Consider the following 179,551-nt stretch of genomic DNA (forward strand, 5'->3'; position numbering starts at 1 on the left):
CAGATGCTGCTCCTTGTGGAGACTGCCGTCCAGCCTCTAAGGTGTGCTCCGCGCAACTCATTGTGCCAAATAAGAATAGGGCGGACGGCATGAGTTCTGCTTTTTGAACGCCTCATTGCCCAAGCAGAGTTCGGCCGCAAGACTCGATCCGCTTCGATCGGCGGCTGGAGTTCTACGCGGGCATTCTCACTAGCCGATTGAAAAAGAGTTCTTGGGCAACCCCGCGGGAATCGGGCTCATCGGGTGGCGACTCCACGTCCGTCAGTTCACCCACACCGCTGGTTCGTTTCTCTGCTTTCCGATTTTTCGAGGAGGCGTGAACGTCAATGAGGCACCTAACGAAGGCGTGGATCGCCGCAGCTTGCCTGCTGCTGGTCGGCTCCCCGCTTCTCGCCCAGACCACGGGGCGAATTGCGGGATCCATCGTAGACAATTCAAACGCCCCCGTGGCGGGCGCATTGGTGACCGTCACCAGCCCGAGTCTGCAGGGCGCTCTTTCCGGGACGACGGACACCAAGGGGGAGTTCCGCTTCCTGAGCCTCCCCCCCGGTAGCTACAAGATCAAGGCCGAGGTTCCGGGCTTCAAGACCGTTGAGCAGAGCAACATCGTGGTCGGCCTGGACCGCACGGTGTCTCTGGCCTTGAAGCTGGAAGTGGCGGCGGTCGTGGAGACCGTCAACGTCACCGGTGAGGCTCCGAATATCGACACCACCAGTAGCTCCACGGGCGTCAACGCGACTGCCGACCTCTTCAACCGCATCCCGGTGCAGCGCAACTTCGAAGACCTCGCCCGGGTCGCGGCCGGAACGCAAAAGGACAACGTGGGCACGGTCGTCTACGGCTCGAGCGGGGCCGAGAACCAGTTCATTATCGACGGTCTCAACACCACCGGCGTCCGCTCGGGAACGAACGAGAAAGATCTCAACTTCGACTTCATCCAGGAGATCGAGATCAAGACCGGCGGCATCCCTGCCGAATACGGCCGCATGACGGGGGGCGCCATCAACGTCCTGACCAAGTCCGGCAGCAACGAGTTCCACGGCTCCGCTTTCGGCTTCTTCGAAGGCAAGGGTCTTTCCTCCGACAACACCACGGCGCCGGATCGCCCCGCCACCACGACTACGGTCAACAAGATCGACCAGAAGTACGACTTCGGCGCCTCCCTCGGCGGCTACCTGGTGAAGGACTCCCTGTGGTTCTTCGGCGCCTACAACCGGGTCAGCCAGACGGACAACACCACAATCATCCAGCCGCTCGGGGTGCCCGGGAGCCCGGCGCTGGGCAGTGTCGTTCCCACCACCATCAACCACAACCTGTTCTCCGCGAAGCTCACCTGGAAGCTGACCGCCAACCACACCTTCACCGCCTCCGTCTTCGGAGACCCGGGCAAGACGGACGGCGCGATCTTCAGCACGGTTGAGACTCCGCATGTCATCTCCGGACCCCCCAGCACCTGGCAGGGGACGCTCGACACAGGGGCCACGGACTATGTCGGCCGCTACGATGGCGTGCTTGGCAACTCGTTCATGATTCGGGCCCAGTACGGCCGCCACAAGGAGACGTCCATCCCCGGCGGCCCGGGTACAAGCATCGCCCAGCTGCGCGACCAGACGGTCTCGCCCAACGTCCGTTCCGGCGGCTTCGGCTTCTTCTCGGACGAGACCTACACGCGCGACCAGGCCCGGGTGGACATCAGCAAGTTCTTGGGTAAGCACGAGATCAAGCTCGGCGGCGACATCCAGAGGATCAACGACGTCGTCCTGAACTACCAGGGCGGGGCCGGCCAGCTCATCTACGAGCTGGGTACGGCCGCAAATCCCTACTACCGGCACCGCTACTATGTGAACGATCTCGCCTCGGGCTACAACCGGAGCAACCCGGCGACTTGGCAGATCGCGCTGCCCCAGGACTCGGAGCCCAATACCCGCGATGGGTCTGCCTATCTCCAAGACAGCTGGAGGATCGCGAGCGGCTTCACGCTGAACCTGGGCGTGCGCTGGGAGCAGCAGCAAGTCAACAACCGGTTCGGGCAGCAGGCCTTCAAGATCAGCGACAACTGGGCGCCCCGCGTCGGTTTCGTGTGGGACCTCAAGAACAACGGAAAGACAAAGCTGTACGCCCACTATGGCCGGTACTACGAAGACATCCCGCAGGATATCAACATCCGCTCGTTCGGCGGCGAGGTCGTCTGCTTCTGCTACAACTTCAGCCCGAGCGCTTCCAACACCTTGCCCGACCCGAGCGCACCGCGTAAGTCGACGCTGCTTGGCGGGCCCGAGGCAGCCGATCCCAACCTCAAGGGCCAATACATTCACGAGTTCATCGGCGGGTTCGAGCAAGAGGTGGGACACGATTTCTCGCTTGGCGTCAAGGGCACCTACCGAAGCCTCGGCCGCGTGATCGAGGATTTCCTGGTGCCGGCTCAGGGGGTCTACTTCATCGCGAACCCCGGGGAAGGTACGCTCGGCCAGACGCTGGCCTTCTACGACGGCGTCCACACCGCGCCCTCACCCAAGGCCTCGCGCAAGGAGTTGGCCTTCGAGGCCACGGCCAAGAAGCGGTTCAGCAACAACTGGCAGCTCCTCGCGAGCTACGTCTGGGAGAAGCTGGAAGGAAACTACGACGGCACGTTCCAGAACTCGACCGGGCAGCTCGACCCCAACATCAACTCCGCCTTCGACTACGCGGACTTCCTGGTCAACGCCGATGGGCGCCTCTCCGCGGAGCGCCAGAACCAGCTCAAGTTCGACGGCAGCTACCAGTTCTCCTCAGGGGCGCTCAACGGGCTCAACATCGGGCTGTCCACCTACTGGTTCTCCGGCCTGCCCCTCACCGCGTACGGCTACTCCTTCGCCTACGCCAACTGGGAGTACTACTTGACGCCCCGGGGCTCGCTCGGACGCGGGCCATCGAACTGGGAGGCCAACCTCCACGTCGACTACCCGATCAAGGTGGGGGCGAAGCAGCGGCTGAACATCATGGTGGACGCGTTCAACGTGTTCAACCGCCAGGCGAACATCCAGCTCGATCAGCGCTACAACCTGGTACAGGACGGACCGTGCGCGGGCGTCCCCGGCAGCCTCTGCAACGGCGACGGCGGCATCGCCACGGTGGGGAACAGCTTGACGCCGGTCGGACAGCTCAGCAACCCCGTGGCCACGGCCACCAACCCCGACTTCTTGAAGAAGGGCACCAACTTCACCCTTCCACGGAGCGTCCGGGTCGGACTCCGTTTCACGTTCTAGACGTCTCGGTCGTTCGCGACAGGGGCCTCCTTCGGGGGGCCCCTGCCGCGCTCTTATGCTAGTCTGACCGCTTGAGCCGCCGCCGCCGTTTCGCCGCCGCATGCCTCCTGGTCGCGTCCGTCACGCCGGTGCTCCTTTGGGTCGTCAGCCGGGAGCGACGTCCCCGCTCCGCGACCCCTCCCCTCGTGCCCCCCCGGCCGGAAGTAGCGGCCCTGGCCCGCGCCGGGAGGCCGGTCATCTTCGTCGGCCTCGACGGGGCGGACTGGGAGTTGCTCGACGAGTACACGGCGTCGGGTGTGATGCCGAACCTCGCCGCCCTCGTTGCCGAGGGTGCCGGAGGCGTGCTCGAGACGATTCAGCCCCCACTCTCTCCCCTCGTCTGGACCACCATGATGACGGGCGTGAGCCCGCTCGCGCATGGGATCCTCGACTTCACCCGCTTCAACCCGCAGAGCGGCCAGAAAGAGCCGATCACCTCCGACGAGCGCCGCGAGCCCGCAATTTGGAACATGGCGAGCGCGGCCGGCAAGAGGGTGGGAGTGCTCGGCCTCTGGGCCACCTACCCGGCCGAGCCCGTCAACGGGCTCATGGTCTCTGACCGCTCATTCTCATTTCTCTTCCAGGAAAAGGAGCCCCCTCCCGGCATCGTCTTCCCGGCCTCCCAGGAGATGGGAGTACGCCAGGTACTGCGCCGGGTCGAGGGGGAGGTCGGGCTTGCCGAGATGCAGGCGTTCCTGCCTTGGCTTAGGGAAACGGAGTACCGCCGGCACCTGACCAGCGATGACCCCTACGGCCATCCCATCAGCGCGCTACGGCGGATAATCGTCGAGACGCGTGTGTACGATGAGCTCGCGCGCACGTTCCTTGCGAGCGACCGGCCGGATCTCGCCATTGTCTACCTTGAGGGAACCGACACCATCGGGCACGTTTTTGCTCCCTACGCAACGCCCCGCCAAGCTGACATCGCGGTCGAGGACTACGAGCGCTACCACGCCGTGCCCGACATTTACTTTCGTCAGGTGGACGGTTTGCTCGGTGAGTATCGACGACTCGCCCGCGCCGCGGGCGCCATCTTGATGATCGCGTCGGATCATGGCTTCGCCTGGCGGCAGGGACGACCCACCCTCTCGAGCTTCGCCATCTCGACCGCCGCGAAATGGCACCGCAAGACGGGCATCTATCTCCTATGGGGAACGGGTATCGTGCCTGCCCCGGCACACCCCCAACGCGGGAAGGTCACGCAAGTCTGTGCCACGCTCCTCGCGCTTCTGGGCCTGCCCTCCGCCACGTATATCGAGGGCCCGCCCCTGCCCGGTGCGCCAGCTTCGCTGACCGCGCGCTTCGACTATCGGGCGTCTTTCCAGCCCTCCTCGGTGGCGCTCGCTTCGCATCCCCGGGCGGATGCGCAGGCAATCGAAAAGCTCCGCGCCCTCGGCTACGTGGGGGCGGCGGAGGCGCTCTCCGCCCCTGAGGCCGCGCGGGCGGCAGGCTCGCGGCGCACCGCCGGTTCCTACAATAACGAGGGCCTCATCCTCAAGGACGAGGGCAAGCCCGAGCAGGCGATCACAGCCTTCGAGAGCGCTCTCCGCCTGGACAAGAACCTCGCCTCCGCTCTCTGGAACCTCAGCGACCTGCTCTTCGCACAGAATCGCGACCTCGACCGCTCCGACGATCTCTTGCTGCGGGCTTTCGCCAACGGTATGCCGGAGGCCCCGCGCTTTCTCGTGGGACGCGCGATCGGCTACCAGCGAGCGAACCTAGTCGAGCGCAGTCTCAAGCTGATGGCGCGGGCCGCCGTGGCCCGCCCCGACGAGCCTGAGGTCTGGCTCTTCCAGGGCCGCTATCGTGTTGAAAAGGGCGACTGCCGCGGCGCGCTCGGCGACTTCCAGAGGGCGGTGCGGCTTTCCCCCAAGAACCCGGCGGCCTACGCCTCCGAGGGGCTGGCACGCCTCTGCATGGGCGATCGCGTCGGCGCCCGGGAGAGCTTCGAGCGCTCTCTCCAGTTGGACCCCGTACAGCCGAAGCTCCTCGAATACCTAACCAAGCTGTAATTGAAGACGGGCCTGACGCCCGTCAGGAGACGGCGATGCTAGCCCAACCGCGGACAAGGGTCGAACCGGTGCTCCTCCTCGGCATCCTGTTGCTGGGGGTCGCATCCTCATCCCCTGCCGTCGGGGACGGGGATGCCAGACGAGAGGCGCTCCAGCACTACCGGGCGGGCGAGGCCGCACTGTCCTCAGAGCACTTTGATGAGGCGGTCGCAGAGTTCCAACAGGCCATTTCCCTCGACCCGCTGCTCGTGATGGCGCACTATGGCCTAGGCCAGGCCCACATGGCGCTTAAGGAATACCCCGAGGCTGTGCGCGCCTACCTCAGCTGTCGAAAGGCATTCGAGGATGATCTGGCGAGCCGCTTTCAGAGTGAGATGGAATGGGGGCGGAGGCTGGACGACCAGATTAGAGCCCTCGAGGACCAGATCGCGATATTGAGCAGCGGCCGGCCCAGCGCGGGATACCAACGGCCCTTGAGCGCGGCCAACGTCACGAACCTACAACTGCAGATTGACACCCTACGCGCGCGCCGCAAGGTTGGCGCCTCCGCGCCCCTCAAGACGCCGCCCTGGATCTCCGTGGCCCTGGGCAGCGCCTATTTTAGAAGCAACGACTTTCCCAACGCGGAGCGCGAATACAAGACGGCTCTCGATGCCGACCCCAAGATCGGAGAAGCCCACAACAATCTCGCTGTCGTTCAAATGCTGACCGGGCGGCTGGAGGAGGCGGAGCAAGAGCTGAAGCTCGCCGAGAAGGCGGGCTTCCGTGTTAGTCCCGCGCTCAAGAAGGATCTTCAGAACCGGAGGCAGCAGCCCGACCACTAGAGAGGGGGGCTCGCTTCTGTTACGCTTCTCCTCGGGCCTGTAGTTCAGATGGTTAGAACGGCCGGCTCATAACCGGTTAGTCGAAGGTTCGAGTCCTTCCAGGCCCAATTTCAGTGAGTCCCGCGGGATGGAGGATGGCTCCCGATCCAGGAGCAATCGCTCGGGGGCTTCCCGATGCGGCAGGCGTCCAGTCCGTCCCCCGATAGACGGCCGGACCAAGCGCCCGGGCCAGGCCTCGAGATCGTCGGGACGGGTAGGGCTTGCCCGGCAGAGTCCCTCGCCGGGCAAGTCCCCCCACGGTTCCAAATCATCACGAACATATCCGGGACTCTCGGTAGAAGCGGCCTACTCCTCCCCGCCCGCGGCCTCCTCCCCTCGTATCCGCAGCCTCTCCGTCCGGAACTGCGCCAGCAGTTTCTCGCGCTCGCGGCTCAGGTCTTGGCCGTTGCGGGCGCTGGGGTAGGGGACCTTGTCCCCCACGACTCCCTGCCAGAGGATGAGGTTGTACCGCGAGCTGTCCAGACGGTCCTCCACATCGAAGTTGAACGCGCGGGTCTTCTCCGCCCAATAGGAGGCATCATGACGGGGGGCGGTGTAGAGCGCCCACAACGGATCCTTGTCCTTCGGAGCCTTCCTCCCGGTCTGTTCCAAAGGCACCGGCAACTGCGTGGTGCGGAGAATCTCGGGGACGATGGCCTGGAAGTCCCAGCGGGCGTTCTTCTTGTCGAAGACTTCCAGCATGGGTTCGTCCGTGGCGTCGAAAGTCCCCAGGTGATCCATGCCGAGGATGTCCACGATGGTCGCGACCATGCTGACCGTGGTGTAGCGCTTGGAAACCACCGCTCCTTGGCGGACGTAGGGCCCCGCTACGAAGGCGATGCTCCGGTGAGCGTCCACGTGGTCGGGCCCATCCTGGGAGTCATCCTCCACCACGAAGACGAGAGTGTTGCCGCGGTAGCGCTTGCTCTTCGCTACTCTCGCCACGATCAAGCCGACCGCGTAGTCGTTGTCGGCGGTTTGTGATTCCGGCGTGTTGACCCCGGCAATGGCGGTTCCAAAATTGCCGGTGTGGTCGTGCATGACGCGAACGAACTCCAGATTGGGAAGCTTGCCGTTCGCCTCGAAGTTGTCGAATTCACGCTCCCATTCCTGCACTCGGTAGAAATCCGGGAACTTGTTGTCATAGCCCCGGAAGTAGGGGTCGGTGACGGCCTGGAGGGCCGCCTTGGTCGGGAACGCCACCTTCGTACCCGAGGCAAACGGGTCCGTAAGAGTGGGTGGAATGAACCCGGGGAAGGAGGCCGGAATCGAGTATCTGGCCAAGTCGATGAAGAACCCGTAGTTGCGCACCCGCAAACCCGCCCTCAAGGCCGCGTTCCAGAGGTAGCCCGCTCCCTCCTCGCCCTCGGCGCTGTCGGGGGCGGACACGTCTGCGCTGCCGGGCAAAAGGTTGGGATCCGCCGGGGTCAGCGGGTTCGCGGCTTGCCGATCCGCGATGTTGCCGTAGCCGACGTTGAGGTTGCGGTTCGTTCCCTCGTAGTCGTAATTGAGCCCGCGCCCCGCGTAGTTGATGGGCTCTGTCTTCTCGATGGTGTCGGCCGCCCTCGCCGAGGTGGACCAGTTCCACCCGTCTCCGCTGACCTCCCCGCTGTCGTAGAAGTTGTCGAGGTCGACGAACTTCTCGGCCAGGGCGTGCTGATTCGGCGTGAGGGGTTTGGGATAGACGACGATCGAGGGATCTCCGTTCCCCTTGCTCAAGTCGCCCAGGATCTGATCGTAAGTCCGATTCTCCTTGACAATGTATATGACGTGTTCGATGTGGCTGCGGAGAAAGGCCTTCATTCCTTCGTCTGACTCCCGCTCCCCGCGGGAGCGATAGCGGTTGTTCCGCGCCACTTGCTCGGTGAGGTCCTCGAGCTCGCTGCTCGGGGGCGCGGGCAGGGTCAAGAACCCCGCCTTGGTGAGCTGCCAGACGTACTGGTTGGCGCCGTTGCACGCATTCTCATTCCCGCCCGGTTGCAGGGAGGCCGCGTCGCGGCAGTTCTGGGGGTTGGGGCCGGCGTTGCTCTTGCCGTTCACCACGTAGAGCGTGGCCCCGTCCGCGCTGACGCTGACCGAATTAGGATACCAGCCGGTAGGGATCAGGCCGATGACCTCGCCCACCTCGTCGTCTCCGCCCCCTAGCCGGACTACGGCCAGGGAGTTTGCCCCCCCGTTCGTCACGTAGAGCCGCTCCTCATCGGGGGAGAGGGCCAGGCTGTTGGGGCTGCTGCCCTTGTAGCCACCGCTATTGGGGAAGACTGACTTCGGAGCCGTAGTGTTGACCTCCCCCACGACCTTGTGGCTTCCCGTCGCAATAACGGCCACGGCGTCGCGGCTGGACTCGGCCACATAGAGCCGGGTCTGGTCGTGGTTGAGGATCAGGCGCGTCGGTTGGCCCTTGAGGGGGATGCGGTCGCTGACCACGGGTGTGTTCGTGGAGATGTCTACGACCACGACCTCGCGGTCCCGGGCGCTCGAGACGAACGCCGTGCGGTTGCCCTGGATCGCGACCCAGACCGGAAATTCGCCTCCGGGTGTGCCCTGTCCCGGGCGCAGGTCGAGCTCCGCCACTTTGGCGCGGCTTGTGAGATCGATCAGGCTCAGCGAGTCGTTCTCGTAGTTGACGACGACCAGGCGCTTGCTGTCTGCGGTCACGGCGAGCCCCATGGCTCCCGGTGAGATCGATCCCAAACCCAACGCCTGCCCATGTCCCAAGGCCACGGGGGGAACGCTCTCCTCCCAGCCGCCAGCACCCATGCGGAAGGTGTGTACGTTGTCGTCGGGGCCCCCGGAGACGTGGAACTCCCGCCCGTTCGCGCTCCAGGCGAGTCCGTCAAATGCGTTCGGGACTTGCAGGACCTGCAGCTGCAAGGGCCGCAAAGCAGAGATATCGAAAACGAAAATGTATTCGTTGGACTCCGCGGGATTGGTGTTGCCCAGCTGGGGGCCGGAGGAGAAGTTCTGGCTGTTGTAGCCGCTGGTCAGGATCAACAGGGTCTTCCCATCGGGGCTGACGGCGGTGGTTGCCGCCTGTCCGGCCGTAAAGGAGGGATCAGAGGAGAGTCCGGGATTCAAAGGCTGAAAGAGAGAGCCGGGGGCGGCGGTGGGTGTAATCCGTACGCCGGTGGGAATGAAAATTCCCCCCGCGGGGTCGTCTTCTTCCCCCGCAGACGAGGGCTGGTTGGCGAATAGCGTCAGTGCGGATAGAAGCAAAAGGCACAGCTTAGGGAGCGGAGCGCTCTCCAGTCGCATGATCCACCTCAATTTCCAGTCGGTTTCAGCCCCGTCGCTCGAACCGAAGGCCGCCAGATGGGCGCCCGTGGTTGCCGAAGACGCCCCTAGGCTAGGAGTGCGGCGTGGCAGAAGTTCTATCGGCCTATGAACATTGAGTGAATTCTCAGGCGGCTGGACATTCCTTGTTGCGTGAAGAGACCGCGCGCACAAGAAGCACGCGGTTCTGGGATGCATCTTGCTCACGTCAATTGGAGCTCTCAACCTCACACGGCACTTGATCGAGAATCGATCGAGCTCCCGCCGTGCCCCGCCTGGGATTACTTGCTCGGGGAATCCCCTACGTCGATGCGGGCTCACCTTCCCTCGAAGGCCTTGAGCACGGGACGCCGGCGGGCCAATCACGGTCCCGTGGCATCCCGTTCACGGCGTCGTCACTCTGAGTCCCTAGACTTGCGCCCGGACTCTTGGGCGGCGTTGGTGAACTAGAATCGCCAACGGTCGTGATAAAAGAGGGGTGGCGACTCCGTCGCCTGGCGCTACTCTGTACGCTCCATTGGGGGGGCGGGATGCAGGGCCTCTCCGTGGATCACCAGCCGATCGTTGGCCTTCCACGGATCGCGAGTTAAGGCGGTTCGGCCGCGAGCGGCAACAGCTGAGCTCTCACAGAGCCCCAAAGACTCGGACGGTGACGAAGTGCTGCGCAGGAATTGGGCCGTGTTTGTTGTCGGACTAGTGCTCTCGATGGCACCCGCAGCCTCTTCCCAAAGCAACACCACGGGAACGCTGTCGGGACGCGTGGTTTCCACGGACGGGGTGCCGATCCCATCCGTTTCGGTGACGGTTGAGTCGGAGAGCATGCAGGGAAAGCGCCGGGCCTACACCTCGACCCGCGGAGACTACATTCTTCCGCTTCTACCTCCCGGGGACTACGGGGTCGTGTTCGAACGCACGGGTTTTCAAAGTCTTCGGGAACATGTCCGGATCGCCATTGCCCAGTCGGTTCCCTGTACGGTGACGCTGAGAGTCGCCCCCCTCACGGAGGAGGTCACAATCGACGAGAGGTCCTTGGGGGACTTCACGCGAACGCTGCCGCTTGTGTCGAGTTACCAGGCGGCCCTCATTGAAAAGCTGCCTCTCGATCGAACCCTGACCTCCGCGGCTCTGCTTGCCCCCAATGCCCGGCCCACCGGGCCGGCGGGGGCGATTACGATCTCCGGGGCCGTTTCGTACGAGAGCCTCTATCTGATCGACGGGGTGGTGGTAAACGACAATCAAACCGGGCAGCCCAACCCCCTCTTCATCGAGGACGCCATCCAGGAGACCTCGATCAGCGCCGCGGGCGTGTCCGCGGAGTACGGCCGCTTTACCGGAGGGGTAGTGAACGCGATCACGAAGTCGGGGGGGAATGACTTCAGCGGCTCTTTCCGCACCACCCTCAGCAACGATGCGTGGACGGCCTTGACCCCGTGGCCGGGGGACGGACGGGTCAACAATTTAGTTCCGACCTATGAGGCCACGCTGGGCGGGCCGGTGGTGAGGGACAAGCTGTGGTTCTTCGGGGCGAGCCGGCTCTCCGATCCCCGGAACAGCGCGAGCACGGCCTTCACCAACATCCCCTACGTCTTCGAGAATGATGAGAAGCGGTACGAAGGGAAGCTGACCTACACCCCGAATCCGAGGCACACTCTCAAGGGGTCCTTTACCCAGATCGACCTGGACCAATTCAATCGCGCCTCCGGCGCCGTCATGGACCTCGCCAGCTTGAGTGACCGGAGCAACCCCCAACAACTGCTCTCCTTCAACTATGCGGGGGCCCTGAAGGAGAACCTATTCCTGGAGGGCCAGTTTTCGCAACGGAGCTATTCCCTGGTGGGATCGGGCTCTAAATTCACGGATCTCTTGCGGGGGACGATCCTCATCGACCGGCAGCGGGGCAACGCCCGATACCATTCCCCGAGCTCCTGTGGGGTCTGTACCACCGAGCAGAGGGACAACTATGACCTGCTGGCCAAGGGCACCTATTTCCTTTCCACCGAAAGCCTGGGCTCCCACAACCTGGTCTGGGGGGGCGAGGTCTTCAATGACCGGCGCTTCGACGATCAGTACCCTTCGGGAAGCAACTACCAGGTCTTCGGCACCACGACCATCATCCGCGGCGGCGCCGTCTTCCCCCTCCTCAACAATGACGGGACCACATTCATCCGCTGGTCTCCGATATTCACGCACACCCAAGGAACGAACTTTAAGACCTACTCCACGTTCGTCACCGACGCCTGGCGGCTCAATGGCCGCGTGGGGTTCCAGGTGGGCCTTCGCTACGACAAGAATGGAGGCACGGACAGCGTGGGGAGGACGGTCGTCAAGGACAGCGCCCTGAGCCCACGCCTCTCCGTGACCGTGGACCCCTGGGGGGACGGCGAGTGGACGCTCAACGCGGGGTACGGCCGCTTTGTCGCGGGGATCCTGGTGACGGTGGCGGACGGCAGCTCCCCTGGGGGCCGGGCGGCTACGATCGACTTCGATTACCGCGGTCCCGCCATCAACAGCGACCCCACGGCCGTGAGCCTGGTGGACCAGAACGATGCGATCCAGGCCGTTTTCGACTGGTTCAACGCGAACGGGGGCACCAACCGGCCCCCCCGCGGCACGCCCATCGTCCCCGGCCTCACCAGCGTGATCCGGGACTCGCTCGGTTCTCCGAGCGCGAAGGAGTGGACGCTGGGGGTGAGCCGCAGGTTGGGGGCGCGGGGCTCCTTCCGGGTCGACGGGATCTACCGGGTTTTCGGCGATTTCTACTCCGATCGCGTGGACCTCTCTACGGGACAGGTCACGGACCGGGCGGGCCGGGTGTTCGATCTGGACGTGATCGAGAACAACAACGACGTCCACCGGAACTACAAAGCCATCGCCGCCCAAATCACGTACCGACTCAGGGACCGGGTCGGGCTCGGAGGCAACTACAGTCTCTCCGAGACCTCTGGCAACTACGACGGAGAAGCCCCCGGGCAGACCAACGCCTCACCCCGGCTCTACCCCCAGTACACCGACGGGCGCTGGAATCGGCCGTCCGGAGACCTTGCCTCCGATCAGCGTCACAAGGCGCGGATCTGGGTCACCTGTGACGTCCCCCTCCCCCCGCGGCTGGGGGGGCTGAGCCTGGGCGCGTTGGAGTTTCTTAGCTCCGGCACGCCCTACGGGGCAGTGGGCCCCGTAGATAGCCGGCCCTTCGTGACCAACCCGGGCTACGTCAACCCACCGGCGAGCGTAGCCTACTACTTCACGGCCCGGGATGCCTTTAGAACCGACACCACGACGCGCACCGATTTCGTCCTCAACTACTCCCACCGGGTGGGTCTGGGCAAGCGGGCCGAGCTCTTTGTCCGGGGGACGCTCCTGAACGCCTTCAATCAACAGGGCATCGACAATGCCAGCGCCCTCGACCAGTCCGTCCTCACCGCCAACAACGACCCTCAACTCCTGCGCTTCAACCCGCTCGTCGACGCTCCCGTTAGGGGAACCAACTGGGCGTTTGGAAAGGCGTTCGGCAAGCCCCTCAGCCGCTTGGCTTACCAGCTTCCCCGCACGTTCGGCGCATCGGTGGGGTTCCGCTTCTGAAACAAGAGCGGCCCGCGACGCTCGACAGCCCTCGTCGCGCCCGAGAAGGCTCGCCCCGGGGCCGCCTCAATACCGTCGCTGCCCCTGCCTACTTGATCTGCTCGAGCGCCTTCTTCGCCAGGTCGGCCTGCTGCCCCGTCGGCGCCAGCTCCAGGATCTTCTTGAAGTCCGCCCGGGCGTCTTCCATCTTGCCGAGGTGCACGTACCCGAGACCGCGCTGGTAGTAGGCGTCGAGGTCCTTGGGGTCAACCGTCAGCGCCTTGGTGAAGTAGCGGACCGCTTCCTCGGTGTTTCCCGCCCCGAGGAAGTCCAGCCCGATATTGAAGAAGACGTCGGGGTTCTTGATCGTGCTCTCGTCGATCCCCGCCAGGAGCTCACGCCCGCGGTCGGTCATGCCGCCGGCGAGGGCGGCCTGGGCGGCAATTACGCGGATCTGAACGTTGTCGGGCTGCGCGGCAAGCGCCTGCTCCAAGTGCGGGAGTGCTTCCTTGTAGTTCTTCTCCGCGTAATAGCAGAGCCCGATTCGCTGGTGAATCGTGGAGGCCTGTGCCGGCATTGTCGCCAGCAGCCTCTCGAATTCCGCGCGGGCCTCGGGGAAGCGGCGTTCCTGGAAGGCGACCTCGGCTTTCTCGATTGCGGCCTTTATCTCCGGCGGCGGGCCGGACGGCGCCGCCTTGGCCAGCTTCAGCTCCAATGGGGCCAGGCGGCTGCTCTCGCTCGGCAGCTTCACGCTGATCTGCTTGGTCACGTATCCGTCCAGTTGAAAATCGAAGTTCCAGGTTCCGGCGGCAATCCCGCCCAGTACCCAGTGACCCTTCTTGTCCGTCTTGAGCGTGGTCTCCCCTTGGCGCTCGGGGAGGATGGCCTTCACGGTCACGCCTCCGAGGGGGGCCCCGCTTTCGTCCAGGACCCTGCCTTCCATGCGTCCGGTACCCCTCCAGTCCTGCGCGTGGACGGGAGTGGCGAGGGCGACCACGACCAGTATCGGCATCATTCGAGCGGGGCCCATTCGGCCACCTCCTGTTGCAAGAGCGCGCTCACGGTACAATGGCGGCCCGCTCGCCGCAAGGCCCGCGGTGCCAGCCCCCGCCGGCGGGCCGCGGTCTTCCTCGGCGGGGCCCGAGCCCCCGCGGGCGGCCTCCAGCGCTATCGATCCCGCTTCAGGAGCACGAAGCCGGCCGGGGTGTCGAGGATCGGGCTGACCTCCCCCGGCCCGAGCGCCGCTGCCGCGCTCCGCAGCGGCTCGGCCAGTTCCTCCACCCTCACGTTTCCGAGGTCACCCCCTTCCGCGGCGGAGGCGTCAGCGGACTCCAACCGCGCCACGACGGCGAACGACTCGCCTGCCTTCAAGCGCGCCGCGATCTTCTCCGCCTGCGCCCGATCCGAAACCCGGAGCAGGCGCAGGCGCACGGACCCCGCGGGGGCGGGAGCCAGCCGGTCGTGTGCCAGGTCGAGGCTGGCGCGCGCGTGGGGGTAGTCGGGGGCCTGCTGCACGAGCCGAGACAAAAGGGGCACCGCGGCCTCCGCCCGCCCCGCGCGGAGCTCCACCATGCCCAGGTAGAAGAGCGCGTCGGCGTCGTCGGGCTCGAGCCGCAGCGCTTCCTTGAACGCGCGTGCCGCGTCCTCCTCCCGCCGGAGCGCGCCCAGGGCCAGCCCGCGGGCGACGTGCCCCTCGACCAAGTTCGGATGAAGGCGTAGCGCCTCCTCCGCCTCCGCGAGCGCTTGGGGGACGTCTCCGAGGTTGCGGTGGAGGTTCGCGAGCTCGACGTGTAAGCGCGGGTCCGTGGCGTCAATGCGGCGCGCCTTTTCCAGGATCAGCCGCGCGCCTGCCAGATCCCCCCGCCGGAGGAGGATGCTGCCCTTGGCCCGCAGCAACTCGGGGTTTTGGGGCGCCACCGCTAGTCCCTTGTCCAGCGTGGAGAGCGCCTTCGCGTCCTGCCCGGCCCCCGCGTAGGCTTGGCCGAGCCATGCGTACATGGGAGCGGCCGCCAGCCCCGAGACGGTCCGCCGCGTGGGCGCCATCTGGGCCGCCTTCTCGAGGTGCGGGATCGCCTCCACGAAACGGCGCTTCTCCAGCAGGCAGCGGCCGAAGTAGTACTCGACGTTGAACGAGGGAATACCCGTGTCGCCGGCCAGGCGGCGGAAGAGGCGGAGGGCGCCGTCGAGATCGCGCGCGTTGTAGAGCCGCATGGCCTCCCGCATGTCCCGCTGGTACGCCTGCACCTCGCGGAACTTGTCCTTGGGGTCGGCGCCCGAGGCGCTGCTCCCGGGGGCGGGCCCTCCACCGACGTAACCAAGCGTGGCCAGGCGGGCGGCCGCGTCCGGGTCGAGCGCGGGCTGGATGGGTGCGACACCGGCCCGCGGGTCTAGCGTCGCCAGCCGCCCGCGGATCGCGCTCGCGACCGAGGCCCGCTCCTGGGCGAGGTTTCGCGTCTCACCGGGGTCCTCTGCGAGACGGTACAGCTCGGCGCGCGGCGCCTCGATGTACTTCCATCCCTCGGCGCGTAGAGCGCGCAGGGGCGCGTAACCGAAATGGATTTGGGGGTAAAGCGTCTCCGTGTAGGACTCGTTGTCCGGGATGCGCCCGTCCTGGCGCAGGAAGGCCGCCCGGGAGGCGCCGCTTGTGGGTGGGGGCACAACCCCGGCGAGCTCCAGCACCGTCGCGAAGAGGTCCACGCTCCGGAACTGGCCGCGTACCCGTGTTCCCGAGGGCAGCCGGCCGGGCCAAGAGAAGAGCAGGGGGACCCTCAGGGTGGAGTCATAGACGAAGAACATGTGCTCGTCCTCGCCGTGCTCCCCGAGACCCTCGCCGTGGTCGGCGGTGGCGACGACCAGCGTCTGGCCCCGCAATCCCTTGGCGTCCAGCCAGGCGACGAGCCGCCCCAGCTGAGCATCGGCGTAGGCGACCTCCCCGTCGTAGGGCGCCTTCGCGAAGCGCTCCCGCCACGGCGACGGCGGCTCGTACGGGGCGTGGGGATCGAAGAGGTGGACCCACAGGAAGAACGGCCTCGCGCGTGGCCGCGCTAGCCAGGCGAGGGCGTGGTCCAGGACCTCGGCGGCTTTCCGTTCGGTGCGTGCCTCGCGCGTGGTGGCATCCCCCATCCCGAAGGGGTCGTCGAAAAGGGTGAAGCCCCGGTCAAGCCCCGACGGCCGCGCCACGGGGTAGGCGCCGATGAAGCCTGCGGTGTCCCAGCCGTGGTCCCGGAGCACCGAGGCCAGGGTGGGGATCGCGGGCGGAAGCGGAGGAGAGTAGTTGTCGCGAATGCCGTGCTCGTAGGGGTAGCGGCCGGTCATGATCGACGCGTGCGAGGGCCGCGTCTGGGGCACCTGCACGACCGCGTCCTCGATGAGCACCCCCTCCCGCGCCAGCCGGTCTAGAGTGGCCGTCTCCCCGGCCCGGTAACCATAGGCTCCGACGTGGTCGGCGCGAAGGGTGTCGATGGTGACGAGCACGACGTTGGGGGCGCTGGCGACGGCCAGCAGGAGGGGGGCGAGGACCACGCTCCATTATGAGCCGCCCGGCAACGCCTGTGTGGCCTCCTGGGGGCGGTCTCTTGAACAGTCCATCGGCCCACGCCGTGCGCACCGACGTTGGCCGTGCTGGGGAGGCGGCCGGGCTTGCTTCCTGGCCAAGCGCCCGCTCGCGCACATGGTCTCGTGCGATGGCACGCCGGAGGACTGGTACCCCAAGCCCGTCCTGCGGGCCGCAATCGGCATAGGGGCGCCGGGTTACTCCGGCGGCCCCTGCCCCACCACCCGGCGAGCGGGTCCGCACCGGGCGGTTCGTGAAGTTGAGGTCATGCGCGGAGCCTGGGTAGGCCCAACACGTCGAAATGCGACGTGGTCAGCACGTTGTGAAGGCCCATGCTCGCGTTCTTCCACCATCGGCGCGTGTTGGCCGCCCCGGGTCGGTCGCCCTTCCGCAGTTGCGGTTCGCTTCGTTTGCGATGGCCTGCTTGCGGGAGGACTCGCACCTCCAAGGTGATGCCCATGCTGGGCGCACCAAGTGAAACGGCCCCGGGGACAACCCCCGGGGCCGTGAACGGAGACGACGGGAAGGCCGACTAGAAGCTGAGACGCGCGCCGACCCGAACGATGCGCGGGCTCATGATCTCGTTGATGCGGCCGAATGTTCCGGTGTTGACCTGGCGGTTCACCTGCAGCACGGTATTCGCGTTGAAGATATTGAACGCCTCCGCGCTGAAGGTTACGGCCGCCCCTCCGAGCTTCACGTTCTTGGCCAGGCGCAGGTCGAGGTCCCACACGTTGTCGTAGCGGACGGCGTCGACCAACGGAGTGGCCAGGACATGGAGGACCCCGTCCCCGCCCGCCCTCACGGTGATGTACTCCGGCTCGATCTGGCCCTGACGGCCGAAGACCGCACCCGAGAACTCAAAGTCCCAAGGGAGCTGGACGAGAGCGTTGGCGTACACCTGCCAAGTCGGGCTCGTGTAGTAGGTCTGAGGACCCGACCCCGCCGACTGGATGGCCACCAGGTCGTTGGTCAGGGAGTTGTGGTCAGTGGGGGTGGGGTTGCCCTGGGGAGCGGTGAAAGCGCTTGAGTTGCCGATGGGGCCCCAAGCCCCGTTCACCGGGGTCACACCGGAGTCGTAGCTCTGCTTAAACAGGTTGTAGGTCACGGCCACGCGCCCCATCCACTTGTTCGACAGGCGCTTGGTCAGGGTCAGGTCAACACCGTTGAAGTTCTGGCTGTAGCCGGGCTGGTTGGTCAGGATGCGGCCGCCGTTGCCCGCCGCGACGAGGGCCGCCGGTGGTGCAAACGCCTGGACGGTCATGCCGTGCGAGGTCACCGGCGCCACCGCCACGTACTGGTTCGCCGTGATGATCGGGCACGTGCCTATGGTCGGATTCGTGGGGTCGCTGCAAGCGCCGGACAGGCGCGGCCGGTAGGCGAAGTCGCTGTTCTTGCGGTACACGTACGCCACGCCCAGCGCGAAGTTAGGCATCAGCTCGCGGTCTATGCCGGCGATGATCTCGTTGGTGTGCTCCGCCTGGTAGTTCCGGTCGACCTTTTGTGGCGTGGAAGCCGAACTCGGGTTCGCGGGGTTGACGCCACCATAGCTGTACTGGAACTGGTCGAGCAGCACCTCGTTGGGCTGCACGTAGCGGTCGCCGTTGAGGTCGTTCCAGCCGTAGACAAGGGCACCGGAGGACACGGGGTTCTCGATGGTCACGTTGCCGAACGAGAGCTGCTCGGCGTAGCGGGAGTAGGATAGCCGGCCCACCGTCTTTTGCTGGGCGTCGAAGGCGTAGCTCAAGCCCACGCGGGGCGACCAGTCCTTCCAGTTGATGGTGTACGTGCTGTCGCCGGCGTAATTAAGGGCCGGCAGCACGTTGATCAGGCCCACGTTGCCGGGGACCTGGCTGCCGTCGTTCTTGGCCTCCTGCTGGTCGAAGCGCACGCCGACGTTCAAGGAGAAGCGGCTCTTGGTGTAGACGTCACCAATATAGAAGTCGGAGTACCTGCCTTCGTAGTTGCTGAGCCCGTCGCGGTGAACCTTGGCGAGGATGTTGCCGCCGACGGGATCCCAGTTGCCGCTGAGACCATTGCCGTTGTAGTGGGTCTGGGTGGTGGACGTAACCTGGCGGTAGCCGAACCCGAACTTCAGCTCGTTGTTGCCGCCCATGCCCTTAAAGAAGTAGTTGCCGTCTGCGTTGATCGTCTTCTGCGGGCGCGTCTGGGTGATGGTGGCGTAGCTGCCGATCAAATTGCCACCCTGGTAGTCGTAGGTGAAGCTCTGGTTCGCGCCGCCGGCCGCGATAAGCCCGAAGCCGGTGTTGTAATACGCCGCCTTGGCAGACACGAAGAAGTTGGGGGAGAACGTCTCGTCGACCTGTAGCTTCCAGAATCCATGGTACGGGTTGTCCGAATACAGGTTGCCCTGGTTCCACAGGGAGCTGGGCTCCTCGTTGAGGCCGGTCGCGCTGCCGATCCCTGTAGAGCGCCCGAACTTCTCCTTCGCCCCGTTGAACCAGAAAGCGGAGACCATCGTGTTGCTCGTGGCCTGCCAATTCAGCTTCCCGTTGTAGGAGGTGAGCCGGGTCTGGTCCGGGTTGCCGTTCAGGCCGATGACGTTCACCTGCTGGCGTCCCCAGGTGCCGTAGAACCACAGCTTGTCCGGGATGATGGGGCCACCCAGATCAGCGCCGAAGTCCTTGATGCTGTCGATGTGGTCCGCGTTGTCACGGAAGGTGCCGTCGGCGTTCTTCAGGCGCGGGTCGGTCGCGAGCGAGCTCGGGAGGTTGGAGGACTGCAGGCTATTGCCCGCAAAGAGGAAGCGGCCGCCGCCGTGGAACTTGTTGGTGCCGCGCTTCGTTACGAGGTTGATGCCGATGCCCCCCGTCTGCACGTTCAGATCGGCGCCGCCCGTGGTGATGGCGATCTCCTGGAAAGCATCGAAGTCGAAGTAGGAAGGCGAGGCGCCGGCCGCGCTCATGTCGGTGATCACGACGCCGTCGAGGTTCCACATCTTGTCGGAGCCCACCGAGCCGTGGCTACCCGCATCCGCCTGCTGGCCGTTCGAGTTGCCGGCGATGTTGACGCGGTCGACCACAACCCCGGGGACGTTCTTCAGGATGCCCCACGGATCACGGGCGTTCGGCGTCTTCTCGAGCTCGTCCGAGATGAGGGTGGTGGAAGTCCCTCGCTTCTTCACGTCGACGAGCGGCGTGTCCGCGACGACCTGGACCGTCTCCTCGACCGTTGCCACCTTGAGCGTGAAGGTCAAGTTGACGTTCTCGCCCGTCGTCACTCTGACCGAGCGCGTCGATTTGGCGAAGCCGGTCAGGCCCACGGTGAGCTTGTAGGCGCCGGTGTCCAGGTTGAGGAACCGGAACTCGCCGTTGCTGCCGGTCGTGGTCGTTTTCGTGCCGAAGTCCCCGGACAGGGTGACCGTCACCCCGGTGAGGACGGCACCCTGCTCGTCCGTGATCGTGCCGAATAGGTTGCCGCTCGAAATCTGAGCCAACACAGGCGCGGCCAAAAGCAGGCCCAGCGCCATGTAAAGAAATCGCTTCATTTGCCCAACCCCCTTTTTACGTATCGGTTTAGATAGGCTGCACGAAGGTACGGTCATAAGGGGAGCAATCCCTATGCCACAGGCTCGACGCTTGTCTTGCCAATTGCTTGGGCCCGGCGGAAACTTCCCAACATGAGTCGTTCGAGTCAATTATGAGTTGGTCAAGTGTCTCGGAGATCACCGGAGCCCGTGCGTATCACTTCCTGGCCCATCGGCCGACTCCAACCAGTTGGACGACAATCCCGACGTTTGGAGCATTGAACGCGGCTCTCCACAAGAGGATCCTGGGCCGGGTTTCCGTGCCACCGGGATCACCGGCAGCATATGTAAAATGAACATCTTGGAACGCCGGCAACCGAAACCCTCGCGCCCTCGCGCCCGGCCAAGCGAAGCGCCCGCCCCAGGCACCCTCAAGCGGCGGCGGCTCTTCGTGCTCCTCCTGGGGGCGACGCTTCTGGGAGCGCTCGCCGTCGTCTTCAATCTCCTGAGTTCCCCGATACGACGTGACCCAGGCCTTTCCGTCCTGCTGGTTACGATCGACACCCTCCGGGCGGACGCGCTGGGCTGCTACGGCCGGAAGGGCGCGGCGACGCCCTGGATCGACCGTCTAGCGGGAGGTGGCGTGCGCTTCGAGGAGGCGCATGCCCATAACGTGGTGACCTTCCCGTCCCACGCGAACCTGCTCTCCGGACGCTACCCGCTGGAGCACGGCGTGCGCGACAACACCGGCTTCCGCTTCCCCGCGACCCAGCCGACGCTGGCCACCCTGTTGAAGGCCGGAGGGTGGCAGACGGGAGGATTCGTGAGCGCGTTCCCCCTAGCCTCCCGCTTCGGCCTGGACCGCGGCTTCGATGTCTACGACGACCGGCTCGGGGGCACCGAGACCACGACCGCGTTCCTGGTGCCGGAACGGGCGGGGACGAAGACAGTGGCCGCCGCCCTGCGCTGGCTCGAGAAAGTGCGCGGGCAGCGCTTCTTCGCCTTCGTCCATCTCTACGAGCCGCACTTCCCCTACGTGCCGCCGGAGCCGTTCGCGTCCCGCTTCCCGTCCGAGCCCTACCACGGTGAGGTGGCGGCCGCGGACGCCGCCCTGGGGCCGCTGCTGGAGCCGATCCTGGCCGCGGGCCCCGCGGCCCGCACCCTGGTCGTGCTGACCAGCGACCACGGGGAGTCGCTGGGCGAGCATGGCGAGGACACCCACGGCATCTTCGCCTACGAGGCCACCCTCCACGTGCCCCTGATCGTGTACGGGCCGGGGCTCTTCTCTCCCCGGGTCGTGAGCACCCCCGTGCGCCACATCGACGTCGTGCCCACCGTGCTCGATGCCCTGGGAATGGCGATCCCGAAGGACCTCCCGGGCCGCAGTCTGCTGCCCCTGATCAACGGGCGGGGGGCGACGCCCACGGATTCCTACCTCGAGGCCCTGAGCGCTTCCCTCAATCGGGGCTGGGCGCCCCTCCACGGCGCCCTCGACCGCGACCTCATGAAGTACGTGGACCTGCCGATCCCGGAGCTCTACGATCTGCGCCACGATCCCTCCGAGCAGCATAACCTCGCCGCCTCCCGTCCGGAGGACCTGGACCGCATGCGCGCCCTGCTCGGACGCTTGGACGCGGGCGACGTGGGGGTGGGGGCGCGGCTCCAGGAGGAGCAGGCCACCCTGGAACGCCTGCGCGCGCTCGGCTACCTCGCCAGCGCGGAGGCGGTACAGAAGCAGCGCTACACGGTCGACGACGACCCCAAGCGCTTGATCGAGATCGACGGCCGCATCCGCGACGTGGTCACCCTCTACCGAGCGGGCGACTACGACGGCGCAATCGCGATCTGCGAGGAGAACATCCGCCGCCGGCCCACGATGTTCCTCTCCTACCTGCAGCTGGCCTACCTACAGCGCATGCGGGGTCGGCTGGACCGGGCCCTACGGGCCGCGAAGCAGGCGGTCGACCTGCAGCCGCTCGACAACGAGGCGGTCTCGATCTACGGCGCCTACCTGACCGAGGCGGGGCGCTTCCAGGAGGCGGTGGCGTTCCTGGGCCCCTACGTGAAGAACACAAAGCCGGACATCGACGTTCTCACCGCCTTCGGCATGGCTCAGGCGCGGCTGGGCCAGGGGGAGGAGGCGCTCGCGACCTTCGCCCGGGCCCGTGAACTCGACCCGTCGAGCGCAATGGTCCTCGTGAACGCGGGGACGGTCTACCTCATGGCGAGGGACCGGGTGCGGGCGCGGCAGGCGTTCGAGGCGGCGCTCGACATCGACCCCGAGGTGGCCCGGGCCCACAACAGCCTGGGCGTGATCGCGGCCGAGGAGGGGCACCTCGACGAGGCGGTCGCGCGGTGGAAGCGCGCGGTCGGGCTCGACCCGCGGGACTACCAGACCCTTTTCAACCTCGGCACCACCCTGCGGAAGCTGCACCGTGAAGGGGAGGCCCGGCCATACCTGGAGGCCTACTTGAAAGCGGCGCCGGTGGCGCTCGAGGGGCGCGATGTGGCGCGGGTGCGGTCCTGGCTCGGCGGAGGGGCGGCGCCGTGAGGCGCGGGCGGGCGACGGCGGCCGTGGCTCTGGCTCTGCTCCTGCCGGCCTGCCGCTCCGGGCGCAGAGAGACCTGGCCCGAGGCCTCCATTGTCCTCATCTCCATCGACACCCTCCGCGCCGACCATCTGCCCCTGTACGGCTACGCACACGGCTCGACGCCGGCCATCGACGCCCTCGGGCGCGAGGGCATCGTTTTCGACGGCGTCTACAGCCACTGCCCGTTGACCCTCCCCGCCCACGCCTCGATGCTCACCGGCCTCACGCCCCCGCACCACGGCGTCCACGACAACGCCGGGTTTACGCTGAAGCCGGGGGCCCGAACGCTCGCCGCCCGTTTCCACGACTCGGGGCGTGCCACCGGGGCCGCGGTGTCCGCGTTCGTGCTGCGCAGCGCGACCGGCATCGCCCAGGGGTTCGACCGCTACGACGACGAAATCGTCCAGGACCCCTCGCTCGAGGACATGGGAAACCAGCAGCGCGACGGGGCGAAGTCCGTGGCCTCTCTGCTCGGCTGGATCGAGGCACAGGGCGACCGCCGGTTCTTCGCCTTCCTCCATCTCTACGAGCCCCACACCCCCTACACGCCACCCTCTCCCTACAAGGAGCGCTTCGCGGACAGCCCTTACGACGGCGAGATCGCTTACGCCGACGAGCTGGTCGGACGGCTGCTGGCCCCCTTGCGCGCAAAAGGCGCCCTCGACCACACCCTCGTGGCGCTGACCGCGGACCACGGGGAGGGGCTCGGCGAGCACGGCGAGCAGGAGCACGGCTTCTTCCTCTACCGGGAGACGGTGAGGGTACCCCTGGTCTTGAGGCTGCCGGGGGCGTCCCAGGCCGGTCGGCGGGTCTCCGCCACCGCGGCCCAGGTGGACCTGGCGGCGACGCTCCTCGACCTCGTGGGCCTGCCCGCCACGGGCATGGACGGCGCGTCGCTTCGTCCCGCGATCGCGGGCGGCCCCGGGCCGGGTCGGCCCGTGTACTCGGAGACATTCTTTCCCCGCTACCACTTTGGATGGAGCCAGCTGCTGTCGACCACCGAGAGCCGCTTCCGCTACATCCGCGCCCCCCGCCCCGAGCTCTTCGACGACGCCATGGACCCGGGAGAGACGAGAAACCTGAGCGCGGAGCACGCGGCCGCGGTCCAGGCCATGAACGCGTGGCTCGACACGCAGGTGCGTGTGGGCGAGGTCGCGGGGCCGGAGAAGGTCGCTCCCGAGACGCTGGAGAAGCTGCAGGCACTCGGCTACGTCGGAGGGGAGGGCCCGGCGGGGGAGGCCGCGGGACCGCTTGCGGATCCCAAGGACAAGATCGCGGTCTTCGAGGCCTACAAAAGAGCCCTCGCCCTGCGCCGGGAGGGCAATGACGCCGAGCTGGTGAAGGCCCTGCGGGCCGTGGTAAGAGACAGCCCCGGCGTGCTGGACGCCTGGCAAGCGATGGGGCTGGCCCTCGCGCGTCTCAACCGGGTGCCGGAGGCCGTGCAGGCGTTGGAGACGGCGCTCCAGCTGGACCCCTCGCGGGGGGCCGTGCACCTGGCGTTGGCCAGGGTGTACGAGGTCACGGGTCAGGCCTCCCTGCTCGAAAAGCACGCGCAGGCGGCAGCGCTCACCGTGCCGGGAGAGGGCTACGAGATCCTGGCCACCCTAAGGCTGGCGCAGGACCGGCCGGCGGAGGCGGGGGAGGCCGCGCGGAAGAGCCTGGCCGCCGATTCGAGCCGGGTCGTAGCACACTACGTACTGGCCATCGTCGCCGAGCGCGGGGGCCGCTGCGAGGAGGCGGTGCCGGAGTTCCAGAAGGCCGCGGAGGCCCAGCGGTTGCACAAGTTTTTGGTCGTGCCCGGCCTTCATTCCGGGCTCGCTGACTGCCTCGCGCGGGCGGGGCGGGAGGCAGACGCCGAGAAGGAGTTCCGGGCGGAGATCGACACCCTCCCCTACACGAGAGCCGGCCGCGTTGGCCTGGCCGCGCTCTACCGGTCGCAAGGCCGCGACGCCGAGGCTCGTGCGGTGCTCGAGGGTGTGGTGACCGCGAACCAGCGCGCGGGAGCCGATGAGTACGAGATACTCGTACGCACCTTTACTCTGCTGGGTGACACCGCGGCCGCGCGGGCTTGGGCCGCCCGCGCCCACGCCCGCTACCCTGCGGATCGACGCTTCCGGTAGCGGGTGCTTGCTTGCCGATGTCTCGGAACGCCCGCTCGCTTGGGAGGCGGCCCGGCCGTCGCCATCGGGGCCCACGCGGTTCGTGTCCCGGTTGGGTCGAAGAGCGCTAGCCCTCGACCACGTAGCGCAGGAGCTCCGCCTCGCCGTCGGCGGAAGAGTTCACGCGAGGGGCAAGGGCCGAACCGTCGACGTCCACGATCCCGGGAAGCAGGAGCATCTCGAGCACCCCTCCCGGCCGCAGGGTCTCACCGGGGTCAATGATGAGCGCGCGGCGGGCGTCGTCGTAGCGCCAGGACATGCGCGGGAGGTCGTCTCCCTCAGCGTAGCGCAGGCGTACATGGCCTTGAAAGCTGTCCTCGTCCATGTAGGCGCTGAATTGGACGACCAACCGGCTGTCCGCGGCGATCCCGCGCTCGCCGTCGAGGGGAAGGGCGAAGACGACGGTCGGCCGGCCCGCGACTCCGCGCAGGCGGCGGGGACTCGAGACCCCGGCGGCGGAGGGCGGGGCGACGGGGGCGACTTTCAGGGCGTGGAGGACCGTGACCCCGTTGTGGGTCTCGGGCCGGCCAAGGACCTCGATCCAGTTCACGGTGTCGTTCATCGAGTCCAGGTCCAGCTTGAATCCGGGCCCCGAGGGTTTCTTCCCTCTCACCTCGACCGCGTACTTGCCCGCCTTGATCACCCAGCCCGAGCCGAGCTCTTTCGTGGGAAGGTCCATGTGGAGGTTCCGGCCGCGGAACTTCCCCACGACCCTTATGACTTGCCCGTCCACCGTACCCGCATGGGTGACCAGGTCCTCGAGTGTCACCAGGGGGTTCGGCTCGAGGGAACGGGCCGGCACCGCACCGGGCCGGTCGTACTCCCAGAACGCCACTTCGAACACCGGTGGTAACGGGCTCTCCGTCGCGTGGGGCGCCCGGAGGACCCCCGTTATCTCGACCTCCTCCTTCTCGCTGCCGGCGACGGCGCCCACGACCGCGGCCACGTCCGCGAGGGGCGTGACCGGGATCACGTCGTCGCCATCCTGGAGCCGATACACCGCGGGCTTCTCCCCGATCCTCTGGATCCGGCCGCGGAGGCGCACCGTATGTCCGGCGTAGTTCGCGGGAGTCTCGAGGATCTCCTGCACCGACACGTCCAGCGGCCGCCCATAGAGCGCTTCCTGCAGGACGCCGGAGGGCGAGGGGGCCCGGCCCAGGGCGCCGCGTATGAGGGTGACCGCCATGTTTACGTCCGCCATGACCTCGGGGGGCAGGTCGACGTGTTTGATTTGGGCCCCGCCAAAAGCCGCCGCTCCGTTGAGAGGCATGGCTTGACCGTCGGGCCCCGTGAGCGGCACGAACTGCCTGACTTGGGCCAACTGGTTTTCGGCGACCTTTGTGGACTTGCCGAACCAGGGAGCGTCCGGGAGGGGCATGAAAACGAGTTTCGGCGCCTTCTCCCTCCGCAACTCCACGGCAAAGCCGCCTTCCGTCCTCGCCCGGACTCCCTTGATATCGTCGAAGGAGGCCTCGACACTCAGCTTGCAGCCCAGCTCGCCCGGAATTCCTTGCCACAGGACGAGCCGTCGCGTGGGATCAATGCGGAGAATGCCGCCGTCGGGGCCGTTGCTTTCCTGGTGCGCCAGCTTTAGCTCCAGGGTCCCGCCGTGGTCGGTTATCCAGTCCGGAGCGACCCCCTTCTCGGCGCGGGCAGGGCCGCCCGTAACGATGAGCGTGGCCAGGAGAGCGTTGAGCGCAGAACGTCTGAAAGCGCGCACGGCTTGGCAGTGTAGCTGATCTCGCTGGCCGTGCGGACTCAATTGTTGGTGGAGGCCCTTCCAAGGGGCGGTTCCCGGACAATCTGCGGACGTTTCTGGCCAGGCCAGGCTTTCTTCTACAAAAGAATGGATGGTCGGAGGCTCAAGGGTGGCTCGAGGCGCCAAGACTCTTGGCCGGGGCGGAGCCTTTTCCGTTCGCCTCCGGCGTCGCGAGCCATCCGCGGACCCGCGCGATGTCGCGCGCGTAAAGGGCGGGGGGAGCCCGACGGGTGAAAGCCTCGAAGTAACCCCTCGCTTCCGAGGCGCGCCCTTCACGGACGAGCAGGTCGCCGAGGTTGAAGAGAGTGTCGTACTCCCGCGGATTCAGCTCCACCGCCTTCTTCCAGAGCGCGATCGCCTGCTCCGCGCGGCCGGCCTGGGCCTCGATCACGCCCAGAGAGTTGAAGGCGCGCGAGAGGGTGGGCTCCAGCGCCAGGGCGCCCTCGAAGGCCGCTCGCGCCCGGGGGTAATCCCGGGCCATGAGATGGACGGTGCCGATGTTGACGAGGGCCATCGCGTTCGAGGGGTCAAGGGTGCGCGCCTGCTCGAAGGCCTTGAGCGCCTCCGCCCCGCGGCCCACCTGGGCCAGGGCCGCGCCCAGGACGAAGAGAACGTCCACGTCGGGCGGGGAGGCGGCGGCGTAGGGGGCGAGCCGCTCCACGGTTTCCCGGGCCCGGCCCGACTCATTGAGGTAGGCCCCGAGAAGGGCGGCCGCCTCCGCGCTGCGGGGGCTGAGAGCAAAGGCCCTTCCCGCGGCGTCGACCGCAGCGGGGAGGTTGCCGCTCTCCCGCTCCACGAAGGCGAGGTGGAGGAGCGCGACCGGCATGGGCCGCCGCCGCACGATGTCCTCACCAAGAGCCCGCGCCCGCGGCAGCTCCCCCGCCCGGTAGAGCCGGATCAGCTCGTCAAGGGCGGCGCTCAAGGATATGAGCCGTTTGGGGTCGTCGTCCTCGGTGTAGCGCTTCCCCTTCGCGGGCGCGCTCGTGGCCGCGTAGCCCAAGCTCTTCAGGCGTTCCCGCACCTCCGCGGTCTCCACCTCGGGTTCGAGCCCCCGATCCGCGGCCCTTAGCTGCGCGAGGTGAGCTCGCATGCGCTCCAGGGTCGGGGCCTGGCTCCCGGCCAGGTTGTGCGCCTCCTCGGGATCGGCGGCGAGGTCGTAGAGCTCTGGAATGGGAAGGTCGATGTACTTCATCCCGCCTTCCATGACGCCATAGAGAGGAGCCCAGCCCCGCGTGGCCGCGGCGGAGAGGGCCTCGAAGTAGCTGCTTTGCGCGACCGCGGGGCCTCCCACCGCGAGCTCGAGCAAGCTCCGCCCGGGAAGCTCCCCGGGCAGGGGGAGGGCAAGGGCATCCAAGATCGTGGGCAGGATGTCGACGTGCCGGACCGGATCCTTCGCCACCCGCGGAGCGAAGAGGCGAGGGGCGTAAAGGATGAGGGGCACCCGCAGGGTCGGCTCGTAGGCGAAGGTCCCGTGGGTGGTCTCCCCGTGCTGTCCGAGGGACTCGCCGTGATCCGCGGTCAGCACCACGAGGGTCCGCCCCTCCCCCACCGCCCCGAGGATCGGCGCCAGCAATGGCTCGAGGGCGGCGTCCGCGGCGGAGACCTCGCCGTGATAAGGGTCCTCCCGGAACCGCGACGCCCAGGGCTCGGGCGGCTCGTAAGGGGCGTGCGGCTCGTAGAGATGGACCCAAGCGAAGGACGGCTGCTCACCGATCGTGCCGAGCCATCGCTTGGCCGCGGCGACCGTCAAAGAACCGCGGCGTTCCTCCATATGAAAGGCCGGGCTCACCTCCGTGTCTCCCAGATGGTCGTCGTATACGTCGAAGCCGCGGTTCAGCCCGAAGCGGGAGTCGAGGGGGAAGGCGCTGACGAAGGCCCCCGTGCGGTAGCCCCTCCCCTTCAGGATGGTGGCAAGGGTCTCCAGGCCCGCGGGGAAGCGGAACCCGGAGTTGTCCCGCACGCCATGCACCACGGGGTATCGGCCGGAGAGGATGTTGGCGTGGGAGGGAAGGGTCACCACGTTCTGGGCGTGGGCCCGCTCGAAGCGGACGCCCCCCGAGGCCAAGCGGTCGATCCAGGGAGTCTCCGCGGTGGCGTGCCCATAGCAGCGGAGGGCATCCGCACGCAACGTATCGATGGTGATGAGGAGGACGCTCATGCCCGGAGCGCGCTTCACCTTCGGAGGGAGCCACCGGCGGCCCCCCCACAGAGCCAAGACGGCCAGGCCGAGGAGAGCGGCGACGAGGCTCCGTTTCGTCCAGGAAGAGTTGCTCGCGGGCGCGGGACCCGCGGGAGGCGCAAGACCGGATCTTCGTCGCTGGGAAGGCAAGCGCTCCTCGCCGGGTCCTCTTGGGTCCCGTGTGCGAAGGTTAACGCCGGGTGCGCGCGGGCCGCAAACTCCGGAGCGAGGACCTCGACCACGACGCGAGCGCGTCTGGACGGCGGCCTCTTGTCGGCGTGGATTCAATCCCGCCGCGTTCTCTTGTCGCATCGAGGTTCAACTCGCTGGACCTCGGGCGTCCAAGGAAAGAACTTGGAACACCGACGCGTGGCCGAGCGTCTCAGTTCGCGAAGCCTCGGGGGGCGGGTTCAAATCGCTGTTTTTTTGGAAGGCAAAGGAGGACGCATGAATCGCAGACGCCTGGGCGCGCTCCTGGCGGCGCTGTCGCTGTGCGCGGGGGTGGCCGCTCAGGCCGGATCACCACATTCCTTGAAACTCAAGCTGGAGTCAGCGACGACCGTCAAGGGAGAGACGCTCGCCCCCGGGGACTACACGCTGTCCTGGACGCCGCAAGGCAACGAGGCCGAGGTCACGATCGCCCAGCGCGGCAAGGTCGTGGCGAAGGCCAAGGCCACGCTCCTGGAGAAGGAGAAGGCAGCCCCCGACGACATGGTAGTGTTCCGAAAGGGAAATGATGGCGCGCAAGTGATCAGCGAGATCCGCCACCGGGGCGACAAGGCCGTGCTCGTTTTGCCGGCATCCTGAACTCCGGCCCCCCGGGGGCGGCGTTGGCGCCGCCCTCGGGACCACCCCGTCCCGCTCGCGAAGAACCCCGAGCGTTTCGTCCCCTCGGGAGCCCGGCCCCCGCGCGCCGCGCGTCTGGTCGGTGAAGCTAGCCTGTCTCCACCGAGCGAAAGACCCCGCCCGAGACCCACTGGCGGAACCAGCGGAAGAGCTCGGTCTCGTTGGGTGCATGCCGCCCACCTCCGCGGATGGCCTTCGTGATGGCCGGCCCAAGGGGCGTGCCTTGGGCCAGGTCGGCCAAGAGGTCGTGGGCGGCCCGGGTGAGATCGAGCCGGAAGACCCGGTAGTCGCGGCGGTAGACCGCGACCCAAGTGTCCTTGAGGCGGGCCCGGGGGTGCTCATGGTTGTCGTCCCGCACGGTCTGCAGGTAGGCGTTCACGGGATAGCGGAAGGCGAATAGAGCAAAGGCCTCGATCGCTTTCAGGCGCGCGCTCTCCCAGGCCTCGGGAGCCACGGCCGCGATCGCCGCCTCCGTCAGGGGCGGCGTCTCGGGAGCGTCGAAGACCTGGCTCACGGCCAGCTCCAGCCGGGCGAGGTCGTGGCAGAACTCGGGGCGCTTGACCCCGGGCGCGGTCCGGACGAACTCGGGCAGATGGTCGCCCAGCGGGTTCAGGCTGTAGCTCCGGGAGGGGAAGGCCTGCACGTAGCCCCGCACGAGCTCGCGGAAGGCGTCCTCCCCCAGGAAGTGTTCGAGGGCGGGAAAGTCCGTCTGCAACGCCTCCTGCATCCGCAGGAGGTACATCCCGTGGTAGATCCCCAGCCGCTCCACCGGCTGCAGGGTCCTGGAGGGCAGGACCACCTCGCCGACCCGGGCCACGGGGATCTCCTCCTCCGCCTCTGAGGAACGGACCGCATCCTCCACCGCACCCGGGTGAACGACCACGGACTGCATCCAGCGCTGGAGACGCGGGAGCGGGATCTCAGGCGCCATGGGTGCCCGTCCGCAGGGACGCGGGGCTCTCCTCGCGGTGCGCCCGGGCCTTCAGGGCCTCCGCGTGCACCACCTCGAACTCGGGGATGTCCTCGTCCCACTCGTAGAGGGTGGCGACGGGGCCGGTCCGCTTCCAGGCCCGGCGATAGAGGCTCCAGACCTCCGCGATGGCGTGGTCGCTATGGGTGTCGACGATATGGGTCCCCTTGTTCGTGTGGCCGGCTACGTGGTACTGGACCACGCGGTCCGCGGGAATCGAATCGATGTAGGCGTGGGGATCGAAGCCGTGGTTGAACGAGCTCACGTAGACGTTGTTCACGTCCAGAAGCAAGCCGCAGTCCGCCTCCTCCGCCAGCCGGGCCAGGAACTCCCATTCGGTCAGGGTGGAGGCCGCAAATTCCACGTAGGTCGACGGGTTCTCCAGCACCAGCGGGCGCTCCAGCATCTCCGAGACCTGCTTCACCCGGTCGACGGTGTGGCGGAGCGCCTCCTCCGTGTAGGGCATGGGCAGCAGGTCGTGGGTGTTGCGGCCGAGGACGCCCGTCCAGCAGAGGTGGTCGGAGATCCAGTGGGCGCGGGTGCGGGCGGCCAGGTCCTTCAGGTTCTGGATGTGCTCCCGGTTCAGGGGGTCCGTGCTGCCGATGGAGAGGGACACTCCGTGCAGGGCCACCGGATACCGCTCGGCCACCTGGTCGAGGACGTAGAGCGGGCGCCCTCCGGTCTTCATGAAGTTCTCGGAGAGGACCTCGAACCAGTCGACGGGCGGATGCTGGGAGAGAATGTGTCCGAAGTGGACCGTGCGGAGGCCGACTCCGATTCCCAGGTCCGGAAAGCCCCAGCGGTTGGGCATGTGGGGAGGGGGAGAGGCCACGGGTCACCCCGTGGCCTCTCTTGAACGAACAGCTACGACTTCTTCTCTTCCTTGTGAGGAGTCGCGCAGCCGCCCTTGCCCTTGCAAGAGTTCTTCCCGGCGCAGCCGCCGTCGCCGGACTTGCAGCCGCCCTTCCCCTTGCACTCGTTCTTGCCCTTGCAGTCGTGCTTGGCGGCGGCCGACGCACAGCCGCCCTTGCCCTTGCAAGAGTTCTTCCCGGCACAGCCGCCATCGCCGGACTTGCAGCCGCCCTTGCCTTTACAGTCGTTCTTGCCCTTACAGCCGTGGGTGTCCTTCTTGTCCTTGTCCTCGGCCTTCTTCTCGTCCGCTGAGAGCTTGGATCCGGCGACCATGCCGGCGACCACGGCTCCCATGATCTTCGTGAAATCTCTCCGATCCATTCTGAGTCTCCTTACCGTGCGAAACTGGTTCTCAGACAGGCCTAGAAACTGTCCGAGGTCAGGGTACGCAGAGGCTGACGTTTATCCCCCCAAAACCCACTTCCTGTCAAGGCCTGGGGGACCGTCTGGGCCTTGGCCACTGGGGTTACGCAGCTGGGCCCCGCCCCGGATTTCCCCCGGTTCTACGAACAACCAGCGAGTCCGGTCTGATCGCCTTGGGCTGCCTTTGCTTCCTCGCGGCCGGCAGGCCCTCTGATGCTAGAATGCGAGCCGAGGAGACCCGCCCTCGGGAATGGACCCTGACCTTGAAAAACTGATCCGCCTCCAGCGCGCGGAGACCGATCTGCGCCGGGTGGAAGTCGAGCTGGCAGAGATCCCTAAGGTGCGCTCCGCCCTCGAGCACCGGCTGGCGGGGGACAAGGCGCACCTGGAGGCCGCCCGGGCCGCCCTCGAGGCGTGCCAGAAGAGCCGCCGCCAGCACGAAGCCGGCCTTCAAGATCTTGAAGTCAAGCGCTCCAAGTACAAGGGCCAGCTCATGGAGGTCAAGACCAACAAGGAATACACGGCCGTGCTCCACGAGATCGAGAACGTGGAGCGGGAGATCCGGGCCTTGGAGGACCAGATCCTCCTCGAGATGGAGCGCGCGGAGTCGCTGGCCGCGGAGCTCAAGCAGGAAGAGGGACGGTTTAAGGCCGCCGAGGAAGACGGGCGAGCCGAGGCCCGGGCCCTGGAGGCCCGGGCCCGCGGTCTGGAGGGGGAGGCCAGCAAGCTAGGCGGTGAGCGGGACGCGATCGCGGCCACCATCTCCGCCGACCCGCTGGCTCTCTTCCAGCGCGTGGCCCGCTTGCGGGGGGCGGGGGTGGCGGAAGCGCGTGACAGCATGTGCCAGCTCTGCCATGTGAAGCTCAGGCTGCAGATGTACGTGGACCTCAAGAAGAACGAAGTCATCGTGCAGTGTCCGGCCTGCAGCCGCATCCTCTACTACTCGCCGCCGGTCCCCGTCGTCAGCCCTGAGCTGTGAGCCTCCCCCCTCCGGGTGAGCTCGTGATCCACATCGACGGCGCCAGCCGCGGGAACCCCGGGGAGGCCGGCTTCGGGGTGCATGTGGCCGGGGCCGACGGGGCAGAGCTGGCGGGGCTCTACGGTTACCTAGGCCGAGCCACCAACAACGTGGCGGAATACCAAGCCCTCCTGCACGCCCTCCGCTGGGCCCTGGCCCGGGGCGCGCGCCGTGTTCGCATCTTGTCCGACTCGGAGCTCGTGGTTCGGCAGGTGGAGGGCAGCTACCGGGTCAAGCACCCCGACCTCATTCCCTTGCACCGGGAGGCGCGCGCGCTTATCGGCCGTCTGCCAGAGGTCCGCCTCGCCCACGTCCCCCGCGAGCAGAACCGCGAGGCCGACCGCCTGGCAAACCGAGCGTTAGACGAGAAGGCCTCCGACCTTGGCTCGCTCTAGCCCGTCCAGCCCACGAAGCTGATCATCCGCCCCCCACCCGGACCCTGGCGGCGGTAGGAATGGTAGTGGTCGGCGTGGCAGAACGTGCAGTCGCTTAGGTGGTGGATGTTGGCGGAAGCCAAGCCGGCACCCTCCATCTGCGAGACCACGGCCGCGCGCAGGTCCAGATGAGGGCGCCCGCGGGGTCCGGCGAGGAAGAGGGGGGAGCTCTCGGGGCCGAAGGCCTCCCGGACCTCCTCGCCCACCTCGTAGCAGCAGGCGCCGATGCCGGGACCGACGGCGGCCAGCACCTGGCGGGGATCGGAGCCGTCCGCCCGGAGGACCTCGAGCACACGCCGGACCACCCCCGCCACGGTTCCGCGCCAGCCCGCGTGGGCGGCGGCCACCACCCTTCGGCGCGGGTCCACGAGCAATATCGGGAGGCAGTCCGCGGTCTCGATCCCGAGGAGGAAGCCCGGAGCTCCGGCCATGGCGGCGTCGGCCGGGGGTTGGCCGAGCCAGGGCGCGGTGAGCACGGCCGCGCCGTGGACCTGGGTCATGAGAAGGAGGCGGCCCGCGGAGGCCAGGGCCGCGCCCACCCGCTCCTGGCTGGCCGCGCGCGTCTCCCCTGGGGCGCCCCGCCCGGGCTCGAACCCGTGCACGAGGCCGGGGATGGCCAGGAGAGCGGGCACGGTGAGGGCGGAGAGAGCAGGTGCGGCGGAGGGACGCTCGGCCATGAACGCATCCTAACCGAGGGAGTACACTCACTCCATGCCCCCGGATGAGGGTGTGGTGGCCAGCGCGCTGGAGCTGATCGAGATCGACGAGGTGGCGCGCCTGCTCGCGGCGGGGGCAGAGGGCCTCTTCACAGAGGCGGAGCGGGCCTACGCGGGGTCCAAGCCCGACCCCGCGCGGCGACTGGCCGCGCGGCTGGCCGCCAAACGGGCGGCCGCCCGCCTCCTCGGAGTCTCTGTGCGCGAGGTTGAGGTGTTGCGGGACCACGGTCGCCCACCCCGACTGCGGCTTTCGGCCCTCGCGCAAGAGCGCCTTCGGGAACTGGGGGCGGTGCGCGCGCTCGTGAGCCTCACCCATGAGCGGCGGCACGCCGCGGCCGCCGTCGTGCTGCTGGGGGAGGAGGGTTGAGCTGGCTCCGGCGGGGCCTGCAGCTGGGGGTCCTCGGCCTTGTCGGGGCGGGCGCGCTCGTCGCCTACCTCGGTTACTCCCCCCCGGGAGACCGGGCGCCCCACCCCTTCAACCACGACCGCAACGCGGTGTGGTTGGAGCACCGCTGGCTGGAGAAGGTTCAGGGCGCGGACGAGATGGAGGGCCTCTTCCGGGGACTGGCCGAGCGCGGCGTCATCTATGTCTATCCGCACCTCATCCCCTTCAACCCCGCGGGGCGGTTGCCCATCCACAGCCGGGAGCAGATGCGGGCCTTCCTCGCCACCGCCCGGCGCGTGGCCCCCGACATGAAGGTCCTGCCCTGGGTGGGCGGCCTGCGCGTCGGCTACCGGCGCACCCGGCCGGGCACCCTGGACCTCGCCGACCTTGGCCAGCGCCAGCGCATGGTGGCCGAGTGCCGGGGCCTGGTCGACGAGGGCTTCGACGGCATACACCTGAACGTGGAGCCGGTGGACGACGGCAACGTGGAGTTCCTGGCCCTGCTCCTGGCTCTGCGCACGGCGGTGGGACCCGGCCACGTGCTCTCCCTTTCCGCCACCCGCCCCGCCCCCCTCTCCATCCCCCTGGCCCCGCATTTCTTCTGGAGCCCCGAGTACTACGCGCGGGTGGCAGGCCTGGCCGATCAGCTCGTGATCATGGCCTACGACACCGCGTTGCCCACCTCCGCCCTCTACCAGCGTTACGTCTCCTACGCCGCTTCCTCCGTCACCACCGCTCTGGGGGCCTCCCGCTCCCGGGCCCGTGTGCTCATGGGCATCCCTACGTACCGGGAGACGGGCTTCATGCACCGCGCCGGGGTGGAGACTCCCGAGAACGCCCTTCTGGGCGTGGTAGCCGGGCTGCGCGGCGTGGGCGGGGGCGGCACCTTCGAGGGCGTCGCTCTCTACGCGGAGTGGACGACCGACGAGAAGGACTGGGCGGTCTACGAGCGCGTCTGGCGGGGTCGGCCCGGGGGTTAGGGCTCGGCAACGGCTGGCCACCGAGCAGCGAGCGGCCCGAGGGTTAGGCGGTTCGGCTGGGCTGTGTGACACTAGGGCGTTGCCCGGAAACCAGCTGGGTCTTCGGGAGGTTCTAGATGCGCTGTAAGTCCTTTGTGATGAGCTTCTTCTGGCTCGCCGCCGCCACCCTTCTGGCCCAGTCCCCGCACCCCGCACCCCGCAACTTGAAGATTGCCATGATCGCCAAGAGCTCGGCGAACTTCGTGTTCCTGTCCGCTCAACGCGGAGCCGAGGATGCCGCGCGCGCCCTCTCGCAGAAGCACGGCGTGTCCATCGAGGTGAGCTGGCTCACGCCCGCGCGCGAGGATGCCGCGGTGCAGGCGGAGCGGATCACCCAGGCCGTGCGCGACGGCGCCAAAGCGGTGCTCATCTCCTGCTCCGACGCTGCCCAGCTGACCGGCCCCATCGACGCGGCCGTGGACGCGGGGGTGGCGGTCATGACGTTCGACAGCGATGCCCCGGGCTCGAAGCGCTTTGCCTTCTACGGCGCCGATGACGGCGATCTGGGCGACAAGGTCATGACCGACCTGGCGGAGCTGCTGGGTGGCCAGGGCCAGGTGGCCATCCTGGCCGGTAGCCCGAACGCGCCGAACCTCCGGGCCCGCGCGGAGGGCGTGCGCAAGGCCGCGTTGCGCTACAAGAAGATCGAGGTCGTCGACTCCGTGAACCACATCGAGACACCCCAGGACGCCGCCCTGGCCGTTCTTCGCGTGGACGCGGCGCGGCCGAAGCTTGCCGGCTGGGCCATGGTGGGCGGCTGGCCGTTGTTTCGCTCCAGCCAGTCGGCAAACCTGGTGGCCGAGCTGCAAGAGCGCAAGCTCAAGGTGATTGCCGTGGACGCCCTCCCGGATCAGCTCAACTACGTGGAGCGTGGCCTCGTGAGTGTTCTCTGGGCCCAGCCCACCTACGACTGGGGCAAGGTGGGCGTGGAGACCATCGTCGACAAAGTGCTTCTGGGCAAGAGCGTTCCCTCCAAGCTCCCGATGCAGCTCGTGCGTGTCTCCCGCCAAAATCTGGCCTCCTGGACGCAAATGCTGAGACGATGGGGGTTCACGGGTCTGCCCGACGAGACGCTCAAGTCCCCTTAGCCGGGAGTCCACGCGGGCTCATGCTCGGCCCCGAGCCAGATCGCGGGGGCAGGGCAGGACTCTCGAAGCCGTTGCTCCTTCCCTGGGCCCCGGGTTCTTGTGTAGACTCAAGCCCGGCGGGACGCCGCCCCCGCGAGAGTGACCAACGGCATGTCTCCAGCCGTCCACGACCATCGCGCTCGAAGCAGGGTCCCGACCCTTCTCGTTTTCACCCTGGGAGCGGAGTCCGAGGCTCGGCGTCACCCACTCCTGCCCGAGAGCCTTCGTGATTCCGAGATCCAGCTGCGCCGCGCCTGCCTGGCAAGCGTTCTCGGGGCGGGACGCACGGTTGGGTGCCGGCTGGAGGTGTCCTCCCCCCGCCCCCTGTCGGTGGACGGAGCCTCCTGGTGGGAGCAGCGCGGCGCCAGTTTCGGTGAGCGTTTCCACAACGCACTGGTCGGGGCCTGGTCCCGGACCCCGGGACCCGTCATCGCCGTGGGCACCGACGCCCCCGGCTTGGGCCCGCGTCATCTCCAGCGAGCCCTGGAGCTGCTGGCCCAAGACGAGAACCGGGTGGTCCTCGGGCCCGCTGGGGATGGGGGCGTCTATCTGGTCGCCGCGGCCCGGCCCATCGAGGACCTACAATCCGTCAGCTGGTGCGGCCGGGGAACGCGGCAGAGCCTCCGGCGCGCTCTGCGCCGCGCGAAAAGGCCGGTAGCACTATTAGCCCCCCTCGAGGACCTCGACCGCCCCTGCGATCTCGACCGCTGGATCGCCACTTCTCCCCGGGGCCCCCTGCTCGCTTGGGCGCGGCGGCTCGGACGTCTTCTTGCGGCGCGACGGCTCTGCGGCTTGAACCCGCCCCGCCCCTACGTCCCAACGCTTTGGGCCGCTGCCTCCCTCGGCCGGGCCCCGCCCTCCCCGCTCCCCCCGCCTTTCTCCTGACCTTCAGCCGGGGCTCCGCCCCGGGGCGGCGGTCGGGTGTCTCCTTGGCCGAAAGGACAGACTGTCATGGTTCCCCCTCGCGCGCTTCTGGTGTCGCTCTTTGTGCTCCTCGGGCCGGGGCGCCTCTGCGCCCAAGCCGGCCTGGAGGTCACGGTGTACCAGCGGGGGACGCAGGCGCCCATTCCGGGAGTGGAGGTCCTCGTCCTCAATCCGCAGACGAACTTTCGATCCCTCGAGGTGACCAACGACCAAGGCAAGGCGCATTTCGCGGCCCTCTCCACGGCGGGGACCTACGACGTAGGGGTGGCGGAGGGCCAAGCTTTCTACGCCGTGACCGCGCGGGGGCTGACTCTGCGTTCGAACTTCGACCGGAGCGTGACCTTGACCCTGATCCCCCGCGCCCAGGCCAAGGAGGCGGTCACCGTCACTGCGGAGACCAGCATCGCCCAGGTGAATGCGACGAGCGCCGAGGTCTCGTCCACTCTTGCCGCGGACGAGCTCGCCCTCCTGCCCGTAGAAGGGCGTGACATCACCCGCTCCCTCTACCGGCTACCCAACGTCACCCCCGCCACCGGCTTCTACCCGGAAGCGCCGAACGTCAGCATAAACGGGGCCAACTCGCTCTACTCGAACTACATGATCGATGGCCTGGACAACAACGAGAACTTCCTGGGCGGTCAGAAATTCGCCCTGCCCTTGGGATTCACCCAGGAGATCACGGTCCTCACCAGCAACTACGGGGCGGAGTTCGGCCGCACCGGCAACGGCATCTTCAACATCACCAGCCGCTCGGGGGGGAACGCGCTCACGGGCGAGGTCTTCTACCTGATGCGCCCCGGCCCCGCCCTGGACGCCCACAGCCCCTTCCCCCAGCACGACCTCTCCGGGAACCCGGTCAAGGATGGCTTCCAGCGCAATCAGGGAGGCTTCGGTCTGGGCGGCCCCCTGGTGCGGGACCGGACATTCTTCTACCTGGATGCCGAGTACACCCGCGACGTGAAGGACAACCTGCTGCGCTCGCCGGAACTGGGGGTGGACCAGACCGTGACCGGCCACAATGGCTTCCTCTACCTCTCCGGCAAGCTCGACCACCGCCTGAGCCAGGACTGGACGGCGTCGCTGCGCGTGAACGAGGGCCGGGTGACGATCGAGAGCCCCGGGGGGGGCTTGGACGGGGGCGTGACCTTCCCCTCCGCCGGCAGCTCGCAGGACCGCGACTCGACGCTGGTGGCCGCCCGGGCCTTCCACGTCGGCCGCGAGCTCGTCTTTGAGAGCGCTTTGCAATACAGCCGCTTCCGCTGGAACTACGGCCGCGCCCCCGACCGCCCGCAGACCGTGGTCCTGGGTGCGCAGGGCCAGACCATCGCCGTCCTCGGCAACCCCGGGTTCGTGTTCGACGACGTCGAGAACACCCTCCAGATCCAGGAGAAGGTCACCCGGCACGCGGGCCGCCACACGCTCCGGCTGGGCACGGACCTTCTGGGCGCCCAATTCGCCTTGACCGGTGGCGGCAATGTGCACGGCAACTACCTGGTCCAGCTCACGCAGGCCCAGCAGGACGCGCTCCGCGCTCGGGGGTTGGGAGCGGGCTTGCGACCGGAGGACATTCCTGCCGATGCGCAGGTCCTCGACTACAGCGTCGAGCTCCGGCCGACCGACTTCGGGCGCCGGCAGAACCTGGTGGCCCTCTACGCCGAAGACCTCTTCGCGGTCACGAGCCGGCTCAACCTGACCCTCGGCCTCCGCTACGACTACGACAGCCTCTCCAAGGGAGGGGGGAAGGCGGGCGATACGGACAACCTGGCTCCCCGGCTCGGCGTCAACTACCAGCTGAGCGACGGGAGCACGCTGCGCGGCGGCTACGGAGTCTTCTACGACAAGATCGTCTACTCGATCGTGAGCGACGCCCTGCAACAGAACTCCACCGCCCCCGGATTCCGGGGCCAGCTTCAAGGCCTCATCGCGCTCGGCCTGCTCCCCCCGGACACGGACCTCGACCGGATCACCTTCGACGGGAACCTCAGCGCGGACTACGAGAACGTCCCCTATCTGGGCGGCCCCACCCCCGCCCAAGCTCAAGCCCAGCGGGGGCTCGTGGTCAGCAACGAGCGCCGCATCCTGAACCCGCTCGGCTATCCAAATCCCCGCGCGCAGCAGTTCGCCCTCGGCTACCAGCGCCAGATGGGGGAGCGCCATCTCTTCTATGTGGACCTTATTCACGCCCGCGGGGAGGGGCTGCCCCGCCTGCGCGACTTGAACGCCCCCGCCCCCTATCCGATCGATCCCGCTAACGTAGTGGTGCGCACGGAAGCCCAGGCCAACGCCACGCGGCCGGTGGGGGTAGCCCCCGGGGGCGCCCGCAGCATCATCGTGACCGAGACCGCAGGCAAGTCGCGCTACTACGCCGCCAGCGTCAATCTTGTGAAAGCTCGCGGGCGCGACCCATTCGCCTACCGCCTCTCCTACACCCTCTCCTCCCTCAAGAACGACACCGAGGACATCAACTTCCGCGCCCAGGACGCCAATGACTTCGCGCTCGAGTACGGCCCCTCCATCAACGACCGGCGGCATGTCGTGAGCGCGATCCTGTGGGCCTACCCGGTGGGGGGGGTGGGGCTGAGCCTGGCCGGGCTCCTCCAGAGCGGGCAGCCCATCAACCGCATACCCGACGCCCGGCTCTACGGCACCACGGACCTGAACGGAGACGGCCGCTCCTTCGCCGACGCCTACGACGGCAACAGCGACCGCTGGCCGGGCGCGCCCCGCAACGGCGACCGCCTGCCCTGGGCCTACACCTTCGACCTCGGCGTCCAGGGCACGATCAAGGTGGGGCAGAGACGCCTCGAGCTCAGGGCCGACGTGTTCAACCTCTTCAACCACATCAACCTGTCCGGCTTCAGCAACAACGCCACCCAGAGCAACCAGATCCAGGTGGGCCCGCCGGGGGCAATGATCGTGGAGAAGAACTCAGCCCCCCCCCGTCAGTTCCAGTTTGGCCTGCGCTATGCCTTCTGAGGTCCTCCCCCTCCAGAGCCCGTTCGAGACCTACCAGTCTATCTATTGGGTCTTCACCCAACTCTGCAACGACAACTGCGCGCACTGCTACAACGACTCCTCGCCGCGGGGGCAAACGATCCCCCTCGAGGACGGTCTGGCCATCGTCGACAACCTGCCCGGCCGCTTGGGCCGGCTGATCCTCTCCGGGGGCGAGCCCTTGACGGAGGAGAAGAAACTCCACGCGCTCCTGGAGGCGGTGGCTAGAAAGTACGGCGGACAGACCCAGGTCATGCTCCAGACCAACGGCGACCTCCTGACGGGAGAGAAACTGGACGCCCTCCTGGCCCGGGGGGTGACCCGCATCGACGTGGCCAGCATCGACCGCTTCCACAAGCACGCGGGGGCACGCAGGGCGGAGCTGGAGGCGCTCTTCCAGAGCCGGGGTATGAGCGGCGACGACCCCCGGCCTTTGATCAGCAAGCGGACTTACCTCAAGCACGAAGGCTCGAGCTATGGTTTCTGGGGAGCCACGGAAGACCTGTGGCTCGGCGGGAACTGGGCCCGCGGCGAAGCCCTTCGCCAGGATGTCTGGCTCCAGGACGGAACTCATAACTTCTGCGCCATCCTCTCTGGGGCCCGGGGCTTTCTGGGGGGCACCGAATTGCCCCAGGAGCTCTCCATCCAGCTCTTCAAGATAAGCCCCTGCTGCCCGGGCACTCTCTATCCCTTGGGGGACGCCCGCCAGGAGCGGGTGTCCGCGGTGCTGGACCGCATCGCGGCCTCCCCGATCTGGAAGAAGCTGAACGAGGGCGACGCTTACGGCGTGGGGGAGTCGCTGGGGGTGAGCGGGGAGTATGGTCGCAAACGGGCCCTCGCCCTAAAGAACGTCTGCCTCTGGTGCGACGAGTTCATGGCCCGCTTCCTGGAGCCGGGGACCCTTCGGCCCCGGAACCCGCCCGGCCCGGAGCCCCGACCCCGAGTCGTTCTGCCCGTCCGCCCAGCCTGACCGCCCTGCCGTCATTTGCCGGCCACGCCTGCTCGAGCGCCGCAACTCACGAGTTTGGTTGGAGAGGGACCCGCACCTCTCGCTCAGACCACCTCAGGCCGCGGCCGGCCGGTCCTCCACGATCTGGCCGTCGCGGATCTGGATGATCCGTGAGGCCACCCGGGCCACCGCCTGGTCGTGGGTGATCATGAGGATGGTCTGGCCGCCCGCGTGCAGCTCGCTGAAAAGGCCCACGATCCCCTGGCCTGAGCCGGAGTCCAGGTTCCCGGTCGGCTCGTCGGCCAGGACCATGGCGGGCCGGTTGACGAGGGCGCGGGCGATGGCCACCCGCTGCATCTGGCCGCCGCTGAGCTCGGTGGGCTTGTGGTCCATGCGGTCCTGAAGCTCCACCCGCCGCAGCATCTCCTCCGCCCTCTCCCGACGCTCCTTGGCCGACACCCCCGCGAAGAGTAGCGGCAGCTCCACGTTCTCGAGTGCGCTCGCATAGGGAAGGAGGTTGAAGTTCTGGAAGACGAAGCCCACGTGCCGGTTCCGGATCTCGGCCAGGCGATTGCGGTCCAGCCCCGCCACCGCTTCCCCGGAGAGCACGTACTCGCCGGAGCTGGGGGTGTCCAGACAGCCCAGGATGTTCATGAGGGTCGACTTGCCGGAGCCCGAGGGGCCCACCACCGCCACGTACTCGTTGCCCCCGATGTCAAGGTCGATGCCGCGCAGCGCCTCCACCTCCACCCGGCCCATGCTGTAGACCTTGCGGATCCCTTTCATCTGGATCATGTCACTCGTACCTCAGGGAGACAGCGGGGTTGACGGCGGCGGCGCGGCGGGCCGGGAAGTAGCCGGCCAGCATTCCGATCGTGCCCAGGATGGTGGAGGTGGCGACAGCGATGGCGGGCGAGAAAGTGGGCCGCCCAAGGAACTCGAAGGCCTCGCCCTTCAAGGGGATGGCGGCGATGCCGGCCATGAGGCCGAGGCTGACCAGGGTGCCCATGAACCCTCCGAGCACGGTCATGAGCAGGGCCTCCAGGACGAAGGGGGCCATGACCTGGCGGGACTTGGCCCCGAGCGCCATCTTCACCCCGATCTCGCGCGTCCGCTCCTTGACCACCGCGTACATGATGTTGGCCACCCCCATCCCCCCCACGCCGAGGGTCAGGGCCCCGATCACGCCCAGGAACATCTGGATCCCGACCGCGATGTTGGTCGTCAGCCGCTGGTCCTCGCGGGTGTCCCAGATCCCGAGGGAGCGGGTGTCGTCGGGGTCGAATTGGTGCTTCCCGCCCAGGATCCGGTAGATCTCCGCCTTGGCCTGGTCCCCCAGATCGGGGCGGAGCGGCTTGTAGACCAAGTTTCCGACGGTCGCATCCGAGTAGGTGGCCTTGAAGGTGCTGGCGGGCATGGTGGCCTGGCCCTTGTCGGGCCCGCTGTACATGCCCATCATGATCTTCTTTTGCATGACGCCCACGACCAGGAAGCTGGACTGATTGATGAGGACGGTCTTGCCCACCACGTCCTGGGTGCCGAAGAGGTCCTGGGCCAGCTCGTCCCCCAGGAACACGACCCGGCGCTTCTCGGCCAGATCGGGCTCGTCGATGAACCGCCCCCCCGCCTGGGGGACCTGATTCCTCATCTCCCCGAAGGAGGGGTCGACGCCCCGGATGCGGGCGTTCACGGTCTTGGTCCCCACGGTCAGGCCCCGCCGCCGGGAGTACTCGCGGCTCAGGGACTGGAGCTCGGGGATCCGGGCTTTGAGCAGTTCCGCGTCCTCGTCCGTGAAGCTGACCGTCCGCCCGGAAGGAAGGCCGCGGTAGGCCCGGGTGGTGGCCCCCGGCCACACCACCCCGATGCCCTCGCCCATCCCGAGCTTTCCGCGATGGAAGGCGCGCTTCAGCCCTTCCCCGAAGGAGAGGAGGAGCACGATGGAGAGCGTGCCCCAGGCGATGGCGAGCACGGTCAAGGTGATGCGCTTCCGGTTGTGGGCGGCGTCGGCCCGGAACAGCTTCCAAACCATCAGCACTTCGGCCCGGGAGACCATGGATCAGGCCAGCTTCAAGGCGACCACGGGGTCCAGCATTGAGGCCCGTCGGGCCGGGAAGTACCCGGCCACGAATCCGATGAGGCCGAGCAGGGTGGCGGTGGTGAGGATGACGACGGGCGAAGCCTCGGGGGTGCCGATGTACTCGTCGAGGCTCTTGGGGAAGGCGGCCATGACGAGGAGGGTGACCAGGAAGCCCAGGGCCCCCCCCACCGCGGTCAGGGTCAGGGTCTCGGTCAGGAACTGCCCCTGGATGAAGCGCGGCTTGGCCCCCACCGCCAGCTTGATCCCGATCTCCCGCGTTCGCTCCTCCACCACCACGTACATGATGTTGGAGACCCCGATCCCCCCCACGATGAGGGTGAAGGAGCCGATGATCCCGAGGAAGGCGCGGAAGGTGCCGAAGAACACGCGGAAGAACTTCTCCGCCTCCGTGGTGTCCCACATTCCGATGGCTTCCTTGTCCAGGGGATCGAACTGGTGGCGCCGGGCCAGGACCTCGTAGACCTTGCGGGTCACCTCCTTCACCTGCCCCTCCTCCCGCGGCTGGAAGATGAAGTCGTCAACGTAGCTCTCGGTGAAGAAGCCGTTGAAGGTGGTCTCGGGCATGAAGGCCTTGTCCTGGTCGCGGCCGCTGTAGCTCGAGTCCTGGGCCTTCTTCTCCATGACCCCGATCACCACGAAGGGGGCGTTGTCGATCATCACCGTCTGCCCCACCGCCTCCCCGTCGCCGAACAGGTCGTGCTTGAGCTTGTCGCCCAGGAAGAGCACCCGCCGGCGGCGGTCCACGTCCACGTCGTTCACATAGCGCCCACCGGAGGCGGGGATGATGTTGCGCATGGCCGCGAAGATGGGGCTGTTGGCGGAGATCTGAGGGGTGATCCGGACCCGATCGTGACGGAACGCACTCTTGCTCCGCTCGTGCTCCCCGGAGAAAGTTGCCTCCGGTATCTCCCGCTTCAAGACTTCGATGTCTTCGTCGTTGACCCGGATCCGGCGGCCCTTGCCCAGCCCTTGGTAGGGGATCGACGTTCGCGCCGGCCAGGCGATCACGATGTTCTCGCCCATGCCGTGCTGGTTCTTCCGGATGCGTTTCTCCAGGCCTTCTCCGAAAGCGACGAGCAGGGAGACGGAGACCGTCCCCCAGGTGATCCCGAAGAGGGTTAGCACCGTGCGCACCTTCTGGTGCCGCACGTCCTGCAGCATTTGCCGGAGGAAAGACAGCGACGTCATGGTCGGGGTCCTCGATCAGCGCGCCCGCACGCTACTCGATCTTCTTGGGCGGCCGCTCGACCACCAAGTCCTTCTCGCCCAGGCCGTCCGCCACCTCCACGATCATGCCGTCGGAAAGGCCGATCTTGATCGGCTTCTTGACCGGCTCGGAGTCGCCCGGGCCCGGGATCTCCACTGACGCCTTGCCCTCCGTGAAGGTCACCAGCCGCTCGGGGATCTGCAGCACGTCGGCCTTCTCGCGGACCGCGATGTCGGCGTTGGCGGAGTAGCCCGCGCGCAGGACGACGTCCTTGCCGGGCAGGAGCTCGATCTCCACGTCGAAGAGGGTGGCCCCCTCCGCGGTTTTGGACTTGGGGGCTATCTTGTAGACCTTGCCCTCCACCTTGGCGTCGGGCAGGGCCCCCACCTTGATGTGGGCGGGCATTCCTTCTTTGAGCTTGCCCACGTCGATCTCGTCCACGGTGCCCTTGAACACCAGGGTGGACATGTCGGCGAGGCTGGTGAGGGCAGTGCCCGCCTGATAGGAAGTGAGGGGTACGACGGGGTCGCCCTCGTTCACGAGCAGCTCGAGCACGGTCCCCGAGATGGGGGCGCGGATGATCGACTCCACGTTGAGCTCGTGGGAGTGCACGCGCCCCTTCTCGACGAGGGCCAGCCGCTCCGACGACAGGTTCAAGTGAATCTGCGCCTCCTGCAGGTCCTTGTCCGTCTGCTCCCAGTCCTGGCTGGAGACGATGCCCTGCTGGCGAAGAGCGTCGTTCCGGTCCCACTTCTTCTTGGCCTGATCGAAGACGTTGCGGGAGCTCTCGACTTCCCGCCGCGCCTCCGTGAGCTCGAGGGGCGTGGGGTCGGGAATGATGTCGAAGAGGGGGTCCCCCGCGGCCACCTTGTCCCCCACCTGGCGGTAGGAGATCTTCACGATCCCCGAGATCTTGCTCTTGACCGCAATCTCGCGCTTCGGCTTGATGGCCCCGATGGCCAGGGCCTTCTCGACCACTGGCCCCCGGGTGACGGCCACCGTCTTCCAGCCTTTGTCCTTCTGGGAGTTGGACTTACTGTAGAGGGCGACGGAGAGGCCGCCCGCAAGGACCACGACACCGATACCGATCAGTCCCTTACGCATGAGTGGGGACATCCTTTCTCCTGATCTCGTCACCCACTAAGACGCTTGGGCCCCCACCGAGGGTTCAAGAAAATTCCGGATGGGCCTACTTCCAGTGGATCTGGTTCCTATAAGTGTCGCCCCGCCCCGAGCCCACTTGCACCTCCAGGGTCCAGGACGTGACGCCATCCCGCCAGACCCCCGTCTCCTCATAGAGGAGGGCCCGCTCCCGGGGGGCCAGCTCCGCCTTGGGCGGCGGGACGGCGGCGTCGGAGCGGGCCCCGTTCAACGCGCTGGATACCCTCAGGGTCGCGACCTTGATGCCCTTGCTCCCCTCGTTCTGCAGGAACACCTTGACCGTGTAGGGGTCGCCCGCCGCCAGCCGAGGGGGGATCACCTCGAATTCGATCCGACCCGGCACGTCCGCGGGCTTCTTCACGGAGACCTCGCGCGCGTCGAAGGCCTTGAAATCGCCGCGCGCCCCGCGACCCTCCCCCGCCGTCTTTCCCGAGGTGAAGGTCTTCTGGAGGGACGCGACCGCGGACTGGGCGGTGGTGCGCCCGTTGCGGGCCCTCGCGTTCTCAGGCTCTTTTTTCAGGATCTCGTCATAGAGCTGGACCGCGGACTCGAACTTGCGACCCTTAGCGACACTGTCCGCCTCGTCGATCATCGCGGCCAGATCGGGGCCGGGGGGGCTGGGAGTGGGGAGCGCCTTGACCCTCGTCACCTCGGGGGCAGCAGGAGACGCGGGCGGGGCCTCGGGGGACGGCATCGCCGACGGCGTAGGCGCGGTGGCCACGACGGCGGGGGCCGGCGAGGGTGGGGCAGAGGCAGGCTGTCCGAGCGGGGCCGCCACCGTGACCGCGCGCCCGGTCGAGGAGCGGTCGCCCACCAAGACCCGGAGGGGCACGCTCACCTGCCCGGCGCCGGAGAGCCCGAAGTCGGGCACCTCCACATCGAGGGCGGTGGGCGAAGCCCGGAGCACCCGCCCGACCTTGTCCCCGAAGAGGACGATGTTGCCGCCCGGCTCGGAAGAGAAGTGAGTGCCGCGCAGCGTGACCGTCTCCCGGGCCGGAATCGGAAAGACCCCCGCTACCTGGGGGGTAGCCCAAAACTCGGAGGCCACGTACACGGCCAGGGCGAAGAGCAGGAGGCTGACCAGGAGGAGGGCGGCCTCGGCGGCCGCAAACCCAGAATTGCTCGGCGTGCGTTGGGCAGGCATGCGCAGCCGGTTAGGACACCGGGGCGACTTTCAAGTACCGGGGCGATGTCCCCAGGGCCTTCCATTTCTCGGGAAGGCGGTAGAGGGGATTGGGCGTTTCCAGGCAGACCCCGCAGCGGATGCAGCCCTGGACCTCGGGGCAGTGGGGGGAGAGGGCTTCCTTCCGGCTCTTGTCCAGCTCGCGGAGGTGGTAGGCCTTGCTCACGCCGTTGTCGACCACGTCCCAGGGCAGCGTCTCCTGGGGGCTCCGCCCGCGGAAAAGGTAGAAGGCGGGGTCGAGGCCGGCGGCCCGGACCGCGCGCGGAAGATCGATCCCCTCCCGCACCGCGAGTTCCAGGGCATCTCCCAGCCGCCGGTCGCCCAGAGCCAGGATCGACTGCGCGGTCCCCGTACGCACGCTCTTGCAGATCGCGTCCACGTTGGGCATGCGGCCGAAGGCCCGGCGCAGGAACTGGAGCTTGCGATCGGTCTCCTTGGGGCTCGGGACGGGGAGCCATTGGTAGGGCGTGCCCGGCTTGGGCACGAAGGGGTTGACGGAGGGGTGGATACGGCCGATCCGCCCCCGGCCCCGCGCCACCTTCAGCATCCGCTGCCTGATCCCTTCGGTCAGAGTCACGATGGCTTCCACATCGGCGTGCTCTTCCCAGGGCAGGCCCACCATGTAGTAGAGCTTCAGGTTCTGGATCCCGTTCTCGAAGATCCAGGTGGCCTTGTCGAGGATCTCCTCGTTCGTGAACTGCTTGTTGAGGATCCGCCGCATGCGGTCGGATCCGCACTCGGGGGCCAGGGTCAGGCCCTGCACGCCGGTGTCGGCCAGCCGGAACACGAAGTCGGGGGTGAGATCGTCCAGGCGCAAGGACGCCACCGAGACCTCGTAGCCCTGGCCCGCCAGGTCCTCCACGATTCCGTCGATCTCCGGGTGGTCGCAGACGGCGGTGGAGACGAGGCCGATCTTGCCCGTGGCCGCGCGGACCTCGCGGGCACGGTCCACGATCGCGCGGCGCGAGAAGCCGCGCACGGGCAGGTAGTTGTAGCCCGCCCAGCAGAAGCGGCACATGCAGGGGCAGCCCCGGGAGATCTCCACCATGAACTTCATGGACATCTCGGTGTGGGGGGTGAGCACCACCGACTGCGGCAGCGCCATCTTTCCCGGCCAGCCGCGCTGGCGGATGGCGGGGCCGGGGCCGTCGTAGGCGGCCACCGTGCCGTCCTTGTGGTAGCGCACGGAATGACGGGAGGGGACGTAGAACCCGTCCTTCTCTCCCAGGGCCTCGAGGCCCCGTCGGGGATCGGAGGCCCCGACGAGCGCCTCCATCATCTTTGGTACCAGCGCCTCCCCCTCCCCCACCGCCACCAGGTCCGCGAAGGGAGCCAGGGGCTCCGGGTTCAGGAAGAGGGCGGAGCCGCCCAGGATCACGAGGGGGTCGTCTTTCCCCCGATCCGCGGCCCGGAGGGGAATCCCCGCCAGCCGCAGCATCTGCAGCACATGCAGATAGTCGTTCTCGAACGACACCGAGAAGGCGAGGGCGTGGAAGCGCCGGAGGTCGGTGCCCGACTCCAGGCTCACCAGGCTCTGGCCGCTCCGCTGCAGCTCTTCCCGGTCCCGGTCGTCGGGCAGGAAGGCCCGCTCGCAGAGGACATCGGGCAGGGCGTTGAGCATCTGGTAGATGCTCTGGAAGCCCAGATTGGACATCGCCACAAAATAGAGGTTGGGGTAGCAGAGGGCCACCCGGAACGAGCCCTGGTGGGGCACGGCCTGCAGGAAAACCTCCGCCTCGCGGAGGAAGGAGTGGCGCTCGTGCAGCCGTCGGCTCATAGGGCATTCCTCCCGACGCTGGGAGGACCCCCTATTCTACTGGAGATTCACCACTCTACGGAGAGGCCGACCCCCGCCCCCGTCCCCTTGGCGTCGCTTGTGGGGACGAGGCTGACCCGAGTCCGTCGAGCGAGCGGCTCGCCGTTCTCGCGCACCACCGTACGGCCGACGATGTAGCCCAAGGTCGCTCCCGCGAGCACATCGCTCAGGTAGTGCTTGTCCTTGACCAGACGCGAGGCGCCGATGGCGCTGGCCACGAGGTAGGAGGGGATCCCCACCTTCGGCCCGTAGTGGGCGTTGGCCACGGTGGCCCAGGCGAAGGCCGCCGAGGTGTGGCCGGAGGGAAAGGAGTAGTTGTCCGAGCCGTCGGGCCGCGTTCGGTGGACGGCCCTCTTCATGACCTCGGTGTAGACCTCGCTCAGGATCAAGGCCTCCGTGATGTCGTAGCTCGCGGCCCGGAAGCGTCCATCCCCGACTAGCCGGCCGCTGGCGAAGAGCCCGAGCGCGATGGGCGCCATCACGGGGAAGCTCCCCCCCGTGTCCCCTGCGTTGCCGAAGATGCTCGCGGGGGAGGAGACCGCGCTCCTGGTCCGGGTGTCGAGGAAGGAAGAGCCTCCGCTGACCGCGGCTCCGATCAGGAGGGGGGCCAGACTGTCCTTGCTGAAGACGCCCACCAGGCCGCGGCCAAGGTTCCGGGGGAAAGCGCCGAGGGTCCGCTGCCCGTCTTCCGGCGAGCCGTCGCTCGGGAAAAACCGGCCCAGGTCCGGAGGAGCGGGAGGGTCGAGCGTTTGAGAGGAGAGAGGGGCGGCGAGGACCGCTCCCAGGACCAAGAGACCGCTGACCCGCTTGGTTTGTAGCAACAGTGGCTCCCTCCGTCACGACGGGCACGGACTAAACCTCGGATTCTAGCATGGCTCCTGCACGCCGGGGAAACGACCGGGCCAGCGGTCGTGGGTCAGTTTGGCCAATGGCGCCGGAAGCGCTCCGCTAGGGATCGCTGAGCGTCGCCACTCCTGGCTGCGTACCGGGTACGCCCTTTGGGTCAGTGCGCAGGGGGCGGACAGCGTATCCCGGCCGCCGCCATCGTCGCCGCGCACATGGTGCAGTTAAGGAAGTTCACTTGGTAGGAAAAGCTCCCCGCGGCAACCTCGCCCACCGTGGTGAGCGCGGTGAAGCTTTCCTGGATCCCGCAGGTGTTGCTGCCGTCGCACGCGCTCGCGGTCGAGCAGCAGCCGGAGCCGCCGCTGTAGAGAGCCCGGTTCATCACCACTACCGTCTCGCCCGGGCCGACCCCGATGGGGGCGGTTCCGTAGGTGAATGAGCTCGACCCCACCGAGCAGCCCCCCGAAAGGCCCTGGGTTGTCTTGCGGACGCCGGTCACGCTCACGGCGCCGGTGGCCGAGTGATTCACCAGCGTCACCTGGGCGATCACGTCCATCTTGCAACTGATTTGCTGCCCGGCCTGGGGCGACGCCGCGGAGGCGGAGAGATCGGCCAGCGTCGCCGGCACGAGAGTCGTGGGAGGGGGAGTGGGCGTGGGCGCACTCGGGGGGCCGGTGTGGCAGGCGGCCAGGCCGCCCAGACAAGCGCCCGCGACCAGAATCCACGAGCCCCGGGAACAAACGCGCACGCTCAAGTATGCGACGCCCGGAGGGTGCTTGGCGAGTCGATTGTTCGGTAGTGTGTCCTGAGTCACGGTTCTCGGTCGGGTCCAGCCTTGGCGAGGCGTACCCCGAGACCCAGCATGAGGAGCATTCCCGGAACCGAGCCCGGAGACGTTCCCGCGCGTTTCACGGCCGACAACCGATCTTTCTTCATGTCCACCGGGGAGAGCTGCCGGCCCGTGTCTTCAAGGTGGACATCCTGACCGGGCAGCGGTGGCTCTGGAAGGGGATCACACCCAGCGACCCCGCCGGGTTGGCTCAGCGGATCCGGGACGTCCTACCGACGCCCGACGGCCGCTTCTACGTCTACCGCCTCCGGCGTATCCTCTCAGAGTTGTACGCCCAGGGGCTGAGCTAGAGCGCCGAAACTGAATGCCAACCGCCGGTGGCCCTACTCCTTGGCGAAGACGGACTTGGGCACCATGCAGTGGACTCCCTTACGGATGTCCACGACCTGGGTGACGCGGCAGTCGGCGACCATGGAGGTCAGCGCGTAGGCCTCGTCGCGGCTCATGGGCACGAGCTTCTGGGAAGCCAGGAAGTCCACCGTGTTCCGCACCGCGATCTTCATGGCTTCGTTCAGGTCCTCGTCGAAGGCCATCAAGATCCAGTGGGTCTTCGTCTCCGCCCGCGGCCACTCGATCTTGAGGTCCTTCCGGACCACGGGTTGGATCTCGATCTCCTTGTAAGCGCACTCCAGGGCGGTGAGATTGACCTCACCATTGCCCTGCCGGCAGTGCGCGTCGCCGATCCAAATCAGCCCGCCCTTCTGGAAAACGGGCACAAAGAAGGACGAGCCGGCCTGCAGTTCGTTCAGATCCAGGTTGGAGCCGTTTTTCCAGGGCCGCAGCGTGCTCGTGCGCCCTTTGGCGTCGTGGATGGGCGGCCCTGCCCTCTCCTTCGGCTCGTTCGGGTCCACGCCCACGGCCACGATCCCCGGGAAAGGCTTGAGGTCGAGCATCACGCCGGGCTTGAATTCGGTCTGCATCTTGGCAAGGTCGAGCTTGTAGTAGCGAACGAAGCCGTCCGGAAACTCAGGGGCGAGCATGCCAATGGTGGGGAATTGCGCTCCCGGCAAGTGGAAATTGAACCCCGAGGGCTTGGGCGTGATCTTCCGGATCCGGATCTCGAGGGTATCGCCGGGCTCGGCGCCGTTGACGAAGATCGGCCCCGTCACCGAATGCGGGCCCCCGCCGGGATTGGCCAGGCGCAGGCGGACGATCTCCGCCATCGGCGTGTCGGGCTGTAGCTGGTCCAGCGAGTGGTAGAGCGTCTCCACCGAGACCGTGTCCCCGGAGTCGACCGTGAGCTTGGGCTTCTCGGTCGGATCCAGCCAGCCCCACTGCACGTTCTCCTTGGTCGCGGCCAGGACATGATGCTTGCCGCCCGGAGCCGCGGGCTGAGCCCCGCCGGGTCTGCCCACGGCCAGCACACCAACGAGGAGAGCTGACACCAGGACGAAGCGCCGCATCGCCGCCTCCTTGTTCAGAAGAATGGCGGATTCTAGCACGGGACCCCGGGCGGTCCCGGCGCGCGGGGCGGAGAGCGGGGCGTGGGCTAGGGCTCGACGGCGGGCAGGATGTACTCGGTCAGGATCTTGTCCGTTTGTTCGTGCATGCCCTTGGTGTTGTAGTTGGTGCTGGTGATCACGGCCGTGAGGTCCAGCGCCGGGATGGCGACCACTTTGTTGCCGCCGTTGCCGGCCATCATGTAGGCGGGGTATGCCTTGTCCCCCGACTTCAGCGACCGCAGCCACCACAGGTAGCCGTAGTTGGTCTCCTCGTCGATCCGGGCGTGGGGCTTCGTGGAGGCCCCGACCCAGGCCTCGGGCACGATGCGGGCGCCGTTCCAGACTCCGCGGTCAAGATAGAGCTGCACCAGCTTCAAGAGGTCGCGGCTCCGCAGGCGGAGGCCGCCTCCGGTCTGGGCGAGGCCCAGGGGGGAGAACGGCCACTCCGCGCGCTCTATGCCGAGCGGAGAGAAGAGGACCTTGTCCGCGAAGGCATTCACGGGCTGGCCGCTGGCGCGCGCGACCACCTGTCCGAGCGTGAAGACGCCGGCCGTGCAATAGCTGAAGCTGCGCCCAAAGGGGGAGTCCTTCGGCCCCTGTCCCGACATGAATCCCCGGATCGGGAGGTCGAGGGTGAACTGGAGCCAGTCCTCGATGAGGTACATTCGCTCCTCGTTCCCGCGGGAGAAATCGTTCCAGTCGTTGCACTCCAAAAGCGAACTCATGGTGAGCAGGTCCTCGACCGTGATCTGCTCCTTGCGGGGATCGGGGTTCTGGAGGGGGCGCTTGTCGGGGAAGAAGGGGAGGACGGGCTCCCCCACCCCCTTCAGGAGGCCCTTGTCGATGGCGATCCCCGCCAGCATTCCCGTCACCGTCTTGGTGGCGGACCTTGTGTTCTGGAGGGCGGTCGCGTTCGAGTCGACATACGCCTCGAAAGCCAGCTTTCCGTGGCGCGCGACCAGGACGCTCGTGATCTTCTTGAATCCCTCGGAGCGGATGGCGGCGTCCAGGGCCTGGAGACGGGAAGCGTTCAGCTTCAGGAGCCCCGGGTCCGCAGTGGCCCATCCGTCGTCCGCCCTCTCCGCCGGCCGGGCTTCCGCCTCGGGCGCCCAGAGATGAGACCCGAGCACGGCCACCGCCATCACACCGGGCAAAACGCGACTGACCCAGGCATTCATGAATCAGACCCCCTCGCCGGTCACGGCCCTCCGGGACGCGCCCGGTGGCGGATTGGACGCACCCGACGCTCAGAAGGTTACGGTTAAGACGAGGCCGGCGCCCGACCCCTGCGGGTCGAGCCCGGGGGCCAAACGGACGCGGGGCTTGCCCGGGAGGGGCTCGCCGTCCCGGCGAACGGCGGTGCGGCCCACGATGTAGCCAATCCCGGCCCCGGCCAGGACGTCGGAGAGGTGGTGCGCCCTGATCTCCATGCGCGACACGCCGATGAGCCCGGCCAAAAGGTAGCCCGGCACGCCCAGCTTCCAGCCGTAGTAGTGAGCGCCCACCGTGGCCCAGGCGAACGCGTTCGAGGTGTGTCCGGAGGGAAAGGAGAGCTTGTCGGAGCCGTCCGGCCGGGGGCGCTGCGTCGCATACTTGAGGGCGGTGGTGTAGGTGACGGCGACGAGGGTGACCTCGGCTATGTCGTAGGTCGCATCGCGGAAGCGCTGATCTCTGGCCAGACGGCCCGCGCCGAACAGCGCGGCCGCGAGCGGTCCGATGACGTAGGCCTGACCCAGCCGGTCGCCAGCGTTACCGAGCCATTGGGCTCGCCTTTGGGCCGCGAAGTAGTTCTGCACGTTGTTGTCGAAGAGGGCCCCCCCGCCGCTCACGCCCGCGCTCACCAGGAAGGGGACCAGGTTGTCGGAGGAGAAGACGCCCACCGTGTCGCGCCCGAAGTTCGCGAGGAAGCGCGCGCCGGTGCGGCGCCCGTCGTCGGGATGGGGCCGGTCGACGGCGGGGGAGGCCGCGGCCTCGGCGGGGCGGGCCGGGGCCTCGGGGGGCGCGGCCGGCGCCTCTTGGGCCCGGGCCCGGAAGGGGAGGGCCAGGGTGACCAGGGCGAAGGCGACTAGGGTCCGCTGCGGTCGGCCTGATCCCAACGGCACCTCCACGCCCGGGGCAAGGTGCCGATTATAGACGCCGACACTAGTCGCTTCCACCCCCTTGCTTGCGCAGGAAGGCGGGCACGTCCAGGTCCACCCTCCCTCCCGCCACCGCCGCCTTGGGGTTGTTGGGCGTCTTGCGGTAGAAGCTGCCCCCCGCCTCCGCCGAGGAGTGCGGCATCGCGGTCTGGGAGCCCATGTAGTTGGTGAGGTCCACGGGGGTGGGGACCGCTTTGCGCGGGCCGCGCGTGAAGCCGGTCGCGATCACCGTGACCTTGACCGCGTTGCCCATGGACTCGTCGGTCACGATCCCGTAAATGACGTTGGCCTCCGGGTCCGCGACCTTGGTGATGAGGGAGGTGGCTTCCGCCGCCTCCGCCAAGGAGAGATCGGAACCCCCCGTGATGTTGACGATGATGCCCTTGGCGCCCTCGATCGAGCTGTCCTCCAGGAGGGGGTTCGAGATCGCGCGCTGGGCGGCCTCCACCGCCCGGTTCTCGCCCTGGCCGATCCCGGTGCCCATCACGGCCTGGCCCATGCCCTTCATGACCGCGCGCACATCCGCGAAGTCCAGGTTGATCTGGCCAGGCACGGTGATGATGTCGCTGATCCCCTGCACCGCCTGCCGGAGGACGTCGTCGGCCACGCGGAAGGCCTCGGAGACGGGGGTGTTGCGGGCCACCGTCTGGAGGAGGCGGTCGTTGGGGATGGCGATCACGGAGTCGACGCATTCGCGCAGCTGGACCAGGCCATCCATGGCCTGGCTCATGCGCCGCTTCCCCTCCAGGCCGAAGGGAAGGGTCACCACCGCCACCGTGAGGACGCTGCCGGTCTCCCCCCCCAGCTGGCCGGCGATGGAGGCGACCACGGGGGCCGCACCCGTGCCCGTTCCCCCCCCGAGCCCGGTGGTGATGAAGACCATGTCCGCGCCCTCCAGGGCGTCGCAGATCTTCTCCGTGTCCTCCACCGCGGCCTGGCGGCCGATGTCAGGGTTGGCTCCCGCCCCCAGCCCCTTGGTGACCTTGGCCCCGATCTGGATCTTCACCGGAGCGCGGTTCGCGCGCAGGGCCTGGAGGTCGGTGTTCACGGCGATGAACTCGATCCCCTGGAGCCCGGAGGCGATCATGCGGGCGATCGCGTTGCCGCCTCCCCCCCCCACCCCCACCACCTTTATCCGGGCCCCGCTCATCTCCTCGTCCGCGAAGGTGATGCGGCCCGGCGCATCGTTATGCTTGGTCATAGCTCAAATCCCTTCCGAGCAACCGGTCATGAACCCGCAGCGCAGGCAGATCCGCTTGCAGTGATAGGCGACGACGAAGGCGCCACACATCTCGCAGGGCAGGTCTCCGGGGTCGCGCAGGGCGAAGCCCCCGCCCCGGCGGACGACCTCTCGGGAACGGCTCTCGGTGATGGGCACAGGCGGAAAGGCCGCGCCTTCGCTCTTGACGTCCATGGCCACCTCCTTGGTTCTGCCCGGCCGGCCCTCCTGGCCGGCCCGTCGCCTTCCCCCGGTCGTCCCGCGCTCGCGGGGCCGGGAAGATCCCCTCAGAAAAAGTCCGACAACCAGCCCATGAGGCGCCCGGTCACCTTGCCGAAGGTCCCCGTCGCCGCCTGTTGCCGCGTGGTCCCCAGGGCTCGGCCGGCCCGGTTGCGATATCCGCAAAGCACCAGCCCCACCGCGGTGGAGTAGACGGGGCTGGCCACCACGTCGACCAGGCCCCCGATCCCGGCCGGGGTGCCCCTCCGCACGGGCATGTCGAAGATCTGCTCCGCGATTTCCGGCATCCCTTCCAGGATGCTGCCCCCCCCCGTGAGCACGACCCCGCTGTTCAGGCTGCGGTCGAAGCCGGCCCTCCTGATCTCGGTGAGGACGAGCTGGCAGATCTCCTCCGCCCGGGCCTGGACCACGTCCCCTAGCACCTGGCGGGCCATGATCCGGGGCTTGCGGCCCCCCACGCTCGGCACCTCGATCGAGTCCTCCTCCGGGACCATGGAGGTGAGAGCGCAGCCGTGCTTCTTCTTGATCTTCTCCGCCTCGTTGACGGGGGTGCGCAGGGCCACCGCCACGTCGTTGGTGAAGTGCTCGCCCCCCACCTGCAGGACCGCGGTGTGCCAGAGCGAGCCCTTCTCGAAGATGGCGAGGTCGGTGGTGCCGCCCCCGATGTCCACCAGGGCCACCCCCAGCTCCTTCTCGTCGGGGGTGAGGCAGGCCTCCGCGGCCGAGATCTGGGTGAGGACGGTGTCGATCACCTCCAGCCCGGCCCGGTTCACGCAGGTCACGGTGTTCTGGGCGGCGGTGGAGGAGCAGGTGATGATGTGGACGTTGACCTCCAGCCGGGTCCCGGTCATGCCCGTGGGGTCCCCGATGCCGTCCTGGTCGTCCACCACGAACTCCTGGGGCAGCACGTGGAGGATCTCGCGGTCCAGGGGAATGGAGACGGCCTTGGCCGCCTCGATGGCCCGGTGCACGTCCTCCCGCTCGATGACCCGGTTCTTGCTGGAGACCGCGATCACCCCCCGGGAATTGAAGCCGCGGATGTGGGTCCCCGCGATCCCCACGTAGGCGGAGCCGATCTCCACCCCCGCCATGAGCTCCGCCTCCTCGAGGACGCGCTTGATGGAGTCCACGGTGGCCTCGAGGTTGATGACCACCCCTTTGCGAAGGCCCTTGGACTCCGTCTGGCCGATTCCGATCACGTCCAGGCGGCCCTCTTCCGTGATCTCGGCCACGATGGCGCAGATCTTGTGGGTCCCGATGTCCAGGCCCACGATGTAACGGTCCTTTTTCTTGGCCAAAGCTAGTTCCCTCTCTCCCTTGGGCGTGCCTTCGCCGCCCGGGGGGGCGGTCCCCCGGCGGCCGGAACGGGGGGGACGGTTTCCAGGGGCCGCGCATAAATGCGGCCGCGGAAGCGCAGGTCGAATGCGGCGGTCCCGGGGGCCCTCTCCGCGAGGTCCCGCCGGAGACCGAGAAAAGTGAGGAAGCGCCGGCGGTAGGGCGGGGACCCCATGAGCAGCACCTCGCCCGCCCCCTTGAGCACGACCCTCATGTCCCCCGCGCCGTCCACGAACACCTCCGACACCTCCGCGGAGAGCTCTCCGAGGTCGCGCAGCAGGGTCCCCGCCCGCTGCGCGCGTTCCCGACGGTCCTCGCCCTCCACCCCGCCCAGGCCGCGCACGATGGGGAGGTCGAAAGCGGCGGTGCGGGGACCGTAGACGTCGATGAGGGCGCCGTCGCCGTCCATGAGGTAGAGCCGCTCCACCTCCGCCAGGGCCAGGGGGACCCGCTCGCGGATCTCCACCTTGAGGGTGTCGGGCAGGGTGCGGCCGACGGTGGCGTCGGCCACCCAGGGCGAGGCGCGCAGCCGGGTCTTCAGGGCCTCGATGTTGAGGCCGAGGATGTTCTCCCCCACCGCGGGGCCGAGCAGCTCGCGCACCTCCCCCTCGGAGAGGAAGTGGCTCCCCCGGACTTCCACCCGGCCCACGCGCAGCCGCTCGCTGGCCATCACCTTGGCGTAGCCCGTCCAGAGGGCGGCTAGGGTGACGAGAAGGGCGGCCAGAAGCTGCAGGATCAGGATGGCGCGGGCCGTGAAGCCCCGCCGGGTGCGCCGCACCCGCGTCCTGGTCCGGGGACGGAGGAAGGGCGGGTCATCCGCGGGGCCCAAGGGGACGGGGTTCAAGGGAAGATCGGCCATGGCCTCCAGGGGAAGCTCGAAGGGCAGGCCGCGCCTAGCCATGGCGGGGCCTCCAGACCTTGACCTCGAGCTCGAGGTTGACGCCCGCCTCCCGCTCCACCCTCTCGTGGACGACCTCGAGAAGAGCGAGCACGTCCGCCGCGCGCGCGTTCTGGTCGTTGACCACGAAGTTCGCGTGCCGCGGGCTCAGGACCGCCCCCCCCTTGCGGGTGCCCTTGAGGCCCAGGGCATCGATGATCTTGCCCGCGTGGCCCCCGGGCGGGTTCTTGAATACGCAGCCCGCGTTGCGCCCGCCGGGCTGGCTCTCCGTACGCTGCCGCGTGAGCTCCCGGGTCTCCTTCTCCAGAAGCGCGGGGTCCTCCGGGGAGAGCCGCACGGTCAGGGAGGCCACCGCGGAGCCCTCGGGGATGGAGGACCCGCGGTAGTGGAAGCGCCAGCCCTCGGGGGGCCGGGCGGGGGAGCCGTCCTCGTCGTAGACCAGGATCTCCTTGAGGACGTCGCTGATCGAGAAGCCGTAAGCCCCCGCGTTCATGACCGCGGCCCCCCCGATCGAGCCCGGGATGCCGACCGCGCTCTCCAGGCCCCGCCATCCGGCGCGGCAGCACTGGACCACGGTGAAGATCACGCCCGCCCCCGCCGCCGCCGTCACCTCTCCGTTCTCTCCGATCTCCACCCGACGCATCTCCTCGGTGTTCACGATCAGCTCGTCCAGGCCCTCGTCCACCACCACCAGGTTCGATCCCCCGCCCAGGATGCGGTGGGGCACGGCGAGCTCGCCGCGGAGGGCCAGGGTTTTCCGGAGCTCCTCGGGCGAGCGGGGAAAAGCCATCACCGCCGCCGGACCGCCCACCCCCATGGAGGTGTGGCGGGAGAAGGGCTCCTGCTCGCGGAAGGGCACCCCCGCCTCCGCGAGCGCCGGCGTCACGCGGGGATCCATGCGCTCACGCCCCCTGCCTCCGCAGCAGCTCTTCCCCCGCCGACCACACGCTTCCCGCCCCCAGGGTCAGGACCACGTCCCCCGCCCGCGCTTCCGCGGCCAGCCGCTCGGTGGCCGCCTTCAGGTCCCCCGCGTAAACGGCATGGCGGTGGCCCCGCTCCGCGATGGCCTGGGCCAGGGCCTCGGCCGTGATCCCTGGGATCTCCTCCTCCCCCGCCCCATAGACATCGGTCAAGAGGAGGGCGTCCGCCAGGTGGAAGGCGCGGCAGAAGTCGTCCCAGAGGGCCTGGGTGCGGGTGAAGCGGTGGGGCTGGAAGAGCACGAGCGTCCGCCGCGACCCCGCCCGGAGGCGCAGGGTCTCGAGGGTGGCGCGGATCTCCGTGGGGTGGTGGCCGTAGTCGTCCACGACCGTGATGCCGCCCGCCTCGCCCCGCACCTGGAAGCGCCGGTCGACACCCGTGAAGCCCTCCAGAGCCGCGCGTACTTTTTCGAAGGGGACGCCGAGGTCGGAGCCGACCGCCACCGCGGCCAGCGAGTTCTGGGCGTTGTGGGCCCCTGGCACCGCGAGCCGGATCGGCCCCAGGGCCTGGCCCCCGAGGGTGGCGGTGTAGGCGGAGCCCTCGGGGCCCACCTTGAGATCGCGGGCGGAAACGTGGGCCTGGGGGGAGAGTCCGTAGGTGAGGACCCGGCGCTCCACCCGGGGCAGGATGTCCTGCACGGGCCCGTCGTCCAGGCAGAGCACGGCTACCCCGTAGAAGGGGACCTTGTTCACGAAGCCGATGAAGGCCTCCTGGAGATCGCTGAGGTCCCGATAGACGTCGAGGTGCTCGCGGTCGATGTTGGTCACGACCGCCACCGTTGGCGAGAGCTTGAGGAAGGAGCGGTCGGACTCGTCGGCCTCCGCCACCACGAAGTCGCCCTTGCCCAGCCGGGCCCCCGAGCCGAGCACGCCCAGCCGTCCCCCCAGGACCACGGTGGGGTCGAGGCCGCCCCGGTCGAGGACGAGGGCCACCATCGAGGTGGTGGTGGTCTTGCCGTGGCTCCCCGCCACCACCACTCCGTACTTGAGCCGCATCAGTTCGGCCAGCATCTCCGCCCGCGGGATGACAGGAACGCCCACCCGCCGCGCCTCCAGCACCTCCGGGTTGTCGCTGCGGACGGCGGTGGAGGTGACCACCACGTGGGCCCCCTTCAGGTGGGCGGCGTCGTGGCCGACGGCGACCCGCGCTCCCAGCGCGGCCAGCCGGTCGGTGATCGCGGAGCGCCGGAGGTCGGACCCGGTCACGGTGTAGCCGAGGTTGAGCAGCACCTCCGCAATCCCGCTCATGCCCGAGCCCCCGATCCCCACGAAGTGGATGTGCTGGATCCTCCTAAGCACTCTCGGCTCCCGCCGGGAAAGAGGGAGACACCCGCCCGCGCGCGCCGGCCGGGCCCAGGAGCCCGGAGCTCCCTCTCCCGCGTCCTCGTCCCTCGCTCATGCCAAGCCATCTAGCAGGTCCGCCACCCGGGCGGCCGCGTCCGGCCGACCGCGGCGGCGCGCCGCCTCCTCCATGGCCTCGATCGTCCCCGGGCTCTCGAGCAGTCCCCTTAGGGCGCGGGCCAGGGCCTCCCCCGAGAGCTCCCCCTCCTCCATCACCGCCGCCGCCCCCGCCGCCTGGAGGGCGCGGGCGTTCTCCCGCTGGTGGTCGCCGGCGGCACGCGCGAAGGGGACGAGGAGGGCGGCCTTCCCCGCGGCCAGGAGCTCGGCGCAGGTCGTAGCCCCGCTCCGCGCGAGCACGAGGTCCGCCTCCTGGAGCCGGCGCTCCATGTCGTCCACGAAGGCCAGCACCTCGTCCGGTCGCCCCGCGGCGCGGTAGCCGGCCAGGACCTCCCCCCGCATGGCCTCCCCCGTCTGGTGGACGAGACGGAGCCGCTCCGACCCCGGCAGGTGGGGCAGGGCGGCCAGGAGCGCGCGGTTCAGGACGGCCGACCCCTGGCTCCCCCCGAAGGCGAGGACCGTGAAGGGGGGCGCGTGGCGCCGGGGCGGGCGCGGCGCGAAGCCCGCCCGCACCGGGTTGCCGGTGATCACGCCCTTCCCCCCGAACTCGCGACGGGCCTCCTCCCACGCGCAGGCCACCCGCGTCACCAGCGGGCGCAGGACGCGGTTGGTGAAGCCCGGCTTCGCGTTGGGCTCGAGGATCACCGTGCGCACTCCCAGGAGAGCCGCGGCCAGCACGACCGGCCCCCCCGCGTACCCGCCCACCCCGAGGACGGCCGCGGGGCGGAGGCGCCGGACGAGGGCCGCGGAGCGCAGCAGGCCGTAGGGCAGGGCGAGCAGGCCCCGCAGGAAGGGAAAGAGACCCACGCGGTTGAGGGGCAGGATGGGCAGGAGCACGAGCTCGTGGCCGGCCGCGGGCACGAGGCGGGTCTCGAGCCCACGGGGCGTTCCCGCAAAGACGATCCGGGTCTGGGGCGAGCGGCGGGAAAGCTCCGCCGCCACCGCGATCCCGGGGAAGAGGTGGCCCCCGGTGCCGCCCGCCGCGATGAGTATCGTCCGCGCCATTCAGTCCGCATGTTGAGACACGTTCAGAACCAGCCCCACCGCGAGGAGGGTGAACACGAGCGACGAGCCCCCCGCGCTGATGAAGGGCAGGGGGATCCCCTTGGTGGGGAGGAGGCCCAGCACCACGCTGATGTTGATGAAGCCCTGGAGCACGATCCCCACCGTGAGGCCCGCGGCCAGGAAGGTCCCGAAGGCGTCGGGGGCCTTCCAGGCCGCGCGCAGCCCCCGCCACAGCACGAGCACGAAGGCCATCACCACCGCCGCCGCCCCCAGCAGGCCGAGCTCTTCCCCGATCACCGCGTAGATGAAATCGCTGTACGGATAGGGAAGGTAGAACAGCTTCTGGCGCCCCTCCATGAGGCCCACTCCGGTCACACCCCCCGTGCCCACCGCGATCAGGCTCTGGATGATCTGGTAGCCGGTGCCGCGGGCGTCGGACCAGGGGTTCAGGAAGGCCTCGATGCGGTCGCGGCGGTAGGCGGCGCCCATGACCAGGTGGTAGAGGAGCCCCAGCCCGGGCACGGCTAGGGCCGCGAAGTAGCGGAGCCGGACCCCAGCCAGGAAGAGCATCACTCCACCGGTCAGGACAAGGGTGGCCGCGCTCCCCAGGTCGGGCTGGATGTAGACGAGGAAGGCGAACCAGCCCAGGAGGAGAAGAGCGGGGAAGAGCGCGGGCAGGAACTCGTTCACCCGCTCTCCCCGCCGTTCGATGTGGTAGGCCAGGAAGAGGATGACGGCCAGCTTGGCCATCTCCGCGGGCTGGAAGGACAGGCTCCCCAGGCGGATCCAGCGGTGGGTCTCGTTCACGGGGCGCAGGAAGAGGACCAGGATCAGGAGGAGCGTAGTGCCTGCCACCACCGTGTAGACGACGGTCGGCCGGCGAAGCTTGCGGTAGTCGATGCGCAGGGCCGCCACCATGACCGCGAGGCCGAGGGTGGCCCACACCACCTGCTTGAACAGGAAGTAGTAGGCGCTGCCATGCCGCTCCTGGGCGAGGGCGGAGGACGCGCTCCACACCATGACCAGGCCGAGCCCGAGGAGGGCGGCGGTCACGGCAAAGAGGGTGAGGTCGGAGGAGAGCTTCTTAGCCATCTTCCGAGGGCCCCCTTCCGCCCGCCCCCTCCCGCGCGGCCAGCCGACCCACCTCCTCCTTGAACTGTCGCCCGCGGTCGGCGTAGTCCGTGAACATGTCGAAGGAAGAGCACGCCGGGGCCAGGAGAACGGTGTCTCCGGGGCGGGCGGCCCTAAAGGCCAGCTCCACCGCCTCGACCAGGCTGGCGCAGGGAACGACGGGCACGCTCCCCCCCAGGGCGGACACGATGCGTTCCCGCGCCTCGCCGATGGCCAGGACGCGCTTGCCCCGCTCGCGCAGCCCGGGCCCGAGCTCGGCGAAGTCCCCCCCCTTGTAGCGGCCGCCCAGGATCATCAGCACCGGTCCGGAGAAGGCCTCCAGGCTCCGGCGCGCCGCGTCCACGTTGGTGGCCTTCGAGTCGTTGAAGAAGTCCACGCCCCGGACGGTGGCCACGGGCTCGAGCACGTGCTCGAGGCCGAGGAAGCCGGTTACGGCCCGGGTGATGGCCTCGGGGCTCGCCCCCATGAGGCGGGCGGCGGCCGCGGCGGCCAGGAGGTCGGCCATGAGGTGCGCCCCGCGCAGACGGACCGCGGACCGGGGGAAGAGAGTCTCCGCGACCCCTCCACGGGCGAGGCGCGCCTCGCCCCCGGCGAAAAACGCGGCGTCCGGTCGACCCACGGCGGAGGCAGGCTCGTTCCGGGGATGGAAGGGCAGCACCCTCGCTCGGCCCTTCTTGGCCAGGCCGAGGACCGCCGCATCGTCCGCGTTCACCACCGCCCAGTCCTCCGCCGTCTGCTTGGCGAAGATCCTCGCCTTGGCCTCCGCGTAGGCCTCGAACGACGGGTGCCGATCCAGGTGATCGGGGGAGATGTTCAGGAAGACGGCCACCCGGGGGCGGAAGCTTTCGACCCCTTCCAGCTGGAAGCTCGAGACCTCGACCGCAAACACGGTGTCCGCGGTCGAGCCCTCCACGAGGCCGATCAAGGCCTCCCCGATGTTGCCGCCCACCCTCACGTCGCCCCCCGCTTCCTTCAGCATCGCCCCCAGGGCAGCGGTGGTCGTGGATTTCCCCTTGGTCCCGGTCACCGCCGCTACCCGCCCCTGGAGGTGGCGGAAGGCGAGCTCCACCTCTCCGATCACGGGCACCCCTGCGGCCCGGGCGGTTCGGAGCGCGGACGCCTCCCAGGGCACCCCCGGAGACACCACCACTTGGGCGGCCCCCGCGAATGTTTCCGGGTGGTGGCCACCCAGCTCCAGGCGCACGCCCCGGGCCGCGAGCCTCACGGCCTCCGCCGGAAGCTGCCCCGCCTCACGGAGGTCCGTAGCCACCACCGCCTCCCCCCGCCGCGCGAGGAACTCCGCGGCCGCGATACCCGACCGCGCCAGCCCGACCACCACGATGGGTTTCCCCTCCACAGCCATGGCGTCCTCATGCCGTCGTGCTTCTCATTCAATTCACCTCAGCTTGAGCGTGGTGAGACTGAAGAGGGCGAAGACGAAAGCGGCGATCCAGAACCGGATGACGATCTGGGGCTCCTTCCAGCCCACGAGCTCGAAGTGGTGGTGCAGGGGCGACATGCGGAAGATGCGCTTTCCCACCAGCTTGAAGGAGGCCACCTGCAGGATCACGGAGAGACCCTCGATGACGAAGAGCCCGCCCACCGAGAAGAGCAGGAGCTCCTGCTTGATCAGGATGGCCACCGTGCCCAGGGCCCCGCCCAGGGAGAGGCTGCCCACGTCGCCCATGAAGACCTGGGCGGGATAGCAGTTCCACCAGAGGAAGCCCATGGAGGCCCCCACCATGGCCCCGCAGAAGACGGTCACCTCCCCCGCTCCCGGCTGGTAGAGGAGGTCGAGATAGCTCGAGAACACGCGGTGGCCGGTCACATAGGCGAGGACGGTGAAGGCGGCGGCCGCGATCAGGGTGGAGCCGATGGCTAGGCCGTCCAGCCCGTCCGTGAGGTTCACGCAGTTGCTGGCCGCCACCACCACGAGCACCGCAAAGAGGATGTAGAAGGCGGAGAGGTCGGGCATCACGGTCTTGAAGAAGGGGAAGACCACTCGCGTCGAGTACGAGGTGGGATCCACGCGCGCGAGCACGAAGAGCACGACCCCCAAGACCAGGCCGACCGCGATCTGCCCATGGAGCTTGCGGCGAGGGGAGAGGCCCAGGCTCTGCTTCTTCACGACTTTGACGTAGTCGTCCCAAAAGCCGATGGCCCCGAAGGCGAGCGTGGACAGGACCAGGATCCAGATGTTGCGGTTGGTGAGGTCGCCCCAGAGGAGGCTGGGCACGAGGATGCCGGACAGGATGAGGACGCCGCCCATGGTGGGGGTGCCGGCCTTGGCCTTGTGGGCCTGCGGCCCCTCCTCCCGGATGGGCTGTCCGACCTGCAGCCGCCGCAGGCGCTCGATCGCCCACGGCCCGAGGGCGAGGACCAGGAAGAGCGCGGTCAGGCTGGCCACCGCGGTGCGGAAGGTGATGTAGCGGATCACGTTCAGGGCCGTGACCTGGTGGCGGAAGGCGTAGAGGAGGTGGAAGAGCATTACTCACGGACCTCTCCGTAGCGGGCCAGGAGAGCCTCCACCACCGACTCCAGGGAGACGCCGCGCGAGCCCTTCACGAGCACCGCGTCCCCGGGCCGCACGAGCTCAGGGACGGCGGCCGCGGCAGCGGCCGCGTCCGGGAAGGCGTGGAGGGCACTCGGTGCCATCCCCCCCCGTTTCGCACCCTCCAGGAAGTGGAGGGCGAGGGGCCCCACCGCGGCCAGGACCTCCGTCCTCTCCGCCAGCCGCTCGCCCGCCTCGCGGTGGAACTCGGGGCCCCGCGGACCGAGCTCCCGCATGTCGCCCAGGATGAAGACCCGCCGGCCGCCCCCCGCCGAGGCCATGGCCTGAGCGGCGGCCGCGAGCGCCTCCGGGTTCGAGTTGTAGGAGTCATCCAGCAGGGTGATCCCGCCCGCGAGGCGGCGGATCTCCCCGCGGTGCGGGGCGGCGACAAGATGCGTGGCCGCCGCGGCCAGGGCCTGGGGCTCGATCCCGCGGGCGTGGGCCACCGCGGCCGCGGCCAGGAAGTTCATGACGGAGTGGAAGCCGGCCAAGGGGAGGGCCACGTCCACCGTCTGGCCCCCCACCTTGAGGTCGAAGCGCATCCCGAACGCGCTGGCGCGCGCGTTTTCGGCGAACACGTGGTGGCGGGGGTCGCGGCCAAACCAGACCACGCGCCCGCCCCACTCCTCGCCCGCCCGGCGCACCCGCGGATCGTCGCCGTTCAGGACCGCGAGCCCTCCCGGGACCAGGCCCGCGAAGACCTCGGCCTTGGCCCGGGCGATCTCGTCGACGGAGGCGAAGAACTCGAGGTGGACGGGGGCCACGTTGGTGAGGACCGCGATGTCGGGACGCGCGACGAGGGAGAGCGCCTTGAGCTCGCCCTTGGCCGACATCCCGAGCTCGAGCACGGCCGCGGTGTGCTCGGGGCGAAGGCGGAAGAGGGTCAGGGGCAGGCCGAACTGGTTGTTCAGGTTGCCCTCCGTCTTGAGGACGGGGCCGGCGGTGGCGAGGAGGGCGGCCGTCATGTCCTTGGTGGTGGTCTTTCCCATGGAGCCGGTGATGGCCACGACCGGCAGGTCGGCGAGCCGGCGCACGTGAGAGGCCAGATCGGAGAGGGCGCGGGTGGTGTCCGCCACGCGCAGCAGGGTGAGCCCGCCCGGAGCCTCCACCGTCCGCTCCACCACCGCCGCCGCCGCCCCCCGCCCCGCCGCCTCGGCCAGGAACGCGTGGCCGTCGAAGCGGGGGCCGGCTATGGCGAAGAAGAGCTCTCCCCGGGCGAGGGTGCGGGAGTCGATGGAGACGCCGCTGAAAGAGACCCCCGCCCGGCCCCGGACCTCGCCGCGGACCGCCTCCGCCGCCTCCTCGATCGCGAACGTGGCCGGGACGCTCAGGACATGCCTCATTTCTTGCCGCCGCGGACGGCCAGCCGGTTCAGCATGTCGCGGGCCACCTGCCGGTCGTCGAAAGGCACGGTGCGGTCACGCAGGACCTGGTAGCCCTCGTGGCCTTTGCCCGCGATCACCACCGCCGACCCCTCGCGGCCCATCTCCAGGGCCTTGGCGATGGCCTCCCGCCGGTCCACGATGGTGTGGGTGGCGGCCCCCCGCCCCGCCGGCATCCCGCGCTTGATCTCTTCGACGATGGCCTCCGGGGGCTCGCTGCGCGGGTTGTCGGAGGTCACGATCACGACGTCGGAGAGACGCGCCGCCACCGCCCCCATGAGGGGGCGCTTGGTGCGGTCCCGGTCCCCGCCGCAGCCGAAGACAGTGATGAGGCGCCGGGGGGAAAGCTCGCGCACCGTCTCCAGCAGGTTCTTGAGGGCGTCGTCGGTGTGGGCGTAGTCGACGATCACGGTGAAATCCTGGCCGGCGTCGACGCGCTCCAGCCGGCCGGGGACTCCGGGGAGGGAGGCGAAGCCGCGGAGGGCGGCCTCCGCGGGCAGGCCCAGGGCAAGGGCAGCCCCTAGGGCGGCCAGCAGGTTCTGCACGTTGAAGCGTCCGAGCAGGGGCGAGCCCACCTCCAGGACGCCCACCGGGGTCTTGGCCCGGAACCGGGTCCCGGCTAGGGAGAGGGTTATCCCCTCCGCGCGGAGGTCGGCGGGGCGGGATAGGGAATAGGTCCAGACCCGCCCCCTGGCCACCCGGGCCAGGTCCGCGCCGCGGTCGTCGTCGGCGTTCAGGATGGCGTGTCCGTCCTCCCGCAGCAGCGTGTCGAAGAGGAGGCGCTTGGCCGCGAAGTAGCGTTCCATGTCGCCGTGGAAGTCCAGGTGGTCGCGGGTGAGGTTGGTGAACACGGCCACCTTGAAGGGGCAGCCGTCCACGCGGTGCAAGGCCAGGGAATGGGAGGACACCTCGAGCACGGCGCGGCGGCAGCCCGCCTCCACGATCTCCCGGAACAGGGCTTGCAGGTCCGAGGACTCGGGGGTGGTCCGCGAGGCCTCGACCTGGCGGGACCCGAGCCGGTACTCGATCGTGCCCAGAAGCCCCACCGTCTCCCCCGCCGCCCGCAGGGCGGCGTCGATCAGGTAGGTGGTGGTGGTCTTTCCGTTGGTGCCCGTAACTCCCACCAGGTCCAGTTGCTGGGCGGGATCCCCGAAGACCGCCGCCGCCAGCGCGGCCAGGGCCACCCGGGCGTCTGCCACCCGGATCCAGGGCCCCCCGGGGATGGGCGGGGCTTCGGAAACGACGGCCAGGGCTCCCTTCTTGCGCGCGGCCTCCACAAACGCGTTGCCGTCCGTGACCATCCCGTGGATGGCCACGAACAGGGACCCCGGCCCGACCCGGCGCGAATCGTGGGTGACCCCCGTCACGACCAGGCGAGGGTCCCCGTGGTACTCGGCCCCCGGCAGCCGAAGGAGGAGGTCACCGAGGGTCACGGCCGCACCTTGGCCGGCCCCTCGCTCGGGTCGCCATCCCGTCGGAGCGTAAGCACACACGTATAGCCAGCTTCAATCTCCGTGCCCGGCTCCGGGCTCTGGCCCACCACCCGTCCCGAGCCCTTGAGCTCCACGATCAGGCCCCGCCGGGCGGCGGCGATGGCGGCCTCGCGCGCCGACCGGCCACGCAGGTCCGGCATGAGCCCGGGCTCGCCCTCGGCGCGCGGGCCGGGAGCAGGCTCCGTCCGGTAAGCGACGGGGACCACGTCCTCCCGGGGATAGGCCAGGGCGTGCAGGACCCGGTTGGCGTCGTCCGGGGGGACGGCCAGGTGGCGCAGGGCCTGCTCGGCCACGCGCGCGAACACGGGAGCGGCCACGTCGCCCCCCTGGTTCTTGGTCCCCCGCGGGGAGTCGAGCGAGACCAGGATCACGAGGGCGGGCCGGGCGGCGGGAACGAAGCCTACGAACGAGGCCACGTGGTCCTGCATCGAGTAGTGGCCGGAGGCCTCCACCTTCTGGGCCGTGCCCGTCTTCCCCGCCACCTGGTAGCCGGGCACGGCCGCGTTCCGGCCCGTCCCCTCCCGGACCACCGCCTTCAGGATCTCGGTCAGGGTGAAGACGCTGTCGGGCTCCAAGACCCGGCGCACCGCCACCGGCTTGAACACCTTGAGCGGGCGTCCCGCGCTGTCCTCCACCTGGCGCACCACCAGCGGCCTCATGAGGTAACCCCCGTTGGCCACCGCCCCCGCCGCCATGGCCATTTGCAGGGCGGTCACCCCCACCTCCTGGCCGAAGGAGAGGGAGGCGAGTGAGATCGCGCTCCACTTCGAAGGGGGGCGGAGGAGCCCGCTCGACTCCCCGGGCAGATCCACCCCCGTCGTGGTCCCGAAGCCGAAGTCCCTGAGGTAGCGGTTGAAGTTCTCCCGCCCCACCCGCTGCGCCACACGGATCATGCCGATGTCGCTGGACTTGGCCACCGCGTCCTTGAAGCTCAGCTTGTCGAAGACCGCATGGTCGTTGATGCGCGTCCCCGCGATCTCGATCGAGCCGTTGCCGCAGTCCAGGATCTCGTCCGGCTCCACCACCTTCTCCTGGATGCCGGCGGCGGCGGTGACGATCTTGAACATGCTGCCGGGCTCGTAGGCATCGGCCACCGCCCGGTTCCGCCAGTGCGAGCTGGGATAGGCGGCGAAGCGGTTGGGGTTGAAGGTGGGACGGTTGGCGAGGGCCAGGATCTCCCCCGCGAAGGGCTCGAGCACGATCACCACCCCCGAGAGGGCCTGGGTCTCGGCCATGGCCCGGTCCAGCTCCCGCTCCGCCGCATACTGGATGGACTCGTCGAGGGTGAGGGTCACGGTGGCCCCGTCCGTGGACGGCTTCTCCGTCTCCCCCACCGGCCGGCGGCGGGCGTCGGTGTGGACCACCACCTTGGCCGCGCGGCCCCGGATCACGTCCTCGAAGGCGTACTCGATGCCGCTCATCCCCGTGTTGTCGAGGCCCACGTAGCCGAGGACCTGGCTGGCCAGCTCGCGCTTGGGGTAGTAGCGGCGGTTCTCGGTCAGGAAGCCGATGCCGTCCAGCTGCAGCTCGCGCACGGAGCGCGCGGTCGTGGGGTCCACCTTGCGCTTGACCCAGATGAAGGCCCGGTTGCGCTGGAGCTGGAGGGTCAGGTCCTTGCGGCCGGCCGCGTCCATGCCGAACGCGCGGGCGAGGGCGGAGGCGGTCTGGCCAAGATCGGCGATGTCCTGGGGGACGGCGTAGAGCGACTCCGCGTCGACGGACACGGCCAGGGTCTTGCCGTTGCGGTCCAGGATGGGGCCCCGGCGGGGGTCGAGGTTGATGGTGCGCTCGCTCTGGCGGGCGCTCTGTTTCTCGAAGACCCGCCGTTGCAGGACCTGGAGGTGGAAGAGGCGCACGCCGATCACGACCGCCCACAAGGAGACGGAGAGGGCCAGGAGCATGAGGCGCAGCCGGGTCAGTCGCTCCCGCGAGGGGGCGGGCCCGGGTTCAGGCGGCGCCAGGGGGCGATCCATGGGCTCCTAGTTCGGCTCCGCCCGCTCCGGACCACGCCCCGGAGAGGGCACGGGCGGGCGCGGGCCGCGCTCGCGGGTTGCGGCTTCGGGGGGGAGGGCGGTCTCGCTCGGCCCCGTCCCCTTGCCCCCCGCGACCCGCGCCGCCCCCGCCACCGGCCGCGCGGTCTCGACCACGATGGACCGCTCGGGAGGGGGAGGGGCGAGGCCGAGATCGCGGACCGCGATCGTCTCCACGCGCCGGAGGTTCTCGAGGGCCGCCTTTTCCAGGCGCAGTTTGCGGTTCTCCTCGAGGAGGCGCTCGCGCTCCCGCGAGGACTGCTCGGCGGCGACCCCCGCTTGCTTGAGCTTCAGCGCGGGCCAGGCGTAGAGCACGAGGCCGCCCACCAGGACGCCCACGAGCAGGAGCAGCCAGCCGATGTCCCGGCTGGCGCGGGGGTCCACCTGTCGCACCACCTGCGAGTTGTCGATGGCCTTGCCGATGAGGACCACGCCGCTGTCCAGGCCCTCGTCCCTCACGCCGCCGCCCGCTCGATGGCGCGCAGCCGGGCGCTGCGGGCCCGTGGGTTGTCGCGGACCTCCTCCGCGCTCGGGCGGAGGGGTCGCCGGGTCAGGGCGTTAAAGCCCTGGGTGAGGAGGGCCCGAAAGGTCACCTTGACCTCACGATCCTCCAGGCTGTGGAAGGCGATCACGACCATCCGCCCCCCGGGGGCGAGACAAGAAGCCAGCGCCTCGAGGGTCGAGCCGAGGGCCTCGAGCTCGCGGTTCACACGGATGCGGAGGGCCTGGAAGGTGCGGGTGGCGGGGTGGAGGCCGGGCCGGCGGCTCCGGCCCGCGGAGCGGCGCACGATCTCGGCCAGGGCGGTGGTGGTCGCGATGCGGGAAACGCGGCGCGCCTCCACGATGGCGCGGGCGATCCGCCGCGATGCGGGCTCCTCCCCGTAGCGGTAGATGAGGTCCGCCAGCTCGCGCTCGGGCATCCGGTTCACCACCTCCGCCGCCGTCTCCCCCCGGCTCCGATCCATGCGCATGTCGAGGGGCCCCGCAGCTTGGAAGCTGAACCCCCGCTCCGGCGCGTCGAGCTGCGCGGAGCTGATCCCGAGGTCGAGGAGGATGCCGGCCGCCCTCTCGCCGCCGAGGAGGGTGGGGATCTCGCGGTAGTCCGTGTGCACGAGGCGCGCGCGCGAGGCGAACGGCAGGAGGGCGGCGCGCGCCCTCTCCAGGGTCTCCCCATCGTGGTCGACGCCGAGGAGGCGCCCGTCGGGCGCGCTCCGCCGCAGAAGCTCGACCGCGTGTCCGCCCAGGCCCACCGTCCCGTCCACGTAGAGGCCTCCCCGCCTCACGGCCAGCAGCTCCAGGCTCTCGGCCAGGAGGACCGGCCGATGGTCCACCACATCAGATCCCGAACTCCGAAAGGGCCTTCCCGTCGTCGTCGGTGAAGGGCTCCTTCTTGAAGCGCTCCAGGAGGCGCTTCTGGTTCCATACTTCCATGTAAGTGTGCGCCCCGAGCACGCTCACCTCGCCCACCATGGCCGCGGACTCGCGCAGGAGCTGGGGCAGGAGCACGCGACCCTGCTTGTCCAGGGCCACGACCTGACCGAAGTAGTTGACGCGGTCCAGGAAGCGAAGCTTCGAGGGATTGGTGGAGGGAACCGCGGCCAGCTTCCGCTCGATCTCCAGCCAGACCGCCATCGGATACAGCCGCACGTACTCCCCGGTCACGCTGGTCACGAACAGCTCGGGCCCGTACTGCGACTCCACGAGCGTGCGGAAGCCGTTCGGCACCTTGAGGCGGCCCTTGTCGTCGATGCGTGCCGGATGATTACCCCGGAGCATCTCCCCCCACGCGCGTTTGAAGTGTCACGCCGCCCCGCGAACCGCACGGGGGACGACACCTATCTCGAAAGGTCGCCGGCCTGCCCAAACGGGGGCAGTTCGACCACTTCCTTCCACAAAAATCCACCAGGAGTCTAGATCCCGGACAGGGGCCTGTCAAGGCGAAAATGAACTAGCGGTTGGGTTTCCCCTGTGGATGCGTCGGCCGGGAGGGCCCCTCCCCAGGGGTAGGGGGCGCGGGAGGCAGCGGCCACTGCAGGTCGAGGGACACGTCGTCGAGCAGCCGCTCCGAGTCCTTCAGGAACGAGGCCCAAGCGTCGGGCCTCCACACCTCGAATCGGTTCAGGACACCCACCACGACCACTTCGCGCAGGAGGCCCGTGGCCACGCGCAGCGTGGGGGGCAGCAGGATCCGTCCCTGCCCGTCGAGCTCGCAGTCCGCGGCCCGACTGGTCAGGAGGCGGGTCAGGGCCTTGACGGGACGGCTGAAGGCGGGCAGGGCCCCGAGCTGCACCTCGAGGCGTGCCCACTCGGCCGGGGGGTAGGCGGCCAGGCATTCGTCGAGGAGCGTGACCACCACGACGGCGGCCCCTTGAGCGGCGAGCACCCGGCGGAAGGGAGCGGGGACGGGCAGTCTCCCCTTCGGATCCATCTTGTGGCGATAAGTCCCTTTGAACACAGGAGTCTGAGAGTATTCCACACTTTCTTCCACTTTTCCACATTCTCTCCCGCCCGCCCCCGGGAACCGCTTCGCAGGTTCTTGCTATCATTCGCGGCCCGTCTCCGACCCATGCCACGACGCTCCTCTCAAACGCCCCCCGGAGCTGCCGCTTACCTCGCGGCGCGGACCCGCTTCGGCATCAAGTTCGGCTTGGACACCATCCGCGCCCTCGTCAGGGCCATGGGCCACCCCGAGCGGCGCTACCCCACGCTGCTCATCGCGGGGACCAACGGAAAGGGTTCGGTGGCGGCTTATTCCGACTTCGCCCTCCGGGCCTCCGGGCTTCAGGTGGGACGCTACACCTCACCGCACCTCGTGCGCGTGAACGAGCGGATCGTCGTGGGAGGGCGGGAGATCTCGGACCGGGACCTGGAGATGGCCGTGGGGCGCGTCCGGGAGACGGCCGAGGCCCTGGTGCGGGACCGCGTGATCGCCGCCCACCCCACCCATTTTGAAGTCCTCACCGCCGCCGCCTTCGAGCATTTCCGCCGCTCGCGCGTGGAAGTCGCGGTGCTGGAGGTCGGGATGGGAGGACGCCTCGACGCCACCAACGTCGCGGCGCCTCTCGCCTCCGCCATCGTGAACGTCGACCTCGACCACCAGGCTTACCTAGGGACGACGCTCGCCGCCATCGCGGGAGAGAAGGCGGGCGTCTTGCGGCGCGGCCGCGTCACCGTCCTGGGCCCCCTCCCTCCCCAAGCCCGAGGGGCGGTGCTTCGCCGGGCCCGCGCGCTTCGTGCTCGTCTCGTGGATGCGCGGGCGGGTTGCGTGATGGCGACGCGGGGCGAGCGCCTCGACCTGCGCACTCCCCGGGGCCAATATCGCGGCCTGCGGCCGTTGCCCGGAGCCCATCAGCGCGACAACCTGCTGGTGGCGATCCGTCTCCTGGAGGAGGCCCAGGCGGCGGGTCTTCCCCTGGACCTGTCCCGCCTGGGCGCGGGGATCTCACGCACGCGCTGGCGGGGACGCCTGGAGTGGATACCCGGTCGCCCCCCCCTGCTGCTCGACGGCGCCCACAACCCGGCCGGGGGGCGGGCCCTGGCCGAGTATCTCCGGACCCGGCGCCCCTTCGTCCTCCTCTTCGGCGTGATGGCGGACAAGGACGTAGCCGAGCTGGCGCGCATCCTGTTTCCCCTCGCGCGGGCGGTGGTCCTGACCCAGCCCCGGGGGGGGAGGGCGGCGAGCCCGGAGGAGATCGCGCGGCGGGCGGGGGCGTGGGGGGCGCGCGCGCACCGGGAGGCCGTGCCCGGCCGCGCCCTCGACCTCGCCCGGGGCCTGGCCACGCGGGGGGCACCCGTGGTGGTGGCGGGCAGCCTGTTTCTCCTGGGCGAGGTGATCGCGATCCTGAAGAAGGAACGCCGTGCGCGGCCAGGCTAGGCTCGGGTGGTCGAACGGGTCGCGGGCGCCCTCAAGCCTTCTTGGAGAGACGCCCCTTCTGTCCGCCCGGGCCCTCGAGCGACGCCAGCGCCTGCACGGCCTTCGGGTGCCCGGGGTGTAGCTCGAGCGCCTTCCGGTAGGTCGCGGCCGCGCGGCCCACAAGGCCACTCGCACGATAGATGCTCCCCAGCACCACGTACGCGTCCACGTAGGCGGGATTCTCGCGGAGCGCGCCCTGAAGAACCTCCTCCGCCCGCTTCAGCCACTTCGGGTTCTTCATGTAGGCCTGAGCGAGAGCCACCTTGGCCCGCACCCGGGGCGCCCCCTCCACGCGTCGAATCGCCGACTCCAGCAGTTGGATGGCGTCCCAGAACTTCTCTTCCTTCAGCAGCCGCTCCGCTTGACGGATGGAATCCATTGACGCTTCGAGTTCCATGACCGGGTCGATGGTCGGCGGTGGATCCGGGGCCGGGGGAGGCGGCGGGGGGGAGGGAGCGGCCGGGGCCGGAGCCGCCGCGGCCGGAGCCACCGGGGCCGGAGGGGCCGGCGCGAGACGGGGCCTTCTGGCGTCGAAAGCGGCTTCGTATTTCGAGCGCGTGAGGGGATCGCGCAGCGTCTCATACGCCTCGGAAAGGCGGAAGAAGACGGCCTCGCGTTTCTCCCGGATGTCCGCGAGCGAAGGATCCCGGCAAGCGTCCGGGTGGAGGAGTCGGGCGAACTGGCCGTAGGCCTCCCTGATCTGCGTCTCGTTCGCGGTGCGCGAGACCCCCAGCACCTCGAAGTAGTCCTTCTGACGGAGGCCCTCGTAAACCTCGAGGACGATCTTCCGAATCTCTTCCGGCTGGCGCCCCTCAACCCGTCGCACCTCTTCCGACGGCGTCTTGGCCGTCGGGGGGGGCGGTGTGGGCGGGGCCATGGGCGCCGCCGGGCGTGCGGCCGCGGGGGGGGGCGTCGGGGGCCCGGTCGCCCCCTCCCGGCGAGCCGGCGTGCGCGTGGGGGCGGCCGGTGAGGTAGGAGGAGCGGTGGGGAGGTAGTCCACGGTCCCCGTGCAGACCAGGCCAAAGAGGCTCCGCTCGGTGTCCTCCGGAGGAAGGGGGATCAGGCTCACCACCTCGCGGGCACTCAGGGTTCCGTCGATCCGGGACAGTATGAACCCGTCTGTGGGGGTGAGCGTGATCCGCTGGGAGCGGAGGAGGGGGTCGCGGGAGAGGATCAGGATCCGGTTCATGTCGCCCAGGCCCTGGCGCACGAGGGCGGGATCCTGGACCCTGCGCGTGGCTTCCAGGATTACCTCGCCCGTAGAGAGCTGCGACACGAGCTCCGCCTCCACCGCGCTGTCGGAGAGCTCCTCGAAGGCCTGGGTGCCATCCGCACGGCTGAGAACGTTGAAGAGGATCTCGCGCACATGCATTCCGACCGCCTCTTCGAGCCGCCCGCGTTCCAGCAGCCCAAGGTCGGAAAGCACGGCCCCCAGCCGCTTCCGCTCGCGGAGCACGATGGCAATAGCCCGGTCCAGGTTGGCCTGGCTCAAGAGGCCGTAGCGGACGAGCACGTCCCCCAAGTGTTCGCCCTCCACGTCGCTCGTCCCGTGGACGATCTGCCCCTTCACGATCCGAAGGCTGCGCCGCTCGCGGCCCCGGTCGTGGGCGAAATGAAGGTGGCCCGATTTGGAGCCCACATAGATCTCGCGCATGAGGCGGAAGAGGCCGCTCACGTCGGGGGGACGCGACGCCTCCTTGGTCAGGGAGATCGTAGGGGGGGTCTGGAGGAGTGGCCCGCCCAGGTTGCTGGTGGCCGCGGGCATGTCGGGAGCATCGAACAAGGGAGGCAGGGAAACCGTTTCCGCCGGGGCGGCCGCGGACGTGAGCCCGTGGCTCCCCTGAAAAAGCCGGAGGGCCACCGCGAACTCGGCTGCGGTGTATCGCTCCTCCGCGTTACGGGACAGGGCCTTCGCGAGGATGGGCCGCAGCCCCTCGTGCTCGGAGCCGGCCGGGATCGCGAGCTCCGGTTTGTCGTGGGCGATCCGATAGAGGGTGGACATGATGTTCTCGGCGTCGAACGGTCGGCGTCCGGTCACGAGCTCGCAGAGCATGCAGCCGACGCTGAAAATGTCGCTCCTCCCGTCCAGACGACCCCCGAGCACTTGCTCCGGGGACATATAGTTCGCGGTGCCCACGACCACGCCGGTGCTGGTCATGCTCGTGGAGGTGACGCGGGCCACGCCGAAGTCCATGATCTTCGCCGTGCCATCCTCTTTGAGGAAGATGTTGGCGGGCTTGATGTCCCGGTGCACGATCCCGACCTTGTGGGCGTGGCCCAGGCCCTCCAGCACCTGAAGGATGATGGAGATCTTCGCGGACAGGGAGGGCTGCGGCCTCTGGCGCATGACGTTCAGCAGGTCATGACCCTTCAGCAGCTCCATGACGATGTAGGGGGAGCCGTCGGTGTGGTAGCCGAGATCGAACACCGTGACCACGTTGGGGTGCATCATCCGCGCCACCGCCCGGGCCTCGCGCTCGAAGCGGAGCTTGTGCTCAGGGTCGTCGGCGATCTGGGGAAGCATGACCTTCAGGGCCACGTCGCGCTCGAGGAAGGAGTCATGGGCGTGGTAGACCGCGCCCATCGCTCCCTTGCCTAGGAACTTGACGATGTCGTATTTCCCGACCCGGCCCTGAAGCTCGGCGGTCGGCTCGCGGACAGCCCTGTCCTCGTTTCGGTCACCCACGGCGCAAACCCCCCCGTCTGCTATGAGCGTACACGATTCGTGCCATAACGGCGCGGGTCGCGCGGCCAGAGCCGCTGACCTGGACGGAGGGCCGGGAGACCCCGGTCCTCACGGGGGGAGGGCTCGCTCTTCAGCGAGGCTTCTTTTGGGACTGGCTCTCCTGACGGGAGACGACCCGTTGGGTCTCCTGTTGATGCTTCTGGTTCTGGGCCTGGTGTTCGCTCTCGTGACGGGCCTTGACCTGGTCCATAGAGACGCCCTTCGGAGGATTTTGGATCTCTTTCGTGTGTCGAGCCTCGAGGGCGGCCTTCTCCTGAGCGTGCTTTTGCTCGATCGTCGCCCGCTCCGCCTCGGCACCGGAGCCGGACACCCGGGCGAGGGCCGAGACCGGCTTCCTATCCGCGGGGGCGGGCTGGACCGCGGGGCGGAAGACCCTGACCTCGTTCCCTTGGACCTGGGCCCGGTGCGGGGCGGAAAGGGACGTAACTCCCACGCTTCGGGCTCGAGGAATGGCGTGCCCGACGGCGCGCTCCACGTTCTCTACCGCGACGCTGCGGTTCACGATCCGGGTCTGGACGATGTTGTAGTTCGTGGTGTTCCGAGTCGAATTCACGATGGTCACGTTCTGCTGGATGGGGACCACACGGCTCACGATGCGCTCCTCGGTGAAGTGCCTCTCCTCCACGAAGCAGTAGGCGCGGGGCTCGAGTAGGGTGTCGAGGGCCGCGGCCGCGATCGCGAGACCGACCTCCGCCCGGAAGGAGGCCTGGGGAGGCAGCGGTGCCCAGCCGATGTACCCGCCCCCCGTCCTCCAGGCGACCCAGGCCGGGGCCCAATCGCGGCCCGGCACCCAGGACCAGCGACCGGAGTCGTTGTACCACCGACCATAGTGATAAGCGGCCCAACCCCACTCTTCGTCCGAGACCCAGAGCCACCCGTCATCGTCGGTGTAGACCCAGTGGCCGAGCGTGTAGGGGCGCCACTCCGCCGCCATCCCGCGCGGGCTCCAGACCCAGCCGTAGGAGGAGGTCTCCACCCAATCGCCGTAGGGAGAGAGCTGATCGTAGAAGTATGAGACATCGACGGACCCACCCCACTGTTCGGGAGGGCCTGGCGGAGGCGGAGGGTAGTCCAGGGTGGCGCACGCAAACGACGAGGCCACGGCCAGGATCATGAGGGGAACCTTGATTCGTTTCACCAGACGCCTCCTAATCCTCATATTAGAATATTAGACGAGACCACACCGAGTCGGGACTCCGACCCCGGGCGGGGCCTCGAGCCAGTTGTCAGACATCGGCAGTCTTTCGCGGTCTGGCTCACCGGGCCTGAATCTTCTTCAGGGCTTGGTTCGCGGAGGTGCGGACGGACGGGTCCTTGTCCCGGAGCGCGTCCGTTAAGGCGGGGATCCCGGCCTTGGCCGCGGGGCCCATGGCCCCAAGCGACCGTGCCGCCGCCTTGCGGACGATGGCGATCCTATCCGTGAGCGCCTCGGCTAGGGCCGGAATCGCCTCCTGGGCCGCGGGGCCCAGGCTCCCCAGAGCGAGCGCGCTGGTCTCGCGGACGGCCGTGTGCCGATCCTTTAGCGTCTCGACCAGGCCGGGCACGGCGCTCGCCGCGGCGGGGCCGACTTGACCGAGGGCGCGCGCGGCCGAGATCTGCACAAACTGGCTCTCGTCCGAGAGCGCCTGGGTCAGGGCGGGGACGGCCGACCTCGCCGCCGGCCCCAGGCTCCCGAGGTCGTCCGCGGCCGCGACCCGGACCCGGGCCGCGGGGTCCTTGAGCCTCTGGATCAGTTGATCGACGGAGGGCCGAGCTGCGCCCAGGGCATGGCCCGCGCACAGGAGCACAGCCGTGGGAAGGAGAACCGCGAGCCGAGCCCTTCTCATCGCCGTCGAGGTCGAGGTTCCAACCGGCGCCATGGATCAGCGCTCCCGATCCAGAACCCGCTCCCCGGGGTGACCACCCGGGGCAAGACGTCCGTGGGCCCTCCCCCCAGCCGGTCGGCCCGGGAGGCCGGCCGCCGCGGCCGCCCGATCCCGGGGCGGTGCGGTGAACCCGCCGCCCCTAGAGAAATGCGACTTCGCGCGTGGCCACGGACACCACGAAACAGCGCTCGTTGTTCGATTTGGCATCCGCCGGAACCACGAAGAAGCCAGGCCTTCCCGGCTGATACCCTTGGGTCGTGCCCACCATGGTCTCGCCGTCTTTAAAAACCACCCGGATCTTGCGCCCCCCCGCCGCCTTTCCGGGGTCGAAGTCCGCGCTCTCCTTGTGTTGGGGATTCCCGGCGAAATCCCTCACGAAGAACACGGCCTTGAGGTCGGCGATGAGAACCTCGAGGGGCTTGCTGCCAGGAGGGCTCTCCAGGGGCACGACGTGGAAGCGGTCCTTGGCGGGAAGGAAGTCGTTGGTAACTCCCTTGAGAACGCGACCGTCCTGGTAGCGAGCGACCACTCGGTTCAGGGGTCAGTCTCCCGGCTAGGGTGCACCATCCAAGATAGTACACCCGCGTTGGCCCTTTTTCCCGGTCTCGGGCCCTTTTAGGACCGCGACCGCTAGCTCGCGGCCGCCGGCCTCAGCAGGCCGCGGAAGTGATCGATGGCCTCGGGAGTGGACCACTCCGCGGGGCCCACGTAGTGCGCGCGCACGAACCCCTCCCGGTCGATCACGAACGTCTCGGGGTAGCCGGTTGCGTGGTAGAAACCCTTGGCCACCGTCCCCCCGGGGTCACGCAGGACGGGGAAGGTGAGGCCGTGCTCGGACACGAAGCGCCGCAACGCCGTCTCGTCCTCGTCGACGGAGATCCCGAGCACCACCAGCCCCTCTCCTGCGAGCGCGCGGTGGAGGCGCTCCAGGGAGGGCATCTCTTGCACGCAGGGTGGGCACCAGGTGGCCCAGAAGTTCACGACCAGGAGCCGCCCCTTGAGGGAGCCAAGGTCCACCTCCCCTCCCGAGAGCGCGGCCAGCTTGAAGGGAGGAGCGAGCGTGCCGGGCTTGAGCGCGTAGCCCTTGTTTTCCAGAAGGTGGACGTAGCCAAAAGCCACGGCCACCACCGCCGCCCCCACCAGGACGAGCCGAGCGCCTTCTTTCATCTCCGCCGACGATTGTAGGCCTGGAACCCGGTATGCCCCGCGCCTCCCCCGAGGTGCTCGCCCCGCGCCCTTCGCGACACGGTCCGGAAGAGGTGCCTGCCCGCACGGACAGCGGTCAAGCTTGCCTCCGGGCCAGCCATCGTTCCAGGACAACCAGAGCCCAGATCTGAGGCCCCCAGTCTTGACCGGCCAGATGACGCCGCCATAGCTTGTGCACCACTCCGCGTTCGAGGTACCGGTAGAGCGTCGAAGACTCGACCAGGGATTCTTCCGCCAGCCTCCGCCACCCGGTCCGGAACCAGTGGCCTAGGGGAACGCTGAAGCCCTGCTTGGGCCAACGCCCGACGGCCGCCGGCAGCAGATCTGCGGCAAGGTCGCGCAGGATCCGCTTCTGGTCCGCCGCCTGGACCTTCAGGTCGTCGGGCAGGGTCCACACGTATTCAACCAGGGCCCGGTCCAGAAAGGGGCACCGCGCCTCAACGGCATGAGCCATGGTCATGAAGTCCGTCTTCGGGAGAAGGTCATCGGCGAGATAGGTCTCCAGATTGACGGCGAGCAAGGAACGCAGCACACCGGAGCCGGCGTGGCGGAGGAGGCGGGCCTCGTAGGCCGCGACGATCGACCGGCGGTGGAAGCGGAGGTCGCGCCGGACCAGGACCGGCACGAAGTCCACATCGAAGACGGCGCTGGAGGCGAGCAGCGCCTCGGCCGGTGAGCGGGCGAAGCGAAACAACGCTCGCTGCAGCCGGCCGGCCCACAAGCGGGGCGCGAAGGCCCGCGCCACGCGTCCGAGGAAGCCTGGGCGGCGAGTGGCAAGTGCCCGGGAAAACCGCGCGTAACCTCCGAAGATCTCGTCTCCTCCCTCGCCGGTAAGAGCGACCGGGCAATCCTCACGAACGAGGCGGGCCAAGAGATAAAGGGGAAGGGCGGTGGCGTCCGCAAAGGGCTCGCCGTAGTGGGCGAGGGCGGCGTCTACGGTGGCCGGGGGCGGAGGGCCGAGGAGGAGCTCCTTGTGGTCCGTCCCCAGTGCGTCCGCGACGAGGCGGGCGTTTTCGAGCTCCGACGAGCCGGGCGGTCCTTCGAACCCCACGGTAAAGGTCCGCACGCGCGCGCCGCTGAGACGAGCCATGAGGGCGACCACCACGGAGGAGTCCAGCCCCCCGCTGAGCATCGCTCCCACCGGAACGTCGGCGACCAGGCGTTTCCGGACCGCTTCTTCCAGCCGCCTGCGCACTTGGAGCTTTGCCTCCGCGGGGGAGATGGAGACCACGTCCGCGACGGGCAGGGACCAGTATGACTTTTGCGCGGAGCTGCCTTTGGAGTCGATCGTCATCACGGCCCCGGGGAGAAGCCGGTATACGCCGCGGAGGAGCGTGTTAGGGGCGGCGGCAAACCCGAAGGTCAGATATTCCCCGATCCGCTCAACGTCGACCTCCGAGGGTGGCCGCAGGCCTTCCATGAGCGCGCTGACCTCGGAGGCGAATGCGAAACGCCCTTGATGCTCGGCGTAGTACAGCGGTTTTTTTCCTAGCCGGTCCCGGGCGAGCAGAAGGCGTCCTCCACGGGAATCCCAGAGCGCGAAGGCAAACATCCCGTCCAGTGCGCGCACGCAGTCGTCGCCCTGCTCTTCGTAGAGATGGAGGATGACCTCCACGTCAGACCGGGACCGGAAGGCGTGGCGGCGTTCCAGATCCGCTCGGAGCTCCTTGAAGTTATAGATCTCCCCGTTCGCCACGACCTGCAGGGAGTCATCCTCGCTGCCCATGGGTTGGCGGCCGGCCGAGGAGAGATCGATGATCGACAGACGCCGATGGGCGAGGCCTACGCTAACGCCCGGGCCGGACCCGAAGTAGAACGCCCCGTCGTCGGGACCGCGGTGCCGCAGCGCCCGGGCCATGGCCTCAAGCCGATCGGCAGCAATCGGGCGCTCCTCGAAGTCGATGATCCCTGCGATGCCGCACACGCTCAAGCCGCCTGCGGGCGGGGGTGCCGCCCGCGGCAACGGGAGCCGCATTCCTCGAGTCGGGTCGCTCGATCCGCGGAGTTGAACAGCACGAGAATGCCGTCGTCGTGCCGCGTCCCCCCGATCCCGTGGCCGACCGCTCGCCCCACACCGAGCGAGGCGGCGGCCGGATAGCGCCCAGGGTCGGACAGGGACGCCGGCGCGAGGTAGCTTGCCGCCTTAGCCCAGTCCCAATCATCCCGGAGCCGCCGCAGGCACGACCCGCAAATCACCTGGGTCGTGGGCTTCACGGCTGCCGCCGCTCCGGCGATGATCAGCGGCGTGCCTTCCTTCATTTCCGCCGACGATTGTAAGCTTAGAATTCGGTATGCTCGATCTCTCCCCCGAGGTGCTCGCCCTACGCGCGGAAATGATCGCCCTCCGCCGCGACCTTCACCAGCATCCTGAGTTGGCCTACGCGGAGACCCGGACCGGGGACCGGGTGGCGGCGTTCCTGGAGGGAAGCGGGCTCGTGGTGCGCCGGGGGGTCGGGGGCACCGGTCTTCTGGCCACCCCGGAGGGGGGACGGGGGCGGACCGTCCTCCTGCGCGTGGACCTCGACGCTCTGCCCATCCAGGAACAGAGCGGCGCCCCCTACGCGTCGCTGACGCCCGGCGTCATGCACGCCTGCGGCCACGACGGCCACACCGCGATGGGGGCGGCGGCGGCGCGCATCTTGGGCCGGCGCCAAGCCCAAGGGTCGGTGCGCGTGCTCTTCCAGCCCGCGGAGGAGGGGGAGGGGGGGGCGCAGGCCGTGGTCGCGGATGGCGTGCTCGCGGGCGTCGACCTTGTGCTTGGGGTCCACCTCTGGAACGAGCTGCCCGTGGGCACCCTGGGCGTAAAGCCGGGGGCCCTTATGGCCGCCGTGGACCGCCTCAAGATCGTGATCCATGGCCGAGGCGGGCACGGCGGCCAGCCTCAACGGTCGGCGGATCCGGTGGTGGCCGCGGCCCACGTGGTCACCGCCTTGCAAACGATCGTGTCCCGCGAGGTCTCGCCCCTGCGGTCGGTGGTGGTCACGCTGGGCTCCATCCATGGCGGCCAGGCGTTCAACGTGATCCCCGACGAGGTCACGCTTCTGGGCACGATTCGGACCTTCGATGCCGACCTGAGACGCTCTCTGCCGGACCGGATCCGGCGCATCGCGGGCGGGATTGCCGAGGGCCTGAACTGTCGGGCCGAGGTGGAGGTCAAGGCCGGCAACCCCGCGGTGGTGAACGACCCCCGGGCAGCGGAGATCGCCCGGCGGGCGGCACTGCGGGTGGTGGGGGAGGCGGGCGTGGTCGAGCCCGAGCCCACCATGGGGGGGGAGGACATGGCCGTCTACTTCGCGCACGCCCCTGGCTGCTTCGTCTTCGTCGGCTCCGCCAACCCCGAGAAGGGGCTGGACCAACCCCACCACAGCCCCCGCTTCGACTTCGACGAGGATGCCCTTGCCATCGGCTGCGAGTTCCTGCTGCGGGCGGCGGAGGAGGCCCTCAGGGCCTGACCGGCCTCCGGGCCCAGATCAAGGACAGGGGCGAAAGGCGGGATGCGGGGCGGCCTGCGATGGTCACGGCCTCCACTCCTCCTTGAAAGTCGTCGCTTTCTCGACCCGGGCCCAGAGGACGGCGTGTCCAATGCCGGGGCCCTCAGGAACGGCGATGGTGCCGTCGGGGGCGACCGTGACCGGGGGATCGATGAGATCCTCTTCGAAATAGCGGGCGCTCGCGGAGGTGTCGCCGGGGAGCGTGAAGCCGGGGAGGGTCTGGAGGTGGACGTTGGCGAGGCGCCCAATCCCGGACTCCAGCATTCCTCCGCACCAGACCGGCATCCCCCGCGCCGAGCAGAGATCGTGGATGGCGAGGGCGGCCGCGAAGCCCCCCACCCGCCCCACCTTGATATTAATGATGCGGCAGGCCCCGAAATCGAGCGCGTGGCGGGCGTCGTCCGCGGAGCGGATCGACTCGTCCAGGCAGACGGGGGTCCAGATCTGCCGCTGGAGGGCGGCATGATCCAGGATGTCGTTCCAGGCCAAGGGCTGCTCCACCATCAGGAGGCGGTGCTCGTCCAGCTCGCGGAAGAGGGCCACGTCGTCCAATGTGTAGGCGCTGTTGGCGTCCACCATGAGGGGGATTTCCGGGAAACGCGCGCGTAGGGCGCCGACGAGCTCGCGGTCGCGGCCGGGCTTGATCTTGATCTTGATCCGGCGGTAGCCGGCCGCGACCTCCGCCTCCACGCGGTCGAGGAGGGTGGGAATGTCCTTCTGCAGGCCCACGGAGACGCCGGCGGCGATGGTGCCGCCGCGGCCGCCCAAGAGCCGGTGAAGGGGCGCGCCCTCGCGTCGGGCCCACAGCTCCCAGACCGCCATCTCCAGGGCGGCCTTGGCCATCTCGTGCCCGCGCACGCGGGCGAAGGCCGCGGGCAGCTCGCGGGGGTGCCCGATCTCGAGGGTGAAGGCAAGGGGGGCCAGGAAGTCGCGCAGGATGTGGAGGACGGTGGTGTTGGTCTCGGGCAAGTAGAAGGGGTCGACATCCGCCACGCACTCCCCGTAACCGGTCACGCCCTGGGCGGAGACGGAGACGAGGAGGAAGTTCTTGGCCGTGGTGCGGGTGAAGGAGGTTTCGAAGGGGTGGCGAAGGGGCAGGCTCAGCCCCCGGACCTCGACCCGCTCCAGCCTCACGCGCTAGGCCCTTCGCGAGGGTAAGGGCGCGGCTTCGCTTCCCCGCGCCTCCCGCGGCGCGCGGGAGGCGCAGCGTCGGCACAGGCCGAAGATCTGGTGACGGTGCCCCTCGATCACGAACCCGAAGTCCGCCGCGATCTCGTCCTGGATGCGCTCGATCTCCGGATTCGCGAATTCAAAGATCTCGCCGCAGGACTTGCAGATGAAATGGTCGTGGTGGGCCCGCTTGTAGTCCACCTCGAAGCGGGTGTCGCCCTGCAGGGACAGCTCACTGGCCAGGCCCGCCGCCTGCAGGAGCTTGAGCGTGCGGTAGACGGTGGTGCGGCCGATGTCGGGCCGACGCTTCTGGACGATCTGGAGCAGGTCGTCCACGGAGAGGTGCCGCTCCGAGCGGAGGAAGGCGTCCAGGATCACCTCGCGCTGCCCGCTCCGCTTGAGCCGGTTCTTCGCCAGGTAGGTGGCGAAGACTTCCTTCTCCTCGCGCCCGGCCTTCCCCTTCACAATGCGGCCAGACTAGCCCGGGGGGTCGAGGGCTGTCAACGACACGAGCGGCGACAGCGCCTAGGGCTCGTCCTCCAGGCGCAGCGCGGGATCCCCGAGGAGGCCGAAGCCCTCCACCACCGGGGCCATGGCCGGGTTCGCCTTCAGGGCCTCCGTCTTGGCACGCTGCATCGCCTTGCCCAGCGTCTCCCCAGCCAGGAAGTGGGCGTAGAGCCGCCGCGAGAGCTGCTGCTGCAGGAGGGGGTCGCTGATTCCCACCGGTCCCACGCTGGCCAGGGTGCCTCCCTGGGGGACGAAGAGGAGCGCCTCGTTGACGGTGGGGCCGCCGTCGTTCTGGTAGTACTGGACCTCGCACGTCCAGGTGAAGAGGACGGTCTCCCGGCCCGAACCGGAGAGGGAGGCGGCATCCCCCACCCGCAGCAAGCCGCCGTTGGACCAGCGGTCAAAGCCCCCGTGCCCGAAGTAGTGCGTGGTCTGCACTCCCGCCGCCAGGCTCCCCAGGAGGACGCCCTGCGCTTCGGCCAGGCCGCTCGCCGTGTCCGCCCAGGTCACCTGGCCGGGGAGCTGCCCGGCCACCGCTTCACCCTCCCCGCGGAACGAGATGTCTCCCGGGCCCGCCTTCTCCACCGCGATCAGGTGACGCCCGCGCAGCTGCTTCACCACATCCCCTTGACGTGCGATCTTGTCCACCATCACCTCGGCCTCCGCGACCGTCTGCACGGGCAGCCGACCGATGGCGAGATCCGGGCTCCCGTCCCCGTCCACGTCCGCGTAGGCGTTCTCCGAAGGCACGCGCCCGTAGACCCCGTCCCAGCCGTTCAAGGACGGCACGTAGGACACGAGGCCCTCCCCCAGGTGGTTCCGGGGGTCGAAGGTGTCGCCCCCCACCAGGAGCACGTACTTGACCCGGCTCTGCTGCCAGGCCTCCCGGATCAGGGCCTGCACGGCCTTGGCTTCGAACACTCCCCCGCTGAACCGGTCGTAGGCCCGCTCCACGTCCACCACCACCGCGTGGAGCCCCTCCCGCCTCTTGAGCTCGGCTATGCGCTCCGCCGGCTCGAGGAAGGCCCCGTGGGTCACGATCAGGTAGTCGGCGCCGCGGAGCGAGGGCAGCCGCGGGTCGTAGGCCACCACCTCGTCCACCGGGGCCGGCCCGGTGGGGGCTTCGAGGACGACGCCCAGGTCGACGACGTCCAGGAAGGCCAGGCCGGGAGCATCCGCCGTCGCCCCCGTCGCCTGGTAGGTGAACGTCAGCTCGTTCCCGGCCGCGCGCAAGGCCGATCCCGGCACGGACCCCACGAGGAGCGCGGGGACCTTGCCCTGGAACGCCACCTGCCCCACGCGGACGCCGTTGATCTGCGCCTCCACGATGTGATGGTGGTCCGTCGCCCCCAGGAGCCCGATCTGGACGCGCACCGCGCCCCCGGGAGCCACGAGCCCGGGAAGGTCGAAGCTGTCGGGGCCGGTCGGAAAGGCCGTGGACAGGAAGTCCCAGACCCAGGGGTCCATTCCCTGGGCCACGAAGGGCGCGAAGAAGAAGTCCTGCTCGACGCGCACCATTCCGGGCACGCGCGGGAACCCCGAGCGGCTGAGCTCTACCACCGGCGGAGGCGGCGTACCTGCCGTGACGAGATAGGCGTTCTCGCCCGTGAAATCCGTGGACAGCTCCTCGGCCCGGAACTGGATCCCTCCCGCCGCCGCGCGGAAGGGGACGAGCCGGCCCAGATTCGTGACCAGGAGGCGCTCCGGATGCTCCACCGGCAGTCCGAGGGCGGCGAGCTGCGCGAGCGGGACCGTCACCATCCCCGCATGGCTCACCTCCACCTTCACGCCCAGAGAGCCCCAGACCGGCCGCCGCTCGGGCCGGGGGGCCGCCCGCCGCAGGGCGGGATCCCTCCGGCCGGTCAGCATGCGGGCCCCGTCCGTCTGGTGCACCTCCTCGTCCCCGTGCCGGACTTCGATCTCTTCGAGCGACGCCCGTAGGCCGGCATCGGAGGCGGCAAACGGCCCCATCACGCGGTGGCGGCCGCCCACCTCGATCTCCTCGATCTCGACCTCGTCCACCCTCACCGGCCCTGTCTCCACCCGGTAGAGGGTGGGCCGCGAGGTGTCCGGCGCGGGGGCCGCGAGCAGGCTCCGGTTCAGGGGGACCCGAGTGCCGTCCCCCTCCAGGGCGTAGACGTTGAAGCCCGAGGTCCCCCGCTGGACCCCGGTCGCGAATTCCAGGCTTCCCCCCTCCACGCGCAGGCCGATCACGCTCGTGCGGGTCAAGGCCGGGCAGATCTGCACTCCGGGGATCGTGTTCAGGGTGAGGGTGGTCTGGAGGATGCCGACCGCCCCGTTCGTAGCCCCATACGTCAGGGTGGGCGTGGTGTGGCTGCTGTCGCACTGGTTCGTGAGGCCGGAGACGCCGCCCGCCACGCTGGTGGAGGCCGCATTGGCAGAGAGAAGAATGACGCCGCCCCCACCCCCGCCCCCCGGACCGTGGTGGCTGCCCCCGGGTGTGGGGGGAGGATCCGGGGCCGGAGGCGAGGAAAGGTTGGCGTAGCCGCCCCCGCCGCCGTTGGCGGTCGCAGTGAGCCCGCCGAGGCCTCCCGACGCCACCGCCACGACGATGCTTCCGCCGGCGCCGCCGCCCCCGCCGCCATCGTTGGCGGTCGACGGAGGCCGCACGCCGTTGGCGGTGATGGTCCCCGTGCCCGCCACCGCGTTCGCACGGATGAGGACGATCCCGCCCCCGTTGCCGCCCCCGCTCGGCCCGGCGTTGTTGCGGCTCCCCGCCCCGCCCCCGCCGCCGAGGAAGAGACGAGTGGCGGACGCCCCCGGGGCTTGGCCACCGAGGCCCCCCGTCTTCGAGCCATCCGTGATGGGCGGGCAGGGCGTGGGGTTATCGAGCCAGCCCCAACCCCCCTGACCGCCCGCACCCCCGTTGCCGCCCGCCCCGCCGCCCGTGTTGTCGTCGTTGCCACCCGGGTCGCCGTCGGTGCCGCCGCCCCCCGCGTTGGCGGGAGCCCCCCGCGCCCGGTCGCCGTTAGGGTAGGCATCGTTCCCGGTGCCGGCCCCCAGGATGTCGGGCGTGCCCGCAATTCCTTCGCCCTTGCCCCCGTTGAGGTTGAAGGTGATGCTGGTCACGTAGTCGGTGGTGTTCCCGGTGTCCCCCCCCAGCGGCTCCCCGGGCGCGCCCCGGAACCCCTGGCCGGTCACGGTCACGCTGTTGAGGGAGAGCGTGAGGGTGCCGCTCGCGTCGATGGCCACCACACCGCCCGCCGCGCCGTTCCAGGCCGTGGCGGTCACGCCGGAGATCGTGACGTTCGCGAAGCGGGCGACTTTCACGACCTGGAATGTCCGCTGGCCGGCGGTGGCAGTGGCGGCCGCCGACCGATAGGCGTTCAGGGTGCCGAAGGGCCCCACACCCGCGTTGGCGCTCGTGATGTTGAGGTTGACGTTGGCCCCCGAGCCGACGGCCACCGCGTTCTGCGCGACCACGTACTCGAAGAGGCCGCTGCTGTTGAGTCCGGTCCCGGCGAACGCGCCGTAGGCGGCGGTGTTCGTAGTGTTGATGTCCGCATCCTGCATCTGGATGAGGAGGAGCATGTCGCCCACGGCGATGTTCTGCGCCAGGCCAAGGACGGCGTTGGTATTGACGTGGATGTGCGTCGAGCCCGCGGCCCAGGTCCCAACCCCCGGATAGTACGTGTTGAGCACGTTTGACTGGGTGGCGACCGGGCTCGGAAAGCCGCAGGTCTGGGCAAAGACAGCCGAAGGGGACGCCCCCGCCAACGACAAGGTAAGAAGACCAGGAATCAGACGAAAAAGAGCTTGGGTGAGTCGCATTTTGTCCGCTTTCATGCCTCCGCCGGTGGCCCCATTGGGGTTACCGGTCTCGGCCCCTCAAGAAGCAAGGGCCATGCCTGGGCCCGCAAGGGCCTCGTCCACGGCCCGCACAGCCGAGCCATCGGCCCGGGACCCGAGCTCGTACGCGGGCACCGCGCCCAGGAGGCGCGCGCAGGTCTGAAGCACGGTGCCCACGCCCTCGGCCTCCCAGATTGGCGGGAAGCACCGAGCGAAGAGCTCGGCTCCCGCCCGGGGTGCGGTCAGGATTTTGACCCGAGTTCGGGAAGATTGCCGCAGGAAGAAGATTGCGCGGAGGGGCGCGCCCCGGGGCGAGGCATATCGGCCAGAGCCGTGCCAGGGCGTTCCGTAGATCCAGGGTCGGCCGTCGCGCCAGCGCACGACGGTCCGATCGTCGCTGAGCACGAGCGCGCCCTTTCGATGCCTGCGCCACAGCCGGGCCATGGTCGTCTTCCCCGCACCCGATCGACCGCAGAAGAGAAACGCCCCTCCTCCCCGCACCTTGACGCCGCACGCATGGACAACGAGGGCGCCCGCGCACGCCAGGTGGTGCTGGAAGAGGAGCTCGTCCAGGGGATAAGACAGGGCACAGCCGCGTCGAGCGTCCTCCGCGGAGGGAGGCAGGTAGAGCCGTCCGCGCCGACGGCCGCGGTCGATGGCCACGGCTCGAGCCACGCCGCCCAAAGCGGCAGGGAAGCTGTAGAGGACGAGACGGCCTTGACCATGGACCCGCCAGGGCCCGCCGGAATCGAAGAGCAGGGGGCCGGGAGGGGGAGGTTCTTCCCTCACGACCTCGAGGCGAATGTCTTCTCCCTGGCGGGCGGAGAAGGGCCGGAGCGCCCGCGGGAGGAGCAGGCTGGGCAGGGAACAGGGCGCGTGGACGGCGAGGGTGACGCCAGCGATGCGCAGGCGAGTCACCATGCACGTCAGCGCGGGAGAGAAGCCCCTTTCGCTCTCGAGCCCTCCGGCCGACGCTGGATCTGGATGAGCGGGGCCTGCGCGGGCTGGGCCGAGCAGGACCCGCAGCCGCCCGCAGTTGTCGCCACCGTCCGGCTCGCTCCCGACACCCCGCCCAGGCAACAACTGGCGTCCCGCCGGTGGCCCGAGGCCTCGCCCAGGAGGGCATAGGTTCTGAGGTGCGTGATCTCGCAGAACTGGGGGACGAGGCCCTCGATGTCGCCCGTCTCCATTTCCGCCGCCCCCGGGCAGCTCCCGCACACGGGCCTCAGATCGCAACGCCGGCAGACAGCGTTCGACTGCCACTTCCGCGCCCGGAGCGCGGGGAAGAACTCGTGCCAGCCGCGGGCGAAGCGATCCTCCCGCAGGTCGAACGAGCGGCGGCGGGAAAGCTGGCAAAGTTGGAGGTGGCCGTAGGGATCCACCGTGAAGCCGATCTGCCCCGCCCCGCACGCGTAGACGTTCTCCTCCTGATGGGGGTCGCGTTCCGCATCGGCGAGCCGGCGGTAGGACTCTTGATAGGCAGTCCGCCGGGCGGGGTCCTCGAGATCCACCGCCACCGCGCGCTCGGGTGAAACCTGGAGGCCCGGGTCCCTATGGGCGCCGCAGTCCACGCGCGGGTTGAGCAGGCTGTCGTGCCGGAAGGCGACGCCCAGGGAGCGGGCGAACTCCCGCATCGCCGCAACCTCGTGCTCGTTCCAGGTCAGGACCATGGTCTTGAGCTTCAGGGGCAGGCCGCGTTCGTGCAGCCGACGGATCCCCGCCAGGCAGCGGTCGAACGAGCCCTCGACCCGGGTCACACGCTCGTAGGTCTCCCGGGTCATCCCGTAGAGGGTGATCTCCACGACCGCAGGGGGGTGAGCGGCGAAGAGGTCCGCGATCCTGTCCGTGACCAGGGTTCCGTTGGTGTAGATGCTGACCCGTAGACCCCGGCTCACGGCGTGGAGGTAGAGCTCGGGGAAGTCGGGACGCAGGAGCACCTCCCCTCCCGTGAGCAGGAGGTCGAGGCAGCCCTCGTCCACGATCTCGTCGATCAGCTCCTTCAAGCGGGGGAGGCCGAGTTCCTGCTCCCGGACCCCGCGCGCGCTGGCCGGCTCGTTGACGTAGCAGTGGACGCAGTTGAGGTTGCAGCGGAAGGTGGTCTCGATCGTTCCTTCGAGGGGGATCCGCCGCGCGTAGGCCCCCGCCTCCTCCAGGAATTCCCCGAGCGATACCTCTTCGATGGGCGGCGCGTCCACGGCCTAGCTGCCCTTGCTGAAGTTCACGAACCGGCCGCCGATCCGGCAAACGTTGACCCCGACCATGACCGCCTTGCAGCCGGTCACCGCCAGCTCGTCCGGCACGAGCTTCACCTTGCGGATCCTTGGCGGCTCGTAGGTTTGCCTAGGCTTGGCTCGCTTGACCATGGCTAGCGCCTTCCTCTCAGTTTCTTCAGCGTACGGCCCCGACGCCGTGCTGTCCAGGGGCTCTTGCTATATTCCTGCCACATCGCGGGGCCGGGAGGGGGGTTGTGACGCCGATCACGGCCGGCACGGATGAACCGCCTCGATCGACAAGAGTTGGACCATGAAGGCACGGTAGTCGGCCACCGCGCGCAAGGAGTCCACGTCAAAATCCTCCACCAGGGCCCGCACGATCTCCTCCCCGCTCGAACGCCCGTCCAGCCGCTCCCAGATGAAGGCCCCCACGCGGTTCAGGTTGAAGATGGCGTCGAGGTCGGCCCCCCGGCCCACGATGGGCACGAGCACGTACTCCTCGGCGATGCGGCGACCGACCATCCGCTCGGAGCGGGCGAAGACGTCGGCCAGGGATAGGCTCTCCGCGGACGTCACGGCCGGCGGGGTACGGCCGCGACCAGCCGAAGCCGCGACCAGAGCCCCCCGAGAAGGGAGAGGAGCGCCCGCCAGACACCTCCCCCCTGCCCCTCGTCGATCACGGTGGCCAGGACGTGGTGCGGGTCCAGCAGCGGATCCCAGAGCCAGGATCGATCGCCCTTCGTCCGCCAGCGCGTTCCCCGGGGCGCCAGGGGCGGCCCCCACACCAAGCGGTGCAGCCGGAGTCCCGCGGGAAGGCGCACGAGCACGACGTCGCCCAGGCGGGGCGGCCTCCGGGCGGGCGAGGCGAGGCGAACCGCATCCCCCGCGACGAGGCCCGGCCTCATGCACTCTCCGCTCACCCGCAGCCGGACCGAGGGGAAGCGCTCGAGGCAGTCACGGACGATGAGATCGCTAAGGGCCGGTCCGACCTCGAGCGTTTGCATGTCGGGTTCCAAGCCCGATCCTCTAGGGTGTGGCCCGCCAGGCGCGAAGGCTGGGAACGGCCCAGCGTCCAACCAAGAGAGCGGCGCGCCGGAGTGACCCCAGAAGAGACCCCGAGCCCGGCACGCCGCCTCGGAAGGTGAGGCGCAGGAGCTCGAGCCGGCGGCCGGCCAGGAGCTGCCACCGCACGGGGGCCAGCGCCGGCTCCGCGGGGGAGATGAGGGCGAGCGGCGTGCGCAGCCGCTGGCCGAGTCCCCTCGGAATCGCCCGGAAGGTCGCGAGCTTATCGCGGACTTCCCGCGGCACCCTGGCCCCGAGCACCGTCTCGGCCGCGGCCAGTGCCGCAAAGACGGGGGCCCCGGCGGACGACCGGGCGGCCAGCTCGAGGAGTCGGTCCGAATCAATGGGCGCGCGCTCCAGAAGGCGGCGAAAGTCCAGCCATTGGACGAGGGACAGGACTAAGCCATGTTGGAACGCGGCGTGCAAGCAGAGGTGTAGGAGGACATCTTCCGTGGCTGGAATCCGGGCGATTTGCCCACTTGCGGGCCGACTTCTTGACCAGATGCCATCGGCATCGAAGGGAAAAAGGCCCGGGCAGGAAGTCAGGGAATGGTGGAGCTCCAGAACGCCGCCCCAAACGGGGTCCAGAAGGGCGACCGCATGATCCGAGCGTCCGATCTCTTTGAACCCCTCAGCCGCGAGCAGGCGCTGGGCACCCGGCCCGTCGTCCAGGGCCAAGAGGTCCACGTCGGCCATGGGGCGTTCGGCCACGGATTCGTAGAGCCACTCGGCAACGGCCGCGCCCTTCAGAGGCAGCGAGCGCAGGCCGTGGCCGGCCAGGAGGCGCTCCACGCGCGCCGCCATCTCCAGCTGCCGGACCCCGCGCACGAAGGCCTCGCGGTGGGAGCTCGCCAGGATGTCGAGGGCGGCGGCCGGCCAGGGAGCCGAAGATGATCGGGCCGTCTGGTGAAGAAGCCCGGAAAGGCCTTGACGTCGGGCCTCCTCGGCGAGGGCTTGGGCGGCTGCCGCATCGGGGAAGGAGGGCGGAATGCCCGCGCGCAACCACTCGCGCAGCTGGGCCCGCGCCCTTTTTGACTTGGGCATCAAATCGAGGTTAGGGTGGTGATGCGGGGTTGTCAAACTTCGCGAGGGGAATGAGAATGGTGCGCACGCTTCGGACTGTGTCTCTCCTCACCGTCGTGGCCGTGGGCGCGCTCCTGCCCCTCTTTGGTGATCCCCGGCCCTCCCCGGTGACTCATCCCGAATGGGCGCGGATGCTCCTGAGGGCCTTGGATCTTCTGCAGGCCAGCGGGGGCTTTGCCGACCAGGCCTCGCAGGTCTTCACCACCCTCTCCGGTCGGGACAGCCTCTCCTACCGCGCGGACCGCTACGTGAAGGCGGACGGGATCGAAGTCCTGGACGCGCCGCGCCGGGTGCGGGCCAGCGGGGCGGTGGGGGAGATCACCTATCCCCTGGCCGTGGCGCGGGGGGGTGACTACCGGGTGCGATTGCACCTGGCCGGGAGCCCGGAGACGCCCGCCGAGACCGAGATCGCCCGTTTCGGCGAGGCCAAGCCCGAGAAGTCCTTCACCGTGGTCCCGGCGTCGGTCCCGGGGTGGGTGCAGGCGGGTACGGCCCATCTCGATCCCGGCGCCTACACCGCGTCCGTGCTCCTCCCCCGGGGGGCCGTGCTCGACTACGTCGAGGTGAGCCCACCCTGCGTGAACGCGATCGAGCCCCTTTCCGGCTGGCAGCCGACCGCGGTCACCTCCACCGAGGACGTCGCGGTGACGGTCGTGAAGGCTCTGGACCTGGAGCCCGAGCTTCCACCGGCCTCGCCGCCCATCGAGCTCGCCGGCTCCGACTTTCGGGTAGAGGAGCCGGCGCGGGTGGCCATCCCGGCCTCTTTGAGCCCGCTCGATGAGCGAGAGCTCAAAGCGGGTACGGGGTGGCTGCAGGCCGTGGTCGTGGCCACCCTCCCAGAGCCGGGGACCTACACCCTGTCCGTCTTCGGGACTCTGGGGGCGGGACAGAGCTGGACCGCCGACGCCTGCCGACGCTCCGTTCTTTGCCCCTCGGAGGCGGGGGGCCCGAGTTGGCGGCCGATCCTGACCGGCGTCTTCGGGGCGGGGCGCCACTCCTTCAGCGTGACCCTGAGCCCGGGTGCGAGCGTCGGGAGCCTGCGTCTCGAGCGGAAGAAGGCTTCGGCCGCCGACTACCTCGCCACCCTCCGGCGCCTGGGCTTCGAGCCCGGCCCGGACGGTCCCATCGCCCGCGACAAGGCGATGGACGCGCGGGGCTTCATCGAGCACCGCCGTGGTCTGCGCGGGAACGAGAGCTGCGGCGACATCGTCCGCCCTGGCGTGTTGGCCGCGGGTGTCACCCTCGCCCAGCCCGTGGTCCCCGTGGGTCCGCTCAGTCCCCCGGGAGGCACGGGCCCCAACCAGCTCCCCCTCGTCCCGCCCGCGCTGCCACCCCAGCAGGTGGCGAGCCCCGTGCTGCCCTAGCTACTTCTCCACCACGCAGATGTAGCCGGGGGCCGAGGGCCGGCTCTCGATCCCCCGCGCGTCCCGCGCCGACACGCGCCAGCGGTAGGTGCCGAGCCACGCGAACGTGAGGGCCTGGGGCGGTCCGCTCACGTCCTTCTCGATCAGCACCTCGTCCGAGTTGAGGGGGAGAAGCTGGATGTGATGGGTCTCGGCGGCGGGGCTCCAGGACAGGCGCACGGGTTCTCCCCGCGTCACGTACACCGGGTCCTGGCCAGGCTGAAGGGCAGTGGGCGGCTCCGGCAGCCTCGCGGGAGGCTCGGGTTGCCGGCCGTCCATGATCACCGTGCCCTCCCCCGCCTGCAGGATCACCGCCACCCCCGAGGCCTCCACCCGGAAGGTCCCGTCCAGGGCCATGGCCATCACCATCGTTCGCTCCTGCTCGCGGCGGACGATGAGCCGGCCCTCGCCCCGGATCTCGGCCTCCGCGGTGCGGACCTTGATGATCTCGCGCCCCTGGGCCAGGAGCTCGGCCCGCCCCTCATCGAGGACGGTGGAAAGAATGAAGCCGGCGGGGATGTGCACAACGGTGGAGGGACCGGCGGTCAAGGACATCCAGGGATACTTGAGTCGAGCCAGCCCGTCGGGCGCCGTCCTTATGCGGTCCCCGGTGCGGACGCTCTCACCCTCCGCGAGGCGTTGCCAGCCGCGCCCGGAGGCGGTCTCGCGCTCGACCCCTTTGTCGACGTAGGCGAGGGTGGCCACGGGCACCCCCGTGTTGGGGGGCTTTATCGCCCGCACCTCCCGGGCGGTCGCGGGCGCAAGCGCGCTCGCAAGCGCGCCGGCCAGGAGCCCGGCGCCGGGGACCCGCATGGTCTCAGCTCTTAGCCGCCACCGCCGGGCGCGGCCCCCGTTTCTGGCCGCCCGCCCCTGAGCCCTCGTGATCGTAGTAGTAGTAGTGGTACCCCTGGGTCTGGATGTCCACCGCGTTCAGCACGAACCCGAGCAGGTTGTCGGTGGCCTTGCGCAGGGTGGCCAGGCTCCGCTTGACCAGCTTCTTGTCGACTTTGTTGTGCTGCACCACCATCACCACCATGTCGGCGTGGCGGGCGAGAAGAAGGGCGTCCGTCACGGAGGCAAGCGGGGGCGAGTCGAGGAGGACCCACTCGAAGTGGCGGCGCAGGTGGGCGAGGAGATCGGCCACATTCTTGCGGGCAAGGATCGCGGGCGGGTTCGGGGGCAGGGGGCCGGCGGTGAGGGCGAAGAGGTTGGGCATGCGGGTGGCCTGGATGAGCGAATCCACGTCGTCGTGCTTCACGAAGAAATCGGTGAGCCCGGGCTCGCGCGGGAGGTCCAGCCGGTCGTGGATCTGGGCGCGGCGGAGGTCGCAGTCGAGTACCACCGTCCTCTCCCCCGACCCCGCCAGCAGCTTGGCGATGTTCACGAGGGTGGTGGTCTTGCCCTCCTGGGGTGCGGTGCCGGTGATAAGCACCACCTGCCCCCCCTCGTCCTTGCGCCCGAAGATGAGGGCCGTCCTCAGGTTCTGGTAGGCTTCGGTCACGAGGTGGACGTTGTCCGCATCGTAGCGGGGCACCGCGGCCAGGAGCTCGAGGTGGAGGTAGCGCTCGGTCTCTTCCGGGTCCCGCAGCGTGTTGGCCAGGAAGTCCCGGGCCAGCACCAGGCCCAGCCCGAGGACGAGTCCGAGCAGGAGGCCCATGGCCCCGATCTTCCGTTTCTCGGGCCGCACGGGGTAGACGGGGACGGAGGCCCGCTCCACCACGCTCACGTTGTTGGTGCGGATGGAGGCCGCGATATCGGTCTCGTGCAGCTTCTGGAGCAGGACTTCGTAGAGGCTCTTCGCGGAGTCCGCCTCCTTCTTCAAAGCCTCGAGCTCCGAGGCCTTTCGGCTCTGGGTCGCGGCTTGAGCCTTCTGGTTGTCGATCGCTGACCGGAGTTCCGTTTCCCGCTTCTGAAGCTGGCCGTACTCGGCCTGCAGGCCGCCCACAATCTGTGCTGTCCGGGCGTCCTTGGCTTTTCGAATCTGGGCGATCTGGGCCTGGACCTTCTGCACCTCCGGGTGGCCTTCCTTGTACTTCTCGCTCAGCCGCGAGAGGTCGACGGTCAGGCCCGCGATCTGGCTGTTGAAGTTCAGAACCACCGGGTCCGCGGCCACCTGGGGAACGGTGTCCAGGCTCTGGCCCCCCTGCCGCATGTCCGTCACTTGCTTGAGAGCGGCCTCGATCGTGATCCGCCGCGCCTGGGCCTGGATGTAGTCGTCGTTCAGCTTGGTGATGGAGCTGGTCACGGCGGAGACGCTCCCCTCGGGTACGAAGAGGTCCTGGCTCTGGTAGCTCTTGAAGAGCTTGTCCTGGGCGTCCCGCATCCCGCGCTGGGTGTCGGCCAACCGCTCTTGGAGCCATTCGTAGGCCTTCCGCGCCGACTCGACGCGGCTGGCAAGCGTCTGCTCGATATAGACGTCGGCCAGCGTGTTGGCCCAGAGCGCCGCTTCCTTGGGGACCGTGTGGATGACCGAGACCACGACCAGACGGCTCTCCGGAACGGGCTCCACCCCCACGTGGGACATGAAGAGGCTGCCCGCCTCGGGGCTGTCCTTGAAGGGCGGACGATCCCTGAGCTTGAGCTGGTCGACGACCTTCTCCCCCAGCCCCTTGGAGCGGAGCACGCGGAACTGCGTGTTGTAGAAGTCGGAGTTCTGCCAGAAGTTGCCCGCGCCCACCAGGGCATCGGTCACGGTCATGAAGGTAGGGGTGGGGGGCTCGATCTGGATCATGGCCCCCGCCCGGTACTCGGGGGTCTGCAGGAAGGCCACCAGGAGGGCGAGGCCGAGGCCCACGACCGCGGCCGCGCCGATGAAGACGCGGCTCCGCCAGAGAACGTCCGCGTAGTAGCGGATGTCCAGCTGCCGCTCGGTGGGGAGGCCCAGGCCGGGATCGTGGGGAATCGTCGACAAGAGAGGCCTTGCTAGAAGAGCCGGCGAGGCACGGAGACCACGTCGTTCGAGAGAAGGGCCAGGTCCGGTTCCTTGCCCTTCCGGACCGCCTTCAGATCCACGTCCAGGATCCGGGTCTGGCCCGTCTCCGGGTCCACCCGTCTGACCTTAAGGTTACTGCTGCCGAAGCGGGTCAGCCCCCCCGCGGTGGAGATGGCCCCCGTGATCGTGAGCTCGCCCTCGATCGGGTAGCGACCCGGCCGCACGATCTCGCCCTCCACGGTTACATAATACTTCGGCAAGGCGGTAATGAGGTCGCCGTTTCTCAGCGGGACCTCCAGGTTGACCTGGTCCTGGGGCGAGGGTGCGGAGCCGGAGAGCCGCATGCGCAGGATCCGCGCACCTCCCTCGAATGACCCTTCCCGCCGGGCGATCTGGACGTCCCCCGAGGCGCGGGGGGTGAAGCCCCCCGCTTCCACGAGTACGTCGATGAGCCGTGTCCGCCCGCGCAGGGACTTCCGCCCGGGGCTGTTGACCTCGCCCACCACGGAGACGAACTGGCTTTGGTATTCCTTGACCTTCACCTCCACCTGCGGGTTCACGAGGTAGTCGCGGGCGAGGAGGGTGGTGAGCTTCCTCTGCACTTCGGGCAGCGTCAGCCCTGCCACCTCGACCTCGCCCAGCAAGGGGAGGGCGATGACACCGCTCGTCTGGACGGTGGAGGTGCGGGAGAGGTCGTCGTTGCCGAAGACGGTCACCTCCAGCACGTCCCCCGGTCCCACCCGGTAATCGGGAGCGGCCACCGGTGAGGGGGCGGTCGGGGGGGGTGCAGAGGCCGGGGCCTGGCCTCGGGCGGGAGCGGCCAGGGCCAGACCGACTACGGCTAGGAGGGTGATGCCTTTCATCGGCCCCCGGGGGCCCCGGAAAGGCCGATGCCGACTTGGACGATGAGCGAGTGGGTGGTGATCGTGAATTCCCGCAAGTTCGAGTCCCGGCGCTCCCGGCGGTAGTCCCCGCGCAGGAAGGCACGGCTGCCGAGCGGCCGCCCCAGGCCGACCGACCACGCGAAGATCGTGTCCTCACGGGGCACGCCGATGGCGCTGGCCACGGTCTGGTAGGTGTTCCACTGGTAGCCGGCGCCCCCCCGAAAGGCGCAGGAGAATGGAACCGGCAACGTGATCCCCGCCTGGACCGCTGTCGTCACGTAGAAGGCGTTCTGCTCGAAGGCGGAGAGGTCGGTCCCCCGGTTCACAAACAGTTCCAGCCAGGTGTCGGGACGAAATTCCTTCTTCAGTGAGACGCCGGTCGTGAGCCCCTGGAAGCGCTGACCGCCCGCCGCCGCCAGCGGGCTCGTCTGGTCGCGGAAGGCGAGCTCGATCTGACCCGTGACCAAGGGGGTGATTTCGCCCTTCAGGCTGAGGCCGACCGAGTTTGCGGTGGATTCCGCCAGGGGCCGCTGATCCGGCCGGGGCACGCGGTCGTACGTGTAGCCGAAGACGGCGCGCAGGCTCGGGGTCACCTCGTAGCCGAGGCCGGCGCGGAGGGAATAGTTGCTGAAGGGGAAGAAGCTGGAGGCGGTGTCGAAACTCACCTGGTTCCAGCCCGCGCCCAGATCCAGCCCGAGCCGCCCCCCCAGTTCCCAACGGGCTCCGAGATCGGTGCTCCAGCGTGTGAAGCGGCCGAGAGCGAAGAAGTATTCCCGCCCGGGGTCCACCTCGGTGGTTTCGAGAATGCCGTGGGCAAAATGCTCGCTCGCCCGCACAGTGAGGGACGTGCCCACGGGCAGGTCGAGGGAGGCGTTGGCAAGGTGGGTGGTGGTGCCCACCTCCGGGTAGGAGGAGAAGCTCCGCAGCCGCGGCTCATAGCTCGCCTGCAACTTGCCGTCGAAGAGGGGCATTTCCCCCGTCAGGCCTGGCTGGATTTGGAGATAGCGGTCCCGCACCGGCGTGGGTCCGTTCACACCGGCAACGTCCGCGTCCACATAGCTGAGAACGATGCTGGGTCGTAGCGATAGGGGGCCCAAGCTCAAGCCCCCCCGCGTCTCCCCGCCAAAGCCGGCGGGGCGCTCCTCGGTACGCTCGCCCGCCTCCCCCGCGGAGCTCGGGAAGAGCCTCGAGTACAGCTCCTCCACCGGGGCCGTCGGCGGCACCGCCGGCCGCGCGGTCTCCTCTCCTCCGAAGAACACCGTGACGAGGGTCTCCTGCCGGTGCACCTCGAACCCCACCTCGGAAGAGACGCGTACCCAGAGCGACACCCCACCGGGGCGGCGGACGATCCGGATGGCCTCCAAAGGCGGAGTCGCGGGCGGCTCCGTCAGGTTGTCGGGTGCCTCCGCGTCCAAGGAGATCACAACCTCGCTCCCCTGCCGCTCGACCTTCGCCCCCACCACCGGGCGCGAGCAGAGGACGTGCAGGGCCTGCCGCGAGCCGGCTGCGGTCACGCGCACGGCCAGGACCCGCGGCGTCTCGGCCTCCGGGACGGCGGGGAGCGCGGCTCCCGCCCCGCCATCCACGGCCGAGGTCACGGCCAGGACCAGGGCCACCAAGGGGCTCACGCCGCCCCCCGCGGGGCCGGCTTGCGCTTCTCGCTCCGCCGCTCGAAGAAGAGCAGGATCAGGATCAACGCCACGAAGCTGGCCGACTGGACCAGGATGAGCAGGGTCTCCATGGGGGTGGCGTCGGCGAGGGAGGCCGCGCCCAGGCCCAGGCAGAAGGTGATCAAGTAGATGATGAGCACGGCCGTGCGTTGGGAGAGGCCCAGGGACACGAGCCGGTGCGAGAGGTGGCGGCTGTCCCCGACGTAGATCGGTCGGCGTTCGCGCAGGCGGATCACGATCACGGTGGCGGTGTCGAGCAGCGGCACGGCCAAGACCAGGACCGGCATGAGCACGGGGAAATAAGTGCTGGAGGCGTGGGAGACATAGCGCTCGAGCAGCGTGAGCGAGGCCAGGACGGAGCCGATGAAAAGGCTGCCGCAGTCTCCCAGGAAGACGGAGGCGGGGTTGAAGTTGAAGAGCAGGAACCCCAGCAGGCTCCCCATGAAGGCGACCAAGATCAAGCTGATGAAGAACTCCCCCAGCATCCAGGCATTGATGAGGAGCACGGCGGAGGCCACGAAGGCGACCCCGGTGCACAGGCCGTCCATGTTGTCGAGGAGGTTGAAGGCGTTCGTGACCCCCACCACCCAGAGAAGCGTGATCGCGGTGTTCAGCCAGTCGTAGGGCATGAACGACGTGCGGACGTCCGCCGCGATGACCACGAGGGCAGCCACGACCTGGCCCGCGGCTTTCCAGCCCACTGGGAACCGCGTCCCCAGGATGTCGTCCGCGAGGCCCACGCCAAAGACCAGGGCCGAGCTCACGAGCAGGGCCAGGAGCTTCTTCTCCACTCGGTAGGCTTCTTGAAGGAGGGCGAGGGGCGTGCCGAAATGGGTCTGCACGAACGGGAGCGCGTTCAGGAAGGGGACGAGGGCGTAGCCGGCCAGGACGACGCCCGAAAAGGAAAGGAAGACCGCCAAGCCACCCAGACGGGGCATGGGCGCGGCGTGGACCTTGCGGGGCCCCGGCTGGTCCATGACCCCCAGTTTTCGGGCCAGGGCCCGGCTCAGGGGAACCACAGCCGCGCTCAAGGCCAGCGCGGCAACCATGACCAGGATGGCGGGAAGGGCGGAGCTCATGACGGTCAGGCCGCCAATCGCTTAGACGCCAGCAACTCGCGGTAGAGGGCGTCGACGTCTTCGATCAGACGCGAGAGGGAATGGCGCTTGAGAACGTGGTCGCGACCGGCGAGGGCCCGCCGACGCGCGGCCTCGGGACTGCGGAGCGTCTCCAGGATGGCCGCGGCGAGGGCCTCCGCCTCGCCCGGGGGGACCAGAAGCCCGCGGGTTCCTTCCCCCAACAGGTCGGGTGTTCCCCCCACGCGGGTCGCCACCACCGGGCGGGACGCGGCCAAGGCCTCGATGAGGGCCACCGGCGTCCCTTCGTTTCTCGACGAATTGACCACGACGTCCAGGTCTCCGTACACCGCTCCGATATCGCGCCGCCAGCCGCAGAACGACACGGCTTCGGCCAAGCCAAGCCGGCTCACCTCCTGTTCTAGCAAGGTCCGTTCCTCGCCGTCTCCGATCAGGGCGAAGCGGCACGCCGGCAAAGCCTTAAGGACGAGAGCGGCGGCCTTGAGGAACGTCGGCACGTCCTTGATGGGTACGAGGCGGCCCACCATCCCGACCAAGGGTGCCCCCGCAGGCACGCCGGCTTCGGTGCGGATCCCTCCCCGCGGCAGGGGCCGGGTGAGGGGCTCGAGCTCGAGGCCGAGAGGAACGACTCGTATCCGTTCTGGCCTCGCAACCCCTAGATCCACAAGGTCTTGCTTCACGGCCTCCGACACGGCGACCAGACCGTCGGAGAGCCGGCCGAGGAAGGCTTCGAGAGCCCGGAAGAGACGGGTCTTGACCGCGCCGAAGTAGCCCCGCAGCACATGGCCGTGATAGGTGTGGACGATGACGGGCACGCCGGCCAGGCGGGCGGCGAGACGGCCAAGCATCCCCGCCTTGGCGGTGTGGGTGTGGACGATGGACGGCCTGAACGCCCGAAGCAGGCGGTAGAGGCCCCAGAGCGCCCGAAAATCGGACAGGAGCCGGATTTCCCGGCCGAGCCCCCCCATCGGCTCGCAGGCCACCCCCTTTTCCGCGGCCAGAGCAAGCATGTTGCCCTCGTGTGGGGATTCTTGTCCGACAACGAGGCGTGTGTGGTAACCCCGCTGCTCAAGCCCGGCCGTCAGGAGGATGACGTGAATGGAAGGTCCTCCGATATTCAGCCGGGAGAAAAGGCGAACGATCCTTATTCCCCCCGACGCCGCTGGAACTGGGGTGTCATTCATGCCCTGGGGACAGGTCGCCGTCCGAGGTTAGCACCCCCCCTTGATCGGGTCAAGGAAGTTGTGGCATTCAAATGACTTTCGGGCCCCAGCCCTAAGGTAACACTTTACGATTGGGGACAGCCTTCTAGAGCCAACCTCGGAGCGCAGCGTAGAGGATTTTGGCGTACTCGGTCACGACGATCCGGCGGGAACGAGAGTCTCGCCACCACGCGCGGGGCGACCAGGAGGAGGGCCGGGCGGGACAGTTGAACAGATGGACGCCACGCAGGACCCCCCGCGCCAGGAGGAAAGTCCGGCGCTGATGGTACGGGGACGTGACAAGGGCCACGGTGCGGACGCCTTCCTGACGCAGGATGGGCGCCACCGCCAGAAGGGACTCGCGCGTGCTGTGGGAAACCCTCTCCAGGCGGATCCGTTCTTCCGGAACGCCCCACGCGAGAGCCTTCTCGCGGAGGCTCTCCGCGCTGTCCCCGGGCCCCGCCTCGCCCCCGGTGAGGACGAGCAGGCGCGCGGCCCCAGCGCGCACGAGCTCCGCCCCCGCCCTCGTCCGCTCGTAGGAAGGGTCGCCCGCGAGCACGACCGCGGCGTCGACCCTTGTCGGCGGATCTTCGAGAACCAGCCAGCGGGCCGGGAGATCGGTGAGCCCGAGACCGACAAGGCCGAGGAAAACGATCAGAACAACCGAGGCGGCGTGGGAGCGCCCAACCTTCAACGCGGCGAAGCCGAAAGAGACCCGCCGTGGAAAACCGCGGCTCCGGCATGGGCGGCGATCAGCATCCAGCCGTCACCCGGGCTGGTCAAGCCGTCGCCGCCTGCTGGGCCGGGCGCACTCTCTCCTGTCGCAGCCAGCTCTCGAGGGTCATGAGGGCCCAGATCTGCGGGCTCAGGTCGGCGGCGGCGGCCATGTGACTCCTCACCAGCCGAGTCACCGGATCCGGCCGCAGGTAGTCGTAGAGCGGGCTTCCGGGATCGAGCAGCCGCTCCTCGACCAAACCGTTCAGGTCATTGCGAAACCACGCCCCGAGCGGCGCCCCGAACCCCATCTTGCCCCGGGCCAGGATCGACGGGGGCAGGATGTCCTTCATGGCTCGCCTCAGCAGCAGCTTGCCGCGACCCCAGCGCATGCGGAGGCGGTCGGGCAGCGCCGCGCCAAACTCCACGAGCGCGGTGTCGAGGAACGGAGAGCGGGCCTCCAGGCCGTGGGCCATGGACATTCGGTCGATCTTCACGAGCAGGTCGTCGAGGAGGTAAGTCTTGAAGTTGAGGTGGAGCAGTCGAGCTAGCGTGCTGCCCTCCCCATCCAAACCCGCGCGGAAGCTCGCGCGGACCAGCTCCGGGTCGCAAAACCGCTGGTACTCGGGCCGCAACAGTTCCGTGAGGTCGTTGGGGAAGTACGCGTTCCAGCGCAGGTAACGCTCCAGGAGCGGGAACCTCCCGGCCTCGACGAAGCGCTTGGCAAACCGGAGCGGGTGCCTTCGGTCTCGGGGCTCGGGGAGAAGACCGAGGACCGCGGCCAAGCCCCGGAAGATCGGCCGCGGGATCCGCTCCGAGAGTGCGCCCCCGTAAAGCCGCAGGTAGCCCGCGAACACCTCGTCGCCCCCGTCCCCGTTGAGTGCGACCGTGACCCGCGTGCGGGTCAACTCCGAGAGCAGGTACGTCGGCACGGCCGAGGAGTCGCCGAAGGGACCGTCGTGATGCCACACCAGGCGGTCGATGAGCTCGAGGGCCTTGGGCTCGACCACGAACTCCGTGTGATCGGTACCGAAGGCCTCCGCCACCGTGCGCGCGTGGGGCGTCTCGTCATATTCCTTCCCGCCCTTGAAGCCGATGGTGAATGTACGCACCCGGCCCCCAGCCGCCCGCGCCATGAAAGCGACGATGCTCGATGAGTCGAGGCCGCCCGATAGGAAGGCGCCGAGCGGAACGTCCGCCACCAGCCGGCGCGTTACGGCTTCTTGCAGCAGGCTTCGGAAGCGCTCCTCTGCTTCGCGATCGTCCCCAACCACCCCGTCCCGAAAGCGCACAGTCCAGTAAGGCGTCGGTCCCTCACAGCCCTTCTCCGTTGCGACCAGGAAGTGAGCGGGGGGCAGCGCGCGGATCCCCTGGTAGAACGTGCCCGGTGTCGGCACATACCCGTAGGTGAGGTAGAGAGGTAGGGCGGAAGGGTCTTGCGCACGGGGAATGCCCGGGTGGGCCAGGAGCGCCTTCACCTCGGAGGCGAAGGCGAACAAATTCGGGCCATCGTGATAAAAGAGCGGCTTCTTGCCCGCCCGGTCGCGGGCCACCAGCAAGCGTCGTCTCTTTGCGTCCCAGAGGGCGAAGGCAAACATCCCGTCGAGGGCGGCGACGGCTCCGTCGCCCAGTTCCTCGTAGAGGTGCAGGATCACTTCCCCGTCGCCCTGGCTTCGGAACCGGTGGCGGGTCTTGAGGTCCTTGCTGAGCTCGCGGAAGTTGTAGATCTCCCCATTGAAGACGAGCCAGAGCGTGCCGTCTTCGTTGGTCATGGGCTCGCGGGCGGCGTCACTCAGGTCGATGATCGAGAGCCGGCGGTGGCCGAGCGCCACGGGCGCGTCCACGTGTAGCCCCTCCCCGTCCGGGCCCCGGTGACCGAGAGCCCGGGTCATGGTGGCGATCCGTCCGCGCTCGGGCGCACCGTTACGGGAGAGCAGGCCGCAGATGCCGCACATTTCCTGGGATGCGTCAGGCGAGGGGCTTGGTCATCATCGAGGGACCGGGGCCCTTTCGTTCTGGCGAATCCTCCGAGTCAACGCGCGCCACATCCGGCTCGAGGCCGGCGGCGACGAGCGCCCAGGGCATTTGCCAAGGCAGGACGCCATCGGCCGCACCGGCTACAATTTTGAGGGCTTGCTGCCGTCGGTCAGAGTTTGACTTGTCACAGCTGGAGACGGGAACGCTCGCAGAGGCGATCATACGAGTCCCGAGAATGGAGACGCAACGTCGGAGGTGAAGTTCATCCCGATAGTCCCGGCAGGGACGCGGTCAAGTGCCGTAGCTCGGTCGATCCGCGCCTTTGGTATATGGGTCAATAGTCAAGGGCACGGGCGGCGACTCGTGGAGGTCTAGATCGGGGAGTGGTAGAGCCACTTTCCCGTGGACGGCATCTGTCTCTTGGATCATGGCGCCCACTTCGCCAATTCTAACGCAGCATGAGTCGCCCGCGGCCCCGACCGCGCTCATTGTCCTTGTCTTCCTAACCGTCGCTTCACCCTGGCCATTCGGGAGCGTCCATCCTCTGGCCATCCTGGTTATCACGCTCATCGCCCTGGTCACTGCGCTCAGCGTGGCCGCGACGGGGGCCTGGCGGGGGCGTTTGATGCTGCCCTCTTTTCCGATCTGGCCCCTATTGGGCCTTGTCGCGCTGGCTGCCCTTCAGCTCGTGCCGCTGGCGCCGAGCCTCCATGCGGTCCTGGCCCCTGGCTCCTATGCGATCTGGCATCCGGAAGAGTCCGCCGCCGCGGCCCTCCTTGGACCCGTTTCGCAGCCGATCTCCATCGATCCACAGTCCACCCATCGGTGGCTGGCGTTCACGTTTGGTCTCGCCGCCCTGGCCGTCCTCGCCGCGCCGGCACTGCGGGAGCGCCGCTTCGCCCTGCGTGCCACGCTCGTCGTCGCCGGGGGTGGGCTGGCCGTAGCGCTCTACGGCATCGTGGCCCGCACCCTCTTTGGCAATTTGCTCTACGGCACCGTGGCTGTGCCCACCGTGAGCCCCTTCGGTCCCTTCGTCAGCAAGAACCACTTTGCGGGGTACGTGGAGATGGCGGCGTTGCTGATCTCTGGCCTTGCCATCGGCCTCGCGGACGCGGCGCGGCGGCGCTCGTCTCCCCTGGGTTGGGTGGAGAGCCGCCGGGCGGGACGCGTGGTCCTCGCCGGGGGTGCGGCAGCCGCGATGGGGTTGGCGGTTCTCGTCTCGCTCTCTCGAGGCGGGGTCGTGGCCCTGGCCCTCGGTGGGGTCGTTCTCGTCGCCCTCGGGGCCCTCGTACGCGGACGAAAGCGCCCGCGCCGCTCGGCAATATGGGGCTTGGGGGCACTCCTGGGGCTTGCGGTGCTAGCCCTGGCCGTCGTGCCAAGAGAGGGACGGCAACGGATCGAGAGCCTGGGCGGCATAACGGCGGATTCCTCCGGTTCGTTCCGCACGGTCCTTTGGCACGATACGGTACGGCTCGCCGCCGCCAGCCCGTTCTTGGGCCATGGTCTGGGAGCCTTCGCGGATGCTCTGCCTCGCTTCAAGACCGCCGCTGGCGAGCTGCGGGTCGAGCACGCCGAGAACGACTACCTGGAGATGCTGGCGGAGGGCGGCGTGCTCGGGCTGGGCTTGGCCCTGGCCTTGGTGGCGTTGTTAACGCGGCATGCGGTTCGGGGCCTCAAGGAGCAGGAGGATCGTCTCCTTCGCGGGCTCGGGCTTGGCGCGGCGGCGGGCTTTTGGGCGCTGCTCGTCCACAGCGCCTTTGATTTCAACCTGCACATCCCCTCGAGCGCGCTGCTCTTTGCGTTCCTAGCCGCGTTGAGTGTGGGCGCCAGCGGCCACGCCACGCGCTCTCCCTCTCGCCGGTGGCCCTTGGTTGCAGCGAGCGCGGTGGTGTTCTGTCTTCTCCTGGCAACGGTGGCCACGCCTCCTGCCGGGTCCTCCACCCTGGACACCATGCACCGCCTCTCCGCGACGGGGGCCATCACCCCTCTTCGAGGCGCTCTGGCCGAGGCATCGCTCGTGGACAGTCTTCGTCATCACCCCGCCGACGCCGAAGCTTGGGTCGTTTTGGGCTGGCTGCATTCGATCCGTGGGGCCAGGAAGGAGGGCGCCGCGCTCGCTCGCTATGGTGCCAACCTTGATCCGCGACGCAAGTCGCTTCAAGAAACAGCGGCACAGCTGGCGGCCGCGGCGGGACCGCCGGCAAGAGATTGAGCCGGACCGCGGTTCCTTACGCGCGCCGGCGGCGCCCAATCGCCCGCCAGCCCAAGCCAGCCAGGATATCCCGAACCTCGAGGCCGGCTGTTTCCAGCCAGGCCGCCACTTCCTCCCGGCCGTAGCGACCCTCGATAGGGGCGCAGAGTCGATCGAACTGCTCGGCCACGAGCATGCGGAAGGGCACATCTGCGTACTGTACGAGGGGCAGACCCCGAGTCAGACGGTCGCCCAGCGCTGACCCCCGAAGCCACCGACGGGGCAAAATGAAGAGCACGCTGCCGAGGGCGGCTATAGCCCAAGAGATCGCATGCACTACCGGAAAGGGAAGCCGCGTGGTGACGCGGCGGAGCAGGGTCACCGCTTCCAGAAGTAGTCTCCGCGGCCAGGGGTCACCGTCTAGAGACCGGTACACGTAGAGACGCAGCTCTCCTGCGGGGCGCACGAGCGACGCCAAGGCGCGCACGCCCATGATGGGCTCCGCCAAGTGATGCACGACGCCAAGGCAATAGACCAGGTCAAAAGCTGCGGGCGCGAAGGGCGCCCAGCACAGGTCGGCTTGGACGAAGTCTGCCCCGCTCCTTTCTCGCTCCGCCGCCACGTCTATGGCCGGGCTGACGTCCATGCCTACGACGGCTGCTCCGGACCGACGAGCAAAATGGAGCCAACGACCCATCCCGCACCCGGCGTCCAGCACGCGAAGGCCCTCCCAGGCCACCTCCTCAGGCCCCTCGAAGTACCAGCGGAAGATCCGATCGTGGCTAGCCAGCAGGTCGGGGAAGCGGCGCCATTCATCACCGAATGCGCGCAAGGTGCGGGTGGCGGTGGAAGCGTCTTCACGGCCCCGGAGGGGGCTTAGGTCGGGATAGCGGTCGAAGAAGGCGGCGTGGTCCCGAAGGAGCGTCGGGGCCAACGCGGGGGGCAAGATCCGCGGGACCCCCGAGATGACCGGGAAGACCAGCCCACACGCGCTGCGCAGTGAGCCCTCCAACACCTCCTCCCCGGCCGTGGCGCCCACCCCGAGCTCGAGGGGCTGGCCGCAACGGGGACAGCGGAGTGTCTCCGCGAAGGAGCGCCTCACGGCCGGTTGTAGAAGTCGTCGGGAATGTCACTGCGCGTCTTGAAACGCACGCGCTTCAAGTCTTCGTCCGTAAGGGCCCGCACCGTTTTGGCGGGAACGCCTGCCACCAACGACCGCGGCTGGTCGATCTTTCCCGTCAGCACCGAACCCATGGCCAGGATGCATTCCGAGGGCAGTCGCGCCCCCGGAGCGATCCGGATCTCGGAGCCGAGGTAGCAGAAGTCCTCTATGGTGATGGGACCCGTCTCCTGCCGGTTGTGTGTCCAGAGGGACGAGTTTCTGCCCCCTAGGATGACGTTGCGACCGATGCGAACCTGGTCGGTGAAGTCCACGCGGTGGCCAGAGACAACGATCGCCCCGTCGCCCAACTCAAGGATCGAGACCGGGTTCGTGGTGCAGTCGTGATCGGGTATCGCGTTCAGGACGTTGAAGCGCATGACGGTCGAATACGCGCCAAGGGAGACCCTCTCGCCGCCGCGGATGATGTTGCCGAGGCCGACCTTGGCGTGGGGAGCCGCCTCCAAATGACCCACCCGGAGAATCAGGTTGAAGTGGCCTATGTGTGTGCCTTCGGCCAGGTCAACATGCTCCGCATCGAGTAGCGACAGACCGATGCTTACTCCGGGGCCGATGCGGTACCCGAAGAAGATCCGATAAGCGGGCCGCTTCAGAAAGTCGGGCAGAAAACCGACGAGGGCAAGACAAGCGAGCCGCAGTCGTCGATGCCAACGGCTCAACGTTGCCAGGCGGGCAGAACTGCGGTTTCCCGAAGCCGGAGCTGCTCCCTTTGCCGCCGCTTCTCTTCAATACCCGCGCCCATGAGAATGAAGAAAAACATGGTGACTTGAGTCCGCTGGCGGTAGGCGGTGCCGACGTTGCTTTGGAAGATCGCGTACGCGATGGTTAGGGTCGTGGCAAAGACCAGGATGGGAAGCGCGGGTCGAAGGCGTTCCTTGAGCGTGTGGCGCAAGCCTCTTAGCAGGGAGGGCATGAGCGCGTACCAGACCAGCGTCTCGGGAAGTGTCATCAGCTGCCTAAGCCCTGTGATGGCCCAGGGGAAGGGTGCGAAGAGCAAGTACGCAAGGCCAATGGGGAGGGCGGCCAGGGCCCCGGTTGGGGTCGACACGTCGATCTCTCCAGCGAAGGCGGATTTCCCGAGGGTCGTCTGACCCAATCTCGCGGTCTGAAGCTTATCCAAATCGAAATACGAGGTCTGCTGTTCAATCGTCTCCGTCCGGACGCCGAAGGTCATGGCTCCTAGAAACACGGCCACGAGAGCAATCTGTGCCAGCACGCTGCCGAACAGGCCGCGCCGCTGTGCGAACAGGAAGGTCCCAAGGGTGGCGAACGCCACCATGTAGAAAATGTAGAAACGCAGCGTCATGAGAGCCAGACTGGATGCTACGAAGAGGGCGATATGAGCCAGCGTGAAGCGCTCCCTCAGCTTCAGGACAGCATACATGCACACCGATATGCAAAACAGGATTGAGGGGTCTTTGTACATGGCACAAGACCAGAAGATCATCTGCGGGAAGAATGCCATGAACAACGCTGCCCATCGCGCCGCCTTGGCGTCAAATAGGTGCTTCGCGATGCCGTAGATGACAAAGATGGAGAGGCCTCCAATTGTTCCGTTCAGGAACTGGACGACGAGCTGGTTGCGTCCGACGAGAAAGTAGATAGCACCCACGAAGTATTGGAAGCCGTACCCGCTAACGGCCGTCACAACCGTCGGCACAACAAACGTCTGGCCGGACCACTGGAGGGACATAAGATAGCCGCCGTAGTCATACGTACTCGAGTCGCCCCAGAATGTGTCGGCAAAAACCGAGTCCCCGGCGTACGCATTGAGGAATAGGGCCCCCGCGTAGCGAAGACCAAGGGACCACAAGTAGATCTTCGCCAGGAACTGCCCTTCGGCTCCCGGAAAAGACCGGCGCACTCGCGAGACGATCCACGCGTTCCAGAGGATTGCCAAGAACGCGGCAACGAGCCCATCGAAGAAGCCGGTCATGAGACCGTGCTCCGGAAGACGTCCGCGACCCGGGGAGCTTGCACCATCGCCGAGAAGCGCTCCTCGACTGTAGCCCTGGCGGCTCGGCCAACACGGAACCGTAGCTCGGGGTCGCCCAAGAGAAGGTCGAGAGTGTCTACCCAGTCGTCTTCCGTAGCGGCCAGGAATCCGTTTCGCCCGTGATCAACGATCTCCCGGTTGATGCCGACGGGGCTGACCACCGGCGGTATCCCCAAGGCCATGTACTGGAGTGCTTTCAGGCCGCATTTCCCGCGCTCCCACTCGGCGTCGGGGAGGGGCATGATCCCTATGTCGAAACAGGAGATGTCCTGGGCCTCTGTGGCCGAGCGCCAGGGGCAGTGCTCCACGTCGACCCCGTCCACGGAGAACCCGGTCCCTCCGACAACAACCACCTTGAAATCGCGCCGAGTCCGCAAACGCGCCAGTGCCGGGCCGACCAACTGAAGGTACTGAACGGTGCTGTAGCTTCCGGTCCATCCGATCACGGGTCGAGGCCCGGTCCGCGGGGCAAGGAGCTGGTATTTCGCGGTGTCGATGGTGGTGGGGATGACGCTCACCCGAGCATTGTAACGAGACGCGTAGTCGGCAAGGTACCTGTTTCCGGCCATGACGTGGGCGGCAAGACGACACAGCGTAGCCGTCTTTCTTGGAAAACGAAGGTAGGAGAGATAGGAGTTCGCAGGGCTGACATAGCGGATCCAGATTGCGTCATCGAAGTCAAAGACGAACGGAATGCCACTGCGGGATAGAATCCGCTCGGCAATCGCAGGCCCCAGGAGCGCCCCCTCTCGAAAGACATAGACGAGGTCGAACTCAGAAGCCTTCCAAGCTGCACGGATGCGCTGGCCGAGGGCTCGAGTGAGGCCCCAGGCCTTTCGGGCGAGCTCTCCCGACTCTTGCAGAAGCGTGGTCAGGCGGGCCGGAGCAAAGGGAGAGTAGGTGATTTCAATCCCCTCTCGGCGGAGATGGGGATCCCATTGCTCGATTCGAAATCTCTGACCGGGAGAGCGGTCCACTTCCTGCGGGACCCAGGCGAGTACTCTCAACGAACGAGTCCCTTCTTCGTCAGTTCGGCAAAGCTGGCCTCGACCCCATCGGCCGGCTGCTCATTCCGACACCAGGTGATGAGGTCGGGTATGCCCTCGTCGAGCGCGTAGCGCGCCTGGAATCCGAGCACACGGCGGGCCTCCGCGGTGTCCGCGACGCAATGACGGATATCGCCCGCTCGGTACTTGCCCAAGATTTGCGGCTTGAGATCGAGACCCAGGTGGGAGCTCAGGGCCTGGGCCACACCGGCGACGCTCGTGCGCCGGCCCGTGCCGACATTCAGGACGTGGGTCCCATTGCCCTGGAATTCGGTGGCTTTCACGAGGGCAGCGGTCACGTCTCGAACATCGATGAAATCGCGGCTCTGGCCGCCATCCTCAAAGATGAGCGGTGGACGCCCGTTCAGCAGTCGGGAGAGGAATATTGCGGCGACTCCTGTGTAGGGATTGCCCAGGCTTTGTCGACGACCAAAAACATTGAAGAAACGTAGGGCGAACGTGGGGATCCTATAGGCACGCCCGAAGGAGACGAAGAGATCTTCCTGGTGCTTCTTGGTGGCTGCGTAGATAGACGCGATAACAGGAACCTTCGTCTCTGGCGTGCCCACGGGTTCCATGTCCGAGCGACAGCCCGTACAGACGATCTCCCAGCGGCTCGCGGCAAGTTGCTCTTCGCTGCGCTCTTCTCCCGTATTGCCCCCGCAGGCCGGGCAGCGATAGGCACCCTCGCCGTAGAGGCTCATCGAAGAAGCAACGACGAGCTTGCGGATGGGCTTGGGGTTGCGGGCTAACAAGTCAAGAAGAAGACCTGTCCCGGTGGCGTTGGTGTGCACGTAGTAGTAGGGCTTGTACATCGATTGGCCGACCCCAACCACGGCGGCCAAGTGGACGACGGCTTCTACACCCTCCAGGCTCGCCTTCAAGGCCTCGGGATCGGTCACGTCGCCAAGGTGGAACCGTACAGTGCCGTTTTCAATGTGGCTGACCAGGTGCCGGGGAGTTTTCGCTGCTGCCCCATGGACTTGGGGATCTAGGTTGTCGAGGACAGTAACTGCGTGTGCCCGGGCCACCAGCTCGTCCACGAGGTGCGAGCCAATGAAGCCGGCTCCCCCGGTCACGAGGACGTTCATGGCCAACACCCGGCCAGGAGGTCGGCGGGCACTGCGTTGCCCGGCACAACGATGCCGGAAGCGCCACGGGGCCGACGCCCGTGGTTCTCAACCGAGGAGCGGGCGTGTCGGGAGAGCACTGACCGCCGGAGCACGAGAGGATCCTCGGTGACCGGCATGGGAAGAGCGCCTTCTCCCCGGACCTCCAGGGTCATGTGCTCAAAGTTTAGCATGGGGACTGAATACCCTCCCCCTCGGCGCTCGGCGCTCGGCTGTTGCTCTCCGCTAAGGAGTCCTCAACGGGCCTGCTCAGCGCGGTCAGCGCAGACCTCAACCCCCGCGTGACAGCCCCCTGGGGTTTCTTTATCTGCTGTTATGATCTACTCAAGGACACCGTGCGACCCTTGGGCTGTTTGGACCCGTCGAGAACGCGCGAGAGAAACGATCGCTCCGTGCTGCCAACGGGCTCCCCTCCGGCCGCTTTACGGTTTGGCCATGATACGTCGCTCATTGACCAACGGCTCGGAGACGGAGCCGCCGCGATTCCCCGACCACCGGGCGGCCGGAGCACGCGACGCCGCCCGTGACGAGTTCGCGGCTGCCGGCAACGCCGCTCGTTACCGTGTGCATGCCGGTCTACAATGCAGGGAAGTACCTTTCCGGTGCGATTGAAAGCATCCTCCGACAGACCCTGCCCGACCTCGAGTTCCTCATCTTCGACGACGGATCAACCGACGGCTCGCTTGAGACCGCAGAACGCTTCGCGCGGAGCGACTCCCGGATTCGGGTCTTCCCGCAAGAACACTGCGGGTACACACCACATCTCAATGAGGGGCTTCGTCGCGCGTGCGCGCCTCTCTACGCTCGGATGGACGCCGACGACATCGCAGCCCCGGAAAGGCTGGAGAAGCAGCTTCGCTATCTTGATGACCATACCGATTGCGTGGCAGTTGGAACCCAGGCCCTTCTTGTTGATGAAGACGACTGTCCGGTACTCCGAACGCAGCATCCGCTCGAACACTCCGTTATTGAGTCCCTCCATCTGCAAGGGCGAATTCGGGTGCACGACCCCAGCTTGGTCCTGCGCACGGAGGTCATGCGCCAGATCGGCGGTTACGACCCCCGCTTTGAGCCAGCGGAGGGCTTCGAGTTCCTACTCAGACTCGGCGAGGTGGGCCGGCTCGCCAACATGCCCGACTTTCTGTACCGCTACCGCCTGCATGACAAGCAAGTAACCGTCCGGCGCTATGAACGCCAGCAGCAAGCCATGAAGGAAGCACTCGTCGAGGCTTGCCGTCGCCGCGGGCTGACGATGACCCATGCGGGGCCCTATCTCGATCGTCGAACCGAGCGACCCTGGCAGACGCACATTCTGTGGGCGGAGTGTGCCTACCGCTCTGGATTCCAGGCGACCGCCATGAAGCATGCACGGCTGGGGGTTGCCCTTCGCCCCTGGTCACGCACCGCGTGGAGGGTCTTGTATCGCGTTGCGACGCGAGGCCCCGATCCTCTCGCCCAGGCCTCGTCGCCCCCGGAATCCTGAGCCTAGCCGCTTGCGCTTCTACATCCTCTATCCGGAGCGAAGCACACCCGGTGGCGGCCACAAACAGATGCGACTCCTCGCCCGCAATCTCCGACAGCTCGGCGAGGAGAGCTACCTGCTGCAGGCTCCGGGGGCCAGCGATGACAACTACCTGTACGACGTCGAGGTCCCCGGGGCACCCTTCCGCTCCAACGAGGGAAACGAGTCCTTGCATCCCGAGGATGTTCTTCTCCTTCCGGAGATTTGGCTTGAACGCAATCTTGCCGCCACCAGTACCTGGAAGTGCCGAAGAGCAGTCTATGCGCAAGGCGGATTCCTGGCTCTTCTCTTTCGGCCCCCAGGAGGGTACGCCGCGCGCGGGATCGAGTTCATGCTCGGAGTGTCTCCCTACATCGTAGCTCTCGGCCACCGCTATCTTGGCTTGTCACCGAGTCGTGCCTTCCACGTACCGTACCCTGTCTTCAGAGGACCCTTCGCGGCGCCCCTGCCTCCCCAGGAGTCCAAACGACTTGCGGTCAGCTTCATGCCGCGCAAGCTCCCCGAGCATATCGAATGCGTGAGGACGCTCGTCCACAAACGCATGCCCGACGTGCCCTGGGTTCCCATCGATGGCCTCTCCGAACGTGAAGTCGCACAGCGACTCTCCGAGACCGCCGTCTTCTTCTCCACGCAGAATGGCGAAGGGTTCGGGCTGCCCGCGATCGAGGCGATGTCGCGAGGCTCCATTGTCTGCGGTTATCGAGGGACCGGCCTGTTCCCTCACCCTTACGCCACACCCCAGAATGGTCTCTGGGCCAGAGACCGGTCCGTTGGACCGGCCGCCGCGCGCGTCATCGACGCGATTGAGCTCGCGCGTCTTGGAGGACCGGCGCGCGAGCGCCTCCTGAGCGCGGCACAGGAAACGGCGGCCGCTTTCACGGAGGAGCGGGCGCTCGAGGCTCTCGGGGTCGCCCTTCAATGCATACGGACCGCGCACTACCCACGCCCTTCTCGTCAGGTTCAGCGGCTGGGGGTCCTGGGACATGTGCAGGCCTTGCGGACGCTTCAGCACGCTCGGACCATGCGCCGGGGCCAGGACTGGGTCCAAGCAGGTGTCTTACCCACGGGGCGGGCTCAATGAGTGGTGCGGAAAGCCCCTCCCCCGGGCGAGTGCCGGTCATCATCCTCAACTGGAACGGGTGGCAGGACACCTTCCTCTGTCTTGAGTCTCTTAAGAAAAGCCCGGACGCGACAGACATCTGGCTGGTCGACAATGGGTCGACCGAGGATCACACCGCGGCCGCGGCCACCCTTTTTCCTGGCCTGCGGTCGTTGCGTTGGGACGAAAACTACGGATTCGCCGGTGGCTACAATCGGGCGCTCCGCCTGGCCTGCTCCGAGGGCTACACCTTTGCCTACCTGCTCAACAACGACTGCAGGGTGCGCCCGGGCTTCCTGCGCGCGGTGCTTGAGCCCGCGCTACGTGAGGACCGCCTGGCCGCGGTCGGCAGTTGCATGGTGTTTGCGGACGATACGGCATGGGCGATCTTCGACGGAGAGTACCATCTCGTCGGTGAGCAGCCGCTAGAGCCCTTCGACCTTCGCTATGTCCCTCATGTGAACGGGGCCGGAATGCTCGTTCGCTTGCAGACCGTGGCCGAGCTGGGCCTGTTCGATGAGCGCTTCTTCTGCTACGGCGAAGAGATGGCCTGGTGCCAACACGCCGTCGCCGCCGGCTGGCGAGTCGCGGCCTGCGGCCGGTCGGTCGTGGTCCACAGGCGCGAAGGCAGCGATGTCAACCACAACGCTGCCTACTACCGGACCAGAAACTACTTCCTCTTTGTAGAAGACTTTCGATGGCCACGTCGGTCGGTGTGGAAGGTGCTCCTTTGCGCACGCGCCGCGGGGGCGGTGCTCGACGCCTTTCAGAGTGGCCACGTGGCCAGGGCGGAGGCCATCGCGGCCGCGGTTCGCGATGCCTTCCTGGGCAGGTTCGGCAGGCGGAGGTCCAAAGACGCACCGTGGCTCGCTCGCGTGCTCCTTGTCTGGGGTTGGGCCCGAGCGTGGATGCCAGGGCGGCGGACTCGTGAGCGGCCTCCCTTCTGATCGAGCCGGGCCATCGGTGGCCTTGTCTCGAGCTTCTCCCGGGCGCTTCTTTCGTTCCCCGCGGCCCCGGGGGCTCGGCCTCGATTTCATTGGATGTTGCTAGCGGTAGAATGCGGAGTCTCTTCGAGCCCGCCCTGAGGAGTGGCCCGCATGCCTGAGCGAGACCCGTTCTGGCACACCGGATGCGTTGCTTGAGCTGGACGTCGCGGTGAAGCGGCGCCCGCGCTTTCTAATCCTGGGCGGCGGGCCGTCAATCGAGGACCGCGTCCAGACCGCTCTCGATCGGGCGAGAATTGCTTCGGACGTCGTCCATTTACCGCTGTCCCGGCGACGCCTCCTGGGCCGGATCGCGTGGGCCGACGTCATCGTTGACGTTGCCGCGGAAGGAGTCCCGGGGCGTAACGTGCTCGAGATGTGGGCCGGGCGACTGGCTCGAAGAATCGTGAAGGTCGATCGTGACCGCATTTCTACCTCGCCTTCGGCCAACTCGACCAGCGCGGTGCTCTCAAGCCTTGATCTCGAAGCCGTTCCTGCCCCGGTCTTTCCGCGGCTGGGCGCGGACCTGCGTCGACGGCAGGATGAGATCTGGGCCGAGATCCCGTGGCCTCCGCCCGATCCCCAGAGCCGCATGGAATCCGATCAGGAACTGAGTGCCGTTCTTGCTCAAGCCCGCACTGCCGGAGACTGGGCTCTCGACGTCGGAGCCGGCGCGGGAAGAGGAGCGATAGCGCTTGCCGGCCGGAACCGCCACGTTGCCGCGATGGACGTGTCGCTTCATATGCTCCGGCGGCTCCGGGTAAAGGCCGAGGCCGCCGGTGGCGCCGTCCACTTGGTGCTCGGTGACGCCGAACGCCTCCCCTTCCGTTCTCAGGTGTTTTCGGTCGCCACTGCCCTCCAAGTCTGCGCGCACGTCGAGACACCCGAACGTTTTACGGACGAGTTGGCTCGTGTCACTCGGCCCGGAGCGGACGTTGTGCTCAGCACCGGGAACGCCCACTCTCTGGCGGAGCTTTCCGACCGTCTCACCCTCTTCCTGCACGAGCTGCGCCACGGCCGGGTGCGGAAGGCCTTCGCTGCGCTCCAGGGCGACCGCGTCTACTGGTTGAAGCTACGTGGCTTCGCCAGAAGCTCCGTCGCGGAGCTGGGGGGGCAGCTCGCACGCTCGGGTTTCCGAATCCAGCATCGGATGACCCTGGGACTGCTGAGGGCGCTCCGGTTTGATTTTCCCGTAGGGTGGGGGCGGCTTCCTGGCCTTCGGCGGTTCGGCCGCCTCATCGTGGTCAGCGCCTCGCACGAACCGGCGCCTCGCGTACTACAGTCCTACGCGAAGCTCTCTCTCGCGGCGATTGGGCGCTTCGTGCACAGCGACGGCTCCCTCCTTTACCGCCAGGGCCTCCACCAAACACGACGAGATTCGGAGCCGCCGTCGTATTCGACATCTGAACGATACCGCCTGATCTGCCTCATAGGTCTCGAGGCCTACCGGCGGTACCAAGGTGCCAGCCCGGATGTCGACTCGCTTCTTTCGCACCTCGGAAGCGCGCTCGGTCCACGCGCCTTGGATGACGAAGGTCTGTTTCTTTGGTGGAAGGCGCTCGCGGGCGAGGGCAGCGTGGAGCCAAGCTTGGAGCGAATCGCCGCCGCCATCCCTCGGCTCGGTGCGGAGGACTCCCAGACCCTGGCGTTTCTTCTCATGGGCCTCGCCTCCGGCCGCGATCCCAGCGGGCGCCGAGGGCAGTTGGCGGACGAAATCGCCGCCCATCTCCTGGCCCGCCAGGCCGCAACTGGCCTTTTCGCGACGGTCGCGCGCCGCGATGCGGTGTCGACATTCAACTACCAGGTCTATTCGAGCCTCGCGCTCGCCACTTACGGGAGGCAGCGTGGACGCGCCGACGCTGTGGAGGCCGCCCGTGGCTGCTGCGACCGTTTCTGTCGGCTTCAAGGTCCTCAGGGTCAATGGTGGTGGACCTACGACGTAGAACGCGGAACCGTGGCCGACAAGTACCCGGTGTTCTCGGTCCACCAGCTAGGCATGGCCCCCTTGGTTCTCTTAGCGGTCGGGCGCGTCAGTGGAGACGACTTCACGCCCTGGGTGCGACGGGGAGCGCGCTGGGTGGCGGGCCCAAACGAGGTCGGCCAGCCTCTCATAACGGGAGGGGACTCCACGGTCTGGCGTTCTGTGCGCCGGTGGGGGTCACAGCATCCCTGGGCATCGGCTGTCCTCCAGCGGCTGGCTTGGCATCGATTCGGTCGATTGGCCGCGCTGTGGCCGGGCAAGGAGATCAATCGCGAGCACCGACCGTATGAATACGGCTGGCTCTTGGCCGCGCTGGCGGAGGCCAGGGGCGACGAATCTTGGCTGCCCTGAGGCTTCGCGACATGCCCCTCCGCATCCTCATGGTGCTCGACAAGCCCTTTCGAACCGACCTCCGGGTGGAGCGGGAAATCCGAGCCCTCGTGGGCTCCGGTCACCGCGTGAGCCTTCTCTGCGAGCGCATGGACGGTGAGGCGGAGCGCGATGACTGGAACGGGGCGGCGGTGTGTCGAATCAGCTCCTCCCGAAACCGCCGGTCACGCTGGGCGCACTACCTCACCGGAACCCTAACCGGCCGGAGCCGGGGTTGGGAGGGGGCCATCGAAGCGGGGGCGGTGGAACAATCGAGCGACGTGATCCACGCTCACGATCTTCCCGTGGCGACGTCGGCGCTTCGGGTCGCACGGCGACGCGGGGCCGCTTTCGTGTTCGATCGTCACGAGAACTGGGCCGGCCTCTTGGCCGGCCTTCGTGACGATTTCCCGCCCGGCCTCCGCCGGAAGGTCCTGTGGAGCTCCATCAATAGCCCCGCTATCTGGAGGCACTGGGAGAAGCGGGTGGTCCGGGACGCCGACCTCGTGATCACGGTGAGCCGCGAGGCCGGCCTGGAACTCCCCTCATCGCCGCGCGACCTCGAGATTGTGTCGAACTACGTAGACCTCGACACGCTACCCGCGGCGTCGCCCCTGCCGCCGGCGACGCGGCCACTAAGGCTTTGCTTCTCGGGCGTCTTCAATGCCATGTTCGCGCTGGCCGACACTGTCCGGGCCATTTCTCTGCTTCCCCAGGGCTCGACCGAATTGACTCTGGTGGGTGACGGCGACGACAAGGCCTCGCTGGTGAGCCTGGTCCACGAGTTGAGGCTCGAGCCTTTTGTCCACTTCCACGGCTGGCGCCCCCGCGACGAGGCGCTCGCGACCATCCAGAGATCGCACCTCTGCTTGCTGCCGCTCCGCGACAACGCTCTCACCCGCACTACGGTTGGCAACAAATTGTTCGAGTACATGGGGCTTGGCCGGCCCGTGCTCTGCTCAGCGGTTGGAGTGATGGCGCGTCTGGTGGGTGAAACGGGTGCGGGCATCATCGTGGAGCCCTGGACCAGCGAGACCGTGGCCGCCGCCATCGCCGATCTGTCGGAGCGGCCTGAGCGACTAGCCGTGATGGGCGGGGAAGGCGCGCGGGCGGTGCGGACCGTCTACAACTGGGGTCGCGAACGGGAATCACTATTGAGTGCGTACCGCCGACTGGAGAGAGCCCGCTCTGGAGCTGGAGTGTGACCGAACCCAGCTCCACTTGGCTCAGGGTTCCGCCTCCGGACAAAATGGGCCGTCCCGGCCCCCTACTCCTGCGCTTCGCCGCGTGGCTACGCGCCTCCGCCCGCCAGGCTGCCCGACCGATCGCTACTGACGATGCCTACCTCGACTGGGAAGCCTCTTCGGCCGGCACCGCCTGGGACTACTACCAGCGCTTCCTGCCGCGGGAGGGACGTTTGCGCATCCTCGACGTGGGCGCGGGGCCCAGCGGCCGCACCGCGCACTACGCACGGAGTCGCGACGCACTCTTCATGTGCCTGGACCTTGACCACGAGCTCCAGAGAGTCGCCTCGCGTAACCTCGCCGACGAGCTGCGGGACCGGGTGGTCCCGGTGGTCGGTGAAGCCGGCTGCCTGCCGTTCCCGGCCGGAAGCCTCGACGCCTGTCTTTGCGAGAATGCCCTGGAGCATTTCACGGCTTCGGATCAAGCCATTCGTGACATGGCCCGGGTCCTCAGACCCGGCGGCCTGTTGCTGGCCCTTCTTCCGCCATGGCGAGGACCTTTCGCAGGGCACTTGTCACGCCTCACTTGGCTCCCTTGGATCCACCTCCTCCCGCCCTGGGTATTCCTCCGACTGCTCTGCGCTCTGCAGCCTGGTCCGGAGGCGGTCGAGCGCGCGCGCCGGGCTCATGTCACGGCAACCTACCTTGCCACGCATCTCAACGGCTGGCCGCTCAAGCGCGTCCTCCAAGCATTCGAGGCTTCCCGCAATCTCGCTTTGGTGGATGCCTATGTCCTCGGCGAGGGACGGGTGGGGCGCGTGTTGCGCTTCATTCCCTGGCTCGGCGAGTTTTTTACGGGAGCCATCTATCTCGTGTTCCGCCGCCTTGAGGCCGAGCGGACCATGAGACTGAGCTTTGGCCGGCTCCTCTGGACGACATTGCGCGGCCGCTCGCACCGGCGTTTGGAAGACTGACCTTGGAAACGCTTGCCTCTACGACGCGGCCGGGTGGAGCGGAGGCCCTGCGCGCCGGGACTTCACGCCTTCCCGTGTCGGTAGCCATCCCAGCTCGAGACGAGACGGAGACGATTGTGGCCTTGCTCGACAGCCTTCTCAATCAGACCCATGCCCCGGAAGAAATCATCGTTGCCGACGGCGGTTCTAAGGACGGCACTGCCGAAAAAGCCAGGGGCTACGCGGCGCGCGGTGTGATAACTCTGGAAATCGGACCTGCCTTCCCCGGCCGCGGACGCAATGCCGCGATCCGGGCCGCTCGGCACGAGTGGATTGCGCTTGTCGATGCGGGGTGCGTACCAGACGTGGGTTGGATCGAGGCGCTTCTCGAACCTCTTACCACCGATCCGACCCTCGAGGTTGTTTGCGGGGAGCACGTTCCCATACTCGACGACGAGTGGGACTGCGCCCAGGCTCTCACCCTCGTAGCTCCGCGTCAGCACAGTACATCTCTGCGCCCACCCAGCATCGTTTCCACACTGCTCCGCCGTTCGGTCTGGGAGCGGGTCGGTGGGTTCCGGGAGGACCTGCGGGCGGCGGAAGATCTCGTGTTCTTCACAGCCGTCGCCGCGGCGGGTGCGCGTGTGGCCCGTGCGCCCAGAGCCATCGTGCGCTGGCGCTTGTCTCCGGGCCCAATTGCCGCCTTCCGTCGCCTATCTCTTTACTCGCGCCACCACCTCCGAGCGGGGCTCTTCCGAACCTGGCACCTGCGGGTTCTGTCCATGGATTTGGTCGCACTCCTCTTGCTCTGGGCGTTGCCGCTATCAGAAGGTGTGGCCGCGCTCCTCGCCGCCCTCGCCGGACGCACGATCCTCACGGCTTGGAAGCGTCGTGAAAACGTGCCCGGCCCGCGGCCCCTTACCCCCCTCCGGCTCGTCAGGGTCGCAGTGCTCATCGTGCTGGCGGACATCGCGGCGTGGTTCGGGGTCTTTCATGCCGCCTTCGGCTGGCGAAGGGCGCCGTGAGCCTCGACAGCCTCTACATCGCATACTGGAGCCTGCGAGATCCCCTTTGCCAGAGCCAGGTGTTGCCTATCCTCCGCGGGCTCGCCGCCGATGGCTACCGGATGGGGCTCATGACCTTCGAGAACCCGCGTTGGGCGATGCCGCCGGAAGAGCAGCAAGCAGTGAGCGCCGAGCTCCGCGGTCAGAGAATCGAATGGCTCCCGCGACAATACCATTCGCAGCCTCCGACCTTCTCCACAATCCGTGACATTCTCGGGGGCGCCATCCGGGCGCGGAAAGAGCGGCCGCGACTCGTCCATGGCCGAGGTTCCGTAGCTGCCGCGGTCGCCTATATGGCCACCCGCGGATCGGGCGCTCTTTTTTTCAACGATGCCGACGGGCCACTCTCGAAGGAGTATGTGGAAGCCGGAATCTGGAAGGCGGGCTCTCCCGTCGCGAAAATGGTGGCCCGCGCGGAGGATCTCTTTCTCGACGCGGCCGATGCGAACGCGGTCCTGACATCCGTGCGTGCGACAGAAGTCGCGCGTCGGTCCCGGGCCGAACCAACCGTCCTGCCCTGCGCCGTGGAGAGCGAGTTGTTCCGCCCGCGCCCAGTTGAAGCAGAGAAGATTCGACGGGAACTCTCGTTGGCGGGCACGGTCTTCATATACGCGGGAAAGGTCGGAGGTTGGTATCTCGTCGAACCTATGATGGATTTTGTGGCCGCTTACCAAGGCCTGGGGGAGGCGACCACTCTGCTCGTCCTGACGACCGGGCCGGGGGAGCCCTTCCAGCGCACCGCCGCCACCCGCAACGTCGTTTGTCGAGTGCGTAGTGCCACCCGAGAAGAAGTGCCGGCATATCTGTCTGCAGCCAATGTCGGTCTGAGCTTTCGGTTGGCGACGCCCTCGCAGCGCGCTGCGTCCCCCGTGAAAAACGGAGAGTATCTCGCTTGCGGACTGCCCGTGGTCTCGACCGCAGGAGTCGGTGATTACAGCAATTTGATTGCCGCCCAGGGTGTGGGTGTCGTGGTCGAGTCTCTATCGCCGGAAGAGCTTCGCCGGTACGCATCCAACCTTCGTGACCTTCTCTTCGGGGACCCAACCTTGGCCCGCCGTTGTCGAGAGGCCGCCCTCGCGCACGCCGGGTTGAAGGAGGTCGTCCTCCCGCGATACCGGGCGCTCTACAGTCGCCTGCTGGGGTCAGGAGCGCGAGTCTGATGAAGCCTCAGCCGTTTCGCGTTCGTTGTTCTTGAGAGCTCGCCCGGGCCTCGGCCCGCGATGCCGGCCGTATTGAAAAGCGCGTCGGCCACCAGAGGGCAGCCGGGCGAGGCGGGGGCGTGCCTCCCAGGCCCCAGATGTCGCGTTCGATGACTCGAAATGCGAGCGCGTGCTCCACGACGTGGGTGTCGACGAGGGAATCGTTCAACCAAAACGAAATCGTGTAGTGGCCCGGTACCAGGGGCACCCGGCCAAGTTCGCAATGGATGGTACCCGCGGAGGCGGGAGCCGAGAGCGGCTCGGCGGTTGGCTGATAGCGGTTGTTCGCGTGCAGCACCTCGACGCCAGTCGAAGAGTTGATACCAAAGCCGAAGCGAGGATTCGCCACCGGAGTTGTTGCCTCGAATTCCACGACCAGGCCGAGGCTACCCCCCAGCGGGCAAAGGTCTGACGCGATGCCATCGATTTCCAGTCTGGCCTCGGTCATCCAGAAGCTCGTGCTGGGGGGTCGCTCGAATCCTATCCTGCCGCCAAGGCTGACTTCCCGATGTGCACCGAGGTAAGCCTCGACGCATCGTTCAACGTCGCCCTCGGCAACCAGCCGTCCTTCACTGAGGACGATTGCGCGGTCGCAGAGCGCCCTAACCGCCTGAAGGTTGTGACTCACGAAGAGAACCGTTCGGTCGCTCTTTCCCGCGACCTCCTTCATCTTGCCCAGGCAGCGTGCTTGGAATTCAGCATCCCCGACAGCCAAGACCTCGTCCACGATGAGGATCTCGGGGTCCATATAGGCAGCGACGGCGAAGCCTAGCCGTACAAACATCCCGGAGGAATAGTGCTTGACCGGGGTGTCGAGGAATCGCTCTACCCCCGAGAAGGCGATGATCTCCGGAAATCGTCGATCTATTTCCGCCCTCGTCATCCCGAGAATGCAGCCGTTCAAGTAAACGTTTTCCCTTCCCGTAAGCTCAGGATGAAACCCGGTACCCACTTCCAGAAGGCTCCCGACCCGGCCCCATACCCTCGCCTCGCCGGAGGTCGGTTCCATGATTCCGGAGAGAAGCTTGAGCAGCGTGCTCTTGCCGGCCCCATTCGGACCGATGACGCCCAGGACTTCTCCCCGGTGCACTTCAAAGGACACGTCGGACAGGGCGTAGAGGGTCTCTTGATTGCTAGAGCTCCTTTGCCGGAACAACTGGGCCACTGCCTCGCCAAGCGTCGTAGCCCTCTCGGCCCTGTGACTGATGACGTAAGACTTCGAGACTCCCGAAACCGCTACCGCTGGCCGCTCAGATGACATCTGCGAATCGTCGCTCTGCTCTCGCGAAAAACAGCCAGCCGGCGACGAAGAGGGTCGCGCTGACGAAGAACGCCAGGAACACTAATCCGTCGGCTTCGGTGCGACGCCCGAGGGTCGAATCACGCAACCCATCGACCATGACCGCTAGCGGATTCAAGCGATACATGACGCGTGCCCTCTCCGGGACCACCTCCATCGGATATGCGACGGGGCTCATGAAGAGCAGGATCTGAAGGGCGAACGGCAGAAGGTGTTGGACATCTCTATAGGTGACAGCAAGACTCGAGAGAAAGAAACCGAGCCCAAGGGAAAGGCCGAGTAGACCAACAAGCCACAGGGGTACGAACAACATCGTGAGCGTCGGCCGGAGTCCACTCACAAAGAGAAGGGGCACCAACGCCAGGAGCGAGACAACAAAATCCACGATTGGCGCTATTGCCGTGGACAGCGGAACCACGAGACGCGGGAAGGAGACTTTCGTTATCAGCTGAGGCTGATTGACTAGGCAGGTGGTTGCCCTGGTCAGGGTCACGCTGAAGATCGACCAACCCACGAGTCCGGTGAAAGCCACCAGAAAATACGGCGCACCTCCACCCTTGAGCCCGGCTAAACGTCCGAAAACAAGGGCTATAGCGGCCGCACCCAGCAGCGGCTGCAGGATCACCCAAGCCGTACCGAGAACGGTCTGCCGGTATCTGAGCTTCAGTTCGCGGAACCCTAACAGAAGAAGGAGGTCGCGATAACGCCAGATCTCTTGGAGGTTGATCATGCGCCAGCCTTCACGCCGGCGAATGACCATGGGCGTTTCCTGCCAAGCCATGGGACATTCTACAGCCATCGCGGATGGTTGACGGCGAACGCGAAGTGAGCGAAGGAGCTAGAGTCGGCGCGGTAGCCTAGGGGTTGCCTGTCACACCAGCCCGAATCTCATTGGAGATCGAAAAGGCGTTCTCACCGATGACAACGAAATCGCGGTTTCGACTCGAGTGCCAGCGGAGGAAGTTGCGACTCATTGCCTCCTTGGGAAACATCCAGTCGTGGAACTCTATGACGATAACTGGAAACAGATCGAAAGCGGGGTCCTCCTCCGAGAAGAGGTCCTTCTCCGCGCCTTCCACGTCGATCTTCAGTATGAACGGATTGCCGCGATGCTCTCGCAGCAATCCCGATACCGTCACAGCGGGCACGGTGTTGCCGGCCGTGGTGGGCTGGGCTAGTGATGTCCGGTAAGCCCACTCACCCAGCCCGGGATCACTGACCACAAGCGCTCCCGGCCTGGAAGCAACGCCGGCTTTGATGGGCAGGACGGCGGACAACGAGGACGCATTGCGCTCGAGAAGGACGAAATTCCCTTCCTCTGGCTCGATGGCCAATACCCGGCACCTTGGAAAATCCAGCGCGAACCAGGCCGACGTTGCGCCGATGTTCGCCCCACAGTCGATGATCAGGGGATCGGGGCAGGACTTGTAGAACGCCCGAATCTCAACGTCCCGCTGGAGGTGCCCGAGCCAATATTCCCTTCGCTGGAACACCTGCTCGATGACGCCCAGATCCGCCCGCGTGTGTCGATGGAAAAAGGGGACCTGCGAATTCAAGATCAGCTTTCCCCTTCCGCCACCGGTTATGGCCACCGAGCACTCACTCCCTTCCTTTGGTGCGACGTCTCCCCGGCGAACGGTCAGAAGGCGAAGTAGGGCGGGCGGCAGAATATCTCTGAGGAGGGCCTTAGCGGTCGCGAGCACTCAAGCTCCGCCGCCACGATGGGAGGGGGCAAAGAAACCTGAGGAAGCGCGTCGATGTGTCACGGGCGACTGGTTTCGAGAGGTGCCCATAGAGCAAATCGGTGCAGTCATTGGACCCGGGACGCGGCGAGGGCGTGCGCTTAGCAAGATGGGCTCTCGGTGGTTTGCCCATTCAAGAACTGCCGGCTCCTATGCCCTCCCCGGACCCCGTGCTCGCGTAACGGCGCTCGAGCTTGGCACAGGTTACCTAGAGTCACCATGAGGGTCAATCCATTGGTATCGCGGGTTGCCCTGAAGATCTCGCCGCCTAGGATCGGCTCTCGTGATCAATCCTGCCAAAGGGCGGTGCCCCACGAAGCATGACCTCGAGGTTCCGACTCCGGCCCGCCCTTGTTTTCAGTCGGCTCTACAGAGGTTGGTGGAAGAGACGGCGATTCGGCTTTCTTCCTCCTCAGGTCCATGCCAACATGCTCCGCGGTGGCTAGGAGCCTAGAACAACTACGCCGGCGAGGGCGTTTCGTAACATCCGGCCACCGCCCCGCGCATGGCCCTCCTCTCGCAGCCCGCGGCGCGGGCCTCGCGACGACCCTGAAGGGCGTGTCCCTCGCTCCCCTCGGCCAGGATCGGCTTCCTGTCGCATCGGCTGGGTACCGCGCGCTCATGGGAGGCCCGGTCGACCGGTACGAGTGGGCGCGGTACCGCTGCCCTAGAGAGCCTGCCCCTGGATCGACAAACGGGGCCAGTCCTTGAACGCGGCGGGCACGACCTGGAGTTCTGTTCCCTCGGCGGCACGGGCGGGGATAGCGCACATGCCGCAATTGGATGCGCTTCGGGCCGTGGCCGTATTCCTGGTTCTCGTGTGGCATTGGTGGCCGCACGGCGGCACCGTGAATGCGATCAACAACGGTCGGATAGGTGTTGTCTTTTTCTTCGTGCTCAGCGGTTTCCTGATCAGCCGGATACTCCTTGAGCAACGCATCGCCGCCAAGCAAACCGGGGTGTCACGTCTTCAAGTGCTGGGTGCTTTTTTCGTACGCCGGGCCCTTCGCATCCTTCCCATCTACTACGTGACTATCCTTTTGCTGACTCTGCTGCCATGGACACCAGAGTCGTGGTGGAAGAACCTCGGCTACTTTGCGACTTATACCGCCAACGTTCGGTTCTGGCAGCAGGGTTGGTCGTTCGGTGCTCACCTCTGGACGCTCTCCGTCGAGGAGCAGTACTACTTGGCCTGGCCCTTGGTACTCCTCTTTGTCAACCTCCGCCTGCTACCCGCTCTTCTCTGCTTGATCGTGGCGGCCGCTCCTCTCTGCCGCTTCCTCGGAGCGGGCCACGAGCTCGTCTACGTTCTCACTCCGTGCTGCCTAGACAGCTTCGGCCTGGGGGCCGCGCTTGCCTATATGTGGGTGTGCCGCCCCCTGAACGAGAGGCACTTCCACTACGCGGCCGCCGGTCTGACGGGCGTGTTGGCACTTCTCACGGCCTGCGGGCGGGCGGGTCCAAGGGTTGTTTGGGAACCGCTCCTCCTCTCTCTGGCCGGTGTTCTGTTGGTTGGCAAGACAGCGCGGGGCTTCACGGGGCCGGTTGGCCGACTTCTGCAGTTGAAACCGATCACTCACGCCGGAAAGATCAGCTACGGTATCTACCTATTTCATCCGTTCGTCGGCTACTACTACGAGAGGCTGCATGCGCATGCCGCGGCCTTTGACTGGAGGTTGCCATTCGGGAGGCGGCTTCTTGTGCCACACTTTGGCCCGGAAGTGATGTTTGTTCTCTACACGCTGCTCAGCTTTGCTCTGGCCGCGCTCTCATGGTCGACGTTCGAGAGGCCGATCAACGATCTTCGACGACGGTTTGGGTACCTTGGCAAGCACGAGCCCCTGCCTCATGCCTGAAGACTGCCTGGAGCCCTTCTTGGCAACCTGCTTAGACCGGGCCTGGCCGCGCCCCGATATCCGGGCACCGTCCGCTTATCTTGACGGAGAGTTGCCATCGGCGACCGCTTGAATCACGGGAGGGATTTCATTGAATTCGCTCGAGCGCTGGCTCTTGGCACAGCTGCACGAAAGGCAGTATTGGGAGCAGGAGGCGACGGGAATTGCCGGGGGCCAGATCGCAGACCCCACCTGGTACAAGGATCGCGCGCGAAGCTTCCTCCAGATCCTGGAGACGCTAACCGGAGGCGAGCCTGCCGCTGCCTTGGGTCACCGGGTCGTCGAAGTTGGCAGCGGCCCGGTTGGAATCGTGGCCTTCATTCAAGCCCCCGATCGACACGCAATCGATCCCCTGGGCGATTACTACGGGGCGCAACCGGAGTTCGCGACGTTCCGGGACCGGGCCGTGACTTACACGACTGCCCGAGGCGAGGACTTGCCTTTCGAGGACGGGTCGGTCGACACCCTCATCTCCGAGAACGCCCTTGACCACGTCGAGCTTCCACGCCGTGTCGTCGCAGAGTTTGCGCGGGTCCTGAGACCTGGAGGGCGACTTTTCCTTCGGGTTGAGGTTTATCTCCCGGTTGGCGCCGCCATCCACTGGACTCTGGCGCGTACCCGTCTTGACCCCCTGCACCCGCACACCTTCACGCCTAGAAGCGTAGTGAGAATGCTTGCGGGGATGGATTGGGCCCCGCTCTATCAGGAGCTGAGCGAGTACGCGGTCGCTCGGCGGAAGGGTTTGGCATCACCCTCACGGCGGGGACGCCTTCTTGCCCTCATGGGCATGAATGCGATCATTCAGACGTTGGTGGTGCAGAAGCGGTGAACGGTCCTCCCGGGATCGCGCGATCAACTCCCCCGCGGATCTCTCGCCCCCGGGAGATCGGACCTGGCCGGGGATGAGAAGCGCCTGGTCCTGGCTGTCGTGAGACCGGCCGTGGCCCTGAAAGCGCGGGGGGCTTGCCAAGCCCATTGATCGACTTTACGATGCGACCGTGCCCGGTACCCTCACCCTTCCAGGCCTCTGGGTGGCTTACGCGGCGGGGGCGACGCTGGGCCTCGCGTCCGCTGCTTTGGAATGGCTGCTGGGCGGGCGACTCATACCCCCGGAGGCCGCGGCGGCGTACGGGATCTTCGGCGGTTTCACCGCCAGCGGGCTGCGCTGGGCTTTGGGTTTTCGCTTCGGCCCCGGGCCCGCCCGCACAGGGGCCCTCTCCGCGGTCGGTGCCTTCGGCTCGCTCTATCTAGTCTATTTCGTGAATGTCAAGATCCTCCCCAGTGAGCCTTACTACTCTGTGCGCAGCATCTTGGCGGATCTTGTGGTTCTCGCCGCAATCGTGGCCGCGGCGGTCTTGGTGGCGCACTCTCGCCGGGCCCAGAAAGCGCGCGAGCGGTGGGGTCGCCCGATGGTGTTTTTGGGGTTCGCCCTGCTTCTGGGGTGTTCGTCGGTTCTAGTGGCCCGTTGGCCGCATGCGCAGCCCGCAGTGGTAAGGGGAGGCAATGGCCCGGACCTGCTGCTCGTTGTTCTCGATTCGGCGAGACGGGACCGGTTCGGTCTCTATGGGAGCGTTCGCCCTACCTCCCCCGCAATCGACAGCCTGGCTCCCCGCGCGCGCATTTTTGACGCGGCCTACGCGGCGTCCTCTTGGACCGTGCCTTCCGTCTCCGAGATCCTCGGTCTCGGCTTGGTGGAGCGAACCCAGGTCCGAACCTTGCCCGAACAGCTTGCCGGCCTGGGCTACGTGACCGCCTGCTTCACCGACAATCCCCACATGAGGCGAGAGAGCTCATTGATGCGCGGGTTCGACCGGGTGGAGCGGAGCGTAGGGGAGTGGCGGCGGGTTCTTCAGGGCACAATCGTCAGTGAATTCATCGAAAGGCTGGACCCCGGGGATGACCAACGGCTGGCCGATCGGGCACTGGCGTGGGCCCGTCAACAGAAGGGTCCGTTTTTTCTTTACGTGCAATTGATGGATTCGCACACCCCCTATCGCCGACCTCCCATTGACGGCAAGCGGCGCAATGGCCGCCGCATCGAGTTCCCGCGCGCCGGCATGGAGATGACCGAGGAAGAGACGGAGGACGTGGTGGCCCGCTACGAGGCCGGCATCCACAGCGCAGATGCAGCGGCGGGACGCCTGGTCACGGCCCTCACGTCCCGGGGACGATCTGCACTCGCTGCGGTGACATCCGACCACGGGGAGAGCCTCGGGGAGTCAGGTCGGTGGTTTCACGGCGGAACCCTAGCTCCGGAGCTCTTGGCCATTCCTTTGCTGCTGGTAGGCGAAGGCGTGTCTCCAGGGCGAATCGCCACTCCCGAGGGGCATGAAGCTATCCGTCCGACCTTCTTGGCCGCGGCGGGCGCTCCTTGCCCGGACTGCTCCGGCCCCGACCTTCGGGTGGCGGTCGGAGACGGCATCATCGAGGGTGCGCTGCCCCCCCACCTCGTCTACCGCCTCACGAAGCGGTTCAAGCTGGTGATCGACAACCGGGAAGGGGTCAGGTCGCTCTTCGATCTGCGAGGCGATCCCCAAGAATCGAAGGACATCGCCCGCCAGCGTCCGCAAATCACAGAGAGCCTGGCCGTGGGCCTCGCTTTGAATGGCGGGGAGCGCGAGCGCGCTCCGATCCCAGCCGAACTCCGAGAGAGGCTAAACTCCCTCGGGTACGCACAGTAGCCGGCTGAGGAGATGTTGGGAGGGTGAGCATTCCTCAAGCCATCTTGGCCTCTTGGCTGGGCCTGACCCTGCTCGCTCCCTCCCTCACCTGGTCGCAAGAGCCGCCAAATCCCGAGACCCCCCCCGCGGAGCGACCTGGCCTTTTCCACTTTGGCCCCCTCTACGTCACACCCTATTTCCACATCGGCAATGTCGGCCTGGACACCAACGTCTTCTACTCGGCGACGGGCCGACAGACCGATGTAACGGCCACCGGGGGACCGGGGCTGGAGCTCTTGCTTCCCCTGGGAGCCGAGGCTCGCTTCCGCGTCAACGGAACGTTCGATTACCTCTACTTTGTGCGGACGGCGTCGCAGCGCCGTTGGAACGATAGCGGCGACGCGCGGCTGGAGTTCAAGACCGGACGGTCGGAGGGAAGCGTCGTGGAGTCGTACGCCCGGACCTTCACGCGTCCCAACCTCGAGGTCGATCAGCGGGTTCTGCAGACCACGGAGATGACGCAGTTGGATCTGAAGCGCCGGCTCTTCGGGAGGATCTCCCTCACCATCGGGGGCCTGCGGTCGAAGGCCGACGTAGACGCGGGCCAGTTGTTCCTGGGCACGAACCTTCGCGCCACCCTCAGCCGCGACGAGTACCGAGCGGCGGCCGGCCTAGGCTACGGGCTCACCGTCAAGACGTCCTTCGTGATCGAGGCCGACCAGCAGTGGGACCGTTTTCCGTTCGACACCGCGCGAGATGCGGACTCCAATCGGTTCGCGGCCGGCTTCCGGACCGACGAGACCGCTCTCATCTCCGGGAGGCTCCTGGGGGGGGTGCGCCTGCTCCGCCCGAAGGCACTTCCCGGCACTGAGAAACAGACGCCTTACGCCGATGTTGACGCCACCTTGAACGTTTCGAAGCGAACCAAGATCAGCGGCAGCTACAGCCGCGACCTGGTCTTCTCCGCCTTCGCGCCGGAAGGGCCCACTCCCACGGTGACGATGGAGGTGATCGGAGCCCGGATCGAGAAGTTCCTCGGAGACCGCGTGGATTTGAAGCTCTATGCCCGGGAGACACACTTGGTCACCGACGGAGCCATCATCGTGGTGATCCCGGGGCAGGCACCTGTAGTGGCCGTGCGCGATGACCGGGCCCGGGAGGCCGGGGTGGATCTCGGATACTTCTTCCGGCCGCAGTTACGCATGGGGGTGGCCGCCAGCTACATCGATCGGCACTCCACAATCTCGTACTTCGGCATCTCGGGGCTGCTCGTGGGTGGCACCGTCCAGTACAACCCGGGGCGACGGCTGCCCTGGTGAGTTTGACGGCCGCAGCGGCGCTGGGCAAAATGAGTTGATGCGTCATTTGTTCGGGCTTGCCCTCGCCGTCGTGTGCACCTGGGCCGTGTTCGCCGACGAGTACGAGATCGGCGCCGGGGATGTGCTTCAAGTGACGGTGCTGGGCCAGGCCGAGATGACCGGCAACTTCGCCGTGGACACAGAGGGATTGCTGACCTTCCCCGTCCTGGGCAAGGTGAAGGCGTCCCAGATGTCGACCCGGGAATTGGAGCGAAAGCTTACGACGCTCCTCGCCGACGGGTACATCAGGCGCCCGCAGGTCACGGTCACGGTGCACGAATACCGCAGCCAGAAGGTGTTCGTCACGGGAGAGGTTCAGCGGCCGGGGCCATACGCTCTCAAGGCCGACCGGTCTCTGCTGGCTCTCCTCGGGGACATCGGCCCCTTGACCCCCAACGCCGGCCACGAAGTCGTCGTGATGCGTCCTCCGCCCGGTGCCGCGGGGCCCGTCATCCCGCTCCCCCCCGCTCCGCCGGGAGGTGAGAGCTCGGGCTCTCCGGATGCCCTCACCCCTCCCGTCGCGGGTTCAGCCCTGGAGGTTCCGGGTGCTGACGTCTTCCACATCAGCCTGCAGGAGCTTCAATCAGGAAACCCGGAACGCAACATTCTGCTCCAGGCGGGCGACAACGTGTACATACCGCGGGCGGCGCAGGTCTACATCACGGGCAGCGTCGTCCACCCCGGACCCTATCGATTCCAAGAGGGAACGACGCTTCTCCAGGCCCTGACCGTGGCGGGGGGCGTTACGGAGCGGGGTTCGGCGAAGCGGGTCAAAGTCATCCGCACCGTGGCGGGTAAGAAGCAGGAGGTCAAGCTGCAGTTGAGCGACCTCGTGCAGCCCGAAGACACGATCGTGGTGCCCGAGCGCTTCTTCTAGCCGTCGAAGCCCTACGGCGGCAAGCATTTGAGGTATACTAGAGAGAGTTATCCCTCTGCTTAGCGAGGTGCCATGAACGAACAGGTGGTCCTCCAGGACGCTCGCCGCTACCTGGCGATGATCCACAAGCGTCGAGGGATCTTGATCACCTGCCTGGCCCTAAGCTTGGTCGTCGCCGTCCTCTATAACTACACCACGCGCCCCGTTTACCAAGCTACGGCCCAAGTTCTCATCGACCGCGACACGCCCAACGTCCTCCCCAACAAGGAATTGGTCGACGTCGTGCAAGCGGGCGCGGACTACTACCAGACGCAGTACCAACTCCTGCGCGGCCGCATGCTGGCCCAGAAAGTAGTGGAACGACTGGGCATGCAGAAGGGTGCCGAGTTCCAAACCGGTCCCTTGATGACGCCCTGGGAGCGCTTCCAACGACGCTTCCTGGGAAAACTGCCCGCCGCGACCCTGGACAGCGACGGCATGCTGCTCTCGCCCGCGGTAGCGGCCTTCCGGTCCCGGGTCACGGTCGAGCCGGTCCCGGGCAGTCGCTTGGTCAACCTGCGCTTCACCGCGTACGACCCGGACCTCGCCGCCCAGGCCGTCAACGCCCTGGCCCAGCTCTATATCGAGCAATCCCTGGAGTTTCGGTTCACCACCTCTACCGAAGCCACGGGCTGGCTCGGAGACCGCCTCAAGGAACAGCAACTGAAGGCGGATCTCGCGGAGAAGGCCCTCCAGCAGTACCGCGAGAAAGAGGGCCTCGTCAATCTCGAGGAGAAGCAGAGCCTCGTCGAACAGAAACTATCCGCCTTGAACGCGGCCATGTTGAACGCCCGCACGGAACGCATCACCAAAGAGACCGTCTACAACCAAATGAGGAACCTGGGGTCCTCCCTCGAGACTTTTCCCCTGGTGCTGGGCAGCCCCGTGGTCCAGAACCTGAAGACGCAGCTCGCCGACCTGCAGAAGGACCAGGCCCGTCTCTCGGAGACGCTCGGGGACAAGCACCCGGACATGATCAAAGTGCGGAACCAGATCCGGGCTACCGAGGAGAAGCTCCGCAACGAGATGCACAACGTCGTGCGGGCCGCGGAGACGGACTACCGGACGGCTGGCCAGCAGGAGGCCAACCTCCAGGCCAGCCTCGAAGTCGTGAAGCGCGAGGCTCTCGAGGTCAACCGAAAGGCGATCGAGTTCGGGGTCTTGAAGCGCGAGGTGGAGAGCAACCAGCAGCTCTACAAGGAGCTGCTCAACCGGAATAAGCAGACGGGCCTCGAGACCGAGCTCAAGACCACCAACATCCGGGTGGTGGAGAAGGCGGAGGTACCGCGGGCGCCCATCTCCCCCCAGCGGATGCGGAATTATGAGCTCGCGGTCCTCATCGGCCTCGCCCTCGGCATCGGCCTCACCGTCCTTTTCGAGCACCTCGACAACACGCTCAAGACGCCGGAGGACGTGAAGGAGCACCTGGGCCTGCCTTTCTTGGGAATGGTGCCAGACGTGGGAGCCCGGCCGACGGCCGCGGGCACCCCCCGGGCCTCGCCCCTCATCTTGAAGAACCCCCAGTCCGCGGTGGCGGAGTCCTACCGCGTCCTCCGCACGAACCTGATCTTCTCTTCCGCGGAAACCACGGGCCGGGCGCTCGTCGTGAGCAGCGCCAACCCCGGCGAGGGGAAGACAACGACGGTCGCGAACCTGGCTTCGTCCCTCGCCCTCAACGGAGCCAGGGTATTGGCCGTCGACGCCGACCTCCGGCGACCCACCATGCACCAGCATTTCGGAATCGCCAAGACGCCGGGCCTCACCGATCTGATCGTGGGGAAGTGCCAAGCCTCCCAGGCCATCCAGGCCACACGCTTCAAGGGCTTGCAGGTCTTGCCCTGCGGCTACGTGCCTCCGAACCCGGCGGAGCTTCTGGGCTCGCCTGCGATGAAGCACGTCGTGGAAGCCCTGAAGAGCCATTACGACTGGGTGCTCATTGACACCCCCCCCATCCTGGCCATGGCCGACACCCCTGTTCTCTGCCCCCTGGTGGAAGGCGTCATCCTCGTGGTGGGGGCGGAGGTGAGTGGCCGGCCCACCCTTCAGCGGGCCGTAGACCAAATCCTCAACGTCGGAGGGAAGATCACCGGGGTCGTCCTCAACAAGGTCAACCTCGAGCGTAACTCCTACTACTACGGGCAGTACTACGGAGAGTACTACCGGGCCTACTACGCGGAGGGCTCCTCCCGGCAGATGCGGGCGGCGGGCGACGAGCCCCGGCCCGGACCCCGACCCGTCCGGCGGTCGTGAGTCCATAGCCCTCAAGCACCGCTTGAAATGGGAACCCGAAAAGTGCTATGGTATAAGGGTCTCTCTCTGAGGACCGACATGCGCAAAGCCGCCGCCGTAGTTCTCGCGGGCCTCCTGAGCGCACCCCCGGTGAGCCTCGGATCGGCCCCTGTGCTGGGGACGATCCAGGGGGTGGTGACCCTGGATGGGCGACCCCTGAGCGGGGTGGCGGTGGCCTTCATCGACCTCCAATCCGGCAACGTAGTGCGGGCCACGACGGGCTCCAATGGGGCCTTCGAGACCAGCGCCGCGGCCGGGCAGTACGCGGTGACGACGGAGAGCCAGGCGGGCCTGGTCGTGGGCCGGGCGCCGGTGCGGGTCGCGGTCGTGCCGGGGCGCGTAGCTTCCGCCGAGATCGAGCTCTTCGCCCAGACGACGGCGATGCTGCAGGAGCCCCCCCAGAAGCCCACGGCGACCACGACGACGCCGAACATCCCGGCGGCGCAGCAGCAGCCTCCGACCACGACCGCCCCCACCACCGGCGCCGGTGCCGCAATCAACTTCGAGCCCGTGACCTGCTTCGTGGCGGGGGAGTTCCCCCTCCTCGACGCTGGGATCGAGCCCCTGTCGAGCGTCGCGCGGGCCCGGACCTACTTCAAGGCGGCCCAGGGAGCGAACTTCTACTACGTGGAGATGACCCAGGAGGCAGGACGCTTCTTCGGCAAGCTCCCCCGGCCCAAGATAGAGGCGAGCCCGCTCACCTACTACCTCCAGGCCACGACCACCGAGTTCGAGGAGAGCCAGACCCCCGAGATCGAGGCGATAGTGGTCGAGAAGAAAGAGGACTGCGGCGACCGCAAGATCGCCGCCTTCGGGCCTCCAGGCGAGGTCACCGTCTTCTCGGCCGCCACCGGGGCCTCCATCGCACCCCTCGGCTTCGCGGCGGGCGGGGCGGCCATCGCCCTCGGCACCGTCCTGCTCATCCTCGGCGGGGCCGCGGCGGCGGGGATCACGACCGCGGTCGTGACCAACCCCCAGTCCACGCCCCCCCCGGCAACTCCCAGCCCCACCGCGATCCCGGTGGCCATCCCTACCCCGATAGCCACGCCGACGCCGATCACTACGTTCCGTTAGGAGGAGAGGGCCAACCGCTCTGGCCCGCCGAGCGGACGCTCAGCGCCAGGTGATTTGGTTCTTCAGGCTGTCGCCCTTGTTGGCGGTGACGAGGACCTCGGTCGACCAGGAGGTCGTGCCGTCCTTCCAGGATGCGGAGACCTCCCCGAGCAGGGCCCGCTGCTGCGGTTCCACATCCCGCACCTTGGAGGCGAACGGCGCTCCTGACCCCGTGCCGTTCACGGCGGTGGTGACGCTGATGGCCCCAACCCGGATCGCCTTCTTCCCATCGTTCACGAGGTAGAACTTCAGGCTGTAGTTGTCGTTGGGGCGAATGCCCGAGGCCGGGTTCATCTCGAACTCGATCCGGCCCAGGAAGTCGGGGGCCTTCTGGACGGCCGCCCCGTCGAAGCCGGCCAGCCCGTCCTGGGCCTTCTCCGTCTTGACCACCGTCCGGCCGGGGACGAACTTTTTCCGGGCGGCGTCGCGGAGGGCGATCGCATTCGTCCGATCGCCCGCGGCCTTGGCGTTGCCCGGGTCGAGCCTCAAGACGTCGTCCAGGGCGCCGATGGCGGCGTCGTACTGGCGGGAGGCGAGCGCGCTGTCCGCCTGCGCCTGGAGGCTGGCCACCTGGGCCGCGGTCTGCTGGGCGCGGAGCGCGTCCGCGGAGGGCCCTGTGGCAGTGGCGGCAGGACCGGGCGTCGGCCCCGCCTTCTTGGGGGAGGCCGAGGGGGTGGGAGGGGCGGGCGTCGCGAGGGTGGGCGGCGGCGTCGGCTTGACGATCGTGATCGCTTCTTCGACGGTGGGACGAGGGGTGGGCTCGACCGCCACCGTGGTGGGCGGGGGCGGAAGCGGAGGCAGGGTCGGATTCGGGATCTGTGAGGCCGGAGAGGGTGTTTGGACGACTCCGGGGGATTGGCCCGGCACCGGTAAGAAGCGCCGGGCCACGAAGAGCCCGCCGCCCACGACGGCGACGACGCCAAGGCCGAGAGCGGCGTAAAGGCCGGTCCGCGAGGAAGCCTTGCCGCGGGCGGGGACCGCGGGCGCGGCCGGAGACCCCGCCGGGTGAGGCCGCGGGCGCGGGCTCGGGGGAGCCTCCTTCTTGAGGGCGATGGGCTTTGCCGTCGGACTCACTCGGGGTGTCGGGGTGCTGGAGGCCGGTGGCGCGCTCGGACGGGGGGCATGGGGGGCGCTCGGCGGGCGCGGAGCCCGTGCTGGGGCCTCAACTTCCACATGGGGCGGGGGGGCGGGTCGTGGGATCGCGGGGAGGGTGGCCTCGCCCAGTGCCTCGTGCGCGGGGTTGAGGGCCATCGTTGGCTCCAGAGGCGCCCCGTTCAACTCGACGGTCGGCTCCACCTCGGGCGTGACTTCCGTGGCCTCCATGAGGAGGGTGGGCTCGTTTTCCTCCGGGGCCGCCGCCGGCGGAGCCTCGACCAGGGTCTCCGCCGTCTCGTCCTCAAAGAACGTAGCCGGGTACGCGGCCGGCTCGGGGATCGAGTCCGGCTCGAATCGCGCTGGTTCCTCGGGGGAGGTAGCCCCGGCCGACTCCTCCGCTAGAAATTCGGGCTCCGTCGGCGACGCGGCGGGCTCCGCGCTTTCGGCGTGTGACGAAGCCTCTACCTCTGGCCCGACCTCGAGGAACGGCGACTCCCCATGCGTCTCCGGGGCGACCAGAGCCTCGGGGGCGGCCAGCGCCTCCGGCCCCAGGGCCAGGGTCTCGCTCTCGGCCGAGTGCTCCGGGGGGGGCAGGGGGATTGGGGGGGGGGCCGGCGGCTGCGCGGGCGCACGGGGCAGGATGCATTGGAGCATCACCACGTCGGCCTCGCCGGGGGTGCCCAGCCAGACGATGTCGCCGTTGCGCAGGGGTACGGGCTCGCTGACGCGGCTGTCGTTCACGTGGACCCCGCGCACGCTGCCCACATCGTGGATGGTAACGCCCGTCGCATCGATGACCAGGCGGGCGTGGAGGGGGCTCACACCGGGGAGAACCAGCCGGAAGTCCGATGACGGATCGGAGCCCACCGAAATGCTCTGGGCTCCCTCGTCGAGGACGAACCGCGTGCCGGCCAGCGGACCACCAAGGACGGTGAGGGACGGTCGCTTATGGTCCGCCATCTCGTTATCCCCGCTCCCTCACGGGAGACGATTCTCTGTTCGAAAGGTCTCTAGATTCTAGGGTTGCCGCCGATGAGGGTCAAGCGAGGCCGCTGCCGGTGGGATCCGGCGTTCCTCTTCGCCCGTTAGAATCCGAGGTCACTCGGCCTTTAGCGGTCATGAACTTGGCGAGGTCCGTGCCGTTTGACGCAGCGCCAGAGCCGACAGGGCAACGTAAGTGAGGGCGTTGGCGGGGATCTGCCAATTGAAGTCCACGAGGGCGTGAAACCCGAGGGCGATGAGCGCACCCAGGATCCCGGCGTCGAGCGGCGTGTGGGAGGCCGCGCGCGCGGCGGCCCGAAAGAGGGTGACGAGGAGGCTGGCCACGAGCGCGCTCCCCACCAGGCCAAGGTCGAGAAGGACCTGGAGGTAGTCATTGTGGGCCTCGCCGATGAAGAGCATCCGCCAGATTGTCTGGTAGCGGAGATAAGCGGTTCCGAAGGCGTTGAAGCCCACTCCAAAAAAGGGGAAGCGCGGGATCATCTGCGCCATGTCCCTCCAGAGGATGAGCCGGCTCGCCTCGAGACCGCGCTTCTCGAAGCCCTCGACCACTCCAGAGAGTCCGATCCAGGCCAGGCCCAGGATCGCGATGGCGGCAATCACGACCACGGCCTGGCGGCGGTGCCGGAACGCGAGGGGCAGGGCGACGATGGAGACGGCAAAGGCCACGACCCCGCCCCGCGACTGCGAGGCCAGGAGGCCCACCACCACGAACATCGCGACCGTGGCCTGGCGAATGGCAGCGTTCCCCTCCGGGCCGCCCAGGGCCAGCCAACCCACCCGCCTCCGCCGCCACGCCCTCCCCAGCCTCTGGAAGGCCTCGACCGTGAAGGCAAGGGCGAGGGGTATCGCCATCACCAGGTAGCCCGCGAAGTGGTTCCGGTTGACGTAGGGGCCGAAGACCGCGTAGTCGTGGGTGGGTTTCCAGAGGCCGTAGATCGTGGTGGTGCCCGCGGCGGCCTGGAGGAGGGCCACCAGGGTCAGCAGAACTCCGGTGGCCACCACCACCCCCGCCAGGCGGCGGCGCCAGCGCTCCTCTCCGAACTCCCGGAAGACGGCGCCGAAGAACAGGCTGAAGGCCACCAGGAAGGCGAGCCCCCGCCAGGTGTCGGGCGGGCTCACCGACACCGGCCGCCAGGCAGTCAGGGGTGGCATAAGGAGAGTGTCGCTGTAGAAGGAGAAAGAGCCCGGGCTCACGAGCCGCAGGAGGAGGGGAGGAAGAGGAACGAGCTGGACCAGGACCAGGAGATGAAGGGCCAGGAGCAGGCGCCGGGCGGGCACGGGGGGTACATCGGCGCCGAGCGAGCGGGCCCAGTGCCCGCGGGCCCAGGAGAAGAGGCCGCCCGCGCCGGCCAGACCGAGGAGGGGGATGAACGCCGGCTCGTGTACGGAGCCGAAGGCGAGAGGCGCGGCCGTCAGGAGGGCGAGGAGGAGGACGCGCAGACCATCACCCGCCCGGTCGGGGATGAGCCCGCTCATGGGGGCAGGCGCTCGATCCTCAAGACGCTCCCGCGGGCGTCGTAGACGATGCGTCGGTCCGGACGGCCGGCGCCGCTTGTGTCCAGCTCCTCGCTCCGGAGACGGCCGCCCTCCCAGGTCTGCCAGCGGTCGATCCGCCCGTCACGGTCGGAGTCGATCTCCACCCGCACCACCTGGCCGTCGCGCAGGATCTCGACGCGGTCCACCTTGCCGTCGCCGTCCTCGTCGTACTCGATACGCGACGGCCGGCCCTGGGGCCCGGGGAAGGTCCAAATATCGGGTCTCTGACGCCCGCGCCGCGACCGGCCCACTTTCTCGAGGACGCCCTTGGCGTCGTAGTACTCCCAGCGGTCGATCCAGCCGTCAAAGTCCTCGTCCACCTCCACCAGCCCGACTTGGCCGGAGGCGTCGTAGTGCACGATGTAGTCTCCGCGACCATCCCCGTTGCTGTCGTACTCGATGCGGTCCAAGCGTCCCATGGTGTCGTAGAAGGCCTTGTAGCGGCCGCGGTCGAGGAGGTAGAACTCGCGGTTGCCCTGTTTGACCATGGGCAGGGGGGCGGGCGGCATGCCCCCCAGGCCGCCGCAGGCCCGATCGGTGCAGGCGCCGGCGAGGAGCCCGAGGGCCAGGAGGGGCACGCGCGGGGCGGCCTTCATGCGAGGGATGAGCGTAGCACGAAGTCGCCTGCGCCCTCGGCTCGGGCGCGGCGGGGGCCTACAGCGGGTACCCGCCCACCCTATCGATGGCGGCCTCCGCTACCCGCCGCCGGAGCGCCACCGTGTTCACGGGGTCACGGCGGGTGAAGCGCTTGAGCGCGGCCAGGTAGGTGCGCAATGTGTCGCCCTCCCCCACCGCGGCCAGGATTCTCCGTGCCCCCGCCTCGATCTTGTCCAGGGCGTCCTGGGCGAAGCAGCGGACGGCGGCCTCCCAGAGGCGCGTCTTCTCCTCGCCCTTTGCTTTGCCCCGCTTCTGCGCGCGGATGACCGCGCTCTCCAGGGCGTAGGTCTCCATGGCCAGGTCCGCGAAATGGCCCAGGATCTCCTGCTCGTCGGTTAACGCCTGCTCGTACTTCTGCACGGCCAAGCCCAGGCACATGAGGGACGTCTTCTTCGCCCCCTGCATCATCCTCGCCTCCGCGGCCAGGAAGCCGTCGTCGGCGACGGGCGTGGCGGGACCGCCGGTGAGCTCCTCCATGAGGGCCATGGCCTTGGGAAATAGCGGCAGGTCACCTTTCATGGCCTTGCGGATGAGGCGGCCGGGCACGAGGAGGCGATTGATCTCGTTGGTCCCTTCGAAGATGCGGTTCACCCGCGCATCGCGCCAGAAGCGCTCGGCCGGGTAGTCCTCCACGTAGCCCGCTCCCCCGTAGATCTGAACCGTCTCGTCGACCACATAGTCCAGCATCTCCGAGGACCAGACCTTGACCATGGAGCACTCCACGTCGTACTCCTCGATGCGCTTCAGGGCCTCCGCGCTGTCGTTGATGCCCACAGCCTGGAGGTTGCGGTCGATCAGGCCCGCCGTGCGGTAGACCATGGACTCCGACACGTAGACCAGAATCGACATCTGCGCGATCTTCTCGCGCACGAGCCCGAAGTCGGTGATGGGGTGACCAAAAGCCTGGCGCGACTTGCCGTACTCCACCGCGTTGCGGAGGGCGAGCTTGGCCCCCCCCGTCACCCCCGCCCCCAGCTTGAAGCGGCCGATGTTGAGGATATTGAAGGCGATCTTGTGGCCCTTGCCGATCTCCCCCAGGAGGTTCTCCTTGGGGATGGTGGCGTCCTGAAGGATCAGGGGCCGGGTGCTCGAGCCCTTGATGCCGGTCTTCTTCTCCTCCGCCCCCAGGCTCACGCCCGGGCTCCCCTTCTCGATGATGAAGGCGGTGAAGTGCTCGCCGTTCACCTTGGCGAAGGTGATGTAGACATCGGCGAAACCGGCGTTGGTGAGCCACATCTTCTCGCCGTTCAGGACCCAGTGTTTCCCGTCCGGGGAGAGCACGGCCCGGGCCTTGGCGTTCATGGCGTCGCTGGCGGAGGAGGACTCGGAGAGCGAGTAGGAGCTGATCCACTCCCCGGAGGCGAGCTTGGGTAGGAACTTCTTTTTCTGCGCCTCGCTACCGAAATACACGATGGGGAGGGTCCCGATCCCGGTATGACCCATGAAGGAGACTGCGAAGCTGCCGTCCCGGGCCGACTTCTCCGAGACCAGGCAGCCCGAAACCTTGTCCAGGCCCAGACCGCCGTATTCCTCCGGGATCTCGATGCCGAGCAAGCCCAGCTCACCCGCCTTCTTCAGGAGCGCGCGGGTGGTCTCGTATTTCAAGGCCAGGATCTCGGGAAGGCGGGGGACCATCTCCTTCTCCATGAACTCGGCCGCGGTCTCCCCGATCATGCGCTGCTCCTCGGTAAAGTCCTCGGGCGTGAAGACCTCCTCCGGGGCCCGGTCCTCTATTAAGAAGCTGCCGCCCTTGGCGGCCACGACGGGGACTTTGGTATCGGTAGCCATTGTCTTCCTTCCTCCGTTCAGAGCCTCTCGAAGATCCCGGCCGCGCCCATGCCCCCTCCCACGCACATGGTCACGAGGCCGTAACCGGCTTTCCTCCGCTGCATCTCAGCCAGGATCTGGGCGGTGAGCTTGGCCCCCGTGCACCCCAGGGGATGACCCAGGGCCACCGCTCCCCCGTTGACGTTCACCCGCGCGGGATCGAGGCCCAGGGCCTCGATCACGGCCAAGGCCTGGCAGGCGAAGGCCTCGTTCAGCTCCACGAGCTCGATGTTCGCGAGCTTGAGCCCGGCCTGGCGGAGCGCCTTGGGGATAGCTTCCACGGGCCCGATGCCCATGATCTCCGGCGGCACCCCCGCGACCGCATAGGCCCGGAGGCGCGCGAGGGGCCGCAGTCCCAGCTCCTTCGCGCGGGACGCCGACATCACGACCGTGGCCGCCGCCCCGTCCGACATCTGGGAGGAGTTCCCTGCGGTGACGATGCCGTCGGCGGCGAAGGCGGGCTTGAGCTTGGCGAGGGCGAGAAGGTCGGTGTCCGGGCGGGGACCCTCGTCGGTGTCGAAGTCGACGCTTCGGGGCTTGTCGCCGTTGTCCCCCGCGAGGGTCACGGGCAGGGGCACGATCTCGTCCTTGAACTTGCCGGCCGCGATGGCGGCCAGGGCCTTCCGGTGGGAGGCGAGGGAGAAGACGTCGGAGCGTTCCCGATCGATCCCGTACTTCCGGGCCACGAGCTCCGCGGTCAGGCCCATGCCCAGGTAGCTGTCCGGGTAACGCTCGAGGAGGAGGGGGTTGGGGGCGATCTTGTGGCCGCCCATGGGGACGAGGCTCATGGACTCCGTCCCCCCAGCGACCACGACCTCGGCCTCGCCGCTCTCGATCTCCTGGGCGGCCAGCACGATGGCCTGGAGGCCGGAAGAGCAGAACCGGTTCACGGTCATGGCCCCCGCCGTATAGGGGATGCCCGCGAGCAGGCTGGCCTGGCGCGCCACGTTCATCCCCTGCTCGGCCTCGGGCATGGCGCAGCCCAGGATCACGTCCTCCACCATCGCCGGCTTCACCGCCGGTAGGCGCGCGAGGGCGCCCCGGATGGCGGCCGCGGCCAGGTCGTCGGGCCGGGTCTGGCGCAGGGTGCCCCGGCCCGCCTTGCCCACCGCCGTGCGCACGCTGCTCACGATCACCGCGTCTGGCATTGAATGACCTCTCATTCAGTTACGAAGCGGCTTACCTTCCTTCAGCATGTGCTGGATCCGCTCCCGGGTCTTGGCGGTGCCGAGGAGGGAGAGGAAAGCCTCGCGCTCGAGGTCCAAGAAGTGCTGCTCGCTCGCCACCCCCGGGGCGCGGTCCCCCCCGCAGAGGACGCTCGCCACGTGGGTGGCCACGAGCGCGTCGTGCTCGCTGATCTGACCCCCGCGCTGGGCGTTGTGGATCCCCATCTTGAAGGTGGCCAGGGCGGGCCTCCCCAGCACGGGGACCGCGGAGCGGGGGCGCCCCGGGCGATGACCGGAGCGGACGAGGCCCCGGGCCACCTCCTTGGCGTCCGCGATCAGGCGGTCGGGGTTCGGGGAGAGGGAGTCAGCGGGGGTGAGGAACATCCGCTGCGCCTCCGCCCCCGAGGTGGAGACGCGGGCGAAGGCGATCTGGTCGAAGGCGCGCTTGATGAAGGGGAAGGGGTCGGCCCCCTCCACCCCGAGGCAGCGGTCGTGGGCGCGCAGGGCAAGCTCCTTGGCCCCGCCCCCCGCGGGGATCACTCCCACCCCCACTTCGACCAGGCCCATGTAAGTCTCGGCCGAGGCGCGCACGCGGGTGGCGTGCAGGGCCACCTCGCAGCCTCCGCCCAGGGTGAGGCCGAAAGGCGCCGCCACCACCGGCACCTGCGCGTACTTGAGGGCCAGGCTCGTGGCCTGGAACTGGCGGATCATCTGGTCCAGCTCCTCCCACTCCTCCTCCTGCGCGGCCAAGAGGACGAGCATGAGGTTGGCGCCCACGCTGAACTGCTCGCCCTGGTTGCCTACCACCAGGCAATCGAAATGGGCCGTGGCCTCCTTCAGGGCGGCCTGCAGCATGAGGGTAGCGTCGGCCCCCAGCGCGTTCATCTTGGAGTGGAACTCCACGAGCGCGCAGCCGTCGCCAAGGTCGAGGAGGCTGGCCCCCGGGTTCTTCTTCCGGAGCCCCCCGCCCGCCCTCACCGCCCCAAGCTCGATCACCCCCGGCCGCGGGGGCAGCGGGCGGACGCCCTCGGGTCCGAAGACGCTTGGGCCAGCCTCCTTGCTCTCGTAGAAGCTCCGGCGCCCAGAGGCAAGGAAGCGCTCCAGGAGGGGCGGGATCTTACGCCCCTCCCCCCGGGTCCGCTCGACGACCGCCCCCACCCCCAGAGCGTCCAGGAGGCGGAAGGGACCGTGGCCCCAGCCGTAGCCCCACTCCAGGGCCCGGTCGATCGAGACCACATCGTCCGAGATCTCGGGCACGAGGGAGGCGGCGTAAAGGGAAATGGAGGAGAGCGCTCGCCACAAAAACGCCCCCGCCGCGTCGTTCCCGGCCAGGATCTGCCGCACGCGGGCAACGGGGTCTCCCTGGGCCAGGGCCGCTTCCAAGGAGGGGAAGCGGGCTTTCTTCCGCTCGCGGTACTCCAGCGTCTTCCAGTCCAGGGTTCGGATCTCGCCGCCCACTTTGCGGTAGAAGCCCCCCCCCGTCTTCTCCCCTAGCCACTTCCTCTCGACCATGGCCGACACGAAGCCGGGCACCTTGAAGGCCTCCCGCTCGGGGTCATGGGGGACGGCCGGGTAGATGTTTGCCGCCACCCTGGCGCAGACGTCCACCCCCGCGATGTCGGCGGTGCGGAAGGTGGCGCTCTTGGCCCGGCCGATGGCGGGGCCAGTGAGCGCGTCCACCTCCTCGAGGGTGAAGTCCAGGTCCATCATGGCCTGCAGAACCACGCCGAAGCCGTAGGCGCCGATGCGGTTGCCGATGAAGTTGGGCGTGTCCTTGCAGCGGACCACACCCTTGCCCAGGACCTCCTCGCCGAAGGCCTCCATCGCGGCCAGGACGGCGGGGTCCGTATCGGGGCCGGGGATGGTCTCCAGCAGCTTGAGGTAGCGGGGGGGGTTGAAGAAGTGGGTGCCGAGGAAGCGCTTCCGGAGGTCGGCGGGCAGGGCGGAGCCGAGGGCCCCGATGCCGAGCCCCGAGGTGTTGGTGGTGACGACCGAGCTCTTCGTGACCGCGGGGGCCACCCGCGCCAGGAGCTGGCGCTTGACGTCCAGGTCCTCGACCACCGCCTCCAGGACCCAGTCCGCGTCCCGGAGCTCCCCCCAATCGTCCTCGAAGTTCCCGGGGCGGATGGAGGACGCGTGCTCCGCGAGGTGGAGGGGGCTCGGCTTCAGCTTGCGGAGGCCGTCGATGCCCCTCCGGGCGAGCGCGCTCCGCTCCCCCGTGGCGGCCATGTCCAGAAGCACGACCTCCATGCCCTGGGCGACGAGGTGGGCCGCCAGCTGCGCCCCCATGGTCCCCGCCCCCAACACGACCGTCTTCTGGATATGGGTCCTCACGCTCGCTTCCCGCTAGGCGGTCGCCTGGTACATCCGGTCGATGGCGGCCTTGTACTTCTCCTCCACCACCCGGCGCTTGACCTTGAGGGTCGGGGTCAGCTCTCCCGCCTCCAGGCTGAACTCCCGGGTGAGGAGCGACACCTTCTTGATCTTCTCGAATTGGGCGAGGTCCTGGGACAGCTGCGCGATCAGCTCCTCGTAGTGGGCCGCCACCTGGGCGTTTCCCACCAGCTCCTCGCGGCTCTGGAAGGCGATCCCCTTCGCGCGCGCCCACCTCTCCAGCTGCTCGAAGTTGGGGACCACGAGGGCGGAGGGGAAGTTGCGGCAGTTGCCGATCATCACGATCTCCGCGAAGAAGGGGTTGGTCTTGATCCGGTTCTCGATCGGCTGGGGGGCGATTTTCTTCCCTCCCGAAGTGACCAGGATGTCCTTCTTGCGGTCGGTGATCACGAGGAAGCCGTCCCCGTCGATGATCCCGATGTCGCCGGTGTGAAACCAGCCCTCCTTGTCGATGGCCTCCGCGGTGGCCTCTACCTTCTTGTAGTAGCCCTTCATCACATGGGGGCCGCGGGTCAGGATCTCGCCGTCCTCCGCGATCTTCACCTCCACCCCCTCGATGGGGACTCCCACCGTGCCCGGCTTGAGCCGGTCCTCACGGTTCACGGAGATGACCGGGCTCGTCTCCGTGAGTCCGTAGCCTTCGAGGATGAGCATGCCCGCCGCCCCGAAGAACTCCGCGATTTCGCGGGCGAGGGGGGCTCCCCCGGATATGAAGACCCGGAGCCGACCCCCCGTTCGGGCCTTGATCTTGGAGAATACGAGTTTGTCGGCGAGGGCAAACTGGAGGCGGAGGAGGAGGCCGGGGGGGGTGCCCTGCACGGTGTGGCGGAAGACCCTCCGCCCCACCCCCATCGCCCAGCGGAAGATTCGCCGGCGCAGGGGCGGATCCGCGGCCACCTTCTCGTTGATCCGGGCGTACATCTTCTCGTAAAGGCGCGGCACGGAGCACATGACGGTGGGCCGTACCTCGAGCATGTTGTCGGGCACCTTCTCCACGCTCTCCGCGTAGGCGATGGTCGCCCCCGCGTAGAGCATGAAGTTGTGGCCGGCGGTGCGCTCGAAGCTGTGGCAAAGGGGGAGGAAGGAGAGCGCGGTGTCGTGGGGGCCGAAGCCGGTGAAGGCCTTGCTCGAGGCCAGTACGTTGGAGACCAGGTTGGCGTGGGTGAGCATCACCCCCTTGGGATCGCCGGTGGTGCCGGACGTGTAGATGAGGGTCGCGAGGTCGTCGGGCTTCACCTCCGCCGCCCGCCGCTTCACCGCGTCCTTGTCCCGGCCCAGGGCGGCGCGCCCCTGGGCCCGGACTTCCTCCAGGGAGAGCGTGCCCTCGAAGGGGGCCTCGTCCATGCGGATCACGTGCCGGAGGCCGCGGGCCTGCCCGCGTACCTCCGCCACCTTCGCGGCTTGGACGGCGTTGGATACGAAAACCACCTTCGACTCGCTGTCGTTCAGGATGTAGAGCACCTGGGGCGGGGTGAGGGTGGAATAGATGGGGGCGTCCGTGGCACCCGCGGTGAGGGCGGCGAGATCGGCGTAGGCCCACTCCGGCCGGTTCTCGGAGAGGATGGCCACGCGGTCGCCCTTCTCCACCCCCAGGGCCCGGAGGCCCAGGGAGAGCTCCTCTACCGCGGAGAGGAACTCGGCGGAGCTGATGGCCCGCCACTCTCCCCCCCGCTTGACCTTGAGGTGCTCGCTCTTACGGTAGGTCTCCACGGAATAGTAGAAGATGTCGCAGAGGGTGCGGACCTCCATCATTTGCCTCCCCGCCCCGACGCCACCGCGGCCAGGGCCGGGCGGACGTGGGCCACCCTTCGGGACGCCGCCGCCCCGCGAAGGAAGAGATCCACCACGGAGGCGGCAAGGGGGCTGAGATCGTAGCCCTTGCCGCCGATGATCCAGGAAGTCACCATCTCGTCGAGGGCGCCGAAAAAGGCCTTGGTCGCCACCTTGCGGGGGAGGTCGGAGCGCAGGCTGCCGTCGCGCTGGCCCTCCTCGATGACCTGCTTCACGAGCGCGAAATAGTCCTGGAGCCAGGAAGCGGTGAAGCGCTCCATGAACTTGACGGACTGGCGGAGCTCGACCTGGAAGACCACGGCCAGGTCCCGATTGCTGCCCAGGACCCGGAGGTGGTGTTCGGCGATGGCGCGCAGGCGAGCGGGCGCCCCCGGCACCGCGCGCAGGGCCGCGCGGGCCTTTTCCAGGTGCTCGGTCATCACCTCGTCGAAGAGACGGACGAGGATGTCCTCCTTGTTGCGGAAGTAGAGGTAGATGGTGCCGTCCGCAACCCCCGCCCGCTTGGCGATCTCCGACACCCGCGCTCCGAAGTAGCCCCGGCGCGCGAAGACCTTCACCGCCGCCTGGAGGATGCGCTTGCGCTTGTCGTCCGTACGGGGCCGGGCCATGGCGCCTCGGGGGCGGCGATGAATGAACCGCCATTCAGTATGGCCAGGGGCGGCGGGGGCTGTCAAGCCCGTCCCCTTCGCGGGCGCGCCCGGGCCCGCCCGCAGGGGGTCGATTGCCGAGGGCGGACCGCTGCGGTAGTCTCCCTTGATCCATGGCCCGGCCCCGCGTCTTCCTCGGTCTCGGCTCCAACCTGGGCGACCGCGAGGCCGCTCTCCAGCGGGCGGGCCGCCTCCTCGAGGAGCGCGGCTTCACGCGCCGGGGGGAGAGCGCCCTCTACCTCACGGAGCCGGTAGGGGGGCCGCCCCAGGGCTGGTTCCTGAACGAGGTTCTGGAGGGGGAGAGCGCGCTCTCCCCCGAGGAACTGCTCGCGGCCTGCCTGGATGTGGAGCGGGTGATGGGGCGGGTGCGGGATGTCCGGCACGGACCCCGCACGATCGACATCGACCTGCTCCTCTACGGCCAGGAGCAGCGGCGGGGCCCCGGCCTCGTCCTCCCCCACCCCCGCCTGCACGAGCGCCGGTTCGTGCTCGCGCCCCTGGCCGAGATCGCGCCCACGGTCGTGCATCCAGTCCTGGGCAAGACCGTGCTCGAGCTCGCGCGTCTCTGCACGGACCCCTCGGAGGTGCGTCTCCAACCGCGGCTGGAGACGCGGGCCTGATGCCCTTCCACTACATCGCGGTGGAGGGCGTGATCGGGGTGGGCAAGACCACGGTGGTGGAGAGGCTGGCGGAGCGGCTGGAGGCCACCACCACCCTCGAGGAGTGGGGACAGAACCCCTTCCTGAAGCCGTTCTACGACGGGGCTCCCGGGGCTCCCTTCCAAGTGGAGCTCTTCTTCCTCCTCTCCCGCTACCGCCAGCAGCAAGAGCTGCTGCAGCGGAACCTGTTCTCGACCGTCACCCTCTCCGACTACCTGTTCGAGAAGAGCCGGATCTTCGCCTATCTGAACCTGGAGGACAGCGAGCTGCTTATCTACGAGAAGCTCTTTGGACTGCTCGCGGAGGGGGTGCCCCGCCCTGACCTCGTCGTCTACCTCCAGGCCCCCACCGAGGTGCTGATGAAGCGCATCCGCACCCGGGGGCGGCCCGAGGAGACCCGCCTCTCCGAAGAGTACCTGGCGGAAGTGAACCGCGCCTACAACTACTACTTCTTCCACTACGGCCAGACTCCGCTCCTGGTGGTCAACACCGCGGACGTGGATTTCGACAAGCGGGCGGAAGACGTAGACGATCTCGTCAAGCAAATCAAGAGCATGGGCAAGGGGACCCAGTACTACGTCCCCCGGGGCTCGAAAGGATGACGCTGGCGGCTTGACCTTGCCCCGCCCCTGAGTAATCCTGTTCCAGGTTTTCCATGGGCCTTGCCCCCGGATCCCGACCCCGGCAGCTCAAGCTGCCCTTCGACGACACCCCCCTCTGGGATGTGTGCGCCCTGGAGGCGGCCCTCGGCCGCGAGTGCGCACGCTCGCTCTCCCTGACCCTCACCGAGAACCGCTCCGTGCTGCTCTCCTTCAGGCGCGCGGGGGGCGGGATCCAGCTTCGCCTCCACCGGATGTTCCTCCACGCCTCGCCCCTGGTGGTGCGCGCGCTGGCCCGCAGCCTTCGCCGCACCAGCCGCAGCGCGGACGGGGAGGTGCGGCGCTTCATGAACGACAACCTACACCGGGTGCGGCGGACGCCGCGCGCGCTGCCGCCCCTGCAGAGCGTGGGCCGGGCGCACGATCTGAACGTGATCTACCGGCGCCTGAACGAACGCTTCTTCGCGGGCAAGCTGAAGGTGCCTATCACCTGGGGCCGCGGCAGCGGACGCGCCCGGCGGGGGGGGCTCACCTTCGGGAGCTACGACCCCGTGCTCGGACTCGTCCGCATCCACCCCGTGCTCGACCGCCGCGACGTCCCCCTCTACTTCCTGGAGAGCGTCGTCTACCACGAGATGCTGCACCACCGCCTGGGGGGCGTGCCCGACCGCGCCGGCCGGACCGTCTACCACTCCCGTGCCTTCCGCCAGGCGGAGGCGCGCTACCCGTGGCACCGCGAGGCTCTGGCCTGGGAGAAGGAGAACCTGCCCCACCTGCTCCGGGCCAGCCATGCCCTGGACCGAGAGCGGAAGGCCGCGCGGTTGTCGGCGCGCGCGGCCGGCCTGGCCGCACCCCCGCGTCGTTGAGGACCCTGCCCCACCTCCGCCGGCTCCTTCCCTATCTTGGCCGGCACCGCAAAGGAGTGGTGGGGGGAATTCTCTGCCTGCTCTTCACCACCGGCTTCTCCGTGGCCAGCCCCTGGGTGCTGCGCCACGCCATCGACGACCTGACCGCGACCGTGACCCGGCAGAAGCTCTACCTCTACTCGGGCCTCATCGTGGGCCTGGTGCTGGTGGAGGGCGTCTTCCGCTACCTCATGCGCATGGTCCTCATCGGAATCAGCCGCGAGATCGAGTACGAGCTCCGCAACGACCTCTTCTCCCACCTCACCTTGATGGCCCCCCGCTACTACCAGCGGAACCGCATCGGGGACATCATGAGCCGGGCCACCAACGACATGTCCGCGGTGCGCATGGTGTTGGGGCCCGGGATCATGTACACCGCCAACCTCGTAGCTACCTTCACGGCCACGGTGACGCTCATGCTCGCCATCAGCCCCCGGCTGACGGGGCTCGCCCTCCTTCCCCTCCTCCTCGTCTCCATCCTCGTCCGGCACTTCGGCCGCCGGATCCATGACCATTTCGAGGCCGTGCAGGCGCAGCTCTCCGCCCTGAACGCGCTCGTGCAGGAGAACCTCTCGGGGGCGCGGGTGGTACGGGCCTACGTGCAGGAACCGCACGAGGAGGAGCGTTTCGCGGGCGCGAACCGGGAGTACGTGGAGCGGAACCGCCGCCTCATCCGCCTGACCGGGGTCCTCTATCCCGGGATCCAGTTCTTCATGGGGCTGGGGGCGGTGACCGTGCTCTGGCTGGGGGGGCGGCTAGTGGTCGCGGGCACGATCACCCTCGGCCAGTTCGTGGCCTTCGGGGCCTACCTGGCCATGCTGAACTGGCCCATGATCGCGCTCGGCTGGGTGGTGAACCTCTTCGAGAGGGGCGAGGCCTCCATGGGCCGTATCAACTACCTCCTGGACGCGGTCCCGGAGATTCGGGACGAGCGCCCCGCCCCCCTGACCGCTCTCCGGGGGGAGGTGGAGTTCCGCGGACTGACCTTCTCCTACAACGGGCACCCTGTCCTCACGGACGTCGACCTGAAGGTGCCCGCGGGCACGACGGTGGCGGTGGTGGGCCCCACGGGGGCCGGCAAGAGCACGCTGGTGAGCCTGATCCCCCGCCTCTACGACGCGCCCCCCGGCACCGTGTTCGTGGACGGGCACGACGTGCGCGAGGTCCCCCTGGCCCTGCTCCGCGGCACCGTCGGCTTCGTGCCCCAGGAGAGCTTCCTCTTCTCCGACACCATCCGCGAGAACATCGGCTTCGGGATCCCGGGAGGCGACGACGGGCGCCCGGAATGGGCGGCGGGGATCGCTCAGCTCGCCAAGGATGTCGCCGACTTCCCCCAGGGCTACGGGACTTTCGTGGGGGAGCGGGGCATCACCCTCTCCGGGGGACAAAAGCAGCGGACCGCCCTCTCCCGCGCCCTCGCCACCGACCCCCGGATCCTCGTCCTCGACGACACCCTGGCCGCGGTGGACACGGAGACGGAGGAGGAGATCCTGAAGGGGCTTCGGGGCGTGATGCGGACCCGCACCACCTTCCTGGTCTCGCACCGCGTGTCCACGGTCAAGGATGCCGATCTCATCGTGGTCCTGCGCGAAGGCCGGATCGTGGAGCGCGGGACCCATGACGAGCTCGTGGCCCAGGGCGGCTTCTACGCCGACCTCCATCGTAGGCAGCTGCTGGAGGAGGAGATGGAGACGGCATGAGCGCGGCCGGCTTCCACGAGGACGACCCCGTCGCGCCCAAGAGCTACGACTGGAAGCTGCTCGTCCGCCTCCTCAAGTACCTGGGGCCCTACAAGGCGGCGGTGGCTGTCTCCTTCCTGCTCATCCTGGTCATGGCGGGACTGGACCTCGTGGGCCCTTACCTTACCAAGGTGGCCATCGACGGCCACATCGCCAAGGGGGACGCAGCCGGGCTGCGGTGGGTGGCCGGCCTCTACCTCCTCGCCCTCCTCGCCGGCCTCGGCGTGCGCTTCGCCCAGATGTTCATCCTGCAGATGACCGGGCAGCGGGTCATGCAGGACATGAGGCGGGAGATCTTCGGCCACCTCCAGCGGCTGCACGTGGCCTACTTCGACAAGAACCCCGTGGGTCGGCTCATGACCCGGGTCACCACCGACGTGGATGCGGTGAACGAGCTCTTCACCTCCGGGGTGGTGACCGTATTCGGCGACCTCTTCACCCTCTTCGGCATCATGGGGGTCATGCTCGCCCTCGACCTCCGGCTGGCCCTGGTGACTTTTGCCGTCATCCCCCTCTTCTTCCTGCTCACCAACTGGTTCCGCAAGGGGGCGCGGGAGTCCTTCCGGGAGACCCGCCGCTGGGTGGCCCGCATCAACGCCTTCCTCCAGGAGAACCTCTCCGGGATGAGCGTGGTTCAGCTGTTCCGGCGCGAGGAGCGGAACACTCTCGCCTTCGCGGCCATCAACCGCAAGCACGCCGACGCCAACATGACCGCCATCTTCTATTACGCGGTCTTCTACCCCGCCATCGAGCTCCTGGCCGCCCTCGCCATCGCCCTCATCATTCTCTACGGGGGCGAGGGCGTGCTCCGGGGGACGGTGACCCTGGGCGTGCTCGTGGCATTCATCCAGTACTCGGAGCGCTTCTGGCGGCCGATCTCCGACCTCTCCGAGAAGTTCAACATCCTGCAAGCGGCCATGGCCTCCTCGGAGCGAATCTTCCTGCTCCTGGACACGGAGGCCCAGGTGGCGGGCCGCGCCGGAGCCCGCGCCCTCCCCGAGGTCGCGGGCCGGGTGGCCTTCGAAGGGGTGTGGTTCGCCTACTCCGGCCAGGAGTGGGTCCTGAAGGACATCGACTTCGCGGTGGAGCCGGGGCGGAGCGTGGCCCTGGTGGGGGCCACGGGCGCGGGCAAGACCTCGATCATCAGCCTCCTCACCCGCTTCTACGACGTGGCCCGGGGCCGCATCACCTTGGACGGGGTAGACATCCGCGAGCTCCCCCCCGCGCAGCTCAGGTCCTCGCTCGCCCTCGTGCTCCAGGACGTGCACCTCTTCAGCGGGACCATCGCCTCCAACATCCGCCTGGGCTCGGCCATCCCCGAAGAGCGGGTGCGGGAGGCGGCGCGGGCCGTCCACGCCCACCACTTCATCGAAGCCCTGCCCCAGGGCTATGAGACCGAGGTCAAGGAGCGCGGGGCCACCCTCTCCGTGGGACAGAAGCAGCTCCTCTCCTTCGCCCGCGCCCTCGCCCACGACCCCCAGGTCCTCGTCCTGGACGAGGCCACGTCCTCCGTGGACACCGAGACCGAGCAGCTCATCCAGGACGCGCTCCGGGTGCTTCTTAAGGGGAGGACCGCGATCGTGATCGCCCACCGGCTCTCCACCATCCAGAACGTGGACGAGATCCTGGTCATGCACAAGGGCCGGATCCGAGAGCGGGGCACGCACCAGGAGCTCCTGGCCGAGCGCGGACTCTACTGGCGCCTCTACCAGCTCCAGTACAAGGACCAGGAACTGCGGGTGAGCGGCCCGGCGGAAGCTACGGCCTAGCGCCGCGGATCGCCCCCCGGTGACCCGGGTCTCGGTGGGCCGGGAAGGTGTCCCCTTGCCAAACGTTCGGGGCTTCCTCCCCTGCTCGGAAGCCTGACCGGCAGGCGTCCGCAAGGAAGCGGCCCGAGGCGTCCTCCCCCTGGTCAGGGTTGGGCAGGGGCCGTCGCGGCGGTCATGACGGCGAAAGGGCCCTGCGACTCAGGGCCTTCCCCCTCGCCCTGACCCGGCTCGTGAATTTGTTGAGAATCTGTTTGACAACGGCCCTCGGCGGGCGTACGGGTAGACTCGGGAACCCTGGCAATCCCTCCATTCTGATCTCTGACCGAGATCGAGGAGGATTTCATGCGGAATCCCTATTGGACCGCGAGCCTGCTCGCGGCTCTGTTGCTGCCCGCCTGCGGTAGCAGCGGTCCGACCATGGTAGCGCCGACTCCAACCCCTGTGCCTTGCACCCAGGCCTCGGTTTTCCAAGGAGCGGGTGCACTTCCCGCCCACGTCGCGGATTTTGAGTCGATCACAGCGCCCACGACCGGCCGGCTGGATGTCACCCTGGACTGGACGTTCGCCTCGAGCAAGGTGGGGGTGTTCATCGCGCAGGGACCCTGCAGCTTCGATCAGTTCAAGGCCGCAGCCTGCAATTTCTTGCTCAGCTTGGTTTCTCCTCCAAAGCCGTTGAAGGGCTCGGCATCCAACGTGGCCGCGGGCTCGTACGTCCTGATCATCGCTAACGCAGCCGACCAGAACGAGTCGGTGTCGGCCCAGGTGCTCTTAAGCTCCGCGACCTGCCCGGCTTTGGCGTCGCGGTCGCCCCAGGACCAGTCGCAGGGGTCGCTCCGGGGGCAGGTTCACGGGGAACTCACCGGCATCTTGCACCGCTGACCTGCGAGAAAGGCGGAAGCGTCATTAGGTCGGCGGAGCTTCGCCCGACCCGCAGAGTTCAGGGGAGCTCTCGCTGCTCCCCGCTGTTCTAAGCGCGGTTCCCCGAGCCACTCGGGACATGGTTGCGGCTGTCTCGTTGAGTCGGCCTGGGAGACCTCGAGAGGCGTCCCCGCGGGCGCGGGAAAACCCGCGCCCGCGGTCTTTGGTGCCGTCGCTAGAAGCCGAGCCTCAAGCCGAGGCGCAGGATCCGCGGCGAGAGGTTGTCCGTCAGCAGCTCGAAGTTGGTGGCTTTCAGGTTGCGCTGACGGTTGAGCTCGGTGTTGCTGTTGAACACGTTGAACAGATCCAAGCTGATCGCCGCGTTGCCCCGCCCGAACTTCAGGATCTTCTGCAGGCGCAGGTCCAGATCCCAGAGGTTATTGAACCGGAGGTAGTCGACGCTGGGCGTCACCAGGACCCGTTGTGTCCCGTCCTGGCCGAGGGCCGCGTTCACGAACAGCGGGTACGGCGTGCCCTGCCTGCCGAACAGGTTGGCCGCGATCTCCAGGTCCCAGGGGAGCTGGTAGAGCGCGTTGGCGTTCACCGCCCATTTGGCGTTGATGAAGATATCGCCGCTGCCACTCCCGGCGCTCCGGGGCGCGACCTGGCCGCCGCTGATGAGAGGATCCGTGTCGAGAGCGGTCGGGTTGCCGGCCGAGAGGCCGCCGAAGTTCTGGAAATTGCTCGCCGCGGGCGTGCCCGTGTAGAACTCCTCGTGATTGTTCCAGGCGGCGGCGACGCGGGCCATCCACTTGTTGGCCAGGCGCTTGGTGGCCGAGAACTCGATCCCGTTGAAGGTCTGAGAGTAGTTGGGGTCGTTTGTCTGGAACCGGCCGTTGCCACCCGCCGCAACCTTGGCCACGTTCGGGATGAAGGTGGGCACGCTATAGGCCGTCCCATCGGTGAGCGTTCCCGTCAAGGCTGCGCCGGCCGCGAAGTCGGCCGGGGTCATGCCCACGCGCGGGAAGGAGATGAACCGCGTGAACTTGCGGTAGGTGTAGGTGACGGACACCGCGAGGTTCGGAAAGAGCTCGCGGTCGAGGCCGAAGACGCCCTCATTCGTGAGCGGCGCCTGCAGATTGGGGTCGATCACGTTCGAGGACGTCACCGCGGTCGGGTTCGCGGGGTTGAAGCCACCCCCCGTAGCCAGCGGCGTCGGCGTGATCGTCACCTCGTTCGGCTGCGCTAAGTGGTCACCGTTGAGATCCTTCCACGGATACTCCGCCCAGCCCGCCGCCCCGCTCGGGTTGGCGAAGCCTACGGTGCCGGTGTCGAGCTGGGTCGCGTAGCGGGCGTAGGACGCGCGAACGAGCGTCTTGCGGTCCTTGTCGAGGGCGTAGGTCACGCCCACCCGGGGCGAGAGGTCGTTCCAGGCGAAGGGCGCGTCATAACCGGGGAAGTTGATGCCGGGAACGACGTTGGTAAAGGCCCCATTGCCCTGGATGTTCGTCGGGGCCGCGCGGCCCGTCTGGTGGTCGAAGCGCAGGCCGAGGTTCAGGGTCAGGCGGTTCTTGGTGAAGGTGTCGCCCACGTAGGCGCTCGTGTAGAAGGTCCGGTTGACGCCCAGCCCCGCGCGGTAGAGGCGGGCGCGCTGGTTGGTGGCCGAGAAATCCTCCGCCTCCACGAGGTCGCCGGGGTAGAGAGTCTCCGTCAGGGCCTCCGTCCACCGGTATCCCCCGCCAAACTTGATCTCATGGTTCCCGAGGAAGTAGTTGGCGTCGGCGTTCGCGATGTACTGCGGCCGCACGTTGAGGTTGAGATAGGTGGTGCCGAAGGTCTGCCCAAGTCGCGGGGCGAGGCCGGCCTCGCCACTGAGGCCGCCCACAGGAAAGAGCTGGAAGCCCGTCCCGTAGTACGCGAACCTCACGGAGGTGAAGAAGTTGGGGTTGAAGGTATGGTTGTCCTCGAGCTTCAGAAGCCCGTGGGGCCGGCTGTCGGGGAAAGCGTCGCTCTGGTTCCAGGTGGCGGAGGATGGCTCGATGCAGCCTGCGCAGGCCCCCGGGGCACGATTGAACTTCTGCTTGTCGCCAAGGAACCAGAACCCGCTCACCATGTCGCTCGAGCCGGCCTGCCAGTTCACCTTGACCGTCTGGTCCTTAAGGATCGTCTTGTCGATGAGGGCTCCCGCGGAGCGAACGAGCCGGATGTCCTGCTTGCCCCAGGAGACCCAGAACCAGAGCTTGTCCTTGAGGATGGGCCCCCCGACGTCGAACCCGTAGTCGGCGACCTGATCGTTGTGGTTCGCGGTGTCGGCCGTCACGGGGACGAGGAGGCCATGCACGCCCGCGGTCTGCAGCTCGGCGGGGACGTTGGAGGCGCCGAGGTCGTGGTTGGTGAAGTAGCCGTGCACGGTGGCGTGGAAGTCGTTCGTGCCGCGCTTGGTCACGAAGTTGATCCCCACCCCCCCAGTCGGTTGCCGGATGTCGTTGCCGCTGGTCGAGATCTGGATCTCCTGGAACGCGTCGTAGTCGAAGTAGGTCGGGGAGGAGCCGATGGCGGCCATGTCGGTGACGTTGACGCCGTCCAGGCTCCACACCCCGTCGTTTCCGGAGGCACCCTTGGCGCGGTAGGCCGACTGCTGGCCGCTCTCGTTGCCGGCAATGTTGACCCGATCCATGACCACTCCGGGGACGGTGCGGAGCAGCGCCCAGGGGTCGCGGGAGTTCGGGATCTTCGCGAGCTCGTCCTGCGTGAACACGGTGGCGGTCCCCGTGCGCTTGGCGTCGAGGACCGGCGTCTCCGCGGTCACGGTAAGGGTTTCCGCGACCGAGGCGACCTTTAGTCCTACGGTGATGTCGACGCTAGTGCCGGTGGCCACGACCACGTTTTCGCGGGTGACGGTGGCGAAGCCGACGAGTGTAGTCGTGAGCTGATAAGCGCCGGGGTCAAGGTTCAGGACTCGAAACCGGCCGTCGGCGCCACAGATGGTGGTGAAGGTGCCCCCGGGCCCCTTGACCGTCACGCTGGCGCCGGGCAGGGCCGCGCCCGACTCGTCGGTGACGGTACCGTAGACATTGCCGGTGGCGAGCTGGGCATGGATGGGAAGGGCCGTGGCCAGTAACACCACTAGGCTAAGCGCGATTCTCTTCATATCAGACAACCTCCTCCTTGGGATGAGGCGGGCTGCTAGGAACAAGTGGTTGAACGCATCCCAGCAAAACGCGGGCCACGCCAAGTCGGCAGGCCCCAGATCGCCACGTTGGCAATAATCACTTTAGTGGACGATAGTTACGACCTGCCGATGGACATCCATCTCCACTGGCTCATTCCATCCGGTCGTAGCGATCGGTTCCGTGAATCCATAGATTTGGACACATGTTGAGTCGGGCTAAGCACGCTCACCAACACTCCAGGTAAGCTTGTTCCGGCAAGGTGGGATCAGAAGGGACGGGTCACCGCGATCGCTCGAGCCGGGCGACCTCCTCCGGTCCCAATCGCCGCCAGCGGCCGGGAGCCAGCTCGCCCAAAGCCAGGTCACCCACTCTGACCCGTACCAGCTCTTCCACCGGGAGTCCCACCGCCGCGCACATCCGTCGGACCTGACGGTTCCGGCCTTCCGTGAGGACGATCTCCAGCCAAGAGTGCCCCCCCCGGGCCGCGCCCAGGGGTCGCACACGCGCCGGGCGGGTCACGGTGCCATCGGGTAGGGCGACACCCTCCCGCAGGATGCGCAGCGCCACCTCGCCCGGGACCCCCCCCACGCGCGCGTGGTAGGTCTTCGCCACCTCGTGCCTTGGGTCGGTGAGCCGCTCCCCCAGGCGGTGATCGTTGGTGAGGACGAGGAGGCCGGAGGTGTCCTTGTCCAGCCGGCCTACCGGGAAGACCCAGCGGCCCACGTCCCCGAGGCGGTCGTAGACGGTGGCCCGGCCGCCGGGGTCCTTGCGCGTGGTGACGAGGCCGGGCGGTTTGTGGAAGGCGATCACGATTCGCTCCGTGTCATCCCCCACTCGTTCTCCGTCCACTGTGACCCGTTCACGTCGGGGATCGATCCGTCGCTCGGGCAGCTTCACGACCCGGCCCGAGACGCGCACCCGCCCCTCCTTGATCCATCGCGCCGCCTCCGTTCGGGAGCAGACGCCGAACTTGGAGAGGGCCCGGGCGAGCGAGACGGGAGCGGGGCCTTCTTGTGGGGAACGACCGCGGGGGGAGCCGCGCGGGGGCAGGGACACTACTGCGGCTTGTCGCTCAAGGCGAAGGTCATCTGGCCCTCGCAGACGACGCGACCCGCCACCCGGGCCACGCCCCGGAGGCTCCCCATCTTGCTCCGCAGTCGCAACACCGTCCCCTCCAGCAAGACCTGGTCTCCCGCCGCCACCGGGCGCCGGTAGCGCACGCGATCGATGCCCATGAAGTAGATGAGGCGAGAGCGATTCTCGGGTTTGGCCAGGATCAGCACAGCCCCCGCCTGGGCCATGGCCTCGGTCAGGATGGAGGCGGGAAGGATGGGCACCCCCCCCGGTCCGGCGATGAAATACCGCTCGTCGGAGGTGACGTTCTTGACGCCCACGATCCGGCGGTCGGCTTCGAACTCGATGATGCGGTCCACGAGCAGGAACGGGTAGCGGTGGGGCAGGATGGCCTTGATGTCCTCGATCTCCAGGGGCAGCTTGAGGGCGGTGGCCACGGTCATTGGAGGCTTAGTCTACACCTCCCCCGGGGCCGAGAAGGGCCCGTGTTAACATGGCCCGTGCGCGGATCGGAGAGTGTCAAGCACAGTCCGCCCCTGCCCGGTGAGCTGCTGGCAGAGCTGCTCCTGCTCGTGGGCGAGATCAACTCCGTCCTCGACCCTGATGAGCTGCTCTCCGCCATCGCCCAGCAGCTCCGCCGCATCGTAGACTATAAGATCCTCGACATCTTCCTTCCCGACGCGGACGGTGTGCTCTCCCCCGCCCTCATCGAGGGACACTCCCCGGAGTCGGTGGCGCAGTTTCGCCTGCGGCCCGGGGAGGGAATCGTGGGCGCGGCCGCCCAGCTTCGGGAGCCCATCTTCGTCCCCGACGTGGCCCAGGATCCGCGCTATGTCTCCTTCTTCCCGGGGGTGGTGGCGGAGCTGGCCATTCCCCTCGTCCATCGCGACCGGCTCGTGGGCGTACTCAACATCGAAGGCCCGGACGTGGAGGCTTTCAGTCCCGCCGCCCGCACCGCGCTCGGGGTCCTGGCCAACCACCTGGCCGTGGCCATCGCCAACGCCACCCTCTACCGGGAGACCCGCTGGTACGCCGGGCTGCTGGCCACCCTCTACGAGATCGGCAAGGAGACCGCGTCCATCCTGGACCTGGACGAGCTGCTGCACCGAGTGGCGGAGATCGTGAAGCGTGTGATCGACTACGAGATGTTCGGGATCCTGCTCATGGACGAGGAGCGGGGGGAGCTGGTGCTGCGCAAGGCAGTCAACCTGGGGACCTCCAAGGAGAAGCAGCGGCTCAAGGCGGGCGAGGGGCTCTGCGGGGCCGCCGTCCGCACCAAGGCTCCGGTGCTGGTGGGGGACGTGACGAAGGACCCGCGCTATCTGGGCCTGGTCCCGGAGACGCGCTCCGAGCTCGTGGTCCCGCTCGTCCACAAGGACCGGGTGGTGGGGGTCTTCGACCTGGAGTCGCCCGTGCTCGATCGCTTCACCGAGGAGCATGTGAAGGTTCTGACTCCCCTCGCCAGCCAGGTGGCGGTGGCAGTTGAGAACGCCCGCCTCTACGCGGAGCTCAAGAAGAACGAGGAGCGGCTGCACAAGGAGCTCATCATTGCCCAGGGCATCCAGCGTGGGCTCTTCCCCGAGGACTGTCCTTCCGGGCCGGGTTGGGAGGCCTCCGCCCACTTCCGCCCCGCCCGCGAGCTGGGGGGCGACCTCTACGACTTCTTCGACATGGGGGAGGGGGTCCTGGGCGTGGCCGCGGGCGACGTCGCCGGCAAGGGCGTCCCCGCCGCCCTCTACGGGGCCTTCGCCTCGGGCACGGTGCGGGCCCGCGCCTTCCAGCGGCGGGGCCCCGCCGACCTGATGATGGCGGTGAACCGGACGCTGCGGCGGCGCGGGGTGGAGGGGCTCTACTGCACGCTCGGATACTCCCTTTTTGACTTCCGCGCCCGTGCCCTGCGCGTTGCCAACTCGGGCCTGCCCTATCCGATTCTTTACCGGGCGGCCAGCGGCCGCAGCGCTCCCGTCGAGGTGGGCGGCCTCCCCCTCGGCTGCTTCGACAGCGTGGCCTACGACGAGAAGGAGCTCGAGCTGTCGGCCGGGGACGTGTTCGTCTTTCACACGGACGGCCTCACCGAGGCCCGGCGGGGGGGCGAAGACTACGGAGTGGCCCGCCTGGGCCGCCAGATCGAGGAGCATGCCCGCCTGCCCGCGCCCCGCCTGGGGGAGAAGATTCTGGAGGACGTGGACCGGTTCATGGGGGACGCCGTCCCCACCGACGACGTCACCCTCATCGTGGTGAAGGTGCTATGAGCCAGCCGGAACGCCGCAAGAGCCCCCGCTTCTCGGTGAACGTGCCCGTGCGCGTGACGAGCGGCGCCGACACCTTCGCCGGGATCCTGAAGGATCTCTGCCGCGACGCCGCCCTCGTGGAGAGCCAGCGCGCGGCCACCCTGGGGAGCGACGTGGCGCTGGCCCTGGCCCTCCCCGGAACGGGGGGGCCGCTCCAGGTGGCCGGCCGCGTGGTGCGGCTGGGGGAAGGAGACCACGGGGGCCACGACATCGCCGTCCTCTTCACCAACCTGACCTCGGCCGCCGAGACCCGCATCGAGTTCTTCATCACCCTCCAGCAGGGCGGCTGATCCCTGAGGGATGCCCGGGACTGCGTGACCCCCATCACAGTGCGGACAGGCGGCCGATCGGGTATACTCGCGCGCTCCATCAGAGATATCGTGTTGTCCGAGAACGGTTTGCGTGCTCTAGCCTTGTTGGCGGCGCTCCCCGCGGCGTCCTGGGGACAGGTGCCCCGCTTCTCCACCGGCGCGGAGCTCGTGGTGCTCTCGGCCACCGCCGTGGACGGCAAGGGACGCCCGGTGACGGACTTGAGGGCCGAGGAGCTCAAGATCTTCGAGGAGGGGCGCCCCCAGAGGCTTGCCCACTTCTCCGAAGGCCGGGACCTCCCGGCGCGTGTGCTCCTGCTCGTGGATGCAAGCGGGAGCATGAACACGGAGCTGAAAGTCACGAGCACCCGCATGGCCGCCTACCAGATCCTGGGCTCGCTGGGACCGGAGGACGAGATCGCTCTCGCCGGGTTCGACCAAGACTACTGGGGGCTCGTTCCCTTCACGCGAGACCGGGAGCGGATCAAGAAGGCCTTCGACGAAATCGTCCCCTTTGGCTCCACCGCCCTCCACGACGCCCTCGACCGAGCGGCGCGGGATCTGGCCAGCCACGGGGAGGGCCGTCGGGCGGTGGTGGTGATCACCGACGGCATGGACACGGCGAGCCAGCACACCCCGGACGAGGTGATCGCCCATTCCCGCGCCCTCGACGTCCCGATCTACGCGGTGTCCGTGGTGTCGCCCCTCGACGATCCGTCCTCTTCGCTGTTCGTCGGTCGGCAGAAGCCGAGCCCGGCGTCGGTGGGAAGCGCGGTGCTCGCCCGTTACGCGTCCCTCTCCGGGGGGGCGGCCTTCAGCATCAGCGACTTCAACGGGCTACGGCGGGCCGCCACCCAGATCGCGGGCGAGCTCAAGCATCAGTACCGGCTGGGCTACGACCCCCCCGAGGGTCCGGCCCGCTTCCGCCGTGTCGAGGTGCGCTCCACGCGGAAAGGGGTGGTGGTGCGCACCCGCAGCGGCTACGTTCCAGCGTCCTAGGGTAGGTTTATGACGTCGTCCGGGCGAGAAACTCGCCCACAATAAGGAGGTCTTGGTGAGAGCCATCGTGGTGACGTTGTTTGCGGGAGCAGCCTTCTCGGGCTGTGCGACCAACAAGTACGTGCAGCGCGAGGTGGGGGAGATCAACAAGAAAGTGGACGCCGTCTCCGCGGAAGTGGAGAAGACCGAGCAGCGGGTTCAGAGGGCGGAGGTCCGGATCGACCAGGTGGATAAGGGCGTCCAGACCGCCCAGGCGGGGGTGACGGAGGCCAAGGGCTCCGCTCAGCAGGCCATGAACAAGGCCCAGGACGCGGAGAAGGCGGCCAAGGGCAAGCTCATCTACACCGTGACCCTTTCCAACGACAAGGTTCGCTTCCCCATGAACCATGCCGAAATCAGCGACGAGGCCAAGAAGCTGATCGACGATGCCATCGCCCCCTACAAGGCCGAGAACCGGGGTGTGTACTTCGAGATCGAGGGCCACACCGACTCCACGGGGCCGGAGGACTACAACATGAAGCTGGGGGAGGAGCGGGCCACGTCCGTCCGCAACTACCTGGCCAAGACCCACGGCATTGCCCTGGCCCGCCTTTCCGTGATCTCGTACGGGCCGAGCAAGCCGGTGGCTGACAACAAGACCCCGGAGAACCGGGCCCAGAACCGGCGGGTGGTGATCCGGGTCCTGGAGTAGAGCCTTTCCGCGTCGAGCCCCGGGGCAGGGCAGCGCTCCGGGGAATGGAATGCCGCCGCCCCCCCGGCGGTATCCTTCGTGGAGGCGACCACTCCGGCCCGCATGGGCGCGCTTCGATGAAGCTGGCAGAGGGCGATCGGGGCGAGTCAGACCTCCTGGCTAAGGCGAAGGGGGGGAATTTCTTTGCCTTCGAGAAGATCGTTAAGCATTACCAGCGCCGCGTCTACGGCGTGGCCCTGCGCATCGTGCGCCGCCACGACGTGGCGGATGACGTGGCCCAGGAGGCCTTTATCCGGGCCCACCAGGCCCTGGACAGCTTTGATCTCGCCCGCCCCTTCGGCCCCTGGATCTGCCGCATCGCCGCCAACCTCGCCGTCAACCACGTCCGCTCCCCGCACGCCCGGGAGGAAGGCCTCCCCGAGGGCCACAGCGAGACCCCTGCCCGGGGGAACGATCCCCTTGATGGGGTGCTCGAGCGCGAGGCCCGGGAGGTGCTGGATCGGGCCGTGGCGGGCCTGCCCCTGGAGCAGCGCGCGGTCTTCGTTCTCCGCACCGTGGAGGACTTCTCCTACCTCGAGATCGCCGAGGCCCTGGGCATCTCCCCGGGCACGGTCATGAGCCGCCTCTTCCGCGCCCGCGAGCGCCTCTGCGACGCCCTGTCTCCTTACTTGGGCACTTCCCTGCGCCGGTCGGGAAGGGAACACCGATGAGCGCCCACGTGCTGGACCGGCTCTCCGCCTACCTGGACGGTGAGCTCTCGCCCCCGGACCGCGCCCTCGTGGCCGAGCACCTGGCCGGCTGTGAAGAGTGCTCCCGCCGGCTCCAGGCGCTGGGGATCGTGGACGCGGCGGCGCGGGAGCTGCCGGCGGAGCCTCCGGCCGGCTACTTCTCGGCCTTCCCCGGACGAGTGCGGCGTCGACTGGAGGGGGATACCCGCGAGCGCGCCTCCTGGCGTGTGCCGGCCTGGACTTGGGCGGCGGCGGCCGCCGCCCTCCTGGCCGTGGTGGCGCCCCTCACCCTGATGCGGTCTCGTCTCCCCGGGGGATCGCCGCAGGAGGAGAAGGCCTCTCCCGCGACCGGCTTCGCCGCCACCCCACCCGCCGCGGCTCTACAAGCCCCCGCCGCGGCCTCCCCCGCCAAGGCGGCGCCGAGCCCCGCCGAGCTCCCGGCGCGCATGCCGAAGCCGGAGACGAGGGCCGAGGGGAGCGCGGGCCTGCCGCCGGGAATGGTTGGCGGGCGCGAGTTGCCGGCAGATGCGCTGGCTCGGGGAGGGACGGCAGCGGCCTCGCCGGGGACTCCGCCCCCGGCCGCCGGCCTGCTCGCGGAGAGTCGGGCGCCCGAGCCCAAGCCTTTCGCGGCCCCCGCGCCCGCTCCTGAAAAGCCCGCTGCTGAAGAAAAGGATGAAGCAAAGCCATCGGGAGGGCGGAACCTGACGGAACGGGAGTCCGGGACGGCCTCGCTCGACAGCGCCCGACCCCCAGCGGGCCAGGATCGCGGCGTGCGGGCCAAAGGGCAACTCGAGGCGGCGCCGGAAGTGGCCTTGAAGAGAGCCACCCCGAGCCCACCCCTGGAGGCGGACCGCCTCTACCGTAACCTTCTCTTCCGGTCTGCGCAGACGCTCGCAGAGGCACGCGAGCTGCGCGAGGCCTGGAGGTCCTTCAGCCGGCTCCACCCCGAGGGCGCCCCCGCCGACGAGGCCAGGGTTAGGGTGGTGGAGACGGGGGCCCAAGCCTATCGGCTCGGCTCGGACCCGGACGACTTGACTCGGGTGCGGGACGACGCCCGGGCCTACCTGGAGCGCAAGGACGCGGCTCAAGCCGCTCGAGTAAGGGCGGTGCTGGAGGCGCTGGGGCTGCAGCCCTAAGCGGCGGTCCAGACTGGGGTTGACGTGGCAAGGCCGACCCTACGCCAGACCCGTGATTCGGGTCACTGAGTCGCTCGCGGGCCAGCGGTACACTTCACCCAATACTCGGGTCTAGGGCCCGATCCGCTCCTGCTCAGAGCAAACCCGGGGTAACCCGGAGACGCAGAGCCACGGGGCCCCCAGGGCCAGCCGAGCCACCAGGAGCCTTCAATGGTCCGAGCCCGTCACGGGCCGGAACAGGGAGGTTCACCGTGAAGGGCACGAGCGGCTGTGTCCTGGTCCTCATCCTCGTCGCCGGCCGGGCTCACGCCCAGGCGGTCAGCGTCCCCGTCGATGCGGCGGCGGGTCGACACCCGATCGACCCCCGAATCTACGGACTGGCCTATCCCGATCCGGCCTCCATCACCGACCTGCGCTGCCCGCTCTCGCGCTGGGGAGGCAACAACACCAGCCGCTACAACTGGCAGCAGAACGCGGACAACCGGGGCGCCGATTGGTACTTCGAGAGCATCGCCTACAGCAGCCCCAACGCCGGGGACGCCACCGACACCTTCATCTCCCAGGCCAAGTCGGGTGGCGCCCAGCCCCTGCTCACCATCCCCACCATCGGCTGGGTGGGGAAGCTGGGCCCGAGCCGTGGAAAGCTGGCGAGTTTCTCGATTGCCAAGTACGGACCCCAGACGGGCGCGGACTCCCAATGGTTCCCCGACGCCGGCAACGGCATCTCCAGCGGGACCGGCCAGCCCGTCACCGGCAACGACCCCAACGACGCCAGCGTCGCTTCGAACTCGACCTTCCAGCAGGGCTGGGTGCAACACCTCGTGTCGCGGTGGGGCACGGCGGCGAACGGCGGGCTCCTCTACTACATCCTGGACAACGAGCCCAGCATTTGGCACTCCACCCATCGGGATGTCCACCCCACGGGCGCCACCATGGACGAGATCAAGAACGACATCCTGGACTACGGAGCCCGGATCAAGGCCCAGGATGCCGGGGCCTTGATCGTGGGACCGGAGGAGTGGGGCTGGTCGGGCTACCTCTACAGCGGCTACGACCAGCAGTGGGGCGCGCAGCATGGTTGGTCCTCCCTGCCCGACCGGGCAGCCCACGGCAATTGGGACTACCTGCCCTGGGTCCTCGATCAGCTGCACCAGCACGACGTCTCCACCGGCCAGCGCCTCCTGGACGTTTTCACCGTGCACTACTACCCGCAGGGCGGGGAGTTCGGAAACGACACCTCCACCGCCATGCAGCTGCGGCGCAACCGTTCGACCCGCTCCCTCTGGGATCCCGCTTACGTCGACGAGAGCTGGATCGCGGACACCGTTCGGCTCGTTCCGCGCCTCAAGGCTTGGGTGACGACGTACTATCCAGGCACCGAGATCGGGATCACGGAGTACAACTGGGGCGCCGAGGGACACATCAACGGGGCCACCGCCCAGGCCGACATCCTGGGCATCTTCGGGCGGGAGGGCTTGAACCTGGCCACCCGGTGGACGACGCCGGCCGCCGCCAGCCCCACCTACAATTCCATCAAGATGTACCGCAACTACGACAATTCGGGCTCCGGCTTCGGTGACACCAGCGTCTCCGCGGCCGCCCCCAGCCCCGACACGCTGGCCGTATTCGCCGCCGAACGCACCGCCGATGGCGCCCTCACCATCATGGCCGTCAACAAGGTCCTCACGGGCACGACCGCCGTCTCCTTCCCTCTCGCCAACTTCGTCGCCGCGGGGACGGCCCAGGTCTGGCAGCTCACGTCGAGCAATGCGATCACGCGCCTCGCCGACGCCACCCTGTCGGGTTCGGCCCTGAGCGCTACGCTTCCCGCCCAGAGCGTCACGCTGTTCGTCATTCCCCCATCGGCGGCACCGCCCGCCCTCTCCATCAATGACATCGTGGCGGGGCCGACCAGCGCCATCTTCACGGTCAGCCTATCCGCGGCGAGCGCTCAGACCGTCACCGTCGCCTATGCCACCGCGGATGGCACTGCCACCGCCGGCGCCGATTACGTGGCCGCGACGGGCACCCTCTCCTTCTCCCCTGGAACCACCGCGCAGGTCGTTACGGTTCAGGTCATAGGCGCAACCCGTCTCGTCGACAAGGCGTTCCTCGTCAACCTGAGCACGCCCTCCGCGGCCACCATCGCCAAGCCTCAGGGCACGGGAACTATCGTCCACGTCCCCCCCACCCGGGGGTGGGAGGACGGCACAAGCGGCGTTACCTCTCACTCGAATTGCGGCACGGGAGCGGTCGAGCACTTGACCAGCCAGTACGTCGGCTACATCGGCATCACGGACGTCACCTTCCCCCGGGTCGGCGACATCTACTACTCCCGCGTGGTCGTGAGCACGGTGGGCAATGCCTGCGCGGGGACCTCGGTCCACGTGGAGGTGCTGCTCCCGCCGTCCACCCAGTTCGAGATCAGCGCCGGGCACCCCGTCCTCTGCTTCTCCACGAGCCCAGGAGGTGTGACCACCCCGATCGTGACCGGGTGCCCGCAGACCGTGAGCCAGGGGACTCACGGCTGGACGGTGGACTCGACTGATCCGGCACACCCCGGACCGTGGGCCCTACCCATGGGCTCTACGCTCGAGATCCGGTTCCCGGTGCGCACCCTCCAGAGGCTGAGCGGCAGCGCGACCAACTCGTATCTCCAGTCGTATGTCCAGGCCATGGACGGGGTGAGCAATCCTTGGGGGAACTCGACCCAGCCCGTCTCCGTCGGAGACAAGCCTCCCGGCTCACGCCTGGGCCAGGGAGGGGCCGACTTCGACAACGACCTCCGGGCGGATCCCACCGTCTACTACCAGGCCAACGGGCTCTGGTACGTCCGGAAATCGATGACGGCGTCGACCTTCTCTGTGTCCCTCGGAGGGACGGGCTATGCGTCCGTGTCGGGTGACTTCGATTGGGACGGCATCCCCGACGTGGCGGTCTATCACCAGAGCTCCGGGCTCTGGTTCATCCGGAAGTCCTCGACGGGCGCGACCTATTCGTACGGCTTCGGGGGCCCCGGCTTCACACCGGTTCCCGCCGACTACGATGGAGACCAACAGACGGACTTCGCCGTTTATCATCAGGCGAGCGGACTCTGGTACATCAACAAGAGCACGACCCTCACCTCGGTTTCCGTCGGCTTCGGGGGCACCGGGTACGCCCCCGTGCCGAAGGATTACGATGGAGACGGAAAGACGGACCTGGCCGTCTACCACCAGGCGAGCGGTCTCTGGTTCATCCAGCAGTCTTCGACCGGCTCGGTCACCACTACCGGCTTCGGCGGCCCCGGTTTCGTGCCCGTGCCCCGCGACTACGACGGCGATGGCAAGGCCGATCTCGCCGTCTTTCACCCCGCGAGTGGCCTCTGGTACATCCGGCCTTCGGGCGCGGGGCCGGACATCGTGCAGGGCTTCGGCGGGTCAGCCTACACCCCGGTCCCCGCGGACTACGACGGCGACGGGAAAGCCGACATCGCCGTGTATCACGAGGCGAGCGGGCTCTGGTTCATCCGGCAATCGACGACGGGCACAACCGTCTCCTTCGCCTACGGCGGCAGCGGGTTCACCCCCGTGAATTACTGAGGACGAGGGACCCCGGCGAGACAGGGCTTTCGGGCGCGGAAGCACCCCACTATTCACCACCCGCCCCGGGTGGGGGGTCGTTCTCCGCCCGATGCATCAGCGCGCGGGCTCAGCCCGCCTTGGGGGCGTTGGCGGTTGCGGGATTGGCGGCGAGCCGGCTGTGGCGCCTTCCGTACGCGACGTAGAGGGCGCCCCCAATGAGCATCCAGACGCCGAAGCGCACCCAGGCCGCCGAGGGCAAGCCCAGCATGATGTAAAGGCAGGAGGCGGCACCCGCGGGAGCCACGAACCAAATGAGGGGGGCCCGGAAGGGGCGGGGCCGCCCGGGATCCTTCACGCGCAGGGCGAGCACGCCCAGGCAGACGATAAGGAAGGCGAAGAGGGTGCCGATGTTGGTGAGATCGTAGGTCTCCGCGTCGTCCAGGAGGGTGCAGCCCACGGCCACGGCCACCCCCGTGATGATGGTGGTCACGTGGGGCGTGCGGTAGCGCGGGTGCACGGCCCGAAACGCGACGGGGAGCAGCCCGTCTCGGCTCATGGAGAAGAAGATCCTCGGCTGCCCGAGCTGGAACACGAGCAGCACCGCGGTCATGGAGATGATCGCGCCCAGGGAGATGATGGCCTGGCCCCAGTGGAGGCCGGCCACCTCGAAGGCCTTGGCCAGCGGATCCGATCCCTTGAGCTGCTGGTAGGGCACAAGTCCGGTCGCGACCAGCCCCACCACGACGTAGATGACCGTGCACACGGCCAGCGAGCCAAGGATCCCGATGGGCATGTTGCGCTGGGGGTTCTTTGTCTCCTCGGCCGCCGTGGAGATGGCATCGAAGCCGATGTATGCGAAGAAGACGATGGCCGCGCCCTGGTGGATTCCGGCCCAGCCGTTGGGTGCGAAGGGCGTCCAGTTGCGCGGCTCGATGTAGAGGGCGCCCACGCCCACGAAGAGGGCCAAGACCCCGAGTTTCAGGATTACCATCGCGTTGTTGGCGCGCGCGCTCTCCTTGATGCCGATCACGAGCAGCCAGGTGATGAAGCCCACGATCACCATGCCGGGGATGTTGAGCCCGAGGCGGTGGCCGAAGAGCAAGGGAAGCTCCCCCATCCGGTCCGGGAATGAGAAGAGCACGTTGCGGTAGCTGTGGGAGAGCCAGAAGGGGAATTCGATGCCGAAGACACGCAAGAAGGAGGTGAAGTAGTTGGACCAGGCGATGGCCACGGCCACGTTCCCTACCGCGTACTCCAGGATGAGGTCCCAGCCGATGATCCAGGCCACCAGCTCCCCCAGGGTGGCGTAGGCATAGGTGTAGGCGCTTCCCGCGATGGGAATGAGGGCGGTCAGCTCGGCGTAGCAGAGGCCGGCGAGAGCGCAGACCGCGCCCAGGAGAACGAAAGAGAGCACGAGGGCGGGGCCCGCGCCCAGCCGCGTGACCGTGCCGTCCGCTGCCGTCTCCCCCACCGCGGCGGTGCCGATGGCCGAGAAGATACCCGCCCCGATGACGGCCCCGATGCCCAGCATCACGAGGTCGAAGGCGGAAAGGGTGCGCTTGAGGCCGTGAACTCCCTCCGCCTCGTCGAGCGTGGCCTGAATATCGGCCACGCCCTTGGTCCGGAAGAGGGCGTTCGTCATGGCTCCTGGGTGGACACGAGGTGCGGGATCATAGCATGGCGGCTTTCGTCTACAATCACCGGCCAGGGAGGTGAGACCGCGTGCTGGTGGTGATGCGGAAGGACGCGACCCGGGAGCAGATCCGGGGAGTGGTGACGGCCATCGAGGCCCGGGGCTACAAGGCCCACCCGGTGCCGGGCGGCGAGCGGACCGCGATCGGCATCACCGGGAACCGGTCGGCCGAGGACCTTCCCGCCTTCGAAGGCCTTCCCGGCGTGCTCGAGGTCATCCCCGTCTCCCACGCCTACAAGCTGGTGTCGCGGGAGGTCAAAGCCGAGAACACGGTGGTGAGCATAGGCGGGGTCCGGGTGGGGGGAGCGGGCTTGGTTCTGGTGGCGGGACCCTGCGCGGTCGAGTCTCGGGACCAGATACTGACCGTGGCCCGCATGGTCAGAGAGAGCGGGGCCCACCTGCTGCGGGGGGGAGCCTTCAAGCCGCGCACCAGCCCCTACTCGTTTCAAGGGCTGGGCGAGGAAGGGCTCAAACTCCTGGCCGAGGCCCGGGAGGCGACCGGGCTCCCCGTGGTCACGGAGGCGGTGGACGGCGAGAGCATGGACCTCGTGGAGCGCTACGCCGACGCCATCCAGATCGGGGCCCGCAACATGCAGAACTTCTCACTGCTGAAGCGCGCGGGCCGGGCCCGCAAGCCGGTGATTCTGAAGCGGGGCATGTCCGCCACCCTTGAGGAGTTCCTCATGTCCGCGGAGTACATCCTCTCCGAAGGCAACTACGAGGTCGTGCTCTGCGAGCGGGGGGTGCGCACCTTCTCCGACTTCTCGCGCAACACCCTCGATCTCTCGGTGGTGCCAGCGGTGAAGGACCTCAGCCACCTGCCCATCCTCGTGGACCCCTCCCACGGCACCGGGCGGCGGGACAAGGTGGCCCCTCTCTCTCGCGCCGCGGTGGCGGTAGGGGCGGACGGGTTGATGGTGGAAGTCCACCACGACCCCAGCCGCGCCCTCTCCGACGGCCCCCAGTCCATCACCCCCGACATGTTCGGGGCTTTGGTCAAAGAGCTGCGCCAGATCGCTCCCGTTATCGGGCGTGGGCTCTAGCCCGCGGGTTCAGGAGCTGTTCCAGGGAGGAGGGGCCCGAGTTCCATGAGGGTCACCGGGCGCTGGCGTCAGCATTACCATCAACACCTCAGCCTGAGCCGGCAGATCGCGATCCGCGCCCTGCTCGCCTTTCTCCTGACCCTGGCCGTGGTCAGGGGCGTCACTTACTGCATCCACTATCACATCCTCCCTTTTCGTGATCTCGTCACCAAGAGCGGCCTCCACATTCACCACCTCTTCTGGGGCATCCTGCTCTTGATGCTGGTGGGCTTCGGGGCCCTGGCCACGCGCGCACCCGCGTGGCATCTCCGCCTCGCCCTCGCCTACGGCGTGGCCCTGGGCCTGACCCTGGACGAGTTCGCCCTCTGGCTGCGGCTGGCCGACGTTTATTGGTCTCCGGAGGGGCGCGAGAGCCTGGAGGCCATTGCCGTGGCCACGGCCCTCCTCGCGCTCCTGGCCGCGGGCTTGCCCTTCTGGCGGGCGGTCGCCCGCGATGTCCGTACGACGTTTGGCGGCCGGGGAGGACGCACCTGACACCCGGCGTCCGGGGCGTCCCCGGGCCTGCTCAGGCGTCCTTGAGCGCGATCGCCTTCCTCTCGAGCAGGCGCGAGAAGATGAGGAGGGCGTCCTCCTCCGACATGGGGCAGAGCTTCAGGATCGACTGTACGTCCCATTGCCCGTTCACCCGAGAGAGCACGAACCCCTCGTGGGGGTCGAAGTTCTCACGGGTGAGGGAAACGAGGTCCATGGCGAGGACGGGCACCTTGGTCAGGGGGACAGAGCGCAGCGCCTTGTCTCGGTTCCGGGCCTCCACGGCTGCGATGATCCCCTTCTTCGCATTCTGGTTCAGGCGGTCGAGGGCGAGCACCTCTTCGTAGGCCTGAATCGCGGCGTCGTAGCGCTTCTCCTGGAGGCGCTGGTAGGCGAGGCCGAGCAGGCCCTGGATAGCCCCGATGGGATCGGGGCTGGGCCCCTCCTCCCGAAGCTGGTCCACTGTCACCAAGCCCCGGCTGTGGAGGTCGAAGGCGAGGGCCGCGGTCTCAAACTCCGACCGGCGCAGCTCGAGGCTGATCTCGGCCAGGGTCTTGCCGGCCGCGGCCAGACCCAGGATCTGGCGATCCACGGGATCCTCGATGGCAACCGGCGCTCCCTGGACATGAAGGGTGAGGGCCATGGAGGGCAGAACGGTCTTGATCCGTCCCCATTCGTCCACCCGCCTGATGCCCTCCATGATCACGGGGGTGACCTGGCTCTCGAAATGGATAAGGACGTTCTGCGGGAACTCGCCCTCCTTGAACTCGAACTGGCCCTCCGACCACAGGAACAGGTCGTAGATCGTCTCCTCCGCTTTGGCCTTGAGGGCGGTCCGCAGGTCCTCCTCTTTCAGCACGCCTTCGGAGACGAGCACGGAGCCGATCAGGCGCCCCTTTTCCTCCTGGGCGAGCAGGGCCTTGAAGAGCTGCTCCTCCGTGACCAGGCGAAGACGGATCAGGAACTGGCCCAGCGACTCACGCGGGTCGTTGGACCAGGAGGAGAAGATGAGCCCGTCCCGCACCACGATGCGCTTCTGGATGGATCTTCGCTCGATGTGCAGGGTGCCCGTCTTTTGTCCACCCGCGATCCACTGAAGGATGTCGGGGAGGGCCATCGTCTTGAGGTTGCCGGTTAGGCCCATTGACGGAGGCGACCCGAAGGGTCAGCCCCGATCCCAGGAGAGGTCCCAAAAGAGGTAATCCCGCCAGCTCTCGGGAGCGCGGTGCAGGCCCAGGCTCAAAGTCAGGGAGGGCAGTGCATCCGGACGGCGGGGCTTGCGGATGAGGCGGAGGCTCGCCTCCTCGGGGGTGCGATCGCCCTTGAGGCGGTTGCAGGGGATGCAACAGGTCACGATGTTGTCCCAGCCTTTGTGTCCCCCGCGGGCCACGGGGATCACGTGATCAAAGGTCAGCTGGCCGGGCGAGAAGCGGTGTCCGCAGTACTGACAGCGGTGGTCGTCGCGGGCGTAGACATTGGTGCGGGAAAAGGGAACGTCCGCGAAGGGGCGTTTCATCCGGACGTGACGGAGCAGACGAAGCACCGAGGGGAGCTTCACCCGGACCGTGACGCCGCGGATCTCCCGGTCGTAGACGGCGATGACCTCCACCTTGCCCTGGAAGAGAAGGGTGATGGCCTTCTGCCAGGACACGATCCTCAGGGGTTCGTAGGTGGCGTTGAGGACGAGGGTGTGCTCCATGAGGCGGGTCCAGCAAAAAATTGTGCCCCTGGGCCCGAAGGCTGTCAACTCGGGCCCCCGCCCCCCCGGCATTGACCCGGCTCCCTGGGGGGGGATACAATCTCTTGGCCGCCGGGGGGCCAAGCTCTGGGCCACAATCTGCTGGCGTTCGGCGAGGTGCAGTTGGGCATCCCGCGCCGGGAACGCAAGCCCCGCTTCCCTTCCCCGCTACCCGCGACAGGACGCCTTTGACGAGGCGGCGGCTCCGCTTCGGCAACGGGCTCGATCTGGAGCTCGCCCTTGGCGATGAGGCCCCCGCGGGTGCAGAAGTGCTCGTGGTCCCCCAGGATGTGAACTTGATCATGGGGGAGGTGACGGTCATCGAGGAAACGGGGGAGAGCCCCGGGGAAGCGGTGGCGGCGGCCGCGGCCACCACCACCCCCCGGGCCCAGGGCTCGGTCGTGGTGGGCCCCCGGCGCCCTGGCCTCCCGCTCGTCTTCCAGGCCGTGGTGTACGACTTCCAGCACTCTCCGCCGACCTGCGAAGAACACGTGTTTGCGGCCCTGCTCACCGCGCTCGAGGAGGCCCGCTCGCGGGGTGTGCGTTGCCTGGGCGTCCAACCGGTGGGCACCGCCCACGGGGGGCTGAGCGCGGAGCGCTTCCTGAACGTGCTCAGCCAGGTCTGCTACTCCGCGGCCGAGCTGGGGACGAGCCTGCGGCGGGTCTACGTCCTCCTGGCCTCCGCGGAGGAGCTGGGGCGGTACGAGACCCTGCTCGCCGAGGCCATGAGCGAACGCCGCCTGGCTCCCTGAGCCCCTCTCCTCAGACGATCAGCATCGCGTCGCCGTAGCTGTAGAAGCGGTAGCCCGCGCGGACGGCTTCCTCGTAAGCGGCGAGGACCCGTTCGCGGCCCCCGAGGGCGCAGACCAGGAGCAGGAGGGAGGAGCGGGGCAGGTGGAAGTTCGTGAGAAGGGCGTCCACCACCCGGAAGCGAAAGCCGGGAACGATCACGAGGCCGGTCTCGCCCTCGCCTTCACTGACCTCGCCTTCCTTTGCCGCCGTTTCCAGCGCGCGCACGGTGGTCGTGCCCACCGCCACCACACGCCCGCCCCGAGCCCGGGTGCGGCGGAGGGCGGCCGCGGTTTCCGCGGGGACCCGGTAGGGTTCGGTTTCCACACGGTGGTCCTCCACCTGGGCCACGTGCACGGGCCGGAAGGTGCCCGGCCCCACGTGGAGCACCACCTCCGCGCGCTCCACGCCGCGCGCCTCCAGCGCGGCCAGGAGCCCAGGCGTGAAATGGAGGCCCGCGGTGGGGGCGGCCACGCTGCCCGTCTCGCGGGCGTAGACCGTCTGGTAGCGCTCCCGGTCTTCGGGGCGGTCCGGCCGCCGGATGTAGGGGGGAAGGGGAGTGTGGCCCCGGCGCTCCAGGACCACGGCCGGATCGCCCGCACACTCCAACCGCACGCGGCGGCGCGCGGAATCGTCCCCCGTAGCCGACGACTCGATGCGGAGGGCGAGATCCTCGGCCACGATCACGCGCGTGCCCGCGCGCAGCCGGCGGCCCGGCCGCACCAGCGCCTCCCAGACGCCGTCGCCCAGGGGGCGGATCAGCAGCACCTCCGCCCGGCCCCCCCCCTCCCGCTGGCCGAGCAACCGCGCGGCGAAGACGCGGCTACGGTTGACGACGAGGAGATCACCCCGGGAGAGGAGCGCGGGCAGGTCGCGGACGACCCGGTGACCAACCTCCGCCCGCGCGCGGTCCAGGACCATGAGCCGGGAGGCGGCGCGGTCCGGCAGCGGCTCCTGGGCAATCGCGCCGGGAGGCAGAGCGTAATCGAAGGCGTCGATCCGCAAGGGTCAGAACAGCTGCTTCTGCCCGGGGGTGCCCTCTGGGGGCACGCGGCCGAAGTGCTCGTAGGCCCGGCGGGTGGCGATGCGCCCGCGGGGCGTGCGGTCGAGGAAGCCGATCTGCAGCAGGTAGGGTTCGTAGATGTCCTCGATGGCGTCCGCCTCCTCGCTGATGGCGGCGGCCAGGGCGCCCACTCCCACCGGCCCCCCCCCGAACTTGTCGATGATAGTGAGGAGCAGCTTGCGGTCCACCTCGTCGAAACCGTGGGCGTCGACCTCGAGGAGGCGTAGCGCGTCCTCCGCCACCGCGGCCGTGATGGCGCCGTCGGCCCGCACCTGGGCGAAGTCGCGCACCCGGCGCAGGAGGCGGTTGGCGATGCGGGGGGTGCCCCGGCTGCGGCGCGCGATCTCGCGCGCGCCTGCAGCCTCGATGGGCACGCCCAAGATGCGGGCGGAGCGGTTCACGATGAACTCGAGATCGGCCTCGCTGTAGAAATCAAGACGGTGGACGATGCCGAATCGGCTGCGGAGGGGAGCGGTGAGCAGCCCCGCCCGGGTGGTGGCGGCGATGAGGGTGAAAGGCTTGAGGGGGATCTTCATGGAGCGGGCGCCGGGGCCGGTGCCGATCATGAGGTCGAGGCGGTAGTCTTCGAGGGCGGGGTAGAGGATCTCCTCCACCTTGGCCTCCAGGCGGTGGACCTCGTCTACGAAGAGGATCTCGCGGGCGTCGAGGGCGGTGAGGAGGGCTGCCAGATCGCCCGCCCGCTCGATGATGGGGCCGGCGGTAGCCTTGATAGGAACCTTGAGCTCGGCCGCGATCACGTGGGCCAGGCTGGTCTTGCCTACTCCGGGGGGACCGAAGAGGAGCACGTGGTCCAGGGCGTCGCCGCGGTTGCGCGCGGCCTCGATGGCTACCCGGAGGTTGGCCACCACGGCGGGCTGACCCACGTACTCGTCGAGGTCCCGGGGGCGGAGCGACTGGTCGAAGCGAAGGTCGTCGTCGAGGGGGCGGGGGGAGACGAGGCGGGGGTCGGTCACGCTTCAGGCCTCTAGCGTCCCGAGAGTATCCGCAGGGCCCGCCGCAGCAGGTCCTCGAAGCGGGCGTCCCCGCCTTCGCGCAGGGTCTTGTCCACCCCCCGCTCGGCCTCTGGGCGGGAGTAGCCCAAGTGCAGGAGGGCGGAGACCAGGTCCTCCCTGGCGCCTCCCTCCGCGGGGGCCGGCTCCGTCGCGGGTAGTAGGCCAGCCACTTGATCCTTCAGCTCCACGACCAGGCGCTCGGCCGTCTTCTTTCCGACCCCCGGAATCCGGGTGAGGCGAGCAAGGTCGCTTCCGCGAAGGGCGGCCAGGAGCTCGGGAGCCTCGATGCCGGAGAGGATGTTGACCGCGAGCTTGGGCCCTACCCCCGCCACGGAGATCAGGCGCTCGAAGAGGGCTTGCTCGCCGGCGCTCAGGAAGCCGTAGAGGGCGAGGGTGTCCTCCCGGACATGGGTGTGGATGCGGAGACTCACCTCCGCGCCTTCCTCCCCGAGGCGGTAGAAGGTGGAGAGGGGAATGGCCACGCGGTAGCCCACGCCCACCACGTCCACCACCGCCTCCTGCGGTCCCTTCCGTAGGAGGCGTCCCCGGAGGTGGCCGATCAAGAGCGGAGTCCCGCTTTGCCCCCGTCGGGAGAGGGGGAGAAAGCGGCCGCGCCGAGCAGGCTCAGGTGGGCGTGGCAGAGCGCCACCGCCAAGGCGTCCGCGGCGTCGCCCGCCTCTCCCTCTCCAGGCAGCTCCAAGAGGCGGGCGACCATGAAGGCCACCTGGGTCTTCTCCGCCCGGCCGAACCCGGTGACTTGGACCTTCACGGTGGCGGGGGAGAAGGCATGCACGGCCAAGCCCGCCTCCGCTCCCGCCAGGAGCACGACGCCCCGGACGTGGCCGAGCACGAGGGCGGTGCGGGTGTTAGCGGAGTGGAAGACGTCCTCCACCGCGAGCACGGCCGGGCGGAGGCGGGAAATCAGCTCCGCGACCCCCGCGTGGATGAGGCGCAAACGGTCGGCCAGGTCCAGGCGGGGGGGGGCAGCGAGGACGCCCTTTTCCAGGAGACGGTGGCGTCGGCCGTCGGTGTCGATGGCTCCGTATCCAGTGCGGAGGGATCCGGGATCGACCCCGAGGATGATCATGCCCGGTGGCGTCTAGCCGGCGGCGGCAGCCGCCTCCATCTCCTTATCCGAGACGTCGAAGTTGGCCCAGACGTTCAGCACGTCGTCGTTGTCCTCGAGAGCCTCGATCATCTTCAGCATCTGCTGGGCCTTGGCACCCTCCAGCGTGATGCTGTTCTCCGCGTACTTCCCGAGCTGAGACTCCTCCGGCTCAAGCCCCGCTTTCTTGACTGCCTCCAGAACCGACTCGTAGGCGCCGGGGGAGGTGAAGACCTCCCAGGTCTCGCCCGCAGCCACGATGTCCTCGGCCCCCGCCTCCAAGGCCAGCTCCATCAGCTTCAGCTCGCTCACCTTGTCGTGCGCGATGGCGATGAACCCGCGGGGCTTAAAGAGGTAGGACACGCTTCCCGCCGTGGCCAGGTTACCCCCGTACTTGGTGAAGGCGTGTCGGATTTCGGAGACGGTCCGGTTCCGGTTGTCGGTCGTGCCCTCCACCAGGATGGCGACCCCCCCCGGTCCGTAGCCCTCGAGGGTGATCTCCTCGTAGGAGGTGCCTTCCAGCTCGCCTGTCCCCTTCTGGATCGCCCGCTTGATGTTGTCGGCGGGCATGTTGACGCTCTTCGCTTTGTCCACCGCGGTCCGGAGGCGCGGGTTCGAGCCCAGATCACCCCCGCCTATGCGCGCGGCGATCGACATCTCGCGGATGATCTTGGTGAAGACTTTCCCGCGCTTGGCGTCGAGCGCGCCCTTCTTGTGCTTGATGGAGGCCCACTTGGAATGTCCGGACATGCCACTCTCCTGCTCGCTTCTCTGGCCAGAGTCTAGCACCGAGAGCGGGGCCAGCGCACGCGCCTCCGCCCAAAAAACAGAAAGCCCCGGCGTGCACGCCGGGGCTCGATATGAAGGAAAAATCCCGGCAACGTCCTACTCTCCCACCAGGCTACCCTGACAGTACCATCGGCGCTGGAGGGCTTAACGGCCGTGTTCGGAATGGGAACGGGTGTGACCCCTCCGCCATGGTCACCGGGATGAACTTGTCAAACAAGACTCCCGAAGATCCTGACCGTCGTAGGCAACGATGCCCTTCACGGTTTCCGACAGTATAAACATTATGGTCAAGCCTCACGACCGATTAGTACCCGTAAGCTGAGAGCATTACTGCTCTTGCACACCGGGCCTATCAACCTTGTCGTCTGCAAGGGGTCTTTAGGCAGGTTACCCTGCGGGAGACATCATCTTGAGGTGGGCTTCACGCTTAGATGCTTTCAGCGTTTATCCCGACCGAACATAGCTACCCAGCCGTGCCTCTGGCGAGACAACTGGTACACTAGAGGTTCGTCCATCCCGGTCCTCTCGTACTAAGGACAGCTCCTCTCAAGTCTCCTGCGCCCACAACAGATAGGGACCGAACTGTCTCGCGACGTTCTAAACCCAGCTCACGTACCGCTTTAATGGGCGAACAGCCCAACCCTTGGAACCTGCTACAGCTCCAGGATGCGATGAGCCGACATCGAGGTGCCAAACCTGGTCGTCGATGTGAACTCTTGGACCAGATCAGCCTGTTATCCCCGGCGTACCTTTTATCCGTTGAGCGATGGCCCTTCCATTCAGAACCACCGGATCACTAAGCCCTGCTTTCGCACCTGCTCGACTTGTAGGTCTCGCAGTCAAGCTCCCTTGTGCCTTTGCACTCGACGGCTGATTTCCAAACAGCCTGAGGGAACCTTCGGGCGCCTCCGTTACTCTTTAGGAGGCGACCGCCCCAGTCAAACTACCCGCCTAGCCATGTTCCTCTCCCCGATAAGGGGAGTAGGTTAGAACCTAAGAGCGTCAAGGGTGGTATCTCACCGTCGGCTCCTCCGAGCCCGAGAGCCCGGAATCAAAGCCTCCCACCTATCCTGCGCAGAACGCACCCAAGTTCAAGGCTAGGGTGCAGTAAAGGTGCACGGGGTCTTTCCGTCTAGTTGCGGGAAACCGGCATCTTCACCGGTACTACAGATTCGCAGTGCCCCTCGTTGAGACAGCGCCCAAATCGTTACGCCATTCGTGCAGGTCGGAACTT

The 179,551-nt window shown here is 68.0% G+C and carries 142 protein-coding genes, 1 tRNA gene, 2 rRNA genes and 1 riboswitch; of the genes, 52 read left to right on the forward strand and 93 right to left on the reverse strand.

What is annotated here, in order from left to right:
• Nucleotides 1-326 precede the first annotated feature (326 nt).
• The 4 genes from VN461_23570 to VN461_23585 all read left to right on the forward strand — a co-directional run bounded on the left by VN461_23570 (nt 327) and on the right by VN461_23585 (nt 6,227).
• The gene (locus tag VN461_23570) at nt 327-3,245 is read left to right on the forward strand and encodes a TonB-dependent receptor (protein HXB57761.1); all 2,919 of its coding nucleotides are present in this window, start codon (nt 327-329) and stop codon (nt 3,243-3,245) included.
• A gap of 71 nt (nt 3,246-3,316) precedes the next feature.
• The gene (locus tag VN461_23575; protein HXB57762.1) at nt 3,317-5,296 is read left to right on the forward strand and encodes an alkaline phosphatase family protein; all 1,980 of its coding nucleotides are present in this window, start codon (nt 3,317-3,319) and stop codon (nt 5,294-5,296) included.
• 35 nt (nt 5,297-5,331) lie between these two features.
• The gene (locus tag VN461_23580) at nt 5,332-6,120 is read left to right on the forward strand and encodes a tetratricopeptide repeat protein (protein HXB57763.1); all 789 of its coding nucleotides are present in this window, start codon (nt 5,332-5,334) and stop codon (nt 6,118-6,120) included.
• A gap of 33 nt (nt 6,121-6,153) precedes the next feature.
• Nucleotides 6,154-6,227 (forward strand) — tRNA-Ile (locus VN461_23585).
• A gap of 238 nt (nt 6,228-6,465) precedes the next feature.
• Here VN461_23585 and VN461_23590 read toward each other — a convergent pair.
• Nucleotides 6,466-9,414, reverse strand: a complete 2,949-nt coding sequence (locus VN461_23590) for a beta-propeller fold lactonase family protein (GenBank protein HXB57764.1) — start codon at nt 9,412-9,414, stop codon at nt 6,466-6,468.
• Nucleotides 9,415-10,137: 723 nt separating this feature from the next.
• Between VN461_23590 and VN461_23595 the strand changes: the two genes are divergently transcribed.
• The gene (locus VN461_23595; protein ID HXB57765.1) at nt 10,138-13,011 is read left to right on the forward strand and encodes a carboxypeptidase regulatory-like domain-containing protein; all 2,874 of its coding nucleotides are present in this window, start codon (nt 10,138-10,140) and stop codon (nt 13,009-13,011) included.
• A gap of 88 nt (nt 13,012-13,099) precedes the next feature.
• Here VN461_23595 and VN461_23600 read toward each other — a convergent pair whose 3' ends face one another.
• The 3 genes from VN461_23600 to VN461_23610 form a co-directional block, all read right to left on the reverse strand.
• Nucleotides 13,100-14,020 (reverse strand): tetratricopeptide repeat protein, encoded by a 921-nt coding sequence (locus VN461_23600; protein HXB57766.1) that lies wholly within the window; start codon nt 14,018-14,020, stop codon nt 13,100-13,102.
• Between the two features lie 137 nt (nt 14,021-14,157).
• Nucleotides 14,158-16,512, reverse strand: a complete 2,355-nt coding sequence (locus tag VN461_23605; GenBank protein HXB57767.1) for a sulfatase-like hydrolase/transferase — start codon at nt 16,510-16,512, stop codon at nt 14,158-14,160.
• Between the two features lie 563 nt (nt 16,513-17,075).
• The gene (locus VN461_23610; GenBank protein HXB57768.1) at nt 17,076-20,051 is read right to left on the reverse strand and encodes a carboxypeptidase regulatory-like domain-containing protein; all 2,976 of its coding nucleotides are present in this window, start codon (nt 20,049-20,051) and stop codon (nt 17,076-17,078) included.
• A gap of 331 nt (nt 20,052-20,382) precedes the next feature.
• Between VN461_23610 and VN461_23615 the strand changes: the two genes are divergently transcribed.
• Both VN461_23615 and VN461_23620 read left to right on the forward strand, forming a co-directional pair.
• A complete protein-coding gene (locus VN461_23615) occupies nt 20,383-22,581 on the forward strand; it encodes a sulfatase-like hydrolase/transferase (GenBank protein HXB57769.1) in 2,199 nt (732 codons plus the stop codon).
• The gene (locus VN461_23620; GenBank protein ID HXB57770.1) at nt 22,578-24,740 is read left to right on the forward strand and encodes a sulfatase-like hydrolase/transferase; all 2,163 of its coding nucleotides are present in this window, start codon (nt 22,578-22,580) and stop codon (nt 24,738-24,740) included. Before VN461_23615 ends, VN461_23620 begins: the two co-directional genes overlap by 4 nt.
• Before the next feature lie 106 nt (nt 24,741-24,846).
• Here VN461_23620 and VN461_23625 read toward each other — a convergent pair whose 3' ends face one another.
• Both VN461_23625 and VN461_23630 read right to left on the reverse strand, forming a co-directional pair.
• Complete coding sequence (locus VN461_23625; protein HXB57771.1) at nt 24,847-26,499, reverse strand: Ig-like domain-containing protein; 1,653 nt, start codon at nt 26,497-26,499, stop codon at nt 24,847-24,849.
• A 142-nt stretch (nt 26,500-26,641) separates the two neighbouring features.
• Nucleotides 26,642-28,696 (reverse strand): sulfatase-like hydrolase/transferase, encoded by a 2,055-nt coding sequence (locus tag VN461_23630; GenBank protein HXB57772.1) that lies wholly within the window; start codon nt 28,694-28,696, stop codon nt 26,642-26,644.
• 468 nt (nt 28,697-29,164) lie between these two features.
• On the opposite strand from VN461_23630, the gene VN461_23635 reads away from it, so the two are divergent.
• The gene (locus VN461_23635) at nt 29,165-29,524 is read left to right on the forward strand and encodes a hypothetical protein (GenBank protein ID HXB57773.1); all 360 of its coding nucleotides are present in this window, start codon (nt 29,165-29,167) and stop codon (nt 29,522-29,524) included.
• Nucleotides 29,525-29,651: 127 nt separating this feature from the next.
• Here the strand turns inward: VN461_23635 and VN461_23640 are convergent, their stop codons facing one another.
• From VN461_23640 to VN461_23650, 3 genes are read right to left on the reverse strand one after another with little or no spacing between them, the layout of a single operon-like run.
• Complete coding sequence (locus VN461_23640; GenBank protein HXB57774.1) at nt 29,652-30,494, reverse strand: DNA-binding domain-containing protein; 843 nt, start codon at nt 30,492-30,494, stop codon at nt 29,652-29,654.
• Nucleotides 30,484-31,344 (reverse strand): DUF692 domain-containing protein, encoded by an 861-nt coding sequence (locus tag VN461_23645; GenBank protein HXB57775.1) that lies wholly within the window; start codon nt 31,342-31,344, stop codon nt 30,484-30,486. The genes VN461_23640 and VN461_23645 overlap by 11 nt, the downstream gene beginning before the upstream one ends.
• A gap of 53 nt (nt 31,345-31,397) precedes the next feature.
• Nucleotides 31,398-31,766, reverse strand: coding sequence for a hypothetical protein (locus VN461_23650; GenBank protein ID HXB57776.1), 369 nt, complete (start codon nt 31,764-31,766; stop codon nt 31,398-31,400).
• A gap of 292 nt (nt 31,767-32,058) precedes the next feature.
• On the opposite strand from VN461_23650, the gene VN461_23655 reads away from it, so the two are divergent.
• Together VN461_23655 and VN461_23660 are read left to right on the forward strand one after the other, a co-directional pair.
• Nucleotides 32,059-32,787 carry a C4-type zinc ribbon domain-containing protein gene (locus VN461_23655; GenBank protein ID HXB57777.1) on the forward strand — a complete coding sequence of 243 codons (729 nt, stop codon included), beginning with the start codon at nt 32,059-32,061 and terminating at the stop codon, nt 32,785-32,787.
• Nucleotides 32,784-33,221 carry a ribonuclease HI family protein gene (locus VN461_23660; protein HXB57778.1) on the forward strand — a complete coding sequence of 146 codons (438 nt, stop codon included), beginning with the start codon at nt 32,784-32,786 and terminating at the stop codon, nt 33,219-33,221. Before VN461_23655 ends, VN461_23660 begins: the two co-directional genes overlap by 4 nt.
• Here the strand turns inward: VN461_23660 and pgeF are convergent.
• Nucleotides 33,218-33,937, reverse strand: a complete 720-nt coding sequence (gene pgeF, locus VN461_23665; protein ID HXB57779.1) for a peptidoglycan editing factor PgeF — start codon at nt 33,935-33,937, stop codon at nt 33,218-33,220. The genes VN461_23660 and pgeF overlap by 4 nt on opposite strands.
• Before the next feature lie 55 nt (nt 33,938-33,992).
• Here pgeF and acpS point away from each other — a divergent pair, with 55 nt between their 5' ends.
• The 6 genes from acpS (at nt 33,993) to VN461_23695 (ending at nt 41,395) form a co-directional block, all read left to right on the forward strand.
• Complete coding sequence (gene acpS, locus VN461_23670) at nt 33,993-34,343, forward strand: holo-ACP synthase (GenBank protein HXB57780.1); 351 nt, start codon at nt 33,993-33,995, stop codon at nt 34,341-34,343.
• On the forward strand, nt 34,340-35,341 hold the full coding sequence (locus VN461_23675) for a glycosyl hydrolase family 18 protein (protein HXB57781.1): 1,002 nt from the start codon (nt 34,340-34,342) through the stop codon (nt 35,339-35,341). The genes acpS and VN461_23675 overlap by 4 nt, the downstream gene beginning before the upstream one ends.
• 116 nt (nt 35,342-35,457) lie before the next feature.
• The gene (locus tag VN461_23680; GenBank protein ID HXB57782.1) at nt 35,458-36,468 is read left to right on the forward strand and encodes a substrate-binding domain-containing protein; all 1,011 of its coding nucleotides are present in this window, start codon (nt 35,458-35,460) and stop codon (nt 36,466-36,468) included.
• 150 nt (nt 36,469-36,618) lie between these two features.
• Nucleotides 36,619-37,392: a DUF2064 domain-containing protein gene (locus VN461_23685; GenBank protein HXB57783.1), complete on the forward strand. Its 774-nt coding sequence runs from the start codon at nt 36,619-36,621 to the stop codon at nt 37,390-37,392.
• Nucleotides 37,393-37,458: 66 nt separating this feature from the next.
• Nucleotides 37,459-40,407, forward strand: a complete 2,949-nt coding sequence (locus VN461_23690) for a TonB-dependent receptor (protein ID HXB57784.1) — start codon at nt 37,459-37,461, stop codon at nt 40,405-40,407.
• Entirely contained in the window at nt 40,397-41,395 is a 999-nt protein-coding gene (locus VN461_23695; protein HXB57785.1) for a radical SAM protein, read from the forward strand. Before VN461_23690 ends, VN461_23695 begins: the two co-directional genes overlap by 11 nt.
• A 93-nt stretch (nt 41,396-41,488) precedes the next feature.
• Here the strand turns inward: VN461_23695 and VN461_23700 are convergent, their stop codons facing one another.
• The 8 genes from VN461_23700 to VN461_23735 form a co-directional block, all read right to left on the reverse strand.
• Nucleotides 41,489-42,169, reverse strand: a complete 681-nt coding sequence (locus VN461_23700) for an ABC transporter ATP-binding protein (protein ID HXB57786.1) — start codon at nt 42,167-42,169, stop codon at nt 41,489-41,491.
• Between the two features lies 1 nt (nt 42,170).
• Nucleotides 42,171-43,427 carry an ABC transporter permease gene (locus tag VN461_23705; protein ID HXB57787.1) on the reverse strand — a complete coding sequence of 419 codons (1,257 nt, stop codon included), beginning with the start codon at nt 43,425-43,427 and terminating at the stop codon, nt 42,171-42,173.
• A 3-nt stretch (nt 43,428-43,430) separates the two neighbouring features.
• Nucleotides 43,431-44,660: an ABC transporter permease gene (locus VN461_23710; protein ID HXB57788.1), complete on the reverse strand. Its 1,230-nt coding sequence runs from the start codon at nt 44,658-44,660 to the stop codon at nt 43,431-43,433.
• 31 nt (nt 44,661-44,691) lie between these two features.
• Entirely contained in the window at nt 44,692-45,783 is a 1,092-nt protein-coding gene (locus tag VN461_23715) for an efflux RND transporter periplasmic adaptor subunit (GenBank protein HXB57789.1), read from the reverse strand.
• Nucleotides 45,784-45,868: 85 nt separating this feature from the next.
• A complete protein-coding gene (locus VN461_23720; protein ID HXB57790.1) occupies nt 45,869-46,984 on the reverse strand; it encodes an IPT/TIG domain-containing protein in 1,116 nt (371 codons plus the stop codon).
• Between the two features lie 10 nt (nt 46,985-46,994).
• The gene (locus VN461_23725; protein ID HXB57791.1) at nt 46,995-48,800 is read right to left on the reverse strand and encodes a radical SAM protein; all 1,806 of its coding nucleotides are present in this window, start codon (nt 48,798-48,800) and stop codon (nt 46,995-46,997) included.
• Nucleotides 48,801-48,847: 47 nt separating this feature from the next.
• On the reverse strand, nt 48,848-49,660 hold the full coding sequence (locus VN461_23730; GenBank protein ID HXB57792.1) for a phosphatase PAP2 family protein: 813 nt from the start codon (nt 49,658-49,660) through the stop codon (nt 48,848-48,850).
• Nucleotides 49,661-49,842: 182 nt separating this feature from the next.
• Complete coding sequence (locus VN461_23735) at nt 49,843-50,430, reverse strand: hypothetical protein (GenBank protein HXB57793.1); 588 nt, start codon at nt 50,428-50,430, stop codon at nt 49,843-49,845.
• Between the two features lie 224 nt (nt 50,431-50,654).
• Here VN461_23735 and VN461_23740 point away from each other — a divergent pair, with 224 nt between their 5' ends.
• The gene (locus tag VN461_23740) at nt 50,655-50,822 is read left to right on the forward strand and encodes a hypothetical protein (GenBank protein HXB57794.1); all 168 of its coding nucleotides are present in this window, start codon (nt 50,655-50,657) and stop codon (nt 50,820-50,822) included.
• 33 nt (nt 50,823-50,855) lie between these two features.
• Here the strand turns inward: VN461_23740 and VN461_23745 are convergent, their stop codons facing one another.
• The 20 genes from VN461_23745 to mraZ form a co-directional block, all read right to left on the reverse strand.
• Nucleotides 50,856-51,935 carry an acetamidase/formamidase family protein gene (locus tag VN461_23745; GenBank protein ID HXB57795.1) on the reverse strand — a complete coding sequence of 360 codons (1,080 nt, stop codon included), beginning with the start codon at nt 51,933-51,935 and terminating at the stop codon, nt 50,856-50,858.
• A gap of 86 nt (nt 51,936-52,021) precedes the next feature.
• On the reverse strand, nt 52,022-53,152 hold the full coding sequence (locus VN461_23750; GenBank protein ID HXB57796.1) for a serine hydrolase: 1,131 nt from the start codon (nt 53,150-53,152) through the stop codon (nt 52,022-52,024).
• A gap of 69 nt (nt 53,153-53,221) precedes the next feature.
• On the reverse strand, nt 53,222-54,070 hold the full coding sequence (locus tag VN461_23755) for a phosphatase PAP2 family protein (GenBank protein ID HXB57797.1): 849 nt from the start codon (nt 54,068-54,070) through the stop codon (nt 53,222-53,224).
• 46 nt (nt 54,071-54,116) lie between these two features.
• The gene (gene ftsZ, locus VN461_23760; GenBank protein HXB57798.1) at nt 54,117-55,313 is read right to left on the reverse strand and encodes a cell division protein FtsZ; all 1,197 of its coding nucleotides are present in this window, start codon (nt 55,311-55,313) and stop codon (nt 54,117-54,119) included.
• A 3-nt stretch (nt 55,314-55,316) separates the two neighbouring features.
• Complete coding sequence (locus tag VN461_23765; GenBank protein ID HXB57799.1) at nt 55,317-55,526, reverse strand: hypothetical protein; 210 nt, start codon at nt 55,524-55,526, stop codon at nt 55,317-55,319.
• Between the two features lie 92 nt (nt 55,527-55,618).
• On the reverse strand, nt 55,619-56,869 hold the full coding sequence (ftsA, locus tag VN461_23770) for a cell division protein FtsA (GenBank protein ID HXB57800.1): 1,251 nt from the start codon (nt 56,867-56,869) through the stop codon (nt 55,619-55,621).
• 2 nt (nt 56,870-56,871) lie between these two features.
• A complete protein-coding gene (locus tag VN461_23775; GenBank protein ID HXB57801.1) occupies nt 56,872-57,807 on the reverse strand; it encodes an FtsQ-type POTRA domain-containing protein in 936 nt (311 codons plus the stop codon).
• Nucleotides 57,800-58,702 carry a UDP-N-acetylmuramate dehydrogenase gene (gene murB, locus VN461_23780; GenBank protein HXB57802.1) on the reverse strand — a complete coding sequence of 301 codons (903 nt, stop codon included), beginning with the start codon at nt 58,700-58,702 and terminating at the stop codon, nt 57,800-57,802. The genes VN461_23775 and murB overlap by 8 nt, the downstream gene beginning before the upstream one ends.
• A 4-nt stretch (nt 58,703-58,706) precedes the next feature.
• On the reverse strand, nt 58,707-60,080 hold the full coding sequence (murC, locus tag VN461_23785) for a UDP-N-acetylmuramate--L-alanine ligase (protein ID HXB57803.1): 1,374 nt from the start codon (nt 60,078-60,080) through the stop codon (nt 58,707-58,709).
• Nucleotides 60,081-60,176: 96 nt separating this feature from the next.
• Nucleotides 60,177-61,244, reverse strand: coding sequence for an undecaprenyldiphospho-muramoylpentapeptide beta-N-acetylglucosaminyltransferase (gene murG, locus VN461_23790; GenBank protein HXB57804.1), 1,068 nt, complete (start codon nt 61,242-61,244; stop codon nt 60,177-60,179).
• Entirely contained in the window at nt 61,245-62,336 is a 1,092-nt protein-coding gene (gene ftsW / locus VN461_23795; GenBank protein HXB57805.1) for a putative lipid II flippase FtsW, read from the reverse strand.
• The gene (murD, locus tag VN461_23800; protein HXB57806.1) at nt 62,329-63,738 is read right to left on the reverse strand and encodes a UDP-N-acetylmuramoyl-L-alanine--D-glutamate ligase; all 1,410 of its coding nucleotides are present in this window, start codon (nt 63,736-63,738) and stop codon (nt 62,329-62,331) included. The genes ftsW and murD overlap by 8 nt, the downstream gene beginning before the upstream one ends.
• 33 nt (nt 63,739-63,771) lie before the next feature.
• Nucleotides 63,772-64,863: a phospho-N-acetylmuramoyl-pentapeptide-transferase gene (mraY, locus tag VN461_23805; GenBank protein HXB57807.1), complete on the reverse strand. Its 1,092-nt coding sequence runs from the start codon at nt 64,861-64,863 to the stop codon at nt 63,772-63,774.
• Nucleotides 64,863-66,269: a UDP-N-acetylmuramoyl-tripeptide--D-alanyl-D-alanine ligase gene (murF, locus tag VN461_23810; GenBank protein HXB57808.1), complete on the reverse strand. Its 1,407-nt coding sequence runs from the start codon at nt 66,267-66,269 to the stop codon at nt 64,863-64,865. The genes mraY and murF overlap by 1 nt, the downstream gene beginning before the upstream one ends.
• Nucleotides 66,266-67,741 (reverse strand): UDP-N-acetylmuramoyl-L-alanyl-D-glutamate--2,6-diaminopimelate ligase, encoded by a 1,476-nt coding sequence (locus VN461_23815; protein HXB57809.1) that lies wholly within the window; start codon nt 67,739-67,741, stop codon nt 66,266-66,268. Before VN461_23815 ends, murF begins: the two co-directional genes overlap by 4 nt.
• A complete protein-coding gene (locus VN461_23820; protein HXB57810.1) occupies nt 67,738-69,774 on the reverse strand; it encodes a penicillin-binding transpeptidase domain-containing protein in 2,037 nt (678 codons plus the stop codon). The genes VN461_23815 and VN461_23820 overlap by 4 nt, the downstream gene beginning before the upstream one ends.
• 6 nt (nt 69,775-69,780) lie before the next feature.
• On the reverse strand, nt 69,781-70,290 hold the full coding sequence (locus VN461_23825) for a cell division protein FtsL (GenBank protein HXB57811.1): 510 nt from the start codon (nt 70,288-70,290) through the stop codon (nt 69,781-69,783).
• Nucleotides 70,287-71,162: a 16S rRNA (cytosine(1402)-N(4))-methyltransferase RsmH gene (gene rsmH / locus VN461_23830; protein HXB57812.1), complete on the reverse strand. Its 876-nt coding sequence runs from the start codon at nt 71,160-71,162 to the stop codon at nt 70,287-70,289. The genes VN461_23825 and rsmH overlap by 4 nt, the downstream gene beginning before the upstream one ends.
• A gap of 4 nt (nt 71,163-71,166) precedes the next feature.
• Nucleotides 71,167-71,607, reverse strand: a complete 441-nt coding sequence (locus tag VN461_23835; GenBank protein ID HXB57813.1) for a division/cell wall cluster transcriptional repressor MraZ — start codon at nt 71,605-71,607, stop codon at nt 71,167-71,169.
• A 172-nt stretch (nt 71,608-71,779) separates the two neighbouring features.
• Nucleotides 71,780-72,307: a division/cell wall cluster transcriptional repressor MraZ gene (gene mraZ / locus VN461_23840; protein ID HXB57814.1), complete on the reverse strand. Its 528-nt coding sequence runs from the start codon at nt 72,305-72,307 to the stop codon at nt 71,780-71,782.
• Nucleotides 72,308-72,397: 90 nt separating this feature from the next.
• On the opposite strand from mraZ, the gene VN461_23845 reads away from it, so the two are divergent.
• Nucleotides 72,398-73,705, forward strand: a complete 1,308-nt coding sequence (locus VN461_23845; GenBank protein HXB57815.1) for a folylpolyglutamate synthase/dihydrofolate synthase family protein — start codon at nt 72,398-72,400, stop codon at nt 73,703-73,705.
• 31 nt (nt 73,706-73,736) lie between these two features.
• On the opposite strand, the gene VN461_23850 is transcribed toward VN461_23845, so the two are convergent.
• The 7 genes from VN461_23850 to VN461_23880 form a co-directional block, all read right to left on the reverse strand.
• On the reverse strand, nt 73,737-76,430 hold the full coding sequence (locus VN461_23850; GenBank protein HXB57816.1) for a protein kinase: 2,694 nt from the start codon (nt 76,428-76,430) through the stop codon (nt 73,737-73,739).
• Between the two features lie 130 nt (nt 76,431-76,560).
• Nucleotides 76,561-77,628: a DUF6600 domain-containing protein gene (locus tag VN461_23855; protein HXB57817.1), complete on the reverse strand. Its 1,068-nt coding sequence runs from the start codon at nt 77,626-77,628 to the stop codon at nt 76,561-76,563.
• 118 nt (nt 77,629-77,746) lie between these two features.
• A complete protein-coding gene (locus tag VN461_23860) occupies nt 77,747-78,316 on the reverse strand; it encodes a HEAT repeat domain-containing protein (protein ID HXB57818.1) in 570 nt (189 codons plus the stop codon).
• Nucleotides 78,317-78,494: 178 nt separating this feature from the next.
• Nucleotides 78,495-78,884: a hypothetical protein gene (locus VN461_23865; protein ID HXB57819.1), complete on the reverse strand. Its 390-nt coding sequence runs from the start codon at nt 78,882-78,884 to the stop codon at nt 78,495-78,497.
• 101 nt (nt 78,885-78,985) lie between these two features.
• Entirely contained in the window at nt 78,986-79,522 is a 537-nt protein-coding gene (locus VN461_23870; GenBank protein HXB57820.1) for a TlpA disulfide reductase family protein, read from the reverse strand.
• Between the two features lie 115 nt (nt 79,523-79,637).
• Entirely contained in the window at nt 79,638-81,485 is a 1,848-nt protein-coding gene (gene asnB / locus VN461_23875) for an asparagine synthase (glutamine-hydrolyzing) (protein ID HXB57821.1), read from the reverse strand.
• A gap of 2 nt (nt 81,486-81,487) precedes the next feature.
• Entirely contained in the window at nt 81,488-81,820 is a 333-nt protein-coding gene (locus VN461_23880) for a hypothetical protein (GenBank protein HXB57822.1), read from the reverse strand.
• Between the two features lie 32 nt (nt 81,821-81,852).
• On the opposite strand from VN461_23880, the gene VN461_23885 reads away from it, so the two are divergent.
• On the forward strand, nt 81,853-83,013 hold the full coding sequence (locus VN461_23885) for an amidohydrolase (protein ID HXB57823.1): 1,161 nt from the start codon (nt 81,853-81,855) through the stop codon (nt 83,011-83,013).
• Between the two features lie 63 nt (nt 83,014-83,076).
• On the opposite strand, the gene menC is transcribed toward VN461_23885, so the two are convergent.
• The 9 genes from menC to VN461_23930 all read right to left on the reverse strand — a co-directional run bounded on the left by menC (nt 83,077) and on the right by VN461_23930 (nt 92,858).
• Nucleotides 83,077-84,186, reverse strand: a complete 1,110-nt coding sequence (gene menC, locus VN461_23890) for an o-succinylbenzoate synthase (GenBank protein ID HXB57824.1) — start codon at nt 84,184-84,186, stop codon at nt 83,077-83,079.
• A 3-nt stretch (nt 84,187-84,189) separates the two neighbouring features.
• Nucleotides 84,190-84,687: a transcriptional repressor gene (locus VN461_23895; protein HXB57825.1), complete on the reverse strand. Its 498-nt coding sequence runs from the start codon at nt 84,685-84,687 to the stop codon at nt 84,190-84,192.
• 60 nt (nt 84,688-84,747) lie between these two features.
• Nucleotides 84,748-88,536 carry a C25 family cysteine peptidase gene (locus VN461_23900; protein ID HXB57826.1) on the reverse strand — a complete coding sequence of 1,263 codons (3,789 nt, stop codon included), beginning with the start codon at nt 88,534-88,536 and terminating at the stop codon, nt 84,748-84,750.
• Between the two features lie 42 nt (nt 88,537-88,578).
• A complete protein-coding gene (locus VN461_23905; protein ID HXB57827.1) occupies nt 88,579-89,460 on the reverse strand; it encodes a hypothetical protein in 882 nt (293 codons plus the stop codon).
• 5 nt (nt 89,461-89,465) lie between these two features.
• Nucleotides 89,466-90,734 (reverse strand): radical SAM protein, encoded by a 1,269-nt coding sequence (locus tag VN461_23910; GenBank protein HXB57828.1) that lies wholly within the window; start codon nt 90,732-90,734, stop codon nt 89,466-89,468.
• Nucleotides 90,735-90,737: 3 nt separating this feature from the next.
• Complete coding sequence (locus tag VN461_23915; GenBank protein ID HXB57829.1) at nt 90,738-90,902, reverse strand: hypothetical protein; 165 nt, start codon at nt 90,900-90,902, stop codon at nt 90,738-90,740.
• A gap of 114 nt (nt 90,903-91,016) precedes the next feature.
• Complete coding sequence (locus VN461_23920; GenBank protein ID HXB57830.1) at nt 91,017-91,328, reverse strand: PqqD family protein; 312 nt, start codon at nt 91,326-91,328, stop codon at nt 91,017-91,019.
• Complete coding sequence (locus tag VN461_23925) at nt 91,325-91,768, reverse strand: S24/S26 family peptidase (protein ID HXB57831.1); 444 nt, start codon at nt 91,766-91,768, stop codon at nt 91,325-91,327. The genes VN461_23920 and VN461_23925 overlap by 4 nt, the downstream gene beginning before the upstream one ends.
• 10 nt (nt 91,769-91,778) lie before the next feature.
• Nucleotides 91,779-92,858, reverse strand: coding sequence for a nucleotidyltransferase family protein (locus VN461_23930; GenBank protein HXB57832.1), 1,080 nt, complete (start codon nt 92,856-92,858; stop codon nt 91,779-91,781).
• A 56-nt stretch (nt 92,859-92,914) separates the two neighbouring features.
• Here VN461_23930 and VN461_23935 point away from each other — a divergent pair, with 56 nt between their 5' ends.
• On the forward strand, nt 92,915-94,261 hold the full coding sequence (locus VN461_23935; protein HXB57833.1) for a hypothetical protein: 1,347 nt from the start codon (nt 92,915-92,917) through the stop codon (nt 94,259-94,261).
• On the opposite strand, the gene VN461_23940 is transcribed toward VN461_23935, so the two are convergent.
• From VN461_23940 to asnB (VN461_23975), 8 genes are all read right to left on the reverse strand, one after another.
• A complete protein-coding gene (locus VN461_23940; GenBank protein ID HXB57834.1) occupies nt 94,262-95,113 on the reverse strand; it encodes a hypothetical protein in 852 nt (283 codons plus the stop codon).
• Between the two features lie 4 nt (nt 95,114-95,117).
• On the reverse strand, nt 95,118-97,211 hold the full coding sequence (locus VN461_23945) for a polysaccharide biosynthesis tyrosine autokinase (GenBank protein ID HXB57835.1): 2,094 nt from the start codon (nt 97,209-97,211) through the stop codon (nt 95,118-95,120).
• An 11-nt stretch (nt 97,212-97,222) separates the two neighbouring features.
• Nucleotides 97,223-98,095 (reverse strand): polysaccharide biosynthesis/export family protein, encoded by an 873-nt coding sequence (locus VN461_23950; protein ID HXB57836.1) that lies wholly within the window; start codon nt 98,093-98,095, stop codon nt 97,223-97,225.
• Nucleotides 98,092-99,744, reverse strand: coding sequence for an outer membrane beta-barrel protein (locus tag VN461_23955; GenBank protein ID HXB57837.1), 1,653 nt, complete (start codon nt 99,742-99,744; stop codon nt 98,092-98,094). The genes VN461_23950 and VN461_23955 overlap by 4 nt, the downstream gene beginning before the upstream one ends.
• A complete protein-coding gene (locus VN461_23960) occupies nt 99,741-100,865 on the reverse strand; it encodes an MraY family glycosyltransferase (protein HXB57838.1) in 1,125 nt (374 codons plus the stop codon). The genes VN461_23955 and VN461_23960 overlap by 4 nt, the downstream gene beginning before the upstream one ends.
• A 5-nt stretch (nt 100,866-100,870) precedes the next feature.
• Nucleotides 100,871-102,067 (reverse strand): glycosyltransferase, encoded by a 1,197-nt coding sequence (locus tag VN461_23965; protein HXB57839.1) that lies wholly within the window; start codon nt 102,065-102,067, stop codon nt 100,871-100,873.
• Nucleotides 102,068-102,191: 124 nt separating this feature from the next.
• The gene (locus VN461_23970; protein HXB57840.1) at nt 102,192-102,779 is read right to left on the reverse strand and encodes a YdcF family protein; all 588 of its coding nucleotides are present in this window, start codon (nt 102,777-102,779) and stop codon (nt 102,192-102,194) included.
• An 85-nt stretch (nt 102,780-102,864) separates the two neighbouring features.
• On the reverse strand, nt 102,865-104,754 hold the full coding sequence (gene asnB / locus VN461_23975; protein ID HXB57841.1) for an asparagine synthase (glutamine-hydrolyzing): 1,890 nt from the start codon (nt 104,752-104,754) through the stop codon (nt 102,865-102,867).
• 449 nt (nt 104,755-105,203) lie between these two features.
• On the opposite strand from asnB (VN461_23975), the gene VN461_23980 reads away from it, so the two are divergent.
• A complete protein-coding gene (locus VN461_23980; protein HXB57842.1) occupies nt 105,204-106,988 on the forward strand; it encodes an O-antigen ligase family protein in 1,785 nt (594 codons plus the stop codon).
• A gap of 16 nt (nt 106,989-107,004) precedes the next feature.
• On the opposite strand, the gene VN461_23985 is transcribed toward VN461_23980, so the two are convergent.
• Genes VN461_23985 through VN461_24010 form a run of 6 tightly spaced genes read right to left on the reverse strand, consistent with a single transcriptional unit; the run spans nt 107,005 to nt 112,492 of the window.
• Nucleotides 107,005-108,069: a methyltransferase domain-containing protein gene (locus VN461_23985; protein ID HXB57843.1), complete on the reverse strand. Its 1,065-nt coding sequence runs from the start codon at nt 108,067-108,069 to the stop codon at nt 107,005-107,007.
• Nucleotides 108,066-108,806, reverse strand: coding sequence for a hypothetical protein (locus VN461_23990; GenBank protein HXB57844.1), 741 nt, complete (start codon nt 108,804-108,806; stop codon nt 108,066-108,068). Before VN461_23990 ends, VN461_23985 begins: the two co-directional genes overlap by 4 nt.
• Nucleotides 108,803-110,083, reverse strand: a complete 1,281-nt coding sequence (locus VN461_23995; GenBank protein HXB57845.1) for a glycosyltransferase family 39 protein — start codon at nt 110,081-110,083, stop codon at nt 108,803-108,805. The genes VN461_23990 and VN461_23995 overlap by 4 nt, the downstream gene beginning before the upstream one ends.
• Nucleotides 110,080-111,150, reverse strand: coding sequence for a glycosyltransferase family 4 protein (locus VN461_24000; GenBank protein HXB57846.1), 1,071 nt, complete (start codon nt 111,148-111,150; stop codon nt 110,080-110,082). Before VN461_24000 ends, VN461_23995 begins: the two co-directional genes overlap by 4 nt.
• The gene (locus tag VN461_24005) at nt 111,147-112,280 is read right to left on the reverse strand and encodes an NAD-dependent epimerase/dehydratase family protein (protein HXB57847.1); all 1,134 of its coding nucleotides are present in this window, start codon (nt 112,278-112,280) and stop codon (nt 111,147-111,149) included. Before VN461_24005 ends, VN461_24000 begins: the two co-directional genes overlap by 4 nt.
• Entirely contained in the window at nt 112,277-112,492 is a 216-nt protein-coding gene (locus VN461_24010; protein HXB57848.1) for a hypothetical protein, read from the reverse strand. Before VN461_24010 ends, VN461_24005 begins: the two co-directional genes overlap by 4 nt.
• Before the next feature lie 350 nt (nt 112,493-112,842).
• Here VN461_24010 and VN461_24015 point away from each other — a divergent pair, with 350 nt between their 5' ends.
• From VN461_24015 to VN461_24040, 6 genes are all read left to right on the forward strand, one after another.
• Nucleotides 112,843-113,802 carry a glycosyltransferase family A protein gene (locus VN461_24015; GenBank protein HXB57849.1) on the forward strand — a complete coding sequence of 320 codons (960 nt, stop codon included), beginning with the start codon at nt 112,843-112,845 and terminating at the stop codon, nt 113,800-113,802.
• Between the two features lie 10 nt (nt 113,803-113,812).
• A complete protein-coding gene (locus tag VN461_24020; protein ID HXB57850.1) occupies nt 113,813-114,922 on the forward strand; it encodes a hypothetical protein in 1,110 nt (369 codons plus the stop codon).
• Nucleotides 114,919-115,887 (forward strand): glycosyltransferase family 2 protein, encoded by a 969-nt coding sequence (locus VN461_24025; protein HXB57851.1) that lies wholly within the window; start codon nt 114,919-114,921, stop codon nt 115,885-115,887. The genes VN461_24020 and VN461_24025 overlap by 4 nt, the downstream gene beginning before the upstream one ends.
• 628 nt (nt 115,888-116,515) lie before the next feature.
• Nucleotides 116,516-118,255: a methyltransferase domain-containing protein gene (locus tag VN461_24030; protein ID HXB57852.1), complete on the forward strand. Its 1,740-nt coding sequence runs from the start codon at nt 116,516-116,518 to the stop codon at nt 118,253-118,255.
• 11 nt (nt 118,256-118,266) lie between these two features.
• Nucleotides 118,267-119,478, forward strand: a complete 1,212-nt coding sequence (locus tag VN461_24035; GenBank protein HXB57853.1) for a glycosyltransferase family 4 protein — start codon at nt 118,267-118,269, stop codon at nt 119,476-119,478.
• The gene (locus tag VN461_24040; protein HXB57854.1) at nt 119,475-120,431 is read left to right on the forward strand and encodes a class I SAM-dependent methyltransferase; all 957 of its coding nucleotides are present in this window, start codon (nt 119,475-119,477) and stop codon (nt 120,429-120,431) included. Before VN461_24035 ends, VN461_24040 begins: the two co-directional genes overlap by 4 nt.
• Nucleotides 120,432-120,493: 62 nt before the next feature.
• On the opposite strand, the gene VN461_24045 is transcribed toward VN461_24040, so the two are convergent.
• Nucleotides 120,494-120,913 carry a hypothetical protein gene (locus tag VN461_24045; protein ID HXB57855.1) on the reverse strand — a complete coding sequence of 140 codons (420 nt, stop codon included), beginning with the start codon at nt 120,911-120,913 and terminating at the stop codon, nt 120,494-120,496.
• Between the two features lie 330 nt (nt 120,914-121,243).
• On the opposite strand from VN461_24045, the gene VN461_24050 reads away from it, so the two are divergent.
• The gene (locus VN461_24050) at nt 121,244-121,435 is read left to right on the forward strand and encodes a hypothetical protein (protein ID HXB57856.1); all 192 of its coding nucleotides are present in this window, start codon (nt 121,244-121,246) and stop codon (nt 121,433-121,435) included.
• Nucleotides 121,432-122,634 carry a hypothetical protein gene (locus tag VN461_24055; GenBank protein HXB57857.1) on the forward strand — a complete coding sequence of 401 codons (1,203 nt, stop codon included), beginning with the start codon at nt 121,432-121,434 and terminating at the stop codon, nt 122,632-122,634. The genes VN461_24050 and VN461_24055 overlap by 4 nt, the downstream gene beginning before the upstream one ends.
• 7 nt (nt 122,635-122,641) lie before the next feature.
• On the opposite strand, the gene VN461_24060 is transcribed toward VN461_24055, so the two are convergent.
• The 3 genes from VN461_24060 to VN461_24070 form a co-directional block, all read right to left on the reverse strand.
• Nucleotides 122,642-123,838, reverse strand: coding sequence for an ABC transporter ATP-binding protein (locus VN461_24060; protein ID HXB57858.1), 1,197 nt, complete (start codon nt 123,836-123,838; stop codon nt 122,642-122,644).
• Nucleotides 123,839-123,923: 85 nt separating this feature from the next.
• Nucleotides 123,924-124,754, reverse strand: coding sequence for an ABC transporter permease (locus VN461_24065; protein HXB57859.1), 831 nt, complete (start codon nt 124,752-124,754; stop codon nt 123,924-123,926).
• 76 nt (nt 124,755-124,830) lie between these two features.
• A complete protein-coding gene (locus VN461_24070) occupies nt 124,831-125,676 on the reverse strand; it encodes an FkbM family methyltransferase (protein ID HXB57860.1) in 846 nt (281 codons plus the stop codon).
• A gap of 809 nt (nt 125,677-126,485) precedes the next feature.
• Between VN461_24070 and VN461_24075 the strand changes: the two genes are divergently transcribed.
• The 7 genes from VN461_24075 to VN461_24105 all read left to right on the forward strand — a co-directional run bounded on the left by VN461_24075 (nt 126,486) and on the right by VN461_24105 (nt 135,907).
• A complete protein-coding gene (locus VN461_24075) occupies nt 126,486-127,571 on the forward strand; it encodes an acyltransferase (protein ID HXB57861.1) in 1,086 nt (361 codons plus the stop codon).
• 130 nt (nt 127,572-127,701) lie between these two features.
• Nucleotides 127,702-128,439, forward strand: coding sequence for a methyltransferase domain-containing protein (locus VN461_24080; protein ID HXB57862.1), 738 nt, complete (start codon nt 127,702-127,704; stop codon nt 128,437-128,439).
• A 169-nt stretch (nt 128,440-128,608) separates the two neighbouring features.
• Complete coding sequence (locus VN461_24085) at nt 128,609-130,291, forward strand: sulfatase (GenBank protein ID HXB57863.1); 1,683 nt, start codon at nt 128,609-128,611, stop codon at nt 130,289-130,291.
• Between the two features lie 23 nt (nt 130,292-130,314).
• The gene (locus VN461_24090; GenBank protein HXB57864.1) at nt 130,315-131,589 is read left to right on the forward strand and encodes a hypothetical protein; all 1,275 of its coding nucleotides are present in this window, start codon (nt 130,315-130,317) and stop codon (nt 131,587-131,589) included.
• Nucleotides 131,590-131,626: 37 nt separating this feature from the next.
• Complete coding sequence (locus VN461_24095) at nt 131,627-132,505, forward strand: polysaccharide biosynthesis/export family protein (protein HXB57865.1); 879 nt, start codon at nt 131,627-131,629, stop codon at nt 132,503-132,505.
• A gap of 72 nt (nt 132,506-132,577) precedes the next feature.
• Nucleotides 132,578-134,794, forward strand: coding sequence for a polysaccharide biosynthesis tyrosine autokinase (locus tag VN461_24100; GenBank protein HXB57866.1), 2,217 nt, complete (start codon nt 132,578-132,580; stop codon nt 134,792-134,794).
• A gap of 78 nt (nt 134,795-134,872) precedes the next feature.
• Complete coding sequence (locus VN461_24105) at nt 134,873-135,907, forward strand: carboxypeptidase-like regulatory domain-containing protein (protein HXB57867.1); 1,035 nt, start codon at nt 134,873-134,875, stop codon at nt 135,905-135,907.
• 39 nt (nt 135,908-135,946) lie between these two features.
• On the opposite strand, the gene VN461_24110 is transcribed toward VN461_24105, so the two are convergent.
• From VN461_24110 to VN461_24145, 8 genes are all read right to left on the reverse strand, one after another.
• On the reverse strand, nt 135,947-138,001 hold the full coding sequence (locus VN461_24110) for an FHA domain-containing protein (protein HXB57868.1): 2,055 nt from the start codon (nt 137,999-138,001) through the stop codon (nt 135,947-135,949).
• A 156-nt stretch (nt 138,002-138,157) separates the two neighbouring features.
• The gene (locus tag VN461_24115; GenBank protein HXB57869.1) at nt 138,158-139,519 is read right to left on the reverse strand and encodes an O-antigen ligase family protein; all 1,362 of its coding nucleotides are present in this window, start codon (nt 139,517-139,519) and stop codon (nt 138,158-138,160) included.
• Complete coding sequence (locus VN461_24120; protein ID HXB57870.1) at nt 139,516-140,175, reverse strand: hypothetical protein; 660 nt, start codon at nt 140,173-140,175, stop codon at nt 139,516-139,518. The genes VN461_24115 and VN461_24120 overlap by 4 nt, the downstream gene beginning before the upstream one ends.
• A 58-nt stretch (nt 140,176-140,233) precedes the next feature.
• Nucleotides 140,234-142,024, reverse strand: a complete 1,791-nt coding sequence (locus tag VN461_24125) for an acyl-CoA dehydrogenase family protein (protein HXB57871.1) — start codon at nt 142,022-142,024, stop codon at nt 140,234-140,236.
• A 17-nt stretch (nt 142,025-142,041) separates the two neighbouring features.
• Nucleotides 142,042-143,211: an acetyl-CoA C-acyltransferase gene (locus VN461_24130; GenBank protein ID HXB57872.1), complete on the reverse strand. Its 1,170-nt coding sequence runs from the start codon at nt 143,209-143,211 to the stop codon at nt 142,042-142,044.
• Nucleotides 143,212-143,226: 15 nt separating this feature from the next.
• A complete protein-coding gene (locus VN461_24135) occupies nt 143,227-145,563 on the reverse strand; it encodes a 3-hydroxyacyl-CoA dehydrogenase NAD-binding domain-containing protein (protein HXB57873.1) in 2,337 nt (778 codons plus the stop codon).
• A gap of 12 nt (nt 145,564-145,575) precedes the next feature.
• Complete coding sequence (locus tag VN461_24140) at nt 145,576-147,375, reverse strand: long-chain fatty acid--CoA ligase (GenBank protein ID HXB57874.1); 1,800 nt, start codon at nt 147,373-147,375, stop codon at nt 145,576-145,578.
• The gene (locus tag VN461_24145) at nt 147,372-148,022 is read right to left on the reverse strand and encodes a TetR/AcrR family transcriptional regulator (GenBank protein HXB57875.1); all 651 of its coding nucleotides are present in this window, start codon (nt 148,020-148,022) and stop codon (nt 147,372-147,374) included. Before VN461_24145 ends, VN461_24140 begins: the two co-directional genes overlap by 4 nt.
• Before the next feature lie 152 nt (nt 148,023-148,174).
• Here VN461_24145 and folK point away from each other — a divergent pair, with 152 nt between their 5' ends.
• From folK to VN461_24175, 6 genes are all read left to right on the forward strand, one after another.
• Nucleotides 148,175-148,681 carry a 2-amino-4-hydroxy-6-hydroxymethyldihydropteridine diphosphokinase gene (gene folK / locus VN461_24150; protein HXB57876.1) on the forward strand — a complete coding sequence of 169 codons (507 nt, stop codon included), beginning with the start codon at nt 148,175-148,177 and terminating at the stop codon, nt 148,679-148,681.
• On the forward strand, nt 148,681-149,322 hold the full coding sequence (locus VN461_24155) for a deoxynucleoside kinase (protein ID HXB57877.1): 642 nt from the start codon (nt 148,681-148,683) through the stop codon (nt 149,320-149,322). The genes folK and VN461_24155 overlap by 1 nt, the downstream gene beginning before the upstream one ends.
• Nucleotides 149,323-149,375: 53 nt before the next feature.
• Nucleotides 149,376-150,185 carry a hypothetical protein gene (locus tag VN461_24160; protein ID HXB57878.1) on the forward strand — a complete coding sequence of 270 codons (810 nt, stop codon included), beginning with the start codon at nt 149,376-149,378 and terminating at the stop codon, nt 150,183-150,185.
• Nucleotides 150,182-151,924 carry an ABC transporter ATP-binding protein gene (locus VN461_24165; GenBank protein HXB57879.1) on the forward strand — a complete coding sequence of 581 codons (1,743 nt, stop codon included), beginning with the start codon at nt 150,182-150,184 and terminating at the stop codon, nt 151,922-151,924. Before VN461_24160 ends, VN461_24165 begins: the two co-directional genes overlap by 4 nt.
• On the forward strand, nt 151,921-153,732 hold the full coding sequence (locus VN461_24170) for an ABC transporter ATP-binding protein (protein HXB57880.1): 1,812 nt from the start codon (nt 151,921-151,923) through the stop codon (nt 153,730-153,732). Before VN461_24165 ends, VN461_24170 begins: the two co-directional genes overlap by 4 nt.
• Nucleotides 153,733-154,074: 342 nt before the next feature.
• Nucleotides 154,075-154,611 (forward strand): hypothetical protein, encoded by a 537-nt coding sequence (locus VN461_24175; protein HXB57881.1) that lies wholly within the window; start codon nt 154,075-154,077, stop codon nt 154,609-154,611.
• 214 nt (nt 154,612-154,825) lie between these two features.
• On the opposite strand, the gene VN461_24180 is transcribed toward VN461_24175, so the two are convergent.
• The 3 genes from VN461_24180 to fabZ form a co-directional block, all read right to left on the reverse strand.
• On the reverse strand, nt 154,826-157,741 hold the full coding sequence (locus tag VN461_24180) for a TonB-dependent receptor (GenBank protein HXB57882.1): 2,916 nt from the start codon (nt 157,739-157,741) through the stop codon (nt 154,826-154,828).
• Between the two features lie 301 nt (nt 157,742-158,042).
• Nucleotides 158,043-158,819, reverse strand: coding sequence for a pseudouridine synthase (locus tag VN461_24185; protein ID HXB57883.1), 777 nt, complete (start codon nt 158,817-158,819; stop codon nt 158,043-158,045).
• Nucleotides 158,819-159,280: a 3-hydroxyacyl-ACP dehydratase FabZ gene (gene fabZ, locus VN461_24190; GenBank protein HXB57884.1), complete on the reverse strand. Its 462-nt coding sequence runs from the start codon at nt 159,278-159,280 to the stop codon at nt 158,819-158,821. The genes VN461_24185 and fabZ overlap by 1 nt, the downstream gene beginning before the upstream one ends.
• A gap of 42 nt (nt 159,281-159,322) precedes the next feature.
• Here fabZ and VN461_24195 point away from each other — a divergent pair, with 42 nt between their 5' ends.
• The 7 genes from VN461_24195 to VN461_24225 all read left to right on the forward strand — a co-directional run bounded on the left by VN461_24195 (nt 159,323) and on the right by VN461_24225 (nt 168,571).
• Nucleotides 159,323-161,089 (forward strand): GAF domain-containing SpoIIE family protein phosphatase, encoded by a 1,767-nt coding sequence (locus VN461_24195; GenBank protein HXB57885.1) that lies wholly within the window; start codon nt 159,323-159,325, stop codon nt 161,087-161,089.
• A complete protein-coding gene (locus VN461_24200; protein ID HXB57886.1) occupies nt 161,086-161,418 on the forward strand; it encodes a PilZ domain-containing protein in 333 nt (110 codons plus the stop codon). The genes VN461_24195 and VN461_24200 overlap by 4 nt, the downstream gene beginning before the upstream one ends.
• A gap of 90 nt (nt 161,419-161,508) precedes the next feature.
• Nucleotides 161,509-162,435 carry a VWA domain-containing protein gene (locus VN461_24205; protein HXB57887.1) on the forward strand — a complete coding sequence of 309 codons (927 nt, stop codon included), beginning with the start codon at nt 161,509-161,511 and terminating at the stop codon, nt 162,433-162,435.
• 55 nt (nt 162,436-162,490) lie between these two features.
• Entirely contained in the window at nt 162,491-163,126 is a 636-nt protein-coding gene (locus VN461_24210) for an OmpA family protein (protein HXB57888.1), read from the forward strand.
• Nucleotides 163,127-163,242: 116 nt separating this feature from the next.
• Nucleotides 163,243-163,836 (forward strand): sigma-70 family RNA polymerase sigma factor, encoded by a 594-nt coding sequence (locus VN461_24215; protein HXB57889.1) that lies wholly within the window; start codon nt 163,243-163,245, stop codon nt 163,834-163,836.
• Nucleotides 163,833-164,990, forward strand: coding sequence for a zf-HC2 domain-containing protein (locus VN461_24220; protein ID HXB57890.1), 1,158 nt, complete (start codon nt 163,833-163,835; stop codon nt 164,988-164,990). Before VN461_24215 ends, VN461_24220 begins: the two co-directional genes overlap by 4 nt.
• 127 nt (nt 164,991-165,117) lie before the next feature.
• Nucleotides 165,118-165,192, forward strand: a riboswitch (cyclic di-GMP riboswitch).
• 49 nt (nt 165,193-165,241) lie between these two features.
• Nucleotides 165,242-168,571 (forward strand): glycoside hydrolase family 44 protein, encoded by a 3,330-nt coding sequence (locus VN461_24225; GenBank protein ID HXB57891.1) that lies wholly within the window; start codon nt 165,242-165,244, stop codon nt 168,569-168,571.
• 109 nt (nt 168,572-168,680) lie between these two features.
• Here the strand turns inward: VN461_24225 and VN461_24230 are convergent, their stop codons facing one another.
• On the reverse strand, nt 168,681-170,195 hold the full coding sequence (locus VN461_24230) for an amino acid permease (GenBank protein HXB57892.1): 1,515 nt from the start codon (nt 170,193-170,195) through the stop codon (nt 168,681-168,683).
• An 80-nt stretch (nt 170,196-170,275) separates the two neighbouring features.
• Here VN461_24230 and aroF point away from each other — a divergent pair, with 80 nt between their 5' ends.
• Together aroF and VN461_24240 are read left to right on the forward strand one after the other, a co-directional pair.
• Nucleotides 170,276-171,289, forward strand: a complete 1,014-nt coding sequence (gene aroF, locus VN461_24235; GenBank protein ID HXB57893.1) for a 3-deoxy-7-phosphoheptulonate synthase — start codon at nt 170,276-170,278, stop codon at nt 171,287-171,289.
• 45 nt (nt 171,290-171,334) lie between these two features.
• Nucleotides 171,335-171,823, forward strand: coding sequence for a hypothetical protein (locus VN461_24240; protein ID HXB57894.1), 489 nt, complete (start codon nt 171,335-171,337; stop codon nt 171,821-171,823).
• Between the two features lie 31 nt (nt 171,824-171,854).
• Here the strand turns inward: VN461_24240 and VN461_24245 are convergent, their stop codons facing one another.
• Both VN461_24245 and VN461_24250 read right to left on the reverse strand, forming a co-directional pair.
• Entirely contained in the window at nt 171,855-172,964 is a 1,110-nt protein-coding gene (locus VN461_24245; GenBank protein HXB57895.1) for a DUF4388 domain-containing protein, read from the reverse strand.
• A 21-nt stretch (nt 172,965-172,985) separates the two neighbouring features.
• Complete coding sequence (locus VN461_24250; protein ID HXB57896.1) at nt 172,986-173,519, reverse strand: HNH endonuclease; 534 nt, start codon at nt 173,517-173,519, stop codon at nt 172,986-172,988.
• Nucleotides 173,520-173,746: 227 nt separating this feature from the next.
• Between VN461_24250 and VN461_24255 the strand changes: the two genes are divergently transcribed.
• Nucleotides 173,747-174,310, forward strand: a complete 564-nt coding sequence (locus VN461_24255) for a hypothetical protein (protein HXB57897.1) — start codon at nt 173,747-173,749, stop codon at nt 174,308-174,310.
• Nucleotides 174,311-174,320: 10 nt separating this feature from the next.
• Here VN461_24255 and queA read toward each other — a convergent pair whose 3' ends face one another.
• The 7 genes from queA to VN461_24290 all read right to left on the reverse strand — a co-directional run.
• Entirely contained in the window at nt 174,321-175,352 is a 1,032-nt protein-coding gene (gene queA, locus VN461_24260; GenBank protein ID HXB57898.1) for a tRNA preQ1(34) S-adenosylmethionine ribosyltransferase-isomerase QueA, read from the reverse strand.
• Between the two features lie 3 nt (nt 175,353-175,355).
• Nucleotides 175,356-176,384, reverse strand: coding sequence for a Holliday junction branch migration DNA helicase RuvB (gene ruvB, locus VN461_24265; protein ID HXB57899.1), 1,029 nt, complete (start codon nt 176,382-176,384; stop codon nt 175,356-175,358).
• Between the two features lie 11 nt (nt 176,385-176,395).
• Nucleotides 176,396-176,986, reverse strand: coding sequence for a Holliday junction branch migration protein RuvA (gene ruvA / locus VN461_24270; protein ID HXB57900.1), 591 nt, complete (start codon nt 176,984-176,986; stop codon nt 176,396-176,398).
• On the reverse strand, nt 176,983-177,510 hold the full coding sequence (gene ruvC / locus VN461_24275; protein ID HXB57901.1) for a crossover junction endodeoxyribonuclease RuvC: 528 nt from the start codon (nt 177,508-177,510) through the stop codon (nt 176,983-176,985). The genes ruvA and ruvC overlap by 4 nt, the downstream gene beginning before the upstream one ends.
• A 12-nt stretch (nt 177,511-177,522) precedes the next feature.
• Nucleotides 177,523-178,278, reverse strand: a complete 756-nt coding sequence (locus VN461_24280; protein ID HXB57902.1) for a YebC/PmpR family DNA-binding transcriptional regulator — start codon at nt 178,276-178,278, stop codon at nt 177,523-177,525.
• A gap of 122 nt (nt 178,279-178,400) precedes the next feature.
• Nucleotides 178,401-178,517: ribosomal RNA gene (rrf, locus tag VN461_24285) — 5S ribosomal RNA — on the reverse strand.
• A gap of 83 nt (nt 178,518-178,600) precedes the next feature.
• Nucleotides 178,601-179,551 (reverse strand): 23S ribosomal RNA (locus tag VN461_24290); the annotation flags it as partial.

It is taken from the genome of Vicinamibacteria bacterium (assembly GCA_035570235.1).
GTDB lineage: Bacteria > Acidobacteriota > Vicinamibacteria > Fen-336 > Fen-336 > DATMML01.

What these genes read in the sequence shown, in the direction of transcription:
- VN461_23880 (HXB57822.1), bottom strand. Translation starts at nt 81,820, where the DNA reads ATGAAGGAAGGCACGCCGCTGATCATCGCCGGAGCGGCGGCAGCCGTG.
- VN461_23715 (HXB57789.1), bottom strand. Translation starts at nt 45,783, where the DNA reads ATGCGTAAGGGACTGATCGGTATCGGTGTCGTGGTCCTTGCGGGCGGC.
- murD (HXB57806.1), bottom strand. Translation starts at nt 63,738, where the DNA reads ATGGCTGTGGAGGGGAAACCCATCGTGGTGGTCGGGCTGGCGCGGTCG.
- VN461_24105 (HXB57867.1), top strand. Translation starts at nt 134,873, where the DNA reads ATGCGCAAAGCCGCCGCCGTAGTTCTCGCGGGCCTCCTGAGCGCACCC.
- VN461_23900 (HXB57826.1), bottom strand. Translation starts at nt 88,536, where the DNA reads ATGAAAGCGGACAAAATGCGACTCACCCAAGCTCTTTTTCGTCTGATT.
- VN461_23940 (HXB57834.1), bottom strand. Translation starts at nt 95,113, where the DNA reads ATGCGGGTCCCCGGCGCCGGGCTCCTGGCCGGCGCGCTTGCGAGCGCG.
- VN461_23905 (HXB57827.1), bottom strand. Translation starts at nt 89,460, where the DNA reads ATGGTGACTCGCCTGCGCATCGCTGGCGTCACCCTCGCCGTCCACGCG.
- VN461_24035 (HXB57853.1), top strand. Translation starts at nt 118,267, where the DNA reads ATGCCCCTCCGCATCCTCATGGTGCTCGACAAGCCCTTTCGAACCGAC.
- VN461_24100 (HXB57866.1), top strand. Translation starts at nt 132,578, where the DNA reads ATGAACGAACAGGTGGTCCTCCAGGACGCTCGCCGCTACCTGGCGATG.
- murF (HXB57808.1), bottom strand. Translation starts at nt 66,269, where the DNA reads ATGAGGCATGTCCTGAGCGTCCCGGCCACGTTCGCGATCGAGGAGGCG.
- VN461_23775 (HXB57801.1), bottom strand. Translation starts at nt 57,807, where the DNA reads ATGGCTAGGCGCGGCCTGCCCTTCGAGCTTCCCCTGGAGGCCATGGCC.
- VN461_24030 (HXB57852.1), top strand. Translation starts at nt 116,516, where the DNA reads ATGGAATCCGATCAGGAACTGAGTGCCGTTCTTGCTCAAGCCCGCACT.
- VN461_24095 (HXB57865.1), top strand. Translation starts at nt 131,627, where the DNA reads ATGCGTCATTTGTTCGGGCTTGCCCTCGCCGTCGTGTGCACCTGGGCC.
- VN461_23965 (HXB57839.1), bottom strand. Translation starts at nt 102,067, where the DNA reads ATGAATGACACCCCAGTTCCAGCGGCGTCGGGGGGAATAAGGATCGTT.
- VN461_23685 (HXB57783.1), top strand. Translation starts at nt 36,619, where the DNA reads ATGTCTCCAGCCGTCCACGACCATCGCGCTCGAAGCAGGGTCCCGACC.
- VN461_24215 (HXB57889.1), top strand. Translation starts at nt 163,243, where the DNA reads ATGAAGCTGGCAGAGGGCGATCGGGGCGAGTCAGACCTCCTGGCTAAG.
- VN461_24025 (HXB57851.1), top strand. Translation starts at nt 114,919, where the DNA reads ATGAGTGGTGCGGAAAGCCCCTCCCCCGGGCGAGTGCCGGTCATCATC.
- VN461_23960 (HXB57838.1), bottom strand. Translation starts at nt 100,865, where the DNA reads ATGAGCTCCGCCCTTCCCGCCATCCTGGTCATGGTTGCCGCGCTGGCC.
- fabZ (HXB57884.1), bottom strand. Translation starts at nt 159,280, where the DNA reads ATGACCGTGGCCACCGCCCTCAAGCTGCCCCTGGAGATCGAGGACATC.
- VN461_24110 (HXB57868.1), bottom strand. Translation starts at nt 138,001, where the DNA reads ATGGCGGACCATAAGCGACCGTCCCTCACCGTCCTTGGTGGTCCGCTG.
- VN461_24160 (HXB57878.1), top strand. Translation starts at nt 149,376, where the DNA reads ATGGGCCTTGCCCCCGGATCCCGACCCCGGCAGCTCAAGCTGCCCTTC.
- VN461_23915 (HXB57829.1), bottom strand. Translation starts at nt 90,902, where the DNA reads ATGGTCAAGCGAGCCAAGCCTAGGCAAACCTACGAGCCGCCAAGGATC.
- VN461_23600 (HXB57766.1), bottom strand. Translation starts at nt 14,020, where the DNA reads ATGGGCCCCGCTCGAATGATGCCGATACTGGTCGTGGTCGCCCTCGCC.
- VN461_24230 (HXB57892.1), bottom strand. Translation starts at nt 170,195, where the DNA reads ATGACGAACGCCCTCTTCCGGACCAAGGGCGTGGCCGATATTCAGGCC.
- ruvC (HXB57901.1), bottom strand. Translation starts at nt 177,510, where the DNA reads ATGATCATCCTCGGGGTCGATCCCGGATCCCTCCGCACTGGATACGGA.
- folK (HXB57876.1), top strand. Translation starts at nt 148,175, where the DNA reads ATGGCCCGGCCCCGCGTCTTCCTCGGTCTCGGCTCCAACCTGGGCGAC.
- VN461_23870 (HXB57820.1), bottom strand. Translation starts at nt 79,522, where the DNA reads ATGAAAGAAGGCGCTCGGCTCGTCCTGGTGGGGGCGGCGGTGGTGGCC.
- VN461_23650 (HXB57776.1), bottom strand. Translation starts at nt 31,766, where the DNA reads ATGGATCGGAGAGATTTCACGAAGATCATGGGAGCCGTGGTCGCCGGC.
- VN461_23655 (HXB57777.1), top strand. Translation starts at nt 32,059, where the DNA reads ATGGACCCTGACCTTGAAAAACTGATCCGCCTCCAGCGCGCGGAGACC.
- pgeF (HXB57779.1), bottom strand. Translation starts at nt 33,937, where the DNA reads ATGGCCGAGCGTCCCTCCGCCGCACCTGCTCTCTCCGCCCTCACCGTG.
- VN461_23710 (HXB57788.1), bottom strand. Translation starts at nt 44,660, where the DNA reads ATGACGTCGCTGTCTTTCCTCCGGCAAATGCTGCAGGACGTGCGGCAC.
- murG (HXB57804.1), bottom strand. Translation starts at nt 61,244, where the DNA reads ATGGCGCGGACGATACTCATCGCGGCGGGCGGCACCGGGGGCCACCTC.
- VN461_23615 (HXB57769.1), top strand. Translation starts at nt 20,383, where the DNA reads ATGAACATCTTGGAACGCCGGCAACCGAAACCCTCGCGCCCTCGCGCC.
- VN461_24125 (HXB57871.1), bottom strand. Translation starts at nt 142,024, where the DNA reads ATGGCTACCGATACCAAAGTCCCCGTCGTGGCCGCCAAGGGCGGCAGC.
- VN461_23750 (HXB57796.1), bottom strand. Translation starts at nt 53,152, where the DNA reads ATGAATGCCTGGGTCAGTCGCGTTTTGCCCGGTGTGATGGCGGTGGCC.
- VN461_23630 (HXB57772.1), bottom strand. Translation starts at nt 28,696, where the DNA reads ATGAGCGTCCTCCTCATCACCATCGATACGTTGCGTGCGGATGCCCTC.
- VN461_23705 (HXB57787.1), bottom strand. Translation starts at nt 43,427, where the DNA reads ATGGTCTCCCGGGCCGAAGTGCTGATGGTTTGGAAGCTGTTCCGGGCC.
- VN461_23680 (HXB57782.1), top strand. Translation starts at nt 35,458, where the DNA reads ATGCGCTGTAAGTCCTTTGTGATGAGCTTCTTCTGGCTCGCCGCCGCC.
- VN461_24175 (HXB57881.1), top strand. Translation starts at nt 154,075, where the DNA reads ATGCGGAATCCCTATTGGACCGCGAGCCTGCTCGCGGCTCTGTTGCTG.
- VN461_23635 (HXB57773.1), top strand. Translation starts at nt 29,165, where the DNA reads ATGAATCGCAGACGCCTGGGCGCGCTCCTGGCGGCGCTGTCGCTGTGC.
- VN461_23725 (HXB57791.1), bottom strand. Translation starts at nt 48,800, where the DNA reads ATGAGCCGACGGCTGCACGAGCGCCACTCCTTCCTCCGCGAGGCGGAG.
- VN461_24155 (HXB57877.1), top strand. Translation starts at nt 148,681, where the DNA reads ATGCCCTTCCACTACATCGCGGTGGAGGGCGTGATCGGGGTGGGCAAG.
- VN461_23930 (HXB57832.1), bottom strand. Translation starts at nt 92,858, where the DNA reads ATGCCCAAGTCAAAAAGGGCGCGGGCCCAGCTGCGCGAGTGGTTGCGC.
- VN461_23720 (HXB57790.1), bottom strand. Translation starts at nt 46,984, where the DNA reads ATGCCTGCCCAACGCACGCCGAGCAATTCTGGGTTTGCGGCCGCCGAG.
- VN461_24140 (HXB57874.1), bottom strand. Translation starts at nt 147,375, where the DNA reads ATGATGGAGGTCCGCACCCTCTGCGACATCTTCTACTATTCCGTGGAG.
- VN461_24240 (HXB57894.1), top strand. Translation starts at nt 171,335, where the DNA reads ATGAGGGTCACCGGGCGCTGGCGTCAGCATTACCATCAACACCTCAGC.
- ftsZ (HXB57798.1), bottom strand. Translation starts at nt 55,313, where the DNA reads ATGACCAAGCATAACGATGCGCCGGGCCGCATCACCTTCGCGGACGAG.
- VN461_23590 (HXB57764.1), bottom strand. Translation starts at nt 9,414, where the DNA reads ATGCGACTGGAGAGCGCTCCGCTCCCTAAGCTGTGCCTTTTGCTTCTA.
- VN461_24250 (HXB57896.1), bottom strand. Translation starts at nt 173,519, where the DNA reads ATGGAGCACACCCTCGTCCTCAACGCCACCTACGAACCCCTGAGGATC.
- VN461_23995 (HXB57845.1), bottom strand. Translation starts at nt 110,083, where the DNA reads ATGACCGGCTTCTTCGATGGGCTCGTTGCCGCGTTCTTGGCAATCCTC.
- VN461_23820 (HXB57810.1), bottom strand. Translation starts at nt 69,774, where the DNA reads ATGGATCGCCCCCTGGCGCCGCCTGAACCCGGGCCCGCCCCCTCGCGG.
- VN461_23765 (HXB57799.1), bottom strand. Translation starts at nt 55,526, where the DNA reads ATGGACGTCAAGAGCGAAGGCGCGGCCTTTCCGCCTGTGCCCATCACC.
- VN461_23935 (HXB57833.1), top strand. Translation starts at nt 92,915, where the DNA reads ATGGTGCGCACGCTTCGGACTGTGTCTCTCCTCACCGTCGTGGCCGTG.
- VN461_23745 (HXB57795.1), bottom strand. Translation starts at nt 51,935, where the DNA reads ATGCGGCGCTTCGTCCTGGTGTCAGCTCTCCTCGTTGGTGTGCTGGCC.
- VN461_24075 (HXB57861.1), top strand. Translation starts at nt 126,486, where the DNA reads ATGCCGCAATTGGATGCGCTTCGGGCCGTGGCCGTATTCCTGGTTCTC.
- VN461_23835 (HXB57813.1), bottom strand. Translation starts at nt 71,607, where the DNA reads ATGCTCCGGGGTAATCATCCGGCACGCATCGACGACAAGGGCCGCCTC.
- VN461_23695 (HXB57785.1), top strand. Translation starts at nt 40,397, where the DNA reads ATGCCTTCTGAGGTCCTCCCCCTCCAGAGCCCGTTCGAGACCTACCAG.
- VN461_23885 (HXB57823.1), top strand. Translation starts at nt 81,853, where the DNA reads ATGCTCGATCTCTCCCCCGAGGTGCTCGCCCTACGCGCGGAAATGATC.
- VN461_23845 (HXB57815.1), top strand. Translation starts at nt 72,398, where the DNA reads ATGCCACGACGCTCCTCTCAAACGCCCCCCGGAGCTGCCGCTTACCTC.
- murB (HXB57802.1), bottom strand. Translation starts at nt 58,702, where the DNA reads ATGGATCCCCGCGTGACGCCGGCGCTCGCGGAGGCGGGGGTGCCCTTC.
- VN461_23570 (HXB57761.1), top strand. Translation starts at nt 327, where the DNA reads ATGAGGCACCTAACGAAGGCGTGGATCGCCGCAGCTTGCCTGCTGCTG.
- VN461_24245 (HXB57895.1), bottom strand. Translation starts at nt 172,964, where the DNA reads ATGGGCCTAACCGGCAACCTCAAGACGATGGCCCTCCCCGACATCCTT.
- VN461_23595 (HXB57765.1), top strand. Translation starts at nt 10,138, where the DNA reads ATGGCACCCGCAGCCTCTTCCCAAAGCAACACCACGGGAACGCTGTCG.
- VN461_23580 (HXB57763.1), top strand. Translation starts at nt 5,332, where the DNA reads ATGCTAGCCCAACCGCGGACAAGGGTCGAACCGGTGCTCCTCCTCGGC.
- VN461_23950 (HXB57836.1), bottom strand. Translation starts at nt 98,095, where the DNA reads ATGAAAGGCATCACCCTCCTAGCCGTAGTCGGTCTGGCCCTGGCCGCT.
- VN461_24115 (HXB57869.1), bottom strand. Translation starts at nt 139,519, where the DNA reads ATGAGCGGGCTCATCCCCGACCGGGCGGGTGATGGTCTGCGCGTCCTC.
- VN461_24065 (HXB57859.1), bottom strand. Translation starts at nt 124,754, where the DNA reads ATGGCTTGGCAGGAAACGCCCATGGTCATTCGCCGGCGTGAAGGCTGG.
- VN461_24130 (HXB57872.1), bottom strand. Translation starts at nt 143,211, where the DNA reads ATGCCAGACGCGGTGATCGTGAGCAGCGTGCGCACGGCGGTGGGCAAG.
- VN461_24005 (HXB57847.1), bottom strand. Translation starts at nt 112,280, where the DNA reads ATGAACGTCCTCGTGACCGGGGGAGCCGGCTTCATTGGCTCGCACCTC.
- VN461_24120 (HXB57870.1), bottom strand. Translation starts at nt 140,175, where the DNA reads ATGAAGGCCGCCCCGCGCGTGCCCCTCCTGGCCCTCGGGCTCCTCGCC.
- VN461_23690 (HXB57784.1), top strand. Translation starts at nt 37,459, where the DNA reads ATGGTTCCCCCTCGCGCGCTTCTGGTGTCGCTCTTTGTGCTCCTCGGG.
- VN461_23700 (HXB57786.1), bottom strand. Translation starts at nt 42,169, where the DNA reads ATGATCCAGATGAAAGGGATCCGCAAGGTCTACAGCATGGGCCGGGTG.
- VN461_24220 (HXB57890.1), top strand. Translation starts at nt 163,833, where the DNA reads ATGAGCGCCCACGTGCTGGACCGGCTCTCCGCCTACCTGGACGGTGAG.
- VN461_23640 (HXB57774.1), bottom strand. Translation starts at nt 30,494, where the DNA reads ATGGCGCCTGAGATCCCGCTCCCGCGTCTCCAGCGCTGGATGCAGTCC.
- VN461_23980 (HXB57842.1), top strand. Translation starts at nt 105,204, where the DNA reads ATGGCGCCCACTTCGCCAATTCTAACGCAGCATGAGTCGCCCGCGGCC.
- asnB (HXB57841.1), bottom strand. Translation starts at nt 104,754, where the DNA reads ATGTGCGGCATCTGCGGCCTGCTCTCCCGTAACGGTGCGCCCGAGCGC.
- VN461_24180 (HXB57882.1), bottom strand. Translation starts at nt 157,741, where the DNA reads ATGAAGAGAATCGCGCTTAGCCTAGTGGTGTTACTGGCCACGGCCCTT.
- VN461_24010 (HXB57848.1), bottom strand. Translation starts at nt 112,492, where the DNA reads ATGCTAAACTTTGAGCACATGACCCTGGAGGTCCGGGGAGAAGGCGCT.
- VN461_23645 (HXB57775.1), bottom strand. Translation starts at nt 31,344, where the DNA reads ATGCCCAACCGCTGGGGCTTTCCGGACCTGGGAATCGGAGTCGGCCTC.
- VN461_24280 (HXB57902.1), bottom strand. Translation starts at nt 178,278, where the DNA reads ATGTCCGGACATTCCAAGTGGGCCTCCATCAAGCACAAGAAGGGCGCG.
- VN461_24170 (HXB57880.1), top strand. Translation starts at nt 151,921, where the DNA reads ATGAGCGCGGCCGGCTTCCACGAGGACGACCCCGTCGCGCCCAAGAGC.
- VN461_24200 (HXB57886.1), top strand. Translation starts at nt 161,086, where the DNA reads ATGAGCCAGCCGGAACGCCGCAAGAGCCCCCGCTTCTCGGTGAACGTG.
- mraY (HXB57807.1), bottom strand. Translation starts at nt 64,863, where the DNA reads ATGCTCTTCCACCTCCTCTACGCCTTCCGCCACCAGGTCACGGCCCTG.
- VN461_23860 (HXB57818.1), bottom strand. Translation starts at nt 78,316, where the DNA reads ATGAGAAGGGCTCGGCTCGCGGTTCTCCTTCCCACGGCTGTGCTCCTG.
- VN461_23610 (HXB57768.1), bottom strand. Translation starts at nt 20,051, where the DNA reads ATGAAGCGATTTCTTTACATGGCGCTGGGCCTGCTTTTGGCCGCGCCT.
- ftsW (HXB57805.1), bottom strand. Translation starts at nt 62,336, where the DNA reads ATGGCTAAGAAGCTCTCCTCCGACCTCACCCTCTTTGCCGTGACCGCC.
- VN461_24145 (HXB57875.1), bottom strand. Translation starts at nt 148,022, where the DNA reads ATGGCCCGGCCCCGTACGGACGACAAGCGCAAGCGCATCCTCCAGGCG.